Annotated in this window: 196 protein-coding genes, 6 rRNA genes, 1 other RNA gene, 7 pseudogenes, 1 riboswitch and 1 other annotated feature (2 of these 212 running past the window's edge); of the genes and pseudogenes, 128 read left to right on the top strand and 82 right to left on the bottom strand. The window is 37.8% G+C overall.

The window, feature by feature from the left end; genetic code table 11:
* Positions 1 to 156, top strand: partial view of a hypothetical protein gene (locus ACB089_RS23325; RefSeq protein ID WP_374964134.1) — the 3' portion only. The gene continues 36 nt to the left of window position 1, outside the view; only the last 156 of its 192 coding nucleotides appear in the window; the start codon falls outside the window, past its left edge; its stop codon occupies positions 154 to 156.
* Between the two features lie 30 nt (positions 157 to 186).
* On the opposite strand, the gene ACB089_RS23320 is transcribed toward ACB089_RS23325, so the two are convergent.
* From ACB089_RS23320 to ACB089_RS23310, 3 genes are all read right to left on the bottom strand, one after another.
* The gene (locus ACB089_RS23320) at positions 187 to 501 is read right to left on the bottom strand and encodes a hypothetical protein (RefSeq protein ID WP_374964133.1); all 315 of its coding nucleotides are present in this window, start codon (positions 499 to 501) and stop codon (positions 187 to 189) included.
* Between the two features lie 135 nt (positions 502 to 636).
* Entirely contained in the window at positions 637 to 1176 is a 540-nt protein-coding gene (locus ACB089_RS23315; protein ID WP_374967622.1) for a DUF1273 domain-containing protein, read from the bottom strand.
* A gap of 216 nt (positions 1177 to 1392) precedes the next feature.
* Positions 1393 to 2562 (bottom strand): DUF418 domain-containing protein, encoded by a 1170-nt coding sequence (locus ACB089_RS23310; RefSeq protein WP_374964132.1) that lies wholly within the window; start codon positions 2560 to 2562, stop codon positions 1393 to 1395.
* Positions 2563 to 2665: 103 nt separating this feature from the next.
* Between ACB089_RS23310 and ACB089_RS23305 the strand changes: the two genes are divergently transcribed.
* Positions 2666 to 3367 (top strand): response regulator transcription factor, encoded by a 702-nt coding sequence (locus ACB089_RS23305; RefSeq protein ID WP_374964131.1) that lies wholly within the window; start codon positions 2666 to 2668, stop codon positions 3365 to 3367.
* Complete coding sequence (locus tag ACB089_RS23300) at positions 3364 to 5007, top strand: sensor histidine kinase (RefSeq protein WP_374964130.1); 1644 nt, start codon at positions 3364 to 3366, stop codon at positions 5005 to 5007. The genes ACB089_RS23305 and ACB089_RS23300 overlap by 4 nt, the downstream gene beginning before the upstream one ends.
* A gap of 104 nt (positions 5008 to 5111) precedes the next feature.
* Here ACB089_RS23300 and ACB089_RS23295 read toward each other — a convergent pair whose 3' ends face one another.
* Positions 5112 to 6014 carry a TetR/AcrR family transcriptional regulator gene (locus ACB089_RS23295; RefSeq protein ID WP_374964129.1) on the bottom strand — a complete coding sequence of 301 codons (903 nt, stop codon included), beginning with the start codon at positions 6012 to 6014 and terminating at the stop codon, positions 5112 to 5114.
* 157 nt (positions 6015 to 6171) lie between these two features.
* Between ACB089_RS23295 and ACB089_RS23290 the strand changes: the two genes are divergently transcribed.
* A complete protein-coding gene (locus tag ACB089_RS23290; RefSeq protein WP_374964128.1) occupies positions 6172 to 7689 on the top strand; it encodes a DHA2 family efflux MFS transporter permease subunit in 1518 nt (505 codons plus the stop codon).
* Between the two features lie 307 nt (positions 7690 to 7996).
* Here ACB089_RS23290 and ACB089_RS23285 read toward each other — a convergent pair whose 3' ends face one another.
* Positions 7997 to 9352, bottom strand: coding sequence for a transposase (locus ACB089_RS23285; RefSeq protein ID WP_374964127.1), 1356 nt, complete (start codon positions 9350 to 9352; stop codon positions 7997 to 7999).
* Between the two features lie 610 nt (positions 9353 to 9962).
* On the opposite strand from ACB089_RS23285, the gene ACB089_RS23280 reads away from it, so the two are divergent.
* Positions 9963 to 10391: a DUF1641 domain-containing protein gene (locus ACB089_RS23280; RefSeq protein WP_068985866.1), complete on the top strand. Its 429-nt coding sequence runs from the start codon at positions 9963 to 9965 to the stop codon at positions 10389 to 10391.
* A 50-nt stretch (positions 10392 to 10441) separates the two neighbouring features.
* On the top strand, positions 10442 to 11626 hold the full coding sequence (locus tag ACB089_RS23275) for an NAD(P)/FAD-dependent oxidoreductase (protein ID WP_374964126.1): 1185 nt from the start codon (positions 10442 to 10444) through the stop codon (positions 11624 to 11626).
* Positions 11627 to 11700: 74 nt separating this feature from the next.
* On the opposite strand, the gene ACB089_RS23270 is transcribed toward ACB089_RS23275, so the two are convergent.
* The 3 genes from ACB089_RS23270 to ACB089_RS23260 all read right to left on the bottom strand — a co-directional run bounded on the left by ACB089_RS23270 (position 11701) and on the right by ACB089_RS23260 (position 14992).
* Positions 11701 to 12447 (bottom strand): hypothetical protein, encoded by a 747-nt coding sequence (locus ACB089_RS23270; RefSeq protein WP_374964125.1) that lies wholly within the window; start codon positions 12445 to 12447, stop codon positions 11701 to 11703.
* A gap of 197 nt (positions 12448 to 12644) precedes the next feature.
* Positions 12645 to 13892, bottom strand: a complete 1248-nt coding sequence (locus ACB089_RS23265; RefSeq protein WP_374964124.1) for an MFS transporter — start codon at positions 13890 to 13892, stop codon at positions 12645 to 12647.
* Positions 13893 to 13959: 67 nt separating this feature from the next.
* Positions 13960 to 14224: a binding site (T-box leader), on the bottom strand.
* A gap of 219 nt (positions 14225 to 14443) precedes the next feature.
* Complete coding sequence (locus tag ACB089_RS23260) at positions 14444 to 14992, bottom strand: helix-turn-helix domain-containing protein (protein ID WP_374964123.1); 549 nt, start codon at positions 14990 to 14992, stop codon at positions 14444 to 14446.
* Positions 14993 to 15452: 460 nt separating this feature from the next.
* Between ACB089_RS23260 and ACB089_RS23255 the strand changes: the two genes are divergently transcribed.
* Together ACB089_RS23255 and ACB089_RS23250 are read left to right on the top strand one after the other, a co-directional pair.
* Positions 15453 to 16454: a proline racemase family protein gene (locus tag ACB089_RS23255; RefSeq protein ID WP_374967621.1), complete on the top strand. Its 1002-nt coding sequence runs from the start codon at positions 15453 to 15455 to the stop codon at positions 16452 to 16454.
* A gap of 85 nt (positions 16455 to 16539) precedes the next feature.
* Complete coding sequence (locus tag ACB089_RS23250) at positions 16540 to 17517, top strand: ornithine cyclodeaminase family protein (RefSeq protein ID WP_374964122.1); 978 nt, start codon at positions 16540 to 16542, stop codon at positions 17515 to 17517.
* A 63-nt stretch (positions 17518 to 17580) separates the two neighbouring features.
* On the opposite strand, the gene ACB089_RS23245 is transcribed toward ACB089_RS23250, so the two are convergent.
* Complete coding sequence (locus ACB089_RS23245) at positions 17581 to 17916, bottom strand: hypothetical protein (RefSeq protein ID WP_374964121.1); 336 nt, start codon at positions 17914 to 17916, stop codon at positions 17581 to 17583.
* Between the two features lie 165 nt (positions 17917 to 18081).
* Between ACB089_RS23245 and ACB089_RS23240 the strand changes: the two genes are divergently transcribed.
* A complete protein-coding gene (locus tag ACB089_RS23240; RefSeq protein ID WP_374964120.1) occupies positions 18082 to 19296 on the top strand; it encodes a dicarboxylate/amino acid:cation symporter in 1215 nt (404 codons plus the stop codon).
* A gap of 165 nt (positions 19297 to 19461) precedes the next feature.
* Here ACB089_RS23240 and ACB089_RS23235 read toward each other — a convergent pair whose 3' ends face one another.
* Positions 19462 to 20079, bottom strand: a complete 618-nt coding sequence (locus ACB089_RS23235; RefSeq protein WP_374964119.1) for a hypothetical protein — start codon at positions 20077 to 20079, stop codon at positions 19462 to 19464.
* 240 nt (positions 20080 to 20319) lie between these two features.
* Between ACB089_RS23235 and ACB089_RS23230 the strand changes: the two genes are divergently transcribed.
* The 3 genes from ACB089_RS23230 (at position 20320) to ACB089_RS23220 (ending at position 24222) form a co-directional block, all read left to right on the top strand.
* A complete protein-coding gene (locus ACB089_RS23230) occupies positions 20320 to 21288 on the top strand; it encodes a zinc-binding alcohol dehydrogenase family protein (protein ID WP_374964118.1) in 969 nt (322 codons plus the stop codon).
* Positions 21289 to 21702: 414 nt separating this feature from the next.
* The gene (locus ACB089_RS23225; RefSeq protein WP_374964117.1) at positions 21703 to 23160 is read left to right on the top strand and encodes an MBOAT family O-acyltransferase; all 1458 of its coding nucleotides are present in this window, start codon (positions 21703 to 21705) and stop codon (positions 23158 to 23160) included.
* A gap of 18 nt (positions 23161 to 23178) precedes the next feature.
* Positions 23179 to 24222 (top strand): hypothetical protein, encoded by a 1044-nt coding sequence (locus ACB089_RS23220; RefSeq protein WP_374964116.1) that lies wholly within the window; start codon positions 23179 to 23181, stop codon positions 24220 to 24222.
* A 62-nt stretch (positions 24223 to 24284) separates the two neighbouring features.
* Here ACB089_RS23220 and ACB089_RS23215 read toward each other — a convergent pair whose 3' ends face one another.
* Both ACB089_RS23215 and ACB089_RS23210 read right to left on the bottom strand, forming a co-directional pair.
* Entirely contained in the window at positions 24285 to 25097 is an 813-nt protein-coding gene (locus ACB089_RS23215; RefSeq protein WP_374964115.1) for an EcsC family protein, read from the bottom strand.
* A 521-nt stretch (positions 25098 to 25618) separates the two neighbouring features.
* Positions 25619 to 26995 (bottom strand): PLP-dependent aminotransferase family protein, encoded by a 1377-nt coding sequence (locus ACB089_RS23210; RefSeq protein WP_374964114.1) that lies wholly within the window; start codon positions 26993 to 26995, stop codon positions 25619 to 25621.
* A 95-nt stretch (positions 26996 to 27090) separates the two neighbouring features.
* Here ACB089_RS23210 and ACB089_RS23205 point away from each other — a divergent pair, with 95 nt between their 5' ends.
* Positions 27091 to 27669 (top strand): GNAT family N-acetyltransferase, encoded by a 579-nt coding sequence (locus tag ACB089_RS23205; RefSeq protein WP_374964113.1) that lies wholly within the window; start codon positions 27091 to 27093, stop codon positions 27667 to 27669.
* 34 nt (positions 27670 to 27703) lie between these two features.
* On the opposite strand, the gene ACB089_RS23200 is transcribed toward ACB089_RS23205, so the two are convergent.
* From ACB089_RS23200 to ACB089_RS23180, 5 genes are all read right to left on the bottom strand, one after another.
* Complete coding sequence (locus ACB089_RS23200) at positions 27704 to 28411, bottom strand: ABC transporter permease (RefSeq protein WP_374964112.1); 708 nt, start codon at positions 28409 to 28411, stop codon at positions 27704 to 27706.
* A complete protein-coding gene (locus tag ACB089_RS23195) occupies positions 28408 to 29256 on the bottom strand; it encodes an ABC transporter ATP-binding protein (protein ID WP_374964111.1) in 849 nt (282 codons plus the stop codon). Before ACB089_RS23195 ends, ACB089_RS23200 begins: the two co-directional genes overlap by 4 nt.
* 148 nt (positions 29257 to 29404) lie before the next feature.
* On the bottom strand, positions 29405 to 30361 hold the full coding sequence (locus ACB089_RS23190; protein WP_374964110.1) for a LytTR family transcriptional regulator DNA-binding domain-containing protein: 957 nt from the start codon (positions 30359 to 30361) through the stop codon (positions 29405 to 29407).
* Positions 30348 to 30953, bottom strand: a complete 606-nt coding sequence (locus ACB089_RS23185) for a dienelactone hydrolase family protein (protein WP_374964109.1) — start codon at positions 30951 to 30953, stop codon at positions 30348 to 30350. The genes ACB089_RS23190 and ACB089_RS23185 overlap by 14 nt, the downstream gene beginning before the upstream one ends.
* A 272-nt stretch (positions 30954 to 31225) precedes the next feature.
* A complete protein-coding gene (locus tag ACB089_RS23180) occupies positions 31226 to 32047 on the bottom strand; it encodes a methyl-accepting chemotaxis protein (protein WP_374964108.1) in 822 nt (273 codons plus the stop codon).
* 563 nt (positions 32048 to 32610) lie between these two features.
* Between ACB089_RS23180 and ACB089_RS23175 the strand changes: the two genes are divergently transcribed.
* Complete coding sequence (locus ACB089_RS23175) at positions 32611 to 34122, top strand: DEAD/DEAH box helicase (RefSeq protein ID WP_368638457.1); 1512 nt, start codon at positions 32611 to 32613, stop codon at positions 34120 to 34122.
* 17 nt (positions 34123 to 34139) lie between these two features.
* Positions 34140 to 34919, top strand: coding sequence for a YqhG family protein (locus tag ACB089_RS23170; RefSeq protein ID WP_374964107.1), 780 nt, complete (start codon positions 34140 to 34142; stop codon positions 34917 to 34919).
* A 41-nt stretch (positions 34920 to 34960) separates the two neighbouring features.
* Here the strand turns inward: ACB089_RS23170 and ACB089_RS23165 are convergent, their stop codons facing one another.
* Together ACB089_RS23165 and ACB089_RS23160 are read right to left on the bottom strand one after the other, a co-directional pair.
* On the bottom strand, positions 34961 to 35281 hold the full coding sequence (locus ACB089_RS23165; protein ID WP_368638459.1) for an ArsR/SmtB family transcription factor: 321 nt from the start codon (positions 35279 to 35281) through the stop codon (positions 34961 to 34963).
* Complete coding sequence (locus ACB089_RS23160; protein WP_374964106.1) at positions 35278 to 35703, bottom strand: SRPBCC domain-containing protein; 426 nt, start codon at positions 35701 to 35703, stop codon at positions 35278 to 35280. Before ACB089_RS23160 ends, ACB089_RS23165 begins: the two co-directional genes overlap by 4 nt.
* Before the next feature lie 173 nt (positions 35704 to 35876).
* Here ACB089_RS23160 and ACB089_RS23155 point away from each other — a divergent pair, with 173 nt between their 5' ends.
* On the top strand, positions 35877 to 36515 hold the full coding sequence (locus ACB089_RS23155; protein ID WP_374964105.1) for a LysE family translocator: 639 nt from the start codon (positions 35877 to 35879) through the stop codon (positions 36513 to 36515).
* Positions 36516 to 36906: 391 nt separating this feature from the next.
* Here ACB089_RS23155 and ACB089_RS23150 read toward each other — a convergent pair whose 3' ends face one another.
* Positions 36907 to 37335 carry a HEAT repeat domain-containing protein gene (locus ACB089_RS23150; RefSeq protein ID WP_053481745.1) on the bottom strand — a complete coding sequence of 143 codons (429 nt, stop codon included), beginning with the start codon at positions 37333 to 37335 and terminating at the stop codon, positions 36907 to 36909.
* A gap of 337 nt (positions 37336 to 37672) precedes the next feature.
* Between ACB089_RS23150 and ACB089_RS23145 the strand changes: the two genes are divergently transcribed.
* Both ACB089_RS23145 and ACB089_RS23140 read left to right on the top strand, forming a co-directional pair.
* Positions 37673 to 38107: a hypothetical protein gene (locus ACB089_RS23145; RefSeq protein ID WP_374964104.1), complete on the top strand. Its 435-nt coding sequence runs from the start codon at positions 37673 to 37675 to the stop codon at positions 38105 to 38107.
* Between the two features lie 120 nt (positions 38108 to 38227).
* A complete protein-coding gene (locus ACB089_RS23140; protein WP_374964103.1) occupies positions 38228 to 38722 on the top strand; it encodes a hypothetical protein in 495 nt (164 codons plus the stop codon).
* Between the two features lie 172 nt (positions 38723 to 38894).
* On the opposite strand, the gene ACB089_RS23135 is transcribed toward ACB089_RS23140, so the two are convergent.
* Complete coding sequence (locus ACB089_RS23135) at positions 38895 to 40355, bottom strand: serine hydrolase domain-containing protein (RefSeq protein WP_374964102.1); 1461 nt, start codon at positions 40353 to 40355, stop codon at positions 38895 to 38897.
* Between the two features lie 290 nt (positions 40356 to 40645).
* On the opposite strand from ACB089_RS23135, the gene ACB089_RS23130 reads away from it, so the two are divergent.
* Positions 40646 to 41116: an NUDIX domain-containing protein gene (locus tag ACB089_RS23130; protein WP_374964101.1), complete on the top strand. Its 471-nt coding sequence runs from the start codon at positions 40646 to 40648 to the stop codon at positions 41114 to 41116.
* A gap of 224 nt (positions 41117 to 41340) precedes the next feature.
* On the opposite strand, the gene ACB089_RS23125 is transcribed toward ACB089_RS23130, so the two are convergent.
* Positions 41341 to 42654 (bottom strand): short-chain fatty acid transporter, encoded by a 1314-nt coding sequence (locus tag ACB089_RS23125; protein ID WP_374964100.1) that lies wholly within the window; start codon positions 42652 to 42654, stop codon positions 41341 to 41343.
* Positions 42655 to 42950: 296 nt separating this feature from the next.
* On the opposite strand from ACB089_RS23125, the gene ACB089_RS23120 reads away from it, so the two are divergent.
* The 6 genes and pseudogenes from ACB089_RS23120 to ytxJ all read left to right on the top strand — a co-directional run bounded on the left by ACB089_RS23120 (position 42951) and on the right by ytxJ (position 47169).
* Positions 42951 to 43841 (top strand): LysR family transcriptional regulator, encoded by an 891-nt coding sequence (locus ACB089_RS23120; RefSeq protein ID WP_368638509.1) that lies wholly within the window; start codon positions 42951 to 42953, stop codon positions 43839 to 43841.
* 107 nt (positions 43842 to 43948) lie between these two features.
* Positions 43949 to 44656 carry a CoA transferase subunit A gene (locus ACB089_RS23115; protein WP_374964099.1) on the top strand — a complete coding sequence of 236 codons (708 nt, stop codon included), beginning with the start codon at positions 43949 to 43951 and terminating at the stop codon, positions 44654 to 44656.
* Positions 44656 to 45297: a 3-oxoacid CoA-transferase subunit B gene (locus ACB089_RS23110; RefSeq protein WP_374967620.1), complete on the top strand. Its 642-nt coding sequence runs from the start codon at positions 44656 to 44658 to the stop codon at positions 45295 to 45297. The genes ACB089_RS23115 and ACB089_RS23110 overlap by 1 nt, the downstream gene beginning before the upstream one ends.
* A 63-nt stretch (positions 45298 to 45360) precedes the next feature.
* Positions 45361 to 45987: a kinase gene (locus tag ACB089_RS23105; protein ID WP_374964098.1), complete on the top strand. Its 627-nt coding sequence runs from the start codon at positions 45361 to 45363 to the stop codon at positions 45985 to 45987.
* Between the two features lie 203 nt (positions 45988 to 46190).
* Positions 46191 to 46603: pseudogene (locus tag ACB089_RS23100) on the top strand (VOC family protein).
* Between the two features lie 236 nt (positions 46604 to 46839).
* Positions 46840 to 47169 carry a bacillithiol system redox-active protein YtxJ gene (ytxJ, locus tag ACB089_RS23095; RefSeq protein ID WP_374964097.1) on the top strand — a complete coding sequence of 110 codons (330 nt, stop codon included), beginning with the start codon at positions 46840 to 46842 and terminating at the stop codon, positions 47167 to 47169.
* 63 nt (positions 47170 to 47232) lie between these two features.
* On the opposite strand, the gene ACB089_RS23090 is transcribed toward ytxJ, so the two are convergent.
* A complete protein-coding gene (locus tag ACB089_RS23090; protein ID WP_374964096.1) occupies positions 47233 to 47688 on the bottom strand; it encodes a hypothetical protein in 456 nt (151 codons plus the stop codon).
* A 117-nt stretch (positions 47689 to 47805) separates the two neighbouring features.
* The gene (locus ACB089_RS23085) at positions 47806 to 48987 is read right to left on the bottom strand and encodes a Ger(x)C family spore germination protein (protein WP_374964095.1); all 1182 of its coding nucleotides are present in this window, start codon (positions 48985 to 48987) and stop codon (positions 47806 to 47808) included.
* A 686-nt stretch (positions 48988 to 49673) separates the two neighbouring features.
* Here ACB089_RS23085 and ACB089_RS23080 point away from each other — a divergent pair.
* The 4 genes from ACB089_RS23080 to ACB089_RS23065 all read left to right on the top strand — a co-directional run bounded on the left by ACB089_RS23080 (position 49674) and on the right by ACB089_RS23065 (position 52196).
* Complete coding sequence (locus ACB089_RS23080; protein ID WP_374964094.1) at positions 49674 to 50855, top strand: NupC/NupG family nucleoside CNT transporter; 1182 nt, start codon at positions 49674 to 49676, stop codon at positions 50853 to 50855.
* Between the two features lie 401 nt (positions 50856 to 51256).
* Complete coding sequence (locus ACB089_RS23075) at positions 51257 to 51736, top strand: DUF2975 domain-containing protein (protein ID WP_374964093.1); 480 nt, start codon at positions 51257 to 51259, stop codon at positions 51734 to 51736.
* Between the two features lie 8 nt (positions 51737 to 51744).
* Positions 51745 to 51948 carry a helix-turn-helix domain-containing protein gene (locus ACB089_RS23070; protein WP_374964092.1) on the top strand — a complete coding sequence of 68 codons (204 nt, stop codon included), beginning with the start codon at positions 51745 to 51747 and terminating at the stop codon, positions 51946 to 51948.
* A gap of 29 nt (positions 51949 to 51977) precedes the next feature.
* Positions 51978 to 52196 carry a DUF3955 domain-containing protein gene (locus tag ACB089_RS23065; RefSeq protein ID WP_374967619.1) on the top strand — a complete coding sequence of 73 codons (219 nt, stop codon included), beginning with the start codon at positions 51978 to 51980 and terminating at the stop codon, positions 52194 to 52196.
* Between the two features lie 107 nt (positions 52197 to 52303).
* Here the strand turns inward: ACB089_RS23065 and ACB089_RS23060 are convergent, their stop codons facing one another.
* Both ACB089_RS23060 and ssrS read right to left on the bottom strand, forming a co-directional pair.
* Positions 52304 to 52858 carry a delta-aminolevulinic acid dehydratase gene (locus tag ACB089_RS23060; protein ID WP_374964091.1) on the bottom strand — a complete coding sequence of 185 codons (555 nt, stop codon included), beginning with the start codon at positions 52856 to 52858 and terminating at the stop codon, positions 52304 to 52306.
* Between the two features lie 504 nt (positions 52859 to 53362).
* A non-coding RNA gene (gene ssrS, locus ACB089_RS23055) (6S RNA) lies at positions 53363 to 53555 on the bottom strand.
* Between the two features lie 247 nt (positions 53556 to 53802).
* On the opposite strand from ssrS, the gene ACB089_RS23050 reads away from it, so the two are divergent.
* The 3 genes from ACB089_RS23050 (at position 53803) to ACB089_RS23040 (ending at position 55904) form a co-directional block, all read left to right on the top strand.
* Positions 53803 to 54141: a zinc ribbon domain-containing protein YjdM gene (locus ACB089_RS23050; RefSeq protein ID WP_374964090.1), complete on the top strand. Its 339-nt coding sequence runs from the start codon at positions 53803 to 53805 to the stop codon at positions 54139 to 54141.
* Between the two features lie 238 nt (positions 54142 to 54379).
* Positions 54380 to 54910 (top strand): sigma-70 family RNA polymerase sigma factor, encoded by a 531-nt coding sequence (locus ACB089_RS23045; RefSeq protein WP_374964089.1) that lies wholly within the window; start codon positions 54380 to 54382, stop codon positions 54908 to 54910.
* On the top strand, positions 54903 to 55904 hold the full coding sequence (locus ACB089_RS23040) for an anti sigma factor C-terminal domain-containing protein (protein ID WP_374964088.1): 1002 nt from the start codon (positions 54903 to 54905) through the stop codon (positions 55902 to 55904). The genes ACB089_RS23045 and ACB089_RS23040 overlap by 8 nt, the downstream gene beginning before the upstream one ends.
* Positions 55905 to 55958: 54 nt before the next feature.
* On the opposite strand, the gene ACB089_RS23035 is transcribed toward ACB089_RS23040, so the two are convergent.
* Both ACB089_RS23035 and ACB089_RS23030 read right to left on the bottom strand, forming a co-directional pair.
* Positions 55959 to 56471 (bottom strand): zf-HC2 domain-containing protein, encoded by a 513-nt coding sequence (locus tag ACB089_RS23035; RefSeq protein ID WP_374964087.1) that lies wholly within the window; start codon positions 56469 to 56471, stop codon positions 55959 to 55961.
* Positions 56472 to 57144: 673 nt separating this feature from the next.
* Positions 57145 to 57783 (bottom strand): YfbR-like 5'-deoxynucleotidase, encoded by a 639-nt coding sequence (locus tag ACB089_RS23030; protein ID WP_374964086.1) that lies wholly within the window; start codon positions 57781 to 57783, stop codon positions 57145 to 57147.
* 499 nt (positions 57784 to 58282) lie between these two features.
* On the opposite strand from ACB089_RS23030, the gene ACB089_RS23025 reads away from it, so the two are divergent.
* Positions 58283 to 58723, top strand: a complete 441-nt coding sequence (locus tag ACB089_RS23025; RefSeq protein WP_374964085.1) for a hypothetical protein — start codon at positions 58283 to 58285, stop codon at positions 58721 to 58723.
* Positions 58724 to 58775: 52 nt separating this feature from the next.
* Here the strand turns inward: ACB089_RS23025 and ACB089_RS23020 are convergent, their stop codons facing one another.
* From ACB089_RS23020 to ACB089_RS22990, 7 genes are all read right to left on the bottom strand, one after another.
* Positions 58776 to 60620: an FtsX-like permease family protein gene (locus tag ACB089_RS23020; RefSeq protein ID WP_374964084.1), complete on the bottom strand. Its 1845-nt coding sequence runs from the start codon at positions 60618 to 60620 to the stop codon at positions 58776 to 58778.
* Positions 60610 to 61371, bottom strand: a complete 762-nt coding sequence (locus tag ACB089_RS23015) for an ABC transporter ATP-binding protein (RefSeq protein ID WP_068985918.1) — start codon at positions 61369 to 61371, stop codon at positions 60610 to 60612. The genes ACB089_RS23020 and ACB089_RS23015 overlap by 11 nt, the downstream gene beginning before the upstream one ends.
* Positions 61372 to 61479: 108 nt before the next feature.
* Positions 61480 to 62460 carry a sensor histidine kinase gene (locus ACB089_RS23010; protein WP_374964083.1) on the bottom strand — a complete coding sequence of 327 codons (981 nt, stop codon included), beginning with the start codon at positions 62458 to 62460 and terminating at the stop codon, positions 61480 to 61482.
* Positions 62457 to 63146, bottom strand: coding sequence for a response regulator transcription factor (locus tag ACB089_RS23005; protein WP_374964082.1), 690 nt, complete (start codon positions 63144 to 63146; stop codon positions 62457 to 62459). The genes ACB089_RS23010 and ACB089_RS23005 overlap by 4 nt, the downstream gene beginning before the upstream one ends.
* A 305-nt stretch (positions 63147 to 63451) precedes the next feature.
* Complete coding sequence (locus tag ACB089_RS23000; RefSeq protein WP_374964081.1) at positions 63452 to 66493, bottom strand: ATP-binding protein; 3042 nt, start codon at positions 66491 to 66493, stop codon at positions 63452 to 63454.
* A 335-nt stretch (positions 66494 to 66828) separates the two neighbouring features.
* Positions 66829 to 67950 carry a response regulator gene (locus ACB089_RS22995; protein ID WP_374967618.1) on the bottom strand — a complete coding sequence of 374 codons (1122 nt, stop codon included), beginning with the start codon at positions 67948 to 67950 and terminating at the stop codon, positions 66829 to 66831.
* A 70-nt stretch (positions 67951 to 68020) separates the two neighbouring features.
* Positions 68021 to 68203 carry a polyribonucleotide nucleotidyltransferase gene (locus ACB089_RS22990; protein WP_374964080.1) on the bottom strand — a complete coding sequence of 61 codons (183 nt, stop codon included), beginning with the start codon at positions 68201 to 68203 and terminating at the stop codon, positions 68021 to 68023.
* Positions 68204 to 68485: 282 nt separating this feature from the next.
* Here ACB089_RS22990 and ACB089_RS22985 point away from each other — a divergent pair, with 282 nt between their 5' ends.
* The 8 genes from ACB089_RS22985 (at position 68486) to nhaC (ending at position 78331) form a co-directional block, all read left to right on the top strand.
* Positions 68486 to 69286, top strand: a complete 801-nt coding sequence (locus ACB089_RS22985; RefSeq protein ID WP_374964079.1) for a 3D domain-containing protein — start codon at positions 68486 to 68488, stop codon at positions 69284 to 69286.
* Positions 69287 to 69474: 188 nt separating this feature from the next.
* Positions 69475 to 70026, top strand: a complete 552-nt coding sequence (locus ACB089_RS22980) for a superoxide dismutase family protein (protein ID WP_068985925.1) — start codon at positions 69475 to 69477, stop codon at positions 70024 to 70026.
* A 408-nt stretch (positions 70027 to 70434) separates the two neighbouring features.
* Complete coding sequence (locus tag ACB089_RS22975; protein WP_374964078.1) at positions 70435 to 71415, top strand: TAXI family TRAP transporter solute-binding subunit; 981 nt, start codon at positions 70435 to 70437, stop codon at positions 71413 to 71415.
* 207 nt (positions 71416 to 71622) lie between these two features.
* Complete coding sequence (locus tag ACB089_RS22970; protein ID WP_374964077.1) at positions 71623 to 72138, top strand: DUF1850 domain-containing protein; 516 nt, start codon at positions 71623 to 71625, stop codon at positions 72136 to 72138.
* Positions 72135 to 74171, top strand: coding sequence for a TRAP transporter permease (locus ACB089_RS22965; protein WP_374964076.1), 2037 nt, complete (start codon positions 72135 to 72137; stop codon positions 74169 to 74171). The genes ACB089_RS22970 and ACB089_RS22965 overlap by 4 nt, the downstream gene beginning before the upstream one ends.
* A gap of 944 nt (positions 74172 to 75115) precedes the next feature.
* A complete protein-coding gene (locus ACB089_RS22960; protein ID WP_175401799.1) occupies positions 75116 to 75259 on the top strand; it encodes a hypothetical protein in 144 nt (47 codons plus the stop codon).
* A gap of 239 nt (positions 75260 to 75498) precedes the next feature.
* Complete coding sequence (locus ACB089_RS22955; protein ID WP_374964075.1) at positions 75499 to 76608, top strand: amidohydrolase; 1110 nt, start codon at positions 75499 to 75501, stop codon at positions 76606 to 76608.
* 277 nt (positions 76609 to 76885) lie between these two features.
* Positions 76886 to 78331, top strand: a complete 1446-nt coding sequence (nhaC, locus tag ACB089_RS22950; RefSeq protein ID WP_374964074.1) for a Na+/H+ antiporter NhaC — start codon at positions 76886 to 76888, stop codon at positions 78329 to 78331.
* A gap of 119 nt (positions 78332 to 78450) precedes the next feature.
* Here the strand turns inward: nhaC and ACB089_RS22945 are convergent, their stop codons facing one another.
* Positions 78451 to 79692: a hypothetical protein gene (locus ACB089_RS22945; protein WP_374964073.1), complete on the bottom strand. Its 1242-nt coding sequence runs from the start codon at positions 79690 to 79692 to the stop codon at positions 78451 to 78453.
* An 83-nt stretch (positions 79693 to 79775) separates the two neighbouring features.
* Between ACB089_RS22945 and ACB089_RS22940 the strand changes: the two genes are divergently transcribed.
* Together ACB089_RS22940 and ACB089_RS22935 are read left to right on the top strand one after the other, a co-directional pair.
* A complete protein-coding gene (locus ACB089_RS22940; RefSeq protein WP_374964072.1) occupies positions 79776 to 80888 on the top strand; it encodes a mandelate racemase/muconate lactonizing enzyme family protein in 1113 nt (370 codons plus the stop codon).
* A 12-nt stretch (positions 80889 to 80900) separates the two neighbouring features.
* Positions 80901 to 81581 (top strand): GNAT family N-acetyltransferase, encoded by a 681-nt coding sequence (locus ACB089_RS22935; RefSeq protein WP_374964071.1) that lies wholly within the window; start codon positions 80901 to 80903, stop codon positions 81579 to 81581.
* A 64-nt stretch (positions 81582 to 81645) separates the two neighbouring features.
* Here ACB089_RS22935 and ACB089_RS22930 read toward each other — a convergent pair whose 3' ends face one another.
* The 4 genes from ACB089_RS22930 to ACB089_RS22915 all read right to left on the bottom strand — a co-directional run bounded on the left by ACB089_RS22930 (position 81646) and on the right by ACB089_RS22915 (position 84347).
* Positions 81646 to 82290, bottom strand: coding sequence for a YesK family protein (locus ACB089_RS22930; protein ID WP_374967617.1), 645 nt, complete (start codon positions 82288 to 82290; stop codon positions 81646 to 81648).
* 33 nt (positions 82291 to 82323) lie between these two features.
* On the bottom strand, positions 82324 to 82809 hold the full coding sequence (locus ACB089_RS22925; protein WP_374964070.1) for a hypothetical protein: 486 nt from the start codon (positions 82807 to 82809) through the stop codon (positions 82324 to 82326).
* A 5-nt stretch (positions 82810 to 82814) separates the two neighbouring features.
* Positions 82815 to 83306: an RNA polymerase sigma factor gene (locus ACB089_RS22920; protein ID WP_374964069.1), complete on the bottom strand. Its 492-nt coding sequence runs from the start codon at positions 83304 to 83306 to the stop codon at positions 82815 to 82817.
* A 333-nt stretch (positions 83307 to 83639) separates the two neighbouring features.
* Entirely contained in the window at positions 83640 to 84347 is a 708-nt protein-coding gene (locus tag ACB089_RS22915) for a Fe-S oxidoreductase (RefSeq protein WP_068985936.1), read from the bottom strand.
* A gap of 573 nt (positions 84348 to 84920) precedes the next feature.
* On the opposite strand from ACB089_RS22915, the gene ACB089_RS22910 reads away from it, so the two are divergent.
* Together ACB089_RS22910 and ACB089_RS22905 are read left to right on the top strand one after the other, a co-directional pair.
* Positions 84921 to 85058 carry a hypothetical protein gene (locus ACB089_RS22910; RefSeq protein ID WP_374964068.1) on the top strand — a complete coding sequence of 46 codons (138 nt, stop codon included), beginning with the start codon at positions 84921 to 84923 and terminating at the stop codon, positions 85056 to 85058.
* 121 nt (positions 85059 to 85179) lie between these two features.
* Entirely contained in the window at positions 85180 to 86502 is a 1323-nt protein-coding gene (locus tag ACB089_RS22905) for a hypothetical protein (protein ID WP_374964067.1), read from the top strand.
* Between the two features lie 146 nt (positions 86503 to 86648).
* Here the strand turns inward: ACB089_RS22905 and ACB089_RS22900 are convergent, their stop codons facing one another.
* Positions 86649 to 87068 carry a hypothetical protein gene (locus ACB089_RS22900; protein ID WP_374964066.1) on the bottom strand — a complete coding sequence of 140 codons (420 nt, stop codon included), beginning with the start codon at positions 87066 to 87068 and terminating at the stop codon, positions 86649 to 86651.
* A gap of 274 nt (positions 87069 to 87342) precedes the next feature.
* Here ACB089_RS22900 and ACB089_RS22895 point away from each other — a divergent pair, with 274 nt between their 5' ends.
* Entirely contained in the window at positions 87343 to 87831 is a 489-nt protein-coding gene (locus ACB089_RS22895) for a GNAT family N-acetyltransferase (protein ID WP_374964065.1), read from the top strand.
* A 72-nt stretch (positions 87832 to 87903) separates the two neighbouring features.
* Here the strand turns inward: ACB089_RS22895 and ACB089_RS22890 are convergent, their stop codons facing one another.
* From ACB089_RS22890 to ACB089_RS22880, 3 genes are all read right to left on the bottom strand, one after another.
* Positions 87904 to 88875 (bottom strand): multidrug resistance efflux transporter family protein, encoded by a 972-nt coding sequence (locus ACB089_RS22890; RefSeq protein WP_374964064.1) that lies wholly within the window; start codon positions 88873 to 88875, stop codon positions 87904 to 87906.
* Between the two features lie 91 nt (positions 88876 to 88966).
* Positions 88967 to 90196, bottom strand: coding sequence for a peptidase T (gene pepT / locus ACB089_RS22885; protein WP_374964063.1), 1230 nt, complete (start codon positions 90194 to 90196; stop codon positions 88967 to 88969).
* A 96-nt stretch (positions 90197 to 90292) separates the two neighbouring features.
* Positions 90293 to 90952 (bottom strand): lysoplasmalogenase, encoded by a 660-nt coding sequence (locus ACB089_RS22880; protein ID WP_374964062.1) that lies wholly within the window; start codon positions 90950 to 90952, stop codon positions 90293 to 90295.
* 157 nt (positions 90953 to 91109) lie between these two features.
* Here ACB089_RS22880 and ACB089_RS22875 point away from each other — a divergent pair, with 157 nt between their 5' ends.
* Positions 91110 to 92789, top strand: coding sequence for a hypothetical protein (locus ACB089_RS22875; protein WP_374964061.1), 1680 nt, complete (start codon positions 91110 to 91112; stop codon positions 92787 to 92789).
* A gap of 77 nt (positions 92790 to 92866) precedes the next feature.
* Here ACB089_RS22875 and ACB089_RS22870 read toward each other — a convergent pair whose 3' ends face one another.
* Entirely contained in the window at positions 92867 to 93292 is a 426-nt protein-coding gene (locus ACB089_RS22870; protein ID WP_374964060.1) for a hypothetical protein, read from the bottom strand.
* An 892-nt stretch (positions 93293 to 94184) separates the two neighbouring features.
* Here ACB089_RS22870 and ACB089_RS22865 point away from each other — a divergent pair.
* The 3 genes from ACB089_RS22865 to rrf (ACB089_RS22855) all read left to right on the top strand — a co-directional run bounded on the left by ACB089_RS22865 (position 94185) and on the right by rrf (ACB089_RS22855) (position 99184).
* Positions 94185 to 95736, top strand: a 16S ribosomal RNA gene (locus ACB089_RS22865).
* A 182-nt stretch (positions 95737 to 95918) separates the two neighbouring features.
* Positions 95919 to 98846, top strand: a 23S ribosomal RNA gene (locus ACB089_RS22860).
* 222 nt (positions 98847 to 99068) lie between these two features.
* Positions 99069 to 99184 (top strand): 5S ribosomal RNA (rrf, locus tag ACB089_RS22855).
* The 16S, 23S and 5S rRNA genes sit together here, the layout of an rRNA operon.
* Before the next feature lie 826 nt (positions 99185 to 100010).
* On the opposite strand, the gene ACB089_RS22850 is transcribed toward rrf (ACB089_RS22855), so the two are convergent.
* Positions 100011 to 100466 (bottom strand): hypothetical protein, encoded by a 456-nt coding sequence (locus ACB089_RS22850; RefSeq protein ID WP_374964059.1) that lies wholly within the window; start codon positions 100464 to 100466, stop codon positions 100011 to 100013.
* 268 nt (positions 100467 to 100734) lie between these two features.
* On the opposite strand from ACB089_RS22850, the gene ACB089_RS22845 reads away from it, so the two are divergent.
* From ACB089_RS22845 to ACB089_RS22835, 3 genes are all read left to right on the top strand, one after another.
* Positions 100735 to 103083, top strand: a complete 2349-nt coding sequence (locus ACB089_RS22845) for a M13-type metalloendopeptidase (RefSeq protein ID WP_374964058.1) — start codon at positions 100735 to 100737, stop codon at positions 103081 to 103083.
* 431 nt (positions 103084 to 103514) lie between these two features.
* A complete protein-coding gene (locus tag ACB089_RS22840) occupies positions 103515 to 104039 on the top strand; it encodes a sigma-70 family RNA polymerase sigma factor (protein WP_374964057.1) in 525 nt (174 codons plus the stop codon).
* Positions 104032 to 104718 (top strand): DUF3600 domain-containing protein, encoded by a 687-nt coding sequence (locus tag ACB089_RS22835; RefSeq protein ID WP_374964056.1) that lies wholly within the window; start codon positions 104032 to 104034, stop codon positions 104716 to 104718. The genes ACB089_RS22840 and ACB089_RS22835 overlap by 8 nt, the downstream gene beginning before the upstream one ends.
* A 221-nt stretch (positions 104719 to 104939) precedes the next feature.
* Here the strand turns inward: ACB089_RS22835 and chrR are convergent, their stop codons facing one another.
* Positions 104940 to 105671 (bottom strand): class II chromate reductase ChrR, encoded by a 732-nt coding sequence (chrR, locus tag ACB089_RS22830; protein ID WP_374964055.1) that lies wholly within the window; start codon positions 105669 to 105671, stop codon positions 104940 to 104942.
* A gap of 285 nt (positions 105672 to 105956) precedes the next feature.
* On the opposite strand from chrR, the gene ACB089_RS22825 reads away from it, so the two are divergent.
* Positions 105957 to 107477 carry a succinate CoA transferase gene (locus tag ACB089_RS22825; RefSeq protein WP_374964054.1) on the top strand — a complete coding sequence of 507 codons (1521 nt, stop codon included), beginning with the start codon at positions 105957 to 105959 and terminating at the stop codon, positions 107475 to 107477.
* A 205-nt stretch (positions 107478 to 107682) separates the two neighbouring features.
* On the opposite strand, the gene ACB089_RS22820 is transcribed toward ACB089_RS22825, so the two are convergent.
* Entirely contained in the window at positions 107683 to 108315 is a 633-nt protein-coding gene (locus tag ACB089_RS22820; RefSeq protein ID WP_368635998.1) for a glycerol-3-phosphate acyltransferase, read from the bottom strand.
* Between the two features lie 155 nt (positions 108316 to 108470).
* A riboswitch (SAM riboswitch) is annotated at positions 108471 to 108584 on the top strand.
* 116 nt (positions 108585 to 108700) lie between these two features.
* On the opposite strand from ACB089_RS22820, the gene ACB089_RS22815 reads away from it, so the two are divergent.
* From ACB089_RS22815 to ACB089_RS22805, 3 genes are all read left to right on the top strand, one after another.
* Positions 108701 to 110002 (top strand): O-acetylhomoserine aminocarboxypropyltransferase/cysteine synthase family protein, encoded by a 1302-nt coding sequence (locus ACB089_RS22815; protein WP_068985112.1) that lies wholly within the window; start codon positions 108701 to 108703, stop codon positions 110000 to 110002.
* Between the two features lie 307 nt (positions 110003 to 110309).
* Complete coding sequence (locus ACB089_RS22810) at positions 110310 to 110696, top strand: hypothetical protein (protein ID WP_374964053.1); 387 nt, start codon at positions 110310 to 110312, stop codon at positions 110694 to 110696.
* A 632-nt stretch (positions 110697 to 111328) separates the two neighbouring features.
* Entirely contained in the window at positions 111329 to 112315 is a 987-nt protein-coding gene (locus ACB089_RS22805; RefSeq protein WP_374964052.1) for a homoserine dehydrogenase, read from the top strand.
* Between the two features lie 94 nt (positions 112316 to 112409).
* Here the strand turns inward: ACB089_RS22805 and ACB089_RS22800 are convergent, their stop codons facing one another.
* Complete coding sequence (locus ACB089_RS22800) at positions 112410 to 112640, bottom strand: DNA-binding protein (RefSeq protein WP_374964051.1); 231 nt, start codon at positions 112638 to 112640, stop codon at positions 112410 to 112412.
* Between the two features lie 156 nt (positions 112641 to 112796).
* Between ACB089_RS22800 and ACB089_RS22795 the strand changes: the two genes are divergently transcribed.
* The 4 genes from ACB089_RS22795 to ACB089_RS22780 all read left to right on the top strand — a co-directional run bounded on the left by ACB089_RS22795 (position 112797) and on the right by ACB089_RS22780 (position 116900).
* A complete protein-coding gene (locus ACB089_RS22795) occupies positions 112797 to 113651 on the top strand; it encodes a DMT family transporter (protein ID WP_374964050.1) in 855 nt (284 codons plus the stop codon).
* A gap of 215 nt (positions 113652 to 113866) precedes the next feature.
* Positions 113867 to 114559: a response regulator transcription factor gene (locus tag ACB089_RS22790; protein WP_374964049.1), complete on the top strand. Its 693-nt coding sequence runs from the start codon at positions 113867 to 113869 to the stop codon at positions 114557 to 114559.
* The gene (locus ACB089_RS22785; RefSeq protein ID WP_374964048.1) at positions 114537 to 114692 is read left to right on the top strand and encodes a hypothetical protein; all 156 of its coding nucleotides are present in this window, start codon (positions 114537 to 114539) and stop codon (positions 114690 to 114692) included. The genes ACB089_RS22790 and ACB089_RS22785 overlap by 23 nt, the downstream gene beginning before the upstream one ends.
* Before the next feature lie 15 nt (positions 114693 to 114707).
* A complete protein-coding gene (locus ACB089_RS22780; protein WP_374964047.1) occupies positions 114708 to 116900 on the top strand; it encodes a histidine kinase dimerization/phospho-acceptor domain-containing protein in 2193 nt (730 codons plus the stop codon).
* A gap of 36 nt (positions 116901 to 116936) precedes the next feature.
* Here ACB089_RS22780 and ACB089_RS22775 read toward each other — a convergent pair whose 3' ends face one another.
* The 3 genes and pseudogenes from ACB089_RS22775 to ACB089_RS22765 all read right to left on the bottom strand — a co-directional run bounded on the left by ACB089_RS22775 (position 116937) and on the right by ACB089_RS22765 (position 119301).
* Positions 116937 to 118007, bottom strand: a complete 1071-nt coding sequence (locus ACB089_RS22775; RefSeq protein WP_374967616.1) for an acyl-CoA dehydrogenase family protein — start codon at positions 118005 to 118007, stop codon at positions 116937 to 116939.
* Positions 118008 to 118193: 186 nt separating this feature from the next.
* A pseudogene (locus ACB089_RS22770) lies at positions 118194 to 118589 on the bottom strand (RNA-guided endonuclease InsQ/TnpB family protein); the annotation flags it as partial.
* Between the two features lie 586 nt (positions 118590 to 119175).
* A complete protein-coding gene (locus ACB089_RS22765) occupies positions 119176 to 119301 on the bottom strand; it encodes a hypothetical protein (RefSeq protein ID WP_374964046.1) in 126 nt (41 codons plus the stop codon).
* Positions 119302 to 119790: 489 nt separating this feature from the next.
* On the opposite strand from ACB089_RS22765, the gene ACB089_RS22760 reads away from it, so the two are divergent.
* The 3 genes from ACB089_RS22760 (at position 119791) to ACB089_RS22750 (ending at position 123054) form a co-directional block, all read left to right on the top strand.
* On the top strand, positions 119791 to 120870 hold the full coding sequence (locus ACB089_RS22760; protein ID WP_374964045.1) for a metallophosphoesterase: 1080 nt from the start codon (positions 119791 to 119793) through the stop codon (positions 120868 to 120870).
* A 170-nt stretch (positions 120871 to 121040) separates the two neighbouring features.
* Entirely contained in the window at positions 121041 to 121874 is an 834-nt protein-coding gene (locus tag ACB089_RS22755; RefSeq protein ID WP_374964044.1) for an undecaprenyl-diphosphate phosphatase, read from the top strand.
* Between the two features lie 217 nt (positions 121875 to 122091).
* Positions 122092 to 123054, top strand: coding sequence for a 2-hydroxyacid dehydrogenase (locus tag ACB089_RS22750; RefSeq protein WP_374964043.1), 963 nt, complete (start codon positions 122092 to 122094; stop codon positions 123052 to 123054).
* A 108-nt stretch (positions 123055 to 123162) separates the two neighbouring features.
* Here ACB089_RS22750 and ACB089_RS22745 read toward each other — a convergent pair whose 3' ends face one another.
* The gene (locus tag ACB089_RS22745) at positions 123163 to 123963 is read right to left on the bottom strand and encodes a TIGR00266 family protein (protein ID WP_374964042.1); all 801 of its coding nucleotides are present in this window, start codon (positions 123961 to 123963) and stop codon (positions 123163 to 123165) included.
* A 413-nt stretch (positions 123964 to 124376) separates the two neighbouring features.
* Between ACB089_RS22745 and ACB089_RS22740 the strand changes: the two genes are divergently transcribed.
* The 10 genes and pseudogenes from ACB089_RS22740 to ACB089_RS22695 all read left to right on the top strand — a co-directional run bounded on the left by ACB089_RS22740 (position 124377) and on the right by ACB089_RS22695 (position 135016).
* Positions 124377 to 125858 (top strand): aldehyde dehydrogenase family protein, encoded by a 1482-nt coding sequence (locus ACB089_RS22740; protein WP_374964041.1) that lies wholly within the window; start codon positions 124377 to 124379, stop codon positions 125856 to 125858.
* Between the two features lie 26 nt (positions 125859 to 125884).
* Positions 125885 to 127057: a saccharopine dehydrogenase family protein gene (locus ACB089_RS22735; protein WP_374964040.1), complete on the top strand. Its 1173-nt coding sequence runs from the start codon at positions 125885 to 125887 to the stop codon at positions 127055 to 127057.
* 10 nt (positions 127058 to 127067) lie between these two features.
* Entirely contained in the window at positions 127068 to 128261 is a 1194-nt protein-coding gene (locus ACB089_RS22730; RefSeq protein WP_223554520.1) for an acyl-CoA dehydrogenase family protein, read from the top strand.
* A 509-nt stretch (positions 128262 to 128770) separates the two neighbouring features.
* On the top strand, positions 128771 to 129196 hold the full coding sequence (locus ACB089_RS22725; RefSeq protein ID WP_083227035.1) for a MarR family transcriptional regulator: 426 nt from the start codon (positions 128771 to 128773) through the stop codon (positions 129194 to 129196).
* A 37-nt stretch (positions 129197 to 129233) separates the two neighbouring features.
* Positions 129234 to 129365, top strand: a pseudogene (gene dltC / locus ACB089_RS22720) (D-alanine--poly(phosphoribitol) ligase subunit 2); the annotation flags it as partial.
* Between the two features lie 25 nt (positions 129366 to 129390).
* Positions 129391 to 129996 (top strand): DedA family protein, encoded by a 606-nt coding sequence (locus tag ACB089_RS22715; protein WP_374964039.1) that lies wholly within the window; start codon positions 129391 to 129393, stop codon positions 129994 to 129996.
* A 92-nt stretch (positions 129997 to 130088) separates the two neighbouring features.
* The gene (locus tag ACB089_RS22710) at positions 130089 to 131291 is read left to right on the top strand and encodes an MFS transporter (protein ID WP_374964038.1); all 1203 of its coding nucleotides are present in this window, start codon (positions 130089 to 130091) and stop codon (positions 131289 to 131291) included.
* Positions 131292 to 131599: 308 nt separating this feature from the next.
* On the top strand, positions 131600 to 132145 hold the full coding sequence (gene pssA, locus ACB089_RS22705; RefSeq protein ID WP_374964037.1) for a CDP-diacylglycerol--serine O-phosphatidyltransferase: 546 nt from the start codon (positions 131600 to 131602) through the stop codon (positions 132143 to 132145).
* Positions 132124 to 132612: a DedA family protein gene (locus ACB089_RS22700; RefSeq protein ID WP_374964036.1), complete on the top strand. Its 489-nt coding sequence runs from the start codon at positions 132124 to 132126 to the stop codon at positions 132610 to 132612. Before pssA ends, ACB089_RS22700 begins: the two co-directional genes overlap by 22 nt.
* Before the next feature lie 301 nt (positions 132613 to 132913).
* Positions 132914 to 135016, top strand: coding sequence for a beta-propeller domain-containing protein (locus ACB089_RS22695; protein ID WP_374964035.1), 2103 nt, complete (start codon positions 132914 to 132916; stop codon positions 135014 to 135016).
* A gap of 88 nt (positions 135017 to 135104) precedes the next feature.
* Here ACB089_RS22695 and ACB089_RS22690 read toward each other — a convergent pair whose 3' ends face one another.
* The 3 genes from ACB089_RS22690 to ACB089_RS22680 form a co-directional block, all read right to left on the bottom strand.
* Positions 135105 to 135389 carry a hypothetical protein gene (locus ACB089_RS22690; protein ID WP_374964034.1) on the bottom strand — a complete coding sequence of 95 codons (285 nt, stop codon included), beginning with the start codon at positions 135387 to 135389 and terminating at the stop codon, positions 135105 to 135107.
* Between the two features lie 418 nt (positions 135390 to 135807).
* Positions 135808 to 137136 carry an IS3 family transposase gene (locus tag ACB089_RS22685; protein ID WP_374964033.1) on the bottom strand — a complete coding sequence of 443 codons (1329 nt, stop codon included), beginning with the start codon at positions 137134 to 137136 and terminating at the stop codon, positions 135808 to 135810.
* Between the two features lie 137 nt (positions 137137 to 137273).
* Positions 137274 to 138677, bottom strand: a complete 1404-nt coding sequence (locus tag ACB089_RS22680; RefSeq protein WP_374964032.1) for a polysaccharide deacetylase family protein — start codon at positions 138675 to 138677, stop codon at positions 137274 to 137276.
* Between the two features lie 261 nt (positions 138678 to 138938).
* On the opposite strand from ACB089_RS22680, the gene ACB089_RS22675 reads away from it, so the two are divergent.
* Positions 138939 to 139691 (top strand): threonine/serine exporter family protein, encoded by a 753-nt coding sequence (locus ACB089_RS22675; protein ID WP_368636017.1) that lies wholly within the window; start codon positions 138939 to 138941, stop codon positions 139689 to 139691.
* Between the two features lie 12 nt (positions 139692 to 139703).
* A complete protein-coding gene (locus ACB089_RS22670) occupies positions 139704 to 140171 on the top strand; it encodes a threonine/serine exporter family protein (RefSeq protein ID WP_068985134.1) in 468 nt (155 codons plus the stop codon).
* A gap of 136 nt (positions 140172 to 140307) precedes the next feature.
* Here ACB089_RS22670 and ACB089_RS22665 read toward each other — a convergent pair whose 3' ends face one another.
* The gene (locus ACB089_RS22665) at positions 140308 to 142329 is read right to left on the bottom strand and encodes an EAL domain-containing protein (RefSeq protein ID WP_374964031.1); all 2022 of its coding nucleotides are present in this window, start codon (positions 142327 to 142329) and stop codon (positions 140308 to 140310) included.
* 266 nt (positions 142330 to 142595) lie between these two features.
* Between ACB089_RS22665 and ACB089_RS22660 the strand changes: the two are divergent.
* From ACB089_RS22660 to rrf (ACB089_RS22630), 7 genes and pseudogenes are all read left to right on the top strand, one after another.
* A pseudogene (locus ACB089_RS22660) lies at positions 142596 to 143263 on the top strand (EamA family transporter); the annotation flags it as partial.
* On the top strand, positions 143260 to 144981 hold the full coding sequence (locus tag ACB089_RS22655; RefSeq protein ID WP_374964030.1) for an ABC transporter ATP-binding protein: 1722 nt from the start codon (positions 143260 to 143262) through the stop codon (positions 144979 to 144981). The pseudogene ACB089_RS22660 and the gene ACB089_RS22655, both read left to right, overlap by 4 nt.
* Positions 144981 to 146813: an ABC transporter ATP-binding protein gene (locus ACB089_RS22650; protein ID WP_374964029.1), complete on the top strand. Its 1833-nt coding sequence runs from the start codon at positions 144981 to 144983 to the stop codon at positions 146811 to 146813. Before ACB089_RS22655 ends, ACB089_RS22650 begins: the two co-directional genes overlap by 1 nt.
* A 477-nt stretch (positions 146814 to 147290) precedes the next feature.
* The gene (locus ACB089_RS22645; protein ID WP_374964028.1) at positions 147291 to 148160 is read left to right on the top strand and encodes a GNAT family N-acetyltransferase; all 870 of its coding nucleotides are present in this window, start codon (positions 147291 to 147293) and stop codon (positions 148158 to 148160) included.
* A gap of 618 nt (positions 148161 to 148778) precedes the next feature.
* Positions 148779 to 150330: ribosomal RNA gene (locus ACB089_RS22640) — 16S ribosomal RNA — on the top strand.
* A 181-nt stretch (positions 150331 to 150511) separates the two neighbouring features.
* Positions 150512 to 153439 (top strand): 23S ribosomal RNA (locus ACB089_RS22635).
* A 222-nt stretch (positions 153440 to 153661) separates the two neighbouring features.
* Positions 153662 to 153777: ribosomal RNA gene (rrf, locus tag ACB089_RS22630) — 5S ribosomal RNA — on the top strand.
* A gap of 936 nt (positions 153778 to 154713) precedes the next feature.
* On the opposite strand, the gene helD is transcribed toward rrf (ACB089_RS22630), so the two are convergent.
* A complete protein-coding gene (helD, locus tag ACB089_RS22625) occupies positions 154714 to 156951 on the bottom strand; it encodes an RNA polymerase recycling motor HelD (protein ID WP_374964027.1) in 2238 nt (745 codons plus the stop codon).
* Between the two features lie 171 nt (positions 156952 to 157122).
* On the opposite strand from helD, the gene ACB089_RS22620 reads away from it, so the two are divergent.
* Positions 157123 to 157842 carry a glycerophosphodiester phosphodiesterase gene (locus ACB089_RS22620; protein ID WP_374964026.1) on the top strand — a complete coding sequence of 240 codons (720 nt, stop codon included), beginning with the start codon at positions 157123 to 157125 and terminating at the stop codon, positions 157840 to 157842.
* A gap of 75 nt (positions 157843 to 157917) precedes the next feature.
* Here ACB089_RS22620 and ACB089_RS22615 read toward each other — a convergent pair whose 3' ends face one another.
* The 4 genes from ACB089_RS22615 to ACB089_RS22600 form a co-directional block, all read right to left on the bottom strand.
* Positions 157918 to 158115, bottom strand: coding sequence for a hypothetical protein (locus ACB089_RS22615; protein WP_374964025.1), 198 nt, complete (start codon positions 158113 to 158115; stop codon positions 157918 to 157920).
* Positions 158116 to 158157: 42 nt separating this feature from the next.
* The gene (locus ACB089_RS22610) at positions 158158 to 158319 is read right to left on the bottom strand and encodes a hypothetical protein (protein ID WP_374964024.1); all 162 of its coding nucleotides are present in this window, start codon (positions 158317 to 158319) and stop codon (positions 158158 to 158160) included.
* A 2-nt stretch (positions 158320 to 158321) separates the two neighbouring features.
* Entirely contained in the window at positions 158322 to 158528 is a 207-nt protein-coding gene (locus ACB089_RS22605) for a hypothetical protein (RefSeq protein ID WP_374964023.1), read from the bottom strand.
* 116 nt (positions 158529 to 158644) lie between these two features.
* The gene (locus ACB089_RS22600) at positions 158645 to 159667 is read right to left on the bottom strand and encodes a DUF2804 domain-containing protein (protein WP_374964022.1); all 1023 of its coding nucleotides are present in this window, start codon (positions 159665 to 159667) and stop codon (positions 158645 to 158647) included.
* Between the two features lie 182 nt (positions 159668 to 159849).
* Here ACB089_RS22600 and ACB089_RS22595 point away from each other — a divergent pair, with 182 nt between their 5' ends.
* Both ACB089_RS22595 and ACB089_RS22590 read left to right on the top strand, forming a co-directional pair.
* A complete protein-coding gene (locus tag ACB089_RS22595) occupies positions 159850 to 160344 on the top strand; it encodes an amidase domain-containing protein (RefSeq protein ID WP_374964021.1) in 495 nt (164 codons plus the stop codon).
* Between the two features lie 88 nt (positions 160345 to 160432).
* Positions 160433 to 161005, top strand: coding sequence for a nitroreductase (locus tag ACB089_RS22590; protein WP_374964020.1), 573 nt, complete (start codon positions 160433 to 160435; stop codon positions 161003 to 161005).
* A 46-nt stretch (positions 161006 to 161051) separates the two neighbouring features.
* On the opposite strand, the gene ACB089_RS22585 is transcribed toward ACB089_RS22590, so the two are convergent.
* The 4 genes and pseudogenes from ACB089_RS22585 to ACB089_RS22570 all read right to left on the bottom strand — a co-directional run bounded on the left by ACB089_RS22585 (position 161052) and on the right by ACB089_RS22570 (position 164094).
* Positions 161052 to 162434 (bottom strand): dipeptidase, encoded by a 1383-nt coding sequence (locus ACB089_RS22585; protein ID WP_368636030.1) that lies wholly within the window; start codon positions 162432 to 162434, stop codon positions 161052 to 161054.
* A 234-nt stretch (positions 162435 to 162668) separates the two neighbouring features.
* Positions 162669 to 163043, bottom strand: coding sequence for an HsmA family protein (locus ACB089_RS22580; RefSeq protein ID WP_374964019.1), 375 nt, complete (start codon positions 163041 to 163043; stop codon positions 162669 to 162671).
* Positions 163044 to 163206: 163 nt separating this feature from the next.
* A pseudogene (locus ACB089_RS22575) lies at positions 163207 to 163292 on the bottom strand (DNA integration/recombination/inversion protein); the annotation flags it as partial.
* Positions 163293 to 163644: 352 nt separating this feature from the next.
* Complete coding sequence (locus ACB089_RS22570; RefSeq protein ID WP_374964018.1) at positions 163645 to 164094, bottom strand: SRPBCC family protein; 450 nt, start codon at positions 164092 to 164094, stop codon at positions 163645 to 163647.
* A 532-nt stretch (positions 164095 to 164626) separates the two neighbouring features.
* On the opposite strand from ACB089_RS22570, the gene ACB089_RS22565 reads away from it, so the two are divergent.
* The 3 genes from ACB089_RS22565 to ACB089_RS22555 are packed head-to-tail and all read left to right on the top strand — an operon-like array spanning position 164627 to position 165459.
* Positions 164627 to 165013: a hypothetical protein gene (locus tag ACB089_RS22565; RefSeq protein WP_375122119.1), complete on the top strand. Its 387-nt coding sequence runs from the start codon at positions 164627 to 164629 to the stop codon at positions 165011 to 165013.
* 18 nt (positions 165014 to 165031) lie between these two features.
* On the top strand, positions 165032 to 165235 hold the full coding sequence (locus ACB089_RS22560; RefSeq protein WP_068985171.1) for a helix-turn-helix transcriptional regulator: 204 nt from the start codon (positions 165032 to 165034) through the stop codon (positions 165233 to 165235).
* A gap of 14 nt (positions 165236 to 165249) precedes the next feature.
* Entirely contained in the window at positions 165250 to 165459 is a 210-nt protein-coding gene (locus ACB089_RS22555; protein WP_374964016.1) for a hypothetical protein, read from the top strand.
* 422 nt (positions 165460 to 165881) lie between these two features.
* On the opposite strand, the pseudogene ACB089_RS22550 reads toward ACB089_RS22555, so the two are convergent.
* Positions 165882 to 166045, bottom strand: a pseudogene (locus ACB089_RS22550) (transposase); the annotation flags it as partial.
* 97 nt (positions 166046 to 166142) lie between these two features.
* Here ACB089_RS22550 and ACB089_RS22545 point away from each other — a divergent pair.
* Positions 166143 to 166796: a hypothetical protein gene (locus ACB089_RS22545; RefSeq protein WP_374964015.1), complete on the top strand. Its 654-nt coding sequence runs from the start codon at positions 166143 to 166145 to the stop codon at positions 166794 to 166796.
* A 653-nt stretch (positions 166797 to 167449) separates the two neighbouring features.
* Here the strand turns inward: ACB089_RS22545 and ACB089_RS22540 are convergent.
* Positions 167450 to 168136: a DUF2642 domain-containing protein gene (locus ACB089_RS22540; protein ID WP_374964014.1), complete on the bottom strand. Its 687-nt coding sequence runs from the start codon at positions 168134 to 168136 to the stop codon at positions 167450 to 167452.
* Between the two features lie 830 nt (positions 168137 to 168966).
* Between ACB089_RS22540 and ACB089_RS22535 the strand changes: the two genes are divergently transcribed.
* Complete coding sequence (locus ACB089_RS22535) at positions 168967 to 170310, top strand: arsenic transporter (RefSeq protein ID WP_374964013.1); 1344 nt, start codon at positions 168967 to 168969, stop codon at positions 170308 to 170310.
* 539 nt (positions 170311 to 170849) lie between these two features.
* Here ACB089_RS22535 and ACB089_RS22530 read toward each other — a convergent pair.
* On the bottom strand, positions 170850 to 172556 hold the full coding sequence (locus tag ACB089_RS22530; RefSeq protein ID WP_374964012.1) for a methyl-accepting chemotaxis protein: 1707 nt from the start codon (positions 172554 to 172556) through the stop codon (positions 170850 to 170852).
* A 434-nt stretch (positions 172557 to 172990) separates the two neighbouring features.
* On the opposite strand from ACB089_RS22530, the gene ACB089_RS22525 reads away from it, so the two are divergent.
* The 3 genes from ACB089_RS22525 to ACB089_RS22515 all read left to right on the top strand — a co-directional run bounded on the left by ACB089_RS22525 (position 172991) and on the right by ACB089_RS22515 (position 177764).
* Complete coding sequence (locus ACB089_RS22525) at positions 172991 to 173188, top strand: hypothetical protein (RefSeq protein ID WP_374964011.1); 198 nt, start codon at positions 172991 to 172993, stop codon at positions 173186 to 173188.
* A 706-nt stretch (positions 173189 to 173894) separates the two neighbouring features.
* On the top strand, positions 173895 to 176771 hold the full coding sequence (locus ACB089_RS22520) for a Cna B-type domain-containing protein (RefSeq protein WP_374964010.1): 2877 nt from the start codon (positions 173895 to 173897) through the stop codon (positions 176769 to 176771).
* A 444-nt stretch (positions 176772 to 177215) separates the two neighbouring features.
* Positions 177216 to 177764, top strand: a complete 549-nt coding sequence (locus tag ACB089_RS22515) for an RNA polymerase sigma factor (RefSeq protein WP_068985177.1) — start codon at positions 177216 to 177218, stop codon at positions 177762 to 177764.
* An 81-nt stretch (positions 177765 to 177845) separates the two neighbouring features.
* On the opposite strand, the gene ACB089_RS22510 is transcribed toward ACB089_RS22515, so the two are convergent.
* Both ACB089_RS22510 and ACB089_RS22505 read right to left on the bottom strand, forming a co-directional pair.
* Positions 177846 to 178235 carry a hypothetical protein gene (locus ACB089_RS22510; RefSeq protein WP_374964009.1) on the bottom strand — a complete coding sequence of 130 codons (390 nt, stop codon included), beginning with the start codon at positions 178233 to 178235 and terminating at the stop codon, positions 177846 to 177848.
* A 21-nt stretch (positions 178236 to 178256) separates the two neighbouring features.
* Entirely contained in the window at positions 178257 to 180200 is a 1944-nt protein-coding gene (locus tag ACB089_RS22505) for a helix-turn-helix domain-containing protein (protein WP_374964008.1), read from the bottom strand.
* Between the two features lie 132 nt (positions 180201 to 180332).
* Here ACB089_RS22505 and ACB089_RS22500 point away from each other — a divergent pair, with 132 nt between their 5' ends.
* Together ACB089_RS22500 and ACB089_RS22495 are read left to right on the top strand one after the other, a co-directional pair.
* Entirely contained in the window at positions 180333 to 181559 is a 1227-nt protein-coding gene (locus ACB089_RS22500; protein ID WP_374964007.1) for an MFS transporter, read from the top strand.
* 2 nt (positions 181560 to 181561) lie between these two features.
* The gene (locus tag ACB089_RS22495; protein WP_374964006.1) at positions 181562 to 182944 is read left to right on the top strand and encodes an amidohydrolase; all 1383 of its coding nucleotides are present in this window, start codon (positions 181562 to 181564) and stop codon (positions 182942 to 182944) included.
* Between the two features lie 147 nt (positions 182945 to 183091).
* Here the strand turns inward: ACB089_RS22495 and ACB089_RS22490 are convergent, their stop codons facing one another.
* The 5 genes from ACB089_RS22490 to ACB089_RS22470 all read right to left on the bottom strand — a co-directional run bounded on the left by ACB089_RS22490 (position 183092) and on the right by ACB089_RS22470 (position 187709).
* Complete coding sequence (locus tag ACB089_RS22490) at positions 183092 to 183529, bottom strand: MarR family winged helix-turn-helix transcriptional regulator (protein WP_068985181.1); 438 nt, start codon at positions 183527 to 183529, stop codon at positions 183092 to 183094.
* Positions 183530 to 183552: 23 nt separating this feature from the next.
* Positions 183553 to 183957: a transcriptional regulator Spx gene (spx, locus tag ACB089_RS22485; protein ID WP_068985182.1), complete on the bottom strand. Its 405-nt coding sequence runs from the start codon at positions 183955 to 183957 to the stop codon at positions 183553 to 183555.
* Between the two features lie 523 nt (positions 183958 to 184480).
* A complete protein-coding gene (locus ACB089_RS22480; RefSeq protein ID WP_374964005.1) occupies positions 184481 to 186046 on the bottom strand; it encodes an ABC-F family ATP-binding cassette domain-containing protein in 1566 nt (521 codons plus the stop codon).
* Positions 186047 to 186152: 106 nt separating this feature from the next.
* Positions 186153 to 186338, bottom strand: a complete 186-nt coding sequence (locus ACB089_RS22475; protein ID WP_049667890.1) for an SE1832 family protein — start codon at positions 186336 to 186338, stop codon at positions 186153 to 186155.
* A gap of 327 nt (positions 186339 to 186665) precedes the next feature.
* Positions 186666 to 187709, bottom strand: a complete 1044-nt coding sequence (locus tag ACB089_RS22470) for a PseG/SpsG family protein (protein ID WP_374964004.1) — start codon at positions 187707 to 187709, stop codon at positions 186666 to 186668.
* A gap of 306 nt (positions 187710 to 188015) precedes the next feature.
* Here ACB089_RS22470 and ACB089_RS22465 point away from each other — a divergent pair, with 306 nt between their 5' ends.
* The 5 genes from ACB089_RS22465 (at position 188016) to ACB089_RS22445 (ending at position 197186) form a co-directional block, all read left to right on the top strand.
* Positions 188016 to 188867 (top strand): NAD(P)H-binding protein, encoded by an 852-nt coding sequence (locus ACB089_RS22465; RefSeq protein WP_374964003.1) that lies wholly within the window; start codon positions 188016 to 188018, stop codon positions 188865 to 188867.
* 1393 nt (positions 188868 to 190260) lie between these two features.
* Positions 190261 to 190815: an NADPH-dependent FMN reductase gene (locus ACB089_RS22460; protein ID WP_374967615.1), complete on the top strand. Its 555-nt coding sequence runs from the start codon at positions 190261 to 190263 to the stop codon at positions 190813 to 190815.
* Between the two features lie 575 nt (positions 190816 to 191390).
* Positions 191391 to 195173 (top strand): DEAD/DEAH box helicase, encoded by a 3783-nt coding sequence (locus tag ACB089_RS22455; protein WP_374964002.1) that lies wholly within the window; start codon positions 191391 to 191393, stop codon positions 195171 to 195173.
* Position 195174: 1 nt separating this feature from the next.
* Complete coding sequence (locus tag ACB089_RS22450; RefSeq protein ID WP_374964001.1) at positions 195175 to 195927, top strand: hypothetical protein; 753 nt, start codon at positions 195175 to 195177, stop codon at positions 195925 to 195927.
* A 188-nt stretch (positions 195928 to 196115) separates the two neighbouring features.
* Entirely contained in the window at positions 196116 to 197186 is a 1071-nt protein-coding gene (locus ACB089_RS22445) for a glycosyltransferase (protein WP_374964000.1), read from the top strand.
* A 383-nt stretch (positions 197187 to 197569) separates the two neighbouring features.
* On the opposite strand, the gene ACB089_RS22440 is transcribed toward ACB089_RS22445, so the two are convergent.
* Positions 197570 to 198511 (bottom strand): NAD-dependent epimerase/dehydratase family protein, encoded by a 942-nt coding sequence (locus ACB089_RS22440; protein WP_374963999.1) that lies wholly within the window; start codon positions 198509 to 198511, stop codon positions 197570 to 197572.
* 934 nt (positions 198512 to 199445) lie between these two features.
* Here ACB089_RS22440 and ACB089_RS22435 point away from each other — a divergent pair.
* The 3 genes from ACB089_RS22435 to ACB089_RS22425 all read left to right on the top strand — a co-directional run bounded on the left by ACB089_RS22435 (position 199446) and on the right by ACB089_RS22425 (position 202904).
* A complete protein-coding gene (locus ACB089_RS22435; RefSeq protein ID WP_374963998.1) occupies positions 199446 to 199661 on the top strand; it encodes a beta-ketoacyl synthase N-terminal-like domain-containing protein in 216 nt (71 codons plus the stop codon).
* 22 nt (positions 199662 to 199683) lie between these two features.
* Positions 199684 to 200364: a DUF2306 domain-containing protein gene (locus ACB089_RS22430; protein ID WP_374963997.1), complete on the top strand. Its 681-nt coding sequence runs from the start codon at positions 199684 to 199686 to the stop codon at positions 200362 to 200364.
* 344 nt (positions 200365 to 200708) lie between these two features.
* On the top strand, positions 200709 to 202904 hold the full coding sequence (locus ACB089_RS22425) for a DNA topoisomerase III (protein WP_374963996.1): 2196 nt from the start codon (positions 200709 to 200711) through the stop codon (positions 202902 to 202904).
* 97 nt (positions 202905 to 203001) lie between these two features.
* Here ACB089_RS22425 and ACB089_RS22420 read toward each other — a convergent pair whose 3' ends face one another.
* The gene (locus tag ACB089_RS22420) at positions 203002 to 204060 is read right to left on the bottom strand and encodes a saccharopine dehydrogenase NADP-binding domain-containing protein (RefSeq protein WP_374963995.1); all 1059 of its coding nucleotides are present in this window, start codon (positions 204058 to 204060) and stop codon (positions 203002 to 203004) included.
* Between the two features lie 255 nt (positions 204061 to 204315).
* Between ACB089_RS22420 and ACB089_RS22415 the strand changes: the two genes are divergently transcribed.
* The 18 genes from ACB089_RS22415 (at position 204316) to ACB089_RS22330 (ending at position 221687) form a co-directional block, all read left to right on the top strand.
* Complete coding sequence (locus tag ACB089_RS22415) at positions 204316 to 205185, top strand: MurR/RpiR family transcriptional regulator (RefSeq protein WP_374963994.1); 870 nt, start codon at positions 204316 to 204318, stop codon at positions 205183 to 205185.
* Between the two features lie 5 nt (positions 205186 to 205190).
* Complete coding sequence (locus tag ACB089_RS22410; protein WP_374963993.1) at positions 205191 to 206306, top strand: M20 peptidase aminoacylase family protein; 1116 nt, start codon at positions 205191 to 205193, stop codon at positions 206304 to 206306.
* Between the two features lie 531 nt (positions 206307 to 206837).
* Positions 206838 to 207455: a TetR/AcrR family transcriptional regulator gene (locus tag ACB089_RS22405; protein WP_068985270.1), complete on the top strand. Its 618-nt coding sequence runs from the start codon at positions 206838 to 206840 to the stop codon at positions 207453 to 207455.
* An 8-nt stretch (positions 207456 to 207463) separates the two neighbouring features.
* The gene (locus tag ACB089_RS22400; RefSeq protein ID WP_374963992.1) at positions 207464 to 207724 is read left to right on the top strand and encodes a hypothetical protein; all 261 of its coding nucleotides are present in this window, start codon (positions 207464 to 207466) and stop codon (positions 207722 to 207724) included.
* Positions 207725 to 207777: 53 nt separating this feature from the next.
* Entirely contained in the window at positions 207778 to 208920 is a 1143-nt protein-coding gene (locus ACB089_RS22395; protein WP_374963991.1) for an acyl-CoA dehydrogenase, read from the top strand.
* A 21-nt stretch (positions 208921 to 208941) separates the two neighbouring features.
* The gene (locus tag ACB089_RS22390) at positions 208942 to 210576 is read left to right on the top strand and encodes an AMP-binding protein (protein WP_374963990.1); all 1635 of its coding nucleotides are present in this window, start codon (positions 208942 to 208944) and stop codon (positions 210574 to 210576) included.
* A 16-nt stretch (positions 210577 to 210592) separates the two neighbouring features.
* The gene (locus ACB089_RS22385; RefSeq protein ID WP_374963989.1) at positions 210593 to 211951 is read left to right on the top strand and encodes an acetyl/propionyl/methylcrotonyl-CoA carboxylase subunit alpha; all 1359 of its coding nucleotides are present in this window, start codon (positions 210593 to 210595) and stop codon (positions 211949 to 211951) included.
* Between the two features lie 80 nt (positions 211952 to 212031).
* The gene (locus ACB089_RS22380; RefSeq protein ID WP_068985196.1) at positions 212032 to 212244 is read left to right on the top strand and encodes an acetyl-CoA carboxylase biotin carboxyl carrier protein subunit; all 213 of its coding nucleotides are present in this window, start codon (positions 212032 to 212034) and stop codon (positions 212242 to 212244) included.
* A gap of 12 nt (positions 212245 to 212256) precedes the next feature.
* Entirely contained in the window at positions 212257 to 213174 is a 918-nt protein-coding gene (locus ACB089_RS22375; protein ID WP_374963988.1) for a hydroxymethylglutaryl-CoA lyase, read from the top strand.
* Entirely contained in the window at positions 213171 to 213953 is a 783-nt protein-coding gene (locus tag ACB089_RS22370) for an enoyl-CoA hydratase (protein WP_374963987.1), read from the top strand. Before ACB089_RS22375 ends, ACB089_RS22370 begins: the two co-directional genes overlap by 4 nt.
* Before the next feature lie 127 nt (positions 213954 to 214080).
* Positions 214081 to 214374, top strand: coding sequence for a hypothetical protein (locus ACB089_RS22365; RefSeq protein ID WP_374963986.1), 294 nt, complete (start codon positions 214081 to 214083; stop codon positions 214372 to 214374).
* A gap of 78 nt (positions 214375 to 214452) precedes the next feature.
* Complete coding sequence (locus tag ACB089_RS22360; protein WP_374963985.1) at positions 214453 to 215991, top strand: acyl-CoA carboxylase subunit beta; 1539 nt, start codon at positions 214453 to 214455, stop codon at positions 215989 to 215991.
* A gap of 156 nt (positions 215992 to 216147) precedes the next feature.
* A complete protein-coding gene (locus ACB089_RS22355; protein WP_374963984.1) occupies positions 216148 to 216720 on the top strand; it encodes a VanZ family protein in 573 nt (190 codons plus the stop codon).
* Positions 216721 to 217064: 344 nt separating this feature from the next.
* Positions 217065 to 217838 carry a hypothetical protein gene (locus ACB089_RS22350; protein ID WP_374963983.1) on the top strand — a complete coding sequence of 258 codons (774 nt, stop codon included), beginning with the start codon at positions 217065 to 217067 and terminating at the stop codon, positions 217836 to 217838.
* A gap of 24 nt (positions 217839 to 217862) precedes the next feature.
* A complete protein-coding gene (gene ybaK, locus ACB089_RS22345; RefSeq protein ID WP_374963982.1) occupies positions 217863 to 218357 on the top strand; it encodes a Cys-tRNA(Pro) deacylase in 495 nt (164 codons plus the stop codon).
* 260 nt (positions 218358 to 218617) lie between these two features.
* Positions 218618 to 219253 carry a YitT family protein gene (locus ACB089_RS22340; RefSeq protein WP_368636073.1) on the top strand — a complete coding sequence of 212 codons (636 nt, stop codon included), beginning with the start codon at positions 218618 to 218620 and terminating at the stop codon, positions 219251 to 219253.
* A gap of 99 nt (positions 219254 to 219352) precedes the next feature.
* Complete coding sequence (locus ACB089_RS22335; RefSeq protein ID WP_374963981.1) at positions 219353 to 220429, top strand: nucleotide kinase; 1077 nt, start codon at positions 219353 to 219355, stop codon at positions 220427 to 220429.
* Between the two features lie 58 nt (positions 220430 to 220487).
* Entirely contained in the window at positions 220488 to 221687 is a 1200-nt protein-coding gene (locus tag ACB089_RS22330; RefSeq protein WP_374963980.1) for a glycine C-acetyltransferase, read from the top strand.
* Positions 221688 to 221745: 58 nt separating this feature from the next.
* Here ACB089_RS22330 and ACB089_RS22325 read toward each other — a convergent pair whose 3' ends face one another.
* The 3 genes and pseudogenes from ACB089_RS22325 to ACB089_RS22315 all read right to left on the bottom strand — a co-directional run.
* Positions 221746 to 222453 carry a hypothetical protein gene (locus tag ACB089_RS22325; RefSeq protein ID WP_374963979.1) on the bottom strand — a complete coding sequence of 236 codons (708 nt, stop codon included), beginning with the start codon at positions 222451 to 222453 and terminating at the stop codon, positions 221746 to 221748.
* Positions 222429 to 222680 (bottom strand): hypothetical protein, encoded by a 252-nt coding sequence (locus tag ACB089_RS22320; RefSeq protein WP_374963978.1) that lies wholly within the window; start codon positions 222678 to 222680, stop codon positions 222429 to 222431. The genes ACB089_RS22325 and ACB089_RS22320 overlap by 25 nt, the downstream gene beginning before the upstream one ends.
* A 142-nt stretch (positions 222681 to 222822) precedes the next feature.
* Positions 222823 to 223113: pseudogene (locus ACB089_RS22315) on the bottom strand (aminotransferase class I/II-fold pyridoxal phosphate-dependent enzyme); the annotation flags it as partial.
* Between the two features lie 140 nt (positions 223114 to 223253).
* On the opposite strand from ACB089_RS22315, the gene ACB089_RS22310 reads away from it, so the two are divergent.
* The 3 genes from ACB089_RS22310 (at position 223254) to ACB089_RS22300 (ending at position 225139) form a co-directional block, all read left to right on the top strand.
* On the top strand, positions 223254 to 224048 hold the full coding sequence (locus tag ACB089_RS22310) for a PhzF family phenazine biosynthesis protein (RefSeq protein ID WP_374963977.1): 795 nt from the start codon (positions 223254 to 223256) through the stop codon (positions 224046 to 224048).
* Between the two features lie 82 nt (positions 224049 to 224130).
* The gene (locus ACB089_RS22305; RefSeq protein ID WP_374963976.1) at positions 224131 to 224925 is read left to right on the top strand and encodes a carbon-nitrogen family hydrolase; all 795 of its coding nucleotides are present in this window, start codon (positions 224131 to 224133) and stop codon (positions 224923 to 224925) included.
* Positions 224912 to 225139, top strand: coding sequence for a hypothetical protein (locus ACB089_RS22300; RefSeq protein WP_374963975.1), 228 nt, complete (start codon positions 224912 to 224914; stop codon positions 225137 to 225139). Before ACB089_RS22305 ends, ACB089_RS22300 begins: the two co-directional genes overlap by 14 nt.
* Here ACB089_RS22300 and ACB089_RS22295 read toward each other — a convergent pair.
* Complete coding sequence (locus ACB089_RS22295; protein WP_374963974.1) at positions 225136 to 226698, bottom strand: PucR family transcriptional regulator; 1563 nt, start codon at positions 226696 to 226698, stop codon at positions 225136 to 225138. The genes ACB089_RS22300 and ACB089_RS22295 overlap by 4 nt on opposite strands.
* A gap of 335 nt (positions 226699 to 227033) precedes the next feature.
* Here ACB089_RS22295 and ACB089_RS22290 point away from each other — a divergent pair, with 335 nt between their 5' ends.
* The 3 genes from ACB089_RS22290 to ACB089_RS22280 all read left to right on the top strand — a co-directional run.
* Positions 227034 to 228563 carry a CoA-acylating methylmalonate-semialdehyde dehydrogenase gene (locus ACB089_RS22290; protein WP_374963973.1) on the top strand — a complete coding sequence of 510 codons (1530 nt, stop codon included), beginning with the start codon at positions 227034 to 227036 and terminating at the stop codon, positions 228561 to 228563.
* Positions 228564 to 228588: 25 nt separating this feature from the next.
* Positions 228589 to 229947, top strand: a complete 1359-nt coding sequence (locus ACB089_RS22285) for an aspartate aminotransferase family protein (RefSeq protein WP_374963972.1) — start codon at positions 228589 to 228591, stop codon at positions 229945 to 229947.
* 309 nt (positions 229948 to 230256) lie between these two features.
* On the top strand, positions 230257 to 230686 hold the beginning of the coding sequence (locus tag ACB089_RS22280; RefSeq protein WP_374963971.1) for a methyl-accepting chemotaxis protein. 1241 nt of this gene lie beyond the right edge of the window; 430 of the gene's 1671 nt are visible here — the first part of the coding sequence; it begins with the start codon at positions 230257 to 230259; the stop codon falls past the right edge of the window.

Raw genomic sequence — 230686 nt, 5'->3', positions numbered from 1 at the left:
TTGTGCGAAAGCGAAGCGTCAGCAACAGATGTTTTTTTGTGCGAAAGCGAAGCGTCAGCAACAGATGTTTTTTGTGCGAAAGCGAAGCGTCAGCAGCAGATGTTTTTGTGCGAAAGCGAAGCGTCAGCAACAGATGTTTTTTGTGCAAAAGCCTAGTGCTAACGTAGCGGCAGCAACAGGATGAAGTTAAATTAATTTTACATAAAAATCTTTGCCATTCATGAGTTCATTAATCTCAATGTCGTAATTGTTTTTATAGTAATCATAAATATTACGTGCTAACCCTGAGTGTCCATTTAAATATGTTCCCTTTTTAATCTCTTTACGTGGATTATGGAAATCAAAATATAAGCGTGAATCGTGGCACATTGAATTTAAAATAGCTTTAAACTCTTGTTCTTCAATATGAATCCCGCGTGTATATTTGCATTCTCTGCGGTATGTATCGTGAGAAACATTCACTGGCGAAGGCTCAAGAATCATTTCGATTTTTTTACTCAAATGTTAACAGCTCCTTATAGGATAGTAGCAACAAAGGATCGAAAAGCAACAAGCAAAGTACCTAGATAAACTCTTCCAACTACAAGTGTCTATTTATTCTAGTATATAATTATCAGAAAATTATAGCAATATTTCTCACCAATCTTGTTGTTGCATTTCTTCTGCTATTATTTGTAAATCGTAGGCTGTGATCATTAAAAGTGTATAGTCGTGTGTTTCCATATATTTTTCTGCTAGACGCTTTATATATTTAGGGGAACCTTCATTTTCTTCGTCATAAACTAGCAGTAAACCATCTGTATTTTGAATAATGAACTTGTCTTTTTCGATAAATTGCCATGGAGCCTCATATGGCTTTTTCGTAACGCTCGTTACAAAGTCTGCTTGAGCTACTAATGATTGATACTTTTCTTTTTTAGGCTCTTGCCAGTTTTTCTCCTGCTCTAAAAAAGGAGTAATAACAGCATATTTTACATGCGGAAATTCTTTTTTTAACATAAGAACAACTTCAGCACCCCATGATTCTACACCTTGCTGACCACTAATAATTACCCATTCTAACCCTTCGTCAATCAGAATGCGTAGACGGTCTTCAAGTGCTTTTTTTATGATGGCAATGCCAGGATGCTTGTCGTTGAAAATTCCTAGTTCGTGTGGTTTATAGCCGGTGATCATAATTCGCTGTAACAATAAAACGCCCCCTAAGCTGTATATTATGTAGTACTAGTATACAGTAGGGGGCAGGTAAAACGAATTCCAATATGTTGTATAGTTGTTCCCAAGATGAGTGAATGATTAGCTTATTAAAACGCAAATAGTGTTAAGACTACAGCTACAGCAGCACATATGCCTAAAAACCACCATGTGTCTGTAAAGTCCTCTTTGGAGTCACTATTCATGTGAAGTACTTCCTTTCTGTTTGATTTTAACCTGTCCGTTCCAGGACCAATTCGTCCAAACGCGCAGTACAGTTTCGAAAGGTCCGCGTTTAAATTTCTTTAAATAGGCAAGGCTGAAAACACATTGCAAGCTATACAATACGATTCCAAATAAAATACCACCAAACACGCCTAGCTTGCCGTATAAACCTAGGCCATATCCGTAAAATACTGTTGTACAAATAATGGTTTGCGTTAGATAATTGGTTAATGATAGTTTACCGACACTCTCGAACGCAGGGGCTAACAGCTGTACAGGGCGAGTATTATATATTAAAGCTGCAAGGCAGACATAGCCAACTGACAGTATCTGTGAACCACCCATCATCAACATGCCAGAAAAATTACTTTCTATAAAACTTAAACTTTTACATGCTAGCCCTATTGGAACGAGCAATGCACCTAGCTTATACCATTTCTTTTCGTCCTCCATATTTACAAAAGCTTGCTCTTTAGCGAGCCCCATGCCGAGGAGGAATAATGAAGCATAAAATACTGGTCCAATAATGAGAAGAATGAATATGAGAGCAGGATCATCCATTCCAGGAGGGGTAACATTTGAACGGAAATCCTGTATTTCGAAATAGCTTCCATTAGCATACACATCGTCGGCCTTTTGAATATAAGTTTGCATTTCTTTTTGTTCTTTTTCGGATTCTGTCATAGAACCGAATGATAAGGCTACTGTAAGTAATAATAAGATACCAGACCAAATAAATAACGTTTTTGGTTTGCGATTAATAAATGGGATTAAAAATAAAGTCATGCAGCCATAGGAAAATAAAATATCACCTTCCCATAAAAACGTTGAATGTAGTAAACCTAAGCCTATTAACCCGGTAGCACGACGTAAAATAGACCATCGACTCTTATCCTTTTTTTTACGAATAGACTCAATCAATTTAATAAGAGAGAAGCCGAATAAAATGGTGAAAATCGGCATAAAAGAGCCTTCTATAAAGACTTTTACAAAATACAAAGCCCCGTTATCAAGGGCGGATAGATCTTTTAATTCATCTTTGCCATACATGCCAAACTGGAAAATCAGCAAATTCGCCATTAAGATGCCAAATAAACTAAAACCACGCATTGTATCTATGAAGGTAACACGTTTTGTTGTCATTGCGTTTTATCTCCTTAATTGGTTATCTTATACATAGTGTAGTTTATAAAACTTATGGTGAAATAATGACAACCTTAAAGTAATCTTAAAAGTAGGTGATAGAATGCAAGATGCATCGATTTTAGTATTAGAGGACGAACTTGCAATTGCGGAAATGATTGAAATTATATTAAGAAAAGAAGGATTATTAAACATTACACTCTGCGGCACTGTTCAAGAAGCAAAAAAGAAAATTGAAACGAAGGTTTTTGATTTTTACCTATTAGATATTATGCTTCCAGATGGTAGTGGGCTTGATATGGCGAATATGATTCGTGAGCAAAGTGATGCACCTATATTCTTTTTAACGGCTAAAGGTAGTGATGCAGATAAGCTTCGTGGTTTTATGAACGGTGCAGACGATTATATTACGAAACCATTTAATCCACTTGAGCTTGTTGCGCGGGTGAAAGTACAGCTTGCGAGATATATAAAGAAAAAGGGTGTGCCAGAAAGTAATTTATTTACTTGTAGTCGATTTACATTTGATATCGATGCAGCGGAGATAACTGTAAATGATACAAAGGAAATTATTAGTGGGCGATTATTTCATTTATTGAAATATTTATGTGAAAATGTAGGGCAAGTATTATCAAAGGAACAGATTTATGAGCGAGTCTGGGGCGATTGTTTGTTTGATGATAATACAGTGATGGTTCATATTCGAAAACTACGAGAAAAAATTGAAAAGAATCCAGGTAAACCAACGTGCATTATAACTGTGAGGGGGATTGGTTATAAACTAGTTGGAGATGTTCAATCATGAAGCCAGCTGGAAAATTATCACTTCGTTTTGTATCTTATTTCACTATATTTTACTTACTAATTATCTCTGGCTTTATTATTAGTTTGGTGTTTTTTGCGATCTTTATCAACGGTCATGTCGGTGACAATATTCATATAATGACTTCTTCTGAAATAAAAGATGATGCTGTCGTAGAAAAAGGAGAATCCATTAAGATTGCTGATTATTTAGTGAAGCGAGCTAAGGAGAACGCAGGGCAACTATATTTGTTCGATCAATCGATGGACATCGTTGATTACACGGGAGATAGTTGCGAACTCTGTGAAATGACAGATAACGAAATCATGGCTCTTAAACGTCCAGGAATGCACACATGGGAGATTCCTAACTACTATTTGCTATTCCTCCCGACATCACCTGTCCAACCACTTTTTGAGGAAGTATATCAGAGTTGGAAGGATAAAGGGGAGATCTCTTCAGAACTGCTTCAGCGTTTACAAGATAAGAAGGCTTCTGTTGAAATCTATAACGAGCAGTGGGACCGTGTAGGAGTCATTGGTGAGGGCTATGAAAAGCTACATAAGCCCCAGTTACTAGAAGAGCAATATGATATTTTCGAGCATGAAGAGCTTACACAAAGTGCTGCTTTAGAGGATGGTTCGACATTAGTTGTACGCATGCCCAATCCATCATATAAGCCATTTGAAGAACCTTTTTATAAAGCGATGGTTTTATTTGCTTCCATCTTCTTTGGTGGACATTTTATATTGTTAATAGGGGTTATCTTTTTATCGATTAGCATTTCACGTCAATTTGTTCGTCCGCTTGTTTATGTGATATCCCGTATCGAGCGACTTACACAGTTTGATTACAGTGAAGTGAGAGATAAAAATATCCATCATCGGAAGACGGGTAAGTTGAAAAGGAAATTTAAATTATTTCAGCCAGTGGATGAATCCCTCAATAATTTATCGATACGCCTTTCCTCTAATGAAAGGCAAATTAAGCACGCGGAGCAATTACGTGAGGAGTGGATTACGGGCTTATCACATGATTTAAAGACACCGTTAAGCTCTATTTTTGGTTACTCAACAATGCTTGCTTCAGAGGATTATGAGTGGACAAAGGAAGAAATGCGTATCTTTGCGAATACGATGCAGGAGAAGGCGACGTATATGGATGCCCTTATACAAGACTTAACATATACGTACCAATTAAAAAATAAAGCGATCCAACTTGAAAAAGTGTTGTTACCACTTAACGTATGGTTACCTCAATTTGCAGACGAGCAGGTGTCTGTGAAGGTTTATGGGAATGTCATTCTCGAAGCGGACGATCTTCTATTAAAGCGCATTTTAGATAATTTAATAACTAATGCTAAGAAATATACTCCTGTTGGTACAAAGGTAAGTGTAGAAGCGCAAAATATAGGCAAGGGAGTTATGCTAACTATTGCTGACCAAGGTCCGGGTATTCCACAAGAAGAGTTAGATAATCTCTTTGAACGTTATTATCGAGGTACTAATACTACAGATGATACAACGGGTACAGGTCTAGGATTGGCGATTACTAAGCAGTTAATTGATTTACACGATGGTACCATTAGTGTCCGATCGGGAGCAGAAGGTACAGTTTTTGACTTGAAATTTAATTGTAAATAGCAGGTCCTTATTTAAAGAGTAAGTTAATTTTGGCAGTACAAGTGATGAATCTTTCACTTTGTACTGCCTTTTTTATGAATTGATGAGTTTGCGCGGCTATTTTTCTATATACATCTCTCTGATGGTCGCTCAATTTTTACATAGCGCCATAAATTATTGGCGATGTCACGTGCTTCAGCAGCATGTTCCGTCCCAACAAATGCTTTTCGGAAAGGGGTAAGTAGTGATTCGATGATGAAAAGCTTTGGTTTCTCACATTGTAATTCTTCCATCAAAAATTCAGTGTATTCCAAGCCTTCAACAGTTTCATCCTTAGACAATCCTTTCATAAATCCTTGCAATTGTTCAACAATCATTTCCTTGTTAATGGATTGATAGTTCGCCACATTTTGAATAGCGTTAATCATTTCAACATTTATAATGACTTCTTTGGATTCCAACATGACAGGAATGATTGCTTTAATATTACGCAATGCTACACGGACAATTGCTTCACGACTTATAAATTGGAAATCCGAAATTAAAACTGCGCGTAATGAGAGGTTAATCATTCCGAGAGCTTGTATAGCGCATTCATAGCTCAGTGCACTAATTTCTTCACCGAAAACTTGTACAAAACGATTAGCAAGCCATTCTAGCTCCTGTAAGTAATAGTTCAAAATAATCTTTTTAAGTTCTTTGTCACGAGAGTGGGTGACCGATTCAAAAATTTGAATTAGATTGTGCTCGCGATTGACATACATGAGTACGGCAACTTGCTGTGTTAATACTTCCAAATCGGTAGGGTCTTTACCGTATAGTAATTCGTGACGACGATTGCTCGCTTCTGCACGCCCCTCATCTAGTATGGCGATTAAGCATTCATTTTTAGAAGAAAAATGATTATAAAACGTGCCCTTTGAAATCTTAGCTGCACTAATAATATCGTTAATGGATGTGTCCACTAATCCTTTTTCGATAAAAAGCTCACGAGCGGCTGTAATGATTTGTCTTTTTCTTTTATTCATAACCTCACCTTTTTTTAAAATATTATACTATCATTCTACATCGAAAATGCTTATATATCAATGTTTATGAATTTTGTAATCTTAATTCTTGAAAAAAATAGACTGCGAGTATAAAATAAGTTTTATTGAAAAAACAAGAAGGAATTGAGGGATATAAATGAATAGTGAGCAAACAATGAAAAAGCCCCCCTATGGCATGATTGCTATTTTATTTGTGGGTGCTTTTGTTGCCTTTCTAAATAACACATTGTTAAACGTTGCATTACCAACGATCATGAAAGATTTTGGGATCACAACGTATTCTAAGGTACAATGGCTTGCGACAGGATATATGCTTGTAAGTGGTATTTTAGTACCGGCTTCGGCATTCTTTGTAACACGCTTTAAAAATAGACATTTATTTATTGCAGCGATGTCAGTCTTTACGATCGGTACAATTATGGCAGGTTTTGCACCTAACTTCGGTATGCTATTAGCGGGTCGTATGGTGCAAGCAGCAGGTGCATCAACAATGTCACCACTTTTAATGAATGTCATGTTAACTAGCTTCCCAAGAGAAAAACGTGGGGCAGCGATGGGGATATTTGGTTTAGTCATGATTATGGCACCAGCAATAGGTCCAACATTATCAGGATATATTGTTGAGCACCATGATTGGCGTATGCTATTCCAAATGATTATTCCGTTTGCTGTAATTAGTTTATTGTTTGCTGTTTGGAAATTAGATAACGTGATGGAGACACGTGAAGTTCATTTAGATTTCCCATCCGTATTATTATCAACAATAGCATTCGGTGGTATACTGTATGGATTTAGTGCAGCGGGGGATAAGGGTTGGTCAAGTCCTTGGGTATATGGCACGATTTCAGTTGGCTTTATCGCCTTAATGATCTTCGTGTTAAAACAATTACGTATGGATCAGCCTTTGCTAGAATTACGTATTTATAAATATCCGATGTTTGCATTGGGATCGGCCATTTCTGTTATCGTATCAATGGCTATGTTCTCAGGGATGATTTTAACACCTGCATATGTGCAATCAATTCGTGGCATTGAACCTTTTGAAGCGGGCTTAATGATGCTTCCTGGGGCGCTGATTATGGGGCTTATGTCGCCGATTACAGGGAAGCTTTTTGATAAATTCGGACCGCGAGTGTTAGCGATGATCGGTTTATCCATTACAACTCTAGCAACATTCGGCTTAACGAAGTTAGAATTAGATTCAAGTTATACATTTATCGTGTCAATGTACACAATTCGTATGTTCGGTTTGTCAATGGTTATGATGCCAATTATGACAAACGGTTTAAACCAAATACCACAAACGATGAATCCACATGGTACAGCCATTAACAATACTGTACAGCAAGTGGCAGGGGCAATAGGTAGTGCTTTGATGGTATCGTTTATGAATAACCGTACAAAAGCAACAGCTCAGGATTTAATTGCAGAAGCGAAGGTAAATGCAGCACAATCAGGTGCTACACCAACACCTGAGCAAATGCAACAAATGCAAGAACAAATTATGCAAAATGCTTTATTGGATGGTATTACTCACTCATTCTTAATTGCTGCATGTCTTACAGTGGTGGCGCTTGTGTTAGCACTCTTCCTAAAACGTGTCAAAGTTGAAAGTGCTGCGGCTTCCATGGATTTGAAAAAACCAACTAAATAATTTGTGATATGGACCTGTTAGTAGAATTTTTCTTCTAACAGGTTTTTTGATGACGCTATAATTGTTATCGATAAATGAGGAGATTTGGGTGATAAATCGTAATTAGTTTTCGATATACTTGAAAAATTGGTCAATAAATCAAAAAATGTAGGCGATCAATTCTTTTAAGTCAGAAGCATTAGGTGCGAAAGAGATTGTGGATTTTTTGATATGAAAATGAATTCCTTCATTATATGAATCAATTTCATAAATCATATTTTTCAAAAGCCTAGACTACTCCTATTAAGAAAACTTGCGTTTTTAAAAATTATGCTGCTTGAATTTGTACTTGTGATAAAGCATTCAGACGATCCACCGCTAACTTGCAGGCATTATAAATAAACGTCACCAGGTTGAAATGTAGTTTAGCTTTTCTTCCTGTTCTGTGACGGACATTGTTTAACTGAAAATATTGCTTTAGGTATGCATTTACACGTTCAACGGCTGTACGTTCCTTATAAAGTTGCTTCCATAGTTCGGAGCCTCGTGCTGGATACGTGAATTTTCGTAAATCTATGTCACATTTGATTTTGAAAACCTTCTGACAGAGGGAATCATCACGTAACGGACAGGTTGCACATTCCTTTGGCCTTGTGAATTTTAGTGTTCGGTATTTTTCGTCGAAGCTGTCATAGCGGTAGCTGTGTTCACGTACACAAGTCGGTCTGAAATGCTCATCAAATCCGAGATACTCGCCTTCATTGCGGACATTATAGGGAATGACTGCACGCATTTGATATTCGTGTAATTGACGGTAAATGGGTTCATAATCATACCCTGCATCCAAAATAGCGGTTGTAAAATGCCCTGGAAATTGGTCTTCTGCTTTCTTTAAAAGAGGAATCGCTGCTTTACTATCTGACAAATTAGCAGATGTCATGAGGCGTCTAACGATATATTGACTCTTGGTCGTCACCGCGAGATGTCCTTTAAAGCCAAACCAAAACGTATTTTTACCGTCACTGTTCTTTTTGATGCCCCAATTCGGTTCGATGGGGGCATCTTGCCACAGTGTCTCCAGTGGTGTGTCGAGTTGGTCCTTGATTTCTTTTTCATAAGTTGACTGATTGGCTTTGATTTCTACTTGTTTCGTCAGCCAAGCATCTCGTTCTTCTTTTGATTTTCGTCCACGTTTTTTTGGTGGTGCCGTCCCTTTTTTCACCGAAGGTTTCGCTGCATCGCATGATTCAAAATGTGTGGCATCTATAGCGAGATGTACATCGTTTAGAAAGCCTTCTGTCATGGCTACTTGTATCAATGTATCTTGCATCACATCAAGTACATCGGATTGACTAATGACATCAATCATTCGAGAATAAGACGCTTCAGAAGGCACAACATCAGAAACAAGAAATCCACAATCCAAGCGGAATAAAGGATCATTGACCAAACGTTTGTTTAAATCCTTGATTGTTGGAATACGTTCGACAATGCGAACAATGAGTGACTGTATCATAGCACCGTAATTTAATTCACGTGGAGCACCGCGTAACGTCTTTTTTGAAAATAGCTGAAAAATCGGCTGTACGTCGAAAGTGGCAAAAATCGCATCAAATCGATGGGAACTTTCCATTTTCAATAATTCTTGGATGTCAAATAGGCTCATTTGTTTTACAATAGTCATAGGGCATTCACCTCATTCAGTATGGTTTAGTTTCGTCGCTACCATTATACCGAATTTGGGGAGGTGCCCGTTTTTTATTGTTTCAGAATCCTTGATACTAAAGGGATTAAAATTATGAAATTAACTCATATATAAAAAATAGTAAGTATTACACGAACGATGGTGGGGAAGATTAAAAACAAAACGAAGCAAGAACAATTATTATTAAAAATCAAATGTTTTGCAGAGATAGTTACATTTGAAAATATTGTATTTTTTAACAATATGGATGAAAAGCGAACTTAAATACAATATATAGTTGACAAAATCAATGAATATTGAAAAGATTGTCGAAATTGTGATTTAGCTCATTGAAATAATATGCAAACAGTCTTATAATGGAGTTTGTAATGTCACCAAGACAAGATAAGGATGGAATTATGATGCACTTTTTGCAAAGTAAAGTTAACATTGTAATAACAAATCATATAAATTGCTTTCCAGCTCTTAGACTGGTGATTTGTAAGACATACGCGCTGTAACGACTGTTAAGAAGTGCCTTAATGGTCTTTTTTACATGGAAGTAATATAAAATTAAAATAGTAATAGTGATGGCAAAGGAGAGTTCAAAATGTCAGAAACGAATAACCAAACACAGTCTGAACAATTAACTGTAAGTCAAGAACAACTGGATGTGCTAGATCAATTATTAAAGCCTGAGGTTCAGGAATCACTTACAACTTTAGTTGAGCAATTACCAAAGTTAACTGAAATGATGACGTTATTAACAAAATCGTATGAGTTCGCTCAAGCTGTTGCAACTGACGAAGTGCTGAAAAATGATACTGTTGGTGCTGTAACAGAAATGGCAGGCCCAGTAGTAGGCTCAGCAAAAAATCTTGCAGCTACTGCAATTGAAGCGAAAGATCGTGCTTCTGAAAGCCAAGAAGTAATTGGTTTATTCGGTCTTATGAAAATGTTAAAAGACCCACAAGTTCAAGGTGTTTTCCGTTTTGTTAATGCTTTCTTACAAGTAAGCGCTGAACGTAAATCTAAATAAGACTCGACTCGAGATATATTCAATTCGTAAGGACGGAGGATTAATTAATCATGTCAAAAGAAATCGTCATCTTAGGTGCTGGTTACGCTGGCGTTTTAACTGCATTAACTGCACGTAAGTATTTATCAGCTGATGAAGCTAAAATTACTGTAGTAAACCAATTCCCAACACACCAAATCATCACTGAGCTTCACCGTTTAGCTGGTGGTACTATTGCTGAAGGTGCTGTTGCTTTACCACTTAAAAAAATCTTTAAAGGTTTAGATATCGATTTACAAATTGCTAAAGTAACGAAATTCAATGTAGACACTAAAAAAGTTGACCTAGATACTGGTTATACTTTAGATTACGATACATTAGTAGTATCTTTAGGTAGCCAAACTGGATTCTTCGGTATCCCTGGATTAGAAGAAAACTCTATGGTACTTAAATCAGTGAACGAAGCAAACAAAATTAACAAACACATCGAAGACCGTATTAAAGCATATGCGCAAACAAAAGACGAAGCAGATGCAACAATCGTTATCGGTGGTGGCGGTTTAACAGGTGTAGAGCTTGTTGGTGAGATCGTGGACAACTTCCCGAAAATCGCAGCAAAACACGGTGTTAACTTTGCTGATCTTAAAATTAAACTTGTTGAAGCTGGTCCAAAAATCTTACCAGTACTTCCAGATGTACTTATCCAACGTGCTACTGAAAGCTTAACAAAACGTGGCGTTGAATTCATTACAGGTACTCCTGTAACAGGCGTTGATGGTAATGTCATCGCTCTTAAAGATCGCGACCCAATCGTTGCTAATACGCTTATTTGGACAGGCGGGGTAGCTCCACTTCAAATCGTAGGCGAGTCTGGCCTTGCTGCTGACCGCGGTAAAGCAACAATTAACGAATTCTTACAATCTACATCTCACAATGATGTATTCGTAATTGGTGACGCATCTGTTGCATTACCAGCTGATGGCGGACGTCCGCTATACGCACCAACTGCTCAAGTTGCATGGCAAATGGGTGAGTGCGCTGGCTACAACTTATTCGCACAATACAAAAACCAAGAGATGAAGACTTTCTCTGCAATTAACTCTGGTACACTTGCAAGCTTAGGCCGTAAAGACGCTGTTGCGACGATCGGTGCTAGCAACACAGAACTGAAAGGTCTTCCTGCAACACTTATGAAAGAAGCGTCTAACATTCGCTATCTTACACACATCAAAGCGCTATTCGGCTTAGCGTATTAATATTTTTAGGGCATGATTCAATTGTTATATTGAATTCATGCCCTTTTTTAGTTTTATTAGGGTATACATACGATTTAAGGTGAAGTGAGTGCTCGGCATTTCTGCTGGATGGGAGAGTCAGAGTGGCGGATAGAAATCGGGACGATGGAAGGAAAAGTCAGAGCGACGGAAAGAAGTCGGGGCGACGGAAAGAAGAGTCGGAGTGACGGAAAGAAAAGTCGGAGCGATGGAAAGAAGAGCCAGAGCGACGGAAAGAAGTCAAAGCGACGGAAAGAAGAGTCGGAGCGACGGATAGAATGGCCAAAGCGACGGAAGGAAGAGTCAGAACGACGGATAGGAAGGCCAAAGCGACGGAAGGAAGAGTCGGAGTGACGGATAGGAAGGCCAAAGCGACGGAAGGAAGAGTCAGAACGACGGATAGGAAGGCCAAAACGACGGAAGGAAGAGTCGGAGTGATGGAAAGAAATGCCGAAGCGACGGAAAGAAGTCGGGGCGACGGATAGGAAGGCCAAAGCGACGGAAGGAAGAGTCGGAGTGACGGATAGGAAGGCCAAAGCGACGGAAAGAAGTCGGGGCGACGGATAGAAAGGCCAAAGCGACGGATAGGAAGGCCAAAGCGACGGAAGGAAGAGTCGGAGTGACGGAAAGAAATGCCGAAGCGACGGAAAGAAGTCGGGGCGACGGATAGGAAGGCCAAAGCGACGGAAAGAAGTCAGGGCGACGGAAGGAATAGTCAAAGTGACGGATAGAATCGTCAAATTCGTGGATAGAGCGGCCGAAGTCGTGGATAGAACCATCAAAGTCGTGGATAGAACAGCCAAAATCGTGGATAGCCCCGACAAAGCGATGGATAGAAAAGCCGAAACTATGAATAGAGCTATCGATACAACGGTAGAATACCATTATGTCTTAACCCACACATTTTACGTAGCACCCCTTATAATAGGAGGCGCTACGATTTTTATATCGCTATTGCTTCCGTTTGCATAGCGAAGCGGCGACAGTATTAAAATTCCCTCTACTCATTAAGTTCAGAAATATTTCTATAAAATCTAGCCTTCGAGGGTTGAATATTCAAAATTAGCAATGTAGATGCTACTAAAAACATGATGATGGATGCAGATATAACAACATATCGAATAGATATAATTTCAGCTGCAACTCCAAAGATGGCAGTTATGATTATTACGAACAAAGCTTCCGCAAAACCGTAGATACTTCCTATTCTCCCCATACTGTCGACAGGAATATTGTTTTGATAAAAGGTATAGAAACCTGTATTGGCAAAGGCTGTCGCAAAGGACAAAAGAAAGCATCCAAAAGAAGCGATAAGAAATGTGTAAGAGGATGTGAAAGTTAAATAGCCTAATGCTGTTATTAACGAACCCATTCCTATTAGCCAAGCAGTCGACACTTTTTCTACGATTGCTGTATTCAGTAAAGAACCAACTAATACTCCAGCACCTGCTATGCTTACTAAAATACCATATTCACCTTCGGATAATGAAAGTACTTGAGTAGCAAAGGCAGCCTCTAAAGAATCTGTCGCTGTCATCATGACAATCATCATACTAAATAAAAAATAAATCACCATAATATAGGGGTTTTTAAGGCTAAATCTTATAACAAGTTTCCAATCATTGAATAATACCTTGTAGGAGATTTTCTCATCAGCTTTACTAACTAGCTGTTGATTGGCTTCAACATTAGGCATATCTAATGTGATGCAGGCTGATAAAAATAAAGCAGCGGCATTCGAGTAAATTGCCATATTAGGTGTTCCAATCGTAAAAAGCATTCCTGCAATGGCTGGACCAGTTATGAATGCGCCCGAATCGAGTAAGCTACGAAGTGAGTTAAAACGTTTCCTTTGTTCTATGGGTATCAATTTCGTAATGTAAGTCATGGAAGTTGGATGATACATAGAACTAGCTATAGTGATTACGAAGACTAAGACATAAATCCAAGTTAAAGTAGAAAAGAAAGGAAGTATGACAATTAGTAAAGATTGAAAAATGTTAAGAACAAACATCAGATATTTTTTATTTAAACGATCTATCAAACTACCTGACCAAAAACTAGCAAAAAGTGTAGATGACGCTCTAACGATATACAAACCGGACACAGCTATAGCTGACCCTGTGAGGTTTAAGACAATAAGATTTAAAGCGATAAAATAGATCCAACTTCCAACACTGGAAACACCAATACTAAACAATAATATAGCCGGATAACGCCACGCTTCTAATAATTTATTCATGCTCATATAAATTCCTCCTAGTGTTTGTTTACAAGTAACTAAACAAAAAAATCCCACCCCCAAGACGATTTGTCTTAGGGACGAGATTGTGGAATTTATATTCACGTGGTGCCACCCTAGTTCGCTATTATGTCACCATAATAGCCTTTTCAGTACGGCATACATACTTATGCTTATACTGTTACTCTGTAACGGGAGTTCCCGTCGCACCATCATTCAAGTAGAAATCCAATGCGCTACTCCGAGACTTGTTTCAATAATTCGTTCCTACTCGTTTTCAGCAACCCGAGCTCTCTGGGAAGAACAGCCTTATTTACTCTTCTCTTCAATGTATTTTCGCTAGTGTAGCATAAATTTGTATTTTTAGTAAAGTATTACTTTTCGAATATTCCGATAAACCAAAAAAATTAAAAACATAAGCCAGTAGCCTTTCATTTCAATATAAAGGGCTACTGGCTTGTTTAATTAAAATAGGTGAATAATTGACTCTTGCCGTCTATTAAGCTTCGTCAAAATAAACGAAGCAATGCGTCAGTTAGTGGATTTATGGTATTAATTTAAACTTTGATGGAATTGGAAGTAATAAATATAAAATTTGTAGGTTTATCTGTTTTATTAAACCAGTTGTGGGGGATGGTCGAATTCATATGAATACTATCCCCAGGATAAAGATCATATTCAGTATTATCAAGAATGATCGTCAAGATTCCATCGGTGACATAAATAAACTCCTGTCCTGCATGAGAAAAAGGGGTCTCTCGTTGGTCTCCGGGTAATAAGGTTACTAAAATCGGTACAAATATAGGATTTGATACATTTCCAGAAAGGTCCGAATAAATAAAAGATGACTTATGTTCGGATTGTTTATAAGTTCCTCGCCTAATCATACCTTTGTCCATTTGTATTGTATCCGGAAAGAAATAACTAGGACTAACACCAAGAGCTTCAGATATTTTGCGCAAGGAATGTAATGTAATAGAACAAAGAGATCGTTCTACTTGAGATAAAAAACTTATCGATAAATCTGTTTTTTCAGAGACTTCCTTTAATGTCATTTTTTTTGACTTACGAAGTCTTTTTATTAAAATTCCTATATCTTGATCCATTTTATCAACCTCAAATATAGTCTTATTGTAATAAAGTATATATAATACTTAAATTGTTGTAAAGTTATGGTAGCCTTTGGGTTTGAGTTGTTTCCAACTTCGAGATCTGTTGGCGTTTAACTTTTTAAGTAGAAGTCTTCTAAAGAAATATTGAATATTCAGAAATTGAGTGTATAATAGTTGTAAACGCTTTACATGCCTAATTTTATCTTTTGATAAAATTTAAGTGGTATTTAAATTTTATGCTTACATAAACTTTATGAAGTTGAACTTTTTATGTAATAATCAAGTTCAAATCTAAGTAAATCATGAAATTGCATTTAATAAATGCAATTTTTTTAGGTAAAAATTTAAGTCACGTTTAAATTTTAAAGGATATTTGCAGATAATTAAAGCTATGATTAAATATCGTGGTTATTAACAAGTGTATTAAATATCAAACAAATTGGAGGGAAGAATGATGGAATTCAAAAAAATGTTTACTACGATTGATCTCCATGTATCTGGAGAACCTTTACGTATTATTACTGGAGGTTTACCAGAAATTAAAGGGGACACGCAGCTAGAAAGACGTGCCTATTGTATGGAACATTTAGATCATATTCGAGAAGTATTAATGTATGAGCCTAGAGGTCATGATGGCATGTATGGTTGCATTATTACTCCACCAGCAAGCGAAGGCGCAGATCTAGGTGTGTTGTTTATGCACAATGAGGGTTGGAGTACAATGTGTGGCCATGGCGTTATTGCGGTAGTGACGATGGCTATTGAAACAGGCATGATTGAGGTAAAAGATGAAACCGATAAACTGATCATTGATTGTCCGTGTGGGCCTGTAACAGCGTATGCAAAGTGTAGAGGAACTAAAGTAGAATCGGTCTCCTTTGAAAATGTACCTTCTTTTGTCTATAGAAAAGATTTTCCGATTAAAATTGATGGTTACGAATTTGATGTGGATATTTCATACGGCGGTGCTTTTTATGCCGTGGTTGATAGTGAAAAAGTTGGCTTGAAAGTGAACAACAAAGATTTATGGGATTTACAAGTATCGGGTGACAAAATTAAACATTACATTGAAAGTCAAATTGAAGTAAAACATCCGTTTGAAGATATAACGGGGATCTATGGTGTAATTTTCTCTGATAATCCGAAAGACAGCCATGCTGATTTACGGAATGTCACAATCTTTGCAGATAAACAGGTTGATCGATCCCCGTGTGGTTCGGGTACTGCTGCAAGAGTAGCTACCTTATACGAACGTGGCGTACTGAAGGAAAGTGGAAGTTTTATTCATGAAAGTATAACGGATGGACAATTTGTGGGTGAAATACTTTCATTGGCGAAAGTCGATGACTATAAAGCTGTTATTCCAAAAGTTACTGGGAATGCCTTTATTACAGGTTTCCATCAATTCGTGATTAGTCCAGATGATCCCCTTAATAGAGGGTTTTTATTAAAGTAAATTTGCTGCTGATTTCGCCCAATTTAGTAATCTAAAATTTAAACCAAAGAAGAATATCATAAAGTTAGAAAAAAGGTGGAGAACTATGTTAGTTATAAGTACAGATGAACAAAAAAGTTTAGTAGATATGAATGAAGTTATTGAATGTGTGGCTGTTGCCTTGAGGGAATTTTCAGCAAATAGAACTATTACACCTATTCGAGCTGCTCTGCCTTTTGATAAAGGCCAAAATACAGCATTAATTATGCCATCTGTAGCAGAAGAACTTAGTAGTGTCGGATTAAAGATAGTAACAGTAGCACCTAATAATAAAGAATTAGGTAAGAAAACGATAACGGGCGTAGTAATGCTATCAGACTTTAACACTGGGGAACCAATTGCTCTTCTAGAAGGTTCTTATTTAACAATGATTAGAACGGGTGCTTTATCAGGTGTTGCAACGAAGTATTTATCTCGTGAAGATTCAAAAAAGTTATGCATCATCGGCACGGGGGAACAAGCAAAAGGTCTAGTTGAAGCTATATTAGCTGTACGAGATATTGAAGAAATTCTTCTTTATAATAGAACGGAGCAAAAAGCACATGAATTTGCTGAGTACATTAGAAACAAATTTGATAAGCATGTACAAGTCTTTTCAAATCCGAATGAAGCGGTACTTAAAGCTGACATTATTGTTACGACAACCAATTCTTCAACACCAGTTTTTTCTGAATCGTTAAAGCCTGGTGTTCATGTGAATGCGGTTGGTTCATTCAGACCTACGATGCAAGAATTGCCATCTCATGCTCTTTCTTCAGCTCAAAAAGTAGTAGTTGAATCTAAAGAAGCAGCCCTAGAAGAGACTGGTGACATAATAATTCCAATAAACGAAGGGGTCTTTGATTCGGGTGATATCTTTGGAGAACTCGGACAAATTATTGACGGGCAACTAAAAGGGAGAGAAAGTGCAGAAGAAATTACTCTATTTAAATCGGTAGGATTAGCGGTTGTAGACATTGTAGTTGCAAAATATTTTTACGAAAAAGCTATTAAAAATAAAATGGGAACTAGCATTAACCTTTAAGTTATAGTTAAGTGTCATTTAAATAACTGAGTTGATGTGGAACTATCAAGATTTTGAAATATTTCAATGGAGTCCATTTTTGAGCTCATCATTATAACGTGGGGTTGATTTCCATTCCGACTGGGCGCTTTGTAGCTGTCGCTTTGCTTTCGCTACAGAAAACATTTGTTGCTGACGCTTCGCTTTCGCACAGATCAAACATTTGTTGCTGACGCTTCGCTTTCGCACAGATAAAACATTTGTAGCTGACGCTTCGCTTTCGCACAGATAAAACATTTTGTTGCTGACGCTTCGCTTTCGCACAGATAAAACATTTTGTTGCTGACGCTTCGCTTTCGCACAGAGCAAAGCTTCCTGGGGGCGTTCAGTCTCCATTCCAAATTGCATAAGTTTTATCAAAAATGCCATCCCTTCTTTTAGGGATGGGTCATTTTTTACACGAAAATTTAAGTGATACTTAAAAATATTAAAGATTAATACAGATAATTATATTGATAGTTAAATATTGCGAGTTAAATTGACGGAATATTAAGATTTTAGGTAAGAGTATAAGGAGGTGTTTGCATGAAATGGTGGGGGAATCAAAAGCTATATGTAAAGATTTTCATCGGGGTATTAGTAGGGATTGTGTTAGGTTTTGTCTTTGGACCCAAAGTTGCCATTATAAAACCTATCGGGGACATTTTTATTCGCTTGTTACAAATGCTCATCGTTCCACTGGCTTTTTTCAGTATTGTATCAGGTATTACCAAGCTTGAAGATATTAAAATGTTAAAGTCTATCGGTGGTAAAATAATGATTATTTATGTACTTACCACTTTATTAGCGACAATTATTGGTGTTGTTACAGCCCTTTTGATCAGCCCAGGTAAAGGAGAGGTAGGGCTTCTCGGTAAAACAGAAGCTATCGATCAAGAGGAATTTAGTTTTCTTGATAATATTGTTCAATGGTTTCCGTCAAACGTTGTGCAATCAATGGCAGAGACAAATATGCTTCAAATTATTATCTTTGCTGTTTTTGTCGGAGTTGCAATAGTACTTCTTGGAGACAAAGTGAATAGAATTAAGGAATTAGCTCATGAAGGCGCAGATTTGATGATTAAGATTGCTGAAATTGTTATTAATTTTGCTCCATTTGGAATTATGGCATTAATCGCAAATGTTGTCGGAACGCTTGGGTTTGGGGTAGTAATTGAAGTTGGTCGATATGTATTATCAGCATTTATCGGGTTTTTAATTATTCTCTTAGTGGTCTATCCGATTATGTTAAAAGTATTAGGAAAAACCAGTCCAGTTTTCTTTTACAAACAAATAAGTCCAGCTATGCTTGTAGCTTGCAGTACAACTTCCAGTAGTGCAACACTGCCTGCATCGATGGAGGTTTCAAAAAAGGGGCTTAATATACCAGAAAATATTTATGGCTTCACGCTTCCACTTGGCGCTACACTTAATATGAATGGATTAGCATCCACATTAGGTGTTCTAGCTGTATTCGCGGCAAATCTATATGGGCTCCCTATTACGTTCAGTATGATTTTACAAACTGCTTTTTTAGGCGTTGTTCTCGCAATGGGCTGCGCAGGAGTGAAAGGGGCGGATGTTGTGACTGCATCACTATTGCTTTCTACAATGGGTCTTCCTCTTACAATAATCCCAATCATTGCGGCTGTTTCTCCAATTGTAGATATGGGGAATACCGTGGTCAATATTACTGGTGATATAGCAGGAACACAGATTGTTCATCAAAGAAACCCCGAATACTCAAATGAAGGAGTTTAAAAAAGTCTAAAAGTGGCTTGAGCTTTATTTTAATGGGCTCAAGCCATATTTTTTTGCTTATGAAAAAGTGTTCCGATAAATGTGAGAAACATTCCGATAAACTATGAAATTGTTCCGATAAATCTTGAAAACATACCGATATTTCACGAAAAGGTTCTGATAATCTTATTGAAGATAGGCTTTAAGTGCTGTTAATAGTGATTGGCAAATGATGATTGATTCTACTGTATTAATAGCTATTTCAAGAGAATGGTCAGCATTTTCTACAATAGCAAGCTCATGTGAAGAAAGTTGTTCTAAACGTTCTTTAGAATAATGAGGATCAGCTGTACCGATTGCTAAAAACGTCTGCTTTTCTAGTAAGTTTTGCATGATATGTTCAAGAGACAATAAGGGAGTAAAAAGTACATAACGAGAAGGAACAAGTGAAGACTGTTGCATATAAAAATCTATGATAGCCAATGTTCCAAGTGATTTTCCTATATATACAGCCTCCGTATAAGATTTGGTGCTTAAAATATAGTCTACAATAGGATTTGCTGCATTATAAACCATTTCTGAAATAGCTTCTGGCTCCTGTTCGAATTGCTGCGGATCAAATGTATAGCATACCTGTACAACATCATAGCCAAGCTCTAGCATCAGTGCAGTGGAATAATAAAGAAGTGGTTTTTCATAAGTATAGCCTGTGCCAGAGAACATAAAGCAAACTTTATCGCTAGTGCTGTCAAAGTAATTGTATGCAATGCCATTATGTTGTTCTTTTCTTGGTTTAATTTTCATAAAAACCCCTCCATTTTTCTTCCTTTTATTAGGTTCATCACCAAAAGTTGTGGATGACATTTATTAAAACGTATGCCATGTATATAGGTTGAGTGGAGGTTGGACGCCCCCAGGAAGCTCTGCTTTGCGCGAAAGCGAAGCGTCAGCGGCAAAGCGCTCAGTCGGAACGGAAATCAACCACACGTTTTAGTGATGATCCTTTTATTGTATAATTTTACTATAACAAGGAGGGGGAAATTTATGAAGACTATTATCATCAATGAGTTTGGCACTTCTGATGTTTTAAAGTATGTGGAATGTCCAAAGCCTACTATTTCGGCAGGGGAGGTATTAATACGCACGTCATATACGAGTGTGAATTTTGCTGATATTAAAAACCGAACAGGTAATAAGGCAAAAGCGAATTTTCCGATGATACTTGGTTTAGATGTAGCGGGTGTAGTGGAAGAAGTTTTTGATGAAAGTAGTGTTTTTAAAAAGGGGGACCAAGTAATTGCATTCCCGAAAAATGGAGCCTATGCAGAATATGTGGTGGCGAAAGAGCAGCTTGTCTTTAAAATTCCAAATGATGTCCCTTTGGAAAAGGTAGCTGCTGTGCCAACAGTTTCATTTCTATCCTATCTTTTGACACATCAAATTGCTCCAATTAGTAAGGACGATCGTGTATTAATTCATGCTGCATCCGGTGGGGTAGGGACAATGCTTATTCAAATGGCGAAAAAGCTAGGTGCTAAGAAAATTATTGGCACGGTTAGTAATATGAAGAAAGCGCCAATTGCCTATGAACTAGGTGCGCATCATGTACTGACATATGATAATTTTAGTGCTCAAGTTAATGAATATACGGATGGTCAAGGTGTTAACATTATTTTTGACTCAATTGCAGGCAATATTACGGAAGAGAGTTTTAACTGCTTAGCTCCTTATGGTACGCTAGTGCAATTTGGAAATAGTGGTGGCAAGGCAGGAAATATAAAAACATCTGATTTACATAGTAGCTGCCGCAATGTGAAAGGCTTTAGCTTAGGAACGACTCGAGCTTTCAAACCAGAAATGCTACAACAAGTTGCGCAGGAGATGTTTACTTTATTGAAAGATGAAAGCTTCCAAGTACCAATTGCCAATGTTTTTGCATTAGAAGACATGCAGAAAGCCCATGAATTAATGGAAAGTCGTCAGCATCAAGGGAAAATTTTAATTAAAATATAAAACATTGACCCTGTATAGATACACACTATACAGGGTTTCATAGTGTAAAAAAACAAAATGGTCAAGGGGATTTTGGTGATGTTGTAGCTCTTTAAATGAGGGTGATTTTCGATCCAGGCTACGCGCTTTCATGTGGGCGAGCGTCGAGCTACTTCCTCCGCTTAAGTTGTTGCTGACGCTTCGTTAACACTTCGCTTTCGCACAGATTTGCCGAAGGGCCTACTTTCTATAATAGTACGGAAATCTCTTCAAATATTTGTTAAAATACGATATTATTATATGGATTTTTGTATTTCTTTACTTTATTTTGATATTGTTATTTGTTTTAGGTCAATTTTAAAATATAATGTTATGTTTGGCCTCTTGTATAATTAAGCGCGAATATAAAGGAATGGCTAATAGGAGAGTGATGGAGTGCTTTTTAATTCCTTTGAATTTATTTTTCTATTTTTACCAATTACATTTGTAGTCTATTTTTTCTTAAATCGATTCAGTAACCAACAATATGCGATTTATTGGTTGGTACTGAGCTCTTTGTTTTTTTATGGTTATTTTAAGTTAACTTATTTAGCAATCATTACGGTCTCAATCATTGTGAACTTTGCTTTAAGTCGGATCATTAATAATAGCAATAATCGTCTGAGAAAGACTTTTATGATTATCGGAGTAGTCTTTAATGTTTTAATACTTTGTTACTATAAATATACAGATTTCTTTATTACAAATATTAATAGTTTATTCGATACAGATTTTGCAATGTTGCATTTATTGCTACCATTAGGGCTTAGTTTTATTACATTTCAACAAATTGCTTTTATTGTTGATAGTTATCGAGATGGAACAGCTCATTATAAATTTAGCAATTATGCGCTGTTCATTTTGTTTTTCCCACAATTAGTAGCGGGGCCAATTGTTCAGCATGATGAAATGCTTCCACAGTATGATATTAAAGAAAATCGAAAAATTATTCATGACAATGTTGCACGTGGCTTATTTATCTTTGTCATCGGTTTAGTCAAAAAGATTGTTATTGCGGATACGGTGGGCATATGGGCTAATGCAGGTTTTGAAAATTATAGTAACTTAAGTTTTGTAGAAGCGTGGATTACTTCCTTATCGTATACCGTACAACTTTATTACGATTTTAGTGGATATTCCGATATGGCAATTGGTTTAGCCTTATTATTTAATATTAAATTGCCAGTAAATTTCTTCTCCCCCTACAAAGCACGTAATATTCAGGAGTTTTGGAAAAAGTGGCATATGACCTTGAACCGGTTTTTAACTACATATGTATATTTTCCGTTAGGTGGTAGCCGAAAAGGGGAATTTAGGACTTATATAAATATTTTAATTATTTTCTTCATCAGTGGATTTTGGCACGGCGCTGGATGGAATTTTATTTTATGGGGACTCATGCATGGTTTTGCGTCTGTTGTGGTAAGACTTTTTAGTAAAACAGGTGTTAAACTTCCTTATTTACTTTCGTGGTTTATAACTTTCCAATTTGTTAACATTGCTTGGGTATATTTCCGTGCAACAAGCCTCGAGCAAGCAAATACTATCATATCTAAAATGTTTACGCCAAATATGGAATCTATAACGAGCTTCTTTACTGAGCCACTTACTAATTTTGCTCAAGCGGAAGCATTTAGTGTTATGGGATTAACATTGAGTGATCCAATCGTGATTGTTGTAGGACTTTTAATCACACTTGTACTTGCATTTACTGCCTTAAATTCTATTCAGTTAATGGATAAGATGAAATTTAATTGGGGAGCAATCATTTATATGCAATGTATGATTGTGCTAGTTCTTATATCGATCTACTATATGCAGAAAAATAGTATATTCTTATATTTTAATTTCTAAATAAAGGTGTGAATTAACTTGGATCCGAAAAAATGGTTAGTAAAATTGTTTGCCACATCCTTCATCGTAATAGGATTACCTGTTTTCGGAATTATGGGTTTCAATTATTATATTGATCCTCTGTGGAATTACACACACGCCAATGACTTTAACGACTATCAGCTTGGCTTTGATGAAAGACAATTAAAAACAAATTATATCAATAGCCATGATTTCAATTATGATAGTTTATTAATTGGAACGAGCAGGATTACGTATCTTGATGAGAGGGCCTTTACAACAGAAAGTGTCTATAATTATTCATTAAGTGGGCTGCAGATAGAAGAATACTTACCTTATATGAAATATGCTGAAAAGAAAAATGGTAAGCCGTTTAAGAAGATTTTTATTGAGTTATATTTTGATTCGGCTAATACTAGCAAACCTAATACATTGAATCCGCCGCAAACTTATATTGAGACGTCTGAGGCACCGTTTTATGGCATAAAATCTTTATTTTCAGAAAGCACTATGCATTATGCTCGTTTTAATTATGATATCTCAAAGGCAAATCATTATGACGGTGCTCGTAGTTACATGCGTAATAACATTGCACAAACTACATATCCGAATGATGATATGGAGCAGTCATGGCAAGAATTTAAGGAAAATTTTAAAGCAGAGTCAGCCAAGCCTTTTATGTATGATCATGACTATCTAAAAAGGCTTCAAGCTATCAAAGATGCGTTTCCAAATACAGAATTAGTTGTCTTTACGGAATTAATGCCTGCTAAACGTCTTCAAACAATTTTGCATAATGATAATCGTTACGAGGCTTATAGTAGATGGATGAACGAGATGGTGGATGTGTTTGGCACCGTCTATAGCTTCCATACAGTAAATGAAGTAACGACGAATATGGACAACTTTTTTGATTGGCTTCATTACTATCCAAATGTGGGGTATTTAATAATAAAATCTTTAGAGAACAGGGAAGATCAATCAACTATTATGCAAGATGTAAATAAAGGGAATCTTGATGAGTACCTTGAAAATGTAGTGGTAGATATCAATATTGAGTAAGCGATGAAAAAGATGACTCCAATTTGCCGGAGTCATCTTTTTCAATGCTGATATTGTTAGTGTTATTGCTTGTTTAGTTCATTTATTTTTTCATAAATACGTCGCTTACGATAGAGCATAATACCTGCTTCGGCAACATCTTGCATCATGCCTTTATTGGCAAAGGCACCGAAAATCATCCCGGCAATCGGAATCATTTGGAACAACTTTTTCCATCCAAACTGATCGCGATACGTAAAGAATACTTCCTTCCAACCTTGCAGCTGTGAAATCACATTTTCTGCTGCGTTATTAGTAGTATCATACATGGACGAAAGTTCCTTCAATATCGCTTCTTTGCCGACAATATCGGCGGAGCTGAATTGGAGACATTTTACGATGAAAATACGCTCCATTTTATCGTTCGGATCATAGCCATGAATGATCGCAATCTCTTGCAATGTTTTTAAAGCCAACCCTAAAATAAGAGGAATATCAATAGCCAATGTGAAAATACCACCAAAGCCAGTAGAAGCACCTTGCATTGTTGCGAATTTCACACGCTCATTTTGTAATTTGTCACTTAGCGCAATCATATCCTCTAGCGGCATTTGACTAATATCGGATATAGCAAAAATATTTTGAAACGAAGATTGGTTACGGATTTTCTGCATCATTGCTTGTTCATTAATTAAATATTTGCCACCTGTTTGAATATAGCTTCCTAATTCATCAACTAGTAATGCTATTTTATTTTGAAGGAAGGTAGGTGTCATCTTATCTAAGATTTTAAATGGGATGCGACCTAATTTATCAAAAAACCACAAATCCTTTTGATCATTTTCCCATGCTTGGATTTCTTGTAAATGCTTTTCTAATTGCTCGACGTTCTCCATTTTGTCTATTCCCCTTAATATTTGCATTTAATTTAACTTCTTTCAGCGGATGTCCTAACACCCACTGAAATAGAGGAACTCAGTCTAAGAACGCCACGTCCTGTGGCAATGACTGAGTGACCACATCATGCTGTGTTGCTGCCGCTACGCTTTCGCACAGACAAAAACACGTTGCTGACGCTGCGTTAGCACTACGCTTTCGCGCAAAAAAACATTTGTTGGTCTAAAGCCTCCGGCGGATGTCACGGAATCGGTAAGGAGTTCACATAGGATGTTAGCCTAAAATCATCGCATCCGTTCGATAACGGCTAACTGACCTGCATCGGTGCTGTGTTGCCGCTGCCGCTACGCTTTCGCACAAAAAACATCTGTTGCTGACGCTACGTTAGCACTGCGCTTTCGCACAAAAAACATCTGCAGGCCTAGGCACAAAGCCGATTTCGGACGCAATTATGCCGAGGCATAATTGATATACGAAAGGAATTTAAAAAGGTTTCGTTAGTTTTTGAAAAATTATGACATTAATGCGGGGTGGATGATTGCCAAACAGTTGCAAGTAACGCGGTACCTTCTTTGATTTGCTCAAAGGTCAGCCCACCATAGCCTATAATAACCATGGCATGTGTAGACGCTTGCTGATAGGAGGTTGAACATGGATAGACTTTGATTCCTGCCTCCCGTGCAAGACTAATCGCAGTCTGTTCAGAAAGCCTTTTTGGTAACTTCATAACAATGTGTAGCCCAGATTTTTCTCCAATTACTTCGAACTCCTCAGAAAAATTTGCGTTAATAGCTGCTAGTAATGTCTGTTGCTTTTTGCGATAAATAGTGCGCATTTTAGCTAAATGCTTATCGAAAAAACCTTGAGCAATAAAATCGGCTATCACAAGCTGGTCTATTTTTGAGACAACAGACTTTTGCTCCTGATTAAAAAGAACAAAATCTTCAACTAACGATTTAGGCAAAATCATGTAACTTATGCGTAGCGGTGGGATAAGTGTTTTGGAAAATGTTCCGGAATAAATAACACGCTGAAGCTGATCCATTTTTGCTAATGAGGGGATAGGGAGCCCCTTATAGCGAAATTCTGAATCATAATCATCTTCAAAAATATATGCTTTATCAGAAATGGCCCATTGCAGAAGTGCTACACGCCGTTCAACAGGCATGACCATGCCAAGCGGAAACTGATGTGCGGGTGTTGTGCATAACATGTGGATAGTTTTTTTCGGAATTGTAACCCCTGAGTGATCAACAGGAATAGCGTGAGTTGTTAATCCACATTGTTGCAATATTGCACGTACTCTTTTAAAGCCAGGCTCCTCTAAGCCAACATGTGTTTTGGGGCCAAAAAAGTGACATAGAGCTTGAAGCTGACTTTGTGTACCACTATAAACAAACACCTGTGATGCTTCACAAGCAACGCCTCTTGAACGTTCAACGTAGCGAGCAATTTCCGTCCGTAATAGAGCCTCTCCTTGCCAAGGGCTTGTCGTTAAGTTATTCACATTGAGGTGCTTTTTCAACAGCTTATGCCAGATGGAAATTGGAAAAGCCTCTTTATCCACATGTCCGTTGTTAAAATCAAATTTAATATCATATGTAATTGGTGTTATAGCAGTGGATGTATGCCGCTTTAGCTGCTGTCCCCATTCGAATTCAAAGGGCGCTATGAAATAACCTGAGCGTTCCTTGCTATAGATATAGCCTTCCGCTAGCAATTGCTCATATGCTTCCTTAATCGTATGAACACTAACATCGAGCGTTTTAGCAAGTGTTCGTTTGGAAGGTAATTGCTCATGGGCCGGTAGTTTATTGTTGATAACTGCTTGTTTTATTTCTTCGTAAATTTGCACGTATTTCGATGCCTCTCCAGTAAATGAAATTGATAACTCCAAAATATTGCACCTCCTGGTATGGTAAATTATTTGAAAATTGGTTATATCCATCATATCAAAATTACCGTTAAATAATGAAAAAGGAGTGAATAATAATGAATTTTATAGCACTAGAAAATGAAGTAGTATTACTTAAACCATTAGGTCAAGAGGACGCCCAAGGGATCCTAGAGGCTGGTAGTTATCCAGAGATTTGGCCTTATTTGTCCACAACGATAGAGAAAATGGATGATGTGCATAACTTTGTGGACAATGCACTGTCTGCAAAAAACGCGAAAATAGAGTTTCCATTTGTTATTGTGGATAAAAATTCTGGGCAAATCATTGGTTCGACTAGGTTTATGGATATTGATGAGAATCATAAACGGCTTGAAATAGGTACGTCATGGATTACACCGGCTTTTTGGCGTACCACTATAAATACGAATTGCAAATATTTATTATTACAATACTGTTTTGAAGTGTTAAAGCTACAACGTGTACAAATTAAAACAGACCATGAAAACGTACGCGCTCAAAAGGCGATTGAACGAATTGGAGGGGAAAAGGAGGGCGTTTTACGTAATCATATGGTGCGCAAGGATGGCACAACTCGCCATACTGTGATGTATAGTATTACTTTACAAGAATGGCCACAAGTGAAAAAGCATTTACAGCAGTTGCTAGAAATTTAAACAGAAATTGTTATATTAAAAAAAGAATGGTCATTTAATCGACCATTCTTTTTTTATAGATAAATCCTGCTACAATCCAAGTAACTAGTGACCATACGATGATAGTAGCTATTGGAATAATGACGTCCATTGTTGTATATGTTCCTTCTAAAGCCTCTGCTAATAGTACTAATTGAGAACTTGGTAACCACTCTGCAACTTTTAAAATAGGGAAGGCTTCCGATAATCCTAGGATAATAGGAGCGAATGAGAAAATAAAGATAACAGGTAGAACGATAATAGATCCTTCCATAATCGATTTGGCGAATAATCCACATACTGTTCCCATTGCAATATAGAACACAGCCGACAGCACTAAAGCAATAGCTATGATGAAAAGATTAGCAGGGTCATAGCCAACAAGAAAAATAGTCATGGCTACAACTACTATTGTAACGATTAAGACAAACAAGCTTTTACCAATTAAAATATCTCCAAGTGAAGCAGGAGAAAGCATTAGACTGCGAAGCGTATTTTTTTCTTTCTCCTCTGCAATTAAACAACATTGTACGTAGGTAGTCACCATAGAAAACGCCATATTTATTGGAAGAAAATAGGTTATTATAGCATTTGCACCTGTTTGATTGTATAGAATAGCCATAAAAAGTGGCATTAATGCCATTGTGGATACCGCATAGTTACGTGAAAATTCCTTATAATCCTTCATAAAAATAGCTTGAATACGTGTCATTGAAATGTTCATAGTAAATCACTCCCTGTTATTTGCATAAAAATATTACCTAGTGTTGGTTCATTTGTATAAATGCGAGACACCTCGTTCGATTGCATCCAATGAAACAGTTTTAGTGCATCCTGTTCTCCATTTTGAATGATTTCACAAGCACCATTTTTAAATTCAACAGTAATGGAATCATCACCGAATTCTTTTTTTAACTGTTTCGGTGCACCGATTGCCCGAATTTTTCCTTTGTGTAAGAAGGCTACGCGATCACAAAGTATTTCTGCTTCACTCATATCATGTGTAGTTAAAAATATTGTCGTACCCATTTCATTTAACCTACGCAAGCCATTATATATATGCTGTGTATTAACAGGGTCGAGTGCAGAAGTTGGTTCATCTAAAAATAATAATTCTGGTTTATGCATGATGGCACGTGCTAGTGTAACTCGTTGAAGCATCCCTTTAGAAAGCTGACTAATCTTCTTTTTATGCTCACCGTATAAGTTAACAAAGTCTAATGCTTCTTTTACTGCTGATTTTGGTAATTGGTATAAATCACTATATAGTAATAAGTTCTCTTCAATTGAAAGTCTTGTGTACAGACCACTATTATCTGTTAAAATACCAAAGCGTTTACGATTTCGACTTTGTTTCATTTCATCTGCTGGGCGACCAAACAATAAAACATCGCCAGCAGTTTTTTCAGTTTGTGCTGTTAATATTTTAATAGTAGTAGTTTTTCCGGAGCCACTAGGGCCAAGAAAGCCGAATATTTCTCCTTTTTGAATAGTAAAGGAAACATCCTGTAATGCGACTTCCTTATTAAATGTTTTTTTCAAATGCTGAACATCGATCACTGCGTTCATTTGAAAACCTCCCTGTGTTGTTGTTGATATCTACACTATAAGGGACAATGGAGAGCTCAACATTAAAATACAGGTGAAAGGCAGTAAAATGACCTTTAGTGGAGAAATATTTCAGCTGACAGGAGTCGTTTATTTCCTGGGAAATCTACTAAATTCCGAGTATTTCCTTTAAGTCTGCGAGCTTATTTTTCGACAAAGGTACTACAGCTCTTTCATTACTATTTAAGGCTAGACTATAACTATTGCGAGTCCATGTAATGATTTCCCGTACCTTTTGCAAGTTAACGATATAAGAGCGATGACTTCTAAAAAAGCCGAACGGTGTCAATTTCTGCTCAAGCTCATTCAGTGATAATGTACATGGATAGGTTTCGCCTGCAACATACACAGAAACGACCCCGTCAACACTTTCGATATAGTCAATTTCAGGGGGATTAAATAAAATGATTTTGTCATTTTTCTTCGTAGGAATTTTATCAAGTCGAATCGGTACATTTTCAAGCGAAGGAGAAGCTGGCTCTGTCTCATCCTCTTTAACGTCTAATGCATGTAAGCCCATTGTATCTAGTCTATGTATGGCTGTACTCGAAATAATTAAATCCTCGAAATTATTAGACAGTAAAATAACTGTTTTATCTTGTCTTTGAAGGGCACCCAATAACTGAATGACTTTTTGCTTGGAAAACTCATCTAGATTTTGAAATGGCTCTTCTAAAACTTGTATTTGTGCTGAACTGAGATATGTATGTATCAATTTTAAACGTTGCTTTTCTCCATTTGAAAGCTTGCTGATTTTAATGTTTTTTTGCTCCGTTAAAGCGATTAATGGCAATAAATCCTCCAGCTTTTCAGAAGTAGCATTGAAAAGCTTTAAGCAAAATTGGATATATTCTCGAACCGTAAGTCGCTCATACAAAGCACTTTCACGAAGATGTGTATACGTATTGCCTTGTTTCATAAACCATTTCATTAATGTATTGATTTTAGACACATCTGTATAAATGCCGATAATAATACCTGTCTGTAAGGAAAGGTGAAAGCTTGGATAAATAACATTGCCTCCTTCTATATAAGGTTCAATAATCATATTTTCATTTTGATCCATTATTTTGTTCTCCTTGATCTCTTTTGGTTTGTAAAAATTGTGAGATATCACCTTGTGCCTGTAAAAAACTTTCATGACAATAGTTCGGATTATAATAGTCCATAAAACCATGCTGACCTTTATATTGTTTCGTGTGAACTGCTGGTAATGTATCGAGTGTTTTCTTTAATTCAAGGACATTAAAGCTTTTCTCATGACTTGGTAAAATGACAAGTGTTGGACAAGAGGGGATTACCTCAAGATATTGGCGGATGCGAGAACCATAAACGCAAACGATCCCTTGTAATGGGAGTGTAGATAGTCTCCAAGCTAAAGTTGCCCCTACACTAAATCCTATTAATAGCACTTCATCATAATTTGTCCTAGCTTCCAATAGTTTGTTGCTTAGTTTTTTGAGAGGAGCATCAAAGCCAACTTCATTTATGAAATATTCATAGGCTTCCTGTTCTTGTTCGTATGTAAATACTGTATTTTCTGAATATAAAGAAATGCACTCAACAGTCGTGCTAGCGTTACTGTATGTTGCAGCTTGCTTTTTTATAAAATCGTTTACACCGTATATTTCATGTAAAATAAATATTTTCCTTTTCATATAGGCCTCATTTTCTTTTTCCAATAGTGTACCAAAAAGTAATCATATCGTATATTTTAGAAATTTACGGCACTGATTTTATTATGTTTATATAATTATTTAAGGATTAAAAATCCAATTGTAAAAAAGTATGTAAAACTAAAAATGAAAAACATTTATAGAATAGGTGAATGATTTAGTTTTTTTGAAGTAACACTTAGGAAGGCGCTTAAATACCACAAAAATAAAAGCTGTTCAGTTTTAATTTGCTGAACAGCTTTTTTAAGTTTATTTTAATACTTTTTAGACATAAAACCCTTCATTTCCAGGCTAAGCGAATTAAGCTCATCAATGATTTCACTAAAGTCCTGAACAAGTTGTGCCTGTTCGTTTGTGGCACCATTTATTTGAGTCATGTTTTGCTTTAAATTTTCAAGATTATAATTGATGCTTCGAAGCGAGGATTCAATGTTATCAGTAGCAGTAGTAGTTTCAGTAGAAAGCTTGCGAACTTCTTGTGCGACTATATTAAATCCGGCACCATGCTGACCTGCTCGTGCGGCCTCAATCGATGCATTTAATCCGAGTAAATTGGTTTGACGCGAAATATTTTTTATTAAGTCGGTAATACCATTTGTTTTTTCAGCATCCTCTAAAGCAAATTGTGTCTGCTTATTAATCTCCTCACTAGTTGCAGCTAGCTCCTCCGAATGAGAGGCAATTGTATGTACTTTATCCTGTAGGTTTTGGATAATTTCATTCATAGTAAGAATATATTTCTCCATTTGAAGAGAATGATCAATAGGTATTCCAAAGGCTAGCGCGCCTACGATTTGCCCATTTTCACGAACGGGAAAAGAAAATGCGTTAAAAACCACACCATAATATTCTTCGGGTACAGGCTCATCCGTACTTTTTCCTTTAAGTGGGAGATGTAAAATAGCATCATCTGGATGAAGTTTTTGCCCGACTTTATAACCGGAATCTATCCGTTTCCCAGGTAAATAAGCAATAATACGCTCACTTTCTTTATCTACCAATCCAATCATGGACTCGCCCTTCATAGCTAAATGAATGTAAGGCAATGACATTGTTAATGCTTCAAGAATTTTCATAGTAACCTCCTCGGTATATGTACGCCCTATTAAATTGGGGCATAATATAGTTCTTTTAAAAACGTAATTTTTTGGTAAGTAATACTTCTTTAATTGTATGAAAAAAGGAAGAGAATAAAAAGACTAACTTAATACCATTATCCTTTTAAATTGTACAATATTAATGGTCCTATATGTTTAAATTTTAAACAGGGATTGGATTTGCATAGTAACGAATATTGCAGACGTGGTAATCATGGAGTATGTGCAATAGAACTTTGCAGAAAATAATACGGTATTAGATAGTGTTAATAAATAAGGTATACGGATTTAAAAAGAGGCAGGTTTAACAACGAAAGGCTGAAGTGTCATTTTGAAATGTATGTAATGTAAGTTGATTGGAGTGAAGGCTGGACGACCCTTTGGGGATTAGCGGCTCATCGGACGCCCAGACGGAACGGAAATCAACTACTAGCTTTGCCGGAGAAAACTTTAATTATTTTATTTTTCTTTCGCAAAACCTTAACATAGCTTTCTCTTTTTTGGACAACCTAAACTAGAAATAATGGCATGAGGTGTTGATCATGAAAATAGAAAGGTCGTCCGAATGGGAAGAAGGCTTTATCAATAAACTAGATCATCTTGAAAAATGGGATAGTTGGACATTGTACAAGATGAATTATGACATTGTGAAAATGAAGTTAATTACTGATTTCACAGGTTTACAAGCGACGAAGTATTTACCAAATTTAAAGCCACTTACGCACCAGTTAGAAGCAGCAGAAACGGTGATTGAACGTATGAATGGAAAAGCGATTCTAGCTGATGAGGTGGGACTTGGTAAAACAATTGAAGCGGGTTTAATTTTAAAGGAATATCTGATCCGAGGACTCGTCAAAAGAGCATTAATATTAGCGCCAGCATCTCTTATTAATCAGTGGATTGAGGAATTAAACATAAAATTTCATATTCCGGCAATCGCTTATAAAAAAAATGTTCCGATAGAGCGCTACGATGTCCTTATTATGAGTATGGATACTGCCAAAAAAAGTCCACACAAAGAGCGCATCTATGAGCAGGATTACGACATGATTATTATTGATGAGGCGCACAAGCTAAAAAATCATAAAACTCAAATTTATGAATTCGTACAAAGTTTAAAGAAGAAGTTTTGTTTATTATTAACCGCAACACCAATTCAAAACGATGTCTTTGAATTATTTTATCTTATTTCCTTACTTAAGCCTGGCCATCTGGGCAATTATGATACATTTCAATCTGCATTTTCGGCAAGTAAGCATGATTTAGAGCATAATGATTATTTAAAGGAATTAGTTAATCAGGTGATGGTGAGGAATAGGAGAGAGGATACGGGTATTGAATGGACAAATCGCCGCGTTCAAATTGTCCCAATCCAATTTACGAAGGAAGAAGCGGAAGTTTATGATTTGCTCGGAACGCTTCAAAATACTGGCTCTTTTTCATTAATTACATTGCGGAAGGAAATGTGTAGTAGCAAAGAAGCGACCGCTTTAACATTATCTAAAATGCTTGAAGAAGATAATGCACAATCACAAGAAGTGGAAGCTATACTAGCAAAATTAATGGCTTTGGAAGTGAACTCAAAGGCAAATAAGACACTTGAAATAATCGAACAAGCACAGGATAAAGTGATAATTTTTACAGAGTATAGAGCTACTCAAATTTATTTGCAATGGTATTTACATTCTAAAGGTATAACGAGCGTCCTGTTTAACGGTAAATTTAATAAAAACAAACGTGATTATATGAAGCATCTATTTAAGGAAAAGGCACAGGTTCTAATCGCAACTGAGGCAGGTGGCGAAGGGATTAATCTTCAATTCTGTCATCATGTCATTAACTACGATTTGCCTTGGAACCCTATGAAGCTAGAGCAACGGATTGGACGTGTACATCGTTTAGGGCAAGAGCATGATGTTCATATTTACAATCTGGCTATTGCAAATACTATTGAAGAGAACATATTAGCATTACTTCATACGAAAATTGATGTTTTCGAAAAGGTAGTAGGAGACTTAGATGCGATTCTATCTAACTTTAAAGAATCTGTATAGCGTAAGGGAGAAGGTCCATGTATCCACAGCAAGTTCATAGTTATTTACAACAATTTTTCACTGAAAATGATTGCTATATTGTAGGGGAAGACCACCATTATCTTACAGTACAATTAACGGTTGATATTGATAAAAGAATAATGAATCGACCATTTTATTGGCAATACGTAGAAGCTACAAATAGCGAGCCAAATCCAGCCCAAGTAACATTCATTACAGATCGAACAGCATCAGCTGGCAGTCTTTATGGCGAAGTTATTCATTTCGGTTCTCCAAGAATGAACCAGCTTTTTCAAGCAACAAGGGAGCTAGGAGCTTATGTTCAAATGTATGAGAAGGTCGACACCGCAATAGGGCAGGTTATACTAACACCGTGGTTAGGGGTGAATTATAAAGTATCCTATTGTTGCGACCGAACGAAAGAAATGCTTTATTCCTTTGGTATCAATCTATTAACAGGAATCATTAAAGAGGATTTTCACGAAACCTTATATGCAACCGAGCTAGATACTGTTCCGGCAGAGCATGTTTTTCATGTGCAATATATTATTAAGCCTATTCGGGGACTTCAAAGATTAGATGCAGCCATTGAAGCAATCATTGCACAGGATGACCATTCGTGGGCTACTGAAGCAAAAAAGAGATGGCAACGTGATCAACGCGTACTAGATTACTTTTATGAAGATGTCGATGACAAACCAGAATGTTATAACATTGAAAAGAAGGCATTAGAGGAACAATATGATGCAAAAATTAAAATAGAAATTATTAATGGTGGATTATTTTATCTTTATTAAACGAGGAGCTGTCCTAAAAGTTGGGACAGCTCCTTGCAATTTTAATCTTCTTCGAGAAGGCTTTGTAGTTGTGCCAATTTATTATCCCAAAATAAATCAAAGTACTGTAGCCAATCTTCAATTTCTTTTAGTTTTTCAGCATGTAATGTATATATTTTTTCTCGTCCTTTTTTCTGGGCAGAGACTAGTTCAGCCTGTTCAAGAACTTTTAAATGCTTCACGACAGCAGTTCGGCTTATAGAAAAATTCTCAGAAATAAGTGAGATGGGCTGATCACTTTCGGCAAGCAGCTGTAGGACATGACGTCTTGTAGGATCAGCGATTGCTTGAAAAACATCATATTTTACAGCAAGCTGTGTCATTGTGATTCCACTACCGCTTTTAATTTTTGACCGACAATCATTGTCCAGCCGCCATCCATTTTTGTACGAACAGCTTCCGTAGGTACGTTAGCTTTTGGAATAATATGTGATGCTTCTTTCCAACCACCATGTGTTAACGTAAATTCTGTTTGCTCCCCAATTTCTTTCAATTCAAAAGTGACAAACCATCCATCTGTATCCCATGCAAAACGAACAAAATGTGGAGCTTCTATTTGTTCTACTCGACATGGTGAAGGGCCAAATGGTGATTGTAGTGTAAATTCATGACCTTCAATTGGTTTAAAATCATTTGGCATAAACCAAGAAGCAATCTTTTCAGCATCCGTTACGGTTTCCCATACTTTCTCAATCGGTGCTTTAAAGGTAATTGTTTTAACGATATTCTCTAGTTTTTCAGTCATTTAAAATGAACTCCTTTTTGAAAGTATAACCTTAAGGTGTTATGAATATATAACACCTTAGGGTTATATGTCAATTATAAATACCTGGATAAATTTTCTTTCGCGTCTTTTTGTAAACCTATACATATGGTAATATTATTTTTATAATTTTCTGACTAAAAAGGAGGGTTAACATGGTGAACATATCTGTTTTTTTAGTAATGTGTATTTTGTTAATTATTTTACCTGGTCCAGATACGGCCATCGCAACCAAAAATACACTTACGGTAAGCAGAAAAGGGGGGTTACAGACTTTAATTGGTTCATGCTGTGGATTACTAATTCATACTTTTGCGGCGGTTATTGGGCTCTCAGCGATTATTGTAAAGTCAGCATATGTGTTTGCCATTTTAAAATACGTCGGAGCGGTCTATTTATGTTATTTAGGTGTTAAAACACTATGGGCATTACGAGCAATACGCACGCAACCTCCTGTTGTGCAAGACGAGACCCAAATTGATCACAAATACTCGCATCAATCATGCTTTAAGCAAGGCTTATTAACGAATGTTACAAACCCAAAGGTTGCTGTATTTTTTCTAACATTTTTACCGCAGTTTGTAGATGGCACGAGCGGTACATTTATGCCGTTTCTTATAATGGGGCTTATATACACCGTGTTAACAGGGTTTTGGTTTGTATTCTATGTTTACTTATTGGATAAAATTAGTGCATTTATGAAAAAGCCAACTACGAAGGCTGTTATTGAAGGATTGACAGGAGCAGTACTAATTGGCTTTGGCATTAAGCTAGCATTAGAAAAAGCCCACTAAAATTTTATTAAAAGTCAAGAGTTAAAGTAATTCACTTGTTACATCAGTATCCTTTATGAAATGTGCAACATTATTAAGAGTTATTTTTAAGCTGAACTAATTTTTTTTTAGTTCAGCTTTTATTTGTGATTAAAGATATTTTTAGGAATATTTGTTAAATGAAAGTGTAGTATAATTGATATGTAAAATTATACCTTATTAAACTAACAGGGCAGCAGGTTAGTTTAATAAGGTGTTTGTTTTATCATTAAACAATAAAGATAGATGATCAAAGAAAAGAAGTCATACAATTTAATATTAGTTTCGATGAACCGCAGCCTAAGATAAGAAAAAGCCATTCCCTCCACAAACGGAGAGAATGACTTTCCTTCATAAATTGCAAAACTACTGATTATAGTTTTGCCCAACGTTCCTCTAACCAGTTCATAAATTGTACACCTTTGTCGCCTTCATACGCATCAAAGACATCTAAACGCATACGTTTTAGTTTATCCGCAAAGTCTGCCACTGTATGGTCCTTAGGCAAGCTCTTTTTCACCCGCAGGAAAATTTTGTCTGTGCCTTTGATAATATCAAAACGTGCAGGTGATGGCTTCTCTACGTCCTCACCAAACGCCGCGAGTGCTTCATAGGCTGCTAATTGCACCTTGTTGACAGTGTCATGCTGCATACGATTTTTTAATAAATCTATGATTTTGTCATGTTGATAAGCCGATAACATTTCGACTGCGTCTAAACGCTCTCGCCAGCTAGACGTATAATTGGCCTGTTTTTTTAATGTTTCATACTGCTCAGGTAATGCTGTTTCAAACTGTTTCAAGTAATTGCACCTCTTTTTTTAACTAGAGGAAAAATGAATTCTTCTTCTGCTTCTCTTATTATACGTTGTCTGGGTGAAAATAGCGATGAATCGCTGGTAAGGATATATATATGGAAACTAACTACATTAAGGTGAACCGTATTATAAGTATGTACTATTCTTTATTAGATTTGCTTTTCTTATTAAACTACCGGGCTGCTTTAGTTGAAGATCATTTAGTTGCATAGGCAGCTCTTTTTTTCTTTATTGAACTAACGTAAGCAGAATAGTTGAATAGATTAAGTGTTTAAACCCTTTACGCAGTCATATATTCAATGTAAAAAAGGAAGTGTCCATAATGAAAAAGGGTAAAATCACTTTAATCGGAACAGTTGTAATTTTATTCGTTGTAACCTTTCTATTTATCAATAATTCCTCAACAAAAGGAGAGATATCTGAACACCCCCTTTCAAAAAGCACTGAAATAAAAGTTGACAATGAAAAGAAATTAAAAGAAGCAGAGGAAATTCAAACCCAACTTTATCAAGAAGTTGGCTTTTTTGAATATGTAAGCAACAAATTAACAGAGAAAGGCTATGTTTTTCGTATGTTGCTTGTAGTTAATTCAAAAGATGATATTAGGGTGAAATATATCTTAGCAAATAAAGAAGCTACAGAATCAGTACAAGACGAGGTAAAATCAATTTTCTATGGGGCAGTTGAAAGTAACAATCTAGATCCCAACTCATTTTATCTTAAAGTAAGTGATAATAATGATGGACCAGATTGGTAATAAAGTTCTTTCACTAAAGGAGTGCTTTACTTAAAGATTATTTAGTTGCATAGGCAGCTCTTTTTTTCTTATTGAACTATAGGGCTAGATTGTTTAAGAGAGCAGAGGGGTGAGAAAGCTTTGGTTCATAAAATCGTTTATCCAGTACTGATATTCATTGTTTTCGTATTATTAGCCATTGTTATCTACTTGAATCATCGAAATGCCACAAATGACTTTTATCATTTAAGATTATCGGGAGAAAGTCCCTATTGGGAGTTAGATGGTTATCAAGTAGATCTGACTTCAGGGATTCTAAATTCGGGAAATGGTAAGCTTCGTTTTAAAACAAGAGAAAATGATTACACTACTAATTATTTTGTCTTTGAAATGAACGCCGTTATAAACAAGAAAGATATAACCCTGCAAAGTAAAGCAGTCTCAGGACCTGAAGATTTTAAAAACGAGATTGATACTGGAGCTATCGCAGGACCACCACCAATAACGAAAGACGGAAAGTCCATAACGTTTAAAGATATAGATAAAATATATGCGGTGATTCATTGGGAAGGACAAGACGATGGAATAGCACACAAAGAAATTATAGATTTGTATGAGCTAGACAACAAAAACTAAGCAATAATTCGCGATTGTTTAATAAGCGTCGCTATTCTTATTAAACTAACGAAGCAGGTTAGTGGAAGAAATAGCAAGTGGGTTTAACTAGGAGAAGTGTCGATGACATTAAAGAAGACACCGAGGTGTCTTATGTTTTTTTAATTAAGAATATTGATAAAGTGGAATTTAATTACTTAACATTATACTTATTTTCGGAGCGAGGCATCTTATCGGTGAGTATATACCAAGTAATGCTTGCTGTTAATAATGTTGACGAAATCAAAGCTGTAAGAACACTATATGTTTGCCAAATAAGTATCGTTGACCAATCGAAGGCAAAAAACATTATACACTGGGCAATCGTAGCGATTAGGAAAATAATTGTTACGATTGTTCTCTTTTTTGTAATTGGCTGCTGCTCATTCGTTTTCCTTTTTCTTAATCCTAAGAGAAATAACAGAACGGCCAATAGGCAAAGAATAATTGTGGTAGACGACAAAATGATGTCCAAAAGCTGTGTGCCGCTTATCTCATATGACTGAGTTAGATTGCCGTCTAATATATCTTTAACTTTTAGTACCAGGTTTATATTGGTATTTGCGCCGTTGCTCAGTAAGCAGATGGCTGTTCGTTCATTTGGCAGTATGGCTACTTCGGTTCTAAAATTCGGATTACCCCCAGTGTGTTCTATAAACGTTTGTTCGGCGTTTACCGACCAACCTGCCGCATAATACATATCGTTGACAGCCGAAACAGACATATCACCCCTATGTGATTTTTCGATAACCCTGTGAAATATTTCGGGTATGTCCTGCACGATACCCATCTGTATGCCCATCCAACGCGCCATATCTTTTGTATTAGAAATGATATAGCCAGCAGGTTTATTCCCAGCATAATCCGGAGCGTTAAATGGAGTTGTTATGAAAAAGGAAGAACGGTAGCCCTGTGCTAACTGTCCAGTGGCTTGAGCATCTTCTTTATAAACATACGTCTGGTGAAGACCTAAGGGTAGAAATACCTGTTCCCTCATAAAGTCTTCATAGCTTTGTCGTGATACAATCTCAATAACCAAACCCAATACGTCATAATTAACGGTTCCATAGTTATATTGTTCACCGGGAGAGAACGCCAATTCAGCATCTACCAGCGTTTCCACAGTCTTTTGCAACATATCAGGCGTATTGCCTTGTGGAATAGTTTGAGTATGTCTAATATTTGTTAAGCCGCTGGTATGGTGAAGGAAGTTATTTAGTGTAAGGCTTTGCATATCAACAGGTTTACCTTGATACTTTAACGTAAACCAAGGTAAATATTTTTGGATAGGGTCAGTCATTGATAGCAGCCCTTGCTCTTCCAATAGCAGAATCCCCATACCAGTAAAAGCTTTACTCACCGAGGCCAACTCATAGAGTGTATTTTCACTTGCAGACAACCCCTTTTCAAGATCTGCATACCCAGAAGAAAAGTAGAACACTTCATCATTAGCAAGTATTGAGATTGACATTCCAGGCACACCTGATGTACGAGAGGCATCATCTAGCAACGCTTGTATTGCCACAGATTTCGAATCTGACAACGCATAACTTTGTGTTGCGAATCCCGAGAATAATATAAGTATCGTTAATACAAAAACAATAGTCTTTTTCATAAACTCTCCTTTTTGAAGAATTATAAGAGTATAAAAAACTTATTTTTATAACTATAAACTAAATTCTAATTTATATTTCTACTTAACTATATAATATCAAGTAATTGTGAAGAGTTACACTTAAACTAACGGGGGCTTTACTTCAAGAAGGAGTGAAGCTTTTTTCTTATTGAACTAACGACTTAGTTTGGTTGAACAAGGACTATCCAAAATTTATAGGTTTAATAAATGAGATACAAAAATAAGTACCAAATGTATTTTAAATAATCATATTGTAGGGGGAGAATTTCTTGTCTAATCCATTTCATCATTTAGCAAGGGGAATCTTTATAAAAGATAATAAAGTTTTACTTGCACAAGCCACTGGACATCCAAATACATTTTTACCTGGTGGCCACATTGAATTTGGCGAAAGTGCAAAAGATGCACTGATAAGAGAGATTGATGAGGAATTAGGAATAACATGTACAGTGGTTAGTTTACTTGGGTTAGTAGAACATAAGTGGGAGAAAAAGGGCGTATTACATTGCGAGATAAATCAAGTGTTTGAGGTTACAAACGAAGAATTAACAACAGGTCTTAACCCAGAATCAAGGGAATCGCATCTTAAATTTTTTTGGTGTAATGCAGATGACTTGGATACCATAAACTTACAACCTTATCCATTTAGGAATCTGATAAAAAATTATCTAAACGGAAATAAGGATGTTTGGTGGGAGAGTACTTTAAACTCTGAAATTGATGATACAAACAGAAATTAGAAATTTCTTATTCAACTCCCATGAAAGAACTTAGTCATCTTTCATCTTCTGTGATGTAGCGCTGGTTTTTGCGCTACATGGATGGCTAACGGGGTGCTTTAGTTTAACAAAAAAAGTTAAGGTAGCCTTGTTAAAACCTATGCCATTTATCTTCATTCAAAGTGCACATAAAAACTTCACGGAAACGTATGTATGGCATTCCGTGAAGCTTAAATACTCGATATTTAGATGAAGAGGAAGCCAATACTAATAATAATTCCGCTAAAGAATAAAATGAATAAACAGAAGCCCATAATATCCCTAGCCTTTAAACCGGCGATTGCAAGGGCTGGCAGTGCCCAGAATGGTTGAATCATATTTGTCCAAGCATCTCCCCAAGCGATAGCCATAGCTGTTTTAGCATAGTCGGCACCTAGAGTTGTAGCAGCATCTAGCATAATAGGAGCCTGCACTGCCCATTGTCCACCGCCTGACGGAATAAAGAAGTTAACAAGTCCGGCTGAGAAAAAAGTGAATAAATAGAAGGTATGTTCATTGGAAATACTAACGAACCATTCTGAAAATACAGCAGCTAAACCAGAAGCGGTCATCATGCCCATAATCCCTGCATAAAACGGAAATTGAAAAACAATGCCCGTTGTTGTTTTAATAGCATCTTGTGCGGCTGCAAGGAAACGCTGCGGAGTCCCGTGGAATATGATACCTAACACAATAAAAATTGTATTTACAACATTTAAATCAAGAACAAAGCCCTTCGTAATAAAATGATAGATTAAATAAGTAAGTCCGATCATACCAATTAAAATCGTTAAAATATAACTGCGCTCAGAGCGACTGGCAAAATTGTTTTCAGGCTTAGGTAACTCTGTTTTTTCTTCCACTAATAAAGCAGGGTTAACCACAACCGTATCTTCTTCCTTTGGCATCATCCAACGATTAAATAAAGGTAAAGTGAAGAGTATCACTATGACTATAAATAAGTTATAAGTTGAAAAAATTGTAACATTGGTTGGTACGACGCCCATGATGTCAGCAAACTTATGACCTTCAGTCGCAATGGATAACGGAATTGAGCCAGCTAATCCACCATGCCAAATAACCATGCCTGAATAGGCACTGGCGATTAATAAGCGATAATCTACCTTCTTTACATGCCGAGCAATTTCCTTTGCAAAGAGGGCACCAATTACAAGTCCGAATCCCCAGTTAATCCAGCAAGCTATTAGTGATACGAATGTAATAACAATAATAGCCATGCTTGGTGATTTTATTTTACTTGCACCGGCTGATAATCCTTTTTTAAAGACAGGACTATTCGCTAAAATGTGGCCTGCAGCTAAGACAATTACCATTTGCATTGTAAATTCTAATAAACTCCAAAAGCTACCTCCCCAATATGTCACCATGTCGAGTGGAGAAGAATCTGTTAATGTAACTCCTAATAATAATACTAATACTGTGAGTATAGTGACAAAGATGTATGGATCAGGTAAATATTTTTCCATGATAGCATTTGAAATTCTTGTTAACGTTTTCATATTAGACATCCCCTTTCCTTTTCGATCATTCTTTATTGCTAATTGTACCTAGAGAAATGAATAAATAAAGATAAAAATAGAATTAAGAACAATAATCGGAACTTAGAGTAGAAAAAGTCCGTGGTTGTTGTTCGCGGTTATTGCGTAATTAAATATTATTGGCATCAAGGAGAAAATAGTACTGCTATTGTATTTGTCTCTAGAAGAAGGATTAATAGAAAACGAGAAGAATTTATTACTAAATATGGATTTTGGAATAATTTTTATAACAAATTAGAATAAATGGAGGTGTCTATATGGAGCTACGAGATTTAAAAGCATTTATGACTGTTGTTGAATATGGGAGTTTTACAAAGGCAGCTAGTGAATCCTTTGTGTCACAGCCTTCATTAAGTAAAAGCATTAAAAAGTTGGAGGATACTCTTCATGTGGAGCTATTAAACCGAACTACACGCAATGTAGAATTAACAGACGCAGGTAGTATTGTTTATAAACAAGGACAAAAAATAATGCGGTCTGTACATGATTTACATATTTTACTGGACGATTTATTGAACATTAAAACAGGTTCTATTAAATTGGGGATTCCACCGTTAATTGGCACACTATTCTTTCCTGAAATTGCTCGAAAGTTTCATAAGCAATATCCAGAGGTACATTTAGAGCTCGTGGAACGTGGGGCTAAAACAATCGGAACATTAGTAGAAAATGGCGATGTGGATATGGGGATTGTTGTTATACCTACAGATGAAAGGAAATTTTCTGTTCAATCATTTGTAGAAGATCAATTTTGTGTCTTTATTAATGAGTCCCATCCATTAGCACAGCAAGAACATATTTTATTACAAGATTTAAAAAATGAAACATTCATTATCTTTACAGAGGAATTCACACTACATGATTATGTCATTAAATCATGTAAAAGCGTAGGGTTTACACCAATAATCGGCTATAAAAGCTCGCAATGGGATTTAATAGTGGAGCTAGTATCCTCGAATTTAGGCGTGACACTTTTACCGTATTCAATTGCCGCAAAGCAGACCAATAAAAATGTGAAAATTATTCCATTATATAATTTCGACATGCCATGGCGATTAGGCGTTATTACGAAAAAGAATACATATCAATCATTTGCATTAAAGCAATTACTGAATACAATTCGTACAGAAGAAGGGAGCGAAAATTAATTTATGCCCTTTTGGAATAAATAGTATTCTAATTAATTCCTTTACTTGTAAAATGATTCTGAGGTAGAATTTTTCTTAATAAACGAGCTATTTAAGGGGGTTTCGATATGGGGAATGGGAAAGTGTGGAATTCGTTTGAGGAAGCGGTTGCAGATATTAAAGATGGGAATACGTTAGCGGTAGGAGGCTTCGGGCTATGTGGTATTCCTGAAAAATCAATTGCAGCACTAGTCCAAAAAGGAACAAAGGATTTAACAGTTGTCAGCAATAACTGTGGTGTGGATGATTGGGGCTTAGGGCTTTTATTAGCAAATAAACAAATTAAAAAAATGATTGCATCCTATGTAGGTGAAAATAAAATTTTTGAGCAGCAGTTTTTAAGTGGGGAGCTGGAGGTAGAATTAACACCACAAGGTACTTTGGCGGAGCGTATGCGAGCTGGCGGGGCTGGTATTCCTGGCTTTTACACGGCTACTGGGGTTGGAACGCCGATTGCTGAGGGGAAAGAAGTAAAGGTTTTTGAAGGCAAGGAATATATTTTAGAAAAAGGAATTGTCGCAGATTTTGCACTTGTTAAAGCATGGAAGGCAGACAAGCTAGGTAATTTAGTTTTCAGAAAAACATCACGTAACTTTAATCCACTAGCTGCAATGGCGGGGAAAATTACAATTGCAGAGGTGGAGGAAATTGTTGAAGCAGGAGAGCTAGATCCAGATCATATCCATACGCCAGGAGTGTTCGTGCAACGCGTTTTACTAGGCGAAAATTATGAGAAGCGTATTGAACGTTTGACGGTGAGAAAGGGGGAGGCATGATGGTTGATACAAGACAAAGAATAGTAAATAGAGCGGTAAAAGAAATACAAAACGGCATGAACGTCAATTTAGGTATTGGCATCCCAACGCTAGTTGCTAATGCAATTCCGACTGATTATGACGTCCTTCTACAATCGGAAAACGGGCTTCTTGGCATTGGTCCATACCCTGCAGAGGAAGCAGTCGATCCTGATTTAATTAATGCGGGCAAAGAAACGGTAACGGCTGTTCCAGGTGCTTCATTCTTTGACAGTGCCGAATCGTTTGCCATGATCCGCGGAGGCCATATCGATCTTGCTATTTTAGGTGGTATGGAAGTATCTGAAACGGGTGACCTTGCGAACTGGATGATTCCAGGGAAAATGGTGAAAGGTATGGGGGGCGCCATGGACCTTGTAGTTGGTGCCAAAAGAGTTATCGTCGTAATGGAGCATGTCAATAAAAACGGTGAGTCAAAAATTAAAAAGCAATGCGAGCTACCATTAACAGGGAAAGGCGTTGTGCATCGATTAATTACAGACCTAGCTGTTTTCGACTTTACTGAGCAAGGTATGCAGCTAATAGAATTAGCAGAGGGTGTTACTTTAGAAGAAGTAAAAGAGAAGACAGCTGCTTCATTTAGTGTAGCTTTGAAGGAATAAATAGGTATAACCAGTTCTTTTTCTAGGAGCTGGTTATTTTAATGTTGTTAGGAGTGTCAATCAATGGATATACGCGAAATTAAGAACGATATCATGAAGCAGATTGAAATGAGGTCTGCTAAAGAGAGACCTTTCATTGTCGCCATTGATGGATTAGGGGGCGCAGGTAAGTCTACTATTGCTAACAGGCTTACAGAGGAGCTTAAAACTAGTTGTGCTGTAGAACTGATCCATTTAGATAATCATATCGTAGAAAGAAGCAAACGTTATAATACTGGGTACGACGAATGGTATGAGTATTATTATTTACAATGGGATATCAACTTTATTAAACATAATATCTTTTTACAATTACATAATAATAATTTAGAGCTCCAACTTCCATTTTATGACCAATTAGCAGACGCAAGTTGTGATAAAAAAATGACATTAGTAGCTAACGCTATACTTATTGTTGAGGGAATCTTTCTTTTCCGCAGTGAGTGGAGAGGTTTTTATGATTATCGTTTATATATAGAATGCCCTAGAACTGTTAGAGAGGAACGGGTATTACAGCGAGATGTGTATATTGGAGATTTTCAAGCACGACTAGATAAGTATAAAAGGAGATATTGGCCGGCTGAGGAGTATTATTTAGAAAAAGAAAATCCACTAGTAGCTGCAGATAGAATTTGTGATTTTTTAAGGTAAAATTGGCACTTCGCGGATATTCGCGTGGCTTGCGCGGATATTTGTCTCTAATTCGCGGATATTTCAACCAATATCGCGGATATTTTGCTGGTCTCCGCGGATATTTAAGTAATTCTGTCAAAGAGTAGCATTTTTTCAGACCAATGGCTGTTCTCTAGCTTTAGTTTTCAATTATACAATTGATAAAAAGGAGAAAAATAACTATGGGACAACAATGGTCGGATGAATTACAGGTGGCACAAGTTCGTATTGCTAGGCCAACTGATCAATTAAAGGAAATTGAAAAATTTTATTGTGAAGGCGTAGGGTTAGAAAAAATCGGTTCTTTCACAGGGCATCGTGGCTACAATGGTATAATGATTGGTCTTCCAAATGCTAGCTATCATTTAGAATTTACAGAGCATCTTGAGGGAAGCCCATGTCCAGCACCAACAAAGGATAATCTGCTTGTATTGTAATTCCAAAGTTTGCAACCATACAGCGTATTGCGGAACGCTTATTGCAAATGGGCCATCCAGAAGTAGAGCCAGAAAATCCATATTGGGCTGACAAAGGTGTCACAATTGAAGATCCAGATGGCTGGCGTGTTGTATTAATGAACACGGAGGGTATTTAAATATTATAAGAAGAGGTACGAGCTTTCGTTATTGTAGGCTCGTATTTTTATCTGTATGCAGCAAATGATTTTGTATCGAAAGCGTAGCGACAGGTGCAGAAGATTTTCTTACCTCTGTTGCTTCACTTTCGCACAGTCGAATCCCTCTTGCTGCTGCAATTACGCCAAGGTAAAATTGATTAATACCCTATATGGTATATAATGAATGAAAGGCTTACAAGTTGGAGGTTCAAAGTATGGAAAGAATTAAAACGGCTGAGCAATGGAGAGATACTTTACAGCAATCTAAGGATAAGGCCTGTCTAGTGTTAAAATTCAGTATGACATGTTTTAGTAGCATTTCAGCGTTAAAAGAGTTGAAAGCACTGGAAACAAATTTGCCTAAGTATTTAATTATTGTGCAGAAGGATAGGGATGTCTCAAATATTATTGAAAACGATCTAAAGGTGAAGCATGAATCACCCCAGCTATTCATTTTGAAAGATGGGAAAGGCGTTTGGCAAGCGACGCATTATAAAATAAAACAATCTCTTCTGTCAGAAGCAATTAGTATGTACGTTAAGTGAGCGGATAATAAAAAAGATACCCATTCTTTTATACATGAAGGGGTATCTTTCTGAGGAAGTTTTCTAATGACCTAAAGCTTCATTTTGATGATAATGAGTAGCAATGGATTCAATATCTAGCTGCTCATAGTTTGTCCAATTAACTTTTCTAAAGTCTTCCTCACTAAAATAAATATTTAATACCTCAGTCATATCTTTGTCTCCACCAGGTTCTGTTAATGGTGCGTACCAGGAAATAGATGGTGTTTTAACGCTTTTCAGCTTGGACAGCTCTGCAAAAATCTTTGTAGAGTCCTTCAGCATCTGACTTTTTACACCTTTTGTTACATCTGCATCCTGAATGGAAATAGTGACAATCCCATTCTTTTCTTCAACAGTGAATTTATTTTTGACGGTAGCTCCCACTATATCTTCCACGGAAGTATTTTTATCGACGGCTACTTCTTTTGGAGCGGTATTTTTCCCGCAAGCTGATAACAACAGTGTAACTAGTAAAAATAGATAAAATAACTTCTTCAATGTAATGACCTCCCTTGTTACTACTTATATGCGCAAAATGGAGGTGAATTATACAGGACGGTAGTAGGTTATTTGAAAGAAGGGTAGGAAATGCATCATGTTAATTTTGCCTTATTCTTATTTGATGGAATTAACCAAGGTCGCTGTCCCAGTCGTCTTGACATTAACGTCAACATTGACTTCTAACTCTGGAAACATTGTTAACCAGTCATCTTTAATAGTATCCCATGCTTTATAATCTTCCATATGAAGTACTTCTCCAAAGTTCAAAATATCAACTTGATAATTATCTTTAATCGTATTAATGGTTTTTTCAATATTTTCTTTAATAAAGTTAGCAGTTTTTTTATCAATCATTTTTAAAGTTTTCTCTTTTGATAAATCAATGGCACATTTAACTTCTGCAACATTTTGTTCAACATCAATTTTCACATTTATTTTTGGAATCCCTTGTTCAAATTCCCCTTGAATAGTTGTTTTAGATTTCCCTATTTCAGTCGTTATAGATCCTTCATTAGGACAAGAGGTATTAATAATTGTGCTTTTAATATTATTCATTAAAAAATTATAATAGATACTTTCTAGTTCAGTTAAATAACCTATTAATTTATCCTTTTTAAATACCCCTAGTCCAGTGAAATGTAATACTGCCGATGTTTCAATTCTTTCAACATTATCTGGACGTTTACCTAAATCTTTGTCCCCAACTAACTCTATTGCTGATAAAACCGTACTTTTGTGATCATCTCCCAACTCAGAAATTAAATCTTCAGTATCAACAAATTTTGTTGAGCCCCAAGCATCTTGGGAAGCAAGTGCGGAATTTAGAATCTTTTTTGCTGGTATTTTTTCTATAGGTGTTAAGACATTTAAAATATCTTTAGCCGTAGAATTGTAGGCTACAACAAAGTTAAAGTCACTTCTAATTGCTTGGTCTCTAGCCATAAAGTCTAGAGCTTCCGCAATTCCTTCAGATGCAAATTCTTCCCCGAAAACAACTAATTGCATGTGAGTGAAATAGGCTCTTCTTGGAGAAGATGCAGTTAATTTCCTAATAGCTTCGAATAAGGATTTTCCAGTTGCATGATAGGTAGTAACTGGCGATTGACTACCAGAAGATTTATTTTCAGACATTTCACTAGCATTGATAATTTGAACAGAAATAGAATATCCATCATTAACTTTATCAATACCTAAAGCCGAAACAATAGCTAGTTCGCCTAATTCACGCTTACTCCAACAGCCACTTAGCAATAGCGTAAATATGACTAGAAAAATTACTATTAATGATTTTTTCATTTTATATTCACCTCTTCAAGTAAACTATTAAGAGGATGAACAAGTTTTTAAAGAAATATACTAAAAAATTAGATGATAAGAATATTCTAGAAAACTAGCGTACAACCTTACAATGAGTTACAGCTAAACAAATAGTTAAGACCAGATATCGCCGTCTTGGTCTTTTTAAATATCAATCTAGTTTGATTAATTGTTATCTCTTGTCTCTTTGAAATTTTTCTTATCTAAAGCCCGCTTTATTTGAATCCTCTAAAAACGCTATTTCGCCATTCCAAAAATTTATCGTTGGTGATGGCTGTTTTTTTTTTGTTAAAAACAATAAAAAAGAATTGTGAATTAAGGTGGATTGTGGAATATTACACTTAAACGAACGGAACATATTTGTTTTAATATTACTTATTTGAGTTTTCTTTAAACGATGAACATAATATATCAAAAATTTCACACAATAAAGAAGGTTCTAACATGATGAAAGTGATTACATATTTTTTTCTATTAACTATTGAATAGGTAGTTAAAAAACTGTATAGTGAAATTGTTTGTCTGACGTCTGACTACTTTATTTAATTAAGATCTATGACTGTTTCTTCAAGTTTCGATATTGAAACATAAAGAAGCGAAAGAATGGCTTTGTAGTTTTGGGGTCGAACGTCTAAAAATTATTATTGAAATTTATGGAGGAACTTATGAGATACTTAATATCCATTTGTGGATTGCTACTTGTTTTTGGTTTAGCTCTGATAATGAGTAAAAACAAGAAAGAAATAAAATATAAAAACATAGTTCTTATGTTAATCATCCAATTTGTATTGGCAGTAGTTCTGCTAAATACAAAATTTGGTTATGTTCTAATCAAAGGAATAACAAATGTATTTGATCATTTATTGTCTTACGCAAATACTGGCGTATCATTTGTTTTTGGAGGTGTACTGAATGAAGGAGAATTTTCCTTCTTTCTAGGTGTATTATTACCGATTATCTTTATATCTTCATTGATAGGGATCTTGCAGTATTTTAAAATTCTTCCTTTCTTCATGAAATGGATAGGTTTATTTTTAAGTAAAGTAAGTGGTATGGGGAAATTGGAATCATATAATGCTGTTGCCTCTGCGCTGGTAGGCCAATCGGAAGTATTCATTACTGTAAAAAAACAATTAGATAAGATTTCTCCACAGCGAATGTATACATTATGCGCTTCAGCAATGTCTACCGTTTCTATGTCAGTTGTTGGAGCATATATGACGATGATTGAACCAAAATATGTTGTAACAGCGATTGTATTGAACTTGTTTGGTGGATTTATTATTGCTTCAATCATTAATCCGTATAGCGTAGAAGAAAGTGAAGATATCTTAACGATTGAAGATGAACATAAGCAAACTTTCTTTCAAATGCTTGGCGAATATATCTTGGATGGATTTAAAGTAGCTGTTATTGTTGGAGCTATGCTTATTGGTTTCGTAGCATTAATGGATTTAATCAATTCACTGTTTGAAATGAGTATCGGTATATCTTTCCAAGAATTATTGGGTTATATCTTTGCACCAGTAGCTTTCCTAATGGGTGTACCATGGGCAGAAGCTATTACTGCCGGAGGAATTATGGCAACCAAATTAGTAACGAATGAATTCGTTGCAATGGCAAGCCTTGGAGAGGTAGCTAAGTCTATGAGTGCACATACACTGGCTATTATTTCTGTATTTGTTGTATCCTTTGCAAACTTTGCATCGATCGGTATTATTGCCGGAGCAGTAAAAGGTTTGAATGAAAGGCAAGCGGATGTAGTTGCCCGTTTTGGCTTAAAGTTGTTGTACGGAGCAACACTTGTTAGTATCTTAACGGCTACAATTGTTGGTATGGTTATTTAATTTAGAAAAAAGAAGCAGTTGTTCTATATCGATTGTACTTTATAAAATCACAAACGTTTGAGTTTATGCCTTCCACACATCTGTGGAGGGCTTTTTTTATGCAAAAAGGAATTGTTCAAATGGAAAAATGGATTGCTACAGTATTGGCACAATCATCTCTTTTGCCGTGGATGGTCTAGAAGTGGATGTGACTGTATTAAATCAGCTTTATGGCTATTGACTACATCTCAAGAATTATGGGTGGTATTGTAAACTGTAATTTATTGTGAGCATCTGGTCTTTTGATTTGAATCGCTTGTATTATAAAATAATAATTATTTATCGTTTTAAAATAAAAAAGTATTGACTAAGGATGTTTTTTCGATTATTCTAGCATTAGAAAGTTGAGAAGGCGGTGAAATATGAAGCAGAAGGAATTAGCAAAGTGGTTAAAAATAATTATTGTATTTTGTTGGTTATTTGGTTTGTTGTTCTGTAGCTATGTAGGACCAGAGACAGGGAAGAATATATTGTTAGATTCTGGTTCATTAAAAGAGGTATATAAACCTTTCATTGCTTTTATTTGGATCACTGGCATTCCTTACTTTTTTTCTTTATGTATAGGTTGGAGTATCTGTTCAGATATTAATATAGGTAACGATTTCACATTAAAAAATGCAAATAGGTTAAAACGTATAACTGTTTTAGCAATGACAGAAGGAGTTTTATATGTCATCGCACTGCTTTATATATTTATTAGTGGGAACTACAATACTAATCTTTTAATGATTCTTTTGCTTATTCTATTTTTTGCAGTAGTTATTGCTGTATTCACTTCTTTACTTTCTTATTTGATGGGTAAAGCAAGTGAACTTAAACAGGATAACGAATTAACGATTTGAGGTGTAACATGGTTATCGTGGTTAATCTTGATGTGATGCTGGCAAAAAGGAAAATGAGTGTTACGGAATTATCGGAAAAACTGGGTATCACAATGGCAAACGTCTCGATTCTAAAAACTGGAAAAGCAAAAGCTATCAAATTTTCAACATTAGAAAAAATATGTGAAGTATTAGACTGCCAACCAGGTGATATCTTGGAATATCAAAAATAATTAAACTAATTTTAATGGAGGAAGATATGATGAAAACAAAATATGTAATTGCAACTACACCAATTCTTTTAGGAGTAATCTGTTTTATTGCGAAGGCAATCATTGGGAGTAATGTAGCTGCAGATGGCACTTTAGAAGAACCTTTCTTCTTGATTCCAATTGGATTTTTATTATTCTTCTTAGGGATTGTGTTACTAGCAGGTGTGGCATTGATTTCAATGTTTAAGAAAACACAAGTTTCAAACTAAAAAAGTTAATTTGTAAAAAGGCTGCTAACCGTCCAAAAAAATAACCAGGCGCTCATCGTGAGTACCTGGTTATTTTTTTGTATGACATTTAGATATAAAAGATATGCTTACGATAAATAAAGTTGATACATTGAAGTGTCTTCATCCAAAGGTTTTGCAATGTCAAAAGCTTCTTGCTGAGTTTTATTATTATGAATTATTTCATACATAAATCGTATTAAAAACATTAGATTTGCATTGCAGTCTATGTAATCGTTTGGAGCGATATAAGAATGACAGCCACTTTTTAAGAATGCCGATGCTAATTGTTCAACGCCTAATGTACAGCCTGCAGCGATAACTTTTATATCATTTAATTTTGAATAACGCATGACTTCCTCAGGACCAAAAAATTCCCCGCGGGGCTCGTTTCTTTCATAAATATCTTCTCCTAGCTCATTCATACATAATCTTCCTTCATCACCATGGGAATTTAGAACTAAATAATCGATCTTTTCGTCTCGATCTTCTCCAGATAACAAATCAATAAGATCATTTGGTCTGCCTATCCAATGTACTGTAACTCTTGCTCCAAAGTACTCAAGGGTTGAACGTAAGGCATGCGCTTCCATACCCGTATTTGGACCAACAGCTAAACTAACATATAATTCTGGTTTGCTCATTCTAATGCTCCTTTTATTATATTTCTATTTGTATAAAACACTGAATATATAACAGTATTTTGCAATTATGAATTGTAATTGTTTGGGAATTATTTAACAAATGATTGCGCACATAAATAAGAAACTTAGGAGACAAGAACCACCACTCCTCAAATGTGACGTGTGGCTTATACGTCATTGAAAAATAATTTACGGGATTAGCCCCTTCCCATCGTCTACTTACAGATTTAGAAGTAAAGCAGATGAGTGGAAATTTACGTAAAGTATTATTAGAACAACCAATAAAAAACCTTCCACAGATGTTAATAAAACTGTTGATAAGAAGAAACCAAAAGGACTTCGTGTAAAAGGTTATGTTGTGAGGAGATGAATGTTAGTATGTGTTAAGTTATAACGTTAATAATCATTAATTTTTGCAACAATGCTCATTTTGATAATAAAAAATCACCCTCCAATAATGAAGGGTGATTCGCTTCAAAGCCATGTGGCTAGTAAGATTAAATTTAAAAAGCCGCGTATGCCGTAGTTATTATAGAAAGTTTTAAACCACCACTCCTCAAAGTGGGTGTTCGCAGAAGCTTTCCTGCTTATCCTCATGCACCATGGTGTGAGGCCCGTCATTCCAACTCCAATAATAAAACTCCCTTTTACAGCTTAAAGGTTAAAACTTAATATTGTACGAACAATGCAGCCTTTAAGGATATAATAAAGGATGATAAACAAACTTGCAAGTAAGATGGTTTGTGCAAAAAAGTCAATGGGCAAGAGTTCCAAATCATATAGGACTGGAAGGAACATCGCCCAAAATACTTGAAACTCCTCCATACATTATTCACAAATGAGAACGAAAAATACGAACAACCTTTGCTAAATAGGATAGATTATGTAAAGATAGGAGCATAAATAGGGTTTACCTAGTAAAAAAATAAAAGGAGGAAGCGGAAATGGCAGCTTATCCAAATTGTCCGAAATGTAATTCTGAATACACATATGAGGATGGATCGAACTTTGTATGTCCAGAATGTGCGCATGAGTGGAGCACAGATGTTACAGAGCAGGAGTCAGATACACTAATTGTAAAGGATGCACATGGCAGTCTACTTGCAGACGGTGATTCCGTAACAATTATTAAGGATCTAAAGGTTAAAGGTAGTTCTTCAACATTAAAAATTGGGACAAAGGTGAAAAGCATTCGTCTCGTTGAAGGAGATCACAATATTGACTGTAAAATCGATGGCTTTGGTGCAATGAAATTAAAGTCAGAGTTCGTAAAAAAAGCATAATTACTGTAAAAAGAGTCGTAATATGAAGCGCCCCAAACTTGAAGTTGGAAGGCTATTCTAAATCGACTCTTTTTTATTTTTATTCAGTAGGTGTCTAAACACCTATTGAATAAAAATAAAGCCTCCGGACGCAATTACGCCAAGGCAAAATTGATTTCAATAATTTTTTTTAGTAATTACTGTAACATTTAGAAAAGATATACGTTTTACTTGTGGAATTGCAAAGCGAGGGGATGGCATGGACAGACAGCGGAAAAACGAGCTTGAGCAACTTTATGAAAAATACGCGAAATCGTTATATTATTTTCTGCTGAAGATGTCTGGGTCAGTGCATGTAGCGGAAGATTTAGTGCAAGAAACATTTGTACGAGCTACGATATCGTTGTCGTTTTATAAAGAGGAGGATGTGAGAGCATGGTTATTCAAAGTAGCGCGGAACACGTATTTAGATGAATGGCGTAAGCAGAAAAGGCGAAGGACTATTCCGTTCGCACACTTATTTTGGAAAGATGAAATGCTAAGTCCGTACGGGCTTCCAGAAGAGGATTTTCTAATGCAGGAAGTGACGGAAGATGTACAGGCGTTGCTGAAATTTTTGCCTGAAAATTACCGAACGATTTTATATTTACGTGAATATGAACAATTCACCTACTTAGAATTACAGGAGGCACTGGAGCTTTCGGAGGGGCAGGTGAAAATACTTTTGCATCGTGCCCGCAAAAGGTTGGAGGAAATAGTAAAAAAGAATGGAGGTTTTCAACATGACTGAGTGGTCGCAGGAGAATGAAAAAAAGATTTTAAGAAAATACCGTTTTACATTAACATTTCGAGTCCTACGTGTATTGCTAATATGCTTCTTTATTTATGCTCTCTATATAATAGGAGTGTCCGTCGTTTTTGATAAAGCGCGTCCAGATCTTAAACATATTTATAACTCTTTAATAGCACTTCAATGGCAGCATCCAAATATTACGGGTCGAGATACTTCAGGTTTGTCGTCAGAAATAACACCATTTCTGACGCAAAAATTTAGCTATCCTCTTGAGAAGCAGGTAGGAAAGGAAAAGGTAGTAGTCGGCGAAATGCATGTTGAAAAATCTATATTGGATTCTAATTCATCTCTGAGTATGGATTTACCGTCGACAAATACATCACAGCAATTTAATTTTAATTTACCCGAAGATCCTGTAACCGGAAAAGCAACAGCATCTCATCTTAATAATAATATATGGAAGACGTTAGAAAAATTACCTGAGGGAACTGTAGCGGAAATGGCATTTTCGATTTCAACCTATAAAGAACCTATGGAATTGGTAAAAATGATTGCTCCGTACGATGTCCAAATCGTTTGGATGCCATTATACACAGGTGAGTTTAAATCCTTTGAACCAGCTTCTTCTAGCTACAACAGTGGTTCAATTACAATTTATGATAGTTTCGGGTTATCAGGAGGCTTAAAAGTTAGTGATGATTATTCACATATATCGCAAGCACAAGAAATAGAATATAATGTGAAAGATAGCCAGCGATGGATGTTGGAAAATATGGAAAGACTTTTAACTGAAAAGGAAAGCTATTATGAGGGATTTCTAGGTTTACATCATTTGCAAGAACGCTATGATTATATAAAAAAGAATGGATTTCAAGCTTATGGCGCTGTTGTAACAGGACCGGCAAAGCGACTATGGATGCTTCAAGATTTAGAAGGTATTTCTAATGAAATGCTAGGGGATGTCGAACTTATGAATGGATATAATTGGTGATTAAAGAAGTTGTCTCAGGTTACGTTGAGACAACTTCTTTCTGCTGGTGTAACATTATTTTCTAAACCTACGAAACATAATAGCAAAAGCAGCACCGATTAGTGCAAAAATAGTATGTAAAATAGCTATGTAGCTAGCTCCAATTAGCAGTGTCCCAATTTCCGTAAAGGAATAGTCGATGACATAGAGTGGATTATTAATATTATTAATGACGGCCCAGACGAAAACAGGCACAAAGCTAATGGCGAAAACAATCCAAATGTTTTTGTAAAAGAAGTAAGTAAGACAACCGAAAATTGCGTATGATACAACAAAGCTTTTATGATTGCCTAGTAAGGATGAGTTAATGGCAAACATAAAGGAGAGTACGATAAAAACAAGATGAAAAAATGTTAATGTACTTTTCATAGGGAATTTATAAACTAGTGATTGCTCTGAAGTGTCGAGCTGACGACAATGCTCACAATTAGCTAAATGTTGTTCAACAAATTCTATAGTACTTGCTTGGAGCGCTTGTTTTTTATACAAAGGTATTAAATCCTCTACAATTGAACATTCCTGTGACAAAAGCTTCCCTCCAATCGATCTCCTTCCATTATACGACTTTTTAACTTCTTTCAGCAGATGAATGCGGGTTTAAGTTAATTTTCAGCGGGTGTCCAAACATCTGTACCTGTCGCTACGTTAGCACTGCGCTTTCGCACAAAAAACATCTGTTGCTGCCGCTACGTTAGCACTGCGCTTTCGCACAAAAAACATCTGTTGCTGCCGCTACGTTAGCACTGCGCTTTCGCACAAAAAACATCTGTTGCTGCCGCTACGTTAGCACTGCGCTTTCGCACAAAAAACATCTGTTGCTGCCGCTACGTTAGCACTGCGCTTTCGCACAAAAAACATCTGTTGCTGCCGCTACGTTAGCACTGCGCTTTCGCACAAAAAACATCTGTTGCTGCCGCTACGTTAGCACTGCGCTTTCGCACAAAAAACATCTGTTGCTGCCGCTACGTTAGCACTGCGCTTTCGCACAAAAAACATCTGTTGCTGCCGCTACGTTAGCACTGCGCTTTCGCACAAAAAACATCTGTTGCTACCGCTACGTTAGCACTGCGCTTTCGCACAAAAAACATCTGCAGGCCTAAGCACAAAGCCGATTCCGGACGCAATTATGCCAAAGCATAATTGATATAATAAAAAAGCCTTCCGTGAGTTAATTCATCGGAAAACTTGTGCATGCACCCTATTAATTTGATGTTAATACTTCATTTGTCAAAGCTTGAATATCAATATGTGTTTTTTCCTTCACAGCATCCTTCAAAATCTCAGTACGGAAATAGTGAACTGAAGCTTCGAGGGGGATTATTAAAAGCTTGGTAAGAGCTGTTTGATACATATACACAAATTCTTTGTCTGTGTTTCCACGTTTTAATTCAGCAAAGGCTTCATAAAATTGGTCAAGCTTATCAGCAAATTCAAGTAGACGACCTTCTAACGTGCTGTCCTTACCTTCTTTCATGCGGTCAAAGAAGATAGCCTGAAATTCTTGTGGAATCTCATTAATAATGAATTTTTCCATCATTTTTTCTTCGACATGGGCAAGCAATTGCTTAAGCTCTGGGCTCGCGTGCTTTACTGGGGTTTTAATATCGCCGATAAATACTTCAGCAAAGTCATGATTGATGGTTTTTTCATATAACGATTTCCAATTTACCGTAGCTCCATTCATTTCCTCGAGTGTAGCAAAGAACATAGCATACTGTGATACCTTCCAAGAGTGAGCAGCCACATTATGCTCTTCAAATTTGAAGCGGCCAGGGCAACGAATAATACGCTCTAGGTCATTAAGACTTGTAAAAAATTGATGAATTCCTATAAAAATCACTCCTTTTTGTTCTATATGTGCATGTTACTATAATCAATACCCTCTTTGTGTAGATTTCAAACAATTTAACAATGATTCAATTTGCGTTTACAAAGGATTCACAATTGCCGGTAAGGCACGCATATGTTGAGTGCTATAATGAGGAGGGACCGAATCAATTATGCCTCGGCATAATTGCGTCCGGAATCGGCTTTGTGCTTAGGCCTGCATGATGCAGGTCAGTTAGCCATTATCGCATGGATGCGATGATTTTAGGCTAACATCCTATATTGAACTCCTTTCCGATTCCGTGACATCCGCCGGAGGTTTTAACTTCTTTCAGCAAATGTCTTCTGTACCGAAAGCGTAGCGGCAGGTACAAGTGTTTGGACACCCACTGAAAAAGTAACTTAAACCCGCATTCATCTCACCACCTAAGAGGTGGGGGACTTCTGTAGCTGACGCTTTGCTTTCGCTACCAAAATACTTGCTGAAAAAAGTTAAAAGGGGAGTATGCACCTTGATTTCAATTTATACACTTCTTCTTTATATACATATTTTAAGTGCCATCCTTTCGATTGGGCCATTGTTTGTAGTTTTACCAATTATTAAGAAAATGCGTACAGCATCCCATGTTGAGATGTCACCGTATATTGAGGCTTTTAAAGGAGCAATTACAATCGTCAAGCATTCGGGACATGTTCTTGTTGCATCGGGTATTTTATTAATGTGGCATGCGGGCTATCATTGGAGTACCTCGTGGATTGTGCTTACATTTCTTGTATTGCTTGCCTCTATCGTTTTTTTAGCAAGAGCGTTTAAACCGACTTTACGAACATTTAATACACCTGCCTATGACCAACAAAAATTTGCTTCATTGTTACATAAGAAAGCATGGATGTACATTTTGTTATTGCTCATCATGTTATGGTTAATGGTAGCAAAGCCTGTACTATGGTAAAGGATTTCTCCATCGCAAAAATTCGCACCCTAAGTGGAGTGCGAATTTTTTTTCAATTGCTAAGTAAACGTTTAAAGTAGTTTTTACGAATAAATAAGTAACTAACGAAGAACAGGATAAAGAAACATACAGAACTCATCAAAGAGACTTTTAAAAATGTGGTTGAAACCATTGTTCGCATAGCAAATAAAGTAACAAACAACATCGTAATCGCTATCGCAAATGGCACAAATATGAGGATTGCCAGCTCCTTAGAAACTACAGTGAATAACTCTTTTTTGGATAAACCAAGCTTCCGTATGCCTAAATACTTTTCTTTTTCCTGGAGAAGTGTCGTTTGTAAATAGAAGTAGAGTATACTCATAGCGGCACTTAAGAAAATCAAACTCAACATAGAGCCGATAAAGAACATGACACTTTTTACAAACAGTTCTGAGTCATATAAGTCGATTTTTGAAGCTACATACCGTTGCTGAGATATAGTTGGGAGATCCTCAGTAATTTTTCTCGCAAGTTCTGTATGCGTTGTCCAATTGTCGAGCTCAAATATATAAGTTTTATAAACAGGATAGTCGATACTGTTATAAAGAAGATCGGGTACAATAAAATATGTTTGCTGGAACCCGGTGGATAATAAGTTTCTCTCATCTACAGACGCAAGCTTTAAATGCTTAAGATAATGGTCTTCATCAATATTCGTTATTGGTGCTAGTTTATGATTACCAGCGACAGCTATAAATTCATTGTTATTTAAGCTAACGGTTTGATTTTTTAACAGATTATAGTTTGAAACTGACATATAACCAAGTCGTTTATCTTCATTCGATTTAAATTCAATAAAGTATTTTTGCGAATCCACTGTAGATAATTGTTTTTCAAGATATTCAACATCAGCTTTTACCATGCTTGCATCAGCCTTAGGATCTGCGATGTATTGAAAGCTATAGGGATAGCTCGCTTCGCTGTCCTTTGCAACATTATAGTAGGAGCTAAATAAAATGCTTGTACATAAAAATACACCGCTTATTAAAATCGTTATTAAAAATAGCATATTTGCGTGCGACTTCATTTTTGCATTGAGGTTGGAAGCCAGTAACATATTTGTTTTCCGCAAATAGGCTGGCGATTTCTCAAAGATTTTTAGCAGGAAGCACATTCCTTGTGAGATGATTAGATAAATTGTAGAAAGAATACTCGCGAAAAACACGATGTAGTAAAGAATACCAAAGCTAACTACAATGTCATGATCAATTTTTAATAAATAGGCTAAAGTGGCGGAAATAGTAATACTAATAATTAATAAAAGATAATGAGATTTTATCGATTTTTCGATGACAATATCACTTTTTAAAAGCTGAATTGACGCTTCTTTATTAATAAATCTTGTCATTATTTTTGAAATAACAACAAATAATACAAGGAATAAACCAACAGTTAAAACGATTGCTTTAATCGGAATATACATACCGAAAGTTTCTGCTTTTAACACAACCTTGGCACCCATTAAGAAGAGTGGTGTAATGACAAGTCCAAGAACGATTGCTGCAATAATCGCCATTACACCAATAAGAATATTTTCACGAAAAACTAGTGTGCGAATTTGTTTCATGGATGCACCAGTAATCATAAAGATGCCTAGTGTTTTTGCTTTTTTCTTCAAAAACGCCATTATGGAATACGCAATGAAGATAAATGAAAACAAATAGACGAGCATACTTGCTAACATTAATGAAATGCCGAGTGTTGAATCGGGAGCTAAACTATTAAGACTTGGATGAAAAGCGATGACTGTAAATAAAAAGAAAATAATGATAGAAAACATACTGCTAAGGAAATAAGAAACATAGGTCCATTTGTCACGTAAAATATTTTGTACAACGATATGATTAAAGCTCATGTTGTCCACCACCTAAAAAAGCAAGCGTGTCCATGATTTCCTGGTAAAATTGTTTGCGATTATTGCCACGATGAATTTCGTTATATAATTTACCATCTTTAATGAATATAATACGATTTGCGAAGCTTGCTACATAAGGGTCATGCGTCACCATTAAAATGGCCGTTTTCAGTTCGGTATGAATAGAACTAAATAAGTTCATGACATCATTTACTGCCTTTGAATCGAGATTTCCTGTAGGTTCATCGGCCAACAATAAACTCGGTTCATGAATAACCGCACGTGCAATAGCTACACGTTGTTTTTGTCCACCAGAAATTTCATAAATTCGTTTTGGAAGAAGCTCCTCGATGCCAAGAAATTGAGATATATGTGTAAGTCGTTGATGCATTTTATTGGCAGGTAGACTATCCAGAGTTAGTGGCAATAAAATATTTTCTTTCACTGTTAATGTGTGTACAAGGTTAAAATCTTGAAAGACAAAGCCTAATTCTGAACGGCGGAATTTTGCAAGCTCCTCATCATCTAATGAATAAGGATTTCTGCCATTTATAAGAATTTCACCAGCAGTAGGGCGATCGATTGTTGATACGCTATTTAAAAATGTAGTTTTACCACTTCCAGAAGGCCCCATAACGGCTACGAATTCGTTCTCACCAAGTTTAAAATCTATACCATTCAATGCCTTATATGTGATTTCTCCGATATATTCTTTTTGTAGATTGGTTACTTGTAGGATTGAGTTTCCCAACTTTGAACAACTCCCTTACTTCGATTGAATAGCTTAAGTATAAAGAAGGAGCAGCATTTTACCTATTTGGCTATATGACGTCAATATGACAAAGTTGTCATATAATACTCATGATTTTTTTACGCTATTTGAAAAGTCTATAGAAAAGGTAGTGAAGCGTTCGTGGGACTGTAAGGTAAAAGGGTGCTCTAGTGCAGTCAAAATCTTTTTAACCAAATATAAGCCTATACCTGTTGCTTCACCGCTCGTTCTTCCTTTTACACCTGTATAAAAAAGATCAAAGACACGTGAAATTTCGCTATCGGGAATCGTATCTCCGCCGTTTTTAATTTTTAAAATAGCTTCGTCATAACTAATTTGAATGGAACTTTCAGACTCACCGTATTTAATGGCATTATTGATGATTTGATAAAGCACGATTTTTAACCATTTCCGATCTGAATAAATAATATTATTTTCAGCAAGCGTCACTTTTGGAAAAACTTCTTTAGCAATGAAATAATCCTTTAACTCGTTAATGACCTCCTGAATAATCTCTTTTAATGAGAGTGTCTCTATTTTTAAATCAGCTACTAGATTGGATGTGCGTTCATAAGTTAGCAGCTGGTTGAGGGTAAACGTCAGTTTATCACATTCATTATTGATAGTTTGCCAGTGCTCGGATTGACTATTTGCATCAGATTGAATAATCAGTTGAATGACCGACAATGGGGTCTTCATTTGATGAGCAAAATGTGAAAGGACAAGCTGCTTTTCTTTTCCTTGCTCCTCTAAAATTTGCTGTTGTGTTAAGTGTAGATATTGCATTTGTCGCAGTTTTTGGCTATAGGCTTGCTCAATCATAGCCTGTGGTTCAAACAGATGGAAGTCATCGCTTGTTAATGTGCCTTTCTGTAAATGAGCATAGAGTTTTTTTCTGCGATAATAACGACCAATTAGCCAAATAATAAATAGAAAGCTAACGAGAAAAATAAAATAAAAATAGTGTGATGATAAATCATCCAATGAATGAATGATCCAAGGTAATAATAGGAAGCTTACACAATAAAGAATAATTACACTTACATGATCTCGAAAGAAAAGCTTCATTCTTCTGCCTCCACTAATTGATAGCCAAGTCCACGAATTGTTTTAATTTCTAAACGGGATTGAATAGCTTCAAACTTTTTGCGAAGCCGACCAATATTAACAGATAAAGTGTTTTCTTCAACGAAGGATTCATCATCCCAAATAGCACTTAACAACTTTTGGCGAGATACAACATTTGGGTAAGCTTCAAATAGTAACTTGCTAAGCTGCATCTCTTTTAACGTTAACAGGCTCTCATGTTCCTCAGTGTGAAGCCGAACAGTATCTGGATTTAATGTAGTATTGGTAATTGTTATAGAATTAGAATCGGAGGAAGCATATTCTCCATATGTACGACGAATTAGGCCGTTCACTTTTGCCATAAATACATCTAGCGAGAAGGGCTTTGTAATAAAATCATCTGCACCATTTTCAATGCCATATACTTGATCAATATCATTCACACGCGCAGATACAATAATAATAGGGCATGTTGACAGCTGGCGGATTTTTCGTGACCAGAAGTACCCATCATAAGTTGGGAGGTTAATATCCATGACTACTAGATGGGGTTGAATAGCTTGAAATTCTTCTACTATACGGTTAAATTGTTGGACAGTGTAGCATGCAAATTGATATTTCGATAAATGCTCGACAATAAGCTTTGAAATAGTAGCATCGTCCTCTATTATGTATATTTTGTACATAGTATCGACCTTTCTTTATTTATATACTTTTAATGTACCCTGATATTTAAGAATCCATAAATATGGCTCATAATTATAACGTGGGGTTGATTTTCGTTCCTCTATCGCTGATCCCCGAGGAGTCGCCCAGTCTCCACTCAACTTATATACATGGCATACGTTTTAACAAATGTCATCCTAAACTTTTGGTGATGAGCTATAAATATTTTCATTTATATAGTAATTGTATCTTGAAATAATAGAGAAGAGCCACCACAAACTCAATTGAGAAGGTGATGGCTCTTTGGTAATCATGAATGGGCCAATTAATTTTTTGGAATGTGGAAGGTGACATTTGTTCCTTCATTTAGAGTGCTCAGTATTTGTAATCGCTGTCCGTAAATCCTCTTAAGACGTAAATCAGTATTACGTAATCCTACGCCACAGCTTGTTGAATAACTACCTGATTGTAGCTCCTCTAATTTACTTTGATCTATCCCAACGCCATCGTCTATAATACTTACTGCCACATAATCTGGGAAATCCTTTATGCGGATACAAACTGTTCCACCTTGTTCCTGTTTTAAGACACCATGACGAATCGCATTTTCTACTAAAGTTTGTAAGGAGATAGGGGGAATTTCGATGTTTATTGTTTTATCGATATCCCATTCGATGTTTAACAATTCCCCAAAGCGTTGCTGTTCAATATAGAGAAATGAGCGCACTAACTCTAGTTCATCCTTAAGTGGTACTACTCGTTGTAGATTCCGCACATCAAAGCTTGCATGTAGATATTCACCAAAATGATGCATTAAGTCAATCATTCGATCTGTATCAATCGTACTAAGTGATGCAATTGTATTTAATGTATTAAATAAAAAATGTGGCTGTATTTGAGCTTGAAGCCAAGCTGTTTCCAAATGTAGTCGTTGATTGATGCTATATTTTAAATCGATTAAGGCTTTGCTCCTTACTTTTAGCTCCAGAGAATTAATGGGCTTTGTAACATAATCATTAGCTCCACGAACAAAACCAGTATAAACATCTTCAGGATTATTACGTGCTGTTAGCAATAAGATTGGTAATTCAAGTAATGAGTAATGCTCTCGAATAATTTCAATTAATGCATAGCCAGAAATATAAGGGAGCATCGCATCAACAATGACTAAATCCCAATCCTCTTGCTGTAATGCTTTTAATGCCTTTTCACTGCTAGTAACAGTAGTAACCGCATATACTGTTGTTGCAAATAAACTTCGCATAATGGTTAAGTTTATAGGATCATCATCAACCATTAAAATTTTAAATTGTTTTTCCACTATGTTTAAAGACGTATTTCCTTCAACATGAGAAAATATATCTTCTTGCTCTATGTAGGATTGCTCCTCATTTAAACTTTCCTCTGCTAATGGTAATGTGAAATAGACATCCGATCCTTTGTTAGGAACGGAATGTATTTGCAAAGTCCCTCCGTGTAATTCGATAAGCTTCTTTGAAACTAATAACCCGAGACCGATTTGATCGTCGTTATCATTTCCTTGTTCGTAAGGGGAAAATAGACGACTTTGGATCTCATCATCCATTCCTAATCCAGTGTCACGAATATGGATTACAACCAGACTATTATCTATATGTGCACTGATTTCTATAGAACAAGCATTTGTATACTTAATGGCGTTGTATAAAAAATTAAAAAGAATTTGAATCAATCGGTTTTCATCGGCCACTACATTAGGAAATGTTTTAGAAATGGTAGAATTCATTTGAATTTGTTTTCCATTTGTTATAAAGCGTAACATATCGAAAACACCATAAACGACACCTTGAATGCTGACGTTTTTTTTATTGAGATGTAAATTACCGTCCTTTAAACGAGTAAAATCAAGTATGTCATTTAATGTAAAGGACATGCTTCTCCCAATATCAATTAACAGTTTTAGGTTTTGTTTATCATCAGCGGCAAGCTTATTGTTTGGATTTTCATAAATGGTCTGTCCTAAGGTAATCATTTTATTCATGGGATCCCATAGCTTTTGTGAACTACTGGATAAAAATTCGTCCTTTAATTCATCGTCCATTTGTAATTTAGCAATCAATTGATTAATTTGCTCTTTATTTTCAAAAAAATGTTTAAACCAATAACCTGAAAAACCAAGCATGATAAATAAATAGTCTAGTGGATAAACGGGTATATCAAAGACATAAATGGATTTGATGAATCCCCATATAATGCCATTTGTTGAACCAAGAGCCGTCAGGGCAATAAAAACGGAACTTTGTTTTTGATTTTCAAGATACTCTTTTAAAGCGAGTGCTGCTACATATAAAAATGAAACACCATAAAGTATGAAGAAAAGAGGATTTAATGTGTATAACCAATCAATCGGTAAAACGACAGTTAAAAATGCTCCAAGGGCATAGATAGAAAAGATCCACTGTAAGCATTTAGCATTACGATATTTCACTAGTAAAATACGCAAAAATTGAACAAAGAAAAAAGAAGAACCGAGATAGATGATAGAAGATAATTTAAACGACCATACATAATCAAGATGTAGCCAAGCAAGTATGGATCGATCATAGGTAATTAATTCATCGGTTAATGGTAAAAGAAAACCTACTGTGAAAAGTAATACAATTGGCTTCCGATAGATGAATAGGAACACAAGAATACTAAAGAGTGCGAACAATACGAGCATTACTGAAATGGCAGTAAGAGATAAATCGGTAATTATTTCGTGATGTGCCATAGCTGGTGCAGAGCTAAATAGAACTCTTTTAGCAATAATAGGACTTGCTGGTGTATCAAAATTTGATACATGTAAAATTAAGTCAATTTCAGGTTGCTCATTCGTAAAATATACAGTGTATGGAGCGGCTTGCCCTTTATGATTATTTGAATCAGTAGCGACTTTTCCTGATTGACCAGCCAACTCCCCATTAATATATAATGTTGAAGCAGTTGATACTGCAGGAATCCGAATGGCATAACGATTATCTTTGGAGGCATTTTCATTGAGTAAAATTTTTAAACGGTATGTACCATATCGTTGTGTCGTTGCCTCAGAATCTCGCGTAGGAATCGTTCGGATAGACTGCTCGAATAATCGGGGATATTTGTTATTGTCTGTGTTTAATGGGTCTATTAATAACCCAGGATAGTAGAGCCATTCACCATTTAAGTGAAGCATTTCTTTATCGTTTAGCGCCTGATCACGAAGGTCAAATATACCTTCTTGGGCAATTGGTTGACTACTCGAAGGGAGAAAGTATGCTAACCATAGTAAACGAAGGGTAGTAAGAACTATAAAAATTAAGATAATGAAAAGTGAATGTCGAATTGTCGCTTTTTTGAACAGTGACATAAGGACCTCCTGGATTTTCTTTTTATATTAGAAGGACTATATTTACCATCCATGAAGATAGAAAAAAGATAAAAAGGCATCGAGACAGTTCTCTCTCGATGCCTTTTGCGGATGGCCTGAGTATGCTTTGATTTGATCTTTATGGTAATTTATCAGGCGTGATGATTAGGAAAAAATAGGTTTATTATCAAAAGGATTGTTTTTGTTGCTATTTTGCTAAAATATTCCCGTTTTAACTGCGCCCGCCCGCAGGAAAGCGAGTAGCCCGTAGCGGAAATTAGCCTTTTCGAATTAATTCGAATGTATAAAAATGGTTAATCAACACACCTAGTAATTTATACTTCTACTGATATAGCGTTAAATAGCTCAGTTGTGTCGTGCTCTGGTAAAATATCGAGATCAGCTACCAAAGTACTTCTAAATGTATTGTAAACTTTTACTGCACTTGCTCGATTATCCACGTCGATATAGTGTTTCATTAGCTGTTGGATAGCTTTATCGGAATATGGATTATGCTCGAGCGTTAAAAGTAATATATGCTCTAGTTTTTTTACGTCATGTATGACTGTATAATGCTCTACTAAATCATAAAGTAGAAGAGTAAATTGGGTGTTCATGAAATTTGCCTTACTAGTAACCCAAGGATAATCTAATGTGGCCATATATTCACCCTGATAGTTTTGTATTAGTGCCTCAGCCTTCTTTATATCAAGCTTTCCGGTCTCCATTTTACTATTTAAAAGATGCTCTAAGTTATGAGCATCACATTGAAAATCCTCTAGTTGCAAAATATAGCAGCCATTTGCATACTGTATGACGTCTACATAGCCTAATGTAGAAAGCGTAGTGCGTAGATAGGAGACTGTTGTATGTAATTGCACTCTTGCCTTTTTATAGTCTGTCTCTGCCCATAATGCATCGAGGACTGTATCACGAGGTACATGGCTATTAAGATTGGAAAAAAGAAAGGCAAATAATTCTTTTGTTTTAACCGTTCTCCAATGGATGGCTTTGTCATCGTGTAAGACAACGAATCCTCCAAAACATTGTATCTTTAGTGTAGGTTTATGTTGTATTCGTATAGGAGTCGAATTTTTTTCTAGGTGGAGGAGTTCTTGGATTCTATTAATAGTTGTCTCTAGACGAGCTTTTGAAATAGGCTTTAATAAATAGTCAAGGGAGTTAATTTCAAATGCTTGGACAGCATAGTCTCGATACGCAGTGACAAATACGATATGGATATTTTTGTTCCATTCTTTTAATAGTTTTGCGATTTCTAAACCGTTCATACCAGGCATTTCAATATCTAAAAATGCTACTTGAAAATCCAAGCTTGGACCCTCTGCAAGCAAATCTTTTACATTTGTAAAGGATTTAATAACCTCTATTGAATTAAATTCCTTCAACTTTTTCTCCATGTTTACAAGAGCTAATGGCTCATCGTCCATTACTATCACTCGAATCAAAAAGGGCACCAACTTTCAAATATTAATTAACTTGAATTGAAGAAACTTAAAGTGAAATTGGTTAAAGTGAAATATCAATAACTGACCCTTTATACGGATGTGCGGTCACTTGCTGTTGAGGCAGATCTTCTAGTAAGTCGACAGCAGCTACCGTATTTAGATTGAGTGCACTTTGCATAACAGTCATTTGTACAGTTTGTTGTAGCTCTATAATCTGAGAAGACATTATTGTATTAATTTCCACCCTATATTCCTCCTTTAACATATTATCGGTTAAAAGTATTGATTTTCCAACGTATAAAAGTTGCAATTAAAATCTTGGGTATTTTTCCATGAAACTATTTTATTTACCAAAAATATGATTGATATTGTATATTTTTCCGTTTTTATAGAAATAATTCGTAATATCAGGTCCATTGTCCTGAGTGATTAATTGCATTCTCTAGCATTGCTTGCATAAAAGAGCCCAACTCTAGTGAGCTAGCAGCAGATTGCAAAATTATAAAATATGGAGGTATTACGAAATATGAAGAAACGAGCATTAGCTTTAGCTGTAACATTGACATTGGGTTTAAGTTTGTTTGCAAGTCCGTCATCTGCTGAGGACAAACTCAATGTTATACCAATTGACCCGTTATGGGGAATCTCGAAGATTTACGAATTAGCTGTAGGGGAAATAGGGCTACTAGACGAAATAGATCCGAAATGGTTTAATTTAGGAAAAAAAGATGACGCGAAAAATGAAAAATCATCGAAAGACCAACATCATATTGTGCATGGGGATACATTATTTTCAATTGCACGTGAAAATGGTGTGTCAGTGGAAAAGTTAAAAGAATGGAATAACCTTACTTCTGATGTGATTTATGTAGGCGAATTGTTAGCTACCAAAGCATCTGCAGCAAAGCCTAAGACTACTGTAAGCGAAACTAAAAAGGTAGCAACAGCTTCCAATACAAAGCAAGTAACGACATCAAATACAAAACCAGCAACAAAATCGAGTACAAAACAAGTAAGTGCTCCAGCAAATGCGACAGGCCAAACGCTAACAATGCGAGCGACCGCTTATACAGCGTATTGTGAAGGATGTTCGGGGATTACAGCGAATGGAACAGATATAAGATCTAATCCAAACTTGAAGGTAATTGCTGTAGATCCACGTGTTATTCCTCTTGGTACTAGGGTATGGGTTGAAGGTTATGGCGAGGCAATCGCAGCAGACACGGGTGGAGCAATAAAAGGCAATAAAATTGATGTGTTTATTCCTACTGAGGGACAAGCTCGTCAGTGGGGTGTTAAAACTGTTACTGTGAAAATTTTGAATTAATGTATGCAAAGGGATGTCTCGCTGACTTAGAGATATCCTTTTTATGTTACAACAGTCACCGAAATGCTAATCTCTATAGTTCACAGGTTGCTAAATTTACTGCTTTTCCAATGATTCACAAAATTCTAATCAAAATTGCATAAGTAGGAGGTTTGTTGGCAACCATCAGAAATAGAGGAGGTATTTTTATGAAAAAAATGAGTTTAATAATCATTTCCTTATTAGTATTTGTCGGTGGTTGTAATTTCTTCGAAAAGAAGGAGAAAAAAGTGGAAGTTAACGCAAATTCAGCACAAACTGCAACCGCGAAAGTAATAGGAAAAAATAATGAAAGCTATGGAAATGCATATTTTCAGGAAGAGGATAATGGGGTCAGGGTGACACTCGCACTATCAGGGTTGCCATCCGGCACGCACGGCATTCATATTCATTCAGTTGGGAAGTGTGAACCGCCAACGTTTGAATCAGCAGGTCCGCATTTTAATCCAACGAGTAAAGAGCATGGGAAGGATAATCCTAAAGGCTATCATATGGGAGATCTTCCGAATTTAGAAGTTGGTGAAGATGGTAGTGTAGATATGAATTTCTTAGCGGAAGGGCTAACATTAGATAAAAATGCTGCAAATTCATTATTGGGTGGAAAAGGTACTTCATTAGTCATCCATGAGTCAGAGGACGATTATAAATCAGATCCTGCTGGTAATTCTGGTGCTAGAATTGCTTGTGGTGCTATTCAATAAGGAAAATGAATCGACTGTATCTGAAGTAAATCACTTTAGATGCAGTATTTTTTGTTTAGTGGATAAAAATCGGCTCATCGGACGACCACAGGAAAGCGCTTAGTCGGAATCAACCGTACGTTATGGTGATAAGCCAAAAAGAAGAAGTGAACGATCATTTTTCATAATTCGACATGCAATTTTTATACATTTAGTAACTGAATTTATTTTGTTAGAAAAAGAATTTAATAGTATTAAATAGATAAAAATGGTGTAAAGAAGAAATTGTTGAAATTCGTAAATAATTGTCGTTTTATAGAATTGTATAATTATAAAAGACTGAATTTACTATAAATTCATTGACATTATTATACTATGTTTGATAATTTTAAGTAGATTCTTATTTTTAACCAAAGGGGGAAGGTTACTTTGAAGAAAAAACAATTCAGGCTATTAATGCTATTAAGTGCCTTTGCGCTATTGATTTTAGCTGCATGTGGAACGGGTTCTAAGGACACAGATAAGGGAGATTCGACAGCATCTGAGAAGCCAAAATTTTTAAACTTATTAACAGGTGGAACACAAGGTACTTACTATGCATTAGGTGGAACATTTGCTGATTTAATTTCTAAAGAAACTGACATTAAAACAACTGCTGAAGTATCTCAAGCATCTGCAGCCAACATGACTGCATTACAAGAAGGTAAAGGTGAAATTGCTTTTGTACAATCAGACATTGCTTATTACGCTTCTGAAGGAACAATGATGTTTGAGGGTAAAAAAATTGACTCAATTGCTGCTCTAGGTGCACTTTATCCAGAAACAGTACAATTAGTAACGACTGAAGCGTCAGGTATTAAAACTTATGCTGATTTAAAAGGGAAAAAGGTATCTGTAGGTGCGCCAGGTTCTGGGACTTACGCAAATGCTGAACAATTACTTGAAATTCATGGTTTAAAAATGGATGATATCAAAGCACAAAACCTTGATTTTGGTGAGTCTACTGACGGTCTTCAATCAGGCCAAATTGATGCAGCGTTTATTACTGCGGGTACGCCAACAGGTGCTGTTGAGGCATTAAATGCAACAACTAAAGTGAATATTATCGGTATGGATGCTGGTAAAGCAGATGAGTTAATTGCTAAATACCCTTACTATGCAAAAGATACAGTAAAAGCTGGTACGTATGGTATTGCCAATGACACAGAAACAGTTTCGGTACTTGCGATGCTAGCGGTGAAAAAAGATCTTCCAGAAGATGTTGTATATTCGATGACGAAAGCTATTTATGATAACACAGATAAAATTTCCCACGCGAAAGGGTCGTTTATCAAAGCGGAAACAGGCTTAGAGGGCATTAGTATTGATGTTCACCCAGGTGCTCAAAAATACTTTGATGAAAAGAAATAACAGAACATTCGGAGTTTAATGAAAAGTAGTGATTGTTGCGGAGAGTGCTTGAATCTTGCTTGTGGTGAAGTGAAAAATCTGCGGCGGAAATCAACCTCACGTCATGAAATACGAAGAGGCTCGGATTGCGTAAAGCTTCGGGCCTCTTTTCTTCCTGTTAAGTCGTGAACGATAGCGAATAGCTTTTTAAGTGGGGGAATAGATGTAATGCGAAAGAGGAAATTAATCATTGTTTTAGCTTTTTTATGTTTAAGCTTCAGTATAGTCATTTTTCTTCCTCTTCAAAAGGTATTCGCATTTACTGAAACGCGCATAGATCATCCAATAGTGCACTATATACCACTGACAACTGAGGATACATTTCAAATTAGATACACCCATTCCATCCATAAATCGGATGTACTTGAACATTATCAAAGCGTAGATGGAACACGTATTCAAATGTTAGGGATGGAGTATGAGGATTTAGCGATTGGCATGCCGAGCTATGCAGAGGAAAATCAAACATTAACCAAACGAAATGGTAAATATTTTTTGGAGTTTGACAATGAAGTGATTGAAAATTTTACGATCTATATAGCCGATTTGGACTTAGATCTTGTATTAGGTTACGAGCAGTACGAATATGATTTAAAAAGAAATTTACAAAGGGGAAAATCTTATTTATTTGAGGTGAAGCGTATATCGCTTTATGAACAATGGAAAGGAGTAAGGATGAAATGACGACTCAGCATAAATCAAATAACGAAGTAAAAAATGAAGAATTCGAACAAATATCTGCTGAAGAACAACAAGCAATACTTGAGAAATATGATATTGAATCGAATGTGCGAAATATATCAGGCATTATGAAACATGTCATTTTCTTTGGACTACTAGCATTTTCATTGTTCCAACTTTATACAGCCATTTTTGGTCAATTTCCAGCGCAAATCCAGCGTACGATCCATTTGGGTTTTGGTTTGACCCTTATTTTCTTGCTATTCCCAGCGCGAAAAAAAGCAGCAAAGCATAAAATCGCATGGTTCGATTATATTTTAGCGATATTATCTATTGTAGTAGGTTCGTATTGGACGATGAATTATACAGAGTTGATTAACAGTAATGGTACCATTACACAAATGGATTTTATCGTTGGTTCAATAGCTGTTGTATTGGTACTTGAGGCAGCTCGCCGTGCAGTAGGATTACCAATTACAATCATTGCTATATGTTTCTTAATTTATGCATATTTTGGACCGTATTTCCCGGCATTCATGGCACATAGAGGGCAAGATTTCGAGAGTATTGTTAATCTCATGTATTTTACGACGGATGGTATCTTTGGAACGCCAATTAGTGTTTCGGCCACATTTATTTTTGTGTTTTTACTTTTTGGGGCATTCCTTGTCAAAACAGGTGTTGGTCAATACTTTAATGATCTAGCTGTAGCTCTTGCGGGAAAATTAATTGGTGGTCCAGCAAAAGTAGCGGTATTTTCTAGTGCGCTTCAAGGTATGATTTCAGGAAGCTCGGTAGCGAATGTAGTAACATCGGGATCATATACAATTCCGATGATGAAAAAGCTTGGGTACCGTAAAGAGTTCGCAGGTGCAGTTGAAGCGGCTGCTTCTACAGGTGGACAGTTAATGCCGCCGATTATGGGGGCCGCAGCGTTTTTAATGGTTGAGTTTATCGGGCGCGGAATAACGTATTGGGATATTGCCAAGGCGGCTGCGATACCTGCACTGTTATATTTTACAGGTATTTGGATTATGACTCACTTCGAAGCAAAACGTGTAGGGTTAAGAGGCTTACGTGATGATCAAATGCCAAATCGTCGAGAGGTATTTAAGAAAATTTACCTTCTATTACCGATTATCGCAATCATCGTTTTAATGTTAACGGGTACACCAGTAATGCATGCTGCACTATACGGTATTCTTATTTCTATTGGTGTTGCCATGTTTGATAAGGAAACGCGTTTAAAACCAAAGGATATTATTAATGCATTAGTTGAAGGTGCCCGTACAGCACTTGGGGTAGTAGCAGCAACGGCTTGTGCAGGTATTATCGTAGGTGTAGTTGTAAAAACAGGTTTAGGCTTAAGTTTAGCTAATAGCTTAGTAGAATTAGCGGGCGGTAGTATTATTTTAACGCTGATTTTTGTTATGATTGCCTCCCTAATTCTTGGAATGGGGGCACCTACAACAGCAAACTATGTTATTACGTCAACAATTGCTGCTCCAGCAATCGTAGCATTATTAGCGCCGAATACACCACAGGAACTAGTACCAGTAGTTGTTTTATTATCGGCACATTTCTTTGTATTCTATTTTGGTATTATCGCCGATATAACACCGCCAGTGGCACTTGCTGCTTTTGCGGCTTCAGGCATTTCCGGTGGAGATCCTATTAAAACTGGTGTAAACTCAGCGAAACTTGCTATTGCTGCGTTTATCATTCCTTATATGATTGTGTTCTCCCCAGCGTTACTAATGATAGATACAACTGTTCCGCAAATTTTATGGGTAGTATTCACGGCCGTTACAGGAATGGTAGCTATTGGTGCGGGAGTAATAGGTTACTGGTATCGCAAAATGCTGTGGTTTGAACGTATTATTTCCATTGCAGCTGGTCTACTACTTATCTATCCAGAAAAATTCTCGGATTGGGCTGGTTTAGCAATCTTTATTGTGATGTTTGTCATTCAATATGTAACACAACATAAAGGTAGCGATGACAATCAAAATAGTAAAACAAGTGCTACAGCTTAATATGATAGGAAAATAGAAGAATTTTAAATAACGAGAATCTGCTCACCTTCTGAGTTAGTAAGTGCATGCCTTGTAATGTCTACAAGGAATTTGCTTAACTTACAAGCTTTAGAAAGAGCAGATCCTTTTTTCTTTTTAAGTGAGCTATCTACAACACGCCGCATATTGGGCAAATTGTATTCCTGGGTAAAATGCAAGGAGCTTGGGCAAGTAAACGCAGCTTTTAAAAAGGATTTTCCTATTGTGAAATTCCTTTTTTGACATTGGACTAACGAAAGAACATTATTAAATGTACGTGAAAGGTTTTGTATTTGATGAGAGGTGGAGATTCATGAAAGTACACGATTGTCCTAATTGTAATACTTATAGTAGAGAATGTATTATTGTCATCCAAAATGCTCCGAACTTTTCAGGAGAGATATTAAAGTGCAGTATTTGTTCCTGGAGCGGAAAGTGGTCGGAAATGACAGTGCGGGAGGTTAAATTGCCGGTGATTCCAGGCGGGATCGCGATCCCTGGGGTCGAACCAATTACTGATTATTATGTACTGCATTCAGATCAAATTAGAGTTACTTATACAGGAGGATGTTGCCCTCATTGTGGTGGAAGTGATCCGTTTTGCTGGTGCATGACGTTATAAATGATTGCGATGGGCCTCTTGCTCGAAGTTGATGATTAGGCAGTGCACTTACATTTACCTTATTGTTAATGTGTGACATTATATAAAATCAACTACTCCCAAATAAATGTAAGCATTTGCATGACTTTTAATAAAAGTAATTTGATACATCTCTTTTTTGATAAACCTCAAGCTTTAATCTAAAAAGTAGATTATTTTTATACTTTTTATGCATATAAAGCATTATTTATTGATTTTTTTAAAATAACTACTGTATAATTAAAATATCAGAAAATTCAATTAAATCAAAAGGAGAGGTGATTACATGAAAAAGTTGTTCAATTCAAAGTTTGAAACATATTTAATGGATCAGGAATTGGAGTTAACTATGGAAGAGGAAAAAAATGAGGAGCAAACTACACGGGTGTATTATGAAGAATATCCAGAAGGCTTTTTTACAAGTTTATAATATTTATTTGATGGGCTGTGCTAAAGGTGGAAAAAACTTTTAACACAGTCCTTTGCTTTTTTTTACATATTTTAAATCACTTTTTTATATTGTCTGTTTAGTTGATAAAAAATTACTGTTTGAAATTATGTTAATAATATATCTTATTTATTCCTCTTATCTAGGTCTAATTCTATATATACTTTTGTGAAATGGTTTCCTGTATAATGGGAATCAAAAATGCGTATAGAGGTGTAGTTATGTCAAATGCGGTTACATTAGAAGAGACAATTTATCAATGGTTTGAACATTTTCATAAATACCCAGAGGTCAGCTGGAAGGAGTTTGAAACAACTAAAAAGATTGCGGCGATTTTAGATGAGTTCAACGTATCGTATCGTTTGTTAGGCGATGTTACAGGGCTAATTGCTGAAATTGGTTCAGGAGATGAAATTGTTGCGGTACGTGCTGATATAGATGCGTTGTGGCAAGAAGTGAACGGGAAATGGCAAGCTAATCACTCATGTGGGCATGATGCCAATATCACAATGGTATTAGGTGCTTTATTACAGCTGAAAGATCGACCATTACAACATCGTGTCCGTTTTATTTTCCAGCCTGCTGAAGAACTTGGTAATGGTGCTTGTGCAGCCTTTGAGCGTGGAGCTGTCGATGGCGTATCGCATTTATTTGGTGTTCATCTAAGACCAATTGAAGAACTACCGCTTGGCAAGGTTTCGCCTGCTATTCATCATGGAGCGGCATATTTTTTAGATGGAACAATTAAAGGTACTGATGCCCATGGTGCTAGACCTCATCAAGGGAAAAATGCAATTGATGTTATTATGGCAGTGCAACAAATGCTGCACAGTATTCATTTATCACCATTTGAGCCCCATTCGGCAAAGTTAACGAAAATTGTTGCAGATGGAGGTAGTACAAATATTATTCCAGGTACTGCGAGCTTCTCGATGGACATTCGTGCACAACGTAATGATCAATTAGAATTACTTCGTAGCCGTATTGAATTCGGCTTAAAATCGATTCAACAGCAGTTTGAGATTGATATGGATTGGCAATGGATTGATTTTACACCTGGTGCTGAGGTTTCGCCGGTTGCTGCGCGTATGGCTAAAAATGCCATTGTGGAAACGTTAGGTGAAGAACATCTTGCTGAAGAGATTACAACTCCTGGAAGTGATGATTTCCATTTCTATACGGTTAAAAAACCGGAATTAAAAGCGACGATGATTGGTATTGGTGCTAATTTGGTACCAGGATTACACCATCCGAAAATGACTTTTGAACGTAGTGCATTAATTGATGCAGCAAAAGTACTTGCTTGTGTGTTAGAAAAAAAACCAGAATAACTATGTGTGGGAGTTAAATCAAAAGATTAAAATTCTTTTGATTTAACTCTTTTTTATTTTCTTTTTTGTCGAAATGTATGAATATACGGGGGTTTGCATTGTTTGTAATAGCTATTTGAAAGCGTTTTTTTACGCTAAAAAAGTAGAAATTGCTCGAGAAGCATAAATTTTTTGCGTTGACTTTTAATTTTTTGAATATTAAGCTAAAAATCGTAAAAAAATATTTGCGCCTTAGAAAATTTTAAAAGGGAATGGGTGCAAAAAAGGGGATGGGACGATGAAAAAGGAAATCAGTGCTGGTTGGGCACTTCTAACTTTTGCAATAATGATTATAGCTATGCTTATAACAGTAGTTGTGTTAGAGCAAAGTCCTCACGTGCCACTTATTATTGGAACAACTGTAGCGGCAATTGTTGCCAAATTACATGGATTTAAGTGGTTAGAAATTGAAGAAATGATGTATAAGGGGATACGCCTAGCTTTACCTGCAATTGTCATTATTATTTTAGTAGGTTTGACAATTGGTGCTTGGATTGGCGGCGGTGTCGTAGCTACAATGATTTATTTTGGTTTAAAATTAATTTCCCCAGCTTGGTTCTTAGTAACAATCATGCTGTTATGTTCAATTGTTTCACTGGCGATTGGTAGCTCATGGTCAACGATGGCAACAATAGGTGTTGCTGGTATGGGTATTGGGTTAAGTATGGGAATCCCTGCACCAATGATTGCTGGAGCAGTTATTTCGGGTTCATATTTTGGTGATAAGATGTCACCGTTATCGGATACTACTAATCTCGCGGCAGGTTTAACAGGTACCGACTTATTTGATCATATTAAGCATATGCTTTATACGACAATTCCGGCTTTAGCCATTGCTATCGTAGCATTTGGAATTATGGGAAGAAGCTTTGCGGATATCTCAATGAAATCAGAAAGTATTTTAACAACACTACAAGTAATGGAGGAAAGCTTTGTTATTTCTCCGTGGTTATTACTTGTACCAGTTGGTGTAATTGTATTGGTAGCAAAAAAAGTACCCGCAATTCCAGCTTTAATTGTTGGAATTGTCTCAGGATTCTTACTACAAATCTTCGTGCAAGGTGGCACTCCTGCAATGGCTGTACATGCTTTACAAGAAGGATTTGTTATTTCAACTGGCAATGAAATGGTGGACGAGTTATTTAACCGTGGCGGCTTAGATTCAATGATGAATACGGTTTCAATGACGATTGTGGCTATGACATTCGGTGGGGTGTTAGAATATTCCGGTATGTTAAAAGCATTGATGAATGTTATTGTGAAGTTTGCTAAATCAACAGGTAGCCTAGTTGCTTCAACGATTGCTGCATGTATCACAACAAATGCTACATGTTCTGAGCAGTATATTTCAATTGTTGTTCCATCACGTATGTTTGCGGAAGTTTATCGAGAGCGTGGCCTGCATTCGAAGAACTTATCTCGAGCGTTAGAGGATGGGGGGACTTTAACTTCTGTGTTCTTCCCGTGGAATACTTGCGGAGTCTTTATTTTAGCAACATTAGGTGTAAGCGCGATTGAATATGCGCCATATGCAATCATTAACTTCGTGGTACCGATCATTTCAATTATTTATGCATATGTAGGGTTTGCAATTGTTAAGCTGACACCTGAAGAAATAAAAGAGGCAGAGAAGCGTAAAAAAGAGCAAGAAGTGAATGATGCTAATATGGTCATGGCTGACTAATGTAGAAACTAAAATTTTGCTCTTTTCAGATAGTTAATGAGGGTCTCGCGGATGCAAAAGCATCTGCGAGAACTTTTCAGTTTTCTAGCTTTAGAAGTAGAACGATATTTTTTTATATGTTAATAGGTTGCAAAGTTTAATTCATAGATTGTGCGTGGGCGGCCTTGCTGATGAGTCATTTCTTCACCGACTACTTTAGCATAGCCGTTATCCACTAATTTTTTGATAATGCGCTCTGTTGTACGGCGTGTAACTTGTAAGTATTCGGCAAGATTATGTGATGTAAATTGAGCTGATTGTCGCTCTCTGCTAAAGTTGATGATTTTAGAAATATTTAAGGGACTTAAGCTTGTTTGCTTTGCCATTTGTAAAACATAGGGATCATCAGTTTTTAAAGCTAGTCTTGCTTCTGAATTTGGGAAGGGACCTAGCAAGTTTTTATGTTCATCTAGTATATAAATTTCACACGGTTTAGCAAATGATAATGCGTTCTTAGCGTGTTGATGAGCCTCAAAAATGGAGTGACCGTAACCGAATGCTAACTTAAAGGGCTTGCTAGTTTGCTGTAATAAGTTCTGTAAATTTTCTTTTTCAAGCGCCCTTTGCAAATGTCCAGCCGTCGTATAAAGCTCAAAAGAGTAAGCTGTAATTTGTTTATAGGTTGAATGCGTAGCTGCAGTGATTTGCGTTAACATGTTAGCGTCTATAGGTTTATTTTCAGGAGCCTGTAATAGTCCGACAACAGCTTTAACAGATTCAGATTTTGTCAGAAGTGATCGGGATTTCGTTTCTTCTAAGCATTGAATAATGGAGTTAGTGGCATCTAGCATGCGCATTGCAGGTATTTGAAGGGCCTGTAATTCATCAAACACACTATGAATACTTGTTATGATAAAATCAATGCTGTTAGCTTCCCATAAAGCTATATGATGCTGCAATATAGATTGAGTAGGTTTTGTAATAGAAATAGGCTGGATATATGGTTTTGGACCACGATACTCTATTTCTGTTAGAACATTTTCTACAATAGCTGGATTCATAACATCAATGGAAATTCTATTTAAAGGTACTGCATGATTTGCTATAAGCGATAATAGCGTTGTGGAAATAGTTGTCTCATCTTGTTTTATATAATTCCAAGGTATTGGCATTGCTGATAGTGCTGATTGGGTATGTAAATAGGGCAACGTTCCTCCGAATAACAGGGCATCACATGGTTTAATTTCCTTTAACAAAACGGGTGCCTCGGTAGGTTGATTGTAAAGATAAAATTCTAATTGAATATTCTCAATGTTTTGTGCGATACTATTTATACGTTCCATAAATGCTTTAGAGCAGATAACCGCTATTTTAGTAGACATAGGTAATGTTCCTTTTCTCTATTATTTTTTTAATAATTAGCGACGTATTAACGACAACTTTATTATATAGGAGATAGATACAAATGAAAATCCAACAAGTAGAAATTTTCGCCATTCATTTACCACTTATTGATCCATTTATCATCAGTTATGCTACATATGATACAATGCCTTCTATTATTTTGAAGGTTACGACAGATACAGGGATTGTAGGCTATGGTGAAGCAGTACCAGATGAGCATGTAACAGGGGAGACGTGGGAGAGCACGTATGCCGTATTACAGAATCAGCTAGCTCCTGCCATCATTGGAGAAAATCCAATGGCCTTTGAAAAACTTCACGATAAAATGAACAAAATTGTGAAGGATGTGCCTGCAGCGAAAGCAGCGCTTGATATTGCTTGCTTCGATATTGCTGGTAAAGCGCTACAAGTTCCAGTGTACCAACTAGTAGGTGGACGCTATCATGAAAAGTTCCCTATCACACATGTGCTAAGCATCGGAGAACCAGATGCTATGGCTGCTGAGGCGGCTAGTCGAGTAGAGATGGGCTACCGCTCATTTAAAATGAAGGTAGGAACAGAGGTTGCGCGTGATGTTGCTCGCATCAAAGCTGTGCGTGAGCGTGTAGGCGAAGACATCGCAATTCGAGTAGATGTCAATCAAGGATGGGGGAATGCCTCTACTACATTACAGGGCTTACGTGCATTAAAGGATTTAAATATCGATTGGTTAGAGCAGCCAGTAGATAGTGAAGATATTGATGGAATGGTAGAAGTGAAGTCAAAATCAGATGTTACCTTAATGATTGATGAAGGGCTTCGCGGTGTTCGCGAAATGCGTGAAATTATTGCAAAGCGTGCTGCAGATAAAGTCAATATTAAATTAATGAAATGCGGTGGCATTTATCCTGCTATGAAGTTAGCAGTTATGGCTGAAATGGCAGGCATTGAATGTCAAATTGGTTCAATGGTAGAATCATCAGTTGGTTCAGCAGCTGGTTTCCATGTAGCATTCTCTAAAAAAATAATGACAAGTGTAGAATTAACAGGTCCGCTAAAATTCTCTAAGGATGTTGGGAACTTACACTATGATGTTCCATTTATCTGCCTAAATGAAAAACCAGGATTAGGTGTTGATGTAGATGAAGAGATTCTAAAAGAGTTATGTAAATTCTCAACGATTGTAACAGCCTAAGGAGACGGTGAGATGGAAAAAATTTATGAAGGTATGCTTGGGGAAACGCCGTTTTTTGTTTCAGCATTAAATCTTCAGCATTTAGAAGAAATTGAGAAATTACAGCTTGAGGTGTATGAATCTTTAGAGGACCAAAGCATCTTACAGCCACTGAGTACAGAGGAATTCGACTATATTTTAAAAGGTAATGGCATGATGATAGGTGCTTACGTAGGGGATGAGTTAATTGCCTTTCGCGCATTATTGAATCCACCTGTTGATGATGAGCACCTGGGCTATGATTGTGGGATTGCCGAGGGTGAATTTAATCGCGTATTATATCAAGAAATATCAAATGTCTCACCAGCATATCGTGGCTATGGCTTACAAAAGACGTTAGCCAAAGTGGTCATGGGTCATATTGATTTAGAAAAATATGATTATGTATGCTCAACGGTAAAACCATATAATATTCCTAGCTTAAAGGATAAATTCTCTCAAGGTTTAGTCGTAAAGGGATTAAAAGTTAAGTATGTAGATAAGCTGCGTTATATTTTCTATAAAGATTTGCGACAAGAACTACCAATCTTTACAGAAAAGAAATGGATTTCAATGGGCGATACAGTTGGTCAGCAACAGCTTTTAAAGCAGGGCTATCTAGGTACTTCTATGTATGAGGACCAAAATGATTGGTTCGTCATTTATGAGAAATAAATAATAGTAAAAAGCCTTATCTTTTACTTATTGTAAGAGGTAAGGCTTAGCTGTCCAGTCTATTTTAGTTATTAGATTTAGAATTGATTTTCTCTCCATCAGTTGTTTGGACCACTAACGGCTCAACAATTTTTTCTAGGCCTATCTTTATAAATGGGAGTCCTGTTGCTTTCTCTTTATCGACAACCTTAACTGTGATTTCAGTGTTCCCTAGGGTCTGTACATCTTTTATTTCCAGATGTTTTCCTTTATATTTCTCGCCTAATTGAATATGAATTTGTTTCATTCCTTCAGAAATCGTAGATACCTCGTAGTAGGAGGATGTATCGTTACCAGCCACAATAACGCCTTCTTCATTGATCCAATAACCTTCATCTAAGGTGATCGCCCAACCAATAATAGCAAAAATAAGGACTGGTACTATAAACAAGATGGATTTATCCACTTTGTTAAATTCAGATTTTTTTAGGCCTTTCGTAAAAGGAAGTAACAACGTTCCAACCATGGCAGCTATCAAAATACCTACTCCAATAATGCCAAAACCCATCCCTTCAAAGCCTCCTACTTTGAACAATCCGTATACGACGGTAAACACAGCAATTAAAAATGTCACAATCGGAGCCAAGTAGAACTTTCCTGTTTTTTTCATAGCTATTAAAGTAAAAAGGAAAATACATGCTCCTAGAATGAAACCAATTGAACTTATCATTCCCAATTTCTTCACCCCCAATAGATTGATGTATTAATAGAAAATCGACATAAATGTATCTAAAAAAAATATAATCCCTAAATCAAAAAGAATTGAGAGTATAATCCATCTCTTGGTAAAAAAGGTCATTGTGAATACTGATAAAAAAATAGCTACTGGGAAATAGAACATGAAAGTGACACTTTTGATATATTCAATGGCCGCATCAGCAGACAATTCCCAGTTGTAAAAGTGAAAAGAAGAAAATATGATGTAAAATAATATGAGGGCTCTAATGGAAATAAACAACCATTTAAGGCCATGATTAAACTGAACTAATTTCTTTAATGGCTTTATTTCTACTTCCTCACTCCGTTCTAACATCGGATAACTTCCATCAGCTAATTCATTAAATAATTGCCTACACTCACTACAGTCTTGAGTATGTTCCAAAACCACATCTTTTGTTTCCTGTTCTAGCTCATCAAATACAGAGATTAACTCCCGCGAAAGAATATGAATCTTTTGGGAATCCTCCATCTTTTTCACCTCTTTCTAGCCATCTGTTTTCTCATCCTAAATATCTTGGACTTTAATGTAGGGATCGGTATATCCAAAAGTGTACTTATTTCTTGATAATCATAACCATAATGAAATTTAGCTAAAAAAATGGCCTTATCACTCGTTGATAAATAACCTAATGTACTTATAATTTGGGAATTTATTATTGCCTTTGATTCGGGTGTTTGATTATCAATTAATAAGCTTTCAATTACACTTTCATCATGAAACAGCGCTGGTTTTCTTTTTTTGTAATGATCGAGGAGTGTATTTTTGGCTGCCTTCACTAACCAGCTTTTCATATAAGTAACTTGTTGAACTCTTGATGGATCTGTTAAAATCTTCGCAAATAACTCTTGAATGATGTCATCGGCTACGTCATAACTTTTAGTTAATCCAATTAAAAAGTTCCGCAAATATGTGTAATGCTCCTCATAAATCTTTTCAATCACCTCAAATGGATTTTGATTTATCATTTTTATCCTCCGTAAGATATCGCGCACTAAAGAGACGATTCAAATTGGAAAAAGTTTTAATTTTTTTTGAATAATAGTTAAACTTCCTAGTTTTATCGAAAGCCTTCTTTTTTTGAATAAAAGATGGATTAAAACGGATTCTTTTTCATCCAAGGTTAGTCTCACCATAGATAAAGGCCTCGATATTCGACACTTTTCTCAAAATGTTGAATATCGAGGCCTCACGATTAAAATGCAATATAGCTTAATGCAATCAGGAGTACCGTTTGTCTATAGTCTGAGCATTACCTTTCAATTATTATGAGAGGTAATGCTTTTTTGTTAAAGAGATTATTATTTTATTGGGCAAAAGCCACAAGCCATTAAACCGGGTATATCTTTAGAAAAACAACATGATTTTCGTACAGGAACGTTCACTAAATTAGTTGGACTTTGGCCTCCTGTATATTGTGCCCACCATGATTTGTTAGAGAAACGAGCCCACGTTTTAGGATCCTCTAAGGCCTCGATATCCTCCATTGCTTGGTCAGCTAAGCCAGGGTTAGACAACAAGATATGATAGTGCCAAAGTAGATAACCAAAGAAATTCTCCCAAATTGTCAGAGGGGAAATAGATGTTACTTTACGAAGCTGTTGAACAATAACATGCCCATCATATAGGATTTTCTCAATCACTGCCTGGCGTTCATCTTCATCGACATAACGCCAATCATTTGGGTTAACAAACATTGCGACTGTAAAGCTGTTGAACTCTTTTGCTGCATCAAAGCGAAGCTCGATTGGTTTACCAACCCACACTTCGTCATAGGCGGCAAGCATGTAAAGTTGCATAGCGAAAAACATACCGTAGCGGCGTGCGAAATGAGAAATAGCTGCTGCTTCCGTTGCTGCGTCTGTAATACCCATCATCAGGTTTAAAAAGTCAGGATGGTAAAAGTCTTTATGTATATCAGCTAAAGTAAATAATGTTCGCTTTGGTTCTGTCGTATAAATGCTATAGGAATTCAATTGTCGAACTTGATCCATCGTTAATGCTGGCATTGTCATCACCTTTTCTTTCAATCGTCTGCTACTTCAATTATAGATTAATCATTTTTGCTTCACAAATGGAATGCAATATAGTAAAATAAATTAAACATATCTGAAAGGTTGGTTTTTCTTGTGCAGCCTTTGTATAGATTGTTTTCTACATTTCTAACTAAGGGTGTAGTCATTGTAATAAAAAAACTAAAATAATTTTCAGATTAGTGTTGACTTTTTAATTGATAATGATTATCATTATCGTATAAAGAATATTCCTCTTCTACAATACAGTGTAGAGAGGATGAACTTTAGCTACTTTTCTCCAGAAGTTTGCTAGTTCATGATAACGCTCCTAAAACCCCCCTCATTTTTTGGGAACGTAAAATCTTCTGACGACTCATCCATTGTGATTGAGTCGTTTTTTTGTTCCGATAAAAACATAAAATAGTCGATAAACCTTCAAAGCGCGAGAAATCAATTTTAGAAACGTTGATTTCTCGCGCATTTTTGAAGTCAAATTTTTTAATTTTGCGTAAAAATATGCTTATGTTATAAGCGACGTAAGTTATCAGTGCGGTCAGAGAGTGTTGCATGAAGGTAGATATCGCTATTTTTCAAAAGTTGGTGGATAAACAATCAAAAGCTCTCGACAAATCTCAAAACAGCAGCTCATTAAAGAATTTTGTAGCTGCCGTTGCGCTCCGCTCCACTTTCGCTGCAGAAAAATGAGGTTTTGTCCCAGTCTCTTTTTTTGATTGTCTTTAGATAGGGGAATTGGATAATAAGTAACATAATGGGTGTGATATGATAAAAATAGGGATTTTAATTAGAAATAGGTGGAGGGAAATAAATGAAGAAATATATGATCACTTTGCTCATTGTTTTAGCCTTTTTTACAAACCCATCATCATCTAAAGCGGCAGAAGTACAGTGGGACGGGGCACAAGTTGTGAAGGGGCAAACGGGAAAAATGACTTTTACAAAAGATGTAAAAGTGTATAAGGAAAATGCAAACGGTACGTATAGTTCGATGACAGTCAAACGCAATAACTATTTCCGAGTGTATGATATTGAAAAGTATGACAATAAAACGTTTTATTGGATGAGCTCGGGTTACCGCGTACAAGCAACAGATTTAGTTGTTTTTAAGAAAGTACCTCTGAACATCCGCGCTTCTCTTTATGATAATCCTGGCTATATCAACATCAATGGTCGAGCCTCCTCCTTAAACTATGGAACACATTACTTGGAAGGATATGTAGATGGGGGCATTAGTTATGATGTTTCTATTGGTGAAAATCTATATTACGATATTACGCACCCAACTGATGGAAAATCTAAAGGGGGCTATATTGACGCCACAGATATTCGCATTGCCGAAACAATAAAAAGAGATGAAAGACTCTATAAGCTAACAGCTGATACACGACATTTAAGAGGTCCAATTGCTGGAGGAAAAGCGGGAGGGAAGTATTCAAAAGGTACCGTTTTTCAATCGTTAGGAATTGAAATAAATGGATACCTTAGAGTGCAAGAGCTCGGAACATGGGGGGAAGACTTTATTTTTACATATATTCCTGTAAAGTTACTCCAACCTGTGCAAACTCAAGAGAAACGCTATATTCGATATGGTGTTATTGGTAAAAATAATGGAAAGTCAAAAGAGCTAAAGCGTTTTGATGAAGTAATGTTATTGACAGAAAAAAATGCGACAGCTTGGATTGAGATAGATGGGGAAACGTATTATGTACCGAAAATTGCTCTAGCTACCATAAAACCGAACGAATCACCGATTATTACAACGTCATTCTTGCCAAATGATACGCTTCAGCAGCTAGTGTATACGAATGGTGTATATAAGAAAACGGCTAATAATCGTTTTGAAGCGCAGAACGACAATCGGTTCATTGACTATTATGAAACAGAACAAACCTTTAATTATGAAAAGGATGGTATCAAATATATATTTGAAAAACCAGTTACAGAAGGCTCAAAAGTGACGAGAATGGAGAGCGGAATGAAAAATGAAGGGTTTGTTCGTGCCATTCATTACACATTCACAAAACCATCAGGCACGTTTAACAATGTTGTGGAAACATCCTATGGTGAATTTTTTGCACCAGGCTACGGTTATATCAATGGATATAGCAGTGAACTAAGATCTTATGAATAACAAATCCTTTACTTTAGGCGACTCACTCCATTGTGATTGAGTCGTCTTTTTTTGATTGAAACTGCCATTGTTCCGATAAAACGAGATATTATTCCGATAAAAGCAAAAATTGTTCCGATAAAATGAGATTATGTTCCGATAAATCTTCAAAGTATTCCTATAAAAATGAACCCACCATAACGTGGGGTTGATCTCCGTTCCGGCTGGGCGCTTTGCCGCTGACGCTTCGCTTTCGCGCAGATAAAACATTGTTGCTGACGCTTCGCTTTCGCACAGATAAAACATTGCCGCTGACGCTTCGCTTTCGCGCAGATAAAACATTGCCGCTGACGCTTCGCTTTCGCGCAGATAAAACATTGCCGCTGACGCTTCGCTTTCGCACAGATAAAACATTGTTGCTGACGCTTCGCTTTCGCGCAGATAAAACATTGTTGCTGACGCTTCGCTTTCGCGCAGATAAAACATTGTTGCTGACGCTTCGCTTTCGCGCAGATAAAACATTGTTGCTGACGCTTCGCTTTCGCGCAGAGCAAAGCTTCCTGGGGGCGTCCGATGAGCCGCTTCACTCGCACTGCTCGTTCCAGGGTCTCGGGCCTACACGATGTAGGTCACGAAGGCGTTATCACAGGACGTGATGCTCTTAGCCTTCATTCCTCTACCGCTGAACCCCAAGGAGTCGCCCAGTATCCACTCCAATCAACTTATAACTTAGCGTACATTTAAAAAATATAACTTTTGATCAATTTACCAAAAATTACATTTTACTATATGATATCCCTAAATTCATATAGTAATAAGGCTAGAATCTAGAAGTAACAATATTGAAGGGGTGATTATTTTATGTTTAATATTAGGAATTTTGAAGGTAATAAAAATGAGTTTGAGTTCTTTCAAGATATGTTATATGAGTCAATACTTATTCCTGTGAATAAACCATCAAAAGAGGCTTTGCTAAACTCGCCTCACATAAGAAAATATCATGAAGGTTGGGGGAGAAAGGGAGATCAAGCTTTGATTGCCTTTGATGTAGAAAATCAAACTGTTGGTGCAGTCTGGTACAGATTGTTTGATGAAAATAATAAAGGCTATGGTTATATTGATTGTAATACTCCTGAAATAGGAATGGCTGTTTCAAAAGATGTAAGAGGAAGAGGGCTGGGGACTTTACTAATGCGTAAAATAATTCAACAAGCAAAGGGTGAGGGCTATAATACCATTTCTCTTAGTGTAGACCTTGAAAATAGTTCGGCCATTAATATTTATAAAAAACTTGGCTTTAAAGATTATGAAGTAGTTGGCACTTCTATAACAATGATTTACAAATTATAGTGCTCTCTAGAATAAAAAATGTACACTACTAAAAGTAAATTTAGTAATGTACATTTTTACAATTACTTATCTTTAATATTCTTGAGTAGGCCTGCTACTATGAACAGCGCTTTTTCTCCCTAGTATCATCGTGTAGTAGCTGTGCAATAGCATGCCTACAATGATGACACCTAGTCCCGCAAGAGCAATTGGATCTGGGAATGCAATGCCGAGTAATAATACTTCACCGATAATGACAAAGAGTATTTCTGTAGATTGTGTTGCTTCAACTGCTGCAAGCTTGCCTTGATGATCGCGAACACGGTCAGTCGCAATGAAAAATAAAGTTGTCGCGATGACGCCAGAGCTTATACCTACAAGTAATGATTGTGTCACTTGGCTGATTGAGGGAAGCCCAACCGTTGTCATTGCATAAATGGCCATAATAATCCATGCGGGCATCGAGGCGATGGTCATGCCAAGAACTCGTTGATATGTATCGATGCGTCCGCCGCAGACTTCCATCATTTTGCGGTTACCAAGAGGGTAGGCAAAGGCAGCAATGATAACTGGTAAAATGCCAAGCAATAAACTTTTAAATGGAACAGACTGTGCTTGTGGTATTTGAATAAGTAAAATGCCGACTAAAATGACACATGAAATTAGCAATGAAATAAGTGGTATCTTTTGACGTTCTGTTTTCCCAGCGACTACTGAAATAAAGAGGGGAGCTAGTAATACGCCAGCGACAATTGTCAATTGCCATGTGCCAGAAACGAGCCAGCCTGGACCGAATGCTGCTGCAAATGTCAGCGGTGCATAGAATAATACAAATCCGATAAAGCTCCAAAGCATCCAGGCTACAGGCTGTGCTTTCATTTCACCTGAAAGCTGTGTAAATCCTTTGCGATAAAAAACTATAACAAGTAGAAACGGTAGCATGAAGAAGTAGCGCAGGGATGCACTCCATAGCCAGCTACCACCTTGCATTTCCATTGCATGATTTAATATAAAAGTAACAGCAAAAAAAAGTGAGGCTATAATGCCTAATGCAATTTCTTTCATTTAAAGTCACCTCAAAACCTTTTGTTTAATTTGAAAATTCAGTCATTTATTTCGAAAAAGTTAGGAAGAAGGGGTAAACCCTTCTTCCTAACTATTTTCCTTGTTGTTCAAATAGCTGTACGATTTCAATAATAACTTGTGTTGCTTTTTCCATTGTTTCGGCAGATGCATATTCGAATTTACCGTGCATATTTTCGCCACCTGCAAAAATATTTGGTGTCGGTAAGCCCATGTAAGAAAGTTGAGAACCATCAGTACCGCCACGGATTGGAAGTGTAATCGGTGTAATATCTAACTTTTCCATAGCTGCACGTGCAATATCAACGATTTCTTTTACAGGCTCAATTTTTTCGCCCATATTATAGTATTGATCTTCAATTGTAATGCTTAAAGCATCTTCACCATATTGAGCTTTCATTTTCGCTGCTGCATCAAGCATTAGTTGTTTTTTCGCCTCGAATTTTTGACGGTCGTGGTCACGTACGATATAGGAAAGCTCGGTATGCTCGATCGCACCTTTAAAGCCCATTAAGTGAATAAAGCCCTCATAGCCCTCTGTTTTTTCTGGTACAGCATCAATAGGCATTTCATTTTGGAAGGCGATTGCCATTGTGATGGCATTGACCATTTTATTTTTTGCAGAACCAGGGTGTACACTCGTACCTGTTGTCACTACTTTTACACCTGCTGCATTAAAACTTTCGTATTGTAGCTCGCCAAGAGGTCCGCCATCCATCGTATAAGCATAGTCGGCTCCGAATGCAGCGACATCAAATTTATGAGGACCACGGCCGATTTCTTCATCAGGCGTAAAGGCTACACGTAATTTGCCATGTTTAATCGAAGGATTATTTACTAAGTATTCCATGGCAGTCATAATTTCAGCGATACCTGCTTTATCGTCAGCGCCTAATAATGTAGTACCATCCGTTGTAATTAACGTTTGACCTACATAATTTTTCAGCTCAGGGAAATCTGCTGGAGACATCACTAGATTTTCGTTTAGTTGAATATCTCCACCATCGTAATTGTCAATGCGCTGTGGATTCACGTTTGTGCCAGTAAAATCTGTCGTAGTGTCAACATGCGCTAAAAAACCTATAGTAGGCACATCTTTATCTGTAGTTGCTTCAAGTGTCGCAAATAAATAACCATTTTCATCTAATGTAATGTCAGTTAGGCCTATTGCAGTAAGTTCATCTTTTAGTACGTGCAATAAGTCAAATTGTTTTTGTGTGGAAGGAGTTGTTTCGCTTGTGAAATCAGATTGTGTATCAATTTTTGCATAGCGAACTAATCGCTCGATTACTTGTTCTTTCATAAGTATGGCCTCCTAATGTGTATGTGTAACTTCTTTCGGCAGGTGTCCAAAGACAAAGCCGATTCCAGACGCAATTATGCTGAGGCATAATTGATATTATTGTAACACTTTACTTCGGATTTCGGAATATTGAAGAATGCTTAACGCAATAAGTATTTGGGCACTGTAATATGTCAGCATAATAAACTCATGTGAAAATGGTAAAGGCATAACAAATTTATCAACAGCTAAATAGGAATCTGATGCGATAAATAGCAGAGCTCCAATCGTTGCAAAAGTCGAACCTGTTTTAATCGCTGTCCAACCCATCGTTAATATGACAGAAATATAGGCAATTACAGCGAAACCAAGCACGACATCTCCTGATGAAAACACTGTACCTACAATCCACACAGCCATGCTCGCCCCGTAAACGAGTAATACAATCTTCGCCCAAGTCGGCACTTGTCGTTCATTCGTAGAAGAGAAGGCGAAGATATAAAAAATATGTCCAATCAAGAAGCTCGTTAGCCCAATTAGAAACCACTGTAGGGTATAATCACCGACCATACAAAACACAAGTCCGATGACAATTAGTAGTTGATATTTTTTAATGCCCAAGTTCTTTTGTGTAGCCGCTAAAATAATGATTAAAAGCATTGGGATAACTTTAAAGACAAGTTTCAAGCTTTCTGCAATTTCGGAAAAGAAAAAAATATAATAGAGGCCAAACAATGTAATGAATGTTAGTAAAATTTTTTTAGACAAATTTCTCATCTCCTTTTCTTTAAAAATTCTTTATCTATGATAGAATTTCCTGTATTCAGAGTTTTAGTTGATACATAAAGAGTTTACTATACACACCTTATGTATGAAACTTTTTTGATATGTAGCCGTAAATAAGTAGACAGTTAGCTAAGAGAGGGTGAACGAAATGACCAAGCTATTATTAGCTTCGGCAGTTATTGGACTAATTGCGAGTGTTTTATTAACACCGCTTATAACGAAAAAGCGAGAAGATGGAAAGTCTAAAAAGGTAATTGGATACTTTTTTATAGGTGTTTTTGTACTAGCATTTTTAGCTACTAGTATAACAGTATATGTGACGAAAATGGATGTGAATTGGCTTGCTTTTTGGCCTGCCATAATTCTATTAACTTTAGGTGGGGCATTCCTTGCAAGTGGCATCGAAAGAAAAATAAAAGGTGTTTTATTTTTAGCTAGTTTAGGTGTTGCGGTGTATGTATTATCAGCGCCTTTATGGAATGCTAACGAAAAATTCAATTCAGCTGAAATGAAGGAAGAGGTTGAAATAAAACCGTTTGATGAAACACAGACACCAGCAAGTGTGCCACCTCAATTTGCGCGTAATAAGATGAAAAAAGCGTTCGGGCAGGTACCGAATACAAGTTATTATGAGCTAGGGCGCTTACAAATTCAAAAAGTGAATGGTGAGTATGTCTATATAGCTCCAGTTGAGTTTTCAGGCTTCTTTAAATGGATGAATGGTAAAACGACACCTGGTTACTTTATCATGAGTGCAACGGATTCAGCAGATAATCCTAAATTTGTTGAGCAAGAAATGAAGTATGTTCCTTCAGCTTACTTAAATGCAAATTTAGAGCGTCATATCCGTTTACAACATCCTTACCTTATTTTTTACGGGGATGTACAACTTGAAGTAGATGAAGATGGTAAGCCATACTACATCCAATCATACGGTGATTTTATTTCAGGACGTAATGGCTTTGATGTAAAAGGGATCGTGCTTGTAGATGCGCTGACAGGAAAATCAGAGGTGATTAAGCTAGCGGATGTCCCAGAGTTTATTGATGGAGCGGTTTCGCCTGAGACAGTAAGTTTACAAAATAGCTATTTCGGTAATTATGTTCACGGATATTGGAACAGTAGGTTTGGTAAGAAAGATGTAAAACTTCCTTCTGATGAGGGAACAGAGTCAAATGTCAGCCCAATTTTTGACGAGAAAGGTGATATGTATTATTTCACAGACTTTACGAGTCCTAAAGAGGGTGTCGATTCGATGCTTGGCTATTCATTAACAAATGCTCGAACAGGTGAAGCAACCTACTATACAGGGAATTCAGATGCTTCTTATATGGATTCACAAGGTAATTTGCAAATTATTGAGAAGAAATTTATCGAGAAAAAATGGACTGGAAAAATGCCAGTCTTGTATAACTTCTACGGTGAAGCAAGTTGGCTAACAGCGGTGCTTGATTCAAATGGTTTCTTACAAAATTATTTCATCGTGTCCGCGGCAAATCCTGAAATTTCCGTTTATGCGCCAACTCCTAAAGAGGCATTAAAGTTATATAAAACAGCTTTAAGTAGAGGCGGAAATAAGGTTGAAGGCAGCTCACATGCAGAAGAAAAAAATGCTAGTGGCAAGGTGCTTCGCGTATACAAAGAACGTCTCGGTGACTTTACAGTTGCATCATTTTTACTGAATAACGGAGAAAACTATGTGGTAAGTTCAGAAACAGAACCTCTTGCAATTTATTTACAAGAAGGTGATGAGGTAATTCTCACTTACGGTGACACAGGAGAGCAGTTCTTACCAGTTCGATCATTGATTATTAAAGGACTACAATAGAAGGAAATCAATTTCGCCATGGCGTAGAATAAAGAAAAAAGACGATCTAGTTGCAATGCTGCGAAGATCGTCTTTTTTTATGTTGGCTGAGACTCCATATAGTGAAGCATCTTTTCCTGATGATTCGTATAAAGTGTCTTGGCATGATCATTTAACGCAAATATTGCATGTATGTATTCTTGAAGTAATGTATGTTCATGTTTAAAAGAATAAGCGTCTTCATTTTCTATAATATGTACTAATAAAAGGCTATGTAACACAACCACCTCTAGATTTTGCGTATTTGTAACAAATTTTAAGTTGAGGATCGTAGTATGAGAAACGAATTGATTGACGTAATCAATAGCATTCTTATGAACGGTTAAGTCGATATGTGGCTCAAGTCGCTTTCTTAATAATGTGCAATCATTATTTAAGTCTTGGATTTTTAAAAATAAACCTCTTACACTTCGCTTATGTTGTTGTTCTAAGGTACGAGCAAGATGTTTATTGACATAGGACATTTTTACATAGCTCCTTTTTATATTGGTATCATCTATTAGTATTAATGGAATTATATGAAAAGGAAAGAGTCTTTTTGTTTAATTTATATTTAAATTTAACTTCTTTCGGCAAATGTTTTTTGTGCCGAAAGCGTAGCAGTAGGTACAGAAGTCTCCTACTTCTATAGATGGTGAGATGAATGTGGTTTTAAGTCTCTTTTCAGCGGGTATCCAAACACCCGCTGAAATAGAGGGACTCAGGCTAAGAGCTTCACATCCTGTGAAAATGCCTGAGTGACCAACGTCGTGTTGCTTCGCTTTCGCACAAAAAACATCGGCAGGCCTAAGCACAAAGCCGATTCCAGATGCAATTATGCTGAGGCATAATTGATTTAGCTTGTTGAGATTTATGAGAAAGAGATGTATAGTAAAACAAATAAAGTAGTAGCTAGGAGATTATAAGAGTTGTTTATTACTCGAAAAAACACAAAATAGCTTACTAACTAATTATTTTTCAAAAAAGATAATTTCATAACAAAAAAACACTTGCGGATATAATGGAATCGTGATAAATTAGTACTTGTCGTTAAGACGACGCAAGAACGAAAACGGCTTCGAAAAAACATTTTAAAAAGATGTTGAAATCGATAACCGAGAATGATATTATATAAGAGTTGTCGCTTCTGAAACGAAGCAAAAAACTTCTAAAAAAAGAAGTTGACAACAAAAAACAAGAAATGTTATGATATAAAAGTTGCTGAAATGAAACGGCAACGAAATGAACCTTGAAAACTGAACAAGCAAAACGTAATCAATAAAGTTTTTAGTAGCTAACCTTGAGTTAGTGAACGAAACAAAATTTTGGACATCAAACATGATGCCAGCAAAACAATTTGAGCTAATCAAATTTCTTTTTATGGAGAGTTTGATCCTGGCTCAGGACGAACGCTGGCGGCGTGCCTAATACATGCAAGTCGAGCGAACAGAAAAGGAGCTTGCTCCTTTGACGTTAGCGGCGGACGGGTGAGTAACACGTGGGCAACCTACCTTATAGTTTGGGATAACTCCGGGAAACCGGGGCTAATACCGAATAATCTATTTTACTTCATGGTGAAATACTGAAAGACGGTTTCGGCTGTCGCTATAAGATGGGCCCGCGGCGCATTAGCTAGTTGGTGAGGTAACGGCTCACCAAGGCGACGATGCGTAGCCGACCTGAGAGGGTGATCGGCCACACTGGGACTGAGACACGGCCCAGACTCCTACGGGAGGCAGCAGTAGGGAATCTTCCACAATGGGCGAAAGCCTGATGGAGCAACGCCGCGTGAGTGAAGAAGGTTTTCGGATCGTAAAACTCTGTTGTAAGGGAAGAACAAGTACAGTAGTAACTGGCTGTACCTTGACGGTACCTTATTAGAAAGCCACGGCTAACTACGTGCCAGCAGCCGCGGTAATACGTAGGTGGCAAGCGTTGTCCGGAATTATTGGGCGTAAAGCGCGCGCAGGCGGTCCTTTAAGTCTGATGTGAAAGCCCACGGCTCAACCGTGGAGGGTCATTGGAAACTGGGGGACTTGAGTGCAGAAGAGGAAAGTGGAATTCCAAGTGTAGCGGTGAAATGCGTAGAGATTTGGAGGAACACCAGTGGCGAAGGCGACTTTCTGGTCTGTAACTGACGCTGAGGCGCGAAAGCGTGGGGAGCAAACAGGATTAGATACCCTGGTAGTCCACGCCGTAAACGATGAGTGCTAAGTGTTAGGGGGTTTCCGCCCCTTAGTGCTGCAGCTAACGCATTAAGCACTCCGCCTGGGGAGTACGGTCGCAAGACTGAAACTCAAAGGAATTGACGGGGGCCCGCACAAGCGGTGGAGCATGTGGTTTAATTCGAAGCAACGCGAAGAACCTTACCAGGTCTTGACATCCCGTTGACCACTGTAGAGATATGGTTTTCCCTTCGGGGACAACGGTGACAGGTGGTGCATGGTTGTCGTCAGCTCGTGTCGTGAGATGTTGGGTTAAGTCCCGCAACGAGCGCAACCCTTGATCTTAGTTGCCATCATTTAGTTGGGCACTCTAAGGTGACTGCCGGTGACAAACCGGAGGAAGGTGGGGATGACGTCAAATCATCATGCCCCTTATGACCTGGGCTACACACGTGCTACAATGGACGATACAAACGGTTGCCAACTCGCGAGAGGGAGCTAATCCGATAAAGTCGTTCTCAGTTCGGATTGTAGGCTGCAACTCGCCTACATGAAGCCGGAATCGCTAGTAATCGCGGATCAGCATGCCGCGGTGAATACGTTCCCGGGCCTTGTACACACCGCCCGTCACACCACGAGAGTTTGTAACACCCGAAGTCGGTGGGGTAACCTTTTGGAGCCAGCCGCCGAAGGTGGGATAGATGATTGGGGTGAAGTCGTAACAAGGTAGCCGTATCGGAAGGTGCGGCTGGATCACCTCCTTTCTAAGGATATTTTCGGAATACAAACCTAGGGTTTGTAAGATTACGTTTTGCGTTCAGTTTTGAAGGTTCATTCTTATGAATGAAACACTTCAAAACTTGTTCTTTGAAAACTGGATAAAACGACATTGAAATTGTAACAAACACATTTATTTTTTAAGTTTTTTTTATAGGCTTAATAACTTGGTTAAGTTATTAAGGGCGCACGGCGAATGCCTTGGCACTAGGAGCCGAAGAAGGACGGCACTAACACCGATATGCTTCGGGGAGCTGTAAGTGAGCTTTGATCCGGAGATTTCCGAATGGGGGAACCCACTACGTTTAATCGCGTAGTATCTTGACGTGAATTCATAGCGTCTTGAAGGCAGACCCAGGGAACTGAAACATCTAAGTACCTGGAGGAAGAGAAAGAAAAATCGATTCCCTGAGTAGCGGCGAGCGAAACGGGAAGAGCCCAAACCAAGAGGCTTGCCTCTTGGGGTTGTAGGACACTCTATACGGAGTTACAAAAGAGCGAGTTAGATGAAGCGACTTGGAAAGGTCCGCCAGAGCAGGTAAAAGCCCTGTAGTCGAAAGTTCGTTCTCTCCTGAGTGGATCCTGAGTACGGCGGAACACGTGAAATTCCGTCGGAATCCGGGAGGACCATCTCCCAAGGCTAAATACTACCTAGTGACCGATAGTGAACCAGTACCGTGAGGGAAAGGTGAAAAGCACCCCGGAAGGGGAGTGAAAGAGATCCTGAAACCGTGTGCCTACAAGTAGTTAGAGCCCGTTAATGGGTGATAGCGTGCCTTTTGTAGAATGAACCGGCGAGTTACGATTACGTGCGAGGTTAAGCTTTAGAAGGCGGAGCCGCAGCGAAAGCGAGTCTGAATAGGGCGAATTAGTACGTGGTCGTAGACCCGAAACCAGGTGATCTACCCATGTCCAGGGTGAAGGTGAGGTAACACTTACTGGAGGCCCGAACCCACGCACGTTGAAAAGTGCGGGGATGAGGTGTGGGTAGCGGAGAAATTCCAATCGAACTTGGAGATAGCTGGTTCTCTCCGAAATAGCTTTAGGGCTAGCCTCGTGATGAGAATACTGGAGGTAGAGCACTGTTTGGACTAGGGGGCCATCCCGGTTTACCGAATTCAGACAAACTCCGAATGCCAGATATTTATACACGGGAGTCAGACTGCGAGTGATAAGATCCGTAGTCAAAAGGGAAACAGCCCAGACCACCAGCTAAGGTCCCAAAGTAATCGTTAAGTGGAAAAGGATGTGGCGTTGCACAGACAACCAGGATGTTGGCTTAGAAGCAGCCATCATTTAAAGAGTGCGTAATAGCTCACTGGTCGAGTGACGCTGCGCCGAAAATGTATCGGGGCTAAACGATTCACCGAAGCTGTGGATTGACATCTACGATGTCAGTGGTAGGAGAGCGTTCTAAGTGCGTTGAAGTCAGACCGGAAGGACTGGTGGAGCGCTTAGAAGTGAGAATGCCGGTATGAGTAGCGAAAGACGGGTGAGAATCCCGTCCACCGTATGACTAAGGTTTCCTGAGGAAGGCTCGTCCGCTCAGGGTTAGTCGGGACCTAAGCCGAGGCCGATAGGCGTAGGCGATGGACAACAGGTTGATATTCCTGTACCACCTCCTCACCGTTTGAGAAATGGGGGGACGCAGTAGGATAGGGTAAGCGCGCCGTTGGTTGTGCGCGTCCAAGCAGTAAGGCGTGTGTGTAGGCAAATCCGCACACTGTAACGTTGAGCTGTGATGGCGAGTCCGTATGGACGAAGTTCCTGATTTCACACTGCCAAGAAAAGCCTCTATCGAGGTGAGAGGTGCCCGTACCGCAAACCGACACAGGTAGTCGAGGAGAGAATCCTAAGGTGTGCGAGAGAACTCTCGTTAAGGAACTCGGCAAAATGACCCCGTAACTTCGGGAGAAGGGGTGCTCTTGAGCGTGCAAGCGCATGAGAGCCGCAGTGAATAGGCCCAGGCGACTGTTTAGCAAAAACACAGGTCTCTGCAAAACCGTAAGGTGACGTATAGGGGCTGACGCCTGCCCGGTGCTGGAAGGTTAAGAGGAGTGGTTAGCGCAAGCGAAGCTGCGAATTGAAGCCCCAGTAAACGGCGGCCGTAACTATAACGGTCCTAAGGTAGCGAAATTCCTTGTCGGGTAAGTTCCGACCCGCACGAAAGGCGTAACGATCTGGGCACTGTCTCAACGAGAGACTCGGTGAAATTATAGTACCTGTGAAGATGCAGGTTACCCGCGACAGGACGGAAAGACCCCGTGGAGCTTTACTGTAGCCTGATATTGAATTTTGGTACAACTTGTACAGGATAGGTAGGAGCCAGAGATCTCGGAGCGCCAGCTTCGAAGGAGGCGTCGGTGGGATACTACCCTGGTTGTATTGAAATTCTAACCCATGCCCCTTAGCGGGGCAGGAGACAGTGTCAGGCGGACAGTTTGACTGGGGCGGTCGCCTCCTAAAAGGTAACGGAGGCGCCCAAAGGTTCCCTCAGAATGGTTGGAAATCATTCGTAGAGTGTAAAGGCACAAGGGAGCTTGACTGCGAGACCTACAAGTCGAGCAGGGTCGAAAGACGGGCTTAGTGATCCGGTGGTTCCGCATGGAAGGGCCATCGCTCAACGGATAAAAGCTACCCCGGGGATAACAGGCTTATCTCCCCCAAGAGTCCACATCGACGGGGAGGTTTGGCACCTCGATGTCGGCTCATCGCATCCTGGGGCTGTAGTCGGTCCCAAGGGTTGGGCTGTTCGCCCATTAAAGCGGTACGCGAGCTGGGTTCAGAACGTCGTGAGACAGTTCGGTCCCTATCCGTCGTGGGCGTAGGAAATTTGAGAGGAGCTGTCCTTAGTACGAGAGGACCGGGATGGACACACCGCTGGTGTACCAGTTGTCTTGCCAAAGGCATCGCTGGGTAGCTATGTGTGGACGGGATAAGTGCTGAAAGCATCTAAGCATGAAGCCCCCCTCAAGATGAGATTTCCCATTACGCAAGTAAGTAAGATCCCTCAAAGACGATGAGGTAGATAGGTTCGAGGTGGAAGTGTGGTGACACATGGAGCTGACGAATACTAATCGATCGAGGACTTAACCAAAATGTTTGAAACATTCAATGCACGTTTATCCAGTTTTGAAAGAACAATTTCTTTCAACCAAGGGTTTCAAGATACGATGTATATTGAAAGCCGAAGAGAGCTTCAAGACACAAGTAGTACAAGGAAGCAAACGAGTGAATGAGGGAGCGTACCTCTGTACGTGACCGATTGAGCGAGAGAAGCTGACGCAGTAATACGCCGTGTATTGGAGGTCGAAAATAGTCTAGTGATGATGGCAAAGAGGTCACACCCGTTCCCATACCGAACACGGAAGTTAAGCTCTTTAGCGCCGATGGTAGTTGGGGGCTTCCCCCTGTGAGAGTAGGACGTCGCTAGGCACCTGAAAAAGTCGAGGATTTATTCCTCGGCTTTTTTATTTGCAATGTTTAGTGATTTGAGCTAAATAACTTAGTTGTGATTCTTGCCAACGATCTAACTGAAGGTTGAGAAATATAGACGATGGAGTAAAATATTGAGCGCTGACTGACGAAGATGCAGGATTTGAAGATTTGTTGGTTTGGAATAAAGTTTGATACGTAATTCTAAAAATCATTTTTTATAGTAAATGAAAAGAAAGTACATTGAACAAAGATTGATCAAAATACTTTCTTTTCCGGTAATATTAGTAAACAGTTTTTATAAATAAGTTTGGGTATTTTTTTGTAGCGCTTGTTTAACAAGCGCACCCAGTTAGTTAAAGTATGATTCTTCACAAATTCTTTGGTATTCGCAGTAAGTAGTTGATAACCCTACTTATTAATTTCCTCATATTGTGCAGTAAAATTCTGATTACATAAACCAACATAACATCTAAAACACAATATTTGCGAAGCTATTAAAATAACCAGAATTACTTTTCTTTTTTATTTCGCAACACTACACCAATAATTATGTAGATGAAACTTAATAAAAGAAGAAATAAGCCACCTAGAATGATTAATCCTATCAATTTCAAAACTATGCTCCTCCTTCCTATACGTAAAGCTGAACATTATCTTTCAGATATTCATTCAATATAGTGATGAAATTTAAAATCCCACTTTTGTATATCTATTTAAAATAACCTTCTACTCCTTATTATTCAACTAAACTGCTCTGTTAGTTCAATAAAAAAAAGAGTTGCATATGCAACCCAATGTTCTTCAAGTAAAGCACCCCATTAATTCAACAAGGTTTTAGTATTTTTTCAAGTACAATAGGACCCGTTTTCTTTGTCTTTGTATTGACTGTCCGAACTTTGATACGAGTAGGTCGCAATATAGGAGAAACTTCATCCAATTTCCCAGCCCAAGTAGTTTCTCCATATTTAGTTAAAGGAGACAATGAGAAAATCCAACTTATTTCTTTCGGAATATATGCTAATACTTCATAACCATCATAATCCCCAAAACTAGATGGTTTTGGTAAATGAAGTGCGTGAACACTGAGACTTGTTCGTTCATCATTAAACTTTCTTTCAATATTATAAATCAGCGCTACTCCTCTGGCATTTTTAGGTACGTTTTTTGTTGGTTCAAGTATTGCTGAACAAGGTGGCAACTCTTCAATTTTATTCTCAGAGTGTGTTTGTGAAGGAAGAATTACTAAAACGAAGATAAGGCTAAAAAGCAATTTTTTCATTTCTGATTCTCCTTAAATTTGTTTAGTATCATTATTCCCCAAAACTCCATATTTATTGTATTTCAATCGCTCCTTGTTGAACTACCTTACTTGTGGTACCGCTCTAGCTTAAAAGCTCTAGACTAGATAATGCTCTCTTGAAAATGAAAAAGCTCCTTACATATTTTCAAACTAAAATAAATTAACTATAATGGAATATAAATGGGGATATACTAAATTCTACTCATTTATCTTTATTTATACAAATATATCGTAGAGGAGCACGAAGATGAAAAAGAAGTTTTTATCCTTATTCATGGCCATAATAATGGTCCTATCAGTTAGCGTATCGGTGTATGCCGATGAAACGTCGCCACCAGCGACAAGAGGAGAGATCGTTAAAACCTTGTTGGTGGCAGCAGACGCTTATCAACCAGGAATTAATAAAGAATACGTTATGCAAGGCTTTAACGATTTAAGAGAGAATGAGCCAGCTAAGAAGGTTGAAGCTTTAGTCATGTTGAGTAGAGCATTCGGCGAATTGCCAGAGCCAGTCGGAAATGATCTGCGCAGTGGAACATTTGGCGTCGAGTTCACCGATGTACCCGCTTGGGCTAAGAAAGATATCGATAAACTGGCAAAAGCAGGCGTACTGACGGGCAAACCTGACGGCACATTAGGCGCAAATGACAATATTACAATCGATGAGTTCCAAAACATGATTGCCAGAGTGTGGACGCTTAAAGGCTCCCATTTAAATGACGATTTTTATGAAGCAATTAATAAGGAATGGTTAAATAAATCGACAATTCTGGCAGGAGAAATCATGGGCGGCGTTTTTCCCGAGCTGCATAAGCAAAATAACAATAAAATAGAAAAAATAATAGATGAGCTCGCTGGCAAACAATTCACAGAAGGAACAAAAGAACAGAAAATTGCAGACTTCTATGCGACAGCGTTAGATACAAAAAATAGAAATAAACAAGGGATTGAACCCATTCAAAAATATGTAAAGGCCATTGACGGGGCTAAAACGCTTGATGAGCTCGTTCAAGCAGATCTTACCCTGGAGAAAGAATTGGGGCTAAGTTCATTATTCAGCTTTGCAATCATGGGCGATGCAAAGAACAGCAGCGAAAATGCTTTGTATTACACTGGATTAGCTACCGGTCTGGATAAGAACAGCTTTATAACGGAAGACGAAAAAGCGAAAAAAGCCTATATTCAATATATGACCAAACTTCTCGTGTCATCGGGTGAGAAAGAGTCTGCAGCGAAAGCCCATGCCGAGAAAATTTATGGAATGGAGAAAAGCCTAGCCTCCGTATCGCTTGAACCTCATGAACAAGGCGATGTCAATAAATACTATAATCCGTATACGATCGAACAATTTGATGACATGTTCAAAACAGTAGATATGAAACAAGTCTTGAAATCGATGAAAGTCGACAGTGCAGATAAAGTGATCGTAATCGATGAAAAGTTGGCGCAAAAAGGCTCGGAACTCTTGAATGAAGCTAATCTTGACGTACTTAAAGCTTACTCAAAAGTACAACTGCTTTCGGCAACAGGTGGTCTGTTGTCAGATGAATTCAGAGACGCTGCAAATGAGTTTTCCGCAACGTTATATGGCGTTACAGGAGAAAAAACAGATCAGGAAATCGCAGTAGCCAAGACAACTGGCACAATGGGCGGATATTTGGAGCAAATGTTTGCCGAGAAACATTTTTCACCAGAAGCTAAAAAAGATGTTGAGCAAATGGTAGAGAAATTAATTGCTACGTATGAAGAAAGAATTAAATCTCTTGATTGGATGTCAGAAACGACAAAAGATAAAGCGATTAAAAAGCTAGATACGATGATTGTTAAGATCGGTTACCCAGATAAGTGGGATACGACATTAGATAAGGTAGCGATCAAGACATATGACGAAGGCGGCTCGCTGTTCTCTAATACCTTCACAGTAAACAAAGCATATATTGATAACACAAAAGCCAAGCTAGGAAAACCGGTTGATAGAACGGAATGGGGAACAAGCGTATATACCGTAAATGCTTTCTACAATCCGCTTAATAACGAAATTACGTTCCCTGCCGGTATTCTTCAAGCGCCTTTCTATGACATTAACGCTAAACCTGAAGAAAACTATGGGGCAATTGGCATGATCATTGGCCATGAAATCAGCCATGCATTTGATAACAACGGATCTGCATACGACGAAAATGGAAATGCAAATAACTGGTGGACAGAAGAAGACTTTAAGAAATTCAAAGAGAAAAACCAGGAACTGATTGAGTTCTATAATAACATTGAGATTATTCCGGGTGTGTTGAACGACGGTCAGCTTACACTAAGCGAGAATGTCGCCGATTTGGGCGGAATGGCCGCTTCACTGCAAGTTGTATCCAATATGAGTAATCCAGATTATAAAGCATATTTCGAAAGCAATGCAGAAATGTGGAAATCCACAACAACAAAAGAATTTGCAGTGATTCTGAGCAAAAACGATGTACATTCAGCTAATAAAATTCGGGTAAACCGCACGATTGTGAACTTCCAGCAATTCTATGATACCTATGGAATCAAGCCTGGAGATGGCATGTATGTAGCTCCAGAGGATCGAGTTTCCATCTGGTAAAAATCAGAGCAGATAGAGCTAATTCCTGATAACTCTTACATCAGTGTATAAAGGCAAAGAGGTTGTCTAGGAAGTCCTTTTTAGAGTAAGGCTGTTTTCTCAAAGATTGTTGCTGTTAAAACAAAAAGGCAGATTTAATCTACATTAACGTGTAGATTAAATTCTGTTTTTTTTATTTCGATATAACTAAGCCCCGAACCAAATTGCTAATAAAACAATGGAGATTATTAACAAAATAAGTGCTTATTTTTTTACAATTTCCCATCCCAATACTTTGAACTACTGATTTTAGTTATGTGTTATTTTGACAAAGTGTACATTCATTAAACCTTCCCAAACCCCATTACATAAAATTAATTAAAAAAATTTAAGCCAAATCACCTTCCAGTTTATCTAATAGATGTAAAACCAAAACGAAAGGAGGAATTAAGATGAAACTTGAACGTCTAGTAAAGAAAGCACAAAAAGGAAATGATAAAGCTTATTTAATGCTTTTTCAGCAGTACGAAGCAGATATTTATCGAATGGCTTATGTCTATGTAAAAAATAAAGATGATGCATTAGATCTTGTTCAAGAAGTGGCCTATCAGTCATTTAAGAAAATCAGTACATTGAAAAAACCAGAATATTTCAAGACATGGCTCATGAAAATTACGATTAATTGTGCATTGAGCTTAATCAATAAAAATAAAAAGGTGATCCCGCTAAATTTAGACTTTGAAGTGCTTACTGGGTCAGAAGATGAAGACATTGCACTTACTTTATCTTTACACAAGCTGATTGATACTTTAAAAGAGGATGAGAAGAGTGTCATTTTACTAAAATATTACGACGATCGTACATTAAAGGAAATTTCAGAGATATTAGACATCCCGCTTGGAACCGCAAAGTCTGTCTTATACCGTGCGTTAGATAAGCTTCGCCAAAATTTAAAGGAGGTAGATAACTATGCATAACCATCTAAAGCAAGAGTTATCAAAAATTGAAATCCCTGTAGAGATTCATGAAAGAAGTAAATTGGGCATTAATAAAGCAAATTCTGAAATGGGTGGTAAACTGAATCGTTTTGTAAAAAAACGATTGGCTATAGCTGTTATTTCTGCTTGTTTAATGATTCCAACAGGTGTATTTGCTTATCAGGCGTTACTTGCCGATAATTTATATGGTTCATTTGATAATCTAAAAAAACATGTGGCAAATGTTACAATGGAAAGTTACTTATTATTTGATGCAAAACTAAATCAAGCAAAAGGTGACCTAGGAAAAGAGGAATTTGAACAATTTAAAGATTTACTAAATGTATTTACAAATGCAAAACTGGAATATGGTGATAACAATGGAAACATAGATTATTCTCAACTCCCTGTAGAACCATTAGAGAAAATTAAAGAAGCTATGTACGAAATTCAACCATACTTTGACAAATTAAACGGACTCCCATCAAGCAAAGAGGTTTTAACAGCTGAAGAATATGAACAATATATTCAAGCCCTAATGACCTATGAAACGATTATGGCACAACTAGGAGTCTCAAGTATTCCTGAGGTCGATATAATTCCTACAGAGTCACAAGAGGAATTCTTGGAAGCTCAAGAATACTTAATTTATGTAAATGAAAAACAAATTGGAAATTAAATTATAGATAGAAGACAGCTGGATAATAAAATATACCAAGTTAATTTCATTCTGTTTTTACTGAAACATTACCGTCGGCTAATTATAAATAAATACTTCGACGGGTGTGTTAGCTTATAAATGTGCTTATAAGTACGTATATATAATACAATTTAATAAAATATGAAAAAAAGTGGCGTTACTATCATACGATAGTAACGCCACATACCTTGTTGATAAAGTTATTTCCAATTGAAACCTTTTTTCGCTAAAAAATCTGTAATATGAGGACGGCGCTGTTCGATTAAAAAGTCGGCCATTTGCTTTGTCCAGTTATCAATTTTTCGATTCGATGAGCGATTATGATAGTATGTTTCCATTGTGTCATTGTAAGCAGGTAAAAGCTCTTCGTATTTTTCTGCATTGTATTCATTTTCATGTAATACTGCTGCAACTGGTAAACGAGGTTTTACTTCGTTGCGACGAGCAGGAACTCCGATTGTTAAGCCGAATAGTGGGAATACATAATCAGGTAGATTGAATAATTCGCTTATTTCCTCAGGCTTATTACGCACGCCGCCAATATAACAAATACCATATCCCATAGACTCTGCCGCAATGACAAAGTTTTGAGCGAATAATGATACATCAGCTACCCCAACAAGAACATTTTCTGCTGAATCCGCTACAATGTCTACACCTTCTAATTTCCCTGCCATTTGAAGACGTTTGAAATCTACACAGAAGACAAAGGCGCCGCCAGAAGTTTCGTATTGACGAGGATTACCAGAGAGTAAACCTAATTTTTCCTTTTTCTCTTCATCCGTTACCCAAATAACACTATAAGCTTGTACAAAATGTGATGTAGCGGCCATTTGTGCAGTAGCAATTAATTCTTCAATAATTTCTTTTGAAATTTGATTTCCATCATAAATACGAACCGAAGAGTGGTTACGTAACAATTGTTTAACCATCTAAAAGAATCTCCTTTTCCCCTTATATAACAAGAGCATATCACGCTTTTTTAAATAAATCGAATTTATGCGAGCTTACCATTATTTTTGGATAGTATTAAAATGCGTTAATTTTCTCGTAAAATTAAATATTTTGGTTAATATAGATTAAAAATTCTAAATAGTATAGAATTATTTGTGCGGCGGTTTATTTGGTTTATACCCCAATAAATGGATTTTTATGCCGGAAAAATTGAGCTAAATAATCTAGTTGAACAAAAATAAAGTGGGATGGAGGAATAAGGAATGGAAGAAAAGTTAGCGAAAAAGCTTCGTAATGAACAGCTACGGAGCAAGGTTGTAACAGCAGAAGAAGCAGCATCTTGGATTGAGGATGGTATGGTACTTGGGATGAGCGGATTTACACGTGCTGGTGACGTTAAAGTGGTCCCACTGGCACTTGTGGAAAAAGCTAAAAAAGAGAACTTCCAGGTAGATGTATATACAGGTGCATCGCTTGGGCCAGAAGTTGACCAATACTTAGCAGAAGCTGGCGTTATTCGTAAACGCGGACCTTTCCAAGCGGATGCCGGTATTCGTAATAAAATCAACAGTGGTGAAATCACATTCGTTGATGCGCACCTGTCACATAATGCGGAACTAGTACGTCAAGGCATTATTGGTCCTATTGATTTTGCAATTATTGAAGCGACTGCTATTACAGAAGACGGCTTACTAATTCCTACAACTTCAGTTGGTAACTCTCCGATTTTTGTGCAAGAGGCAAACCAAATAATCATAGAGTTGAACATAGCTCAGCTTGATGCATTAGAGGGTGTGCACGATATTTTTGTGCCAGGACCACAGGGGAAACGTGATCCAATTCAATTAAAAGATGTATCGGATCGACTTGGCACAATTGGTATTCCACTAGACTTAGATAAAGTAAAAGGTATTGTGATTTCAGATATTTTAGATGCACCATCAACAATCGTTCCTGCTGATGAAGAAACAGATATTATGGCCAATCATTTATTAAACTTCCTACGTGAAGAAATTAAAGTAGGCCGTTTAACGAATAGTTTACGACCAATCCAATCAGGAGTAGGTTCAGTAGCAAATGCTGTATTATTAGGCTTTAAAGATTCTGAGTTTGAGAACTTGGAAATATATTCGGAAGTACTACAAGATGCGGTATTTGAATTAATAGATGCTGGTAAGGTAAACTTTGCATCTGCTACTTCAATTACTCTTTCCGAGGCAGTTGGAAACCGAGTGTATAGTAATTTCGAAAAATATACCGATAAATTAGTATTACGCCCGCAAGAAATTTCTAATCAACCAGAAATTATTCGCCGACTCGGGTTAATTTCTGTTAATACAGCACTTGAAGTAGATATTTACGGGAATGTGAATTCTACGCATGTTTCTGGAACAAAGATGATGAATGGAATCGGCGGTTCTGGAGACTTTGCACGTAATGCAAGATTAGGTATTTTCGTCACAAAATCTTATGCGAAAGGCGGAAATATTTCTAGTATCGTCCCAATGGTATCGCATGTGGACCATACGGAGCATGATGTAGACGTAATCGTAACAGAGCAGGGAGTAGCAGATTTGCGAGGGCTTGCACCAAAAGAACGGGTTGCACTCATTATCGATAACTGTGCACATCCGGAATATCGTGAGCAATTACGGAAGTATTTTAACGATGCTAACGAAGCAACAGGTGGGCACCATACGCCACACAATCTAGAAAAAGCCCTTTCATGGCATGTAAATTACGCAAAAAACGGGACGATGAAGGACCCTGCATTATCGAAATAATAAAATGAAGAAAGCCTTGAAGGACAGTTGACTTGTTCCTTCAAGGCTTTTAGTTGTTAAGAATGTATTGCGCGAAAAGCTAGGGTCAAGCAAGGTCTCTGAGTGATCGTTTGAGCCCTTGAAGTGATCGGGTAAGCCCCAGCCCGTAGCAGAAATCAAAGCCTTCTAATCAGGATGGATAAAAATAGTTAATCAACACACCTGGTTATTTCTTTTTTTTAAATGCAGAAGTCACTTTAGGCTCAGTTCCCTGAATTAATCTATTAATATTTTCAATATGCAAAATGATTGCTATTGCAAAAAGTAGTAGGGCTATAATCGTTGGACCTACTCCAGGAATCCATAAATATGTTGCTGTACAAAAAACAAGATAAAATTCAAGTACACCGACAATTAAATAATTCGTCGCGAAAGATAAAATAACAAATAAAATGAGTGCGAATAAACCAATCTCCCAATCAACTGCTAGTAGGATCCCTATGATTGATGCAGTTCCTTTGCCGCCATTGAAGCCCATATGAAATGGAAAATTGTGACCTAGGATGACACCGGCAGCTATGATATAGGTTAAGAGCCAAACTTGTACTTCTGTTAAATTTGTTGCATCTGCTAGATAGAAATGGGCACCTATAATAGCTGCTACACCTTTACCGATATCGATAAGTGCGACTAATACGCCGTATTTCCATCCAAGGGAAAGTGTTGCATTGGAAGCACCAGCATTGCCATGACCAGTCTTTTTTAGATCTACCCCGGATAAAAACTGCGCAACTTTAGAGCCGTGAATACAGCCAATTAAATAACCAACAAGTAGAAAAATGATAACGGCTTTTACCATAAAACTCCTCCTTTCTAAATAAATACTAAAATAGTGTATGCGTTCGTAATACGTTCAGAAGCAGACAGAAGTTTCGGAAAAAATAAAATTTTAGTGTTGACAGAAAAAAAGTCTATGTTTATACTTTGTAACAACGATGGAAATTGAATCTCATACTCTTATCAAGAGCGGCGGAGGGATAGGCCCTATGATGCCCGGCAACCAGTAAGTGACGAACTTGCTAAGGTGCTAATTCCTACAGATTCTTACTTGGATCTGGCAGATAAGGGGAGGAAAACTTGCAACCGCAACCCTCTTCTTAGCTGAAGAGGGTTTTTGTTTTCTACTGAAAAATCCTCCTCATCTCCGGTGCCATCGTAAACAAATAACCATTTGGAGGTATACAATGACAAATTTTAAACCAGAAACATTGCTGTTACACGGTGGCCAAGAGCCAGACCCAGTAACAGGATCTCGAACAGTACCCGTATATCGCTCAACAGCTTTCGTTTTTAAAGACACTGCTCATGCGCAACGTCTTTTTGCCTTAGAGGAAGCTGGCAATATTTACACTCGTATTACAAACCCAACTGTAGATGTTTTTGAAAAACGCGTTGCTTTATTAGAGGGCGGTACAGCAGCAGTAGCACTTTCATCTGGTGCAGCAGCTATCGCATTTTCCATTTTAAATCTTGCGGGTGCAGGTGATGAAATTGTCGCGGCGAGTTCTTTATATGGAGGTACTTATAATTTATTTGCCAATACACTACCAAACTACGGTATTAAAACAATTTTTGTAGACGAAACAAACCCTGAAAATTTCCGAGCAGCGATTACCGATAAAACAAAAGCGGTATTCGCTGAAATTTATGGTAACCCAAGTTTAAAAGTGCTAGATATTGAAGCAGTAGCGAATATTGCACATGAAAACGGCTTGCCATTAATTATTGATAGTACATTTGCTTCACCATATGGCTCTACACCAATTGACTTCGGTGCAGATATCGTCGTTCATTCCGCAACAAAATGGATTGGCGGACATGGTACAACTTTAGGTGGCGTTGTAGTAGATGCAGGAAAGTTTGATTGGACTCGTGGACGTTTCCCAGGCTTTACTGAGCCAGATGCTTCTTATCACGGTTTGCGTTATGGTATTGACACAGCAGAGGCTGCATTTGCCACAAAACTGCGTGTACAATTGCTACGCGACTTTGGACCAACGTTAAGTGCAGATGCAGCATTTAATTTATTACAAGGTTTAGAAACGCTTCATTTGCGTATTCCTAAACACAATGAAAATGCATTGGCAGTAGCTGAATATTTACGAAACCACCCTTCTGTGGAATATGTAAATTACAATGGCTTAGAAGATTTCCCTACTCATGATTTAGCAAAAAAATATTTGAGAAATGGCTTCGGTTCAGTGCTTACATTCGGTATTAAAGGTGGACGTGAAGCAGGGCGTAAACTAATTGATAGTGTGAAATTATTCTCGCACGTAGCAAATGTAGGGGATGCCAAATCATTAATTATTCATCCAGCATCTACTACACATCAGCAATTATCAGCTGAAGAGTTAATCCAAACTGGTGTAACCGAGTCGCTCATTCGCTTATCAATCGGTTTAGAGGCAGTAGAGGATATCATTGCAGATTTAGAACAAGCTATTGAACAAGTAACAGCTTCTCAACAAACAATAGAGGCTTAATAAAAATTGGCTAATGTTGTAGCGTTTACGTATTGTCTCATTCGATGGGCCTCATTTGGTAATACGTAAAACGTTGCTGCATCAACCACTTACCCCATTTGGTAAGTAATCCGAAAGTATGCACAAATAATTCCTAGTAATTTGATAAGTATTATTGACTTGTTTAAATCCTTGTATTATACTAGGGAATAACTTAAGTGTTCGAAAGGCTACCAACCTAGAACCAAATTGTTTTTCATAAGTACTGAATATTTGCGTAGCCAGTAGCTACACGGATCTAAAAACTGATGATAAAGGAGTGTTTTAAATGGGAAATGTTTATAGTGCGCAAAACATTGCATCTTATCTTATTTATGAACTAAATGAAAATCATGTGTTTGTGAACAACATGTCCATTCAAAACATACTTGCGTCAGTTGAAAGCAAATGGGTACAGACATTTGGACATTCTGCTTTTAATGAATTCGTTTATGCTAAAGAGGAAGGCTATATAGTAAAAGAGGTCTTCAAAGCATATGAAATATATGGTGCAAGTCACATTCCTGTACCTGCGACAGAGTATTACTTAAAATACGGTACATTCCAATTAGTTGAACGTACGTATGCAATACCAAACTTTACGCAAGAAGAAATTGAACTTGTACAACAGGTTATATCAACATATCGTTATCAAATGCTATCAAAAGCTAGTTAGTTCTCCCTCATAAATCTCGGCTCATTCTCTGCTGCTACAGGGAATGAGCCTTTTAATTAAATTTGATAAGTGGGAGAGAGATAGATTAACTGACCTGAAAAATTTTTTTATTAGTATCTTTTAAATGAACAATTTTTATGAACGTTTAAGCATACATATATAATAGAAGAAAGACTTTCGTTTTCTTTAGAAAAAACCGTCAATATTTGTTCAAATATTATAGAACAACTAAAAAAACGTATAATAAAGGGAATGAAACCGATTTCTTCTGCACGTCTAGAGAAAACAAATGTCCTCTCTAGAAAGATTTTTCTTGTGCATTGTATGTATTTGCGTTACAATTTTTTTAAGTTGAATTTTGAATTATTTGAATTTGTGTGTGTTGCACAGATTTATGATCTTCATTCAGTAAAGGGTTTGTGTAGCGAAAGTGAAATGATAGCTATAGAAGACTTTTGCAAATGGCGAGAGCGAAATGCCATGACTCTAAATCTGCTGAAACTGAAGTTAGAAACATCGCAAACTGGCCTACGATGTACAGTCTGCGCACAATTCAAAATCTGTACGAATTAAGCTAAGGCGTAATTAAATTTAATGAAACTGCGGAATGTAAGTTGGAGGGAATAACAAGAATGGCAACTATAAAGGCAGCGATCCTAGGATTTGGAACGGTAGGTCAAGGAATTTACCATATATTAAACGAAAAGCGTGAAGAGCTTAAACATAAATTAGGAATTGAGTTAGAAGTAGCAAAAATTTTAGTGACAGATGCGAGCCGTGAACGTGTACCAGGCACAGCGCATTTAATGACAACTAGTATGGATGACGTTTTAGCAGAGCCAGGTATGCAGGTCGTATTTGAAGCGATTGTCAATGAGGAGCCAGCATTTACTTATTTAAAACGTGCTGTAGAGCATAAATGCCATGTCATTACAGCTAACAAAGTGATGTTCGCGAAAAGAGGCTTAGAACTACAGGATCTTGCAAAAGAGAATGGTGTATTTGTCGGCTTTGAGGCAACAACAGCTGGTGGTGTGCCTGTTATTAAAACGATGAAAAATATTTTACTAGTTAATGATGTTAGTCGTATTCAAGGAGTTTTAAATGGCACATGCAATTATATTCTAACAAAAATGCGTGCACAGGGCTGGTCGTTTGAAACAGCTTTAAAAGAGGCGCAAAATTTAGGGTATGCAGAGGCAGATCCATATAATGATATCTCAGGCCAGGATGCCTTTAAGAAATTAATGATTTTAAGTGCACTAGCATTTGGAGAGCAACCAGATTGGGCTGATGTAGAAGTGATCGGGATTGATAGCATTTCAGCCGAGCAAGTGAAAGAAGCGTGTGAACAAGGCTTACGTTATCGTCATGTTGCAGAGGTTGAGAAGTTGGCGGATGGTACAGTAGTAGCAAAGGTTGGCCCACAATTAGTTGATAAAGAACATCCACTTTATCCGGTGGATGACGTGAATAATGCTGTAGCGTTGGATACAAATTATATTGGCACATTAACATTAGTAGGACCTGGCGCAGGTATGTATCCAACAGCTAGTGTAATGGTTGAGGATTATGCAGAAATTATTGGTAAACGAGCTGGGTTTGTCGTAACAATATAATGGGCGGGAGTTAACTGTGTCCGCCTGATTTCAACTAAAATAATATAAATGCCTAACATTCACAATATCAAATTGTTTGAATGCTAGGCATTTTTTAATCCTCATCTTTAACATCAATATCCTCTGGAATGGGTGTATTACGCCAAATTTCGATTTCCTCCTTTATAAGTTCTAGTTGATTAAAATAAGTACTGAATTGCCCGCTATTAATCAGTATTTGATCTCCATCATAAACAGAACGGATGCGTCCCTCATAGACTAAACGCAGTACTTGATCCTCAGGCATACTAAGATCTATAGCTGTTTCTTCAACGGTTTTATACATAATTTTCGCTCCTTTTGTTGTTTATATTATAACGTCCCTTACAAAGAAAGCATACTGTGGCTAATGTAAGAAAAAGAAATATGGTAATTGTTTGATTTTGGATAAATCTGTATGATTAATGTTAATGAGTGGTAAGGTCAAAGGGGGCAATAAAGGATGTATCCATTTTTCGTACTACTAGCGGCAATATTGTGGGGTATGACAGGCACTGCACAAACATTCTTAGTTGATGGAGTATCCCCGATAGCGGTGGCAACAGTTCGCTCTGCAATTGGTGGCGGACTATTATTAGCTATGACCATTTTGCTACGTAAAATTAACTTTTATAAATGGTCGTGGAAATGGACAATTTTAGCTGCCGCGAGCATTGCCTTATTCCAAGGTCTTTTTTTCTCATCAATACGTCTAACAGGTGTAGCTATTGGAACAGTTGCAACGATTGGTAGTGCTCCTATGTTTTCAGGCGCTTTAGAATGGATACTATGGAAAATTCGACCGACAAAGGTGTGGGGCATAGCAACAATTATGGCAATACTCGGCTGCATGTTATTATTCGTTAATAATGGGGAAGGGGCTGTTCATATGGGAGGGATCGGACTAGCTCTTTGTGCAGGTTTCTCCTTCGCCATGTACACAAATATTAGTAAAAAGCTTATGACACAAGAGGAGGCACTTCCAGCAGTAGCGATGACGTTTTCAATTTGTGCGTTATTTTTGCTTCCTTTCTCAATCAGTGGTGGTTTTAGCTGGTTAGCTGTCGCACACAATCTATGGACGATGCTTTTCATGGGAATAATGTGTACAAGCATAGCCTATTTATTGTTTTTAAAAGGTCTTCAGAAAATTACTTCATCGACGGCTGTAACACTATCACTAGCAGAGCCGTTGACAGCAGCCATACTGGGGGTCTTTTTAGTCGGAGAATATTTAAGTGTGACTTCCTGGATCGGTGTAGTAATGTTATTAGGTGGCATTGTTGTACTGACATTCGGAGGACGAAAAAAGGTTTGAGAACAAGTCTTACATACTTTCTTTTTGTATTTGGCTCGCCCCTAGGAAAGTGCTCGGTCGAAACGGAAATCAACCCCACATTATGGTGATGAGCCAAATGGTTAACTAATACATTTGATGGGATTCATTAAAACCTTAAGAATTTCTTCATTTTTATAATAACTGGTTTTTAAGATTTAACAGGTACACTATTATTTGAGAGCGAGGTGCATATCATGACGAAACTAACAGTTCTTGTAACGGACGATGATCAAGATATTCGTGATGGTATTGAAATTTATTTAAAAAATGAAGGCTACAATGTCATTAAAGCTGCTGACGGCTTAGAGGCACTTGAAAAGCTAGAAAACAATGAAGTACATTTAATTATTTTAGATATTATGATGCCAAATATGGATGGAATTACAGCGACATTTAAGATTAGAGAAGCGCGCAATATTCCCATTATTATGCTTAGTGCGAAGGCAGAGGATGGCGACAAAATTCATGGATTGTCTGTAGGTGCAGATGATTACGTCACAAAACCTTTTCATCCATTAGAATTGTTGGCTCGGGTAAAATCACAGCTACGACGTTATGTACAACTTGGGACGTACAATGACGAAACAGCAAAGGTGGAAATCGACGGACTTGTATTAGATGAAGACGCAAAGGAAGTTATTTTAGAAGGAGAGCCTGTTCGACTAACACCAATCGAATATAAAATTACGGAATTATTAATGAAAAATGCAGGGCGTGTATTTTCAATTAGAGAGATTTATGAGCGTGTATGGAATGAGGAAGCCTACAATGCAGAAAATATTGTGGCAGTACACATTCGAAAAATACGTGAAAAAATCGAGGCAGATCCAAAAAATCCACGCTATTTAAAGGTGGTGTGGGGCGTTGGCTATAAAATGGAAAAATAAAATAGAACAATATGCTACAATTGCAGGGTTTGTAGCAGCGGTTATTGGACTAATTTATTTCGGTATATTTGCGTATCAGCTAGTCAATGCCCGATCTTCAGAGGTATTACAATTACTTGAGAAAATTTTATAGAGGGGAGTTATTAGTATGTTGAAAAATTGGAAACCTCTTCTCGCTCTTATATGTTTAATCTGGGTGATTTTCGGTATATTTACGTTTTCCAATATTGGGTATCAATATATTGGGAAGTCCTACTTCCAATCCGATGATTTCCAGCACGAACTTGATAATTTTCAGTCGGAGTTAGGACCATTAGTGTTAAATGTACCAGTTGCCAAGGATTTAAAAAGTAAAATAGTGGTTACGCAAAATGAAATTGAAGAGCATCGTAATCGCTATGGAACAATAGGAAGCCAGATCGATAATATTAAAGCTCAATATGAGGAACGTATTCAAGAAGCTGCTAATGTAAATGCAACGGACTTAAAAACAAAGCTTGAGAAAGAGCGAGATGAGAAAATTAAAGATATTACGACAAACTTTGAGGATGATGAGCATGTTCGTAAGAAAATTCTTGCTGATAAGGAAGCACTCGTTGATCAATATATAAAGGCAGCACAAGATGAAGCAAAGAATTTTGTGAAAAATAATAATTACTGGTCTTATGAATTAACGAACACTGAAACAGGCAAAACGTATCGTTCAGGCGATGTTTCGGACAGTAGCGCTTATAAAATAGAGTACACTGAGCAGCATCCATTAACTACTGAGAATATTAGTAATAGTTTGAACTATATTTTTTATGAAAATGATGCCTACGTTAACACAGATAATCTTAGAGAAACTGCTGATTACACAGGTACCATTACAATTTCTAAAAAATCAGCACAAACAGCATATGTTATGGAAGGCTATGACCATTTTAAACTCAATCAATATATCTACTTCTTTATATGGTTAACGAGTATTGTAGCGGTTATTTTTGCGTGGAAAGGGCGTAAAGAAGTACTGCGAATGGTACTAGGTATAAAGGAAAAAGAAGCTCTTGCAAAGCTGAAAATTGATTACCAAATTGGATTATTGTTCATAACTGGCTCTATGTATTGGTTTGCATCACATATTGTTATGGAATCAATTGGACCTTACTCTCAATACAATTATGTACGCTTTATTATAGATTTACTATTTAAAACAGGCGTTTTAATGATCATCGCGATTGCATTCTTTATTCAGTTAATTTGGTTGTATGATCGAGTGAATACAGCACGGAAATTAGAAGAGAATTTAAAAGCTAGCTATCTATGGTCACTAGGAGAATCAATTACAGATTTATTTATAAATCGTTCCATTGCATTGCATTCCATTGTGATGATTGGAGCAGCGTTTTTCGGTGGTGGAAGTCTTGTCGCTACAATGTTAAGAGGTGGAGGTTTTCCTTTCTTTGTATTTGTCATCTGCGCAATGATCGGTATACCAGCCATGATTGTCTTCCTCTCTAGAATGGGCTATTTAAACCGAATTATGAAGGATACAAAAGACATGGCGGAAGGACGTTTAAATCGTGATGTGAAGGTAATGGGCAAATCACCACTTGCAGGGCATGCAGAAAATCTTAATCATTTAAGAGAAGGCGTAAGCACGTCCATGCATGAGCAGGCAAAAAGTGAGCGATTAAAAACAGAGTTAATTACGAATGTTAGTCATGATTTACGTACACCGTTAACGTCCATTATTACGTACACCGATTTACTGAAAAATCCTGATATTACAGAGGAAGAGCGTAAGCAATATATTCATATTCTTGATAAAAAATCAGAGCGTTTGAAGGTATTAATAGAGGATCTTTTTGAAGTATCAAAAATGGCGAGTGGCAATATTGAGCTTCATCGTAGTCGAGTTGATTTAAATCAGCTGGTGCAGCAGGCCGTAGGGGAGCATGAGGAAGATTTAGCCAAGGCGCGTTTAGATTTACGAATGACAAAGCCTCATGAGCCAATTTACGCATATGTAGATGGTCAAAAATGGTGGAGACTGATCGATAATTTAATTGTCAATGTATTGAAATATGCATTAGAAGGCACACGTGTCTATGTTACATTAAAACATACTCCTGAGGGCGATGCGGAATTCACGGTAAAGAATGTCGCAAAGTATGAAATTAGCGAGGATGCCGAGGAATTATTTGAACGCTTTAAGCGAGCAGATGCTTCACGCCATACAGATGGTTCGGGGCTCGGCTTAGCCATAGCGCAATCCATCGTAGATTTACATGGTGCTCGTATGAGTATAGAAATAGACGGAGATTTATTTAAGGTAATCGTTCGAATTCCGGCAGTATAATCAGACAGCGGCAATTAGTTTGCCGCTGTTTTCTAGTTATAACCCTAAATTTTTGGCGATAATCATTTTCATGACTTCGTTGGTACCTGCATAGATGGACATTACAGGTATGTCTCGATATCTTCTAGCAATCTTATATTCTTCCATATAACCGTAGCCACCATGTAACTGCATACATTGGATAGCAAGCTCACGTGCATTTTCTGTTATCCAGTATTTTGCCATTGAAACCTTTGTCACAACATCATTTCCTGCGATATGCTCTTCTATTAAAGATTCTAAAAAAGATTTGCCAAGCTCAATTTTTGTCGCCATTTCCGCTATTTTAAATTGTGTGTTTTGGAAGTCACTAATTGATTTACCAAAAGCTTCGCGTGATTTTACATAATCAATCGTTAAGGCTAGCATATCCTCAGCAGCCGTTTGTGCAGCGATGGCCACTGCTAAACGCTCTTGCTGCAACTTTTCCATCATATAGGTAAAGCCTTTACCTTCTTCACCGAGAAGATTTTCTACAGGTACTCGACAATCCTCGAAATATAGCTCAGCTGTGTCCTGTGCGTGCATTCCGACTTTTTCGAGCTTGCGGCCTTTCGTGAAGCCAGGTGTCCCGTCCTCTATGACAAGAAGGCTAATGCCACGATGTTTTTTTTCTGCCTGAGGATTTGTTTTGACAGCAACAACCGCTAAGTTTGTATGAATACCATTTGTAATAAATGTTTTTTGTCCGTTGACGATGTAATGATCGCCATCACGAATGGCAGTTGTTTGGAGGTTTGCTAAATCTGAACCTGCGCCTGGCTCTGTCATAGCAATCGCTGTAATATATTCACCTGTAACACATTTAGGTAGCCAGCGTGATTTTTGCTCATTTGAGCCGTATGCCTCAATATACGGCACGACAATATCGTTATGCAAACCAACGCCAATAAGACTTGAACCTACTCGCTCTAGCTCTTCTTGAATAGTAACGCCGAAGCTAAAATCGAGCCCGAGACCGCCATATTGTTCTTCTACTTGGGGACATAGATAGCCCATTTCTCCGAGCTTACGCCAAAACTCAAGTGGAATAAGTTGATCTTTTTCCGATACGAAAAACATATACATTTCTAAAAAAATGTAGACATCTCTACTGTGACACAACTTATATCTTCCGACTTTCGTATTTGTGTCTTCCTTATTCTCCGAGTCTGGTTTCGCAAAAAGCTACTACCATTTTGTATGACTCTCCAAAGGCTTAAATTCCGCAGTATCGTTGCGTACACATCTAAGGTGTAGTGTCAGTTAAATTCCTTAGATTGAATAATTTGCTAAGTTAATGCTTGCGTTCAAATCTCTATCCATCTTTAATCCGCAAGAGCAGATAAATAATCTGTCTTTCAGTCTCAAATCGGATTTGATTTGTCCATAACCAGAACAAGTTTTTGATGACGGAAACCATCTGTCGGCTTCAACAAATTCAATTCCATATTTTTCGCATTTGGATTGAATTTGCCGTTTGTATTCATATAACTTTTGCCCGGCTACCGCCTTCGCCAGATGTTTATTTTTCATCAACCCTTTTACATTTAAATGTTCCATGACAATACGAGATGGCTTGGTTTTCACAATCTCATTAGAACACTGGTGTAAATGACTTGTTCGAATGTCGTTAAGCCGCTTATAAAAATTACGGATTTCAGCGTTTAGCAAATTTCCCAATGGACATTAATTCCATGCGTACCACCTCTCTTTCACTAAGATAAAATACTTTACCCTATTTAGAGAGGTTGTTAACATTTTTATAGTTGTATCTGTTTTTCTTGTTCACACGAAGGCGCAACCCTTCATGCAGTCTTTCTCTCACGAGTAGACCTCTTATGCTTTCACATAAGCGCAGACTATATCTTCATCTTATCTTCTGATAAGAGCCACATTTTTCTTCCGCCATTCGCTTGCGGTTTTACTCTCCCTCAAGGAGATAGTCGTTGAACGTCTTCCTTGTCTCATTAGAGATTTAGGAGTTCGCTGCTAAACATCCATTGCCAAAGCACTTAGCGGTACCGTTTTCCGTTGTCACGATGATCCTTTACGGACACTGAGTAATTTTTTTCAGCTTATGCCATCCTTGTTGTTTTTTCTGCTTTCGCACCGTTACGTCTGCCGTTTCCAGCTCCGCTTTGGTCACAAGGCTTTAGGAGTTAAAAGCAATTAACGTGGAGTTCGCACCAATCGCTTGATACGAAGGGTATTCTGTTATAAATCTATACTTCTATACAGGTTTGTATAGTTTTGTCTAAATTTGTCGTAACAGTTTAGTTACCCATTGCGGATAGTGTGGTTCAGCTTCTTCTGCTAAAAACTTACGTAAAGTTTTACGAAATAACTCATGCTCTGTTGATTCGAATTTGTATCTTGTCATTGGAACAGCACCCCTTTTTCGCTCGTAAATGTGTAAATTTTCTTACTATTATAATGTTACTGGAAAAATGGGCGAAGTTAAAGTGTATTAATCAAAAAGTAGGGATCATTACCATAATGTAGGGTTGATTTCCGTTCTGGCTGCGGCAACAGCATCGATGTAGGTCACAAAGGCGTTATCACAGGACGAGATGCTTTTAGCCTTTGTTCCTCTACCGCTGATCCCCAAGGAGTCGCTCAGTCTCCATTCCAATAGCTAAAGTGGTAAGTAATCACCTAGATTACGAAATTGTCACTTTCCTATTAGGGATTGTCATGTAAATCATACGATTGAATTCCGAGGAAGATGTACACTTGATATAAGGTGTCAATTGGTTGTCCTTTCTCCCTTACTTTCTAAAGACGAATAGTGAAAGTACTTAGTGCAAATATAAATATTAAGTATAATGCTATAATCGACTAAGAAAATATAAAAGTGGAGGACTAAAATATGCCTAAAGTAATTGGTGGAATTCTTTTAATAAGTATATATAGTGCATTAACTTTTTACTTAGGGTGGGGATTAAGGCAATGGCTTGTGGCAATGGAATGGTTCCGTTATCCAATTTTATATTGGTTAGTGCTATATATCATTGCATTTAGTATTATGATTGGTAGACTGCATGAGTCTTTACGAGTGTTTTCAATTATCGGTAATTACTGGATGTTTATTTTTGAATATGGATTATTAATTTGTTTGGGAGCAAATATTATTATTTGGCTAAGTCCCTTTAATAGTGTACAGATAATTGGCAGTATAGCAGTTGCAATGTTGTTTTTATTAAGTATTGTAGGCTCCTATTTAGCGTATTCTCCTGTTGTCCGTCATTTAGAAATAACGATGGATAAAAAGAGTAGTGAGTTAGAGTCGTTGAGAGTTGTAGTGGCATCAGATTTTCATTTAGGTGTTCTATCCCATAAAAAACATTTACAGCGCTTTGTTACTTTATCGAATGAAGCAAAGCCGGATATCGTCTTTTTAGTTGGGGATATTGTGGATGATGATCCTAAATGGTTTGTTCAAGAGGGAATGGCAGGTGTAATGAAGCAATTAACTTCTACATACGGAGTGTACGGTGTACTTGGTAATCACGAATATTACGGCAAGAAAATCTCTGAATTTGTTGAAGAAATGGAAAACGCAAATGTGAAAATTTTGAGGGACGAAACTATTAGAATCGATAATGCGTTACTATTAACGGGTCAAGAGGATAGGACAAACAGGGATAGAAAGCAACTAGATGCATTGAAGTTAACAGATGACTTGCCTTGGTTTGTAATGAATCATACCCCAAATGATTTAATAACGCCTGCAAAAATAGGCGTAGACTTCCATATGTCAGGTCATACACATAAAGGTCAACTATGGCCTAATAAGTATATAACGGCTCGTGTATTTGAGCTTGATTATGGTTATAAGATGAAGGGGAAAATGCATACACTTGTTTCATCAGGCTTTGGCTTTTGGGGTCCGCCAATGCGAATAGGTAGCCGTTCTGAATTATGGGTGGTAGATATCAATTTCCATTAAATAATAGAGGCGGCGGAGGCTGGTGTTTAGACCACTCGATGTTAAACAGCTATAATTATATTTTTTGAATAAATGTTGTCTACACACAGCTGAAGACTATAGCCAATGTACATGAAAAAGAGTATTTTATTATATGTGGATATTTAATTATTAAAAGGTAAGGTGAAGATGTGGAAATCATAGAGTTATTAAAGGCGTTAATTTTAGGTATGGTCGAAGGGTTGACAGAGTTTGCACCAGTGTCATCGACAGGTCATATGATTATTGTGGACGATATGTGGCTAAAGACAGAGGAGTTTTTAGGGATGTATCCCGCCAATACATTTAAAATTGTTGTTCAACTAGGTTCTATATTAGCCGTAGTCGTTGTGATGTGGAAACGAATGTTGAGCTTAGTAGGGCTATATAAAATCGAAGGACAATCTACTTCGATGAAAGGTCGCTTCAACTTAATGCATGTTATTGTGGGCATGTTGCCAGCAACTGTATTAGGTTTTGCATTTAAAGACTTTATCGATGATCATTTATTTAAAGTAGAACATGTTATTTATGCTTTAATAGCAGGGGCAATTTTAATGATTATTGCAGATAAATTTGCACCGAAAAAACCAAAAGTGGATTCACTAGATAAGATTTCTTATGGTTTAGCATTTAAAGTAGGTTTAGTACAATGTTTATCACTTTGGCCAGGGTTCTCTCGTTCGGGTGCAACAATATCTGGTGGTGTACTATTTGGTATGAGTTACCGTGTGGCTGCAGATTTTACTTTCATTATGGCAGTACCAATTATGGCAGGTGCTAGTCTAGTATCTGTACTGAAAAACTGGGATACGCTATCTATGGATTATTTTAGCTTCTATGCAGTGGGCTTCATTAGTTCATTTATTTTTGCATTACTTTCTATTAAATTCTTCGTAGCACTTGTTTCAAAAGTGAAATTAATGCCATTTGCTATTTATCGTTTAGTACTAGCTGCTATATTGGCTTTTATTATCTTTATGTAAATTAGAAAGTCACTCTTCTGTTAAAGAATTGAGTGGCTTTTTTAGTTTATTCAGGATAAAGTCGCTTAATAGAAGGATAAAACAACAAATAGACGGATGAAGTATGTAGAGTGATAGAAAGTATGAGTTATCGTACAAGTAAAGATAAGAAATCCCTAGAAAATGAGCGTTCTAAGTGTTACGCTATAGGCGAATTAAATAGAGGGGTGTTCGGAATATGAAAAAGAAATTATTTATTACACGTAAGTTCCCAACGCATATAATTGAGCCGTTAAAAGAGTATTATGATATCGGGCAATGGGAGGAAGAGGAAATTGTTATACCGCGAGAAAAACTACTGGCAGCTGTCGCGGATTGTGATGTATTGTGGGTAACGCTTGCTGATCAAGTCGATGAAGAGTTATTATTACACGCACCCAATTTAAAACTCGTGACCAATTTAGCGGTTGGATTTAATAATATTGATATTAAAGCTTTGCGTAAGCGCGGAATAATGGCGACAAATACTCCAGGAGTTTTAACAAATACCACTGCTGATTTTGTAATGGGATTATTGCTTGCGACTGCTCGTAGAATACCAGAAAGCGAACGATATTTACGTGAAGGTAAATGGAAAAGCTGGTATCCAATGCAATTAGTAGGTAAAGATGTGTCAGGAGCTACTATAGGAATTATTGGCATGGGGCGAATTGGACAGGCTGTTGCAAGACGAGCAAAAGGGTTTGATATGAAAATTTTATATAACAATCGTAGACGTCGCCATGAGGCTGAGGAAATGTATGGATTTCAGTATGTGTCGTTGGAGGATCTTTTACAGCAATCGGATTTTGTTGTGATTATGACGCCGTATAATAATGATACGGTAGGACTTATAGGAGCAGAGGAACTTGCTTTAATGAAGGATGACGCGGTGTTAATCAATGCATCACGTGGTGGCATTATTGATGAGAATGCACTTTATGAAACTTTGAATAGTGGTAAGCTGTGGGCAGCGGGTCTAGATGTGTTTGAACATGAACCGATTGGGTTGGATCACCCATTATTAACGCTTCCAAATGTTTTAGCACTTCCGCATATCGGTAGTGCCTCACTTCAAACTAGAACGGCTATGCTGACGCTGAACGTTAAGGCTCTTACTGCATTTGGGCAGGGCAAGGCTCCATCGAATCGAATAGATTAATGACAAATATGACGCCTTAATTTCATTAACACAATAGCTTTACAACAACATAAAAGGAGCACATCGAAAAAAGATGTGCTCCTTTTAAAAATAAGGCTAATGCGTCTATTATTTATTAAACATATCAAATAAACCGCCGATGCCGCCTTCACCTCTGGATTGACCGCCACCGCCTTGTGAAATTGGTGCCGCAGCGAAGACACGGCTTGCTAAACGGCTAAATGGTAATGATTGAATCCATACTTTACCTGGACCCTTTAAAGTCGCAAAGAAGATACCTTCACCACCGAATAATGCAGTTTTTACGCCCCCAACCATTTCGATATTGTAATCTACATCGGATGTCATAGCAACTAAGCAACCTGTATCCACACGTAATACTTCACCAGGTTGTAACGTTTTTTCGTGAATTGCTCCACCTGCATGTACAAAAGCCATACCATCTCCTTCTAGCTTTTGCATAATGAAGCCTTCACCACCGAAGAACCCTGCACCGATTTTTTTCTGGAATTCAATACCAACTGAAACTCCTTTTGCGGCAGCTAAAAACGCATCTTTTTGACAAATAATTTTGCCGTTTAATTGACTTAAATCCATTGGTATAATCTTACCAGGGTATGGAGAAGCAAAATACACATGACGTTTACCTGAACCAACGTTCGTAAATGTCGTCATAAATAAACTTTCACCTGTAATTAGGCGTTTTCCAGCTCCAAATAATTTCCCCATAAGACCATTTTCTTGGCTTCCGCGTGAACCGTCACCAAAGATTGTTTCCATATGGATAGAATCATCCATCATCATTAAAGCGCCAGCTTCAGCTACCACTGTTTCCTGTGGATCAAGCTCAACTTGCACGTATTGCATATCATCGCCATATAATTTGTAGTCAATTTCATGATTATTCATAATAGGATTCCTCCAAAAAAAGTAATTTTGTTATATATACGATTATAAGTCACATTAGTTTCAATGTATAATTAATTAATTTAGAAAAAAAGGGATTAAGATAGGAAATGTCGAATATAAAAAACTAGAATGTGTATTTTATTTTCGTTTAGCTAAAATTTTGTGATTGTATATCCAGTGCTCACAAAAGAATTCCATCAGTGACTCTTCATCTATGTTTAGCTAAAAGAAAATAAAGCCTCTGGCGATTGTCATCGATGTTGTTAAGCTGAAAGTATAGCTTTATAGATTATCATCCATTGAAAATTCGGAATTTTGACACATTTCATTCTGTAATAGATGATATCTGTCCGAAGCGATGCGGCTGGTAACAACGAGCAGAGGCATCATAGATATTTCAGGGGGTGTTTGTAGTGGAAATCAAAAACTATATCGGTGGTGAATGGGTAACATCACATTCACATTTACAAAGTATAGTAGTGACCAACCCTGCAAATGGGGAGCAGCTAGCTACAATACCGCGTTCTACGGCAAGTGAGGTAGATGAAGCGGTAGCAGTTGCGAAGCAAGTACAAAAAAGCTGGGCATTAGTACCTGCGCCTAGACGTGCTGACTATTTATATGCCATCGGTCAAAGAATGAAAGAGAAGAAGGAGCATTTGGCGACCGTTTTAACAAAAGAAATGGGAAAGGTCATCGAAGAAGCTAGAGGTGAAGTACAAGAAGGAATCGATATGGCTTATTATATGGCTGGTGAGGGGCGTAGGTTGTTTGGGGAAACAACACCGTCTGAGCTTGCCAATAAATTTGCTATGAGTGTACGAGCACCTATTGGAGTTGTTGGTTTAATAACTCCGTGGAATTTCCCTGTTGCCATTGCTACATGGAAGTCGTTCCCTGCAATTGTTGCGGGTAATACGTTTATTTGGAAGCCGTCTAATGAGACACCAATGATGGCGTATGAAATGGGCAAAATTTTTGAAGAGGTGGGCTTACCAGGCGGAGTAGCAAATATTGTCTTTGGTACAGGCCCAACAGTAGGATCTGCATTAATTGAACATCCTGACGTTAAGGTCATTTCATTTACCGGCTCTACAACAACAGGCAGTAAGGTGGCAGAGCTAGGTGGTAAACATCTGAAAAAGGTTTCATTGGAGATGGGTGGAAAAAATGCAGTCATCGTTATGGATGATGCCGATTTACAGCTAGCTACTGAAGGCATCTTATGGAGTGCATTTGGCACTGCTGGTCAAAGGTGTACGGCATGTAGTCGTGTTATCGTGCATAAAGATGTAAGAGAGGAATTAGAAAAACGTCTATTGGAAGAAATGCGAAAGCTAACAATTGGAGACGGCCTAGATGAAGGCGTAAAAATCGGACCTGTCATTAATAAAGCCGCATTGGAAAAAATTAATCACTATGTGCAAATCGGCAAACAGGAAGGGGCGACATTATTAGCTGGAGGTAGAATTTTATCTGAGCCTCCTTATGATAAAGGGTTTTATTATGAGCCTACGCTATTTACTAATGTGAAGCCTGACATGATTATTGCACAGGAAGAAATCTTTGGTCCGGTCGTTTCGCTAATTGAAGTAGCAAGTTTGGATGAAGCAATCGAAGTAAACAATGGCGTAAAATTTGGCTTATCAAGTTCAATTTTCTCACAAAATGTTAATACGATTTTCCGCGCACAACGAGATTTAGATACAGGTATTGTTTATGTGAATGCAGGCACAACGGGTGCTGAAATCCATTTACCATTTGGCGGCACAAAGGGTACGGGGAATGGTCACCGTGATTCAGGTGTTGCTGCTTTGGATGTTTATACAGAATGGAAAAGTATTTATGTAGACTATAGCGGTAAATTACAAAGAGCACAAATCGATACAGAATAACAGATCAATGAAAGGGGATGTTCTTGATGAAAGTTGTTGTATTAGGTGCAGGTTTAATGGGGAAAGAGGTAGCTCGTGATTTAATAAAAAATAGCAAAGTAGAGCGTGTGTTTTTAGGGGATATAGACGTAAAAATAGCGCAAGATTTTGTGGACTCGTTAAATACAGATAAGGTTGAAGTTGTAGAGCTTCATGCGGAGCGTGATGACTCGTTAATGGGGGTCATCTCTAAAGGCGATGTTGTCGTTAATGCTTTATTCTATTCCTTTAATGAGCGTGTAGCAAGAGCGGCCATTGAGGCGGGTGTTCATTCCGTAGATTTAGGTGGTCATATTGGCGGTGTAACGGAAAAAATATTAGATCTCAATGAAGAGGCAAAAGCAAAAGGTGTAACGATTATTCCAGATTTGGGTGTTGCCCCAGGTATGGTCAACATATTAGCGGGTTATGGTGCTTCGAAATTAGATGAGGTAGAATCGATTAAACTTTTTGTTGGCGGTATTCCTACAGAGCCTAAGCCACCTCTTCATTATACACGGGTATTTTCTCTAGATGGTGTCTTTGATCATTATACAGAGCCATCAAAGACGATTCAAAAAGGCAAACTTCAAGAAGTTCCATCATTATCAGGTGTTGAACCTATTTATTTCGAAGGTTTTGGTGTGCTTGAGGCATTTTATACATCTGGCGGCATATCGACATTGTATAAGACATTCCCAAATGTCAGCACATTAGAATATAAAACAATTCGTTATAAGGGACATGCAGAGAAATTTAAGCTATTAGCAGACCTAGGATTCCTTGATGCTGGTAATAAGGTAGCGGTAGAAGATCAGGAAGTTCCTGTGCGTGCAGTTGTTCGTGAGGCACTTAAGAAGAAGCTTGAGCTTGGTTCAAAACAAGATGCAGTACTACTGCGTGTTATTGTAGCAGGTGAAAAAGCACAACAGCAGGTGACTTATGAGTACGAAATGATTGTGCGTAAAGATATGACGATTAATGAAACAGCTATGGCTCGTTCAACAGCTAATACAATTTCTGTCGTTGCACAGATGATTGGTGAAGATAAAATTACAGAGCGCGGTGTATTTGCGCCTGAATCAATTGTACCAGGTGATACTTATATTGAAGAGATGGCAAAACGAGGTGTTGTTATAAAGGAAACCTCTCATAAATCTACAATGATCGTGAAATGGTAGGTGCTTGGTCTTGAATTTCGAATTTACTACTGAGCAAGAAATGCTACGAAAAACAGTCCGGCAGTTTGTAGATGATGAAATCATTCCACATATTGCGAAGTGGGATACTGAAGGTGGCTTTGATCCGAAGATTTGGTCAAGACTTGCTGACCTTGGACTAATGGGGGTTTGCGTACCTGAACAATACGGTGGCAGTGGCATGGATTACAATGCGCTGGCCATTGTCTGTGAAGAACTTGAACGTGGAGATACAGCGTTTCGCACAGCTGTTTCAGTTCATACAGGGTTGAATAGTATGACCTTAATGCAATGGGGAACAGAGGCTCAAAAACAGCAATACCTTGTTCCGCAGGCGAAAGGTGTTCGGATTGGGGCGTTTGGTTTAACAGAGCCTGGCGCAGGGTCAGATGTAGCGGCGATGTCTACCACAGCTGTACGTGATGGAGATGACTACGTCTTAAATGGGCAAAAAACATGGATTTCCTTATGTGATATAGCTGACCACTTTATCGTCTTTGCCTACACTGATAAAGCGAAGAAACATCATGGTATTAGCGCCTTTATCGTAGAGCGATCCATGGCGGGCTTCACATCGAAGGCCATTAAAGGCAAATACGGTATTCGTGCTGGCAATACTGGGGAGCTCTTTTTCGAAGATCTACGTATACCTGTAGAGAATCGTCTAGGAGAAGAAGGAGAAGGTTTTAAAATTGCCATGTCTGCGCTAGATAATGGTCGTTTTACAGTAGCAGCAGGTGCTGTCGGTCTCATTCAAGCATGTATCGAGGCGAGCGTGAAATACTGTCATGAACGCGAAACATTTGGAAAATCTATTGGAGAGCATCAGCTAGTTGGGCAAATGATTGCCAAAATGGAAGCGGGCTATCAAATGAGTCGCTTGCTTGTATATCGTGTTGGTGAGTTGAAAAACAAAGGGGTACGCAATACACGAGAGACATCATTAGCAAAGTGGCAGGCTTGTGATTTTGCTAATAAAGCAGCAGATGATGCTGTACAAATTTATGGTGCATATGGTTATTCGGATGAATACCCAGTCGCTCGTTATTTACGTAACTCGAAAGCTCCAGTGATCTATGAAGGTACGCGTGAGATTCATACAGTTATGCAGGCGGATTATGTATTAGGAAAACGTCAAGATAAGCCACTAGCAAAAATGCTACCGAGATGGCCATTTGAAGAGTAACCATCTTATCAAGACTTTTTATATTAGGTTTATTTTCTAAACACATGAATACACAGATCTAAATGTCAAATGAAAAACAACTTGGTCCCCTTTCTAAGGAGAGGAGGCTAGGTTGTTTTTATTTTAACTTTAAAATGACATGTAACTACTTATTGTAGGTTTGTAATGAAATTTGATTAAAGTTCCTCACAAACATTGAATTTAAAATAAAGAAAACGACCTCTCTTTGAACAATATTTGATAAAACAAGGTCACTTTTTAATATTGATAGATTTCAGGTGTGTTGATTAACCATTTTCATACATTCGAAGAGGCTGATTTCCGCTACAAGCTACTTGCTAACCTGAGCTCATTACCTGAACCTCGCTTCAATCTTCTTCAATCAACCTTTTTACAGTATTTAATTAGTTTTTTTATAACAATTGACAATGAAGATTATTTGATTTAGTATAAACTTAAAATATTTTAATTAAAAATTTTTAAGTTTATTGTGGAAAGGAGAAATAAATGTGTTGAATGAACTCTTTGAAGATTTGTATATGAAACTTGCTATGAATTTTTATAAAAATTCATCTCGCGGTCAAACAGTAGAGATTGAAAATATAAGTGCTGTAGAAATGGCATGCCTTGAAGTTGTATATTTCTTAAAAAAGCCTACATATAGCGAGCTAGCAGAGTTTTTTAATATATCACAGCCGAATGCCACGTATAGAATCAACAAATTGATTAAAAAAGGATATCTTACAAAATTCAATGACGAAAAAGATAAACGTGTATATTACCTTCAAGTAACAGATAAATTTATGGAGTATTACAGTCTTAATGATAATTATATGAATAATATAATTATGAATTTGAAAAAAAGATGTACCGCAGAGGAAATAGAACAATTTGAAAAAATGTTGAAAATACTAGTAAAAGAAGCTATGGAGTAATTACAGATGGAATTTTAAATTGCAAAATAGGATGAGAAATATCAATACAGTATCTTTATTAGTAGAATTGCAAAAGCGTTTAGATATTGAAGTATCTATTTCAGATTTCGATCATGATAAATGGGAAACACCAAATACGATTGTTAAGAAATTGGGAGATCTACGATGAAAAAAGTAACCTTTGGAGAGATGACATGGAATGGATTTATGAATTATTTCAACAGTATGGATACTATGTTGTATTAGTTGGATTGCTGTTAGAATATATCGCCTTTCCATTTCCAGGGGAGCCAACATTAGTTTATGCAGGGTATTTAGTACATACAGGAGACTTAAACTTACTGATATTAATTATACTATCGTTTATTGGGACAAGTGTTGGGATGACGATTCAGTATTTTCTAGGTAATAAACTAGGTATGCCGTTTGTACAAAAGTATGGAAAGTATGTGTTTTTAACACAGAGAAAAATTGATTTAACGAAAATGTGGTTTGATAAATATGGATATTCCCTGCTTTTTATTGGATTCTTCATTCCAGGTGTACGTCATTTTACTGGATACTTTGTAGGAATAATCAATTTATCATTTCGTCGTTTTGCAATAATAATTTATTCAGGTGCTCTGTTTTGGGTATCGTTCTTCTTACTTGGTGGTTACTGGTTAGGTGATAAAATGCATTCTGTCTTTAGTATGATGGGACAGCATGTCTGGGAGATTGTTTTTGGCGTTATTATAATTGTAGCTATTATTCGATTCCGTAAACAATTGAAACGTTTATTTGTACAAAATACAAATTAATTTGGAACCCATTCTATGTAAAAAATTAGAAGCCTCATAGACAGTTAGAGATATTTCACATCAATGATTCTTATAGAAAGAGATGTTGGTACATGAAGAAAACAATTAAAGAACAAAAGTCGATATTAATTATACTTCTAAGCAATGTATTCATTGCTTTTCTCGGAATTGGTCTTGTCATTCCTGTTATGCCGTCATTTATGAATAGCATGCAATTATCAGGAAAAACGATGGGGTATCTTATTGCCGTATTTGCGATGGCACAACTACTTATGTCACCACTCGCAGGTCGTTGGGTTGACCGTTATGGCAGGAAAAACATCATCACAATCGGTTTATTCCTTTTTGGTATTTCAGAACTTATCTTTGGTTTGGGCACGCATGTATCGGTGCTTTATCTATCAAGGATGTTAGGGGGAATTAGTGCCGCCTTTATTATACCAGGTGTTACTGCATATGTTGCAGATATTACATCCGTTCAGGATCGACCAAAAGCGATGGGCTATGTTTCTGCCGCCATTAGTACTGGCTTTATTATAGGACCTGGCTTTGGAGGCTTTATTGCAGAATACGGTATACGCATGCCCTTCTTCTTTGCGGCAGCTATTGCCTTTGTAGCGTGCATTTTATCAATATTTATTTTAAAAGAGCCGCTTACAAAGGAACAGCTTGCAGAAATTTCTGCTAAAACAAAGCAAACAAGCTTTATAAACGATTTAAAAAAATCACTTAGTCCACTTTATTTCATTCCATTTATCATTGTATTTGTACTCGCTTTCGGCTTGTCTGCATATGAAACTGTTTTTAGCCTATTTTCTGATCATAAATTCGGCTTCACGCCGAAGGACATCGCAACCATTATTACGATAAGCGCAATCTTCGGTGTTATTGTGCAAATATTTATGTTTGGAAAAATGGTAGATAAACTCGGTGAAAAGAAATTGATCCAATTATGTTTAATTGCAGGTGCAATATTGGCGGTTGCGTCCACCGTGATCTCTGGATTTTGGGCAGTGTTGGTGGTAACTTGCCTTATCTTCCTTGCATTTGACTTGCTTCGTCCGGCATTGACGACATTTTTATCAAAAGCTGCCGGTAAAGATCAAGGATTTATTGCTGGAATGAACTCAACCTATACGAGCTTAGGTAATATCATTGGGCCAATGTTAGGTGGAGTACTATTTGACGTAAACGTCCATTATCCTTATCTTTTCTCTGCTGTTATTATGGTTATTGGCCTCGGTATTACATTTGTGTGGAAAGAAAAACAATTGACAGAAAACTTAGCGGAATAATTAGAAAAGTGGAGGAAGCCTTCGGAACATCAAAACCTTGTTCGTGTGGTCATTCTCTTTGTGGATCTGGACAACTCCCTAACTCGAAAAGTTTTACCTAGTATTATCGTTTACTTAAATACCATTCACGATATAATTAGCAGTTTGTGGAGAAGTCGAGAAATCAATTTCGCCTTTATCTCACCACCTTCAGAGGGATTCTTCTGTATCTGTCGCTATAAAAATGAAAATTCTATTTTTCAAGGTGTGCTGTAAGACTGTTTTTTATCCATTGTGTTGGTTTGAATGAATTGGAGGTTTATTATACTGTGAAATATATACCCTGTATGATTACAATTGGAAACTTTATTTGCGGACTTCTTGCCATTCGCTCTTTGTTTATTCAAGATTTCTATACAGCAGCGGTCTTCATTTTTGTTGGTATGTTTCTTGACTTTTTCGACGGCATGGTCGCACGTAAGCTAAATGCCGTTTCGGATATTGGGAAGGAACTTGATTCTTTCGCTGATTTGATCACATTTGGTGTGGCTCCGGCTATGCTCGCTTACAATGTAGCATTGTATAGTATTCCGTATATTGGGATTTTGTGTACGCTGGCATATGGCACTTGTGGAGCAATTCGCCTATCAAGATTTAATGTTCTTCAAAGCAAGTCTCCGACATTCATTGGAATGCCGATCCCATTCGCAGGAATATGTCTTGTTATATTAAGTTTTATGAATAACTCAATCGTATTAGCATTAAGCACATGTGTGCTTTCTTATTTGATGGTGAGCACGATTAAGTTTCCACATTTTAAAAGACTTGCGGTTGAAAATTCAGAGGTGGAAAGATGGGAACAATTCAAGAATTAATCGGATCTTATGGGTATATAGCAATTTTTTTAATGTTGCTTCTTGGAATCGTTGGATTGCCGATACCCGATGAAGTCCTAATGACAATTGTCGGTTATTTTACAAATATTCATGTCCTGAATTATGAACTTGCTATTTTAGTTAGTTTTGCAGGAGCGCTTATAGGGATGATGATCAGTTATCTAATCGGAAGAAAAGCTGGTCGTCCTTTAATAGCTAAATATGGAAAATGGATAGGACTGAAAGAAAAGAGAATGATGAAAGTAGAAAGGTGGATGAAGAAATACGGGCCGTATACACTTCTTTTCGGGTACTTTATTCCCGGTTTCAGACACGTAACCTGTTACTTTGCGGGAATTGGCAAAATGAAATTAAAAACATATATTACGTTTGCTGCGATTGGTGCTTTTTTATGGTGTTTCACCTTTATTACAATTGGAAAGGTCGTAGGGGTTATACAGGATTAATCCCATTTCCTATATTCGAGTATTGCCCCACATCCATCAACTTAAGAATTTAATAACGCCCTAAAATGAGAAAATGTACAATTTTATATAAAGTTGTACATTTTCTCGTTTTTTTGGATATTTGTATTGATGCTAGTGATAAAGTTAAATAACACTATCAGCCTTAATATGAGAACAAATCTAAAGAGTGGATTAATTTGTCTAATTAGCAAGTGTGTTGACCGAAAAAAATTCGGAATAGTGTAACTTTTCTATTCTTTGGTAGTCTAATTAATAAACAACATTATGAAAGGAAGGAAAAATGATGAAAAATAAGTGGATAGCCATTTTACTCATCGCCGTACTAGCTATTTTGCCAGGAACTTTTTCGTTGATGGTACCCCCAAAAGTGGAGGCACAGACTGCAAGTGCGAGTATGACAAAGCATAGCTGGCAAGTGTCCTTTACAGAGGCAATAAAGGAAAGCAAAATAACGGATGCCAATGTATACGTAACAAATAGCAAAAATAAAAAGGTGCTAGCAACAATAACATTGGAGGACGATAAAAAGACACTGATCGTTAGCGATTTGGCACCTGGTAGCTATAAATTACATGTGAATAAAGAAGCATTTGCTCTAAGCGGAACTAAAGCAGCCTCACAAGTAATACCATTTACCATCATTGAAAAACTAGAAGCGGTAAAATCAGAAAAAGAGCTGCAACAATATTTCGAAGTACTTTTAGCCAACCACTCACAAAAAGAATTGGACTATGAAACAAGCGTAGAAATGGCAAGCAGCGAGGATAAAGCGAGTGCAAACGATGCCTCCACAACAAATAATCAAGTAGAGGGCGTGGAGGAAGGTGACATTGTTGTTGTTAAAGATGACTTTATTTATGCTGTAAAGGATCAAGGTATTACGGTAGTTGATGCGAAAGATCCGAAAAATTTAAAATTAGCAACAACAATCAAGCTGAAAGGATCACAATATATTTCGAAGCTAGCATTATATAATAATTTATTAATAGCGATTGGAGATGAATATTTAGAAAAAGCAGGCACAAGTATGTCGACAGCTACTTTGTATGATATTTCAAATCCTAAGAATCCTAAGTTTATACGTGAAGTGGGGCAAGAGGGATATTTACAGGATATTCGAATAACAAACGACACATTATATTTAATCGGTAATATGTATCCGAATTATTGGATGCTTCGAGAGCAAAAAGCGCCAGATTTAAAACCGAAAACATTTGATAGTTTAGAAGGTAAAGAGTACAAAAGCTTACCTTTAGAGAAAATTTCTATTTTACCAAATACTATGGATGGAACATATAGCTTGATTACAGCTATAGATTTAAAAAATGGTGCCAAGACAACTGCGAATACTAAGGGATATTTAGGTGGCAGTAGTGGGCTTTATATGTCGGAGAATGCACTTTATTTAACAACACCAATTTATGATGGAAGTCCAGCCGTTCCTGCTGCTGGTCGCATTACGGATATGATCTGGATGCCGAGAACAACGGATACACAAGTTTTTAAATGGAATATTGATGGAACTGCCATGAATTTTGTAGGTACTACGAAAGTAAAAGGATCCGTGTTAAACCAATATTCAATGGATGAGTATGAGGGCAATTTCCGCATCGTTACAACGGAAGGGAACATGTGGGATGAACAAAATATATCACGTAACCACCTATTTATTTTAGATAAAAATTTACAACAGCTTGGTGCAGTAAAAGATTTAGCTCCTGGTGAAAAAGTGTATTCTGCACGCTTTATGGGTGAAAAAGCATATGTGGTAACTTTTAAACAAGTCGATCCGCTGTTTGTGATTGATGTAGCAAATCCGAAGAATCCAACTGTGTTAGGTGAACTGAAGATTCCAGGCTTTAGTAACTATTTACATCCATTAGACGATACGCATTTAATTGGCATTGGCTATGATACAGAGCAACGATATGATGCCAATTCGAAGCGTAATTTTACAGTTACAACAAATATGAAAATGTCATTGTTTGATGTTTCAGATTTCCAAAATCCAAAGGAACAATCATCAGTGAAAATCGGTGGTAAGGGCTCGTACTCGGATGTTCAATACAATCCTAAAGCGTTATTCCGCAATAAGGAATACAATTACTATGGTTTCCCAGTCGTCCTTTATGAGGCAGGGAAGGGCGATGAAATTGTCTACAAAGGTCAAGGCGCACAAATCTATGAAATTACTGCAGATAAAGGCATCGTGCTAAAAGGAAATATCATTAACGAAAGCACTGGCGAGCAGTATGGAAATTGGGAACAGCTTGTACAGCGTGTAGTCTATATAGATGACACTCTTTACACAGTTGCACGTAATGAAGTGAAGAGTTATAGCTTAAAAGACTTTAAGCCACTTGATACATTAACCATAAAATAAAGAGAAAGTCCAATAAACCCAAGATTGAGTTTATTGGACTTTTTATGTTGTTGAAAAACTATTAGGTCAGAGAGATTAAAGTGCCATATTAAATGAAGTAAGATTCTTCTGCAAAACGAGGGGGTGATTTCCGTTCCGACTGGGCGCTTTGTCGCTGACGCTTCACTTTCGCGCAGATAAAACATTTGTCGCTGACGCTTCGCTTTCGCACAGAGCAAAGCTTCCTAGGGACGTCCGATGAGCCGATTGGTCCGACACGAGTAGTCACGAAGGCGTTATCACAGGACGTGATGCCGCTGACGCTTCGCTTTCGCGCAGATAAAACATTTGCTCTTAGCCTTCGTTTCTCTAATTGCTCACTCGAGGGTCTCATTTGTGACGCTGTGATCCCAAAGGAGTCGCACAGTCTCCACTATATATAGAATGTGATTTCTGGTATATCGCTCAGATTTATAGTGATATGAAACTCTAGCAACAGGTTTTGTATGAAAGCACAGTGCTAAAGAAGCGACAGCAACAGATGTACAATCACATCATAGGTATAAATCATTCTGTTAAATTATAATTCGTAGCTATACTGTTCACTTTTAAATGTATAAAAATATATAAAAGTTCTACGCTATTGTTGATTTCCGTTCCAGGCTACTCGACTCCCGTGGGAAAGCGAGTAGCCTGGAACGGAAATCACCCTCTTTAAAATGACTAAACGTTCTATTTGACCATTTTTTTTACAAAAGAAAGTCCAATAAACTAATGTGGTACCCAAGTCAAGGACAAACTAAAAAAAGAGATTAAGCAGCTAATAGATGGTTTCTGTATTGCACAGGAGCCATCCTTTTTAGATTCCATTGATAACGATAATTATTGTAATAGACCATGTAGTGATTGATTTTGGCTTTTAGTTCCTCAAGTGTCTTCAAGGAGCTAAAGTCTACTTCGTCTTTAAAATGACCGAAAAACGATTCCTGTGGTGCATTGTCCCAACAGTTTCCTCGGCGTGACATCGATTGACCTAGGCCATGTTTTTTTAAGAGCGTTTGATAGCGTGGGCTTGTATAGTGAACCCCTTGATCTGAATGGATAAAGGCCTCTGGATGAAGCTGAATGCGCTTATTACTGATCAATTTTTCAATCGTTTCCGTAGCGATTTCGAGCGTGATTCGGTCTGAGACATGGTACGCTAAAATTTCGTTCGTCGAGGCATCTTTTATCGTCGACAAATAAGCCATACACTTTCCGTTATATGGTACATAGCTGATGTCCGTTAATAATACTTTCCCAGGGATACCTTGCTTAAACTCACGATTTAATTTATTTGGCACAACACGATGTTCCTTCGTTGCTTTCGCCATTTGTTTATAGGGATTCGGTTTACGATGCGGGCAGACAATCCCGTACTTGCGCATAATACGCTGGATTTTTTTACGGCTCATAACACATTGAAAATCCTGCTCGAGTGTCATTTTAATCGAACGAGAGCCTTTTTTATAACCACGACGATCAAAGGCTTTTAAAATCAAATCGCGTGCCTTTAAATCCTTCTGTTCTCTCACGGCTCGCGCATCACTCGCCTGTAAATAGCTATAATAGCCTGAGCGAGAAACCTTTAAGAGGTCACAAAAATACGTCACCATCCGTTCAAATGGAAACTGAGTGAGCGTATCTGAAATGAGTTGAAAGACCTTATTTGTGCTTAGTTTTTGGCTGTCGTTTAGCAGCCTCCTTTCTGTCGCTTCGAGCTTTTTTAGTAAATCTACTTGCCCCTCTAATAGTTGAATGCGTGCAGCTTGTCTTTCAATGACTTCTGCCGCTGTTAATTCACGTTTAATCGGTCTACCTGATCCAGATTTGCGTGTATCCGTTAAACCAATTAAACCGTTCTTTTCATATGCTTTTCGCCAACGAAAGGCTGATTGTTCAATACGTTTGATCCCGATTATCTCTTCATCAAAGCCACATTCCTTAAAAATTTGTCTCGGTGTTTTCCCTGCGAAGTATTCATCAATGAATTGACTCTTAAATGTATCTGTATAGGTAATCGTACGTTCGCTAACCTGTTGTACGTTTGGATTTTTTTGAAGTTGTAGTACCTGTTTTGGTGAAAATAAAATTTTACTCATAGTAGCCTCTAGTTCATCCTTTAATCTTGAAAGTCTAGTATATAAAAAATACCTGCAGTTAGCACACTCTTTTTCAAGTGTCCTAACTACAGGTACCATATTAAACCTTGAGTTTATTGGACTTTTTCTTTAGTTAGTTATTGGCGATATGGAAGAATCTCTGAAACTGTCACGAATTCATAGCCCTGCCCTTGTAAATATGCAAGTACGGCATCAAGACCGTCGGCAGTCGATTGATGAATATCATGCATTAAAACGATCGCGTTATTGTGTAAATTATTTTTGATATTCGGTAGTAACTGTTGTGCATCGCGATGCTTCCAGTCCAATGTATCAATCGTCCATAAGACAACAGGAACAGGGATTTGAGCGTTAATAGCATCATTTGTTGCTCCGTATGGTGGTCTAAATACAGTTGGCTTTTGATTAATGGCTTTCTCTATCTCCGCAACTGTAGATGTGCATTGGTTTACTGCCGACTCTAGTGACAGTTTTGTTAGTACAGGATGGTTCCATGAATGATTACCTATTTCGTGTCCACGTGCAAGTACGTCTCTCGCAATATCAGGGTAATATTGTACACGACTGCCAAGCATAAAGAAGGTAGCCTTTGCATGATATTTATCAAGAGTATCTAAAATTTGTTCTGTAACTTTTGGATGTGGGCCATCATCAAAAGTTAAGGCAATACGTTTTGCATTAGGGTCACCTGTATTAATTGGTTTCGCCGGTTTTTCCATGGCAATCTGGAAATCAGGGGCTAACAACGGATTAATAAGTGAAAGGGGAAGCTTCACAATTGGCGCACCTGCTGCTCCGCTAGCAATCTCATACTCATCAAAATAGAATTGTAATGAATCATCAACGATGGCAAAGCGATTGAAGTTAGACCACTTCGGTTCAGTTACCTTTAATAGCTCATCCTGGATAAGCTCATCTTTTAACTGGGGGTTTCGTTGTAAGTCATTACGTACATGAGTTGCTAACGTCGATAAGTTGTTTTCATCGTTGTGTAATAATGCTTGAATAGAAATTAATTCACCAGTTTCATTATTGATGAAGAATGTTTTGGTTGAAACCTCATGATTGGCTCCGCCTGTGTACAGCATTGTTGTTAGAACAAAGGAATAGTAATGCTTTTGATATGGGAAAGTTTCCAGACTAATATTAAGCTCGCCCTTAGCCTTTTTATCTTTATTTTTTTTCATAGATGCCAGATAGTTTTCTTTTGAATCCTTTATGTACTGTAATACAGCGTCGTTAAAAGCTTCATTATCTGTTTCTGGGTAGTGAATAGCAAAAGGTGTTCGCTTATCATTAGAAACATCTGTTACAATACGTATACCTGGAAACGCAGAACTTTCTGTAGATAGATTACTCTTTATTGAATCTGAAGTTGTCTCTTTTGAGGCACTAATTTTTTGAAACTTAAAATCATCCTTTGATAGGATAATGACTAAAATAATAGTAGATAATGTAATGATGAGGCCGATTAATAGAAAATCAATTTTTTGGCCGCGTCTTCTTCTGCGTTCCGGCATTTTGATGGATACGCTCCTCTCCTTATTTATTTTTCTATAAAATCAGACGTGTTAGTCATTGAAAAAGTTATATGAATCTACGAAGTTTTGCAATCAATTAATAGGGAACCGATCTTCATGAATAAATAACTCAGCAACTTACACATTTCAGCATATGAAAGCCAAAGTGTTTTTGTTAAAAGTTAAAAATTTTCAGTTGAGTTTTTATTTGCAGTTCGATACTATGGGCAAGGAACCTTTTGAAGGAGGCAGATAGCTGTAATGGTTTTACATGAAGCAGATAATGAATTTACGTTGGACTGCTTATTGCTTGCAGGGCGCATTATGATTGAAAGTGGTGCAGAAACATACCGTGTCGAGGATACGATGCTACGCATGGCACATTCTCAAAATATGCTGGATGCGCAATGTTATGCCACACCAACAGGAATCATTTTTTCGTTAGGCAAGACACAGCCAACGAGAATTGTATCAATTTCCAACAGAATTACAGATTTACAAAAAATAGCCTTGGTAAATTCAGTATCCCGGAGACTCACATCTCACATGATAACATTAGAAGAAGCTTATGACGAGCTAAAGTCGATACAAAAAACAAATTATTTTTTACCAACATATATACAAGTCTTAGCAGCGGCTCTTGCGAGTGGTTTTTTCCTTATAATGTTTAAGGGAGGATGGTCTGATTTTCCTGTAGCGTTTTTAGCCGGAGGGGTAGGCTTCCTAGTACTTGTGATGATAAATCATTTAACAAAAGTAAAATTTTTCTCAGAATTTACTGCTTCATTAGCAATAGGATATATAGCTGTTTTTGCCGTGAAATGTGGCTATGGTGTTGAATTAGACAAAATTATCATTAGCTCCGTTATGCCGCTCGTACCAGGTTTATTAATTACAAATGCAGTTCGGGATTTAATGGCAGGTCATTTTATATCGGGGATGGCAAAGGGAGTGGAAGCTTTTTTAACAGCTTTTGCCATCGGTGCAGCTATTGCTGTCACTTTATCGTTTTAGGAGGCAGACGACATGGACTATATCATACAGTTGATTGTTAGTTTTTTTGCGACTGCTGGTATCGCAATTATATTTAATGTACCAAGAAAAGTATTACTTTATTGCGTTTTTGTTGGGGTCATAGGCTGGATGATATATTTCGTCCTAACAGAACATGGCATGGATATTGTGAATGCCTCGTTCTATAGCTCATTTGTCATTGCCATTGTTGCGCATTTGTATGCTCGACGCTTTAAAATGCCGATGATTATTTTTATTGTTGGTGGTATTATCCCGTTAGTTCCGGGAGGTATGGCTTACAATGCAATGAGAAATGTTGTAGAGGATGATTATTTACAGGGGCTACAGTATGGGTTAAAGGCATTTTTAATTACAGGTGCAATCGTTATGGGGCTTGTGTTCGCGGAAGTATTTATGCAGCTTATTTTTCGTTCTGTTCGTACGAGTAAAGCGACATTCCGAAAGGTCTATAAGAAGTAAGGCTCTACAGCAAATGTGGGGGAGAGCTTGGCGGATAAACCCAACCAAAGTAACGGATAGAAAAGCCGAAGCGAAAGATAAATAAATAGGAAGAAGGAGGTTACGTTCTTAATCGTAACCTCCTTCTTTAAATTAACTATTTAACGAGTAATGCTTCAACTTCTTCCGACGTAATTGGTTTACTAATATGGTAACCCTGAATAACGTCGCAACCATAAGTAATTAAAAGGTCTGCTTGTTCAGCAGTTTCAACACCTTCTGCTACGACTTTAAGTTCCATGGATTTACCAAGTTGTATCATACCGTTAATTAGCTTTTGTGTTTTTTCAGATTTCAATAAAGCACTAGTAAATGCTTTATCAATTTTTAATGTATCTATTGGTAAAATTTGCATATATCTAAATGAGCCATACCCGGTACCGAAATCATCTAGTACAAAGGAGATGCCTTCATTTTCAAGCTTATGCATTTGTTGTGTAATAAAAGTAGCGGCTTCTGCTTCTAGGGCAAATTTTTCTGTAATTTCTATTTGAATAAGGCTTGCGGGACAGCCCGTTTTCGCTAACATTTCAAGTATTGACTGTGCCATGTTTTTATCACGAAATTCGCGTACAGAAGAGTTAATGGATACTTTTAAATCAAGACCGGCTTTTTTCCAGATTAGTGCCTGTTCACAAGCTTTTTCTAACATAAAGGAACCGATATTATTAATGAGACCCGTTTCCTCAGCAATTGGAATAAGCTCATCTGGTGAGACAACGCCTATTACTTCATCTTCCCAGCGAACTAATGCTTCTACAGCTGTGATTTTACCTGAATAAACGTCAATTTGTGGCTGATAAAGGACTTTTAGATTTTTTTGGTCAAGTGCCTGAAGTAAACGTTTTTCAATTAAAGCTTTACGATTTAATGCCTTGTGTGTTGCTTTTGATAGTGAGACGATTTTACCGCCACCTGCTTGACGAACAGTTGTAATAGTAGCAATTGATGCTTTCATTAGTTGGGAGAATGTAGCTTGATCCTCAGGATAACGTGTAATTCCTCCACTAATAGAAATAGGGACAGCAACATTACTGTTATAAATTGGATGGTGTTGTAAATAAGACAGGAAGCCCTGAATAAACCATTCACTTAAAGGTGTAATTACGACAAAATCATTTTCGTTAATGCGTGCCATTGTGCTATCTTGGAAATACATTTTTATACGGTTTGTAAACTCTACAATAAGGCCTTGGTCGATATGATGATCATGTAACTCTTTTAACGTATAAAATTTATCTATACTTAAATAGACAAAAGAGAAGTTTCTTTCTTCTTCAATCATGCTGGAAATCTCTTTTTCGAGTCGATGTGCATTCATGAGGCCTGTTTCTGTATCAATATAAGCGATTTTTTCAAGCTGATGTTGTATTGTCTTTGACTTCGTAATGTCTTTTTCAATTAAAATAAATTGTTGCTCGTTTGCTTCAAGATTAAATGTCGGGATAGCTGTTAATAGTACCCAATAAGACTGGCCCGTTTTTGTGATTTTTTCAACTTCACCTTGCCACGTGTTGCCATTGTTCAAATTACGCCAGATAGTATTTGTGATCTTTTCGCTCACTTCATTATTAGGGAATAGCTGCCAAAACGTTTTACCGATAACGCGCTTAGGTGTCCATTGACTCGTTTTTAAAAATTCAGCATTACATTCTAAAATAAATCCATCATGATCAAGTGTTATTGTCATAAATGTCGAGTCTAAGCCTTGTTTTAAGTCTACGAGAGTACTGCTATTTGAGACAGAATGAATCATTAATTCTGGTAACATAAACACTATAAGGATAAAACGCTCTCCCTGTTCAGTAAATGGTTTAGTTAGCAGCTCTGTCGTAATTTTTTCATTGGTATACGTGTTCATTTGAATTGGATCTATATACATGCTGTCATCATTTTGTAAAATTGTTTTAAACGTCTCTGGTGAAAGCTGGCGTAGTAAATTTTCATGTATGAATGAAGCAGTAAGTTCTTTAGTATCAGTAGCTGAAAAACCAAATAGCTGTTCAGCAAGTTTTCCTAAAATTATAACTTGTCCATCTTGATTTATGACAATTGAAGGAAAAGGAAGTGAATTTAAATAATTTTCATCAATCGTAAATGATTTGTGCATATGACTCATGATTATTCGATCTCCTTGAGTAATCTATATATACTAATATTATAGTTAATTATCGGGAATTAGTCATTATGAATATAATTGTAAATATTTGATAATGAACAAAAATAGGACTTTTCGAGTGAAATCTAAGAAAAAAATTGGAGAAAAATAACATTCCTTAGTACGTATATAGGATGTAGGAATTGTATGGAACGGTTAAAAGGAATAATATTTATCGTCTTTAGTTCGATGAAATGGATCATCAACTGGAAAAGATGTGAAATTCACAGCAAAAACTATGGAGTAGACAGCCCCTTATTTTCGGAATAGTAGGGATGGTGGTTGTACAGTTTGCTCTCGTGGCAGCGATCAACGAAAGTAATGCTGTACTGTTTACCTTACTACAGTTTTTAGAACCGATATTTATTATTGCTTTTGTCTCTCTTAGTTTAAATAAATGGCCCCTAAAATATCAAGTGATAAGGATTATTGTTACGCTTAAAGGTCTTTTTCTCCTACTAACGAACGCTTTGTTTGAGATTTTGTTAGTTAGTAAGAAAGTCTTATTATGGGGAGTAGCTGTTGATCACATTGTATCCTGCACGTCTGATGAAAGAAAGGAGTGTACTTCTTGTTGTCGGCTGGGGAATGCTTATAGGTGGTGTAACGCTTAATATTCTTTGGAACTGTGGCTTTTAAGTAGCATGAAATATATTACAACAGTTGAGACTAGTATTCTTTCTAGTATTGAATCATTAACAGCTATGGTTATTTCAGTGATCATATTTGGTACATCATTAGGTTATTGGCAATTAGTTGGGTGTTCGTTATGCTTGTTTGTGTAACGTGGCTTTCGATAGCAGGAAAAAAGCATAAAAATACTATCTTTACAGGAGATTATTACTATGTTCGAGTTATAGGGAATCTCTTTTTAGGACAAGGGGGAAGAATATGAAAGAGGTTTTTTCCTATGTAAAGCCTTATAAATGGACTGCATTTATTGCGTTATGTTTAATGTTGTTGGAATTATTTGTCGAGCTTGCCCAACCACTTATAATGGCTAAAATCATAGATGATGGAGTGCGAGCCCAAAACGAAGGAATGATTTTGCAATGGGGTGCTGTTTTACTGGCTTTATCCTTTGTAGCTTTTTTAGCTGGTATCGTTAATTCATATTTTTCATCACATACAGCACAAAGCTTCTCCTATGATTTACGAAATGCACTGTTCGAAAAAATACAATCCTTCACATTGGCTACTTATCAAAAATTTTCAACGGCGTCACTTATTACAAGGTTAACAAATGATGTGACACAAGTGCAGACGGTGTTGTTTATGAGTCTACGAATTATGCTCCGGGCACCACTTGCGGTTGTTGGCAGCATTGTGATGGCTTTTGTTGTAAATGCAAAGCTAGCATTGTGTTTAGTTATTGGTGCACCCATTATTTTTGTTTTTCTTATTTTTATGGTGGCCAAAGGTGTGTCTTATTTTGGGCTTGTACAAAAAAGAATAGATCGTTTAAATCGTGTACTACAAGAAAATTTGCAGGCGATTCGATTGGTGAAGGCTTATTTACGCGGTGCTTATGAAGCGTCGCGTTTTGATGAGGTTGCCTCACGCTTAAAAATAGATACAGTAAAGGCTCTTCGTACAATGGAGTATATTATGCCGGTATTGTTATTCATCATGAATATGAGTTTACTTGCAGTACTATGGTTTGGGACGAAGCAAATAGCTTCAGGTACGACACCACTTGGAGATATTGTTGCCATTGTTAATTATGCAATGCGTATGACAGGCTCGTTTTCGATGTTTGCCTTTATCATTATTTTTTATGCGCGTGCAAAAGCCTCAGCAGAGCGTATGGCAGAAGTACTTTCTATTGAAAATGAGATTGAACTACCGTCATCTTTAGAGAAAACATCTAAGGGCATGAACTTTGGAGAATTAGCTTTTGATCATGTTAGCTTTACTTATCCTGGGGGAGATTCACCTGTACTATCCGATGTAAGCTTCCAAGTGAGATCTGGTGAAAAGTTAGCCATTATGGGGGCAACAGGTGCAGGGAAATCAACATTGCTACAGCTTATTCCTCGCTTCTACGATGTCACAGAAGGCAAAATAGTAGTAGAGGGAGAAGATGCGCAGCAGTGGGATTTACAAGAACTACGTGAAATCATTGGTTATGTCCCGCAGCAATCGTTGTTGTTTACAGGAAGTATTGCCGATAATGTTCGTTGGGGGGATGCAGAGGCTGAAATGGATGCCGTGCTACAGGCTACAATGCAAGCGCAAATCCATGCTTCTGTGGAGGATTTCCCGAATGGTTACGAGACAAGAGTCGGACAGAAGGGTGTCAATCTTTCAGGTGGTCAAAAACAAAGACTATCTATTGCAAGAGCGTTATTAAGAAAAGGTCATATATTGATGCTCGATGATAGTACAAGTGCGCTTGATGTTAAAACGGAACAAGCGTTGTGGGAGGCATTAAGTGAAGAACAAGCAACAATGCTAGTGGTCACTCAAAAAATTCGTACAGCTAAGGGTGCAGATCGAATTTTACTCATTGATGCAGGGAAAGTGGTCGCATACGGGACACATGAAGAGCTATTGCGAACCTCAGCGCTCTATAAAAAAATCGCAATCTCCCAACAGGAGGTAGAGGAATAATGGGATTTTTCCAAAAACCTTTTGGCTATGAACCGATTTTGACGCAAGATGATGTGAAGCAGGCTGTTAAGAAAAAGAAGGGACCTCGTGCGGCAGATTGGAAAAGTACACTGTTACGTTTATGGAAAATTGTTGATGAACAACGTGCACTATTAATTATTGTGCTGTTACTAGTCACGGTGAGCTCAATATTGGCTCTACTCGGGCCATATTTAATCGGTAAAATGATTGACATGTATGTAATGCATGGAGAGCTTGCAGGACTAGGCAAAGGAATTAGGCTGTTAATCGGCATTTACGCTCTATTAGCAGTATCATTATTTTTACAAAACTATTGGATGATTGGTATTGCTCAGCAAACAATTTATAGATTACGAACGAGTGTATTTGCCCATTTCCAAAGACTCCCGATTGCCTTTTTCGATCGTCGTCAGCATGGAGAATTAATGAGTCGGATGACGAATGATATTGAAGCAGTTAGCTCAACTTTAAACAGTTCCTTTATCCAAGTGTTTTCCAGTGTATTAACGCTTACAGGAACAGTGATTATTATGTTTAGTTTAAGCCCTTTGCTAACGGTATTAACGATGACGATTATACCAATAATGTTTTGGGCAATGCGTTGGATTACACGGAGAACAGCACCATTATTTAAAGAGCAACAAGTGGCCTTGGGAGCGCTTAATGGCATGATTGAAGAAACAATCTCAGGTCAGCGGATTGTGAAGGCTTTTTCACAAGAGGAACGAATGAAAGAGGAGTTTCGCGAAAAAAGTTTACGATTAAGAAGAACCGGCTTTTGGGCACAGACATACTCTGGCTATATTCCAAAGGTCATGAACTTTTTAAATAATATGAGCTTCACGATTGTGGCTGGTATTGGAGGCGTACTTGCTTTTTATGGCCATGTGTCAATCGGAGTAATTGTTATTTTTACAGAATATGCAAGGCAATTTACACGACCATTAAACGATTTAGCCAACCAATTTAACACAGTACTGTCAGCAATTGCTGGTGCGGAACGTGTATTTGCGTTACTGGATGAACAGCCTGAAGAGGAAGCTGCTTTCGCGCAGAAGCATAAACTATTAGGACAGGTGTGTTTTCAACATGTGTACTTTAAATATGAGCAAGAAGCGGAAGCTTACACTTTAAAGGACGTTAATTTTAACGTAGAGCCTGGACAGACGGTAGCTCTTGTTGGGGCAACTGGGGCAGGGAAAACAACAATCTTACAGCTTATTGCAAGGTTTTACGAGGTAGTGAAGGGTGAGGTTTTATTTGATGGTGTGAACGTTCAGCAAATAGCACGACAAGCTTTGCGTTCGCAAATGGCCTTTGTATTACAGGATCCGTTTTTATTTGAGGCTTCTGTACGTGAAAATATTCGTTATGGACGATTAGATGCTAGTGATGAGGAGATAGAAGAGGCGGCTAAGCGTGCGAATGCACATGACTTTATCATGAATCTAAAGAATGGCTATGATACAGTACTTGCGGCAGATGGTCGTGAAATTTCGCAAGGTCAAAAGCAGTTATTGTCAATTGCACGTGCATTGATTGCAGACCCGAAAATTTTGTTGTTGGACGAGGCGACAAGTAGCATTGATACTGTGACGGAGCTTGCGATTCAAGAGGCTCTAGACATGTTAATGCAGGGACGAACAAGTTTTGTTATTGCTCACCGCTTAAATACAGTGCACAATGCCGATATTGTGCTTGTTATGCACAAGGGTGAGTTAGTCGAAGTGGGGCCACAACAAAAGTTAATTGAATCAGGTGGCATTTATGCACAGATGTTACAATCTTCATCTTATCATCTTGATGAGTAGGGTAAACGAAACGATGTAGGTATAAATTTCATTCCTCAAACATAAAAAAGAGTGATTTCAAGATTTTTGGAATTGCTCTTTTTTAGTTGAAATATAGATTTTTAAGTATATCATTTCAAATTTCGAATGTAATTTATCTGTAAAAATAGTATGATTATGGATAATGATAAAATGAAAAATATAGGTATTATTGACCTAAAGAAGATTTATTGATGATATTTTGCTTAGGTGAGAGAGCGACTAGACGCTCATTGGTAGTGGAAATCGGATCTTCAGATAAATGGGAGTGTATAAAAACTCACACCTGATTCTAGTAACTTTCAGTCATTATGACCGTCAATAATCATATAAAACTTTATAATTTCACTATGTTTGAAGTGGAATTGTTAATAATTGGAGGTATCGAATATAATTTGTTGCCAGCTTATTTTCTTTCTTGCTACAATAGGGCAATAGTTTGATACAAGAACGGAGTAAATGATGAACATTTCAGTGATGACAGTGTCTTTTCCATTAGATGGGGAAACATTAAATGAATTAAAATTATTGTGTGAAGAAGCGACCACATATGACTATCGTGTATATGAAACTGCTATGAGTTTGCCTATGGCAAGTTCCTTTGAATCGAAGGGCTTTATGGTACTTGCTTATGAAGATGACAAAGATGTATTAGTTGGTGCAGCTAGTGCAATAGACTTGATGGGGCTGCATACATATGAATGGTCTTTAGTAGTAACACCTAGATACCGTCAAAAGGGAATTGGAACCGCTTTAGTGGCTGCTTTACAGGCAGGCCTCAAAGAGCGTGGGGCAGAAGGTCAATTGGCGGTAGTGATAGATGGATCACCTTATGGAAACACGTTTATTGAAAAGAATGGCTTTACATATAGCTTTTCTGAGGCCACTTTAGAAACAAGAGCAGAGTCAGTAGAATTAAAGGATGATATCAAAATTATTCCTTATGCAGGCGAACAGGCAGAGCTGATTGCCATCTATAGTGCAGCGTTTGGAGACCTACCTGAAGAGTCTGAGGAGCTAATCGCTTTTAATACGTCAACGACTGGAAGAAAACTGTGGGTAGCACGTAAAGAAGGAAAAGTGGTTGGAACAGTGACGACTGCTCAGGAAAATGAAATTCAATGGGTCACAGCATTGGCAGTTCATCCAACTTGTGAGGGGCAAGGGATAGGTACTGCGATGCTTTCATTTTCCAAAGATTATGCGAGCAAAATTGGTGCGAAATTCGTCATGCTAGATGTAGAAATTGACAATAGAAAGGCACTTTCTGTTTATGAGAAGGCCGGTTTTATGAAGGCTCAGCAAATAGATTATTTCGTAAAACAATAGATGAAGAGTGAGGAGTGTGCTTTAAGTATCGCTCCTCACTTTTTTTGAAGTCCATCCACCGGTGATAAGGATACGTAAAATTTTGGATGGAGATAGATGAATTACATAAAAGGGTAAGTAAGTCCTTTCTTTTAAAGGAAACATCAATCAACCCTATAATATAAGGCTGAAAATAATTTCATAATGATCTTTATATGCAGTTTATCAATTTAGATAACAATAAAACATTTAATTAACTTTAGATTGCGAGTCTAATATTAAATTGTTTCCCCGTTATATAATATAGGAAGTTTCTCAATGATATGAAAAACTCTAATTTTTCTTAGGAAAAGTGTTGACCTATTTAAATTAAGAGTGTAATATTATACAAGTCGTTAAGATAACTGCTGAAAAACAGATAAATTAAATTAAATAATTTAGTTGTTGACACATGATTGATGACATGTTATTATATAAAAGTTGCTGTTGAGAAATGGTAACAAAATGAACCTTGAAAACTGAACAAGCAAAACGTAATCAATAAAGTTTTTAGTAACTAACCTTGAGTTGGTGAATGAAACAAAATTTTGGACATCAAACATGATGCCAGCAAAACAATTTGAGCTAATCAAATTTCTTTTTATGGAGAGTTTGATCCTGGCTCAGGACGAACGCTGGCGGCGTGCCTAATACATGCAAGTCGAGCGAACAGAGAAGGAGCTTGCTCCTTTGACGTTAGCGGCGGACGGGTGAGTAACACGTGGGCAACCTACCTTATAGTTTGGGATAACTCCGGGAAACCGGGGCTAATACCGAATAATCTATTTTACTTCATGGTGAAATACTGAAAGACGGTTTCGGCTGTCGCTATAAGATGGGCCCGCGGCGCATTAGCTAGTTGGTGAGGTAACGGCTCACCAAGGCGACGATGCGTAGCCGACCTGAGAGGGTGATCGGCCACACTGGGACTGAGACACGGCCCAGACTCCTACGGGAGGCAGCAGTAGGGAATCTTCCACAATGGGCGAAAGCCTGATGGAGCAACGCCGCGTGAGTGAAGAAGGTTTTCGGATCGTAAAACTCTGTTGTAAGGGAAGAACAAGTACAGTAGTAACTGGCTGTACCTTGACGGTACCTTATTAGAAAGCCACGGCTAACTACGTGCCAGCAGCCGCGGTAATACGTAGGTGGCAAGCGTTGTCCGGAATTATTGGGCGTAAAGCGCGCGCAGGCGGTCCTTTAAGTCTGATGTGAAAGCCCACGGCTCAACCGTGGAGGGTCATTGGAAACTGGGGGACTTGAGTGCAGAAGAGGAAAGTGGAATTCCAAGTGTAGCGGTGAAATGCGTAGAGATTTGGAGGAACACCAGTGGCGAAGGCGACTTTCTGGTCTGTAACTGACGCTGAGGCGCGAAAGCGTGGGGAGCAAACAGGATTAGATACCCTGGTAGTCCACGCCGTAAACGATGAGTGCTAAGTGTTAGGGGGTTTCCGCCCCTTAGTGCTGCAGCTAACGCATTAAGCACTCCGCCTGGGGAGTACGGTCGCAAGACTGAAACTCAAAGGAATTGACGGGGGCCCGCACAAGCGGTGGAGCATGTGGTTTAATTCGAAGCAACGCGAAGAACCTTACCAGGTCTTGACATCCCGTTGACCACTGTAGAGATATGGTTTTCCCTTCGGGGACAACGGTGACAGGTGGTGCATGGTTGTCGTCAGCTCGTGTCGTGAGATGTTGGGTTAAGTCCCGCAACGAGCGCAACCCTTGATCTTAGTTGCCATCATTTAGTTGGGCACTCTAAGGTGACTGCCGGTGACAAACCGGAGGAAGGTGGGGATGACGTCAAATCATCATGCCCCTTATGACCTGGGCTACACACGTGCTACAATGGACGATACAAACGGTTGCCAACTCGCGAGAGGGAGCTAATCCGATAAAGTCGTTCTCAGTTCGGATTGTAGGCTGCAACTCGCCTACATGAAGCCGGAATCGCTAGTAATCGCGGATCAGCATGCCGCGGTGAATACGTTCCCGGGCCTTGTACACACCGCCCGTCACACCACGAGAGTTTGTAACACCCGAAGTCGGTGGGGTAACCTTTTGGAGCCAGCCGCCGAAGGTGGGATAGATGATTGGGGTGAAGTCGTAACAAGGTAGCCGTATCGGAAGGTGCGGCTGGATCACCTCCTTTCTAAGGATATTTTCGGAATACAAACCTAGGGTTTGTAAGATTACGTTTTGCGTTCAGTTTTGAAGGCTCATTCTTCTGAATGAAACACTTCAAAACTTGTTCTTTGAAAACTGGATAAAACGACATTGAAATTGTAACAAACACATTTATTTTTTAAGTTTTTTTATAGGCTTAATAACTTGGTTAAGTTATTAAGGGCGCACGGCGAATGCCTTGGCACTAGGAGCCGAAGAAGGACGGCACTAACACCGATATGCTTCGGGGAGCTGTAAGTGAGCTTTGATCCGGAGATTTCCGAATGGGGGAACCCACTACGTTTAATCGCGTAGTATCTTGACGTGAATTCATAGCGTCTTGAAGGCAGACCCAGGGAACTGAAACATCTAAGTACCTGGAGGAAGAGAAAGAAAAATCGATTCCCTGAGTAGCGGCGAGCGAAACGGGAAGAGCCCAAACCAAGAGGCTTGCCTCTTGGGGTTGTAGGACACTCTATACGGAGTTACAAAAGAGCGAGTTAGATGAAGCGACTTGGAAAGGTCCGCCAGAGCAGGTAAAAGCCCTGTAGTCGAAAGTTCGTTCTCTCCTGAGTGGATCCTGAGTACGGCGGAACACGTGAAATTCCGTCGGAATCCGGGAGGACCATCTCCCAAGGCTAAATACTACCTAGTGACCGATAGTGAACCAGTACCGTGAGGGAAAGGTGAAAAGCACCCCGGAAGGGGAGTGAAAGAGATCCTGAAACCGTGTGCCTACAAGTAGTTAGAGCCCGTTAATGGGTGATAGCGTGCCTTTTGTAGAATGAACCGGCGAGTTACGATTACGTGCGAGGTTAAGCTTTAGAAGGCGGAGCCGCAGCGAAAGCGAGTCTGAATAGGGCGAATTAGTACGTGGTCGTAGACCCGAAACCAGGTGATCTACCCATGTCCAGGGTGAAGGTGAGGTAACACTTACTGGAGGCCCGAACCCACGCACGTTGAAAAGTGCGGGGATGAGGTGTGGGTAGCGGAGAAATTCCAATCGAACTTGGAGATAGCTGGTTCTCTCCGAAATAGCTTTAGGGCTAGCCTCGTGATGAGAATACTGGAGGTAGAGCACTGTTTGGACTAGGGGGCCATCCCGGTTTACCGAATTCAGACAAACTCCGAATGCCAGATATTTATACACGGGAGTCAGACTGCGAGTGATAAGATCCGTAGTCAAAAGGGAAACAGCCCAGACCACCAGCTAAGGTCCCAAAGTAATCGTTAAGTGGAAAAGGATGTGGCGTTGCACAGACAACCAGGATGTTGGCTTAGAAGCAGCCATCATTTAAAGAGTGCGTAATAGCTCACTGGTCGAGTGACGCTGCGCCGAAAATGTATCGGGGCTAAACGATTCACCGAAGCTGTGGATTGACATCTACGATGTCAGTGGTAGGAGAGCGTTCTAAGTGCGTTGAAGTCAGACCGGAAGGACTGGTGGAGCGCTTAGAAGTGAGAATGCCGGTATGAGTAGCGAAAGACGGGTGAGAATCCCGTCCACCGTATGACTAAGGTTTCCTGAGGAAGGCTCGTCCGCTCAGGGTTAGTCGGGACCTAAGCCGAGGCCGATAGGCGTAGGCGATGGACAACAGGTTGATATTCCTGTACCACCTCCTCACCGTTTGAGAAATGGGGGGACGCAGTAGGATAGGGTAAGCGCGCCGTTGGTTGTGCGCGTCCAAGCAGTAAGGCGTGTGTGTAGGCAAATCCGCACACTGTAACGTTGAGCTGTGATGGCGAGTCCGTATGGACGAAGTTCCTGATTTCACACTGCCAAGAAAAGCCTCTATCGAGGTGAGAGGTGCCCGTACCGCAAACCGACACAGGTAGTCGAGGAGAGAATCCTAAGGTGTGCGAGAGAACTCTCGTTAAGGAACTCGGCAAAATGACCCCGTAACTTCGGGAGAAGGGGTGCTCTTGAGCGTGCAAGCGCATGAGAGCCGCAGTGAATAGGCCCAGGCGACTGTTTAGCAAAAACACAGGTCTCTGCAAAACCGTAAGGTGACGTATAGGGGCTGACGCCTGCCCGGTGCTGGAAGGTTAAGAGGAGTGGTTAGCGCAAGCGAAGCTGCGAATTGAAGCCCCAGTAAACGGCGGCCGTAACTATAACGGTCCTAAGGTAGCGAAATTCCTTGTCGGGTAAGTTCCGACCCGCACGAAAGGCGTAACGATCTGGGCACTGTCTCAACGAGAGACTCGGTGAAATTATAGTACCTGTGAAGATGCAGGTTACCCGCGACAGGACGGAAAGACCCCGTGGAGCTTTACTGTAGCCTGATATTGAATTTTGGTACAACTTGTACAGGATAGGTAGGAGCCAGAGATCTCGGAGCGCCAGCTTCGAAGGAGGCGTCGGTGGGATACTACCCTGGTTGTATTGAAATTCTAACCCATGCCCCTTAGCGGGGCAGGAGACAGTGTCAGGCGGACAGTTTGACTGGGGCGGTCGCCTCCTAAAAGGTAACGGAGGCGCCCAAAGGTTCCCTCAGAATGGTTGGAAATCATTCGTAGAGTGTAAAGGCACAAGGGAGCTTGACTGCGAGACCTACAAGTCGAGCAGGGTCGAAAGACGGGCTTAGTGATCCGGTGGTTCCGCATGGAAGGGCCATCGCTCAACGGATAAAAGCTACCCCGGGGATAACAGGCTTATCTCCCCCAAGAGTCCACATCGACGGGGAGGTTTGGCACCTCGATGTCGGCTCATCGCATCCTGGGGCTGTAGTCGGTCCCAAGGGTTGGGCTGTTCGCCCATTAAAGCGGTACGCGAGCTGGGTTCAGAACGTCGTGAGACAGTTCGGTCCCTATCCGTCGTGGGCGTAGGAAATTTGAGAGGAGCTGTCCTTAGTACGAGAGGACCGGGATGGACACACCGCTGGTGTACCAGTTGTCTTGCCAAAGGCATCGCTGGGTAGCTATGTGTGGACGGGATAAGTGCTGAAAGCATCTAAGCATGAAGCCCCCCTCAAGATGAGATTTCCCATTACGCAAGTAAGTAAGATCCCTCAAAGACGATGAGGTAGATAGGTTCGAGGTGGAAGTGTGGTGACACATGGAGCTGACGAATACTAATCGATCGAGGACTTAACCAAAATGTTTGAAACATTCAATGCGCGTTTATCCAGTTTTGAAAGAACAATTTCTTTCAACCAAGGGTTTCAAGATACGATGTATATTGAAAGCCGAAGAGAGCTTCAAGACACAAGTAGTACAAGGAAGCAAACGAGTGAATGAGGGAGCGTACCTCTGTACGTGACCGATTGAGCGAGAGAAGCTGACGCAGTAATACGCCGTGTATTGGAGGTCGAAAATAGTCTAGTGATGATGGCAAAGAGGTCACACCCGTTCCCATACCGAACACGGAAGTTAAGCTCTTTAGCGCCGATGGTAGTTGGGGGCTTCCCCCTGTGAGAGTAGGACGTCGCTAGGCACCTAGAAAAGTCGAGGATTTATTCCTTGGCTTTTTTTCTATGGAAATAAATAATCTCTTGGTCTATGATTTAAAATACCAACAACAAAAAGGAATTTGTTCGGGGGAACTTGATTAATTCTTTTTGGTTAGTTAACTTATTTATGGTCCTTTGTATGGCACGTCAACATCTAGCGCTTATGATTGATTGTGCATTACAACTAACACCAATACGAGAAGCTGTATCATTTTAGGATGTACCGAAATAACAAATCACAAGACCGTACTCAAATGGCGAAAATGATGGTCCTTACTTTTGATTTAACCCATTTAAGGATTTCGATTCGTCGCACTAGGCGAGTTGATATAGTACCGCACTAGCAGATCATGACATTGTGCTAGGTGAGGAACCGATAATTTCTAACTCGCACACAATTTTCGGCGATTATGTAACGAGCACTTGGCTTATAAAAATGAAGCTTTGGGAAAGAGAGATGTATCGTATATTGGATACATCTCTCTTTCTGATTGTAGATAAGTGTAAAGAAAATAATTATTACCTAATTGCTCGTAATGAATACTAGGAGTGATTGTGTAAGCTTTTATTAGGGAGCCTTTTTATCATAAATTCGTAACTATCTTCATATAGTAATAGCAAGCCTATGAAAGGAGTCGTTATCATGCGTATGCCGGCACTACCTAAAAAGAAGTCTCCTCCAAGGGAAGCACCAAGGTCATGGTGGAAAGTTGTGAAAGCGTATTTATCCAGAGGGAGGTTTTACCGTATACCGCCTCGGAATCGATAAATGAGCATTAAATGTTCGATGTAAAAAAGTCGCCTTAATAGCGACTTTTTTATCTTCTTTCAGCAGGGTTTTGATTGTAGCGAAAGCGAAGCGGCAGCGGCAAATGTTTTCTGTAGCGACAGCTACAATTACACCAAGGTGAAATTATTTCTTATATCTGTTCATTTTCTAATAGAAATGTATTCTTTGTTGGGCCAATTAAATAAAGCTCATGCATTGCTCGAGTGAGTGCCACGTAAAGTAGCTTTCGATCAATCTTCGTATCATAGAAAGGGATATCGAAGGCAGCTACGATGACTGCATCAAATTCAAGGCCTTTAGCTAAATGACTTGGAACAACGAGCAATAATTCCTGATTGATGGACTCAGTTTCAGTTAGGAGCTGAGCAGCAATCTTATTATTTTTTAATACTTGCTGCATGGATCTTGCCTCTGCAGTAGTTTTGCAAATTAAAGCAATGGAATGATGTCCATTGGCTCGAATGTTCTCAAAAATTTGCTTAATTTGCTGGGCATCAAATGATTGTGCCTGTATATAGGTAGGTACATTGCCATGACGAACCACGGGCTCAACTAAGGGAAGCTGTTCGTCCATTTGTGCTAAAATCTTGTTCGCTACCTCCATAATTTCAATTGTTGTTCGATAGCTTTTTTGAAGTGTTCTGAAGCTTGCTCGAGGAAATAGATTTTGAACGGGTTCCCAGGCAGTAAGAGATCGATAGCTGTGAATGCCTTGTGCTAAATCACCAACCATAGTAAACATATCCGTTTCAAGCCCTGTTTTTAAAGCAGCAAGCTGAAATAAACTATAGTCCTGTACTTCATCGATAAAGACAACTCGCATTTTCCATTCATCTGAAATTCCTTTTATACGAGCTTGTAAATAATAAAGTGCAGCTAAATCTTCAAGCACCCATTGTTCTTTAGCATGCATTTGTAAAAATTGCTGTTGTTCAAGAAAATGCCATTCTGGTGCAAGCTCTGCTAAAAGCTCAGCATTTGTTAGAAGGGTACGATAGAGAGTTTTGATGTTATGTTTAGCAAAGCGACGCATATAAACAGATACTGTTGATTTTGCCTCTTTCTCAATAGCAGGAATACGTTCATCACGTTCATCGATAAACTTAGTGACAACGCGACGGCGTTTGTCATCATCACGAATGCCATTCAGTGCTTTGCCAAGTGCTTCGTCATATTTTTTATGGAGCATATTTAAAATAGCCTGTTTCTTTTGACGAACATGGCTTGCTAGCACCTTTTTAATATGAGCTAGTCGTTTTTCAATCGGCATATAAGAAAATTCATATAAAAATAGCTTCTTTAAATGGGAGGCGCGCATAATGCAATATTTTTCAATGGATACATCCTCGAATTGGTTGGCAATTTCCTGCTCTATTTTTTGAACATATCGGTCTATTACATCCCGATAATAAAGAGAGCCCTTTATTTCGGATATCCAAGAGATGGACTGTTGGGCTTCTCCTGCAACAAGAGATTCTAATTGTTCATTAGGGTTTTGAAGTTTCAGTTTTAGTTTAGTTGCAGCTAGAACATAATCAGTAAAGGTTGTTTGACAAATTTTATCGACACCAAGCTCTGGTAAAACGTCACCAATATAATCGATAAATAACTTATTTGGTGCTAAAATCATGAGCTGCTCAGGGTTAAAATGTTCGCCCATTGTATAGAGGAAGTAAGATATTCGGTGTAAGGCAATTGTTGTTTTTCCACTACCAGCAGCTCCTTGTACGATGATCGGCTGACGAAGATGTGCTCGAATAATTTCATTTTGCTCTTTTTGGATGGTGGAGACGATTTCTGTTAAACGCACATCTGCTTTTCCAGCTAACGCTTCTTGCAGTAATTCATCGTTTGTTGTTAAATCAATATCCCGTATATCAAGCAATTCACCATCTTCTATTTTATATTGACGCTTGGCAAATAGGTGTCCCTGATGGATCTCTCCGCGCACATCATATTCCATATCCCCAAGGCGACCATCATAATAGACGTTTGCTACCGGTGAACGCCAATCGACTATAATAGGCTCATGGGTTTCTCGATGAAACAAAGAGGTTTTACCGATATAAAGAAATTCTTCAGGATCTCCAGTTTTTTGAAAATGAATTCGAGCAAAGTATGGCTTTTTTTGAACAGCCTCTAAGCCTTCCTTTTGGTTTCGAGCCATTTCAAAGAAACGAGCATTTGCTAAGATATTTAAATAGCTCAAACTTGAATCTAAATAATCAAGATCTGCCATCGACTTACGGATATTTTCCTGAGCAGATTGCAAATCTTTTTTCGATTCATTTAAAATTTGCTGCATATAATTTTTGGTGTAAACTAGCCGTTCCACTTCAACCTGAAAATCTGGATGTTGTGCAGTCATTTTTTAGCACCTCCTAAGTACTTACAATTTCAAGTAGATTCTAATACTACTATATAAAATATTTACCATCAAGTGAAATTGTAATAGGATTATTTAGGAAGAAGGAAAACCGAAATTCAAGGCCCACCCGCTAATCTGATGAGAGGTGGGCGAAATAGGAGGTTATTAGATTTGGATATTTTTGCCCATAGAGGCGTTTCTGCACATTACCCTGAAAATACTATCGCTGCGTTTGTAGCTGCATCAAAGCTTCCGATTGCTGGGATTGAATTAGATGTTCATTTAACAGCGGATAGGGAGTTGGTCGTGATTCATGATGAAACGATTGATCGCACATCTAACGGTTCTGGCTACGTAAAGGATTATACGCTACAAGAACTTCGTGCATTTGATTTTGGTTCATGGTTTTCTCCTGAATTTGAGGGTGAAAGCATTCCAACGCTAGGTGACATATTAGAGCTGTTTGCAGGTACAAATCATCGTATTAATATTGAACTTAAAACAGATGTATTTCCGTATAACGGTATAGAAGCTCTTGTCATTAAGGGAGTTGCTGCATACCAAATGACAGAGAGGGTGATTATTTCCTCCTTCAATCATGAATCCATTCAGATCGTCTCACAAAGAGCACCGTATATCGAAAAAGCGGCGCTGTTTGCAGAAATTTTAGTTGATTTTTATGGCTACACAGCTCAAATTCCGGCAAATGCTATACATGTCAGCTTAACAACAGCGTTTCGGAAATCAGTTAAAGAAGCTCTTAATGAAGGAGCCGTTGTACGTGTGTATACAGTCAATGATGTTGAGTATGCAAAGCAATTGCAGCAGCTTGGTGTACAGGCAATATTTACAGATGACCCGGAGAAGATAGTATCTGGATTGGCAGATTGATTGGATGGAATGGCCGGGGGGATAGAAGCAGTGATGGAACGGTCAAAGTGGCGGATGAAAGAGCTAAGGTGACGGCTAGAAGTCGGAGCGACGGATAGAAAGGCGAGATCGACGGAAAGAAAGGCCAAGGTGACGGATAGAAGTCAGAGCGACGGATAGAAGAGCCGAAGTGACGGAAAGAAAGGTCAAAGCGACGGATAGAAAGGCGAGATCGACGGAAAGAGCGACCAGAACGACGGATAGAACCGTCAAAGACGTGGATAGAACAGCCAAAAACGTGGATAGCCCACAAATCGAGGGAAATAAGAGCCAAGGTTATGGATAGAAGTCAAAGCGACGGAAAGAAGAGCCGAAGTGACGGAAAAAAAGGTCGAAGCGACGGATAGAGTGGCCAGAACGACGGATAGAATCGTCAAAGACGTGGATAGAGTAGCCAAAAACGTGGATAGCCCACAAATCGAGGGAAAGAAGAGCCAAGGTTATGGATAGAAGTCAGAGCGACGGAAAGAAAGGTCGAAGCGACGGAAAGAGTGGCCAGAACGACGGATAGAATCGTCAAAGACGTGGATAGAGCAGTCAAAAACGTGGATAGAACCATCAAGGTCGTGGATAGAGCAGTCAAAAACGTGGATAGAACCATCAAAGTCGTGGATAGCCCCGACAGAGCGACGGGAAAGAACCGCCAAAGCGACGGATAGACGCGAGTCATGGGCTTTTTCGGATTTAACGCGCTGAGGATGTGCGAATGTCAGTGCGTTAAACCCTAGTATGAGAAGAATATAGCAATTAAATTATTTTGTTCTTACCATTTCACACGATTTTCTTCTATACTGCCTAGCATTTGCTTGATTACAAGTGTTTCACCGTTGTCTAGTAATACGGAGCCGTCGTAATAGCCAAACATTTGATGTACTTCAGATTTTACAAGTCCGGCCTTTGTTACGGATACGCGCTCGAAAAACGGGGAGAATGTTAATGAAACTTGGTTAGAGAATTTTGTCTTAATTTTCCACCGTTGCATTAAATCCTCTTGATTATAATTGAACAGTACATCTTCATGTATTTTTGTCATTTGACCTTCAACGAAAACAGCATTTTCGGTCATTCCAGTCCCGTCAGTCCACTTACCGCCTAAATTGAGCCCAATTCGCCTACCTCGAACTCGCTGTGAGGCCATACCCCAATTCCATGTTGACTCACGTGGCCAAACACCACGACTATATTCTAGTACAGAGAAGTTTTCCTCAGGTGAAAATGTAAAGTGACGCGTTCCAATTGTTACAACTCCAGAAGTAGGAAGTATATGATGCTTACCTGTAAATTGGAATGTTTTACGGTTCCAAGGAATGACTACATTCAATGACTCATCTGTTGGTGGATGCTGAATGACAAGCTTCGCACGTAAAACATCTCCATCGAAGTCTGGAATTGAAACTGATAGATGTGTTTCATTTTGTATATAAGTCATCTCAATCATCATGTCACTATTTTTGTATGATACGGAATCTAGCACCTGTGTAGGCATTTTTAACTTTCCACCCAATGGAATTGTAATCGTTTTTTCAAAATAGCGCTGTGTTTCATATTCAAGGAAATAAACGAAGCAGACCGCCGCGTAGTCTAGATGACTAATAGTAGCAGAGAATATAATCTCATCACCGTAGACACACCAATAATTCCATTTCTTTTTGCGCAGAATATGGCCACTTAAATTGCTGTTTATGAGGGGTTTACGTGCAAATCCGATGGCAGCTGGATTTAAATTACCTTTTTTATCGCATAAAAGAGTAGGCTGTATAATTTCTTTCTCAGCATGCTGCTTCACTTTCAACATCCCTTCCAGTCATAAAATAAAAATGTATATTTCTTTTAACCTTATTGTAGCAAAAACTACCTTAAAATTGAAAAGATACCACCAATAAAGACCACTTTATATAGGTTTTCGAATATGGGCCTAGCTAATAGAAACACCTCTTTGTACATATGATGAATATAAGGAGGGGAAGTGTGGCAAAAATGTATAACAGACAGGCCGCTGTACAATATGCGAATTTGTGGTGGAACAGGCGTAATCCAGCATTTCCGAATTTTACTGTCGATTGTACGAACTATATTTCTCAATGCTTACTTGCTGGAGGAGCACCAATGCGAGGTGCTCCAAATAGAGAGAGAGGTTGGTGGGTTCAACATAGCAATTGGAGCTTTAGCTGGTCTGTTGCACATTCCCTTAGATGGTATTTGGAGGGCTCTAAAAATGGATTGAAGGGAAGGCGTGTGCAATCTGCTGAGGAATTAGATCTTGGAGATATCATTTTTTATGATTTCCAAGGTGATGGAAGGATTGACCATTCCGTAATTGTGACGAGTATTCAAAATGGTATTCCATATGTTAACGCACATACTTCAGATAGTATTAATCGGCCATATTTTTATGAAGATTCAACGGCCTATACGCCAAGCATGACTTATTATTATATTCATATAGATGATAGTTTTGCTTAGGAAGGTAGCGGTATTAAAGCTCATCATTTTGTGATAATGTAAAAGATAGAAAATATTGCAGTAATGTTATAAAAGGAGATACGAGTATATGAGCGAACAATTTTTGTCTGTTAGGGATGCGATTATTGAGCGTCGTTCTATTAAAAAGTTTAATGGGCAGCCAGTAAATCGTGAAGATTTACTGGCAATTATTGAAGATGCGGTATGGGCACCGAATCATGGTAATCGAGAGCCTTGGCGTTTAGTTGTTGCATGTGGAAAGGAGTTATCTGCCCTTCATCATGTATTGCGTGATTTAGCTATACCGAAATGGCAGGAGCTTTCAAGTGAAGATTTAGCGAAGCAAATGATGAAATTCACATTAGCGGGTGGTTATGCTTTTGTGATTGTTCCTGAGGATGTACGACAAAAAGAGCGTTTAGAAGATTACGCAGCGGCAAGTATTTTTATTCAAAACATTCAATTGCTAGCATGGGATAGAGGAATCGGCTCATGCTGGAAAACACCCGCTTTCCTAGATAACCCAAAATTCCGTGAATCCTTAAAAGTGCAGCCGAGTGAGCGTGTTATCGCAATGCTACAAGTTGGCTATTTTGATGAAATACCAAAAGGGAAAGAACGTAAAAAATCAGCAGATATCGTTACGATTTTTGGTGAATAACATAGCAAAATCCCCTCGTAAAAAAATGCGAGGGGATTTGTTTATTTTATTTTTGTAATTCAGCTACCTCGAATAAATAATCGCTTAAAACGCGTAATCCTTTATCGAAGTTTTCTAAATGGAAGTGTTCGTTTGGGGCATGGAAGTTTTCACTAGATAAACCGAAGCCCATTAGCACTACTGGTAATTCTAAAATTTCGTCAAAAGCAGCCACGATAGGGATTGATCCTCCTCCACGTGTGTAAGCAGTTGGCACATTATATACTTTTTCGTACGAGCGACCAGCAGCTTGGATAAGTGGATGATCAAATGGTGTTAAGAATGGACGACCTTTATCGAATTCAGAGATTGTCACTTCAACGCCAGTTGGCTTATGTTTTTCAATATGTGCTTTTAAAAGTGCTACAATTTCATCAGGTTCTTGATTTGGCACAAGACGGCAAGTGATTTTTGCGCCAGCCTCAGCAGGAAGCACCGTTTTAATGCCTTCGCCAGAGAAGCCACCAAACACACCATTGATCTCTAATGTTGGGCGTGCCCAAGTACGTTCTAAATAGGAATAGCCAGCCTCACCGAATAATTCCTTCACGCAAACTTCTTCTTTCACTGATTCTTCATCGAAGCCAAGCGCACGGTAAGCTTCACGTTCCTCTTCAGTTAACGGTAAAACTTTGTCGTAGAAGCCTTCAACTTGAATTGTGCCATGCTCATCACGGAAAGATGCTAAAATGTCAGCCAATGCATGAATAGCGTTTTGTACACCGCCACCGTAAAGACCTGAGTGAAGATCACCTTTTGCACCGCGAACATCAATTTGAATCCCTGTTAAGCCTCGTAACCCATAGCATACAGCAGGCTTACCAGGACCGTAAAGACCTGTATCAGAAATCAAAATTAAATCTGCAGCTAATTTCTCCTTATGTTCTTCAACATAGGCAGGAAGGTTAGGACTGCCAATCTCTTCTTCACCTTCATAGATGAATTTCACGTTCACTGGTAATGTGCCAGTTGTCGCAAATAAGGCTTCAATCATTTTTAAGTGCATAAACACTTGTCCTTTATCATCACTAGCACCACGAGCAAACAATTTGTTATCACGGATTGTAGGGTTAAATGGCTCGCTATCCCATAAATTTAATGGATCAACAGGCTGTACATCATAATGACCGTAAAACAGAATAGTTGGTTTGTCCTCTGCATGTAACCAATCCGCATAAACAACAGGGTGACCTGCAGTTTGAGTAATGGAGATGTTTTCTAGATTGAGTTTCTTAAAGGCATTGGCAAGCCACTCGGCAGCGTTTTGTATATCACCTTTATGCTCAGATAAAGAACTAATACTTGGAATACGTAAAAATTCGTTTAATTCATTTAAGTGTGTCTCGCGATGTTCTGTGAAATACGCATCTAATTGCTGTAAATTTGTCATCTAGCATCCCTCGTTTCAAATATTTCGATAATAGAAATAGTATAGCATAATGTGGTTGGGGAATCCTGTTATAGCAATGGTCTCTGAGATTTTTATTAATGATTAACCCCAGTTTTATACAAGTACCGCGAGAGACATCAAGTGATGATTATTGGCATTGAAAGAAGTTTCGAGGGCAAAGAAAAAAGCCGTAACGTTGGCAGGCGCTACAGCTTAAATCCATCCTTTATGTTATTAAAATTTGTTGGTCATTCCATATATCATTCCAGATATATAAGGGATTAACCAAATGAACCATACTAATATACTAAACGTATGGAATTTTATCATCATATTTGAGTCTTTTTTTACCAATACAATAGAAGCCCAAATTGCATGAAATAACATTAAAAAGATTGCTAATAAACCTGTTAGGCCATGAAAACTAAATAGAGATCCTTGTGAGGACATTTTTTCCATCATGGTAGTTCCGAGTGTATCGCATAGTAAGCCTATCCAAAAAATAATCACATGCCATAACTTTAATGTTTTTTGGAATTTTTCTGCCCATACTCCTACTGAATAAAAAATTAGTGCTGCTGTAATAAATATAGTAGCAATTATTAGCATTTCAATCACCCTCTAAAAGAATATATACACCTATTGCTCGGATTTATTATAAAAAAGCAATATGAACAACAGATGAACAGCAACTGCTACATCAAAAGAGTTTCGGGATTCTATGCACTACTGCGCACCATGAAAATAATTAGAACATGACCGTATACATCCATTCCATAATCATCATTGGTGTATTGCCTAATCTCTCAGCGATAACTTTCACATTGAATTCACGATTTAACAGGTGGTGCAATGTGTAGTCCAGTTCGATCTAAAATTTAATTGAATGCATAAATAGGACTTGTCGGAGCAATCGGATCAGCAGCGTGTTCCAAACGTATCATCTTTAGGAAATCATCTTACAGTTTGCAGCCATTTCTAAATAATGAGCCCCAAAACTATACTTTTATATGCTTTATTTTGCAAACTACTCTAATAAAGAGGCTGGGACAGAACTCGATTATTTTGAAAAATAACGAAAACAGATAATAACTTTTCCGCTTCAATGAGTAGAGTGTTCCTTCCTAAATCAAAAAAATGTTAGACCAATTGCAATCGGTCTAACATTTTTTCTTTTTGTCCCAGCCTCTTTGTGTTGTTTAATAAGTGGCTAATATTGCGCTTCCGCCACTTTTTTGACGCGTTCTAAAAATTCAACGACTACTTTGTCCGAAGCAAACAATAAAAATAATTTTACGAACCATTTTAACGGTTTATTTGTTGCGGTATAAGTAAAAGAAGTCTCTGTTTCATTTAGTTTATTTAATTCATAGTAAGCCGTAATTTCAAACATATTAGCGAGTGTAAAGCCTACTTTCAAGATTTTTTTATCAGGCGTATTCGTATATTCTAATGTTTCGACATCATACTCTTCGATACGTTTTCCTTCTTTATATTTTTGGCGATAAACACTGCCAACCACTTCTTCCGTTATTTTCATAGGTTTGTTTTCAACTACTTGTGGCATAATTTTTTGCAAATCAGCTAAAGAGCCATCAAGCAATGTCCAAACGTTTTCTATGGGAGCATTTATGTTAATAGTCTTTGTCCATGTTTTCATCAAAAAACACCTCTACTTCCAAAAATAAAATAATTGATTTTTTTATTTTATCCTTTAAATCTGTGCCTCAAACAGAAAATTTAAGGCGATCACTAAATGTAATTGTACTAGATAGTTGTAAAGGAATATATCTATTTGAGAGCTATTACTTTAAATAACATTTCACTTTGTTGATAAAATAATGTATCTAGTAATGTTTAGCATTGTATTACTATTGATCTGCAGCATGTTCGAATCAATCATAAAATCATACAAATAAAATACCAGATACTCGATTATTTGAGTATTTGGTATTTTTTTGCTTAGTGCATACTTAGATTTTTATTCGAAAACGAAGGGGAACTCAGCATCGTTTTCTTCTTGTGATGTTCAATATTAAATATGACACATATAAAATTTGGTAATTTTCTTTAATTTTTTGATGGCATTTTCATTGTTTATCAAATATTTAACTTGACGACGTTTATAAAAGTATGTAATATGAAATAAACTTCACATGAAGTTAACTTCATATTTCGGAAGGGGTATTGTATTGAAACGGAAGTTATTTCAAAGATTATTAATATCGTTCCTCGCAATAATGTTAGGTGTTATTAGTCTTTTGATGAATCCAGAGGATAAAGTGTCAACAATCTATCTTTTCATTGCTGGCATTATTATTTTGATTGTATCGATGACAATCTATATAAGAAAATCAGAAAATGAAGATGATTTATCGAAAGAATATGATGAAAGAGATGCTCTGGTTGAAGGACAAGCTTCAAATATAACTATGCATTGTATAACTTTATTAATAATAGTGTTGCTATTTTTGAGTAATTTTATTGTATTATCTGTAAAAGCGGTTCTTTTACTCTTAATACTTGCTCTTTTCATCCTAAATACTGTAACTAAGTTTTTCTATGAACGAGTCCTTTGATATTGAAGGGGGATGAATATGGAAAATAGAGTGCGGGATTTAAGAAAACAGCATAATTTAACTCAACAAGAACTGGCTGATCGTGTAAGTGTATCGTCAAGGACGATTATTTCACTTGAAAATCAGAAGTACAATCCTTCTGTATTACTTGCCTATAAAATTGCATCGATTTTTAATCAATCGATAGAGGAAGTTTTTATTTTTGATGAAAATGACAAATAAGGAGATTTTTTAATATGTTAGGTTTAATTATAATCGTTTTTGGTATTGTTTTAACTGCTTGGGGAATTTATCGTATGAAAACAGATGATGCTTTATTTGGAAAGACTCAAAAAAGAAAAAATATTTTTAATCTATTTTTAATGGGAGAGGCGTCTGGGATTGGTCAATTTTTAGGCGGAATTGTTTGTGTAATTTTAGGAGTTGCTTATTTATTGTTCGGGTAATCTAGAAAGCTACCAACCGTTTAAGTTAATATATTTAGCAAAAGACCGGGACTTGTGATTCAGGTCTTTTTGTGTTTATTCACCTTGCAATTCCTTTTATCGAGCTTCCATAATTTTGTAAGGCTACAGGAGTAAGCATCACTACTAATAATAGATTTTTCCTTTCGATTCTTGCTGTAAGTGAGGTTAGAATAGGAGCACCTATAGTTACATCAGATGTAAAAAATTTAAAACTTGAACATATAATCTATAGGATAATCTCCAATCAAAAAAGCATCCGCTCTAAGAGAGTAGATGTTTTTTGTGCTGCTATTAACCTAGTACCTCAACTATTTCTATAAGTTCTTTTAAATTGTCACGTTCGAATTTGTTATAAAGGTTTGAGGTGTCCTGCCTAAAAGAATCGTTCATATACGAAACAAGAGGTGATCGAAGCCAAAACCATTTTTCGCATCTTTCATGAGATTTTCCATCGTGCCTCGTTTTCGATAAGACTGCACAATCACTTGGGGGGAGGAACTTTTGCTGAAATTGGTCACGAAGAACGTTTGCGAAAAGAATAATTCAAAGCTGGACGAACCGATTTCTAGTCTTCTATTTTTACCTAAATGGGCATTTTGCATAGGTCGATTACTCAAATATACATATAGATAACAAGACAATACTATTAGGAGGCTAAAGGAATGAATAAAGATCTTCTGCTTACGTTAATGAATAAAGTTATAAGAGTGGATCGGGGAGGTCCTGAATCACGTATAGGGAAGTTAATGGCTGCTGAAGACGATCATTTTGTATTATTAACAGAAAAAGATGGGATTGTTTACTACAGAACGCAGCACATTAAAAGCATTTCTCTTAACCCAAGAGATGGGATGGCATTTAGTGCTGCAGATCCAGCAGCAGGTTCGTACCTACTTGCACCTGATTTTAAAGCAGTAGTAAGCAGCCTACGACATCATTGGGTTAAAGTGAATCGTGGGGGTCCAGAAATGTTAGAAGGAATAATGGATGAGGTTTCGGACGATTATATTACTATTTTTTCTAAAGAAGAAATTATCCGTCTAGCAATGTATCATGTTCGAAATATTAGTTTAGGAACAAAGAGCGAAAAAGCTAATGAAGGAAAGAAAGATCAAGAAAAAGCTAATGAAGGACAGAAAGATCAACAAAAAACGAATGAAGGAAAGAAAGATCAAGAAAAAACGAATGAAAAAAAAAATAGTGAAGCAAAAGATAGCAATGAAAGCCCTAATAATAAGACAGAAAACAGCAATAAACAAAAAAATGAAAACGTAGTGAATGATAGGGGAAGAAATGCGAGAAATAGAAGAAGGTAATGATTTTGTATTACGAAATGATTCGAGTCACGCATTGTCATATGAATATCCTTTTCAGCTGAATAGCGGAATCATTTCGTATTTCTATAAGCTCGTCAAAAGCTTCACTTGTATATTGTAGAACCTAAATCCGTATGTATACTTAGCCCTAGTAGTGGATTTTGCGCTGCTACTGCGTTATCAAATGTTTCTAAAACCAGTTCAACCTCATACCATATTCGCTAGCTTAGCTGATTGACCGTTGTCTCGAGCGATAAAGCTCGACTAAAATTTGTAATTTCTTAATTGTACTTTCTTAGACTCTTTTCGGACACGTCCTCTTGTATACTAAATTTTATTGATTGATCCGAGGCATGTCTATTCAACTATAAACATCCATTCAACAAATTTTCTTATATAATGTGATTTGAAGCTGAACTAATATCAATAATTAGTTCAGCTTCAAGTTGTTGAAAAACTAGTATGTCAATGAAATTAAGGTATCATAATGAATTACGCCAAGGCGAAAATTGATCTCAAAATATCGATAAACTATCCGCTGGTTTAGTGCAAAAACTGTAACAAAAAAGTGACAAACTTTCTTAAAACGCAACCCCTAGTTACTTTGATAAAAGGAAACAAAAAAATAACCTACATAACAAAATAGACGCACCTTACACTTGATGAACAGTTTGAATATGTGAAAGGTTAAAATACGTTGAATTAGATTTCCCGTTTTGTATCTCGATAATTTGACCTTTTACAGTTATTACTCTACCTATATGGGAAAATTCTTTTCCAAGATTTAATACAACAAGTTGATTTCTAAGTTGGTCAAATTGAGATTCGAATGTATCGTTTAGTGACTGATTGTTACTAGACGACAGGCTTAAAAATTCATTTTCACTTAGTCCGTAAGGAAACTGATCTTTAGAATATGGAATGAGCCATTTTAAATGTTTTGTTGAAATGAACATGGTTTTGTAAATAGGAGATTCAAATACAAAATAATCATTCCTAACAGACGTTATAACTCCATGTAGTGCTTGGTTTTTTGTTACAAAAATCTCCACGTATATTCCTTTTGCATGTGAAAGTATATTTGTAAGGGTTAGGTCCTTACTAGACGACACTTGAGAATCAAATGCCGGTCTTTCTGAAGGTTCTTGAACATTATCTTCATTGTCATAATCGATTTCTAAAGTTTGAATATGATCGATTGGTAAATAGACAAACATATTTCCATTATAAATCACAATAATGTCACTACTCGAATCAATCACTGAACCTTTTAATATCTTTCCTCCCGAGAGTTCAATGCCAACAATTTCTTTATTTAAATTTTGCAATAACAAAATCAAATTTACCTCCTTTTCTATATAAGTACTCAAACTATCCACAAATACTAACTGAATAAATTAATCAATAAGCTAATCGGGATGACTAAAATACTACTTTAAGCTATCCCTTCGTTAGATTAATTTTCTATGCTTTTTAAAATAAATATCCATATTAGTGTTGCTGGGGTATCAATAGGTGTCAATATGGCACTGATGTCTCCTCAAGTACACTTGCCAGACTTGTAACTTGAAAAAGTAAGGTATTTAATTCCTAATCGCAATGTACCAATCATCACAACTTATTCATTTGAAATTGCTTTTATGTCAATATTTTTATGTCTTTACGGTGCTAAAGCGCATCCAAAATCCTTTTCCAAACGCCCGTAAACTAAATGTTTGCGATTGAATTAATTATTTCAATTTCAAGATGGCGATTACTTTATAGTTTCTTTAACAATAAAAAAGAGTTCATCCTATTAGGAGGAACACCTCTGAATTATTAAACGACCTATTTTTATTTGGTTGAAATTAAGGATCTAACACTATTTTAGACGTCTCTTTATCCAAAACTTAAAGAAATACATGGCATGAGTTTAGAATTTGCTTGAACACATGCCTTTTTATGTTTGCTTTAAATCAATCTAATTCTTTACAGCATACTATTTTAATATTTAGGTAATTTAGTATGAATATTGGAGAAAGTAGGTATAAAACTAAGGGAGTTTTAACTTTTTACATATTTATACTAAGACAGCATCACTAACCTAATGAATGAGAGGGAGAGCCTATTATTTTAGTCTAATAATAAGTTATTTTTTAGAATCAAAAAACTGCTTGAAGGTGAAAATACTATGCAAATATTCGAGGTAATAACAATACTTACATTTTTAGTTACTCTTGGTTTCATTTTTTGGAGACCTAGAAATATGAATGAAGCTATTCCTGCATTGGTTGGCGCGATTATTGTAATACTTTGCGGTAGTGTGACCATGACAGATCTCGTCACAATTTTACAAACCATCAGTGATGCTGCGATTACCATCATGGCTACAATTGTCATGGCGATTGTATTAGAAAGCTTTGGGTTCTTTAACTGGGTTGCAGAGCTTCTTGCTGAAAAAGCAAACGGGTCTGGCATTCGATTATTCTGGTATGTCAATCTCTTATGCTTTCTCATGACACTCTTCGTTAATAATGACGGTAGTATTTTAATCGCAATACCAATATTAATAATGTTATTAAACAATATGGGATTAGAAAATCATCAAAAGATTCCATATTTACTTTCTGGAGGTTTAATTGCAACAGCATCCAGTGCTCCAATCGGGGTAAGTAATATCGTAAATCTAATTGCATTAAAAATTGTCGATATGACTTTGTATTCACATACAGCAATGATGTTTGTCCCTGCAACAATCGGTTTATTACTACTAGTTGGCTTACTGTTTTTATACTTCAAAAAGAACATACCTAAAACTGTTCCTACAAATGTAGCAGGGATGTCACTTCCTTCTTATCATCCACTTAAACAAATTGCTTTAGGACAATCGAAGCAAAAGCGTACTAGGTTTATGCTAAACGTACTTCTATTTGTATTTTGCGTTCGGTTAAGTCTGTTCTTTGCCTCGTTTTTAGGAATTCCAATTTCTATTATGGCGGTAATTGGATCCCTCATTCTTTTAGGGTGGAGATGGGCTTATTTAAAAATACCTCCAGGTGATATGTTAAAAAAAACACCTTGGTATATTATCGTTTTCGCATTTGGTATGTATGTCATCATCTATGGTCTCAATAATATTGGCTTAACAGAATGGTTAATTCATTTTATGCGCCCACTGGTTTCAGAAAACCTACTCAATACAAGCGTCTTAATGGGCGCACTACTTTCGGTACTTTCTAATATCTTTAATAACCACCCTGCGCTTATGGTTGGAACTATTACGTTAACCAATATGGGGCTCGACCCTATTTCCTTGAAAGTTGCTTATTTAGCAAACATTATAGGAAGTGACATAGGTGCGCTGTTACTTCCTATGGGTACCCTTGCAACACTAATGTGGATGCACATCTTAAGGAAAGGTAAGGTAAAAATCACATGGTGGGAATATATTAAAGTTACGATTATTGTGATTCCACCTACAGTCATCTTTACATTAGTTATTTTATATTATTGGGTAACGTGGCTCTTTTATTAACACTGTGGAATAGATGACCTAAATTTAATATATGATTATCCGAGAAAATTGTTCTAACATTACAATTTATTTGTTATTAATCGAAGATAATTTTTTATTAGTTGAGAGAAATAGCCACTTTAATTTGTAAATCAACGGTTCTTTAGAATCAGCTTTTTAAGCTTATACAATTGTGGTAAAAAGGTGACTTTAACTCATGCATTAGGTCTGAGTATTAATAGAGAGAGTCTACGATTTTCGTAGACTCTCTTCTACATAGCGTCAACTCGTAATGTTTTGTGTAACCATTTTAAATGGATGGGGAAAAATTTTTTTCTCATAGATTCAGGAGGTGATGAAGGAAATTAATAAGGGCGTATTGGCGCCTCAGCTTTTACATAAAAAACATCCTATACAAAACGAAAAAGGATTAAGTCCGGTTCAACACCGAACTTAATCCTTACAGATTTTTTTAAAAGATAGGGGATCACTCCAAAATGAAGTGATCCCTAATCGTTAGTGACAAATTGTATAAAGAGGTACTGCATTTAGAAATCATATTAAACTCGGAATTGAGCTGCCAAGTCTCTTAACTCTTCTGCCAAGCTTGCTAGTGAATAAGCAGATGATGAAATTTCCTCCATTGCTGCCATTTGTTCTTCGGACGAAGCAGAAATACTCTCAGTGCCGGCGGTAGTAGATCTAGTTATAGAGTGGATTGTATTCATACTACCAACAATTTCTTCAGTTCCTGCGGCCATTTGCTCAACCGCTGCAGATACTTCTTCTACCTGCATCGTAACATTTTGAATGGCATCTTGAATGGAAGCAAAAGTTGTACGTGTATTTTCTGTTGTTTTAATCCCTTCATTAACTCCCGTTGTTACTAACTTCATTGATTCAACGGCCTTTTGAGTATCTTTCTGCGTCTCTGAAATCAACACTTCAATTTGGTTTGAAGAAATAGCGGACTGTTCTGCTAATTTTCTAACCTCATCTGCAACGACAGCAAAGCCCTTCCCATGCTCGCCAGCACGTGCGGCTTCAATTGCGGCGTTCAAGGCAAGGAGATTTGTTTGTTCAGCAATTGCTGTAATTGAATCAATAATTTGACCGATTTCATTGGAACGTTTTCCTAACACGTCGACAACTTCTGATAAGCCATTTACTCGTTCTGTGATGTCCATCATTTGTTGATTCATTTGATTCGCGGCATCTATACCATGTATCACTAGAGATAAAGAATCACCTGAAAGTTCGGTTACAGCTTGAGCATTCCCAGCTACTTGTTGTACACCTGTTGAAAGCTCATTGACGGTATTGACGGTGCTAGAGACATTGTTTAGTTGCTCTACTGAACCATGAGCGATCGTTTCCATCGTATTGGCAACCATCTCTGTTGCTTTCGTAGTTTCTGCTGCATTAGCATTTAACTCTTCAGATGCTGCGGCTACATGATTAGCAGTTTCATTGACTTTTGTTACGGTAGTACGAATATTATTAATCATCGTATTAAATGATTGGGTTAATTGACCGATTTCATCCTTGGACGAATAGGTACCTTGTACAGTCAAATCTCCATCGCCTGCTTTTAACATGTTAGCCTGCAACTCTTTAACCGGATTTACAATTAAACGGCTAATCCATGTTGCCAATGCAATAAAGAAAATAATGGCTATAACAGTGAGAATGGCAGAAATGAGCATAGTAGTGTATAGACTTTGTTCATTTGCTTTATTCAACTGTTCAGCATCATCAGAACATATAATCATTAGATCACGTGCATCATTTGCCACTTTCTCACGAAAATCCTGCATAGATGTAGTGTATAAAGAATAAGCTTCCTCGTTTCGGTTTTTACTAGCCAAATCAACGACCTCTGTCATAGTACTAAAATAACCGTCAAGATTAGATTGAATAGATTCTAACAGTTTTCGTTCATTTTCATTTCCGCTGTAAGAGTCTTTGAATTCTACAATTGATTCTTCAATATTTTGAGATCTATCTGTGATGTTCGATTGTAGCTCGGTATTACGTTTAGTATCCATAGTAATCATAAGCTCTAAAACGAAAGAATCCATCGCACGAATGTCAGTTCGAATTTGACCGAGATATTGGATTGGCAAAAGTGACTCTTCGTACATATCCTTAGTTCTTTTTGCCATATCGTTAATATAATAAAAACCTCCACCCGAAATAATTAGCAAAAAAATAACAGCAGATGTAATAAGTGTTAGAATTTTCTGTTTAATTGAAAAGTTTTTCATATGTATTACCTCCCTTGTCTCAACTATCTTCAAAATTCCTTATTATTATTGTGGTATATACTAATAACTTTGGATATATTGAGTAATTTAGATTATGTAATAGTATACTACATCTAAGCTATTAATAAGAGAAGGAAAAATTAAAAAAATATAAAATAAGTATTAATAATTTGAAAAAAAACCCTGATAGTAGTTTTTAAGTAGTGAACATAAAGTGCTATGTTTGAAGTTAGTAAATTGTCATTTATAAGAAGTAGTATAGAAAACATACATATTTTGTTATGGAAAATTAAAGGAAATAAGTCCTGGGTAGTCTTTGTGATATTTATAATAGTCCCTTATTAGCGCGCTTTTTTAATTGAAAAGACTGAATACTCATTCTTTGTGCAAGGGGTATATCTGTAACATTAAATTGTTTATTGAGTAATAGATTCGTGATGAGAGATGGGGGAGAAGATCATGAACAACCAGCGTCAATTGTAAATAATCGTTTAGGTATGTTGAGCTTTTTTTATCATGGGGTGACCATTCCTTCCATTTATACAGCAATTTTATGTTTTGTGCGGATTAAGGGAACAACAGACAACATAGCTGTAGCAATTATTACTGACTCCTATGCTTTTGTTAAATAAGAATGAAGTCAATGAATTAAAGTAAGAAGAGTTCATGCTGATCATACCTTCAAAAGTCAATGAATGGCCTACAAGCGCAAATCCAAGAACACCTTTAATGGGGTGTTCTTTTTATTTTAGCTAATGGATTCCATTGAAAAGATTAAATCCAAAAGAACGAGGGGGTGTGAACTACTACATACACCTAGAGGACACTGTTGTAAATTATTGTAATTAACATGATGAAGGGAGTGTGGGCGTTGTTTTATTTATAAGTAAAAAAATTGTCGAAAAAGATAATTTAATGTAAAAAAACTTTTGGCACAGTTTGTATTTATTGTAAAAGTAAAATATGGTTCTATTAACATTTTTTAATTCCTTAAAATGGATCTTATTGAGGTTTGCGAAATTGATAAAAATACTAGTTTCTAAACATTTTTATAAAATGGTACTATAGTAATGTTTTGGGAATCCTTAAAATATTTTTCAATTCTTTAGTCGTATGTTATATTACTTTAGGTGCTTTTTGGTTTATATTATTGAGAGTTTACTCACCTACGAGATTTTGTTAGGTTCTATATCGATAGTAAAAAGGTCTGTAAAGTTTTCCTTTCACTAAAATCCAAAGCAAGAAATTTTTACTGAAATAATATGAATCATATAAAGTTTAGCGATAATGGGGAATCTACATACGATACTCTGAAATTCAAACAGGAGGTTTATAAACATGCATGCCAAGAAATTATTTCCATTATTATTATGTTTTGTAGTCGTACTATTTCAAACAATAGTACCCAATGTAGGAAAAGCAAATGAACTAAACAATACAATGCTTATTGATAGTGCGCAAATTACAAAAACAGATTTAACATACGGAGAACAAACAGGAGTCCGTGTAACCTTTAGTGAAAAGCCTAATTTGAAATTAAAATCAGGCGATACAATCACAATGACATTACCACCTGAATTAAAAGGTTTTAATAAATCGATTAATCTAGATGATTATGGTACGTGTAATGTGACTGGCGAACAAGTTGTGTGTACGTTTAATAGTAAAGTAGATAAACGTGAAAATATTAAAGGTTTCTTTGAATTTACTATTCAAGCAACAAACGTAGAATCTGGAAGTTCAAAAACGATTAATACGAACTTTGGAACAAGTTTAAGTGAACAAGCTGTAAAAATTACTCATCCAGCTAGTAGCGGTTCTTCGCCAGGAATCTTCTTCTATAAAACAGGAGATATTCAGCCAAATAATTCAGACGAAGTTCGTTGGTTCCTAAACTTCAACTTAAAGAAGGAATATCTTGATAGTGATATCGTGTTACAAGATACTTCAAAAGGCGGTCAACAAATTCTAAAAGATAGTTTTTATATCCAAACAGATGGCTACTTAGGTAATCAACGACTCACACCTGAAGAGTTTCAAAGTAAAGGGTATGGATATGTAAGTTTTACGAGTGATAATACGTTTAATGTAATGATTTATCGAGATCGTGCAAGTTTAATGTCGTTTACTGTAGGTTACAAAACGACTATTACAGCTGAAGGCGTAAATGAAGAATATTTGAAGAATGGATATGATTTGACTTACAAAGTTAACAATCAACAGCCAGTACACGAGAAAAAAGAGGCTCAAGTAAAAAACATTTCAGCCAATGGTGGGGCTGTAGGAGATTTACCAGCTAAAGGTACATTAAGAATACTGAAATATATAGATGATCATAAAGAACAAGTCATTCCAGGTGTTCAATTTAAAGTTTTCACATCAGGTGGTCAACAAATTGGCGATTTTACAACCAATGACAAAGGAATTGTAGAAGTACCAAACTTGAAAGCTGGTGAGTACTATGTACAAGAAGTATCAGCTCCTGAATATGTAACATTTGACGCGAGTAAGAAAATTCCATTTACAATAGACGAGGATGCTGCAAAAGGTATTGAATTACCGATTTCTAATAGTTTGAAAAAAACCTCGATTGAGGGAACGAAAACTTGGAGCAACGATCGTGAACAAGATCGCCCTTCAGAAATCAAAGTAGATTTACTCAAAGATGGAGAGGTTATTGTTACAAAAACAGCAACAGCAGAAAATGGTTGGAAATATCAATTCGATCACTTAGACCAATACACAGTAGAAGGTAAAGAAATCCAATATGCTGTAAAAGAGCAACCTGTAGAGGGATATGAGTCTAAAGTTAATGGTTATGATATTTTAAATACCAAAATAGAAAAACCAGTGGATCCAAGTGAAAAACCAGTGGACCCAAGTGAAAAACCAGTGGACCCAAGTGAAAAACCAGTGGATCCAAGTGAAAAACCAGTGGATCCAAGTGAAAAACCAGTGGATCCAAGTGAAAAACCAGTGGACCCAAGTGAAAAACCAGTGGATCCAAGTGAAAAACCAGTGGATCCAAGTGAAAAACCAGTGGACCCAAGTGAAAAACCAGTGGACCCAAGTGAAAAACCAGTGGACCCAAGTGAAAAACCGGTAGAGCCGGGTGAAAAACCAGTGGACCCAAGTGAAAAACCAGTGGACCCAAGTGAAAAACCAGTGGACCCAAGTGAAAAACCAGTGGATCCAAGTGAAAAACCGGTAGAGCCGGGTGAAAAACCAGTGGACCCAAGTGAAAAACCGGTAGAGCCGAGTGAAAAACCAGTGGACCCAAGTGAAAAACCAGTAGAGCCGAGTGAAAAACCAGTGGATCCAAGTGAAAAACCGGTAGAGCCGGGTGAAAAGCCAGTGGACCCAAGTGAAAAACCGGTAGAGCCGAGTGAAAAACCAGTAGTTCCAAGTGAAAAACCAGTGGAGCCGAGTGAAAAACCAGTAGTTCCAAGTGAAAAACCGGTAGTTCCAAGTGAAAAACCAGTGGAGCCGAGTGAAAAAACAGTGGACCCAAGTGAAAAACCAGTGGCGCCAAGTGAAAAACCAGTGGAACCGAGTGAAAAACCAGTAGTTCCAAGTGAAAAACCAGTAGTTCCAAGTGAAAAACCGGTAGTTCCAAGTGAAAAACCAGTAGTTCCAAGTGAAAAACCAGTGGTTCCAAGTGAAAAACCAGTAGTTCCAAGTGAAAAACCGGTAGTTCCAAGTGAAAAACCAGTAGTTCCAAGTGAAAAACCAGTGGCTCCAAGTGAAAAACCGGTAGTTCCAAGTGAAAAACCAGTGGCTCCAAGTGAAAAAGTGGTAGAGCCAAGTGAAAAACCAATGGCTCCAAGTGAAAAACCGGTAGAGCCGAGTGAAAAACCAGTGGAGCCGAGTGAAAAACCAGTGGAACAAAGTGAAAAAACGAAAGACTCTGAAGATGCAGGTAAGGTAGAAGAGGAACAAAAAATTCCAGAGAAACCAGAACAATCGGTGGAACAGAGTGAAAAACCGAAATACTCAGGAAATGCGTCTAAGGAAGTAGAAAAGCCATCAGTAGAAAAGCATGTCAACAATGCTGTTCAAAATCAAAAAGTTGACCAAGAGGAGCAACAAACTCCAAATAAAGCTGAACGCTTACCTCAAACAGGGGAAAGTAACACAACTTTATATCAAGTACTTGGTTTAATCTTAGTAGCTTTAGCATGCTTGTTATTACGTCGTAGCAGAAAAGAAATTTAAAATATAAACCCCCTGTTTTGAACGAACAGGGGGTTTGTTATGTCGAAAAAGTTCTTATTTGTGAATACTGTTTTGGGACCAGTTTAATATGAACGGACACTAGTGAGCAGATTTAGGGCAGCGCTCATCAGAGCAACCCGATTTAAATGATGTGAGGAATCGAACGATAATCCTTCACTTGTTTTCATAAATTTCTGAATTTTGAGTTAGGTAATTTAAGTAAATACTATTGGGAATACAATAAAAAAGTAGCAGAAGAGGCGTGCTGAGTAGCTTTTCTTTGAAAAAGTAATATAGTAGTAAAACAATTTTTACGAATATTACAAGTGAAAGGATTTAAGCTTACACGATTGTAATGTAATTGAAAGCCAATACGATAGAGTGTAATACATTATTTTGCGAGAATGTGTATAGAAGCAAGAACAAGAAGCGGAGGAATACACAATGAATGAAAAATTAGAAGGCGTATATGAGGAATACAATCGTTATATATATCATTTATGTTTAAAACTTACTCGCAATAATATTGAAGCTGAAGATTTAATGCAAGAAGTATGGGTAAAAGTTGTGCGCTATGAGGATAGCGTTGCCGAGGTGGAGCATATTAAAGCTTGGCTTACAACAATTACAATGAATACATTTAGAGATCGCTATCGTAAAAAAGTTCGACGTAGTAAATACATGATGAACCAACCTGAAACATTAGACGTACCGATTTTAGATTTGGTTCCCAATAATGATATTTCGACTGAAGAAAAAATTGAAAAAGATGTTGTTACTAAATTAGTACAGGATAAAATGGAGCAATTAGATGGGATCTATCGTAAAACATTATGGTATTTTTACATAGACCAATACTCACTTGCTGAAATCTCATCTATTATGAAAGTTTCAATTGGTACTGTGAAATCTCGTTTATTCCGTGCTAAAGCTCGTTTGAAAGAAATGCTTATGGCTGATGTTTCAATCGTAGAGTCTGTGCTACCAGCATGATAACATGTATTGGTCGCACTAAACTAATTACTTAGACGGAAGTATACGTTCGACCAATCCGATAAAAGATGCATTGCAAAATTATGTTGCGATGCATCTTTTTTTTAATTTTATTACCGGTAAAACGGGGAACATCGCCGGTAAAAGTGCCAGAAACGCCGGTAACCCAGAGGACATCGCCGGTAAAAGTGCCAGAAATGCCGGTAACCCAGAGGACATCGCCGGTAAAAGTGCCAGAAACGCCGGTAACCCGGAGAACATCGCTGATAAAAGTGCCAAAATCGCTGATAAACCACCGAACATCGCTGATAAAAGTGTCAAAATCGCTGATAAACCACCGAACATCGCTGATAAAAGTGTCAAAATCGCTGATAAACTACCGAACATCGCTGATAAAAGTGTCAGAAACGCTGATAAATCACCGAACATCGCTGATAAAAGTGCCGAAATCGCTGATAAAACATCGAACATCGACGGTGGAACCTCAAACTTTCACTCACTTAAATGCAGGGCTAAATGAATCTCTAAATAATGTGCTGGATTGTGTAAATCACGATCTAACAATTGTTTAATTTTCTCAAGTCGGTGGTATAGCGTATTTTGATGAATGTGTAAGGTAGAAGCTGTTTTTGAAATAGAACGATTTTGATGAATATAACAACGAAGTGTTTTAAGTAAAGTTTCATCCTTTTGCTTGTATAACGGAGCTAATATATCATGAACGAATTGTCCAAGCTCTTCTTCGCTTTGCTTGTTGAACAATCGATTAATACCTAGCTCTTCATAACAAATAATGGTTACCTCATCTTCTTTGTTTGCTTGGCGCGTAGCTTGTTGAAGTGCTTGCTGACTTTCTTCGGCGCTCTGAGCAACATTTAATAAATGATCCTGTATAGCTCCTATGCCTATTGCCACCTGTTGATGATAAAACTGAACCCAACTAATAATAGCCTGCGTTAATTGTTGTTTTATTTTGTGACGAAACGCCGTATCTCCTTGTAATACCCAAACGATTGTTTCGCGTAGTGTAAATATAAAATGCTGCCCTTTAAAATATTGCTGTACATGTTGAATAAATTGCATACTATTTTTATGAGAAAATTGTTTAAGCCCAAATTTTACGACGAATGTTGGTTTCTTAATATCGAGCCCTAATTCATCATAACGAGAATCAACTAGAGGGGCACGTCCAGAGATAAGCTGTTGAAAAAGCTCGAAACGTTCTTTAAAATTCGTTTGTCCTGTCGCTTGTATTTGTAGTGATTTTAAAGTTAAGCTCATCGCTGCGTTTTCGATAATCATACGTTGTTGGCTCGTCAATTTCTCCAACTGCTGAATAATTAAGTAACCGAAAATTTCTCTTTCATTTCGGATTGGGAAAATATAGCCTATATCCATTAATTGTTCCTCTTGAATTGTTGCTAGCTTGTTCATTGTTTCTAACTGTAAAAATGTTTTACGATCGGCTAAATTTACAAATTGTATGTCTAATTGTAATAATTCCTTCGTCGTTTGAATGATTTTCATTTCTTGTACATTTTGCAAAGATAGTTTAATAAAGATTTGGTGAATTTCATGTTGCTTTATAAAATAAGCATTTAACCGTTCTATTTCTTCATATGCCTCCGCATTTCTTATAGCAACTGCCGCCTGCGATGCGAAGCTTTCTAGAAGTCTTAGATCACTTTGTTGAAAAGCACGTTTATTTGTATATTGATGGACAATCATCACACCGAGTTTTCTTTCGTTAAAGGTAATAGGAACTGCCATCGATGTATTACTCTCGAATCTTCCTAAATGTATGGCTTCCATTAATGCGTCTAGATTGAATTTTGTAACATTGCTCATAATCTCTAAAGTTTCTTGATAGTTATAAATGGCTGATACGCCTGTTTGGAATGTATAACCTGCCATTCCCTCGCCTAATTGGGGAGCATAATCAAAGATGCGCTCTGTCACACCCGCACTAGCTACTGTATATAAACGCTCCATTTCAGGGTTGAATAACATTAAAAATCCACGGTCAATTACTGGAATAGCTAGAATGGCAAAATCCATGATGGTCTGCAACAGCGTTTTTATTTTCAAAGTTGAATTCATTACTCCTATAAGCTGCATAATGGCTAATTTCTGCTCACGCTGCTGTATGAGGAATTTTTGATAAAAGGTCTTTTCTAGCTGCCAAACTAAAAATTGCTCATCATAACCAGTAAAGTCCCCAAAGATGATACCTTGTACAATGTACTCATTTGGCTCTGGTATGTATATCGTTGCACTAAAGCGTTGCTGTTGTTTATCCCAATGTACTCCTTTTAGATCGGGGTTAATATCACAAGGTCGACCATAAAATAAAGACCATTCCTTTGTTGCGCTATAAATATAAAAGCTACAATTTTCATCGTTCAATACAATTTCTTCATGTTCCCCTAGAGACATCGTTATTTCGACTCCTTTCACTAAATTTCGGAATATATTCTAATGATCTTTTATAAACATTGTAAGATATTCTAATGATATCGTCCTTTATTTATCTTAATATTTAAATAATTTAATGAAAGGAGTGGAGTTATGAATGTCGAACTAAAAAACCGCAGTAATTTAATTTTAGGCGTTTTATTCTTTGGATGGATGGTTTCATATATTGACAGAACTGCTATCAGCTTAGCTTTAATTAATATTGGTAATGACCTATCCTTAACAGCTACTGAACTAGGATTTGTTTTAAGTGCCTTCTTCTTTGGATATGCTGTGATGCAAATTCCTGGTGGATGGCTAACGGATAAGTACGGAGCGATTAAATTATTAATTGGTGCCGTTATTTTTTGGTCAGTTTTCACTGCATTTACGGGATTGGCTTGGTCACTCACTTCACTACTCTTAATTCGGTTTTTATTTGGTATTGGAGAAGGCGGATATCCTGCTGCAAGTACAAAAGCAATCTCTATATATTTTCAGAAAGAACAACGTACAAAGGCTCAAGCGACAATGATGTCATCCAATATGATAGGTAGTGCTATCGCTCCTATTATTTGTGCTCCTCTATTATTGGTAATGGATTGGCGCAATGTATTTTTCTTAATTTCTGGTTTAGGACTTCTTTTTGTAATCGCTCTTTTGTGGAGTACGAAAAATGCACAAACATCTATACCAGAGGAGCGAAAGGAGAGCGAAGAGAAGGGCTCTTTTAGCAAAATATTAAAAAATACTTATTTAATGCGTGTACTTCTTATTTTCTTCTTTATTAATATAGCAAACTGGGGATTGAGCTCATGGATGCCAACATATTTAATGAAAGTGCATGGTCTTGATTTAAAAAATGTCGGATTCATCGCCGCTATACCAGCCATTTTCGCAGCTATTGGAATGATTATAAGTGGGCGTATCATCTCAAAGATAGGAGGGCGCTCGAAATATGGCGTGATTTTCGGAGCGGTTGTGCTAGCTGTTTGTTTGTATCTCATGTCTACAGCCGCTTCTGCAGCACTAGCTATTACGTATCAATCAATCGCCTTTATATTCGTATCTTTTATGTCCTCGTTTATATTTACAACACCACATCGTGTCGTCAATCAACAAAATGTTGGGACAGCTTTTGGCGTAGTAAATTTTGGTGGTCAAGCAGCCGGCATTATTTCGCCAATAATTATGGGTTATTTAATTAATGTATCAGGTGGTTCTTTTAAAACATCATTTATATTTTTAGCCATTATGTGTGTAATCGCTGCTGTAATTGCTGTTACTTTACCAGTTAATCATCAGCAACAAACAAAAATAAAATCTGTGGAGGGATACTAACTATGAAACGGCATTTATTTGATTGGATGCAACGACATGAAGAAACTTTCAGTCATATGGCAAAGCAAATTTGGGACAATCCTCAGCTAGGCTATGAAGAAACATTTGCTTCTGTACTGCAACAAGATTTTCTGAAAAAAGAAGGATTTGATATTGTTACGCCGATTGGTGATGTAGAAACTGCCTTTTATGCACAGTGGGGATCAGGTAGTCCAATTATTGGAATTTTAGGAGAGTTTGACGCGCTTCCAGGATTATCGCAGCAAGTCAGTTCATTATATTCGCCTGTGGAGGAAGGGGCACCAGGGCATGGCTGTGGTCACAATTTATTAGGAACGGCTGGAGTAGAAGCTGTAGTTGCCTTAAAAGAAGTGATGAAGCTTAACAATTTACAAGGAACGATTCGCTATTACGGATGCCCAGCAGAGGAATTGTTATCTGGAAAATCGTATATGGCACGGGCAGGTGTTTTTGATGATTTAGATGTAGTCTATACGTGGCATCCATTCACGTTTAACATGACAGCGAATTTCTCTATGCAAGCACTCACTGCCATTGAATTTTATTTTTCAGGTAGGACGGCACATGCTGCTGGTGCACCACATCTAGGGAGAAGTGCACTTGATGCTGTTGAATTGACGAATGTCGGAGCCAATTATTTACGGGAGCACGTGCCAGACGGTTCTCGTATTCATTATCAAATTACAAATGGAGGCTTAGCACCGAATATTGTTCCAGATAAAGCAAGTGTCTATTATTTCCTACGCGGAGCAAATCGTGATGCTGTTAAAGATTTAGAGCGCAGACTCATTAAGGTAGCAAAAGGGGCAGCGATGATGACAGAAACAGAAGTGCATTGGGGGATTAAGGCAGGGTGTTATGATACTTTACCAAATCTCACTTTAAATGAGCAAATGTTGGCACAGTGGAACGAACTACAGCCATTATCTTTTACAGAGGATGAGCTTGCTTTTGCAAAGTCGTTACAGGCTTCATTAGATCCTTCTGTTCTTGCAGGTGCTGCCCAACAATCTTTTGTACCAAATGAAATAAGTAAAGAGGTATTGGTGGAGCAGGTATTTCATTTTCCACAAACGTTTCGCCAATCCATGCAAGGTTCTAGCGATTTAGGGGACGTTTCGTGGATTGCGCCCCTTGGTCAGGTATTTACAACCTGTGCTCCTCATGGGGTCCAAGTGCATACTTGGCAAGCGACTGCTGCTTTTGGATCTTCACTTGGCATGAAGGGGATGCATTATGCTGCAAAAGCAATGGCAGGAGCTGCGTTTGATTCCTTACTAAATCCTGCTGTTATTCAAAAAGCGAAAGAAGAATTTATGAATTTAAGAGCTGGGAAACAGTATGAATGTGGTATTCCGGAATAAGTAAAAGCATCAATTCTGGTTTAAAACTAAGCGTCTAGAAATAGTTGGGGTGGAGGGCAGTCACCCATAATTTGGCCAAATGAAAAACACCTTTAAAAGTTAGATATATGTCTAACTTTTAAAGGTGTGAAAATCGGACTGTTACTCTTACCGAGTAGATTCATTGTTAAGTAATTTTGCAAAAATCTCACGTAATGTTTGTATTTCCTCAGCTGAGAGCATACCAAACATATTGTTGAGAATTTCGCTAACTTGTTGACGAGATTTTTCCAAAATGTCTTTGCCATCAGGTGTAATGATCAATTGAAATGCTCTTCGATCTGTGGCATGTTGTGTTTTTTCAATAAAGCCAGCATTAATGAGCTTACTTGTTAAAACAGTGACGCCACCTGTTGTTACCTTTAACCGATCAGCAATGGCAGAAGGGCGTTTTGGTCCCTCCTGCGATAAGTAGTCTAAAATTAAAATATGGGATTTTGAAAAGCCGAGTACATTTTGATTATTCCACTCGTTTGCCCACTTACGCTCAATAGAAGAAACTACTTCAAACAACGAGGTAAGGGTTATTTGTTTTTCTTGATCCATATAAGGTCATCTCCAAAACTGTTTTAACTTTCTTGTGCCAATCTTGTCATAGCATTTAATTCAAAAGCACGAACTTTACGTGGAATAAAACGACGAATGTCCATCTCATTGTACCCAACTTGAATACGTTTTTCATCAATTAAGATAGGGCTGCGTAGCATTCTTGGATGAGCCTGAATTATTGCAAACAACTCTTGAATAGAGAGCTGATCGATATCAACATTTAAATTTTTAAAATCGTTTGAGTTTGTCGCAATAATTTCATCTGTTCCATCTTCTGTCATGCTTAATATTTCTTTAAATTCTGCAAGTGTAAGTGGGTGTGAAGTAATACGTTTTTCTTTATATTCGATGTTGTGATCTTTTAACCATTTTAATGCTTTTCTGGATGAAGAACAGCTCGCTTGTGAATAAATAATAACTGTCATTCTTCATTCCCCGCTTTCTTTTTTAGGATTATATTTTATAGATATCTTATTAGTAAGTTAAGTAGGTTATATATATATCTTACTAGTAAGTTATATATAAATCAATAGCTATTTGAAAAAAAATCAAATAGAAATGATGTATTTTTCTATACTAAAATATACGTTCAAAAGAGCAAAAAGTTTCGTAAATTCAGCTTACAATGATGTAAGTTTATTCAATATTAATAATAGATGCTTAAAGAATTTGAGAGTTGTCTTAAAATAGGGAGAAATAGTTTGATTTAATAGCGGTAGATAGAGTTGTTAATCCACTGATTATTATTATGATTAAATGTTGGGTTTTATGCATAGATAAAAAAATTTTATTTGAGGCTAAGGAGAGAAGTGGTTTTCAAAAGCTCGGGTAGGTTGGAGAACTGCTCAGGTCCCACGATCCCCACGCTCAATTTCCAGCTACTAAAAAGAGGGCAGCACCGAGTGATCCAAGAATCACATCGGTAACTGCCCACCATTAATAATATTCCTAGCTTTGTTGCCCTGAAGTAAACCAGTCTTGGACATTCCAGACCTTTGTTGCTAAACCTTCATAGAAATCAGGTTCATGGCTTACTAACACGATTGTGCCTTTAAATTCTTTCATGGCACGCTTTAGCTCATCTTTTGCATCGACATCTAAGTGATTTGTTGGTTCGTCAAATATGAGCCAGTTTGCCTCTTCCATCATTAACTTACATAAACGAACCTTTGCTTGCTCACCACCAGATAAAGAATTAAGTGGGCGAGTAATATGCTCCGTTTTTAGTCCCGCACGTGCTAATGCTGCACGTACTTGTGCTTGCTCCATAGAAGGGAAGGCATTCCATACATCATCGATTGGTGTAATTTTGTCTGCCTTTACTTCTTGTTCGAAGTAAGATGGGTAAAGATAGTCCCCACGAATAACTTTTCCATCCAGTGGGTTTATTTTGCCTAGCATCGTTTTTAATAATGTTGATTTACCGACACCATTCATACCGACTAGAGCAATTTTTTCCCCGCGTTCAATCTCAAAGGTAAGTGGGGGAAGTAACGGCTTGTCCTTATCATATCCAATGACTAAGTTTTCAGCCTCTACTACATAACGGCTTGAAGAACGTGCCTCTTTAAAGCCAAATTCAGGTTTTACAGCTGATTCAGGACGATCGATACGCTCTAAACGGTCAAGCTGCTTGGCGCGAGATTTTGCACGACCAGTAGTAGAGTAGCGAGCTTTATTTTTCGCGATAAAATCCTCTTGTTTTTTTATGAATTCCTGTTGTTTTTCATAGGCATCAATATGCTGACGTTTATTGATTTCAGCAAGCTCTAAAAACTTTTCATATGTTGCTGTATAGCGAGTTAATTTTGAAAACTCTAGTTGGAAAATAACGTCCACCGTTTCATTCATAAACTCCGTATCATGCGAAATTAATAAGAAAGCATGTGGATAGTTCTTTAAATAGTTTTTCAACCATGTAATATGCTCTTCATCCAGATAGTTCGTTGGCTCATCGAGTAATAGTACTTTTGGTTTTTCAAGTAATAGTTTTGCTAGTAAAACCTTTGTACGTTGACCACCAGAAAGAGCAGCGACATCACGTTCCAAGCCGATTGCATCAAGACCAAGACCTCGTGCAACCTCTTCAATTTTCATATCAAGAGAGTAGAAATCCCCTGCATCCAGAGCATCCTGCACCTCAGCCATTTGCTCTAGTAAAACTTCTAATTCTTCAGGTGTCGCTTCAGCCATTTTGCCTGTAATTTCATTAAGCTCTTCTTCTTTTTTATATAAAGGAAGAAAGGCGTCACGTAATGCATCACGCATCGTTCGGCCAGCTGTTAATACAGTATGCTGATCTAAATAGCCGTAATGTGTTCCTGGAAGCCATTCAACCTTTCCAGCATCGTGGATTGCTTGGCCTGTAATAATGCTCATTAATGTGGACTTACCAACACCGTTTGCACCTACAAGACCAATATGATCACCTTCAACTAAACGAAAGGATACATCTTTAAAAAGTGTGCGGTCTCCGAATGAATGACCTAAATTTTCAACTGTTAATACTGCCATATATGTTCCTCCAATTTCAATCCATACATTTATGTGAAATAGTAGCCGTCTTCCTAAAGAGACAACTGTTTGTGAAGTGTTTTAATTTCGCTAAGCTTTTTCATTATTATAGTTCTGCTAATTGTTTATTTAACTCCGCTAGCGTTGCTTCCATATTTGCCAGGCGTTGCTCTGCTTTTGCTACTTGATCATTATGACCTGTAGATTCAAGCTTCTCAATGTCGCCTTGTAAATTCATATAATCCATTTTTAGCTCTCTAATTTGATATTCAATATCACTTTTTGATGGCACGATAATTGCTCCTTTTATGTGTTTATTTTATAACGAATGCGTATATCAATTATGCCTCGGCATAATTGCGTCTGGAATCGGCTTTGTGTTTACACAAAGAACTCCTTTTCGATTCCATGACATCCGCCGGAGGCTTTACCTTCTTTCAGCAGGTGTCCAAACACCTGCTGAAAGAAGGTAAAAGCGATGGAGGTTTTTTTATCCCCCACCGCTTATTAGTTAATATCAATCGGGTACTTATGTTGCTTGAATTCACTTCTTATAATGAAAGATAAGTGAAAGTGAAAAATTCTTCTATATTGTATCATATCCACCTTCAAAGAATCACTAAGTAGAAGCGATATTGTGTCGATCGTAAGCGAAATCTAAAAGCAACGACTGTAGTGCTTCATTGTTGCTTACTAAATTGAGCTGTCGTTGCTTTTTTACAGCTCTTTCGCTTCGGGCCTCATGTAATAAAAATTCCATGACAGCGTTTTGAATTTGTGATTGCTTCATTTTGCGACCTAATCCAAGGTGAATAAAGCCGTTCTGTTCACGAGGGAAGGCATGTAATAGCTCCGCCTCAGTTTGTGCAAGAGTAATACAAGGTACACCGTAAGAGGCAATTTTATAAGGTGTATAGTTAGCATTACAAATAATAACATCTGCTTTTGGTAATAGTTTTAGGAGTGCGTTTTTATCACGAAGAATGGCAGTGTTACGACGACTAAGCACCATCATTTGCAAATCATCTGTTGCGTGTCGATAGCTATCATCAATCATAACTGTAATTTGTAGTGGGATTTGTAGCTGCGTTAAGTGTCGAAGAGTACGGTAGGTTAAGTTATGCTCGTCCCCATCTTCAAAGGCAACAACAATATGAGGTGGGTTTTCAGGTATCTTACTGTCTGGTCTATCATCAAAATTTTGAAAAGCTTGTGGTAATGCGAAGTTGAAACTACCACCAATATAATGAGATGGTAAATAATCTTTAACTTCTTGATAGAGTGCTAGCAAAACACAGTCACAGGCTTGACCACCCTCACCAAAGTCATCAAAATGAATGATTGTTTTGCAGAATGGTCGTAAATTTTGTACTTGCCAACTTTCAGAGTTACGGCCATCTCTTACAATTAAATCAGGTTGAATACTTCTCATATGCTTCGGTAGCTCATCGAAATGTTCAAATAAGATTGGGGCGAGATTTTCATTCATTAAAATTTGAATCTCATCATTTGAAGGGGTTTTTACAAATATGAAAACTTGTTCATTAGCAAGTAGCTTTGCCAGCGTTGCAACCCGTTCAAAAGGATACAGCCCTTTATCAATACAGCTTTCAATAATGAAAACAATCTTTTTTTTCAGTTCCATTTGAGTTTCGTTTTGCAAATGTATCCCATCCTTTCATCTGTCTATTTAAACTATGGTGAAAAAAGGTCAAGTATGTGTAAAAAATTAGGATTAGATAAATTGTGACATAATGTATACCGGATTCGTTAAACTGTATTGCTTTTAAATGGTTTTTCAAAACTCCTAAAATTAAAAGAGTAAGAGTTCCTTCATTGTCCGATAAATAAAGTAGAGCTATCGGGAATATACATACGATTGTTTTAGTTCATTACCAAAAATAAAATGTTACGTTCTTCCAGTAATGTGACTTCTGGAGCGAACAGAGTACAGAAAGGGGTACAACCAATGGGAATGCGCGCAGCGATTGTTGTAGGGGCTACTGGATTAACAGGTACCTCTCTTGTCAAACAATTATGTGAGAATGATGAATATGTTTCGGTTACAGTAATTGTACGAAGAGAACCAGCATTTACGCATCCAAAGCTAGAAGTAAAAATTCGTAATTTTGATACTTTAGAAGAAAAAGATATCGAATTGGCGCATGAGCTCTATTGCTGTTTAGGAACAACAATTAAAAAAGCTGGATCGCGTGAGGAATTTGAGAAAGTTGATTTTGAATATCCGCTAACGATAGCTTCGTTAGCAAAAAAACGAGGAATTCCACATATGCTTGTCATCACAGCGATGGGGGCGAATGAAAATTCTCCATTTTACTATAATCGAGTAAAAGGAAAGCTAGAGCATGATTTATTGGACCTAGGTTTACAGAGACTTTCTATTATTCGCCCATCGTTATTAGTCGGGGAGAGAGAGGAATTTCGCTTAGGTGAAAAAGCAGGAGAGCAAGTTTTAAAGTTTGTAAAGCCGCTATTAGTGGGGCCACTAAAACGCTCAAGGTCTATAGAAGCCTCCCAGGTTGCAAAGGCGATGATCGTAATTGCTCTGCAACAGCACGGTACTAAACAGCCTGTTACTGTTTATCAATCTCAGGAATTGGCTAAGTTAGATTTTCCTGAAACGCAGGATGAGGATGTTTCGAAGGAGAAATTATTTAATTGGGATAAGCACAAATTACCAGGCTCTAACGATGAAGGAGATAAAGTAAATCGAGAAGTCGTTATAAATCGAGATAAATATAAGATAGAAGAAACTGTTGTAGATAAAGAAGTAAATTTTCATCATCGTGAGGATAAATAATAGGTTCATCATCAAAAGTTGGGGATTACATTTGTTAAAACGTATTCCATGTATATAAGATTGCAGTGGAGACTGGGCGACTCCATGGGGATCAGCGATAGAGGAACGAAGGTTAAAACCATCATGTCCTGTGATAACGCCTTCGTGACCAACATCATGCTGCTGTCGCTTCGCTTTCGCGCAAAAAACACCATGCTGCTGTCGCTTCGCTTTCGCGCAAAAAACACCATGCTGCTGTCGCTTCGCTTTCGCGCAAAAAACACCATGCTGCTGTCGCTTCGCTTTCGCGCAAAAAACACCATGCTGCTGTCGCTTCGCTTTCGCGCAAAAAACACCATGCTGCTGTCGCTTCGCTTTCGCGCAAAAAACACCATGCTGCTGTCGCTTCGCTTTCGCGCAAAAAACACCATGCTGCTGTCGCTTCGCTTTCGCGCAAAAAACACCATGCTGCTGTCGCTTCGCTTTCGCGCAAAAAACACCATGCTGCTGTCGCTTCGCTTTCGCGCAAAAAACACCATGCTGCTGTCGCTTCGCTTTCGCGCAAAAAACACCATGCTGCTGTCGCTTCGCTTTCGCGCAAAAAACACCATGCTGCTGTCGCTTCGCTTTCGCGCAAAAAACACCATGCTGCTGTCGCTTCGCTTTCGCGCAAAAAACACCATGCTGCTGTCGCTTCGCTTTCGCGCAAAAAACACCATGCTGCTGTCGCTTCGCTTTCGCGCAAAAAACACCATGCTGCTGTCGCTTCGCTTTCGCGCAAAAAACACCATGCTGCTGTCGCTTCGCTTTCGCGCAAAAAACACCATGCTGCTGTCGCTTCGCTTTCGCGCAAAAAACACCATGCTGCTGTCGCTTCGCTTTCGCGCAAAAAACACCATGCTGCTGTCGCTTCGCTTTCGCGCAAAAAACACCATGCTGCTGTCGCTTCGCTTTCGCGCAAAAAACACCATGCTGCTGTCGCTTCGCTTTCGCGCAAAAAACACCATGCTGCTGTCGCTTCGCTTTCGCGCAAAAAACACCATGCTGCTGTCGCTTCGCTTTCGCGCAAAAAACATCATGCTGCTGTCGCTTCGCTTTCGCGCAAAAAACATCATGCTGCTGTCGCTTCGCTTTCGCGCAAAAAACATCTGTTGCCCCGACGTCCACAGGAAAGCGTCCAGTTGGAACGGAAATCAACTCCACGCTATGGAGACGAGCCAAATAATAAAAGAAATATAATTTTAATAACAAGTAATCGCCGTACCAAAGTCCACTTTCTGTAGCAATAGTTCTTGTGTAGACTACGTTCCGCCTAAAGACTGAATTTACATGTTTAACTACTACATTTCTTTCCGTGCCTCTTTTCATTTGTTACAATATTCTTGTAGAAGATGAAAGTGGAGGCAAAGTGAAAATGAAAATTTTACTCGTTGACGGCACAATGTTTGGTCGTAAAACTGGTGCTATTTTAGAGCAAGTGGAGCAATACATTAAAGAATTAGATGCAAGTTTCGAGTTAGAAATTATGCATTTTAGTCAATATAAGCATCAAATTGTAGACGGTTCACCGTTAAATGATGACATGAAGGAAATGATTCAAAAGTTCGAGGAAGCGGATGCGTATATTATCGCTACACCGATTTTCCAAGCGTCGATTCCGGGTGTTTTAAAAAATGCATTCGACTTCTTGCATCCGAAAACAATGCGCTATAAGCCAGTATCTATCGTTGCCAATGGTGGCACATACCAGCACCATTTAGTAGTAGAAAATCAACTGAAACCAATTTTAGATTACTTCCGTGCGCTTGTAACGCCGAACTATGTATATACACACACATCTCACTTCGATGCAGATAATAATATTGTCGACGAAGATGTTCATGATCGTTTACGTGAATTGGCTCGTGTTTTTGTGCAGTATTGTGAAATGAGCAAAACATTGCCGAAAGAACCGATTGATCAACATTAAAATAAAATTTATCCCTTGTGCAGTGGAAGGAAATCACTGTGCAGGGGATTTTTCTTTTAATTTCTTTCAGCGGGTGTCCAAACACTGCTGAAATATAGGAACTCAGTCTAAGAGCGCCACGTCCTGTGGCAATTTATCTGTGCGAAAGCGAAGCGACAGCAACATGTTTTTATCTGTGCGAAAGCGAAGCGACAGCAACAACACACGACTGAGTGACCAACATCATGTTGCTGACGCTACGTTAGCACTGCGCTTTCGCACAAAAAACATCATGTTGCTGACGCTACGTTAGCACTGCGCTTTCGCAAAAAAAACATCATGTTGCTGACGCTACGTTAGCACTGCGCTTTCGCACAAAAAACATCATGTTGCTGACGCTACGTTAGCACTGCGCTTTCGCACAAAAAACATCATGTTGCTGACGCTACGTTAGCACTACGCTTTCGCGCAAAAAAACATTTGTTGGCCTAAAGCCTCCGGCCGATTCCAGACGCAATTATGTCGAGGCATAATTGATGTATCCTTTTACGATGTGATAAAATTGAACTTTAGTGATTCGGAAGGGAGGGCTGCTCATGCAGGACATAGCTTTACTAGAAAAACAACGCTGTAATCTCATTTTGACAAATAAAGCGAAGGAAGCGGTAGAGGAATGCTCAGCAAATGAGCATGCCTTTTTTGCGTTACAAAAAACTTTCACTGTTTACATCGAAAAACGTAAGGCAAAAACACTTGGTGAAACGTTTTTATCGATTTATTTTAATGCGGAGCAGAATGAAAAGTTAACGGATGTCATGGCTGAGAAAACAGCCATTATGGATTGTGTGCTAAAGGTTGAAGGATTGCTAGCTACAAATCTTCGGTTTGTACATATGCGAGGCCCGATTAATACAAACCGACGCCTACCAGCAGCATTACAATTTGTCACAAGACCTAATAATGGAGCAGGGATTCCGCTTAATCTTCATACAAAAATAAGAGAGTTACCAATAGCCGAGGAGCGCACAGAATATGTAAAAAAGCGTATCGGGAGCTGGGAAGGCTATTTAAAAATTCAAGAACGTGATGCGACCGTTGATGATATTCATACCGAATTTAAGCAAAGCTATTTTAATGAAGATTTTACGCGGCTTACCATTGTCTGCCCTTATATAAAGTCAAAGGAATGGAAGAAGCTTGAAGGGTTAAGTGTGAACATTCAAGGGGTACGTGGTGAAATTGGACAAGTATTAAAGGCTAATGCAGGGAAGCAGACAGTAGAAATTGACTTGAAGCCTTTTGTGCAGGATTTAGCACGTAAAGATCAACTTAACCTTCGTTCTAAGCAAGCAAGTTTTAGTAATTTTGCGACATTGAGTCAAATTAGACGATTACGTAATGGTTTTACAAAGCTAGAAAAAGGTGAGGCCGTTAACCCTAATTTAGAGACAATACTATTTGAAAAACGCCCAACTGTTCGAACAGCAAAGCTACGAGACGATATTGATTTTCACAATAATTTAAACGAATATCAACGACGGGCCGTTTTAGGGGCATTGTCTGTTGAAGATTTGTATGTGATTCAGGGACCTCCCGGCACAGGGAAGACCACCGTTATTTCTGAAATTTGTCAGCAAAATGTCAAGGCTGGTTTAAAAACACTTGTAGCTTCTCAATCAAATCTAGCCGTGGATAATGCATTGGGCCGACTTCTTTCCAATCAAGAAATTCGAATTTTACGCTATGGTAGAACGGAAAGTATTGAAGAAGAGGGTAAAAAATTTATTGAAGAAAATGTTGCGCTTCATTGGCGTGAGCAAACTCTTGCAGCGATTGAAGAGGAAATCACAGCATTTACTGAACGTGAGCAGGAACTGAAATCTAGTTTAATCAAAGCTAAGGAAGAGCAAGAAAAGCTTAAGGAATGGCTTGAGGAACTAACAAAAGAAATAGCTGCAAAAGAACAGGCTGCAATAGACGAGCCTATTTTACAGCAGGAAATCCAAGCGTTAAAAAAAGAATTGAAGGCTGCAAAAGCTGAACAGCAGGAGTGCGAGGCGCAAAAAGAGCATTACGAAAAACAGCTGGCGCAAATCGAGCCTGCTGTAAAGACACTGGAGCAGACCATTGCTGAAAACCCATCAATAGAGCAGTTAAAGCTTACTATAGAAGAAACTTCCCGAAAGATGGAGCAATTGGAAGCAGCTGCTCAATATAAGGAGCTGCAAGAGCAAAAGCAGCAGCTGACCCTGCAGTTCAAAGATATTCAATCGAAATATGAAGAAGAAAGTAACCGGCTCCGATTAATGAAGGAAGCGGAAAAATATATCGGTGATTTAACGTCCTATGAGCGAATCCAACGATTTTTACAGCACTATCAAGTTCGCCCTTCCTATGTGCTGACACAACAAATCAATCGGTTACAGCATTTAGAGGACGCCAAGGATTTAGAAGCATGGTCAACAATTAATGGACGTCTACAAAAGGCTATCACAAAGCTTGAAGCATTAGTAGCATATGAAGAAAAGGAACGTGCCCTTGCTAAAAGTAGATTACAGCCAGTTCAATCGTTTTCGTTGCAAAATCTCACAGGTGTTTTTGCCCAGCTTAATAAAGCCTTTGAAGATGATCAAACCCCACCTGCTGAACAAATTGAGAGCTTCTTGCTCGGATTATATATGCGTCGTGATTTTGTCTGGCAAAAAGGTGTAGCTCTTAAACAACAACAAGAGCATAAAGATCAGGAGTTTGAGTCCTTACGTAAAAATATTGGTGGACTAATACATCAAGAGTGTGCAATTACAAGCTTCGACGTCCAAAGCTTACAGCGACAATTGCAGCCGTTTTTACAGCATACAGAACGACTTCAGCAGCTAGCTGAGGCATTCCAAATTGATGCTGAGCCAGAGGAATCTGTAGAGCATTTAAAAATACTTGTATCGCAATCAAAGACTTCTCTTCAAACAGCAAGTCAACAGCTTGAGGCAGTTGAACATGCTCATACACAGCTCCTACCAAAGAAAGCGGCCCTTCAAACAGCGCAGACTAGCTTACAAGAGATTGAACAGGAGCTTGCACAAGTAGAAGAACGTATAAAAGAAATTAATATAGCTGGATTGAAGAAGGAAAAGCAGCTCACAGCATGTACAAGTCTCCTGCAATCAACACCAGAGCGCACTTTCGAGGAAGTAGAGGAAGCAATTGTATCCTCCAAAACAGCGCTAGAGGAATTACAGCGCAAAGAACAGCAGCTACCTCTTCGAAAAAAAATACAAGAGCAATGGCGTGACAAGCTGCAAAACGCTACGGAATATGATTTAGATGAAATTCGTAAATTATATGTGCGCCACGCTAATGTTATCGGTACAACATGCGTTGCTTCAGCGAGTAAGGAATTTATGGAGAACTACCCAACATTTGATGTTGTCATTATTGATGAAGTATCAAAGGCAACACCACCAGAGCTACTATTACCGATGCTTAAGGGTAAGAAAGTTATTTTAGTGGGCGATCATCATCAGCTACCTCCACTACTTGGAGATGACACGTTAGAGGAAACGTTAAAGGCGATGTTAGATGAAAATCCAAACTTTGATGGCGCACAGGAATTGAAAAATTTACTGCGTGAATCACTTTTTGAACGCTTATTTAATAATTTGCCGCAAACACATAAACAAATGCTGGCATTGCAATACCGTATGCATGAAAAAATTATGCATAGTATTACACCATTTTACGCAAAAGAGGAAAATGGTCTGCAATGTGGTTTACCAGATTCCGATGCAGCACGAGACCATAGCCTAGAAGGGCAATTTGTGAGCCGTAATGATCATTTAATGTGGATTGATATTCCTACCGAAAAACCTTATCTAGAGGAGCAGGTGAAGGGAGGAACGAGTCGTTATAATGAGGGTGAATTACAAACAATTCGCCGTATTTTAATAGACCTAAATGATGCTGTTATCGCAGCAAAAGAGGCAGGTCGCATGCCACAAGATGCACAAAAAAGCGTTGGAGTTATTAGCTTTTATGGGGAGCAAGTAAAGAGAATTAATCGCCTTCTTCAACAGGAATTACAGCTACCACATCTTCAGTTTAGAACAGGGACAGTCGATAAGTTCCAAGGTATGGAGATGGACGTCATATTAGTCAGTATGGTACGTAATACACCTAAAGGGGGAGACATTGGCTTTGCAAGAGATTATCGCCGCTTAAACGTTGCCTTATCTCGTGCCCGAGAGCTCTTACTACTTGTCGGAAGTGCTGAGATGTTTGCCAAACGTGCGAAACATCAAGATACACGTGACATGTACAGTAATCTGTTAGATACAGTGAAATCCTATAACGGCTTGCGTAATCATGAAGGTCAGGTGATGTAGAGTGTCAAAATTACAGCAGCGCTTAATGCGTGAACTGCAGCAAAATCGGAATATTAAAATTATCAAAACTGATGAATGGTGTATTCCGATTCGCACAGTAGAAGTGACCTATGAGCCAGTTCGTCGTTCCACTATGGATGTCTTAATGACGATGCTGTTAATAAGCATACAGGAAGCGGATTTTGCAAGTACACATGAATTAAGTGAGTTATTGCTAGTCGATCCGTTATTTATTGAGGATTTAGTATCATTAATGTCTCGATCCAGTCTTATTGAGCAAAAGGAAAACTTCTATAGATTAACATCTAAAGGGCAGCAGCAACTGGAACGTGGTATCTTTGAAGAGGAGCTAGATGTTGAAATGGCCAACCTTTACTATAGCCCATGCCATCTTGCATTTCTTACTGTCGACGAGGATAATATGGAAGAATATGACGATCTACCAGAGCTATATCGCTATGTGGATGAAGAGGCTGAGAAGCAGGAGCATTTTGAAGAAGCGATGTTAATAGATGCATTGCAGCAAGAGGATGATGGACAAGCTGGAGCCTCTCAAAAAATCATTTCTAAAATTGTTCAAACAGACGCTAAACAAATTAATGATAGCCCATGCCTTGAATTTGTTCTTTACAATAAAGAGCAGGATATTGTCTTTGTTCGTGTCTGGAATGCGTTGTTAAATCAATGGGATTCTTATTTAGAACAACAGCTCACAGAAAAAGAACAGCTACAATGGCGTGAAAAATACCTATAAGACGAAAAAACGGACGTGTATAGCGTTCGTTTTTTTATGCTTTTTGAGGTGGATGTCGATAAAACGGAAAAGTTGGGTGATAAATTCAAAAAGTTGAGCGATAAATAAAAAAGTTAGACGATAAAATGGAAAAATGCCTCGATAAATTTTCAAACTTGCATATATTAATACAAAAAAGGAGGGGACAGATGCTAACGATTAGTTTATGTATGATTGTCAAAAATGAAGAATGTATTATTGAAAGATGCCTAGATTCCGTTCAACATTTAGTGGATGAAATCAATATTATTGATACAGGCTCAACTGATCGTACAAAAGATATCGTCCGAAGCTATACCTCTCGAATTTTTGACTTTACATGGTGTGATGATTTTTCAAAAGCCCGTAACTTTTCCTTCCAGCAAGCAACGAAAGATTATATTTTTTGGCTCGATGCAGATGATGTGATTACAACAGAACATCAGCACAAGCTACTTCAGCTTAAGAATTCTCTCTATCCTAACGTCGATGCTGTTTCAATGGAATATTATGTAACGATGGATGCAGATGGCTGTGTAGAATCTAGTGAAAAAAGATTTCGTCTTGTCAAACGTGCACGTAATTTTCAGTGGCAGGGTGCCGTCCATGAGTATTTAGATGTTTCAGGTCAGCTCTATCATAGCGATATAGCGGTTACGCATTTGCCAAGAAAAAGTGATGTTCATCGCAATATTCGTATTTATGAGCGTTTAAAGAAAGAAGGGCACCCATTTTCAGCTAGAGATACATTTCATTATGCTAATGAGTTTAAAAATCATCAGCGATTTTTAGAAGCTATTAATCACTATACTAGTTTCCTAGATTCCACACTAGGCTCTACTGATAATAATATTCAGGCTTGCTTAAATTTAGCGGATTGCCATCAACAGCTACACGATTCAAAACAAGCAACCCAAGCTGTTTTACAATCATTATTGTATGATCGACCAAGACCTGAAACATGCTGTCGAATTGGTCATTTTTTTATGGAGCAATTGAAAAATAAAGAGGCGATTTATTGGTATTCACAAGCGTTGCAGCAACCTATAGAACAGACAATGGCTATTCACAAGCACGCTTATTCTACATGGCTTCCACATTTACAGCTAAGCTTGTTATACAATCGTTTGCGTCTCTATGAAAATGCCCATCAACATAATGAGGAAGCACGGAAATATAAGCCAAATGATCAGCGCATATTAGACAACCGAAAATACTTGTTAAGTCAGTTAAAGAAGTAAGGCTGTCATGGAAAGGGAACATCAATAAAATTAATATATATACCGTAACCAATTAACACCGATACAAAAACAATAATCGTCATAAAAATCACATTCCGAGGTCTGAAAGTTCGAGCATCCATTCATCCATCCCCTTTCGATTTAACGAATATCCTGTCAATCCAACATATGTGTTATAGAAGCTTGAGTATGATTTCAATGTAAACATTTTTTATTTAGGTCTATAAAAAAGTAGGTGATGAAAAACAATTCGTTTTTCATCACCTACTTTTAATAGAATTAGGGCCATCACAACCAGTCAAACTTCGGGTAACGGTTGTTGTCTCATTGGTTTGACGGGTAAGATACTATATGATTTTTTGTTCTCGACAGTTGTCATTAAATTATTTATAGGCTGTTTTATACCAATCAACCGTTTGCCGTATCGCTTCATCTTGGGGGGTAATTGAAATTGGAAATTTTCCCTTGAATTTTTTCGAATCTACAACAAAATCGTATAAGTGCTGGTACATTAATTCTTTAAGCTCTTTCATATCGGAATTAAATAATCCTGCAATATTAACAATAAACTTCCCAGCAACTCTATACTTAGCTGTTGTACCAAGCTCATCTGCAACTTTTTGTACAATTGTGCGTGTAGTATTAGGTTCGTTAGTAGGGATATGCCAAATTTCGCCTAATGCATCTTCATGTTCTCCAAGCATTATAAGTCCTTTAGCAAAATCACGTATAAAAATATAGGAGTGTTTTGTATCAGGATTCCCCAGAAGATCTGCTGGCTTTCCTTCCATTAAATTTTTAATTACTTGTTCCCCTAATGCTGAAGTTTTGACACGTGGTCCATAAAAATCCGTACCGCGACCAATCGTTGCTTGAACCTTACCAGATTTATGCGCATTCATTAATTTTGTTGCTACTTCAGCCCGCACTTTTGTTTTCATACCAACTGTATTATATGAAGCATTTTCGTTAAGTGGTTTGTCATGAGGACCGTATGCATAGAGATTATCTGCGTAAACTATTTTAATCTGTTGAATTGCAGCTGCTTCGATAATATTATCCATCATTATTGGAAATAACTCTGCCCAAGATGAATAGGGAAGTCCTAGGCAATGATAAAGGACTGAAATTTTATGAGAATTACAAATATCCATTACACTTTCTAGTTTCGTAGCATCTCCTTTTATGACCTTTACAGACGGAGGAACATCCGCTTTTCCACTCGTATTCACTAAAAGTACATTATTACCTTCTTGAATAAGCTGATCCATTATCGCTAGTCCTAGTGGACCTGTTCCAAAAATTGCATGATATTCATTTTTCATTTAGAAGTACCTCCCAAAAATAGTTTATTTATGTTTTTTACTCAAAAAATAAAACGATGTATCTTCCTCTGAACGAGAATATTTGTTTGTAAAGTTCAATAAATTTTTGCTTCAACTCTAATTGATTGATTGACAATTCTATAAAAAATAATAACTATTTCTTTCTCTAATAGCCTAATTTCATAGTAAGAACCCCAATCATTGTGTGAATTAAATTTATAATTTTCAGACTAACGTGTTTGACTGCAAGTTACCATTAGCTTGAATTATCAATTTTTGTCTAATATCTAGCAAAAAAGGATTTTACAATTTCAAAAGATAAAAGGATAATGACTGCAAAAGTGAGGATAAAATGTAAAATATTGTAAATTAAGATTTTTAACTAATCAAGTTCCTATTCTTTGTAATTTCAAATTTAATTTATTATGCAGACAAAAATAATTTTACAACTTCAAAAGATAAATGGATAATGATTAAAAATGTAAAATATTTCTATAAAAGGTATTCAGTTGATAATTATTACTAAATAATATTGTAATTTGCAGCTTTTTTTTTCAATATATTTCCACTAATAGATATAAATACTTTGAATGAAAATTACAAATTAATGAAAATTTTAAATTTTTCACATAAATTTAATACAATATTTTTGGCTCATCACCAAAAGTTGTGGATGACATTTGTTAAAACATATACTATATAAATAAGTTGATTGGAGTGGAGGCTGGGTGACTCCTTGGGGATCAGCGTCACAGATGAGACCCTGGAGCGAGCAACGCGAGTGAAGCGGCTCATCGGACGCCCCCAGGAAAGCGCCCAGTCGGAACGGAAATCAACCACACGTTTTGGTGATGAACCATATTTTTGTTAATAATGTAAAATGATGTTATATTTTGTTGGTATTTTTCTAAAAATTGTAAAACGGGAGATAGGCATGAATCAAAAAAATGAGCCAATTGCAATTATTGGAATGGGATGTGAATTCCCTGGTAATGGTAATAATCCAGGTCAATTTTGGAATAACATTTTAGAGGGAAAGGATTCTATAACGGAGATACCAAAAGATAGGTGGAACATTAATCGTTATTATGATCCTAATAGTAAAAAAAGAGGTGAAACCAAAGCTAAATGGGGAGGCCTAGTTTCTTAAAACAGGAAGGTGGTCTGTATTCTTGACAGAATCCAGTAAAATAAAAATGTTTTTTAAATGGAGCATGTTTGTATTAGGGATTAGTATCGTTATATATGCCATTATCCAATATGGGATTATCGGTTTGGTTGACTCTGGATTTTATTATGTGAAAGTGTATTATTATCAAGAAAAGCTTTCGAGTATATGGGATATGATGATACTTATCCATATTATCGGTTCTTCAATTCCGTTACTTATTGGTCCCTTTTTATTTGTTAAAAAGATTCGCAGAGATAAGTTGGCTGTCCACAGAATCATGGGATATGCATATGTGGGAGGAATTCTAATTGGAGGAATATCAGGTTTTTATACTGCCTTTTATTCAACTGGAGGGGTTGTTTCCCATATTGGTTTTATTCTCCTTTCAATTTTATGGATTTATTCAGGCCTGATGGTGACTAACTACGCTATAAAAGGTGAGAATTACTTTCATCGAGCGTGGGCGATTAGAAGTTATAGTTTAACATTTGTTGCTGTCACATTACGTTTATGGCTTGGGCTCTTTGCTCTTATATTTGGCGGTGAAGCTTATGTATCATATTATGTAGTGATCGCTTGGCTATGTTGGGTGCCAAACTTAATTATAGCTTGGATTTATACTGCTCCTATTATCAAAAAGGGAATGTGGAATAGAGAAAAAAATGGCTTTAATCGGCTTTAGAAGCATCTTGTTTGTAAGTATGTTTTTGTAGAGAACGGTAAAAGTTATGGACTGAATGGTTTATGCCACCCAGTCCATTCTTTTTTACAAAATTATAGCTATATCAAATTTTTACTCCTTTTAAACAACTGCTGTCTAGTGCTTTCATTGCAACACATTAGAGTTTAGATATTTAAGCACGTCATTCATCAATCTTTTTCACAAAAAACAGTAAACCATAAAAAAGTTGCAGCTCTAATACTAGCTGTAAGCTTATGGAGGTTATATAGATAGTTCAAAACAATTTCTGCATTTTAATTTGTGGTATATTAGACATTACATAGTTAGTAAAGGAGTACGAATATATGGTTAAAAGTGTAGTTATTGCTGAAAAACCTTCAGTTGCACGTGATATAGCAAATGTCTTGAAATGTAATAAAAAGGGGAACGGATTTTTAGAGGGTGACAAATATATTGTTACTTGGGCATTAGGGCATTTAGTAACATTAGCCGATCCAGAAGCCTACGATAATAAATATAAAACATGGAATTTAGAAGACCTTCCGATGTTGCCAGAACGAATGAAGCTAGTCGTGATGAAGCAAACAGGTAAGCAATTTAATGCGGTCAAATCACAGTTAACTCGTAATGATGTAAATGAAATCATTGTGGCTACTGATGCTGGGCGTGAAGGGGAATTAGTTGCTCGATGGATTATAGAAAAAACAAATGTGAAAAAGCCGATTAAACGTTTGTGGATTTCTTCTGTCACAGATAAAGCTATTAAAGAAGGATTTGCTAATTTAAAGCCGGGTAAAAACTACGAGAATTTATATGCTGCTGCTGTCGCTCGTTCTGAAGCAGATTGGTACATTGGCTTAAATGCGACACGTGCGCTAACAACAAGATTTAACGCACAGCTGAACTGTGGTCGTGTACAAACCCCAACGGTTGCAATGATTGCCGCACGCGAAGATGAAATTAAAAACTTCAAACCACAAACGTACTATGGCATTGAAGCACAAACAGATTCGTTAAAGCTGACATGGCAAGATGCGAACGGAAATTCACGTAGCTTTAATAAAGAAAAAACAGACGGTATTGTAAAGGCATTAGGCAACCAAGATGCAAAAATTGTTGCAATTGACCGCAAGCCTAAAAAGTCATTTGCCCCAGGTCTTTATGACTTAACAGAATTACAACGTGATGCCAATAAATTATTTGGCTATTCTGCAAAAGAAACATTAAATATCATGCAAAAGCTGTATGAATCTCATAAAGTGCTAACATACCCTCGTACGGATTCTCGTTATTTATCGTCTGATATTGTAGGCACATTACCTGAGCGTCTAAAAGCATGTGGCATTGGCGAATATCGTACATTAACAAATAAGATCTTAACAAAGCCAATTAAAGCGAATAAATCATTTGTAGATGATAGTAAAGTATCCGATCACCATGCCATCATTCCAACTGAAGGCTATGTGAATTTATCGGCATTCAATGATAAAGAGCGTAAAATTTATGATTTAGTAGTAAAACGATTTTTAGCTGTATTATTCCCAGCGCAAGAATATGAGCAATTAACAGTACAAGCTCAAATTGGTCATGAGAAATTTATTGCCAAAGGAAAAACCGTAATAAATGCTGGGTGGAAAGAAGTGTATCAAAATCGTTTTGACGATGAAGAGTCATCGGATGATGTGAAAGAGCAAGTGCTTCCTCGTTTAGAACAAGGACAAGTATTAAAAACAAAGCTAATCGCTCAAACATCTGGTCAAACAAAACCACCAGCACGCTTTACAGAGGCGACATTGCTATCAGCTATGGAAAATCCTACGAAGTATATGGAAACGAACGACAAGAAGCTTGTAGATACTTTGAAATCAACAGGTGGACTAGGGACAGTTGCAACACGAGCAGATATTATCGAAAAGCTATTTAATTCATTCTTAATTGAAAAACGTAGTGGTGGTAAAGAAATTTATATTACTTCTAAAGGTCGTCAATTGCTTGACTTAGTGCCTGAAGAATTACGTTCCCCAGCGACAACAGCCGAGTGGGAGCAAAAGCTTGAGCTCATTTCAAAAGGTAAGTTGAAAAAAGACGTGTTTATCAATGAAATGAAAAAGCACACAAAAGAAATAGTTGCTGAAATTAAAGCAAGTGATAAAAAATATAAGCATGACAATATCTCAACAAAGTCTTGTCCTGATTGTGGTAAGCCAATGCTTGAGGTAAACGGTAAAAAAGGTAAAATGCTTGTCTGCCAAGATCGTGACTGTGGTCATCGTAAAAATGTATCACGTGTTACAAACGCACGTTGCCCTCAATGTAAGAAAAAGCTAGAGCTACGTGGTGAAGGTGAAGGTCAAATCTTCGTATGTAAATGTGGCTATCGTGAAAAATTATCTGCATTTGAAGCCCGTCGTAAAAAAGAAGGCGGCGGTAAGGTAGATAAACGTAGCGTACAAAAGTATATGAAGCAGCAAGAAAAAGAAGTGGAACCGATTAATAATGCGTTTGCGGATTTATTAAAAGGGATGAAGTTTGATGAATAGGCAAAAAATGTGCAAATCTAATTTTAGATTTGCACATTTTTATTGCTTATGTTGTTTGTTTTAGCAATGGCATAAAATTTGATTTCACTGTAATCCTTTATTTTTCAATTTCCTCGATAACGATGTCGGGGCAATTTATTTCGGAGAGCAATTCATCTATATCTGTTATTTCAAAAGGGGAAACTACACCTTTCACCTTTTTTTGTTGAGCAATTTTTGCTAAAGAAGCAGTTGCCATGGCTGTTGTGTGATAATCAGAAAAAGTTGATAAGGCTAATGTTTTTACCTTCTCTTTGTGATCGATTATTCCTTTTACCTCAACCGTAAGAAAAGCATGTTCATTTTTATGAGGCTTATGTTTTACTACCTTTGCTAGAACATCCTTGTACTTATGAACGTTTTCTATGAAACCAACTTGTCTTAAAAAAGATACTAGTTTATTGAAAGCATTAACATTCCAAGCAGTCCAATAATTAATAGAGTTAATGCCCAACTTGTCTTTTAAAATAGCTTTTTCTGAATGGTCTATACATCTTATCTCTTTTTCTTTAAGGTGATGAAGGAAATACATTTTTCTTTTATTAGTAAATCCAGAGATCACTTTGTTTTCAAACTTTACTGGTTGGGCAATTATATGTAACATATCTAAAATTCCAGAAATTCCAGCTTTAGCATTTGTATTTTGCAATAATCCGACATTAATCTCTGTTACTTCTGAAAAATTTGAAATAGCCTTTTTGACCATTAATCCTGATAATCCAGGGAAAAACCCAGACATGACAACTAAACCTACATCATGGTTTTCTGCATCTTCATTAAGCTCGTTAACTTTCTCTACAAAGTCATAAAATGGTGTGACATCTATACATAATATCTTATTTTCTATACATGCTTTTTGGATATATGGATTTTTCTGCTTCAATACGACAACTACAGTATCAATATTTTTTATTACCTGTTTTACATTTTCTTCATCATTTGCATTTAAATATTGGAATTGAGCATCTGTGTTAAAAGAGTTGGCTAATTTTTCTCCTCTTTCAGTTTTATAGTCCGTCACTATTAACCTTATTTGATGATTATATATTCTTAGTAATTCATGGCAAACTAATTGACCAAGAACGCCAGATGCTCCTACAACCATAATCTTTTTCATAATTCTACAATCACCCGTTTTATTTAATAAATAGTGTAATTTGTTTTCTTTTAATTATACATGAAATAGAAAAAGTGGTACAACAATCCAATCTTGTTTTGAATAGAAAGGCTATTGAATAGGCTGGTAGCTTAAAAAACAATGTAAACTGAAATTTCAGAAAATAAATTGAATTGCGAAAAAACTATGCTAGGCTATGTACCATGCAGAATGAAGTTTAAACTTCAAAAATAAAATAAAAAAGGATGTACTTCTTTGGGAGACAATCAAACAATTCAACAAGCCATTCAACATAAATATCAGGAGCTTTCAAAAAGTCAGCAAAAGGTAGCGAGCTTTATCCTCAAAAATTTGCAGACTGTTGGTGTTCATTCAGCTGCATATGTTGGGGAAAAATCCGGCGTGAGTGAAACGACGGTCATCCGCTTTTGCTATGCATTAGGATTATCGGGTTATGCTGAGTTGCAGCGAGAGGTAACGATGCATCTTTTCAATGAAGGCAATACGAGTAGCTTGCAAAATTATGTGCAGTCAAAGCAAGCACTTTTCGAAACGCCACGATTTTATGAAAAAACGATGGAGAAGGACGCCACGCGCATTTTAAATGTGGCCAAGAATATTAGCGAGGAAGATTTTAATCGTGCTTCGATGCTACTACATACAAAGAAAAAGATCTATATTGCGGGGAATGGTTCATCACATTTAGCTGCACAATGGCTGTATTTTACGTTAAATATGTTACGTCCTAACGTTGTGCTTTTAGATTTTGAAACTAGTGAAATCATTAGAGCTTTACAAGAAATTGATCAGGATAGTGTGGTAATTATTTTATCGTTCCATCGTTATGCTAAAGAACCGATTCAATTTGCCGCTGAAATTCAAGAAAAAAATTGCGAGATTATTGGTATTACAGATTGTGAAATTTCACCAATTACGCAATATGCGACGATTACCTTTGTGAATGAACAACAAGAAATGTCTACGATTGACGCAATGCCAGCACTCATCTCATTTTTAAATACACTAATTGCGGGAATGACAGCGCAAAATCACGACTATTATGAAAATCAGCGCGTAAAATATGATAATTTCCAAAATAGCTTTTTAGCAAATCGATGGAGTTGAAAAAAATGAATCAAGTTTTACAAAACTTACAGCCAAGATTGGCTAATATATTTACACATTTACATGCGCATCCGGAAATCAGCTGGCAAGAGCATGAAACCACACAATATATTGCTGATTTATTGCGAGAGGCACAAATGGAGCCTCATTTATTCGATGATATGACAGGACTTTATGTTGATATTGGTAAAGGGACACCAAAAGTTGGCTTTCGTACTGATATAGATGCGCTTTGGCAGGAGGTAGATGGTGTCTTTAAGGCAAATCATTCTTGTGGACATGACGGTCATATGACGATGGCTATTGGGACGGCACTACTTTTAAAGGACATGGAGCCCTTACTTTCTGGAGCGGTGCGTATACTTTTTCAACCCGCTGAAGAAAAGGGACAAGGGGCTAGTGCATTTGTCGAGAAGGGGTTAATTGATAGTTTAGAATACTTATTTGGTGTCCATGTGCGTCCGTTAAAAGAATTGCAGGATGGAACGTACGCCCCGGCATTGTATCATGGTGCAGCAAAGCTATTTACTGGGACTATTATTGGGGAAGAGGCACATGGCGCACGACCTGAACTCGGCATTAATGCGATTGAAGTAGGGACAGCGATTGTCGAAGGTCTACAAAAAATTTGGACGGACCCGAATGTCTCCGCATCAGTCAAAATGACGCAATTTAATACAGGAGGTAACTCCGCAAATATTATTCCAGGGAAAGCAACATTTAGTATTGATGCACGGGCGCAAACAAATGAAATAATGCAAACGATCACAGAAGGCGTTGAACGTGTAAGGGCATCGATAGAAGCAATGTATGGTGCCAAAATTTCCTTAAATGTAGATGCGCATATTGTTGCAGCATTAGTAAATGAAGAGGCCTTACAGCATATGAATTCGGCTATTATTGACGTTGTTGGTGAAAAAGCATGTGCTTTACCAGTTGTCACTCCAGGAGGAGAGGATTTTCATTTTTATACGTATGGGCGTCCTAATCTGAAAGCAACAATGCTTGGCTTAGGTTGTGGTGTAACACCGGGATTACATCATCCGAAAATGACGTTTAATCGTGAGCGACTTATTACAGGTGTGAACATTATCACGAGAGCCATTTTACGAGCTTTATAAAGTGAAGGGGTTTAGGGTAGAGAAACACAGACATCTCCTGGGACATAATGAGCTGATCGTAATGGGAAAGAGAAATCGAACATCATCGATTTCTCTTTTTTTGATTTTTAGTAATAAAAACAAGGTGGAAATCATACAGTAAATGTGTGTTTGTTCATTTGTTTCGCGAAGTATAATTCTGTTTTATGTAAAATAAATTCTCGTAAAATCTATTTTATTGCTAGACACTAAAATTTGTAAATGCTATATTGATATTGTCATAGTATTTTTATAATTTAGAAAAATAACGATTCATCATCAAAATTTGGGGATTGCATTTATTCAAACTTATGGAATATATAGAAGTTGTTTGGAGTGGAGGACTCCTCTGGGATTGGCGTCTCGGACGAGAACCTGGAGCACAAGCAGGAAAGCCCCCAGTCAGAACAAAAATCAACTTTACGTTATGATGATGAACCAATAAAGTAGAAGTTTTTTTCTGATTATAAAGAGTGATGGAGTAAAGAGCAATATGAAGGATGATAGATGCCTATGGTAAAGAAAACGTTAAAACAACGCATTGTTGACGCTTCTGTAGTGCTGTTTCAGCAGGATGGCTATCACAATGTAACTGTTGATCGCATTGTTGAATATATTGGTGCATCAAAAGGTGGATTTTATCATAATTTTAAATCGAAAGATGAACTGTTATATGAAATTCATGATGTATTTATTTCTTATGTTATTAAACAGTCACAGGAGGCATATGACAAATACGATACACCGATTACTCGTTTATGTGCAATGCTACAAACGCTGACACAAGTATTTGATATGTATCAAGCACATATAACGGTTTTTTACGAGGAAAGTCGTTCATTGCCAGAAGAATATAGTGAAATTATTCATAAAAAACGAGATCAATATCGGGATATTTTACAAAAAGTCATAGAGGAAGGCCAGCAAACGAAGGATTTTCGTACAGAACTACCTTGTACTATTGTAACGATGGCTATTGTTGGCATGATTAACTGGACATACAAATGGTTTAAACAAACGGGTCCATTGACAATGGAGGAAATTACAGCTGTATTTACGGATATGGTATTGCGTGCGATTGTCACTGAACAAGCAATGAAAGAAGCAGTTCAATTTATGGTTAAGGGGTAGCCAGCACAATGACTGGTTTTATCTTCATTCAGCAAAATGTTTTTGTAACGAAAGCGTCAGCTACAAATGTTTTCTGTGCGAAAGCGAAGCGACAGCTACAAATGTTTTCTGTGCGAAAGCGAAGCGACAGCAACAAAATGTTTTCTGTAGCGAAAGCGAAGCGACAGCTACAAATGTTTTCTGTGCGAAAGCGAAGCGACAGCAACAATTACGCCAAGGCGAAATTGATTAATCGTTCAAACAAACCGACTAGTCGGTATTTATTGTAACTGTCATCTGAACGAAATCTGCTATGGCAAATTTGAAATTAGGGGGATTAGGGATGAACTTTGAGCTAACGAAAGAGCAAGAGATGATTCGAGACATGGTGCGTGATTTTGCAGAAAAAGAAATTGAACCGTATGCTCGTGAGGTTGACGAGACATCGACAATGAGAATAGAAAGCTTTAAAAAAATGGCGGAACTAGGGTTATTAGGTATTCCATTCCCTGAAGAATACGGCGGTTCAGGTGGGGATACAGTTTCCTACGCAATTGCTGTTGAAGAGATTGGTCGTGCATGTGGGGGCACAGGTTTGAGCTATGCAGCAGCAGTTAGCCTAGGTGCTTCACCTATTTATAACTTCGGGACAGAGGAGCAAAAGCAGGAATGGCTTGTTCCGTTAGCGAAGGGTGAAACGTTAGGTTCATTTGGCTTAACAGAGCCCAATGCAGGTTCAGATGCTGGTGGGACACTTACAACAGCCGTAATTGATGGTGATGATTACATCATTAATGGTGAAAAATGCTGGATCACAAATGCTGGCTATGCACGTCAAATAATTGTGACAGCAGTGACAGGTAAACGTGAAGATGGTAAAAAAATTATCTCATCTATCATAGTTCCAACCAACACTCCTGGCGTAACGATCAACTGCAATTACGACAAAATGGGCGTACGTGGCTCCAATACATGTGAGATTGTTTTGCAAAACGTGCGTGTACCAAGAGCTAATCTTTTAGGAGATGAAAAACGCGGATTTAGTCAATTTTTAAACACTTTAGATGGAGGACGTATTTCCATTGCTGCATTATCTGTAGGGATTGCACAAGCTGCTTATGAGAAAGCGTTAAAATACGCAAAAGAACGTGAACAATTTGGTGCACCAATATCAAAGCTACAGGCTATACAATTTAAATTAGCCGATATGGCAATGGAAATAGAGCTTGCGCGTACGTTAGTACATAAGGCGGCATGGCTTAAAGATCAAAAGAAACCATTTGGGAAGGAAGCTGCAATGGCAAAATTATTTGCTTCTGAAATGGGCTTCCGTACTTGTAATCAAGCAATTCAAATTCATGGTGGTTCAGGGTATATGAAAGAATACGATGTAGAGCGTCATCTGCGTGACATTAAGTTAATGGAAATCGGTGAGGGAACATCTGAAATTCAGCGTCTCGTTATTTCTCGTCTAATTGGCTGTTAATCATAATTAAGGGGGATTTTCATGGCAGAGCTTGTGTATCAAACTATTGGTCAATTGCTAGATGAACAATCGAAAAAGTATCCACAGCGCGAAGCATTAGTGTATGCAGATAGAGATTTACGTATGACATATGAGGAACTAAATCGTCAAAGTCGCCTAGTAGCGAGGGGATTAATGGCTCTTGGAATAGAGAAGGGTGAACATATTGCAGTGTGGACGACGAATGTTCCTGAATGGGTACAACTGCAATTTGGGACAGGGAAAATGGGTGCCCCAATCGTTACCGTAAATACTAATTACCGTGCAAGTGAGTTGGAATATTTACTAAAGCAATCCGATGCGACAACGATATTTTTAATTGAAAATTATCGCGACCATTCATTTATGAATACACTGCAAGAGTTATGTCCAGAGCTTAAACATTGTGAACCAGGTAATTTGCAATCAAAGCGACTACCTTTATTGAAAAATGTTATTTTAATTGGCGAGACGAAATATCCCGGAGTGCTTAATTGGTCGGATGTTTTATCTGCTGCTGAGCAAGTAACAGAGGAGCAATTAGATCAGAGACAGCAAGCACTTCATTATGATGATGTTATTAATATTCAATATACTTCAGGAACGACAGGTTTTCCGAAAGGGGTTATGTTAACGCATTACAACTTAGTCAATAATGCGATAAATATTGCAGAATGTATGCGATTAACTTCTGAAGATCGTTTGTGCATACCTGTACCATTTTTCCACTGTTTTGGCTGTGTGATTGGAACATTAGCGATTACAACTTGTGGCGGAACAATGGTGCCTGTGCAGGAATTTTCACCTGCTGAAGTGTTGCGGACGGTTGAAAAAGAAAAATGTACCGCATTACATGGCGTGCCAACGATGTTTATCAGTGAACTTAATTTACCGAATTTTTCGTCTTTTGATCTATCGACATTACGTACAGGTGTAATGGCTGGCTCAAACTGCCCTATAGAGGTGATGAAGGCTGTTATCGACAAAATGGGTATGAAGGATATTACGATCTGCTACGGGCAAACGGAAGCTTCACCTGTTATTACACAAACGAGATCAGATGACCCGCTATCTTTAAAAGTGGAAACAGTCGGTCGTGCATTGCCGAATCTAGAAGTGAAAATTGTCATTCCTGGTACAAACGAAGAAGCTGCGCCGAATGAACAAGGGGAGCTATGTACGAGAGGTTACCACGTCATGAAAGGTTACTATAATAACCCAGAAGAAACGCTTCTTGCAATTAATGAAGACAACTGGCTGCATACTGGGGATTTAGCAACGATGGATGAGGCTGGCTATATTCGTGTAACAGGGCGTTTAAAAGATATGATCATCCGTGGTGGTGAAAATTTATATCCTCGTGAAATTGAAGAATTTCTTTACACACATCCGAAAATTTCAGATGTGCAAGTTGCTGGTGTCCCTGATCCTATCTATGGGGAGGAAGCGGCAGCTTGGATTATTTTGCGAGAAGGCGAGCAAGCAACAGAGGAAGAGATCCGCGATTATTGTCGGGATAAAATTTCAAGACATAAAATCCCACGACATATTTTCTTTATCGATAACTATCCGATGACTGCATCAGGGAAAGTTCAAAAATATAGATTACGTGAGAATTTTGTTGCCGTAGTGAAGTAAGAAAGGGGCCAGTGTTATGTTCAAGAAGGTTTTAATTGCAAATCGTGGAGAGATAGCAAGACGTATTATAAGAACATGCAAACGACTAAATGTTCAAACCGTTGCGGTGTATTCCGAGGCAGATGCTGCAAGCTTACATGTTAAGGATGCTGATGAGGCGTTCTGTATTGGGAAACCACCTGTTGCACAAAGCTATTTAAATATTGATCGTATTCTTGAAGTCGCTAAGGAAAGCGGTGCTGACGCTGTTCATCCCGGCTATGGCTTATTATCGGAAAACGCTGAGTTTGCTAAACGTTGTACAGAGGCGGGCTTAGTTTTTATTGGGCCAAGCGCCGCAGTCATTGCTTCAATGGGTAGTAAATTAGAGGCACGGAAAACAATGAAGGCAGCGGGTGTCCCTATTGTTGAAGGTGTAGAGACACCAGTGAAAGATGTAACAGAAGCTATTGAAATTGCTTCCCGTCTAGGCTATCCGATTATGTTAAAAGCCTCTGCTGGTGGCGGGGGTATCGGCATGCAGCTAGTTGAAAATGCTGAAGAATTAGCAAAAGCATTTGAGGGAAATCAAAAGCGTGCACAGTCATTCTTCGGTGATGGCACGATGTATATGGAACGATTTATTGCTAATCCTCACCATGTCGAGGTACAAATTATTGCGGACCATGATGGTAATGTCGTACCGCTATTTGAACGGGAGTGCTCGATTCAGCGCAGAAACCAAAAAGTAGTTGAGGAAGCACCATCGCCATTCATTTCTGAAGAAACAAGATCGCGTATGCTAGATGCGTCAGTCAAGGCAGTTCAACATATTGGGTATGTAAATGCTGGAACGATTGAGTATTTAGTAGATGAACATCAAAATTTTTATTTCTTAGAGATGAATACACGCTTACAGGTGGAGCATCCGGTGACTGAGGAAATTACGAAGCTGGATCTTGTAGAGGAACAATTGAAGATAGCAGCAAAACAACCATTAGCATTTACACGTGATAGTATCCAAAAAGATGGGCATGCGATTGAAGTACGCATATATGCTGAAAATCCTTCAACCTTTTTCCCTTCGCCGGGCACAATCACGACGCTTGAATTACCTACGGGTGACGGGATTCGCCATGAATGTGGAGTAGAGGCTGGTTCTACGGTAACGCCTTTTTATGATCCGATGATTAGCAAATTAGTCGTGTGGGGAGAAACACGTGCAATTGCGTGTGAAAGGCTTATTGAAGCACTTAAAGCATATAAAGTAGAAGGAATTCAAACTAATATTCCGATGCTTTTAAAAACAGTCACTCATGAACAATTTTTAAAGGGCTATACAACAACTAAATTTGTGGATGAATATTATCTACCTCAATTAGCGGAGACAAAATAAAGACTGGGGCTGTCCATATAACTTTCGATTTGGAAGAGTATTTCAGACAGCCCTGTTACTAAATATTTGGAGGGATCACAATGGCAACAGTTAAAGCGAGCATGGCAGGAACAGTATGGAAAATCGTTGTAGCAGAAGGCGAGAAAGTGACAGCCGGACAAGATGTGGCAATTTTAGAGTCGATGAAAATGGAGATTCCCATTGCAGCAGAAGAAGATGGCGTGGTAACAAAAATTATGGCGAGCGAAGGGGATTTCATTAACGTTGATGATGATATTTTAGAAATCGAATAAGGAGGCTTCTTGATGCAGCTACCAAAGCATGTAACGTTAAAGGAAGTAGGTCCTCGTGACGGTTTGCAAAATGAAAAGACACATATGGCAACTGCCGATAAAGTACAGCTAGTGGATTTACTTAGTCAAACTGGCTTGAATTATATCGAGGTAACGTCCTTTGTGCATCCGAAGTGGATTCCACAGCTGGCAGATGCAGTGGAGGTACTACAAGCCATTAAACGCCAAAAAGATATAACGTATGCAGCACTAGTACCGAATATGCGTGGCTTAGAACGTGCATTACAGGCTGATGTAGATGAAGTGAGCGTTTTTATGTCGGCGAGTGAAAGCCATAATAAAAACAATATTAATAAAACGATTAATGAAACATTTCCGATAGTAGAGGAAGTAGTTATAGGGGCAAAGGCAGCGCAAAAAAAAGTGCGAGGTTATATTTCAACAGTGATTGGGTGCCCATATGAAGGCTACATACAACCAGAAAAGGTTTTGCGAGTAACAGAAAAATTATTAGAAATGGGCATCGATGAAATTTCACTTGGTGACACGATTGGTGTTGGCGTACCAACACAGGTGGAAAGTCTTTTAGCAGAATTACTAAAAAGATATCCTGTAGAAAATTTTGCGATGCATTTTCATGATACACGTGGCACGGCATTAGCAAATATCGTGAAATCTTTAGAAATGGGGATTACCAAGTTTGATAGTGCACTTGGTGGGCTTGGGGGCTGTCCATATGCCAAGGGAGCATCAGGCAATGTAGCCACAGAAGATTTATTGTATTTATTAGATGAAATGGGTATTAAAACAGGTGTAGAACTCAATAAAGTGCTAGAGGCGACGCATTTTATTGAACAGAAACTAGGGAAGGCAGTTGCATCTAAACAAATGGCGATTGCCCGTAATGAAAGGAGTGCGAGTCAATTATGACGCAACTCGTTCGTTTTGAATTATTAGATAGTAGTATTGGGCTTATTACACTTTCAAGACCTGAAGCTGCAAATGCAATGTCTGTACAATTACTCCAAGAACTTAGTGCGACAATCGACAAAATTAATGGCGATCCGGCAGTGCGAATTGTCTTGCTAACAGGAGCAGGGGAAAAAGCATTTTGTGCAGGTGCAGATTTAAAAGAACGGAAAGGTATGTCAGACCGACAAGTTAAGCAAATTGTGCAATTAATCGGTGCAACAGTGGCAAAAGTAGAGGCACTCGCTCAGCCAGTTATTGCCGTATTAAATGGCGTTGCTTTTGGGGGTGGACTCGAACTAGCGTTAGCCTGTGATTTACGTATTGCAGCTACACATGTAAAGATAGGCCTTACGGAAACATCTCTCGGGATTATTCCTGGAGCAGGGGGAACCCAGCGACTTCCTCGGCTCATTGGTATTGGAAAAGCAAAGGAACTAATTTATACGGCTCGTCGATTAAATGCACAGGAAGCAAAAGGCTACGGTATTGTAGAGTACGTTTTTGAAGGACATGAAGTATTTGAAAAGGCTCAACAGCTAGCACTTGAAATGGCAAAAAATGCACCACTATCTTTAGTACAGGCGAAAATTGCTATTAATCAAGGGATCGAGGTAGATTTAGCTACTGGTTTAAAAATCGAATCTCTCGCATATAGTTCTCTGATCCCTACGGAAGATCGATTAGAGGGTTTGCTTGCCTTCCAGGAAAAGAGAGCACCGCAATATTTAGGGAAATAAGAAATGAAAGCATTAGCCAAAAGGCAAAGGCATGGAACTAAATCCAAAATGAAAGACTCTATTTGAAAAAGATTGATTTTGAATAGTTTATAAGTAGAGGCACATCATCAAAGGTTGAGGATAATGCATGCCACGTCTAAAAGTTGATTGGAGTGGAGGCTGGGCGACTCCTCGGGATCAGCGAAAAGAGGAACGAAGGCTATCCATCACATCCTGTGATAACGCCTTCGTGACCAACATCGTGTTGGCCCGAGACCCTGCAGCGAAGCGGATGTTTTCTGTGCGAAAGCGTAGTGATAACGTAGCGGCAGCAACTGGGTTTTGTCTGTGCGAAAGCGAGGCGGGAGCAACAACAAAAGCGGCTCATCGGACGCCCCCAGGAAAGCGCCCAGTTGGAACGGAAATCAATCACACTTTATGATGATGAATCGAAATCTAGGTATGTTATTAATTATTTATGCAAAAGCGTAACCGATTGGGCAAAAAGGAGGAATTAACTATGAGCAATGTATCGACAGAGAATACGACTAAAACAATGAAGGAACAAATTTTAGCAGGTGGTTTGCCAAAATATCACGATAAAAATGCACAACAAGGGAAGCTATTTGTGCGTGAACGACTCGAATTATTATTAGATGATGGACTTCAATCAGAGGATGGTCTGTATGCAAACTGCTTAGCTGGCGATTTACCGGCAGATGGCGTAGTAACAGGAATCGGTAAAATCCATGGTCGTACTGTTTGTGTTTTAGCAAACGATTCGACGATTAAAGCTGGCTCTTGGGGTAAACGTACAGTAGAAAAAATGATTCGTATTCAAGAAACAGCAGAAAAGCTAAATTGCCCGTTATTGTATCTAGTCGATTCAGCAGGTGCACGTATTACAGATCAATTAGAAATGTTCCCTGGTCGAAGAGGAGCAGGGCGTATTTTCTATAATCAGGTAAAGCTTTCAGGTAAAATCCCTCAAATATGCTTATTGTTTGGACCATCAGCTGCAGGTGGTGCATATATCCCTGCATTCTGCGATATCGTAGTAATGGTAGAGGGTAACGCATCCATGTATTTAGGATCTCCACGTATGGCGGAAATGGTGATTGGAGAGAAGGTAGATTTGGAAACAATGGGCGGAGCGAAAATGCATTGTTCCGTTTCTGGTTGCGGAGATGTGCTCGCGAAGACGGAGCAGGAAGCTATTACTTATGCTCGTAAATATTTAGGTTATTTCCCGAGTAACTTTTCAGAGCGAAGTAAGGTTGAGGCACCAAAGCCACCAGCTTCATTTGATAAGTCCATTGAAGAACTAATACCTAAAAATCAAAACGTTCCATTTGATATGTATAAGTTAATTGACCGTATTATTGATGAAGATTCGTTTTGTGAAGTGAAAAAATTATTTGCCCCAGAATTAATTACAGGGCTTGGACGTATTAACGGGCAATCTGTTGGAATTATCGCCAACCAACCTCGTGTAAAGGGAGGCGTCTTGTTCCACGATTCAGCCGATAAAGCGGCAAAGTTTATTTCACTTTGTGATGCGTTTAATATACCACTTCTTTTCCTTGCAGATGTACCAGGGTTTATGATCGGTACGCAAGTTGAAAAAGCTGGGATTATACGCCATGGTGCGAAAATGATTTTTGCGATGAGCGAGGCGACTGTTCCTAAATTAACGGTTATTGTTCGTAAAGCATATGGTGCAGGGCTGTATGCAATGGCAGGTCCTGCTTTTGAGCCAGACTGCTGTATTGCGCTATCCAACGCACAAATTGCTGTAATGGGCCCTGAAGCTGCAGTCAATGCAGTTTACGCAAATAAAATTGCTGAACTTCCAAAAGAAGAGCAGGCAAGCTTTATTGCAGAGAAACGCAAGGAATATCAAGAGGAAATCGATGTCTATCGTCTAGCTTCAGAGCTTATCATTGATGATGTTATTGAGCCAAATGATTTAAGAAAAGCACTTGAATCACGTTTAGAGCTTTATATGTCGAAGTACTTATTATTCTCAGAGCGCAAGCATGGAGTAAATCCAGTATAAAGCCATTTATAAAAAAGCTGTCTCGGTGAGGCAGCTTTTTACTGTATAGAGAATGCAAATGGACGTGTTGGAATATAAATATATTGTTAGCTATTGCATGAGGAGGTAGTGCATATTAAAATATGAGGAGGATAAAGGGAAGTAGGTGGTATAGGCATGCAAAAAAATAACATATCAAATGTGCAAGGTGATGCCAAGCTACCATTACCTTATCGTGCATTGATAGATACATATTATCTACCATTAAAGATAGCAGGTTGGATATTTTTTAGTATCTATTCAACTATAGCTTTTTATAAATTGGTCATTGATCGTCTAGTGAATGTTTTCATTATATTAGTCAAGGGCGAATATACTTTTGTAGAATTAGGGCTTTTTGATTATAGTGATTGGCGATTAACAACAAATTTTGTTCCCTTTGAAACAATTCTTCGTTATATAAATTACTCCCAGTATTTTAATCTGGACATCATTATTATCAATTTACTCGGCAATTTATTAATATTTACTCCGATGGGCTTTTTACTACCTTTATTATCGAAAAAATTCCGTAAAGCTTGGTCAATTATATGTGTAGGGTTTTTCTGCAGCCTAGCGGTAGAAACTGTACAATTTATTTTTAGAGTTGGGTCAGCAGATATTGATGATTTGATTTTAAATACGCTTGGAGCATGGCTTGGCTATTTAGCCTATAAAAGTATCCTTATTAAACCTAAAAATAATAGATAGAAACAGTCCTTGTCCAAGGGCTGTTTTTTTGTGTGCTACAGTAACACTATTTAGGTTATTGAAATTAAACATTGATCAAATGTCAGCCTCAACTTACGGTGATGAGCCACATTTAAGTAATTAATGGATAAAAATAGGTTATTATTAAGGTCTTTTCGCTTACTCTTTTGAAAGTTAATTATTTCTTTAGGAGGTTAGTAGCAATTTGCTCTTGAATTCAATTGAGAAAATTCCGATAATGAGTATACAGAAACTGTTTAGATTATCTATGTATAGTAAATAGAGGATATAATCATATTTTTTATTTATCTTGCATATTAAATTAGAAAGCCGAGGTGAATTATATGAAACTATCAAGTTTAATAGAACAAGAAAGAATTTCATTACCCTATAATCGTAAAAAGATGTTACAGAGAAAAGAAGCAAGTGATGCATATCGAAAAAACGCACTGTATTTTCAGCCAAAGAAAAATCCGTTATTGCTTGAGCTAGAAAATTTACTACTAGGGCACACAGATCAAGATCTCTACGAACAACAAAAAGAGGAAGCAAAAGAAGTTACCCCTCAACAGCAAGCAATCATTCAAGATTTGCAGCAAACGAAAAAGGATGTGCTTGCTCATGAACAAGCGCATAAGGCTGTAAATAGTGATGCCCTTGAATCATCTTCTAATTCACAGCTAGAACATGTAGATGAAGAAGGAGCTACAGTAGTTGAAACGAATGCTAGTGACACGTTACTAATTCTAGAGCAAGTGCGTAATGCTGCGTTAGCACCAGCACAGCCATCACCACAGGCTATACAAGTAGCGGTAAATGCAAATGCTCATATACAGCGTATGCAGGCACAGTTACATGGTCATGAGGTAGATGAAAGTGAACTAGATCATCATGAGCCTGCTTTTGCGGGGGAAGTAATGGACGTCAAGGTACCAGAACGTTTTTCGAAGGAATTGAAATTAGATCCATTTGCAGATACAATTTTCGGTAAGAGTGATGGGGAGGCATTTAAGGCGCGAACATTTAAAAATGCTTCTGAAAAATATGCCGCTCATATTCAAATGGCGAAAAATGGGTATCATCCAGGAACTGATTCTACGTTCTCTATGATAGCCTAGTGTTAGAGATGGGAGATTGTTAATATGGCGAAGGCAAAGCATGCGAAGACAAATGCTATCAGATTGTTGGAGCAGCAAAAAATACAATTTGAAGTAATTGAATACGAGACTAGCGACGGTCAGGTTGATGGAATTTCAGTTGCGGGAAAAATTGGACATCCGGTTTCTCGCGTTTTTAAAACACTAGTAGCAAAGGCAAGTGCACAAAAGCTGTTTGTCTTTGTTATTCCTGTGGCTGAAGAGCTTGATTTAAAAGCAGCGGCCAAAGTCGTTGGTGAGAAGAAAATCGAAATGCTTGCTGTTAAAGAATTACTTGGCTATACAGGCTATGTACGAGGCGGATGCTCTCCAGTCGGGATGAAGAAGCTTTACCCGACAGTTATTGATGCATCGGCTCAAGAACAAGGAAGTATTATTGTTAGTGCAGGAAAAGTCGGCATGCAAGTCCATCTACAATTAGATGATTTAGTCGCTGTGACGAAAGCAAAGCTTGCACCAATTTCAACTACCCAGGAATGATTTGTGGTAGTTTTTTTATTTGGATTGAATAGGGACAATCCGCTCGGCTAAGAGGGAAAACAGCTCAGGCTGACAATCCGCTCAGCTAGGGGGGAAACTGCTCAGGTAGGCCGAAAATCCGCCCAGAGAAGGTATAACGCATCCACTGGTAAACGCATTTTCGTGGATGTTTTTAGTGGGGGCGCTGAGACGCATATATCGATTTTTGTAGAAAATATGGTACAGTTAGAGCAATAGTGTACATAAGTGAGGGATATGCCGTGCGGAAGATTATGGGGTGGCGTTGGACGTTTTTTATTGGTGGCTTAATGGTTATGTCACTTGGTATTACTATGTCCATTAAAGGGAAAATCGTAGGAACAAGTCCTTGGGATGTGTTGCATGTAGGTTTATTTCAGAACTTTGGTTTATCAATCGGTACTTGGTCTATTTTAACTGGGCTTTTCATTGTAGTATCTACCTCAATTGTTTTGCGAGAATGGCCAAAGGTAGGGACATGGCTTAATATGCTACTGATCGGGTCATTTATAGATGTCTTTAATTGGTTAATACCGTCCACAAATAGTTATGGCTTACAGGTAGCGTATTTTGTAGTTGGTTTATTTGTTTTAAGCTTTGGTTGTGGTATGTATATTGCACCGAATATGGGAGCGGGTCCACGGGATACATTAATGATGATTCTTGTTGAAAAGTTTGGCGGGACGATTAAAACAGCGCGAATGGGTATTGAGGTGCTTGTCACTATTTTTGGCTGGTTACTTGGTGGTCCTGTTGGCCTCGGTACGGTAATCATTGCTTTAACATCAGGCTATATTGTGCAATATTCTTTACCTTATTGTCGGAAGGTATTAATGAAGTGTATTGGCAATGTCGAGGAAATGAAGCCGTTCTATTAAATAGGAAGCTACTTTTATCTGTGAAAGATAGAAGTAGCTTTTCATTTTTTTAAAAGCTACTTCATATAATGCAAGGCATAAGGTAAAGGGGGAGCGATATTGAACGGAAATGTGACCTATTATTTTGGACACGCACTGACTGGGCAAGGAATTAAACATTTATATAAAGAAATGATGGATGAGGCGGAATTAGTTTATATTTTGCAGGGGGCGCCGACGTTTAAAGGATCAGAGCTTCTGAAAGAGCTTGGTTATTTTTATGTCAAGCAGGGCTTCGCAGTAGAATGGTTTAAACATGCTTTACTAGAGAATGTTGTTGAGGCGGTGTATGTTCAAGGGTGTAACAGACTGTTTGTATGGTCATCGGAATGGGGTATTGAGCCAATTTTTCTTGGAACGAAGCATCGCGTGATGTCATTTTATGATTGTTTAGAAGAAATCCAGCTTGAAAAGATAGGCGAACAGCTTGCTGATGCAATGAACGAACGAGAATTATGGCATGAGAAGTGTATTTCGCTGCTTAATAAAGCTATAAAGATTCACGATGATTGGGAGATCGTTACACAGAGCTGTATGAACTGGCAGGCATTAAATGACCAAGTTGAAATGTTAAAGACCGATGTTTTTCAATCAATCGAATTAAATAAAACAGGAATGCGCACTCATCGCTTACTTGGAACATTAACACCAAGGGGCGCAGAAAATACAGTGGAAAGCATAACAAAAAATTTAGCTCGAAGATTAATGATTAAAGGTAAGCCAGGGACAGGTAAATCTTCTTTAATGAAGGGAATAGCAGATGAAGCAAATGAGAGAGGGCTAGATGCACAAATTGTTTGGTGTGGCTTAGATGCTGGATCTGTTGACATGGTCATTATCCCGGAATTAAATTTCTGTATCTTTGATAGTACAGAGCCACATGTCTTTGACCCACAGGACGGAAGATTAGGGGATGAAATCTTTGATATCGGGAAACATTGCGCACTTTCACAGGAAGCGGAAGCTAAAATCGAAGATATTCAGGTAAAGTATAAAGAAGCCATTCAGGATGCAATGGGTTATTCGAAGCGTTATGCGGAAGCAGAGTATACAGTTCGTCGATTATTAGATAATTGTGTATCGTCATCTCTTTGGAAAGAAAGAACTGCCCCACTATTCGAAAGATTAACAAAGTAATTTTTCTAATAGCGTGCTTGTGCTACACTAGGAGCTAGAACAGTTTTCCTAGGAAAGGATGATACGCTTGTCAAAAGTATTGAATGCATTTTTAGATGAAAACCTACAAGCCTTACACAATCAAGGCTTATACAATGAAATTGACCCAGTAGAAGGAGCAAACGGACCGATCATTCAGGTACGTGGCAAAAATCTAATCAATCTATCTTCAAATAATTACCTGGGCTTAGCAACGAATGAAGAATTAAAGCGTATTGCCCAAGAAACAATTGAGACATACGGTGTGGGAGCGGGAGCAGTTCGCACGATTAACGGTACACTCGATTTACACGTGAAATTGGAGGAAAAGCTTGCTGAATTTAAAGGAACAGAAGCAGCGATCTCTTACCAATCAGGTTTTAACTGTAATATGGCAGCTATTTCAGCTGTTATGGATAAAAATGATGCGATTCTTTCAGACCAATTAAACCATGCATCTATTATTGATGGCTGTCGTTTATCACGTGCGAAAATTATCCCCTATAATCACTCGGATATGGACGATTTACGTGCAAAGGCAAAGGAAGCAAAAGAATCGGGCTTATACAATAAAGTCATGGTCATTACGGATGGCGTATTCTCAATGGATGGTGATATTGCAAAATTACCAGAAATCGTTGAGATTGCGAAAGAGTTTGATTTAATTACGTATGTCGATGATGCACATGGCTCAGGTGTAACTGGTAAAGGGAAGGGTACAGTGAAGCATTTCGGTTTAGAAAAAGAAATCGACTTCCAAATTGGTACACTGTCTAAAGCAATTGGCGTTGTGGGTGGATATGTAGCTGGTAAGAAGAATTTAATTGACTGGTTGCGAGTGCGTTCACGTCCATTTTTATTCTCAACAGCATTACCACCAGGCGATGTTGCAGCGATTACAGCGGCAGTGCAAATGCTGCTTGACTCGACAGAGCTACATGATAAGCTTTGGGAAAATGGCAACTATTTAAAAGCGGGTCTTGCTAAGTTAGGCTTTAATATTGGTGAATCTGAAACGCCGATTACACCATGTATTATTGGCGATGAAAAGCTTACGCAGGAATTTTCACATCGCTTATTTGAAGAGGGTGTCTATGCGAAATCAATCGTTTTCCCAACGGTCCCAAAAGGCACAGGTCGTGTTCGTAATATGCCTACAGCGGCGCATACAAAAGAAATGCTGGATGATGCGCTAGCCATCTATGAAAAGGTTGGCCGTGAGCTTGGCGTAATTCAATAATAAAAGAGGCTGCCTCAATAGAGGTAGCCCTTTTTTGAGGTTGAGATGGATTGAGTGGCTAAAGCGACGGAAGGAAGAGCCGAAGTGACGGAAAGAAGAGCCAGAGCGACGGAAAGAAAGCAGAGCGACGGAAAGAAGAGCTAAAGCGACGGAAGGAAGAGTCGAAGTGACGGATAGAATAGTTGAAGTGACGGATAGAAAGGTCGAAGAGACGGATAGAAAGGTCGAAGCGATCGAAGGAAAGCAGAGCGACGGAAAGAAGAGTCAAAGCGACGGATAGAAAGGTCAAAGCGACGGAAGGAAGAGCCAGAGCGACGGATAGAAAGGTCGAAGAGACGGAAAGAAAGCAGAGCGACGGAAAGAAGAGCCGAAGCGACGGAAGGAAGAGTCGAAGTGACGGAAAGAAAGTAGAGCGATGGAAAGAAGAGCCGAAGTGACGGAAAGAAAGGTCAGAGCGACGGAAAGAAGAGCCGAAGTGACGGATAAAATAGTCGAAGTCGTGGATAGAACAGCCAAAGTCGTGGATAGAACCGTCAAAGTCATGGATAGAACAGCCAAAATCGTGGATAGCCCCGACAAAGCGACGGAAAGAAGAGCCGAAGTGACGGAAAGAATCGCCAGAGCGACGGAAAAAAGAGCCGAAGAGCCGGAAAGAAAGCAGAGCGACGGAAGGAAGGGGCGAAGTGACGGATAGAATAGTCAAAGTCGTGGATAGAGCAGCCAAAGTCGTGGATAGAGCAGCTAAAGTCGTGGATAGAACAGCCAAAATCGTGGATAGCCCAGCCAAAGCGACGGAAAGAAGAGCCGAAGTGACAGAAAGAATCGCCAGAGCGACGGATAGAAAGGTCGAAGTGACGGAAAGAAAGCAGAGCGACGGAAAGAAGAGCCGAAGAGACGGAAAGAAAGCAGAGTGACGGATAGAAAGGTCAAAGCGACGGAAAGAAAAGCCAAAACGACGGATAGAAAGGCCGAAGCGACGGATAGAATAGTCAAAGTCGTTGGTAGCCCCGCCAGAGTGACGGAAAAAAAGGATTGATAGCTTTACTTCGAGTGAATGGCTTTCGCTTCTTTTAGCTGTTTGTTGCGCTCATCAGTCACATGTAATGATTTTAAAATCTCTTCATTATCTTGTCCTAATGTATACTTCTGTCTCAGGGTCAATGTCCACATTGTATTCACGTTTGTAGAAGTCAGCTGCTGCTTGACGTAATTCTGCGATACCACGAAATGGAGAGTATTTATGATTTTGAGGATTGTCAGCTGCCTCCTGTAGTGCTTGAATAATATGGGGAGGAGTAGGCCGATCTGGATTGCCTTGACCAAGATTGATAACATCGCGCCCTTCTGCTAGAGCAGCGTTTACTTTTTGCACAAGTGCTGCAAAAAATGGAGTTGGGAGTTGCTGTAGTTTTTTTGAGAATTCCATGCATGTTCACCTTTTTCAGAATATAATAATTATTAAAGAATACTATTACTTTTTTTACTAGTTGTCTAGAGCTTTTTCAGTTAATTAAAAACTACTGGTGATTAAAAGTGACCTAATAATACGTATATGAGGTGAGAAAATTGAACAAAGTCTCATATTTTATCGTCAATGCTTTTACTACAGAGCTTTACAAGGGAAACCCCGCTGCAGTATGTTTACTTGATACCGCAATACCTGAGTCGACCATGCAGAAAATTGCTCAGGAGATCCCCGCACCAACAACAGCTTTTGTCCAAAAGAAGGATAATGATTTTTTTCTTAGACGGTTTACACCAGCAAAGGAAATACCGATTTGTGGACACGGAACAATTGCTAGTGCTTTTTTACTTTGGAAACAAGGGATTGTACCCATCAATTCTTCAATTACATTCCAAACTTTTAGTGGTCCTTTGCAAGCGATTTGGTTTAATGAGCTAGTTGAAATAACAATTCAAAAGTATCAGTTAGAAGAGATTGAATGTCCTTTAGAGCTTGAAGAATGGCTTGGTATGAAGCCAACATATGTAGGAAAAACGGAATTGGATTATATAGTGGAGCTAAGTCACGAAGAATATATTGCAGACTTCAAAGCTAATTTTCATGCGATGAAACAGTTCCCTGTACGTGGTGTCTGTATTACGAGTCTTTCTAAGGATGAGGGGATTGATATTGTCTCAAGATTTTTTTCTCCAGCACAAGGCATTGATGAAGACCATGTAAATGGTTCCACTCATGGTGCGTTAGGACCTTACTGGTGTGAAAAATTATCAAAAGAAAGCATCGTTAGCAAACAGCTATCAAAACGCGGTGGATTATTATACGTTACGCCAAAAATAAAAGATGTGGCAATTGCGGGCTCGGCAGTTCGAGTATTAAGTGGTGAAATATTAATCTGAACATTGAGCTAAAACTATGGCAGTAAGGTTGTTTTATTGTAGTATAAAATACAGAAAAGTACAGTCTAGAGGAGGAATAACAATGAAAATAGGGTGTATCCAATTAAATGTAGGCTTCGGCAAAGTAGAAGAAAATTTTGCTCGCGCTGAGGATAAGATTCGTGAAGCGGCAAAACAAGGTGCAGAAATTATTGTACTACCAGAAATGTGGAATACAGGTTATGCACTGGAACGTTTACCGGAGCTTGCAGATGTTGATGGAGAGCGTTCGAAAGCATTTTTATCAGGTCTAGCCAAAGAACTTGGTGTACATATTGTTGGTGGCTCTGTTTCGACGAAGAAGGGCGATAAATTTTACAATACGATGTATACGTTTGATAAGCAGGGTGAGCTAGTAGGTGAATATAGCAAGGCGCATCTTTTCCGTTTAATGGACGAGCATTTATATTTAGAAGCTGGAGATGAAATGAATCGCTTTGCACTTGGAGATATTGAAGCTGCGGGAGTGATTTGCTATGATATTCGCTTCCCTGAATGGCTACGCGCTCACGCTTTAGCGGGTGCAAAGGTATTGTTCGTCCCAGCGCAATGGCCGACACCACGTATCGATCATTGGAAAACATTGCTACAAGCACGTGCTATTGAAAATCAATGCTTCGTGATTGCGGTTAATCGTATTTCGAAAAAGGTAGAAAACTTCAATGGTCAATCCATGATTATTCAGCCGTGGGGCGAAGTACTTTGGGTTGGTGCGGAGGATGAAGAGGTTGCTGTCATTGATGTGGACTTTTCGATTGTGGATGAAGTTCGAGGTAGAATTCCTGTTTACGACGACCGCAGACCTGGATTATATAGTGGGGTAGTTGCTGGAAATTAGCATGGTGGGCACGCTCAAGGAACAAAGTGATCTTGAGCGTGCCATCGCCGCTAAACCCGAGAACATCGCCGCTAAACCCGAGAACATCGCCGCTAAACCCGAGAACATCGCCGCTAAACCCGAGAACATCGCCGCTAAACCCGAGAACATCGCCGCTAAACCCGAGAACATCGCCGCTAAACCCGAGAACATCGCCGCTAAACCCGAGAACTAAGATTTTTCCTCGATTAAAGAGTTAGCGAGCAACATAAATTCAAGTGTAATCCGATTATGCCCCTTCATGAAATTTTCACCTAAGAGACTCTCAAGCTTGTTTAAACGATGATAGAGCGTTTGGCGTACGATGAACAATTGATTGGCTGTTTGCTGTTTGGAGCCATTCGTTTGTAAGTATACCTGCAGTGTTTCTAACAGCTTACTGTTATATTTTTTATCGTATTCAATAACAGGCTGCAAATAATCTTGTATGACTTCCTGTAAATTTACTTGCATCTGTAATTTATAGATTAAGTGATACAAATGTAAATCATCGTAAAAATAAGAAGTTGTTTGTACTTTACTGCAAATATACAATGTTTCGAGCGCAGTTTGATAGCTCTTCGGAATTTCTTTTACGTCTGCAATGACTTTGCCGATAGCTACTTGATAACCCTGCACCATTTGTTTTTTATAAAAGTCGGTTTTTTGGAGAGAAGAAACTAACGTATTTAATAATTCGCGACTCGCTTTACTATCCTTCGTATGGAGCAAAATAAAAATGACATAGCTTTTTCTCTCAAATAAAAATGGTATAAATCCATTTTGCTCAAAAAGGTTTCGATAGTAGAGCTTACTATAGACAATATCCTCTTGTACCTTAGAGACGGCATTAGGAGAGGCTAAAATAAAGACAGCTCCGCTAGAAAAATGATAGTTAGAATGATGTGCTACGATAAATTTATAAATTTCCTCTTTCGATAGTTTTTGATCGATCCAATCCGCTAAAATAGTGGCATCTTCAATGTCCTTTTTCTCCTCAATATAAAATTCCCGCATTAATAGCTGTGCTAACGCAGTAGCTGTTCGGTCTAAAATAAGTAATTCGAATTCTGAGAATCGACCATCTTCCCTATAGAGAGATAAATCTGCATAATGCTGATCAAAAATAAAGATTGGTTCATGTTTTAATACTGATGCTGTTTTTTTTATCGTTAATAGTTGTTGGCGCTTATTGTGCGACATATTTGGAAAGAAGATAGGCTCTCGACCTTTAATAGAAAAGATGATTTGTGTCTTTAATTCATTATACATATTTTGTAAAATATCTTCCGCTGTTTGTCCTAATAGAGCATTTTTATTTAACGTTTGAGAGTAGGATTCTAAAGTGGAAATCATTAAATATTGTTGATTCATTATTTGACTATGTAAATCTTGTGTAATGCGGACAAAAGGAACCGTGTCATGAAAAACGATGATAGGGAAGCTGTGACGGTTGGCGAGAGCTACGATCACTTCCGGGATGGTTTGTATGGAAGTGCCATATTCAATACATAATGCAGCGCAATTTTTTTGGATTAAGGATTCTACAAAAAAGATAAAATCCTCTAGGCGATGCTGAAGACTGATCCCTGTTGTTAAGACCAATTCATCACCAGCTAGAAAATTATCTACTTGGATAATTTCGATGACATGGGCCCATTTTACAATCCGTAACAATCCATCCTCACCAGCTACGACCTCCGCACTTTGAAAATATGTATTTTCTAATACATCTCTCACTTGAAGCTTAAACATTTTTATCCTCCTTCCATTTAACACAAATCCTTGCTTAGTTTTCTAATGAATGCGCAATTTCAGCTTGAATAAACGAAAATACTATGTTTTGTGAATATTGAATCTATTTTACACTATGTTTAAAACAAAAGTATAGAATTTTACAGTTTGTCTATTACTTCGAATCTATGGAACTTGTAAAATTTTTGTAAGCGATAATCCAATCTAATAAAAGAGGTAACAGAGCCATGGAATCGATGACCCAAAAGAGAAAGTCGCCTGACCATGAAGCAAGCTTTATTTTCCAAAAGGAAGAATTAGATTTTAAACAACAATAAATGAGGAGTGGGGAAATTATGACAGTTCAACAAAAAATAAAAACACTATCACATTTTATCAATGGTATTGAAACAGCTGGTACAAGTGGTCGTTACTCGGAGGTTTATAATCCAACAACAGGAGAGGTCATCGCACAAGTTCCGTTAGCAACAAGAGATGAGGTGAAGCAGGCGATCCAGCTAGCAAAGTCAGCCTTCCCTGCATGGAAAAGGACATCGATTGGCAAACGAGTTGAGGTTTTACATCGTTTCCGTCAGCTATTAATAGAAAGACAGGATGAGCTAATTGAAGTGATTTGTGAGGAAAGTGGGAAAACGAAGGAAGATGCTAAAGGTGAAATTGTTCGTGGCATTGAATCCGTAGATATGGCAATAAGTGCCCCGCAAATGCTGAAGGGGGAATATTCCGTTAATGTGGGCGGCAATATTAATGCCTTCTCTGCAAAATCACCACTTGGGGTTGTTGCGACAATTGCGCCGTTCAATTTCCCTGTCATGGTCCCACTTGCAATTACAAGTATGGCTGTAGCGGTTGGTAATGCCGTTATTTTAAAGCCGTCTGAGCGCGTGCCAATTTCGGCATTATATTTAAGTAAATTATGGAAAGAGGCAGGGCTGCCAGATGGAATTTGGACAGTCATAAATGGCGATAAAGATGCGGTAAATGAACTGCTAGAAAATAAAGAGATACAAGCAATTTCATTTGTTGGATCAACACCTGTTGCAGAGTATATTTACCAAACAGGAACGAAGCATAATAAACGTGTCGCTGCATTTGGTGGTGGGAAAAACTTTATGATTGTTATGCCGGATGCAAATCTGGAGCAAACAGCTAATGCCTTTTTAGGTGCAGCATTTGGAGCCGCGTCCCAGCGTTGTATGGCCATTTCTGGAGCGATTGTTGTTGGAGAAGATATTGAAAAACGCTTTACAGAGATATTAAAGGAGAAAGTTTTGAAATTAAAGGTTGGTCCATATACAGATGACGAAGTTGATTTTGGTCCAGTTATTACGCAACAATCAAAAGATACCATTGTTCGATATATAGACGAAGCTATTACAGAAGGTGCAAATCTTGTCACGGACGGGCGGAATCCGAAAATAGGTGAAACATCTAAAGGCTTTTATCTTGGACCAACATTGTTAAACAATGTAACACCAAATATGACTATTTTTAAAGAAGAGGTTTTTGGCCCTGCGCGTATTATTGTGGGCGTTGAAACTTTACAAGAAGCTATTGATTTAATTAATGATCACGAACTCGGGAATGGTGTCACGATGTTTACGAGTAGTGGTTCGGCGGCGCGTAAATTCCAAGAAGAAATTGAAGTAGGTATGGTAGGCGTGAATGTTCCGATTCCAATTCCAGTTGGCTATCACAACTTTGGTGGATGGAAGCGATCAAAGTTTGGTGAAGGGCATATGTTTGGACCTGACCAAGCTCGATTCTTTACGCAAGCGAAAACGATTTCTGAAAGATGGCCAGATGAAACAGAGGATACGACAAGTTCATTCGCGTTCCCGAGTAATAACGATGTGAATAAGTGAACATAACATGAAGGGGTGTATAGATATGGTTCAAGTAAATCTTAAAAGTGATGTTTTAAAGAAAGATGAACAATATGTATGGCATTCAATGAAACCTTACAATCCACAAGCAACATATGTGGTAGAAAAATCAAATGGCGCGAGAATTGTTGATACAGAGGGAGTAGAATACATCGATGCAATGGCAGGATTGTGGTGTGTAAACGTAGGCTACGGACGCAAGGAATTAGCAGATGTTGCACATGAGCAGATGCTGAAAAATGCATATGCTCCATTATCCCAAGGACATTTACCAGCTGTTGAACTGGCTGAAAAGATTAATGAAATGCTTGGGGGAGATTATGTTATTTTCTTCTCTAATAGTGGGTCAGAGGCTAATGAAACAGCGTTTAAAATTGCGCGCCAATATCATCAACAAAAAGGAGAGAGCTCGCGTTATAAAATTGTTTCCCGCTACCGTGCATACCATGGCAATTCCTTTGGTGCTTTAGCTGCTACAGGGCAAGCGGAACGAAAGTATAAGTATGAGCCACTATCTCCTGGCTTTATCCATGTAGCACCGCCTGATCAATATCGAGAACATGAAAGTGACGCACTTGCTCCAATGGATTTGGCAAGCGTAAAAACTGTAGATAAGACGATGACATGGGAGCTAAGTGAAACAATAGCCGCTATGATTTTAGAGCCAATTATTACAGGTGGGGGCGTCATCATGCCTCCGGAAAATTATTTAAAGGGCATTGAGGAAGTGTGTAAAAAGCATGGGGCTTTAATGATTGTAGATGAAGTAATTTGTGGCTTTGGTCGAACAGGTAAGCCATTTGGATTTATGAACTACGGTGTAAAGCCGGATATTATTACAATGGCAAAAGGAATTACAAGTGCTTATTTACCATTATCGGCTACAGCAGTGAAACGTGAAATTTATGAAGCATTCACTGGCTCTGATGCATACGGTTATTTCCGACATGTCAATACATTTGGTGGGTCACCTGTGGCATGTGCGGTCGCATTAAAAAATATTGAAATTCTTAATCAAGAAGCATTATTTGAAAGATCTAGTAAGGTTGGAGCTGCTACGCTTGAAACACTTCAACAAGCATTGAGCACGCACCCGAATGTAGGGGATGTTCGGGGAAAAGGTTTATTAATTGGCATAGAATTAGTTGTTGATAAAGCGTCGAAGGAGCCTTTACCGGTAGATAAAGTAAATGCTGTTATTGCAAGATGTAAGGAGCAAGGTGTCATCATAGGTAAAAATGGTGCAACTGTTGCAGGCTTTAATAACGTATTAACATTATCTCCACCACTTACGATTGCACAAGAGGATCTTGATACAATAATAGAGGTTGTAATGGATAGTATGCATAAATTGAAAATGTAATCAGTGAGGGGTTCATCTTCTACTGAATGCATGTCGTTGAAAAACTATCGGTATGACTCTTTGGCAAAATGAGGGGTTTTCCCGTTCCGACTTAGCACTTTCTGGGGAGTCCGATAATCCTTAGTGACGATTATCGTGTCCCCCACTGAAAGTGTGTGCCTTAATGGAATGTACCATTTGCGGATGATAAGTTTACATTGAAATAATAGCTATTTACAACTCTTCGTACAATTTTTACAAAAACATAACACTGGCTTCATATCTTCATACTATGATTATTGGTAAGAGTTGGAGAAGGAGCCAAAAATAATGCGTTTTTTTCGATACATAATGGTGAAAGACAAGCTACTAGTACTAATGATTGTTTGTGTACTATCGAATGTATTGCTAGGTGTTTTTAGTGTTGATTATTTACGGAAAATGTCATGGCATGCAAGTGAAAGCTATTCAGAAGGGCTTGTACCGATTGGATGGTTAAATGAACTAGAGGAATCACAACGACAATTAGATTATTTAGTAGATTCAGCTGGGACTTATCAAGAAATGACAGCCATTTTTAAAAATGTTGAGCAGCCTTTAGGTTATTTAGAAAATCTAGAAGTTGATAAAAAGATGGATCACCAGGTGAAGAAATACAAGTCCTTACTAGCACAGCAGATAGAACTGGTTGATAGCTATAAACAATTAGATCAAAATGAACAACAACAGTTTTATGTTCAGTCATATTTACCCGTAAGCC

Source organism: Lysinibacillus sp. RS10, from assembly GCF_041956855.1.
Lineage (GTDB): Bacteria > Bacillota > Bacilli > Bacillales_A > Planococcaceae > Lysinibacillus > Lysinibacillus xylanilyticus_A.
The sequence above is the reverse complement of the archived record's forward strand: the minus strand, read 5'-3'. Positions and strand labels throughout refer to the sequence as shown.

Bases quoted from the DNA above. Each gene is read 5' to 3' on its own strand.
- ACB089_RS23110 (WP_374967620.1), top strand. From the start codon at position 44,656: ATGGTTGATACAAGACAAAGAATAGTAAATAGAGCGGTAAAAGAAATA.
- ACB089_RS22960 (WP_175401799.1), top strand. From the start codon at position 75,116: ATGAAAAAGTTGTTCAATTCAAAGTTTGAAACATATTTAATGGATCAG.
- ACB089_RS22545 (WP_374964015.1), top strand. From the start codon at position 166,143: ATGAATAAAGATCTTCTGCTTACGTTAATGAATAAAGTTATAAGAGTG.
- ACB089_RS23310 (WP_374964132.1), bottom strand. From the start codon at position 2,562: ATGACAACAAAACGTGTTACCTTCATAGATACAATGCGTGGTTTTAGT.
- ACB089_RS22925 (WP_374964070.1), bottom strand. From the start codon at position 82,809: ATGGAGGATTCCCAAAAGATTCATATTCTTTCGCGGGAGTTAATCTCT.
- ACB089_RS22850 (WP_374964059.1), bottom strand. From the start codon at position 100,466: ATGAAAAAATTGCTTTTTAGCCTTATCTTCGTTTTAGTAATTCTTCCT.
- ACB089_RS23045 (WP_374964089.1), top strand. From the start codon at position 54,380: ATGGACAGACAGCGGAAAAACGAGCTTGAGCAACTTTATGAAAAATAC.
- ACB089_RS22385 (WP_374963989.1), top strand. From the start codon at position 210,593: ATGTTCAAGAAGGTTTTAATTGCAAATCGTGGAGAGATAGCAAGACGT.
- helD (WP_374964027.1), bottom strand. From the start codon at position 156,951: ATGACTGCACAACATCCAGATTTTCAGGTTGAAGTGGAACGGCTAGTT.
- ACB089_RS23315 (WP_374967622.1), bottom strand. From the start codon at position 1,176: ATGATCACCGGCTATAAACCACACGAACTAGGAATTTTCAACGACAAG.
- ACB089_RS22460 (WP_374967615.1), top strand. From the start codon at position 190,261: ATGAAAATTTTACTCGTTGACGGCACAATGTTTGGTCGTAAAACTGGT.
- ACB089_RS22935 (WP_374964071.1), top strand. From the start codon at position 80,901: ATGGAAAAAATTTATGAAGGTATGCTTGGGGAAACGCCGTTTTTTGTT.
- ACB089_RS23075 (WP_374964093.1), top strand. From the start codon at position 51,257: ATGAAGCAGAAGGAATTAGCAAAGTGGTTAAAAATAATTATTGTATTT.
- ACB089_RS22455 (WP_374964002.1), top strand. From the start codon at position 191,391: ATGCAGGACATAGCTTTACTAGAAAAACAACGCTGTAATCTCATTTTG.
- ACB089_RS22745 (WP_374964042.1), bottom strand. From the start codon at position 123,963: ATGAATAATCATGAAATTGACTACAAATTATATGGCGATGATATGCAA.
- ACB089_RS23305 (WP_374964131.1), top strand. From the start codon at position 2,666: ATGCAAGATGCATCGATTTTAGTATTAGAGGACGAACTTGCAATTGCG.
- ACB089_RS23120 (WP_368638509.1), top strand. From the start codon at position 42,951: ATGGAGCTACGAGATTTAAAAGCATTTATGACTGTTGTTGAATATGGG.
- ACB089_RS22555 (WP_374964016.1), top strand. From the start codon at position 165,250: ATGTTAGGTTTAATTATAATCGTTTTTGGTATTGTTTTAACTGCTTGG.
- ACB089_RS22710 (WP_374964038.1), top strand. From the start codon at position 130,089: ATGAAGAAAACAATTAAAGAACAAAAGTCGATATTAATTATACTTCTA.
- ACB089_RS22350 (WP_374963983.1), top strand. From the start codon at position 217,065: ATGAAACTATCAAGTTTAATAGAACAAGAAAGAATTTCATTACCCTAT.
- ACB089_RS22580 (WP_374964019.1), bottom strand. From the start codon at position 163,043: ATGCTAATAATTGCTACTATATTTATTACAGCAGCACTAATTTTTTAT.
- ACB089_RS22655 (WP_374964030.1), top strand. From the start codon at position 143,260: ATGAAAGAGGTTTTTTCCTATGTAAAGCCTTATAAATGGACTGCATTT.
- ACB089_RS23200 (WP_374964112.1), bottom strand. From the start codon at position 28,411: ATGAACATTTCAATGACACGTATTCAAGCTATTTTTATGAAGGATTAT.
- ACB089_RS22780 (WP_374964047.1), top strand. From the start codon at position 114,708: ATGTTGAAAAATTGGAAACCTCTTCTCGCTCTTATATGTTTAATCTGG.
- ACB089_RS22480 (WP_374964005.1), bottom strand. From the start codon at position 186,046: ATGGCAGTATTAACAGTTGAAAATTTAGGTCATTCATTCGGAGACCGC.
- ACB089_RS22375 (WP_374963988.1), top strand. From the start codon at position 212,257: ATGCAGCTACCAAAGCATGTAACGTTAAAGGAAGTAGGTCCTCGTGAC.
- ACB089_RS22330 (WP_374963980.1), top strand. From the start codon at position 220,488: ATGATACGCTTGTCAAAAGTATTGAATGCATTTTTAGATGAAAACCTA.
- ACB089_RS22810 (WP_374964053.1), top strand. From the start codon at position 110,310: ATGGGAAATGTTTATAGTGCGCAAAACATTGCATCTTATCTTATTTAT.
- ACB089_RS22530 (WP_374964012.1), bottom strand. From the start codon at position 172,556: ATGAAAAACTTTTCAATTAAACAGAAAATTCTAACACTTATTACATCT.
- ACB089_RS23290 (WP_374964128.1), top strand. From the start codon at position 6,172: ATGAATAGTGAGCAAACAATGAAAAAGCCCCCCTATGGCATGATTGCT.
- ACB089_RS23205 (WP_374964113.1), top strand. From the start codon at position 27,091: ATGAATTTTATAGCACTAGAAAATGAAGTAGTATTACTTAAACCATTA.
- ACB089_RS22505 (WP_374964008.1), bottom strand. From the start codon at position 180,200: ATGTCTCTAGGGGAACATGAAGAAATTGTATTGAACGATGAAAATTGT.
- ACB089_RS22380 (WP_068985196.1), top strand. From the start codon at position 212,032: ATGGCAACAGTTAAAGCGAGCATGGCAGGAACAGTATGGAAAATCGTT.
- ACB089_RS23215 (WP_374964115.1), bottom strand. From the start codon at position 25,097: ATGGAGAACGTCGAGCAATTAGAAAAGCATTTACAAGAAATCCAAGCA.
- ACB089_RS22305 (WP_374963976.1), top strand. From the start codon at position 224,131: ATGAAAATAGGGTGTATCCAATTAAATGTAGGCTTCGGCAAAGTAGAA.
- ACB089_RS22825 (WP_374964054.1), top strand. From the start codon at position 105,957: ATGGAAGAAAAGTTAGCGAAAAAGCTTCGTAATGAACAGCTACGGAGC.
- ACB089_RS23010 (WP_374964083.1), bottom strand. From the start codon at position 62,460: ATGAAGCTTTTCTTTCGAGATCATGTAAGTGTAATTATTCTTTATTGT.
- ACB089_RS23260 (WP_374964123.1), bottom strand. From the start codon at position 14,992: ATGGATCAAGATATAGGAATTTTAATAAAAAGACTTCGTAAGTCAAAA.
- ACB089_RS22365 (WP_374963986.1), top strand. From the start codon at position 214,081: ATGCCACGTCTAAAAGTTGATTGGAGTGGAGGCTGGGCGACTCCTCGG.
- ACB089_RS23135 (WP_374964102.1), bottom strand. From the start codon at position 40,355: ATGAAAAAGACTATTGTTTTTGTATTAACGATACTTATATTATTCTCG.
- ACB089_RS22515 (WP_068985177.1), top strand. From the start codon at position 177,216: ATGAATGAAAAATTAGAAGGCGTATATGAGGAATACAATCGTTATATA.
- ACB089_RS22765 (WP_374964046.1), bottom strand. From the start codon at position 119,301: ATGACAAGATACAAATTCGAATCAACAGAGCATGAGTTATTTCGTAAA.
- ACB089_RS22680 (WP_374964032.1), bottom strand. From the start codon at position 138,677: ATGCCGGAACGCAGAAGAAGACGCGGCCAAAAAATTGATTTTCTATTA.
- ACB089_RS22970 (WP_374964077.1), top strand. From the start codon at position 71,623: ATGCGAAAGAGGAAATTAATCATTGTTTTAGCTTTTTTATGTTTAAGC.
- ACB089_RS23235 (WP_374964119.1), bottom strand. From the start codon at position 20,079: ATGAAAATTAAACCAAGAAAAGAACAACATAATGGCATTGCATACAAT.
- ACB089_RS22920 (WP_374964069.1), bottom strand. From the start codon at position 83,306: ATGATAAATCAAAATCCATTTGAGGTGATTGAAAAGATTTATGAGGAG.
- ACB089_RS23300 (WP_374964130.1), top strand. From the start codon at position 3,364: ATGAAGCCAGCTGGAAAATTATCACTTCGTTTTGTATCTTATTTCACT.
- ACB089_RS22390 (WP_374963990.1), top strand. From the start codon at position 208,942: ATGGCAGAGCTTGTGTATCAAACTATTGGTCAATTGCTAGATGAACAA.
- ACB089_RS22290 (WP_374963973.1), top strand. From the start codon at position 227,034: ATGACAGTTCAACAAAAAATAAAAACACTATCACATTTTATCAATGGT.
- ACB089_RS23145 (WP_374964104.1), top strand. From the start codon at position 37,673: ATGAAAAAGGGTAAAATCACTTTAATCGGAACAGTTGTAATTTTATTC.
- ACB089_RS22795 (WP_374964050.1), top strand. From the start codon at position 112,797: ATGTATCCATTTTTCGTACTACTAGCGGCAATATTGTGGGGTATGACA.
- ACB089_RS22675 (WP_368636017.1), top strand. From the start codon at position 138,939: ATGGTTTTACATGAAGCAGATAATGAATTTACGTTGGACTGCTTATTG.
- ACB089_RS22915 (WP_068985936.1), bottom strand. From the start codon at position 84,347: ATGCCAGCATTAACGATGGATCAAGTTCGACAATTGAATTCCTATAGC.
- ACB089_RS22790 (WP_374964049.1), top strand. From the start codon at position 113,867: ATGACGAAACTAACAGTTCTTGTAACGGACGATGATCAAGATATTCGT.
- ACB089_RS22590 (WP_374964020.1), top strand. From the start codon at position 160,433: ATGAGCGAACAATTTTTGTCTGTTAGGGATGCGATTATTGAGCGTCGT.
- ACB089_RS22685 (WP_374964033.1), bottom strand. From the start codon at position 137,136: ATGAGTAAAATTTTATTTTCACCAAAACAGGTACTACAACTTCAAAAA.
- ACB089_RS22945 (WP_374964073.1), bottom strand. From the start codon at position 79,692: ATGTCTACTAAAATAGCGGTTATCTGCTCTAAAGCATTTATGGAACGT.
- ACB089_RS22445 (WP_374964000.1), top strand. From the start codon at position 196,116: ATGCTAACGATTAGTTTATGTATGATTGTCAAAAATGAAGAATGTATT.
- ACB089_RS23280 (WP_068985866.1), top strand. From the start codon at position 9,963: ATGTCAGAAACGAATAACCAAACACAGTCTGAACAATTAACTGTAAGT.
- ACB089_RS22355 (WP_374963984.1), top strand. From the start codon at position 216,148: ATGCAAAAAAATAACATATCAAATGTGCAAGGTGATGCCAAGCTACCA.
- ACB089_RS22735 (WP_374964040.1), top strand. From the start codon at position 125,885: ATGAAAGTTGTTGTATTAGGTGCAGGTTTAATGGGGAAAGAGGTAGCT.
- ACB089_RS22890 (WP_374964064.1), bottom strand. From the start codon at position 88,875: ATGAAAGAAATTGCATTAGGCATTATAGCCTCACTTTTTTTTGCTGTT.
- ybaK (WP_374963982.1), top strand. From the start codon at position 217,863: ATGGCGAAGGCAAAGCATGCGAAGACAAATGCTATCAGATTGTTGGAG.
- ACB089_RS23125 (WP_374964100.1), bottom strand. From the start codon at position 42,654: ATGAAAACGTTAACAAGAATTTCAAATGCTATCATGGAAAAATATTTA.
- ACB089_RS22875 (WP_374964061.1), top strand. From the start codon at position 91,110: ATGACCAAGCTATTATTAGCTTCGGCAGTTATTGGACTAATTGCGAGT.
- ACB089_RS22895 (WP_374964065.1), top strand. From the start codon at position 87,343: ATGTTTAATATTAGGAATTTTGAAGGTAATAAAAATGAGTTTGAGTTC.
- ACB089_RS22285 (WP_374963972.1), top strand. From the start codon at position 228,589: ATGGTTCAAGTAAATCTTAAAAGTGATGTTTTAAAGAAAGATGAACAA.
- ACB089_RS22425 (WP_374963996.1), top strand. From the start codon at position 200,709: ATGGTTAAAAGTGTAGTTATTGCTGAAAAACCTTCAGTTGCACGTGAT.
- chrR (WP_374964055.1), bottom strand. From the start codon at position 105,671: ATGGTTAAACAATTGTTACGTAACCACTCTTCGGTTCGTATTTATGAT.
- ACB089_RS23040 (WP_374964088.1), top strand. From the start codon at position 54,903: ATGACTGAGTGGTCGCAGGAGAATGAAAAAAAGATTTTAAGAAAATAC.
- ACB089_RS23165 (WP_368638459.1), bottom strand. From the start codon at position 35,281: ATGACACAGCTTGCTGTAAAATATGATGTTTTTCAAGCAATCGCTGAT.
- ACB089_RS22840 (WP_374964057.1), top strand. From the start codon at position 103,515: ATGAAACTTGAACGTCTAGTAAAGAAAGCACAAAAAGGAAATGATAAA.
- ACB089_RS23105 (WP_374964098.1), top strand. From the start codon at position 45,361: ATGGATATACGCGAAATTAAGAACGATATCATGAAGCAGATTGAAATG.
- ACB089_RS22420 (WP_374963995.1), bottom strand. From the start codon at position 204,060: ATGAAAAAGATTATGGTTGTAGGAGCATCTGGCGTTCTTGGTCAATTA.
- ACB089_RS22775 (WP_374967616.1), bottom strand. From the start codon at position 118,007: ATGTATATGTTTTTCGTATCGGAAAAAGATCAACTTATTCCACTTGAG.
- ACB089_RS23250 (WP_374964122.1), top strand. From the start codon at position 16,540: ATGTTAGTTATAAGTACAGATGAACAAAAAAGTTTAGTAGATATGAAT.
- ACB089_RS23170 (WP_374964107.1), top strand. From the start codon at position 34,140: ATGTATCCACAGCAAGTTCATAGTTATTTACAACAATTTTTCACTGAA.
- ACB089_RS23230 (WP_374964118.1), top strand. From the start codon at position 20,320: ATGAAGACTATTATCATCAATGAGTTTGGCACTTCTGATGTTTTAAAG.
- ACB089_RS22805 (WP_374964052.1), top strand. From the start codon at position 111,329: ATGGCAACTATAAAGGCAGCGATCCTAGGATTTGGAACGGTAGGTCAA.
- ACB089_RS22370 (WP_374963987.1), top strand. From the start codon at position 213,171: ATGACGCAACTCGTTCGTTTTGAATTATTAGATAGTAGTATTGGGCTT.
- ACB089_RS22760 (WP_374964045.1), top strand. From the start codon at position 119,791: ATGCCTAAAGTAATTGGTGGAATTCTTTTAATAAGTATATATAGTGCA.
- ACB089_RS22965 (WP_374964076.1), top strand. From the start codon at position 72,135: ATGACGACTCAGCATAAATCAAATAACGAAGTAAAAAATGAAGAATTC.
- ACB089_RS22440 (WP_374963999.1), bottom strand. From the start codon at position 198,511: ATGAAAAATGAATATCATGCAATTTTTGGAACAGGTCCACTAGGACTA.
- ACB089_RS22520 (WP_374964010.1), top strand. From the start codon at position 173,895: ATGCATGCCAAGAAATTATTTCCATTATTATTATGTTTTGTAGTCGTA.
- ACB089_RS22465 (WP_374964003.1), top strand. From the start codon at position 188,016: ATGGGAATGCGCGCAGCGATTGTTGTAGGGGCTACTGGATTAACAGGT.
- ACB089_RS22585 (WP_368636030.1), bottom strand. From the start codon at position 162,434: ATGACAAATTTACAGCAATTAGATGCGTATTTCACAGAACATCGCGAG.
- ACB089_RS22750 (WP_374964043.1), top strand. From the start codon at position 122,092: ATGAAAAAGAAATTATTTATTACACGTAAGTTCCCAACGCATATAATT.
- ACB089_RS23115 (WP_374964099.1), top strand. From the start codon at position 43,949: ATGGGGAATGGGAAAGTGTGGAATTCGTTTGAGGAAGCGGTTGCAGAT.
- ACB089_RS23155 (WP_374964105.1), top strand. From the start codon at position 35,877: ATGGTGAACATATCTGTTTTTTTAGTAATGTGTATTTTGTTAATTATT.
- ACB089_RS23195 (WP_374964111.1), bottom strand. From the start codon at position 29,256: ATGAACGCAGTGATCGATGTTCAGCATTTGAAAAAAACATTTAATAAG.
- ACB089_RS22930 (WP_374967617.1), bottom strand. From the start codon at position 82,290: ATGATAAGTTCAATTGGTTTCATTCTAGGAGCATGTATTTTCCTTTTT.
- ACB089_RS23295 (WP_374964129.1), bottom strand. From the start codon at position 6,014: ATGAATAAAAGAAAAAGACAAATCATTACAGCCGCTCGTGAGCTTTTT.
- ACB089_RS22665 (WP_374964031.1), bottom strand. From the start codon at position 142,329: ATGAGTCATATGCACAAATCATTTACGATTGATGAAAATTATTTAAAT.
- ACB089_RS23265 (WP_374964124.1), bottom strand. From the start codon at position 13,892: ATGAGCATGAATAAATTATTAGAAGCGTGGCGTTATCCGGCTATATTA.
- ACB089_RS22400 (WP_374963992.1), top strand. From the start codon at position 207,464: ATGACTGGTTTTATCTTCATTCAGCAAAATGTTTTTGTAACGAAAGCG.
- ACB089_RS22495 (WP_374964006.1), top strand. From the start codon at position 181,562: ATGAAACGGCATTTATTTGATTGGATGCAACGACATGAAGAAACTTTC.
- ACB089_RS23060 (WP_374964091.1), bottom strand. From the start codon at position 52,858: ATGAGCAAACCAGAATTATATGTTAGTTTAGCTGTTGGTCCAAATACG.
- ACB089_RS22820 (WP_368635998.1), bottom strand. From the start codon at position 108,315: ATGGTAAAAGCCGTTATCATTTTTCTACTTGTTGGTTATTTAATTGGC.
- ACB089_RS23160 (WP_374964106.1), bottom strand. From the start codon at position 35,703: ATGACTGAAAAACTAGAGAATATCGTTAAAACAATTACCTTTAAAGCA.
- spx (WP_068985182.1), bottom strand. From the start codon at position 183,957: ATGACAGTTATTATTTATTCACAAGCGAGCTGTTCTTCATCCAGAAAA.
- pepT (WP_374964063.1), bottom strand. From the start codon at position 90,196: ATGAAAGAACAAGTAATCGAGCGATTAGTTCGCTATGCAAAAATTGAT.
- ACB089_RS22880 (WP_374964062.1), bottom strand. From the start codon at position 90,952: ATGAGAAATTTGTCTAAAAAAATTTTACTAACATTCATTACATTGTTT.
- nhaC (WP_374964074.1), top strand. From the start codon at position 76,886: ATGAAAAAGGAAATCAGTGCTGGTTGGGCACTTCTAACTTTTGCAATA.
- ACB089_RS23180 (WP_374964108.1), bottom strand. From the start codon at position 32,047: ATGAAAATTCTTGAAGCATTAACAATGTCATTGCCTTACATTCATTTA.
- ACB089_RS23255 (WP_374967621.1), top strand. From the start codon at position 15,453: ATGGAATTCAAAAAAATGTTTACTACGATTGATCTCCATGTATCTGGA.
- ACB089_RS22510 (WP_374964009.1), bottom strand. From the start codon at position 178,235: ATGTTCGATGTTTTATCAGCGATTTCGGCACTTTTATCAGCGATGTTC.
- ACB089_RS22560 (WP_068985171.1), top strand. From the start codon at position 165,032: ATGGAAAATAGAGTGCGGGATTTAAGAAAACAGCATAATTTAACTCAA.
- ACB089_RS22295 (WP_374963974.1), bottom strand. From the start codon at position 226,698: ATGTTTAAGCTTCAAGTGAGAGATGTATTAGAAAATACATATTTTCAA.
- ACB089_RS22800 (WP_374964051.1), bottom strand. From the start codon at position 112,640: ATGTATAAAACCGTTGAAGAAACAGCTATAGATCTTAGTATGCCTGAG.
- ACB089_RS22910 (WP_374964068.1), top strand. From the start codon at position 84,921: ATGAAGGTAGATATCGCTATTTTTCAAAAGTTGGTGGATAAACAATCA.
- ACB089_RS23020 (WP_374964084.1), bottom strand. From the start codon at position 60,620: ATGAGCTTTAATCATATCGTTGTACAAAATATTTTACGTGACAAATGG.
- ACB089_RS23190 (WP_374964110.1), bottom strand. From the start codon at position 30,361: ATGGATCAAAATGAAAATATGATTATTGAACCTTATATAGAAGGAGGC.
- ACB089_RS23240 (WP_374964120.1), top strand. From the start codon at position 18,082: ATGAAATGGTGGGGGAATCAAAAGCTATATGTAAAGATTTTCATCGGG.
- ACB089_RS22535 (WP_374964013.1), top strand. From the start codon at position 168,967: ATGCAAATATTCGAGGTAATAACAATACTTACATTTTTAGTTACTCTT.
- ACB089_RS22650 (WP_374964029.1), top strand. From the start codon at position 144,981: ATGGGATTTTTCCAAAAACCTTTTGGCTATGAACCGATTTTGACGCAA.
- ACB089_RS23285 (WP_374964127.1), bottom strand. From the start codon at position 9,352: ATGACTATTGTAAAACAAATGAGCCTATTTGACATCCAAGAATTATTG.
- ACB089_RS22670 (WP_068985134.1), top strand. From the start codon at position 139,704: ATGGACTATATCATACAGTTGATTGTTAGTTTTTTTGCGACTGCTGGT.
- ACB089_RS22435 (WP_374963998.1), top strand. From the start codon at position 199,446: ATGAATCAAAAAAATGAGCCAATTGCAATTATTGGAATGGGATGTGAA.
- ACB089_RS22395 (WP_374963991.1), top strand. From the start codon at position 207,778: ATGAACTTTGAGCTAACGAAAGAGCAAGAGATGATTCGAGACATGGTG.
- ACB089_RS22570 (WP_374964018.1), bottom strand. From the start codon at position 164,094: ATGAAAACATGGACAAAGACTATTAACATAAATGCTCCCATAGAAAAC.
- ACB089_RS23000 (WP_374964081.1), bottom strand. From the start codon at position 66,493: ATGTCACTGTTCAAAAAAGCGACAATTCGACATTCACTTTTCATTATC.
- ACB089_RS22845 (WP_374964058.1), top strand. From the start codon at position 100,735: ATGAAAAAGAAGTTTTTATCCTTATTCATGGCCATAATAATGGTCCTA.
- ACB089_RS22360 (WP_374963985.1), top strand. From the start codon at position 214,453: ATGAGCAATGTATCGACAGAGAATACGACTAAAACAATGAAGGAACAA.
- ACB089_RS22715 (WP_374964039.1), top strand. From the start codon at position 129,391: ATGGAATGGATTTATGAATTATTTCAACAGTATGGATACTATGTTGTA.
- ACB089_RS22500 (WP_374964007.1), top strand. From the start codon at position 180,333: ATGAATGTCGAACTAAAAAACCGCAGTAATTTAATTTTAGGCGTTTTA.
- ACB089_RS22695 (WP_374964035.1), top strand. From the start codon at position 132,914: ATGATGAAAAATAAGTGGATAGCCATTTTACTCATCGCCGTACTAGCT.
- ACB089_RS22690 (WP_374964034.1), bottom strand. From the start codon at position 135,389: ATGAGACCCTCGAGTGAGCAATTAGAGAAACGAAGGCTAAGAGCAAAT.
- ACB089_RS22410 (WP_374963993.1), top strand. From the start codon at position 205,191: ATGAATCAAGTTTTACAAAACTTACAGCCAAGATTGGCTAATATATTT.
- ACB089_RS22490 (WP_068985181.1), bottom strand. From the start codon at position 183,529: ATGGATCAAGAAAAACAAATAACCCTTACCTCGTTGTTTGAAGTAGTT.
- ACB089_RS23175 (WP_368638457.1), top strand. From the start codon at position 32,611: ATGAAAATAGAAAGGTCGTCCGAATGGGAAGAAGGCTTTATCAATAAA.
- ACB089_RS23085 (WP_374964095.1), bottom strand. From the start codon at position 48,987: ATGAAAAAATCATTAATAGTAATTTTTCTAGTCATATTTACGCTATTG.
- ACB089_RS23185 (WP_374964109.1), bottom strand. From the start codon at position 30,953: ATGAAAAGGAAAATATTTATTTTACATGAAATATACGGTGTAAACGAT.
- ACB089_RS22955 (WP_374964075.1), top strand. From the start codon at position 75,499: ATGTCAAATGCGGTTACATTAGAAGAGACAATTTATCAATGGTTTGAA.
- ACB089_RS22645 (WP_374964028.1), top strand. From the start codon at position 147,291: ATGATGAACATTTCAGTGATGACAGTGTCTTTTCCATTAGATGGGGAA.
- ACB089_RS23275 (WP_374964126.1), top strand. From the start codon at position 10,442: ATGTCAAAAGAAATCGTCATCTTAGGTGCTGGTTACGCTGGCGTTTTA.
- ACB089_RS22870 (WP_374964060.1), bottom strand. From the start codon at position 93,292: ATGTCCTATGTCAATAAACATCTTGCTCGTACCTTAGAACAACAACAT.
- ACB089_RS22405 (WP_068985270.1), top strand. From the start codon at position 206,838: ATGGTAAAGAAAACGTTAAAACAACGCATTGTTGACGCTTCTGTAGTG.
- ACB089_RS23050 (WP_374964090.1), top strand. From the start codon at position 53,803: ATGGCAGCTTATCCAAATTGTCCGAAATGTAATTCTGAATACACATAT.
- ACB089_RS22940 (WP_374964072.1), top strand. From the start codon at position 79,776: ATGAAAATCCAACAAGTAGAAATTTTCGCCATTCATTTACCACTTATT.
- ACB089_RS23065 (WP_374967619.1), top strand. From the start codon at position 51,978: ATGAAAACAAAATATGTAATTGCAACTACACCAATTCTTTTAGGAGTA.
- ACB089_RS22835 (WP_374964056.1), top strand. From the start codon at position 104,032: ATGCATAACCATCTAAAGCAAGAGTTATCAAAAATTGAAATCCCTGTA.
- ACB089_RS22980 (WP_068985925.1), top strand. From the start codon at position 69,475: ATGAAAAAAATGAGTTTAATAATCATTTCCTTATTAGTATTTGTCGGT.
- ACB089_RS23070 (WP_374964092.1), top strand. From the start codon at position 51,745: ATGGTTATCGTGGTTAATCTTGATGTGATGCTGGCAAAAAGGAAAATG.
- ACB089_RS23080 (WP_374964094.1), top strand. From the start codon at position 49,674: ATGAGATACTTAATATCCATTTGTGGATTGCTACTTGTTTTTGGTTTA.
- ACB089_RS23005 (WP_374964082.1), bottom strand. From the start codon at position 63,146: ATGTACAAAATATACATAATAGAGGACGATGCTACTATTTCAAAGCTT.
- ACB089_RS22905 (WP_374964067.1), top strand. From the start codon at position 85,180: ATGAAGAAATATATGATCACTTTGCTCATTGTTTTAGCCTTTTTTACA.
- ACB089_RS22700 (WP_374964036.1), top strand. From the start codon at position 132,124: ATGGGAACAATTCAAGAATTAATCGGATCTTATGGGTATATAGCAATT.
- ytxJ (WP_374964097.1), top strand. From the start codon at position 46,840: ATGGAAAGAATTAAAACGGCTGAGCAATGGAGAGATACTTTACAGCAA.
- ACB089_RS22985 (WP_374964079.1), top strand. From the start codon at position 68,486: ATGAAGAAACGAGCATTAGCTTTAGCTGTAACATTGACATTGGGTTTA.
- ACB089_RS22815 (WP_068985112.1), top strand. From the start codon at position 108,701: ATGACAAATTTTAAACCAGAAACATTGCTGTTACACGGTGGCCAAGAG.